Source organism: Pseudomonas sp. No.21 (assembly GCF_054558415.1).
The window spans coordinates 283409-514094 of sequence record NZ_BAAJNO010000001.1 but is presented as its reverse complement, the minus strand read 5'-3'; the positions used below and the strand labels follow the sequence as shown (position 1 = coordinate 514094).

Genomic DNA, 230686 nt, shown 5'->3' with positions numbered 1-230686 from the left:
CGCATTGCACGTCATGGAAAGAAGGCGGCCGTTCGGCGGCCGTCGCATCGTTGTTCGGTGTCGCTCAGCGCATGTACAGGCCGCCGTTCACATCCCAGGTGGCGCCGGTGGTGAAGTAGGCTTCCGGCCGCGCCAGCTGCACGATCAGGTCGCCGATGAAATCCGCATCGCCCAGGCGCCTGACCGGGATATTGGCCAGCAGCCCGTCCATGCGCTCCGGCGGGACCGCCGCACGCACCGCCGGGGACTCGATGGGCCCCGGGGCAATGGCGTTGACGGTGACGCCGCTGGCGGCCAGCTCCTTGGCGAAGACCTTGGTCAGGGTGACGATGGCACCCTTGGAGGCCGCGTAATGCGCGCCGGTGGCGGTGCCGCCGTTCTGCCCGGCCAGGGACGCCAGGTTGACGATGCGCCCGTAGCCGGCCGCCGCCATGTGCGTGCCGAACACCTGGCAACCGACGAACACGCTGCGGGTGTTGAGGCTCAGCACCCGGTCGAACTCCTCGGGGCTGATCTGCATCACAGGCGTGGTCAGGGTCATGGCGGCGTTGTTGACCACCGCATGCAGCGCACCGAAGCGCTCCAGGGTCGCCGCCAGGGCCGCCTCGAAGTCGGCCTTGCTGGCCACGTCCAGTTTCAGTGCCAGGCTGCGCGCACCGCTGGGGTCGAGGCGGTCGGCGGCGGCCTGGGCACGCTCCAGCGACAGGTCGGTGATCACCACCGAATGGCCGGCGGCGAACAGCCGGCCGGCGATGGCGAAGCCCAGGCCCTGGGCGGCGCCGGTGACGAGTGCGATCTGGCTCATGACCGGCTCCCCAGGGTCTGTTCATGAGCTCGCGAGCTAGAGCAAGACAAGGAAGCAATGGCTGAGAGAGCGGAATTTACGTGCTGTAAATGAGCATCTCGAAGCCATTGATGACGCCGTATCGCCGACGCGCAGCAGCTCATGGGCAGACCCTCACAGGATGTAGCCGATACCGGCGAGGGTATCGGTGGAGTTGATGAGCTGGATCAGCTTGCGCTGGATGCGGAAGCCCTCGCCTTCGCGCTGGAGCTCGAAGGTGATGTCGGCGGTGTAGTGCTTGAGCACGTCCTTGCGGAATTCCCGCAGGTTCTGCGCGCAGCGCACGGTGACCACGCCGCCCTCCTCGCCCAGCACGCGGAAGCGCGACAGGGCGCGCACGGTGCGAGCGCGCGGGCTGGTGGAGATGGACTCGCCGCCGATCAGGCGCTGCACGCGCAGCTTGCGCATGTGATGGTCGTCGTAGGCGTAGTTGAGGGTGTTCTCGAAGTCGGTCTCGTTGGGGTCGATGGGGATGATGTAGGTCCCCTTGTCGGCCCAGAGGTCCAGCCAGGCGTCGAACTCGCCGTGGTCGAGCATGTCCGCTTCCTGCCAGATGAAGGCGCTGACGTGGTTGAGCAATTCAAGGTTCATGATCGGTCTCTCAAGTAGTGCGTCGAGCAGCGGTGCCGTCTCGTCTTTCGCTCGCGGAAGTGCTGAGCTCATACAGGCATGTGCCATCCGGGTTGGATATCGATCCGCCCTAGGCCGACATCATCTTTTTCCACTGCTGGTAGGCCGCGCGCATGCCGGTCTCGGCGCTCACGTCGCTGACCCGCCCGTCCTCGCTGGGCTTCTCGCCCGGCAGGCCGCGGTTGAGCATGATCCACAGGTCGGTGCCGGCCTGGGCGCCCTTCTGCACGCGCTCCCAGGCCTCGGAGTCGTCCGGGGTGCCGAAGCCCATGGGGCCCTGGAAGTGCTCGTGCAGGCGCAGGCGGTAGCGGTTGGCCACGGCCGGGCCGCCGTCCATGGTGATCACCGCGTGGTGGATCTCGGTCTCGTTCACCGAGATCGGCTGCAGCACGCGGAAGAAGGCCATGGAGCAGGCGACGTTGGGGAACAGGTTGAGGTTGAAGCCGGAGCCGCCGACGGCGCGGACGATGCGGCGCACCTGCTGCTCGTCGATGCCTTCGCCGCGCAGCTCCTCGGCCAGGGCCTCGAAGCGCTCGGGGATGGGTTTGTCGAGGTCGGCCTCGAGGTCGACCAGGTCCGGGATCATCACCATCACGCTGTGGCCGTTGCCCAGGTCCTCGACGTAGCCCGGGCCCTTCACGAAGTCGAAGAGTTCCAGGGTCTGCTCGTCCACCGAGGACAGGAACGACTTGTGCACCAGCGGGAAGTGGTAGGCGTCGGTGGTGTTCTCCAGCTGGATCTTCCAGTTGCCGGGGAAGCGGAAGCGGTGCTCGCCGGAGACCTTCACGCCGTAGCCGGCGCCCTGCTTCATGAACAGGTCGATCCATTTCTTCGCCGGGCCGAGGAAGTCCACCAGCGGCTCGATGTCGTCCTTGAAGGTGGCGAAGATCATGCCGTTGTACTGCTCGACGCGCAGGCTCACCAGGGGCAGCTCGCCCTTGTCCAGGCAGTCGGCGTAGCTCTCCGGGTGCGGCACGCCGCGCAGGCTGCCGTCCAGGCCGTAGCTCCAGCCGTGGTAGGGGCAGACGAAGCTGTTGGCCTTGCCCTTCTTGTGCTCGCAGACGGTGGCGCCACGGTGGCGGCAACGGTTGAGCAGCACGTGCACGTCCTTCTTGCGATCACGCACCACGATCACCGGCTGCTTGCCGATGTAGGTGCTCTTGTAGCTGCCGTTATCGGGGATCTCGCTGGCGTGGGCGACCCAGATCCAGGTGCTGTAGAACACCTTCTCCAGCTCCTCGTCAAAGATGCGCCCGTCGGTGTAGAGCGAGGTGTGCACGCGGTCATGCAGCACCAGGTCGGCCGGGGTGGCGGCCAGGTTCACGGTTTCGATCAGGTTGGTCACGATCACTCCTCGTCGGCGCTGGGTGCCGACTTGATTTTTCTCGCCGTACCCGTAAGTCGGAGCTTCCGGTCGGCGCGATCTTTGTAGGGTGGGCTTCAGCCCACGTCTGGCCTTTCTGTGGCGGGCTGAAGCCCACCCTACGTTTGTTGGTTCTTGCCCGGCACCGGCAGGTGCGCGGCGCTGTTCCAGGTATCCACCGGGCGGCTGAACAGGTTCTCGGTCTGGAAGTGCGCCATGCGCCAGGTGCCCTCCTCCTCGCGGAACTCCACCGTCAGGCGCGCCGCATTGAGGTGCGAGGCGCCGCTGGCGAAGGTCGAGGTCTGCAACATCACCCAGCTGCCGGTCGCAACGCCGCCCTCCACACGGATCAGTTCCGAACAGAGGAAATGCACGTTCAGGGCGAAGTGCGCAGGCTCGACCATGTAGGTGGCGAACATCCCGGCGATGGCCTCGCGGCCCCGGTAGCCGCCGAAGCTCCTGGCGTATTTCGCGCCCTTGCCTTCCCAGACCGCATCCGTGGTGAACAGCCCGGCCAGCTCGTCGAGCGGGGTGCTGGCGTCCAGCGCGTCGCACAGCACCATGTAGCGATTCATGCAGGCGCGTATGGCGTTCTCGCTTTCCAGCTGGCGCAGGCGCGCCTCCAGGGCTTCGGTCGACATGGCGGTCACGCGCGCTGGATGATCAGTTCGCGGCCGGTGCGGGCCTCGACCTTGCAGTAGCGCCACAGCTTGTAGGGGCCGGTGCCCACAGCGGTGGTGCGGAACAGGTTGCAGGCGGCGTGCACGGTCTCGATGTCCGGCACGTCGGCCAGCAGGTAGGTGGTCCAGGGGTAGCCGGTGGACGGGCCGACCATGCTCTGGTCGTCGTCCATGTTGCCGAACACGGTCACGCCGGGCAGGTCGTGGATGCCGTTCCACATGGCACTGAACGCGGCCCAGACTTCCAGCTGCTCCTCGCGCGGGGCGTCGAAGAAGTTCTGGTTGATTCCCATGCAGAACAACACGCGCAGGGCTTTTTTCTCGCTCATCACAATCACCGATCAGTCAGTTGGAATTCACAGGTAGCCGGGCAGCGGCTTGTTGCCGAAGAAGATCGCGCCGGCGTTCTGGTAGGTCATGTCACCCATGAAGGCGTGCTGGGTGATCACCAGGGTGTCGTTGACGAAGCGCGACAGCGGGTTGTCGCGGTACACGCCGCTCATGCCGGAGAGCATCTGCGCACTGCGCGCCACCTCGGCGGAAACACGGGTCGCGTGGGTCGAGGACAGGCGCAGCAGGTTGGTCTGTTCCACCGACACCGCCTCGCCGGCGAGGATGCTGGCCCAGGCGCTTTCCATCGCCTCGTAGAACCAGGCGCGGGCGGCGCGCAGTTCGGCTTCGGCCTTGGCCACCTGCATCTGCGCCAGGGGGCGGTCGGACAGCGCCGGGGCGCCGGTCACCGAGAAGCGGCCGCTGGCCATGCCGCTGAGGTAGTCCAGCGCGGCGCGGGCGACGCCCAGGCCGACCACGGACAGCACCTGGGTGGCGAAGGACAGCGACGGGTAGCGGAACATCGGCTCATCGAGGTTGGCCGGGCCGCCGCGGACGAAGGTCCAGTCCTCGGGCACCACCACGCCGTCGATCACCACGTCGTGGCTGCCGGTGCCGATCAGCCCCACCACGTCCCAGGTTTCCTCGATCTTCACTTTTTCTCGCGGCATCACCGCCAGGCGCGGCAGGCCGAGCATCTCGCCGTTCTTCGGGGCGATGCCGACGCCGATCAGCGAGGCGCCCATGCAGCCGCTGGAGAACTTCCAGCGGCCGTTCACCTCCAGCCCGCCCTCGACGAAGGTGGCCGGTTGCGGCGGGAAGATGCCGCCGGCGAAGACCACGTCCGGGCCGTTGGCGTAGACCTGTTCCAGGGTCGCCAGGGGCAGCGAGGCCAGGTACACGGGGTTCATGCCGAAGCTCGCCACCCAGCCGGCGGAGCCGTCGGCGATGGAGATGTCCTCGATCATCTGGCAGAACTCGATGGGCGAACGCTCATCGCCACCGAAGCGCCTGGGCACCAGGGCGCGGTAAACGCCCAACGCCTTGAAGCGCTCGATGATGTCCTGGGAGATGTATTTCTGCCGGTCGAATTCCTCGCTCCGGGCACGCTCGCGGATCTCGGCGAGCAGCGCCTGGAACGCGTCGTTGGCGGTGATCGACACGGGGCGCTGGTAGTCCAGCTCGCTTAGCGCAGACATGGTGTGCTCCAGGGTTGGCATGGGGTTAAGGCTCCAGGCGCCGCACCAGTTCGCGGGCGACTGCGCAAAGCAGTTCGTCCGCGCCCTTGGCGGCGATCAGTTGCAGGCCCACCGGCAGTTGCGAGGCGCCCACCAGGGGGATGCTCAGCGCGGGGTGGCCGGTGAGGTTGAAGGGGCGCACGAAGGCGGTCATGCCGATCACCGCGCGGGTGTCGGCGGCATCCGCCGTCAGCAGCGGGTAGTCGGGCATGGTCGGCATGGCGAGAATCGGGCACTGCGCGAGCGCCGCGTCCACCTCGGCGGTGAAGGCCGCGCGGCAGGCTTCGGCTGCGGCCAGCGCCTCGTCGGTGGTGGCGCCGGCGGCTTCCAGGCGGCCGGCGATATCGGCGCCGACCTTGCCGCTGGCCAGCAGGTGCCGGCAGGCGATCCAGGTCTCGCGGTTGATCACCGTGAGGCCGGCGTCATAGGCGGCGCGCATGCCCGGCAAGGGCAGCGCCTGCAAGGGGAAATCCGCGGCGGCCAGGGCCGCGTCGACGGCGAACTGCACCTCGTCCAGCGCCTGCACCGGCACCACGCCGATGCGCACACCCTCTATGGAGGGCAGCGGGCCGAAGTCGGGGGCGATCAGGCCCATGGCCTCGATCAGCATGTCCATGTCACGGGCGAAGGGGCCCACGCAATCCAGCGACGACTGCGCCGGCATCACCCCGTGGCGGCTCACGCGACCGAACGTGGGCTTGAGGCCGAACACACCGCAGCAGGCGGCGGGGATGCGCACCGAGCCGCCGGTGTCGGTGCCCAGGGAGAAGTCGCAGAGCCCACCGGCCACTGCCGTGGCGGAGCCGCTGGAGGAACCGCCGGGGATGCGCCCGGGGTACAGCGGGTTGTCCGGCGTGCCGGTCCAGGCATTGATCCCGGTGGTGCCGAAGGCCAGCTCATGGAGGCTGGTCTTGCCGATGATGCGGCAACCGCCGTCGAGCAGCGCCTGGACCACATCGGCATTGCGGGTGGCGTCGGGGGCCTCTTCCAAAGCACGGCTGGACGCGCGGGTCGGGTAGCCGGCGATGTCGATGGTGTCCTTCACCATCACGGTCCTTCCGGACCCTCCCAGCTGCAGTTTCTCGACGACTGTCGCCATGCCTTCACCTGCATTCGTTTTGTTCGCGCTGTGCGCTTTCAGGGAAGCCTTTCGCCTGCCTGAGCAGATGAACGCTTAAATCTAAAATCGGAATATTTACGTGAATTGTCAATTGAATTTTGGCAAATAAATCCGTGTGTAGATTCGGTGCATTTTTCTCTGTTTCGCACCCTTTCCGTGCATTTCGGTAACAGGCATGAAAATGGATATTTCACCCATCAATCGTATTTTTATCGTTTATTTTCAATGCTTTATATATCCAATGAGAAACACAATCATTCAATTAAGTGTTTCCGCACCTGGCCCGAAGGCCCTGCATGAACCCCTTGGAAAAAGAATTTTCAGCCCCTGAAAACAGGCTAAAAATGCCATCAAAAAACAGGTGTTTTTTAGCCTGAAAAATAGAGATTTTTTGGTCAGGAAATCGGCTTTCCAGAAGCCGTATTGATCCAGATCAACGCCTTGTCGCCTGCGGGATCGGAGCGCATCGGCAGCGGTGCGCGAGTGGCCACGGAAACCCCGGCGCCAGCCCCTCGCCCAGCCCCCGCAGACGACGTGCCGAAACGCCCCCTGTCCGACGGCGCCGCAACGGGGTAACGATTTTTCCTGGCATGCAACCTGCTATCGCCCTACACGCCACTCGGCCCGACACGGGCTCGACGGCGCCGCCCTGCCCTCGGCAGCGTGCAGCGCACGGGCACCACAACAAGAAGGACCACGGGCCCGCCACACGACGCCCGTCGGACAACCGCCCCGTATCGCCTTGCAACTCTTCGGAGAAAGTCATGCTCTTCAAGAAAGCTGTGTCCACGTTGCTCCTGAGTGCCGCCTGCGCCGCCCTTGCGCAGGCCGACGTCAAAGTCGGCGTCATCACCTCCTCCACCGGCCCCATCGCCCTGGTGGGCCTGCCGCAGAAGAACAGCGTGCCGCTGCTGCCGACCCAGGCGGGCGACCAGCAGGTGAAATACATCGCCCTGGATGACGGCAGCGACCCCACCGCCACGGTCAAGGCGCTGAAGAAGCTGATCAGCGAGGAGAACGTCGACGCCATCATCGGCCCGAGCGGCTCGCCCAACGCCATGGGCGTGATCCAGTTCGCCGCCGAGGCCGGCGTGCCGCTGCTGGCCCCGGTGGGCACCGCCGCCGTGGTGCTGCCGATGAACGAGCAGAAGAAATGGGTGTTCAAGACCACCCAGAACGACGACCTGATCGCCAAGGCCCTGGTGGACAACATGGTCGCCAAGGGCGTGAAGACCCTCGGCTTCATCGGCACCGCCGACCCCTACGGCGAGAACTGGTCCAAGGTGATGGGCGCGATGGCCGCCGAGCACGGCATCAAGGTGGTCGCCAACGAGCGCTTCCAGCGCCAGGACACCTCGGTCACCGGGCAGAGCCTCAAGGTGCTGGCCGCGCGCCCCGACGCGGTCCTGGTCGCCGCGCCCGGCAGCTCCGCGGTGATGCCGCAGACCACCCTGTTCGACCAGGGCTACCGCGGGCAGATGTACCAGACCCACGGCGCCGCCCTGCCCGACTTCCTCAAGCTCGGCGGCAAGAAGGTCGAGGGCACCATCCTCGCCGCCAGCCTGATGCTGGTGCTCGACGAGGTGCCGGACAGCCACCCCTCGAAGCAGGTCGCCGCCGACTACATCGCCGCCTACGAGAAGCTCAACGGCAGCAAGCCGGCCACCTTCGGCGCCAACACCTTCGATGCCGGCCTGCTGCTGCAGAACGCCATCCCCGTTGCCGCCGCCAAGGCCGCGCCGGGCACGCCGGAGTTCCGCGCAGCGCTGCGTGACGCGCTGGAGCAGAGCCACGAGCTGGCCGCCACCCAGGGCGTCTACAACATGACGCCCGAGGACCACAGCGGCTTCGACGAACGCGGCCGCGAGCTGATCCAGGTGAAGAACGGCAACTGGACGCTGCTGCGCGCCAACTGATCGCAGGCACGGGTTCCCCGTAGGGTGGACAGCGCTTTTCCGTCCACCAGGCGGAGCCCGGCTCAACGCCGAAAGGTGGATGGAAAAAGCGTCATCCACCCTACGCCCGCCAACGAGCGAAACCCTCGCGGACACACCCCGTAGGGTGGACATCGCTCTTCATGTCCACCAGGCGAGGCCGCACTGGGCTCCGAAGCCACAGCCTCTTCCATTGCGATAAAGAGTTCCCACCATGAATTTCCAGATTGCCATGCTGCTCGGCCAGGACGGCATCACCAACGGCGCGATCTACGCGCTGCTGGCCCTGTCGATCCTGCTGGTCTTCACCGTCACGCGCATCCTGCTGATCCCCCAGGGCGAATTCGTCACCTATGGCGCGCTGACCATGGCCACCCTGCAGGCCGGCCATCCCACCGCCCTGGTCTGGCTGCTGCTGGGCCTGACCCTGGTCGACTGCGCGCTGGACCTGTACGACGCCGCGCGCGCCAGCCACGCCTTCCGCTTTCCCAAGCGCATCCTCGCCAAGCTCGCCTACGCCCTGGCCATGGTCGCGGCCATCCGCCTGCTGCCACTGGCCGAGCTGCCCATGGCGGTGCAGGCGCTGCTGACCCTGGCCCTGGTGGTGCCCCTGGGCCCGCAAATCTACCGCCTGGTGTTCCAGCCCATCGCCTCGGCCAGTTCCCTGGTGCTGCTGATCGTCTCCATCGCCGTGCACGTGGCCATGGTCGGCATCGCCCTGCTGCTGTTCGGCCCGGAGGGCGCGCGCACCGCGCCCTTCTCCGAAGCCGGCCTGGAGCTGGGCCCGGTGACCTTCAACAGCCAGACGCTGTGGGTGATCGCCGTGTCCCTGGGGCTGATCATCGGCCTGTTCCTGTTCTTCGAACGCAGCCTCTACGGCAAGGCCCTGCGCGCCACCGCGGTGAACCGCATGGGCGCGCGGCTGATGGGCATCTCGCCGACCCTGGCGGGCAAGGCCACCTTCCTCCTCGCCACCTTCATCGGCGCACTGTCGGGCATCCTCATCGCGCCCATCACCACGCTGTACTTCGACTCCGGCTTCATCATCAGCCTCAAGGGCTTCGTCGGCGCCATCATCGGCGGCCTGGCGAGCTACCCGGTGGCCGCCCTGGGCGCGCTCTCGGTGGGGCTGATAGAGGCCTTCTCGATGTTCTGGGCCAGCACCTACAAGGAGATCATCGTGTTCACCCTGATCATCCCCTTCCTGCTCTGGCGCTCGTTCACCCGCCGTCACGTGGAGGAAGAGGAATGAAACCGCGCCACCTGATCCTGCTCCTGGTCGCCGTGCTCGGTGTCGCACCGCTGGTGCTGCCGCCCTTCTACGTCACCCTGCTCAACTACATCGGCCTCCACACCCTGGTGGTGCTGGGCCTGGTCCTGCTCACCGGCGTCGGTGGCATGACCAGCTTCGGCCAGGCGGCCTTCGTCGGCCTCGGCGCCTACACCACCGCCTACCTGACCACCGCCGAGCAACTGCCGGCCTGGCTCGCCTGGGCCAGTGCCTCCCCCTGGCTGACGCTGCTGGTGGGCGTGGCCATCACCGCCCTGGTGGCCCTGCTGCTGGGCGCGCTGACGCTCAAGCTCTCGGGCCACTACCTGCCCCTGGGCACCATCGCCTGGGGCCTGTCGCTGTACTACCTGTTCGGCACGGTGGAATCGCTCGGCGGCCACACCGGCGTCAGCGGGTTGCCGTCGATCTCGCTGTTCGGCGTGCTGCTCGACAAGGGCGAGAAGGTCTTCTACCTGATCTGGGTGGTGCTCCTGCTGGCCATGCTGATCACCCAGAACCTCCTGGATTCCCGCGAGGGCCGCGCCATCCGTGCGCTCAAGGGCGGCCAGCTGATGGCCGAATCCATGGGCGTCGACACCTTCCGCTCCAAGCTGGTGATCTTCCTCATCTCGGCGGTGTTCGCGGCGGTGTCCGGCTGGCTCTATGCGCACACCCAGCGCTTCGTCAACCCCACGCCCTTCGGCCTCAACATGGGCATCGACTACCTGTTCATGGCGCTGATCGGCGGCGTTGGCAGCGTCTGGGGCGCGCTGCTCGGCAGCGGCATCCTCACCCTGCTCAAGCAGTGGCTGCAGGACCTGCTGCCGCACCTGCTGGGCAGCACCGGCAACTACGAGACCATCGTCTTCGGCCTGCTCATCGTGCTGCTGATGCAGCGCGCGCCGGGTGGCCTGTGGCCGCTGCTGGTGCGCCTGGTGCCGAACCGCCTGCGCACCCGCCAGCGCCTGCCGGCGGCCGAGGCCCCGGCTCGCGCGCTGCCGCAGCGGGAACGCCCGGCCCACGGCGAGGTGATCCTCGAAGCGCGCCATGTCACCCGGCGCTTCGGCGGCCTGGTGGCCAACAACGACATGAGCCTGGACGTCCGCGCTGGGGAAATCCTCGCCCTGATCGGCCCCAACGGCGCCGGCAAGAGCACCCTGTTCAACCAGCTCTCCGGCGTCGACACCCCCAGCAGCGGCGACGTGCTGTTCATGGGCAGGCGCATCAATGGCCTGGCCTCGCGCCGCGTGGCCGGCATGGGCATGAGCCGCACCTTCCAGCACGTGAAGCTGCTGCCGGGCATGAGCGTGCTGGAGAACGTCGCCATCGGCGCGCACCTGCGCGGCGGAAAGGGCGTGCTGGCCTCGGCCCTGCGCCTGGACCGTGCCGAGGAGGCCGACCTGCTGGCCGAGGCGCGCCGCCAGCTGGAGCGCGTCGGCCTGGGCGACTACCTGCACGAGGAGGCCGGCAGCCTCGCCCTCGGCCAGCAGCGCATCCTCGAGATCGCCCGCGCCCTGTGCGCCGATCCGTGCCTGCTGCTGCTTGACGAGCCCGCCGCCGGCCTGCGCCACAAGGAGAAGGAGGCCCTCGGCATCCTCCTCAGCCGCCTGCGCAGCGAAGGCATGGCCATCCTCCTGGTGGAGCACGACATGGACTTCGTCATGGGCCTGGTGGACCGCGTGGTGGTGATGGAATTCGGCCAGCGCATCGCCCAGGGCCTCCCCGACGAAGTGCAGAAGAACCCCGCCGTGCTGGAAGCCTATCTCGGAGGCGCAGAGTGATGAACATGCAGATCGAACCCCGCAAGCCCTTGGAAAACCAGGTGGCCGACGCCGTGCTGGAGGTCAGCGACCTGTGCGTCGCCTACGGCAAGGTGGAAGCCCTGTCCAACGCCAGCCTGCGGGTCGGCCAGGGGCAGATCGTCACCGTCATCGGCCCCAACGGCGCCGGCAAGACCACCCTGCTCTCGGCCATCATGGGCGTGCTCGGCTCCCGTGGCCGGGTCGAGTTCGACGGCAGCCTGGAAGCGGTACCGGAGGTGGAAGTGCTGGTCTCCCGCGGCCTCGGCCTGGTGCCGGAGAAGCGCGAGCTGTTCACCAGCATGAGCGTGGCCGACAACCTGCTGCTGGGCGCCTTCCAGCGTCACCGCCGGGGCGATCGCAGCCACGCCGCCACCCTGGCCGAGGTCTACGAGCTGTTCCCACGGCTGTGGGAGCGTCGCGACCAGCTGGCCGCCACCCTCTCCGGCGGCGAGCGGCAGATGCTCGCCGTGGGCCGCGCGCTGATGGCCAAGCCCAAGCTGCTGATGCTCGACGAGCCCAGCCTGGGCCTGGCGCCGCTGATCACCCGCGAGATCTTCCGCATCATCACCGCGCTGCGCCAGCAGGGGGTCTCGATCCTGCTGGTGGAGCAGAACGCGCGTGCGGCACTGCGCGTGGCCGACTATGCCTACGTACTGGAAACCGGGCGCATCGCCATGCAGGGCCCCGCCGCCCAGCTGGCCGACGACCCGCGCGTGATCGAGGCCTACCTCGGCCTCGCCAGCAAGCATCAGGACATGCTTGCCGGTTGACCCGTGCCCGCCCGGCGATCCCGGGCGGGCCACTCGATGGAGCGAACCCATGAAGCAACCTCCCCTGCGTATCTGCATCGCCGGTGCCGGTGCCATCGGCTGCACCCTCGCCACCCGTTTCGCCGCCAGCGGCCAGCGGGTCAGCGTGCTCGCCCGAGGCGAGACCCTGGACGCCATCCGCCGCGACGGCATCCGCCTGCACGACCTCGACGGCACGCATCAGGCGCGCGTCGAGGCCAGTGACCATGCCGCCGAACTGGGCCCCCAGGACCTGGTGTTCCTCTGCACCAAGGCCCCGGCCCTTGCCACGCTGCTGCCACGGATCGCGCCGTTGCTGGATGACGAGACGACCGTGGTGCCGGTGGTCAACGGCGTGCCCTGGTGGTACTTCCACGGGCTCGACGGGCGCTTCGCCGGGCGCCCTGTCGCGGCGGTGGACCCGGACGGCGCACTGCTGGCGGCCCTCGATCCGGCGCGGCTGATCGGCTGCGTGGTGTTCATCACCGCACAGTGCCCGGCGCCCGGCGTGGCCGAGTCGAGCAACCCGCACCTGATGATCGTCGGCGAGCCGGACAACCGCCTGACGCCCCGGCTGGAACGCCTGCGCGCGGTGATCGCCGACGCCGGCATCGAGGCCCGCGCCAGCGAGCGCATCCGCGACCCGCTGTGGACCAAGATCATCGCCAACCTCACCTCCAACCCCCTGTCGGTGGTCAGCGGCGCCACCCTGGAGCAGCTCTACGGCCAGCCCGGCCTGCGCGAGCTGGCCCGCGCCACCCTGCACGAGGCGCTGCTGGTGGCCGCCGGCCATGGCGCGCGGGTGGACATCGACCCGCAGACCTTCCTCGAACTCGGCGCCGGCATGGGCGCCGTACGCACCTCGATGCTGCAGGACCACGACAAGGGCCGGCCGCTGGAGCTGGCCGCCATCGGCGACGCCGTGCTGGAACTGGCCGAGCTGCTCGACCTGCCCATGCCCATCACCCGCCACCTCATCGCCCTGGCGCGCTTCCGCAGCGCCAGCCACTGAACAAGGAGCCTTCCATGAACGCCATCGCCATCACCCAGCCCCAGCATTGCAGCGACGAGGAATGGGCCCTGCGCGTGCAGCTCGCCCACTGCTACCACCTGGTGGATTTCTTCGGCTGGAGCGAGACCATCTTCAACCACATCTCCGCGCGCCTGCCGGGGCCCGCGCACCACTACCTGGTCAACCCCTTCGGCCTCAACTACCGCGAGGTGACCCCGGCCAACCTGCTCAAGGTCGACCTCGACGGCCACAAGCTGGAGGACTCGCCCTACGACGCCAACCCCGCCGGCTTCGCCCTGCACAGCGCCGTGCACGGGGCCCGCGACGACATCCACTGCCTGATCCACACCCACACCACACCCATCTCCGCCGTGGTGCAGAAGAAGGCCGGCTTCGGCCACCACGACTTCTACGGCGCGCAGCTGTACGGGCGCATCGGCTACCACACCTTCGAGGGCATCACCCTGTTCGATGACGAGAAGGCTCGGATGATCGAGAGCCTCGGCGACAAGCACATCCTGGTGCTGCGCAACCACGGCATCGCAGTGGGTGAAAGCAGCATCGCCAAGGCCTTCTTCCTGCTCTGGACGGTGCAGCGCGCGGCGGAGATCCAGTGCGCCGCCGGCGCCCTCGGCGGCGAGGACAACCCGCTGCCGGAAGCCGTCAGCCAGAAGTGCGCCGACCTCACCGCCATGCTGATCCGCGAGAGCGGCTTCGCGGTGAAGTTCTTCGACGCCATGGTGCGCAAGATGCAGGCCGAACGCGGCGCGGGCTGGTGATCATGGGCGCCTCCCTCGCCACCCTGCCCGCCTTCGTCGAGCCGCCCATCTCGCGGCTCGCCCCCGACGGCCGCCTGCTGGCCTGCAACGACGCCTACCTGGCGCTTTGCGGCTACCGCCGCGACGAGCTGCTGAACCAGGGCTTCGAACTGATCAACCACCCGCAGATGCCGGCGCGGGTGATCGAGCGCATGTGGCGGACGCTGCGCGCCGGCACCCCCTGGAGCGGCCCGCTCATGGGCCGCACCCGGGACGGTGCGAGCTTCTGGAGCCAACTCTACGTGGTGCCGCTGTTCGATGGCGGCGAGCTGGTGGCCCTGGGCACCGTCTACCACCCCATCGACGCCGCCCAGAGCCGCCGCGCCGAGGCTCTGTACGCGCGCCTGCGCCAGGGCCGCGCCCCGCTGCCGCTGGCCGGCCGCGTGCACCAATGGCTGGCCGGCCAGGGCCTCGGCCTGGCACTGGCCCTGCTCCTGGGGGGCGCCACCCTCGGCGGGCATGTCGCACCGGCACTGGGCGGCCTGGCCCTGGCGCTGCTGATCGGCGCCGCCTGGCAACGGCGGGCGACCCAGCGCCGCGACCTGCAGCGCGCCCTCGGCGGCCACGCCCAGGTGTACAGCGACACGCTGCTGGCGCCGATCTACCGCAGTGCATCGGGCGGCAGCGGCCTGTTCGAGATGGCGCTCAACAGCCAGAAGCTGCGCATGCGCACGGTGATGGCGCGGATCAGCATCAACGGCGAGATCCTCCGCGCCCGCAGCGAGGAGTCCGCGCAACTGGTGGCCAGCGGCGCCGAGCAGCTCGACCGCCAGCTGCAGGAGGCCGAGCAGTCGGCAGCGGCCATCCACGAGATGAGCGCGACCATCCAGGCGCTGTCGCGCAACCTGCAGGAAGCCGCCCAGGCCACCACCCAGGTCGACCAGCTGGCCCACGACGGCGAGCGCCTGGCCGAGCAGAGCCAGGCCTCGATGCAGGGCATGCGCGAGTCGGTGGCGGACATCGACCTCGCCGTGGGCCGGCTGGCGGAATCCATCGAATCCATCAGCGGCATCGCCACGGTGATCCAGAGCATCGCCGAGCAGACCAACCTGCTGGCGCTGAATGCGGCGATCGAGGCGGCGCGGGCCGGGGAATCCGGACGCGGCTTCGCCGTGGTCGCCGACGAAGTGCGCACCCTCGCCTCGCGCACCCGCGACTCCACCGGGCAGATCCAGCAATCCATCCAGCGCCTGCGCGACGGCAGCGCCGAGGCCCTGGCCACCGCGCGGCGCGGCGAGCTGGCGGCGCAGCAATCCGGGCAGGACGTGGAGCAGGTGCGCCAGGCGCTGCAACGCATCTGCGGGGAAGTCGGGCAGATCAGCGGCATGAGCCTGCAGATGGCCGCCGCCATCGAGCAACAGGGGCAGGTCGCCGAGGAGGTCAACCGGCAGATCGCGCAGATCGCCGAGCTGGCCGAATGCAGCGCCGGCCAGGCCCAGCGCAACAGCCAGATCGGCCAGGAGCTGCACCAGCTGGCCAATTCGCAACTGGACCTGGCGCAGCGCTTTCTCGACGGCTGAGTCGTGCGTGTTGCTTCTGCCCTCTCAAGGGAGAGAAAGCCATGCAGCCATCCGGCGTTTCGCCCGTAGGGTGTGCTGCGCGCACCTGGGCCTCACCGGAAGCACCGAGCGGCGGTGCGCACGGCACACCCTACGGCACGAGGCCAGCTCTGCACCGTAGCCCGGGAGTTGGCGCGGAGGCGTTCCCGGGCTGAAGCCCGGGCTACCGGCTGAGTGGCCTCTGCCCCCTCAAGGGAGCGAACGCCGTGCAGCATCCCGTGTTTCGTCCGTAGGGTGTGCTGCGCGCACCTGGATCTCGCCAGAAGCACAGTGCGGCGGTGCGCACGGCACACCCTACGGCACGAGGCCAGCTCTGCACCGTAGCCCGGGAGTTGGCGCGGAGGCGTTCCCGGGCTGAAGCCCGGGCTACCGGCAGGGTTCGAACGGGGAAGGCACGGATGCAGGGTGCGCAGCGCCGCTCAACGGCCGCCGCGCAGGGTCTCCGACGGCAGGCAACCGTACTGGCGACGGTAGTGGGTGGCGAAGTGGCCGAAGCTGCTGACGCCATGGCGCAGGAGGATGTCGGTGACGCTGTCCTGCGCTCGCGCCTGCTGCAACGCCTCATGCACCCGCGCCAGGCGGCGGCTGCGCATGTAGTCGGTGGGGGTCTGCCTGAGGAAGTGGGCGAAGCCGTTCTGCAGGGTGCGGATGGAGACCCCGGAAAGCTCGGCCAGGGTGGCCAGCGCGATGGGCTCGTCGAGGTGGCTTTCGATGTAGTCGCGGGCCTTGCGCACATGGAAGGGCATGGGCTGGCGGCGGTCCTCGCGCAGCGCTTCGGAGTAGTTGTGCGGCAGCTGGGTGAGCAGCACCGAAAGCAGGTAGTCCGACAGCCCGCTGCCCAGGGTCGGCGCCAGGTCCTCGACCATCGGCCCCTGGTGCAGGCGGCAGATGTACTCCAGCGTCTCGCGCACCGCCGCCATGCCCGGGTGCCCCGCCGCCACCTGGATGTCGAACAGCAGCGGCTGCTTCAGCGGCCGCTCCAGCAGGCGCTGCAGCTGGCGCTCCAGGGCATCACGCTCCACCCGCAGGATCAGGTTGCGGCACTCCTTGCCGATGCGGATCAGGCTGCGCTCGGAGGGCGAGGAAATGGTCAGGCTGCCCCGGCGCATGGCCGCGCTTTGCGCGCCCAGGGTCACGGTGCCGGTGCCCTGCAGGGTGATGCGGATCAGGTAGTAGCTGGCGATATCGCCGGCATCGATCTCCACCTCCGCGCCGTAGTGCAGGTCGAACAGCGCCGAACTGCCGAAGAACACGCCATAGAGCGCCGAATGCAGGGCATCCGCACGGGGCAGGTTCATCCGGTGCGGCCACAGGTAGTGGCTGACCTTGTCGCGGACCTCGCCGATACCGGCGGCGGGGTTCAGCAGGCGATGGCGCTGCAGGAGGGATGCATCGTCGAGCATGGTGGCGGCCCCGTGATCAGTGCGGCACGCCCACTGCATGCACCGCAAAATTAGTGGAAAAGAAAAGCAATTTCCACGCCACGCGAAGCAAATCTGCGCAGCCGGAACAGCGGCTGCGCCTGGCGCATAGAGCCCCGGGGGCCAAGGGCATAAAAAGACAGGGCGGGGCTCGCCGACAGCGGGTCCTGCCAGTTGGCGATGCATGAAAACAACAAAGGGCGCACCAGGGCGAGGCACATCGGTAACGCAGCCGTCACCGAACTACCCCGCTCCCTCCCACGCTGCCGCATACCTCATCACCACCGCCTCGAGGGGCCGAACCGAATGACCAGCCAGACACCCACCGACCTCACCCGCAAACGCTACGCCTACGAGTGGTACGTGGTCGCCATCTGCATGGTGGCCTACATCTTCTCCTTCGTTGACCGGCAGATCCTCGCGCTGATGATCGAGCCGATCAAACACGACCTGCAGCTCTCCGACACTCAGTTCAGCCTGCTCCATGGGCTGGCCTTCTCGCTGTTCTACGCCTTCATGGGCATGCCCATCGCGCTGCTCGCCGACCGTTTCTCGCGGCCCAGGATCATCGCCATCGGCGTCGCCTTCTGGAGCCTGGCCACCGCCGTGTGCGGGCTGAGCAAGAACTTCACCCAGATGTTCCTCGCCCGCATCGGCGTCGGCATCGGCGAGGCGGCGCTGTCGCCCGCCACCTACTCGATGCTCAGCGACATGTTCCCCCGGGAGAAGCTCGGCCGCGCCGTGGCCATCTACTCCATCGGCTCCTTCATCGGCGGCGGCGTGGCCTTCCTCATCGGCGGCTACGTGATCGACCTGCTGAAGAACCTCGACAGCGTCACCCTGCCCCTGCTGGGCAGCATGCGCCCCTGGCAGGTGACCTTCTTCCTGGTCGGCCTGCCGGGGCTGCTGGTGGCCCTGCTGATCGCCGCCACCGTGCGCGACCCGGCGCGCAAGGGCCTGAAGCTGGATGCCAACGGCCAGGTGCACAAGCCCAGCCTGGGCCAGGCCTTCGCCTTCCTCGGCCGCCACCGGCAGACCTTCACCTGCCACTACCTGGGCTTCTCCTTCTACGCCATGACGCTGTTCTGCATGCTCAGCTGGACCCCGGCCTTCTACATGCGCAGCTTCGGCCTGGCGCCGAGCCAGGCCGGCTACATCCTCGGCCTGATCGTGCTGCTGGCCAACACCAGCGGCGTGCTCTGCGGCGGCTGGCTGATCGACTGGCTCGCCAAGCGCGGCTACAGCGACGCACCGATGCGCGCCGGGGTGATAGGCGCCATCGGCATGGCCGTGCCGGCGGTGCTGTTCACCCAGGTGGGCGAGCTGTGGCTGTCCCTGGCGCTGCTGGTGCCGGCGATGTTCTTCGCCTCCTTCCCCATGCCCGCCTCCACCGCGGCCATGCAGATCCTCCCGCCCAACCAGATGCGCGCCCAGGTCTCGGCGCTGTTCCTGCTCATCTCCAACCTCATCGGCCTGGGCCTGGGCACCACCCTGGTGGCGCTGCTCACCGACCGCCTGTTCCAGTCGCCGGCGCTGGTCGGCCACTCGGTCTCCCTGCTCAACCTGGCTGCCGTGGTGCTGACCCTGGCCCTGCTGGGCAAGGGCTGCGGGCACTTCCGCCGCAGCCTCGCGCGCGAAGGGATCGCCTGACGCCCCACTCCTCCCTCGCGGCGGCGCAGCCCGCCGCGAGCCCACCGCCAGCGCCCCCGGCCTCCCTGCCGAACCTGACCTGCATCAAGGCAATGGCGAGCGCCTGTCGACAGCCCGCGTGCAACCCCCTATAAATCACCCCCACCCCACCCGCAGCAGCACGCAGTCACCATGACCACCCCGAAAAAACGCCAGAGCCGCTACAACCCCGCCAGCGACAACTTCCGCAAGGAGGACTTCCCCTTCTACTGGCTGGCACGGGTGCATGGCCGCTACTCCATGGCCATGGAGAAGGCACTGAAGAAGATCGACATGGACATCCCGCGCTGGCGCATCCTGTTCATCCTCAAGGAGAACGGCGAGTCGAGCATCTCGGAAATCTCCGAACACGCCATCGCCAAGCTCTCCACCGTCACCAAGATCGTCTACCGCATGAAGGCCGACGGCCTGGTGGACACCAACCCCTGCAGCAACGACGGCCGCGTCACCCAGGTGTCCATCACCGAAGCCGGCCGCCGCACCGCCGAGCAGATCCAGGTCACCACCGCGCACATCTTCACCAACAGCTTCAAGGACCTCAGCGAAGCGCAGATCACCAAGCTCAACGGCACGCTGGAGAAGATCTTCAACAACCTGCCGGAGGATTGAGGGCCGCTTCAGGGCCTGAATGGCCATTTAACGCGCCCTCGGCCCGGCCTTTCAGGCGAGGAAGAGGCGCTCGACACGATCCTCCTTCTTTGCACGCCAATGCTCCGCGGCCTCTTCAGTCCACCCAGCTTGCCACCCTGGTCTGCCGCCCCCTCAGGCAAACCTGCCTGTACGCACGGAGGCAATATGCAGACCCTTTTCGCACGTCATTACCTGGCAACAGCCATCACGCTCGCCGTCCTTCCCGCTAGCGCGCTGGCGACCACGCTGGACACCAGCAGCCTCGCTCTCATCCAGCTACACCGACCTGACATTGACCGGGACCGTCAACGCCAGCCATGAGGTGTTGGTGGACCTCGTCGGCAGCGTGAGCGGGAGCCAGACCAAAAATGCCGACATGCTGATCGAAGGTGCCGGCGTATTCGGCATCAACGGCACTCTGTACCTGGAAGCGGGTTCGAGGGTGGATGGGAACTTCATCAACAACGGCCGACTCATCAGCCGGGACATCGCCGACATCAACGTCTGGATCGGGGGCGCGAGTATTGGCGTTCATCAACAACGGCCTGATCGAGAAGACGGGGGACAGGAACCCGGGGACCCCCTCCATGGAGATCTACAGTTCGACGCTGACCCGGGGCTTGCTCAACAGAAGTCAACGGTGCGGCCTGGCGTGCCGCCCATGTTTCGTTCGCTTTCGCGTCTAGATGATCATGGCCAGTCCTGCGCGGCTGGCCCTTTCTTCCGGTAGCCTGCATCGCCTCTTGCGATCCGCCCCGCCCGTGCGGCACAGTCCGCCGACCATTCCGGCAAGCGCCCCCGGGCCGTTGTCTGCCGTCCACCAGGAAGGAGGATCGCTTCAATGGCCAAACGCATACTCTTCGTGCCCTTCGTCATGCCCGACGCCAATAACTTCCGGGACAACCGGGGCGAGCCCGGGACCCGGCCGGGGCTTTCATACACCAGCAAGAACAACAGCTGGATCCACAGCTACCAGGGAAAGAGATCCTCCGTGCTCGATGGCGAATGCCACGACATCTACCAGCTCTGGTACTACCCCGGCTCCATGGGCAGCCCGATGCTGAGGGGCCTCGGCGAGGACGACCAGATCTACATCCGGGGCCACTCGGTGGCCGGCATGAGAGGCATCTTCGACAACTGCACCCTCGATGAAAAAGGCAATCGGCTCAACGTGCAGCGGATCCTCGACAAGTCCAATCACTTGCTCAAGGTGACGGACGAGAACTACGCCGGCAGCCGCGCCAGGTACTTCATCCTCAACGCCGACGAGGTGGCGCTGCGGTTGCAGGAAATGGGCCTGTCGAAGGGTTTCGCCGGCACCATCAAGTGCTACAACTGCCACAGCGCGGAGGGCGCGCAGAACTTCAGCCAATCACTGACGGATGAGCTCTACGACCTCGGCTACACCGCATGCAAGGTCTACGGCTATACCGGCGCGCTCAGCTCGGTGTACGGGAACGCCCACAAGGAGAGCCTGCACGAACACCGGACCGTACGAGCCAGCGCCAATCGCGTGCGTATCTACCCGACGGCGCAGGCCGCCAGCTCATCCGGTGCACCGGGCGCCTCCAACCCCGGGCAGTGACCCACGCTGCGAACCCCGCCCCAGACACGTCGGCCTTTCATCCGGGCACCTTTCCAATCACCGATCCGTTGCTAACCTTGCTGCGCACACTCACTCGCAGCAAGGAACCGGACGCCGATGAAAAAGCGCTACACCCTCGACCAGGACGTGATCTGCCATATCTTCAAATCCGGCAAGCACACCAACAACGTGATCGAGCCCAACGACGGCGCGGGCGGTCATGCGGTTCAGGACATCAGGAGCAAGATCACCGAGTACACCATTCTCGCCGTGCCCCAGGCGAACAAGGCCGACCTGACGGAATGGGCGAAGAAGAAATTGGAGGAACGCCTGCTCTGCCCTTACCCCCACGTGGCCACCTTCAAGTTCAGTGGCCAGTCGTACAACAGCAAGTCGATGTTCCCCGGCACGGGCACCAAGGACGAGCTGATCAAGACCATAGAACGTGCGCTCACCAGCGGCACCTCGGCGCACACCTATAACGGCTCGGCCAAGGTCAATGCGGCGAACGGCAAGGACTGGGTCGCCCCGGCAGACTTCAAGCGCCCGCTGTCGGACATGACGGTGGAGAACGGCGACTACGTGGTAGGCCGCGCCAACGGCCTACGTATCAAGGGGCAGAAGAAAGGCGCCGGCGGTGCCGGCCTGACCTCGGCCTTCCCGGACACCACCGGGTTCTACTGGGGCTAGCGCACAGGCCCCGTAGGGTGGACCAGGCTTCACCGGTCCACCTTTCGTGCTGCCCGGCGGCTCCGCTGGTGGATGGAAAGAGCGCCATCCACCCTAGGGCGGAGCACCGAGCGCTTCGTAGGATGGCGTAGAGCGAAGCGAAACCCATGCTGTGGATATACCAGGCGCCCAGCAAGACCCTGAAAGCACAGCTCTTTGCTTTGAATCCACAACAGCTCGAGCAGACACAGCCCATTCATTCGCCAAGCAACGCCCCGCCGCCGGCGACCCCGGGCTGAAGTCCGGGCTACGGAGCGGTGGAATCCGCTCACTTCACCTTCAACACCTTGCGCTCCAGCGCCGGGTCGGCCTCGATCTCGGCGTTGCCGAAGGGCAGCTTCTGCCATGGCTGGCGGGCGAAGAGCCCGGTCTGGTCGCTGTGGTGCGGTGAGCCGGCTTCGCTGGACTGGGAGAAGGCCAGCAGCCCACGTGCCTGGGGCCCCTGGCCGTCGAAGGTCACCAGTTGCAGGTAGCTGGTGCCGCTGACCACTTCCAGGTGATCACCCTGCAGTTCGCTCTGCATGGCGTTGTAGACGCCGAAGTGGCCGTCGCCGCCGGGGATGCCGATGGCACCCGAGCGCTGGATGTCGCCCCAGCGGGCCTGTTCGGGCACACCGGCCTTGGCCACCTCCTCACCGGCGGCAACCAGCGCCTGGATGACCTTGTCCTTGGCCGCCGGGTTCAGCCCGCGCGGGGTCACGGTCGGGCGTTGCGGGTCGAAGGGCTCGCGCCAGCCGTCCTCGATCTCGGCGAAGCCCTTCATGAAGTGCTGGAAGTGCAGGAAGCCGATGCCGCTGTCGAGGTTGGCCTTGCCGTCCCAGGCCGCCAGGGCCTTGCAGGGCGCGGCCAGGGCGGCGTTGCCCGCCTCGGCCTGGCACAGCTCCAGCAACCCGGGCAGCAGGTCGGTGGCCAGCGCCACTTCGTTGTCGGTGACCAGCGCCTTGAGGAAGTCGGCGCCGAGCGGCGCGTCGCCCTGCAGGCGGCCCAGGGCGAAGCGCGCGCGCGGCGACAGCTCGCGGCCTTCGCGGCTGACCAGGGGCGAGTAGCCGGCCAGCGGGCTCTCCGGGTTGCTCAGCCAGGCGCTGTCGTTGGAGTTCTGCACGAAGTCCTCGCGCTGCAGCACCGGCAACTGGGCCGCCGGTGTGATGCCCGGTTGGGCGGCGCTAGCGTCGCGGGTCCACTCGCAGGCGCTGGTATTGCCCTGCAAGGCGGGCAGGCCTTCGGCGGCCAGCTGCGGGATCACGCATTCGGCCAGTTGCCCGGGCAGCAGGTGCGGCACCACGGACTGGTTCATGTACAACGCCTTGCCGCTGGCGTCGGCGGCCAGGGTGTTGACCCAGGGGATGCCCTGGATCGTCGTCACCGCGTCGCGCAGGGCGTCGACGTCACGGGCCTGGTTGATCGCGTACCACTGCTGCAGCACGCGGGTGTTGTCGAGGTTGGCGTCCTTCAGCGCCCAGGCTTCGCCGCTGCTCCACTCCAGCTTGCCGGGCCAGACGAGCAGCGGGCCGAAGCGCGATTCGTAGAGGTCATGGCTGCGTACCGAGAGTTTGCCGGCGGCATCGCGCACCTGCACCTGCAGGCGGGTCTTGTTCAGCTTCTCGGTACGGCCGTCGATGCGGTAGCGGGTCGGGTCCTTGGGGTCGAGCTCCAGGCGGTAGAGGGTGAAGTGCGCGGAGGTGTCGACGGTGTGGGTCCAGGCCAGCTGACGGCCGAAGCCGATGTTGACCACCGGCAGGCCGGGCAGCGCGGCGCCCATCACGTCGAGCTTGCCGGGAATGGTCAGGTGCAGCTGCCAGAAGCGCAGTGCGCCGCTCCAGGGAAAGTGCGGGTTGGCCAGGAGCATGCCGCGCCCATCGGCGCTGCGCTTGCCGCCCAGGGCGACGGCGTTGCTGCCGCGATCCAGGCGGAAGCCCTCGGTGCGCGCCGCGGTGTAGCCGGAATCCAGCTGCGCCTGCCGGGCGCCGGGCGGTGCGGCACCGATCAGCGCTTCGGCGAACTGCCCGGCGCCGCCTTCCACCAGCAGGCGCCGGGTCAGGCGCAGCAGGTCGTCGGCATCGATGGGGCGCAGCCAGCCCTCGCCCAGGCAATGGGTGGTGCGCGCATCGGCCTCCTCCAGGTAGTGGTTGAAGCCGGCGGCGTAGCCGTCCAGCAGCTGGGCGACCTCGCGGGTCTGCGCCTGGCGGAAGGCGGCGACCGAGGCCGGCTGGTTGAGCCAGGCGAAGAAGAAGTCGGACGGCAGGTTGTCGAGGTGGGCGGAGGACTGGCCCTGCTCGCCGAACCAGCGGGAGCGCTCGCCACGGGCGGTGACGATCTCCTCGGCCAGCAGGCAGGCGTTGTCGCGGGCATAGGCATAGCCGATGCCATAGCCGAGGCCGCGCTCGTCCGCCGCCTGGATATGCGGGACGCCGTGGGCGGTCCAGCGGATGAGGGTGTCTCGCGGCGTGGCGGCCGGGGCAGCGGCCAGAACGGAAAAGGCCGGGCACAGCAACAACGCTGCGACACCGGCGGCAAGGCTGCGCATGGGCATCGGAAGTACTCGCAAGGGATGGGGAACCGCGCCGGCGGGGCCGGCGCGGGCGACGCGGTCAACTGGCGGCGGCGAGGGCCTGCTGGAGGCCGCGCTCGACACGAGCGCCCGGCTCGATGTGGGCGTAGAGCGAGGCGGCGATCTCGTCGGCGCGGATCGGCAGCACCGACAGCAGGGTGTCGCTGAGGCCGTGGCTGGCCTGGCAGAAGCCCTGCATGTAGACGGCCGCCTGGCAGCGCTCGTCGGTGCGGATGCGGTAGTCGCGGCCCACTTCGAAGTCGCCCATCCACTGCGCCAGGGGCTCCAGCAGGTGGCGATGGGCCTGGCGCTCGTAGCCGGTGGCGAGTACCACGGCGTCGTAGCGCTGCACGCTCTGCTCGCCGCTGGCGTTGTTGCGCAGCACCAGCTCGATGCCGTCGGCGCCGGCATTGGCGCGCTCCACGGTGCTGAGGATGTGGAAGGCGTGGCGCTGGATGCCGGAGACCTTCTGGCGGTAGAAGATGCCGTAGATGCGCTCGATCAGGTCGATGTCCACCACCGAGTAGTTGGTGTTGTGGTACTCGCGGATGAAGCGCTCCCGCTCGGCACCGGTCTGGTTGAAGATCAGGTCGGTGAACTCGGGGGAGAACACTTCGTTGACGAAGGGGCTGTCGTCCGCCGGCTTGAGCGCCGAGCCGCGCAGGATCATGTCCACCTGCACCGAGGGGTAGCTGTCGTTGAGGTCGATGAAGGCCTCGGCCGCGCTCTGCCCGCCGCCGATGATGGCGATGCGCATGGGCTTGCCGCCGACGCAGGGCTGCCTGGCGATGCGCTCCAGGTACTGCGAGTGGTGGAACACCCGGGCATCGTCCTTGAGATGGCGGAAGGCCTGGGGAATGCGCGCGGTGCCACCGGCGCTGACCACCACAGAACGGGTGGCGCGGACATGGGTCTCGCCGCCGGCATCGCGGGAGATCACCCGCAGCGCCTCGACGCGCTGGCCCTCCAGCACCGGCTCGATGGCCAGCACTTCCTCGCCGTAGCGGCTCTGTTCCTGGAACTGCCCGGCCACCCAGCGCAGGTAGTCGTTGAACTCCATGCGGCACGGGTAGAAGGTGCCGAGGTTGATGAAGTCCACCAGGCGGCCGTGCTGGTGCAGGTAGTTGACGAAGGAATAGGGGCTGGTGGGGTTGCGCAGGGACACCAGGTCCTTGAGGAAGGAAATCTGCAGCTCGCTCTGGGTCACCAGGGTGTTGCCGTGCCAGCGGTAGTCGGCCTGCTTGTCGAGGAACAGGGCATCCAGCGCACCCTGCTTGCGGGCACGCTCCTGCAGGGCGATGGCCAGGGCCAGGTTGGAGGGGCCGAAGCCGATGCCGATCAGGTCGTGGAGTGCGGTGTTCAGGGGCTGAGTCATGTCCAGTATCCTCTGGAGGTGCGCCCGTCCGGGCGACGGTTGCCGTTCGATGACGGCCCTGCATGGCCGCCTGTTGACTAGGAACGAGGACAGGGAAATGAAATTTAGCCAGCGGGCGTTGCGCTCACCGGTCGATCAGGCCGCCTCCCACTCACGCATGCGCAGGCGGCAGTGCTTCATGGCGTTGACGATGTGCTTCTCCACCAGGGGCCGGGAAATCCCCAGGCGCTCGGCGATCTCGTCGTGGGAAAGCCCCTCCAGCTTGCGCAGCAGGAAGGCGTCGCGGCACAGCGCCGGCAACTCGTCGAGGGCGCGCTGCAGCATGCCCAGGCGCTGGCTTTGAGCGAGGGAGCGGTGCGGCGATGGGGCGTGGTAACGCTCCTCCTCGTCCAGCACCTCCAGCGGCTCGTTGCGCCGCACCGCATTGCGGCGGTGTTCGTCGATCACCAGGTTCAGCGCCGTTCGGTAGAGAAACGCGCGAGGCGAATCGATCCGCTCTTGACTCGCGCGTTCCATCACCCGCAAATACGCGTCATGCGCCACATCCGCAGCTGCCTGCCGATCCCCCAGCTTCGCACTGAGAAAACGCAACAGCTCCCGATAGTAGATTTCCAAGTCGCTTCCCCGGCGCCTGACGAATGCGGCGCATACACTTGAGCTGGATCAAGCCACACCCTTTGGGTGATGCTGGCAGTCTGAAATTATTAAATTTATAATAATTCTCATCAAGATTCATATTTCAGCGTGCCGCTCCACCGTGTGAATACAGAACTCGAATTCAGGCATAACCGGTAATCCTGATGAACAACGCCTCCTCCCAAAGCTCAAGCGACTCACTGGTCGAGGTCGCCGCCCACTGGTGCATGCGCCTGCACGCGGAGGATTGCACGGATGAGGAGCGTGCCCAGTTCCAGGCCTGGATCGAAGCCGACCCGAGCCATGCCCTCGAATACGCCGAGATGCTGGAGATCTGGGACCTGAGCGAGCACCTGCCGCCGACCCAGCCCTCGCCCCGCCTGCACATTCCCCGCCAGCTCCCGCCGCCACCCCCGACCCTCGCCCAGTTGCCGGTACGCCAACGCCCGCGCAGCTTCATCCGCCGCCACGCACGTGCACTGGCCCTGGCCCTGATCGCCGCGCCCCTGGCCGGCTACAGCGGCTGGCTGGCCGGCTGGGTGCCCGACAGCTACCAGCGTTACCAGGCTGAAAGCAGCATCCGCCGCGTCACCCTGCCCGACGGCAGCGACGTGGAGCTGAACCTCGCCACGCGCCTGAGCTACGCCAGCTTCATCGACCGCCGCCGCGTCAGCCTCGACAGCGGCGAAGCCTACTTCCACGTCAGCCACGACAGCGCCCACCCCTTCGTGGTGCAGGCCGGCCAGGGTTCGATCACCGTCACCGGCACCCGCTTCAACGTCTGGAAGTACCAGGACAACGTCGTGGTCACCGTCACCGAGGGCTCGGTCAAGGTGCGCAGCGAACAGCGCGGCAACGACAGCAACCTCAGCCCCGGCATGCAGGCCAGCTTCGGCCCGGGCGACATGCAGCCGGTGGTCGGCGCCGTGGACACGCAGAAGGCCCTGGCCTGGCGCGACGGCAAGCTGATCCTCGACGACCTGACCCTCGCCGAGGCCGTGCCGCTGATCAACCGCTACCTCGACGCCCCGCTGGTACTGGGCGACCAGGCCAGCGCCGACCAGCGCATCGGCGGCATCTACAGCACCCGCGACATCCGCAGCCTGGTCAGCGCCCTGCCCCAGGTCCTGCCCGTCAGCCTCGCCCAGCAGGCCGACGGCAGCACCCTGATCAGCAACCGCAAGATGCGCCTGTGAAGCCGGGCGCCACGCCCGGAACGCCCCACCCGGTAAATTTCCCCGCGCCCTGATCGTTCATCTGGCAGCGCCCCTTCGCCGTCGCCCTGTGCCGGCCAGGGCCCCTCCAGAGCCGGACATCCCATGAGCGCCCCACGACTTCCACGCCGCCTGATCCTCGCCCCGCTGCTGCTCGTCCCCCTCCTCGCGCTCGCCGCCTGGAAGGCCATGCCCGACGCCGTCCATGAAGGCGACACCGTGACCGTCGCCGTCGGCACCATCGAAAGCAGCGTCAGCGCCCTCGGCACCCTGCAGCCACGTCGCTACGTCGACGTCGGCGCCCAGGCCTCCGGGCAGATCCGCAAGCTGCACGTGGAGCCCGGCGACAGCGTCGATGAAGGCCAGCTGCTGGTGGAGATCGACCCCTCCACCCAGCAGGCGCGGGTCGATGCCGGGCGCTCCTCCATCGACACCCTCAAGGCGCAGCGGGAAGAACAGCAGGCCCAGCACGCGCTGGCCCGCCAGCAGTACGCCCGCCAGCAGAAACTCGCCGCCAGCGGCGCCACCCGTGACGAAGACCTGCAGGTGGCCCACGCCCAGGTACGCACCACCCAGGCGCGCATCGCCATGATCGAGGCCCAGATCCGCCAGGCCCAGGCGACCCTGCGCAGCGACGAGGCCGAGCTCGGCTACACGCGCATCTACGCCCCCATCTCCGGCACCGTGGTAGCGGTCGACGCCCGCGTCGGCCAGACCCTCAACGCCCAGCAGCAGACACCGCTGATCCTGCGTATCGCCAAGCTCTCGCCGATGACCGTCTGGGCCCAGGTCTCGGAAGCCGACATCGGCCGCGTGCGGCCCGGCATGCCCGCCTGGTTCACCACCCTCAGCGGCGAAGGCCGGCGCTGGGAAGCCCGCGTGCGCCAGGTGCTGCCGCTGCCGCCGCGCCCGCTCGACCAGCTCAGCCAGGGCGGCGGCAGCCCCACCGGCAGCGGTGGCCGCGTGGTGCTCTACACCGTGCTGCTGGACGTGGACAACCAGGACAACACCCTGATGACCGAGATGACCGCCCAGGTCCACTTCGTCTCCGAGCGCGTCGAGAACGCCCTGGCCGTGCCCATCGCCGCACTGCAGGACGACGACAAGGTGCTGGTGGTCGGTGCCCGGGGCGCCATCGAGGAGCGCCGGGTGCGTACCGGCGTGCGCGACCGCATGCAGGTCCAGGTGCTGTCCGGGCTCAGCGAGGGCGAACGCCTGCTGATCGGCGAACCCGGCGACGCCCGATGAAGGCCCTGCACGAACCCGCCCTGCTGGAAGTGGTCGACGTCCGCAAGCGCTACGGCGGCAACGGCGCGCCAGAAGTCGAGGTGCTGCGCGGCATCTCCCTGCGCATCGAGGCCGGCGAATTCGTCGCCATCGTCGGCGCCTCCGGCTCCGGCAAGTCGACCCTGATGAACATCCTCGGCTGCCTCGACCGCCCCAGCTCCGGCACCTACCGCTTCGCCGGCCGCGACGTCGCCGCACTGGATGTCGACGAGCTGGCCTGGCTGCGCCGCGAGGCCTTCGGCTTCGTCTTCCAGGGCTACCACCTGATCCCCTCCGCCTCGGCCCGCGAGAACGTCGAAATGCCGGCCATCTATGCCGGCATCCCCGCGCCCGAGCGCAGCGCACGCGCCGCCGAACTGCTGCGCCGCCTGGGCCTGGAGAGCCGCGCCGGCAACCGTCCGCACCAGCTCTCCGGCGGGCAGCAGCAACGCGTCTCCATCGCCCGCGCGCTGATGAACGGCGGCCACGTGATCCTCGCCGACGAGCCCACCGGCGCCCTCGACAGCCAGAGCGGCATCGAGGTGATGAAGCTGCTCGAGGAGCTGTCCGCCCAGGGCCACGCAGTGATCCTCATCACCCACGACCGCGAAGTCGCCGCCCGCGCCCAGCGCATCATCGAAGTGCGCGACGGCCATGTCCTCAGTGACAGCGCCGACGCCCGAGCACCCGGCGCCAACGCCGGCGCACTGCCCGCCAGCCACCTGCGCGAACGCCTCGAAGAACGCCGCGAACTGCCTCCCGGCGCCTGGCGGGGCGAACTGCTCGAAGCCCTGCGCGCCGCCTGGCGGGTGATGTGGGTGAACCGCTTCCGCACCGCCCTGACCCTGCTCGGCATCGTCATCGGCGTCGCCTCGGTGGTGGTCATGCTGGCCATCGGCGAAGGCAGCAAGCGCCAGGTCATGGCGCAGATGGGCGCCTTCGGCTCCAACATCATCTACCTCTCCGGCTATTCGCCGAACCCGCGCGTACCCGAAGGCGTGGTCAGCCTCGCCGACATCGCCGCGCTGTCCAGGCTGCCCCAGGTGCAGCGGATCATGCCGGTCACCGGCGGCGACACCCTGGTGCGTCGCGGCAACCTCGACTTCCAGGCCTACACCCGCGGCAACGGCGTCGACTTCCCCAGCATCCTCAACTGGCCCGTCGCCGAAGGCGCCTTCTTCGACCAGGCCGACGAGGACAGCGCCGCCACCGTGGCGGTGATCGGCCAGAAGGTACGCGACAAGCTGTTCGCCGGGCGCGACCCCATCGGCCAGCACATCCTCATCGAGAACGTGCCCTTCCAGGTGATCGGCACCCTGGCGGCCAAGGGCGCCAGCTCCGGCGACGAGGACGCCGACTCGCAGATCGTCGTGCCCTACTCCACCGCCAGCATCCGCCTGTTCGGCAAGCCCGAGCCGGATTTCGTCGTGGTCGCCGCCGCCGACGCCCGCCGCGTGCAGCAGGCCGAGGCCGCCATCGACCGCCTGCTGCTGCGCCTGCACCGCGGCATCCGCGATTTCGAGCTGACCAACAACGCCGCACTGATCCAGGCCGAGGCCAGCACGCGCAACAGCCTGTCGCTGATGCTCGGCGCCATCGCTGCCATCTCCCTGCTGGTGGGCGGCATCGGCGTCATGAACATCATGCTCATGACGGTGCGCGAGCGGACCCGCGAAATCGGCATCCGCATGGCCACCGGCGCCCGCCAGCGCGACATCCTCCGCCAGTTCCTCACCGAAGCCACGCTGCTCTCGGTCACCGGCGGCATCGCCGGCATCGCCATCGCCCTGCTGCTGGGCGGCGCCCTGCTGCTGGCGGATGTCGCCATCGCCTTCTCCCTCACCGCCATGCTCGGCGCCTTCGCCTGCGCCCTGGCCACCGGCGTCGCCTTCGGCTTCATGCCGGCACGCAAGGCCGCGCGGCTCGACCCGGTAACCGCACTGACCAGCCCATGACCGCATTCGCCCCCCGCACCCTGCTGCCGCTGTGCCTGGCGCTCGGCGCCTGCACCGGTGCCGATACCACACCGACGGCGGCGATCACGCCGCCCCCCCACTGGCAGTCCCCTGACCGCCAGGGCGCCGCGCAGATCACCGCCGACTGGTGGCACGCCTTCGGCAGCCCTGAACTCAGCCAACTGATCCAGCAGGCCCGCCAGGGCAGCTTCGATCTTGCCGCCGGCCGCGCACGGATACGCCAGGCCAGCGCCGCCGCCGTGATCGCCGGCGCCCCGCTGCTGCCCGACGTGAAGGCCGAGCTGAGCGGCAGCTACCAGCAACTGCTGGGTGACGAAGGCTTCAGCGCCCTGGATGCCGAGCACGACAGGCCGCGTTTCGACACCTATGCCACCGGCCTCAGCGCCAGCTACGAGCTGGATTTCTGGGGCGGCAGGCGCGCCGCCCGCGACAGCGCCCTGCACAGCCTGGAGGCCAGCCGCTTCGACCAGGCGACCCTGGAGCTGACCCTGCTCGCCGGCGTCGCCAGCAGCTACCTGCAGGTGCTGGCCCTGGGCGAACAGGTACGCATCGCCGAAGGCAACCTCGGCAACGCCCGCCAGGTACTGGAACTGGTGGCAGCACGCCAGGCCGCCGGCGCCGCCACGCGCCTGGAGTTGGCCCAGCAGCGCAGCCTGGTGGCCGGCCGCGAACGCGCCCTGGAACGCCTGCGCCAGCAGGGCGGCGAAGCCCGTGTCGCCCTGGCCACGCTGCTCGGCCAGCCGGTGCAGGCGCTGCACCTGAAGGGCGAGAAGCTGGCCTGCATCCAGTGGCCCGGCATCGGCGCCGGGGTGCCCAGCGAACTGCTCGGCCGTCGCCCCGACATCGCCGCCGCCGAAGCACGCCTGGCCGCCGCCGATGCCGATGTACGCGTCGCCCGCGCCGCCATGCTGCCGAGCCTGACCCTGAGCGCCAGCCTCGGCACCGGCTCCGAGCAGTTCTCCGACATCCTGCGCAACCCTTACTACAGCGTCGCCACCGGCCTCACCGCGCCGATCTTCAACGCCGGCCGCCTCGACGCCAGCCATCGCCAGCGCCAGGCCCGCGAAGAGGAGCTGCTGGCCGCCTACCGCGCCGCCATAGTCGCGGCCTTCGGCGACGTGGAGCGCGCCCTGCTGGCCATCGACGGCCTCGACCGCCAGCGCCAGTGGCAGGCCGAGGAACTCGCCCAGGCCCAGCGCGCCTTCGAACTGGCGGAAAACCGCTACCGCGCCGGCGCCGAGACCCTGCTCACCGTGCTGGAAACCCAGCGCAGCCTCTACCAGGCCGAAGACGACGCCGTGCAACTGCGCCTCGCCCGCCTGCAAGCCGCCGTCGCCCTGTACAAGGCCCTGGGTGGCGGCTGGACGCCGGACGCCAATCAGTTGGCCGAACGCACCCCGGGCTGAAGCCCGGGCAACCCGATTCGCACCAGGCGCAGCATCGCCCGTGGGAGCGAATTCATTGGCTCTGTCTGCGTTAGGTGTTGCTAGAGGATTTGAGCTCAGCTGATTGCTGAGTTCTGGTGATGTTTCTGGTTTCGCCCTCCCGGGCGAGTCCCTTTTCCAATCGCTGGAACGCCAGCCCGGTGAAAAGGAACCAAAAAACTTGCCCCATCATCCGGCCCGACTGCGTCGGGTTCCCTCACTCCATCGCCGTTACTCGCTACGCTCGCCCTTCGGGCCGCACTGAAGTGCGTTCGCCGCAAGCGTCGTCTGGGGGCCGGCGCGATGGGCCATCCATGGCCTGGCGCGCCTCTCGCGGCATCCATGCCGCTCGTCCCCCGGCGCAACGACTGCGTTCGGCCTCCTGGAGGGGCGTTGGCGGCTGCTCCAACTTTCTTCGTCCAGCGCATCACCACAGGTGCGCAGAGGCTTTCGTAGGATGGTGTAGAGCGAAGCGAAACCCATGCGGTGGCGGTGGCACGAACTCTTGGGCGCCCGGAAATGGCGTGCTTGAGCGCTTGCATTAAAACCACAGCAGCTAACGCAAACAGAGCCAATTCATTCGCGATGCCCGCCACGCGGGCCAAGGCCGGATCAGGCCTTGCCCGGCAACTTCAGGTTGCGCGCATACCAGGGCCGGCGCGGGGTGCGGCGCAGCAGGTCGCTGATATCGCCCTCGTCACTGAAGGCGATGCGCAAGGCCAGCTTCATGGCTTCGATCTCCATCTCGCCCATTCCCCCACCGGCATCGCCGATGCCGCCGCAGCCATGGGTGCTCGGCCCGAGCCAGGGGTCGGCCACCTCCACCCAGCGCCCCGGCGCGAACCAGGGCACGCCGTTGACTTCGCGGCGCTGCACCTCGCCCGGGTGGGCGCGCTCGTGGGCGCGGTACCAGTCCTCGATGCGGTCGTCGATCCAGCCGTGGAAGCGCCAGAACACCGGGTTCACATGGGAGGAAAAGGGGTCGCCCAGGTAGTCGTTCTCCGCACGGAACCAGCGCGCGGCGTAGTCCGCCTGGTCGCGGTCGCCCACCACCGGCATGCCGTTGGACGGGTCGCGGGTGACCGTGGCCCAGCGCATGTGCAGCCAGTCGTGGATGTTCAGCTCCACCTCGGAGCCGAACTGCGCCAGGGTCAGCCGGCTCAGGTAGTCCGGGTCCTGGTACTGGGATTCCCAGACCTGGAAGTTGCTGAAGAAGGTCTCGGCCGCCTTGATGCCGCGCAGCCACTCGCTCAGCTCCTCGTCATCGGCCGCCAGCCAGGCCGGCGGTACCGAGTTGCCGTCGTGGTTCTCCTGGTAGCGGATGAACCCCAGGCGATCGTGCTCGACATAGGGCGAGGGCAGCGGCAGGCGCGTCCAGTTCGGCAGGTCGGGCTGCAGGGCACGGGCCTGGCCGAGCATGTGCCGGTGCATGAAGAAGAAGTCCTCCCCCGAGCCATTGAGGTGTTTGCGCCGCCCGCGTGCACCGCGCTCGGCGTCACGCGGGCCGGGCTGCCAGCCGGCGCCGCGCAGGGCATCGCGGCGGGCGTCGTCGAAGCGGTGCCACTTGTCCCGCGTGGCGTGCCAGAGCTGGTGGAACAGCCGGTGTTCGGCGGATACCAGCCAGCGCATCAGCGCCGGAGCCAGCGGGGTGACCTGGTGCGCCTCGGGGAAGGCACGCTTGGTGGCGACGAACTGGCTGTCCGGCTCGGGCATGTCCAGCGGCCGGTCTATACGGCGGATGCGCCCGGTCAGCGTCCCCGCCCCGGCATCGCCCCAGCTGCTCCAGACCTCGTCGAGAATCGCCTCCAGCTCATGGCTGGGGGCCGACTCGCCCTGCGGCACCAGGCGCCAGCGCAGCTTCCCGGCATCCGCCGCCACCAGCTCGCCCAGCACCCGGTAACGGGGCTCTTCGCGACTCCGCAGGCGCTCGCCCAGGTCGATGAAACCGCGCAGGGAACGGCCGGTGGGGCCGATATCGAGGAGCATCTGCACGCCCTGTACGGGCAGATCGTCCAGGCCGATGTCCATGCCGCTGAAGCGCAGGTCCCAGATGCCGCGCAGCTTGCCGGTGAGGCTCACGCCCTCGCCGGCGGCTGCCTCGACACTGGCCTCGCCAGGCGTCTCCACCTGGTCCTTCTCCAGCTTGTCGTCGTGGTCCACCGGCTGGCGTGCGTACCACACCGCGGGCACTGCCGCCCCGACCACCGCCAGCCCCGCCATGAACCCCCGCCTGGAAAACCTCATCGTCACATCCGTATCCGTGTCAGCCACGCCTATCCAGCTAGAACGAGAGGCCCTGAAACAAATTTACCGCCCCTGCAGCGCTAAATTTCCCGCCGCCACCCTCGTTCCTCCGTGACAGGCGAACCCCGCAGCGGCGGGCGCCGGAACCGCATCGACCCTGGCAACCAACGGGATGGCAATGAACACGACCCGCTCCAGCAAGGCCCCCTACCTCCTCGCCCTGGCGCTTCTCCTCGCCCTCGTCGCTGCCGCGGCCTGGTACCTCCTCTTCCCACGACCCGCCGAAGGCTATCCGCGCGAGGTGATGAAGCACGCCGAGGAGCTGCAGGACCGCATTCTTTCCTTCGACAGCCACATCACCGTGCCGCCGGACTTCGGCACCGGAGGCAACGAGGCCGACAAGGACGGCGAAGGCCAGTTCGACCTGGTCAAGGCCGGGCGCGGGCGCCTCTCCGGCGCGGCACTGACCATCTTCGGCTGGCCGGAGATCTGGAACGGCCCCCACGCCCCCCATCGCCCCACCGCCGCCTTCGTCGACGAGGCGCGCCACCAGCAGGAACTGCGCTACCGGATCATCAGCGGCATGGTGCGCGACTTCCCCAACCAGGTCGGCATCGCCTACACCCCGGCCGACTTCCGCCGCCTGCACGGCGAAGGCAAGTTCGCCATCTTCATCAGCATGCTCAATGCCTACCCCCTGGGCGACGACCTGGGCGCCCTGGACACCTGGGCCGCGCGCGGCATGCGCATGTTCGGCTTCAGCTACGTGGGCAACAACGCCTGGGCCGACTCCTCGCGCCCGCTGCCCTTCTTCAACGACAGCGTCGACGCCCTCGGCGGCCTCTCGCCCCTGGGCGAGCAGGCGGTGGCGCGGCTCAACGACCTGGGCGTGATCATCGACGTGTCGCAGATGTCCACCCTGGCCCTGGAAGACGTCGCCCGCCTCAGCCGCGCCCCCATCGTCGCCTCCCACTCGGCGCCGCGCGCGCTGGTGGACATCCCGCGCAACCTCAGCGACCGCGAGCTGCAAACCATCAAGGCAAGCGGCGGCGTGATCCAGGTGGTGGGCTTCCCCGCCTACCTCAAGCCCCTCAGCAAGCCGACCCTGGACAAGCTCAACGCCCTGCGTGCGCGCTTCGACCTGCAGCCGCTCGACGGCCTGGCCAATGCCCTGATGCCGGGTGACCCGATCATCGCCATCTGGCCGGAGCAGCGCTTCGGCGAGTACGCCAGCGCGCTCTACGCCATCCTCGAGGAAGAGCCCCGCGCCAGCGTCAAGGAGCTGGTGGACGCCATCGACTACACCGTGCGCAAGGTCGGCATCGACCACGTCGGCATCGCTTCCGACTTCAACGACGGCGGCGGCGTCGAGGGCTGGATGAACGTCGGCGAGTCGCGCAACCTCACCGCCGAGCTGATCCTGCGTGGCTACTCCGACGCCGATATCGCCAAGCTCTGGGGCGGCAACTTCCTCCGCGTCTGGGAGGAGGTGCAGCGCCGCGCCAAACCGGCCGCTGCCAGCGCCGCACAACCGCAAGCGGAGCGTGGCTGATGAGCGACCGTCGTACCTTCCTCAAGCACGCCGGCCTGCTCGCTGCCGCCCTGCCCCTGGGGTCCGCCCTCGCCAGCGACGCCCAGGCCGCCACGCCGCCGGCCAGCCCGGCCAAGGACAAATGGCAGGCGCTGCGCCAGCAGTTCGACCTGGACCCGGCCTACCTGCACTTCTGCTCCTTCCTCCTCGCCTCCCACCCCCGCGTGGTGCGCGAGGCCATCGCCCACTTCCGCGCCCGGCTGGATGCCAACCCCGGCGAGGTGCTGGACTGGGACCGCGAGGAACTCTGGGGCTACGAGAACGACGTGCGCGCCTGGGCCGGCCGCTACTTCGGCGTGCGCCCCGGCCAGGTCGCCCTCACCGGCAGCACCACCGACGGCCTGTCGATGATCTACGGCGGCCTGCAGGTGGCGCCGGGCAAGGAGATCCTGGTCAGCGCCCACGAGCACTACTCCACCCTGACCCGCCTGGAGTACCGCGAGCAGATGATGGGCACCCGGGTGCGCCGCGTGCCGCTGTTCAAGGCGCCGCACAGCGCCTCGGTGGACGAGATGCTCGGCAACCTCCGCCAGGCCATCCGCCCCGAGACCCGCGTGCTCGGCATGACCTGGGTGCAGTCCGGCAGCGGCGTGAAGCTGCCGGCGCGCGAGGTCGGCCAGCTGGTGAAGGAAGCCAACCAGGGCCGAGACGAAGCCGACCGCATCCTCTACGTGGTCGACGGCGTCCACGGCTTCGGCGTCGAGGACCTGAACTTCGCCGACTTCAACTGCGACTACTTCATCGCCGGCACCCACAAGTGGCTGTTCGGCCCGCGCGGCACCGGCGTCATCATCGCCCGCGAGGAGACGCCGCAGCCCCATCTGGTGCCCAGCGTCCCCACCTTCACCAAGGGCGAGACCTTCGGCACCCTGATGACCCCCGGCGGCTACCACGCCTTCGACCATCGCCTGGCGGTGGGCAAGGCCTTCGAGCTGCACCTGGAGCTGGGCAAGGCCGATGTCCAGGCCCGCATCCACCAGCTCAACAGCTACCTCAAGGACCGCCTCGCCGAGCACGCCAGGGTGCAGCTGGTCACGCCGCGCAGCCCCGCGCTGTCCTCGGGCTTCACCTTCTTCCGCGTCGAAGGCCGCGATTGCGACGCCGTGGCCCGCTACCTGCTGCAGCACAAGGTGATCAGCGACGCCGTGGACCGCGACGTCGGCCCCGTGGTGCGCCTGGCCCCCGGCCTGCTCAACGACGAAGCCGAGATCGACCGGGTGCTGGCCATCCTCGCCCCGCAGCTCGCCTGACCCTTTCGCCCTTCGAGAGAACCGCCATGCATGCACTCAAGCCCCTGGCCCTGGTGGCCACCCTGTTCGCCGCCGCTCCGGCCTTCGCCGCCGAGGCGAACAAGCCCGGCGCCCTGTTCAAGGACTGCAAGGACTGCCCCGAGATGGTCGTGCTGCCCGCCGGCAGCTTCACCATGGGCACCCCCGACGACGAAGTCGGCCGCCAGCCCGATGAAGGCCCGCTGCACACCGTGACCTTCGCCAGGCCCTTCGCCATCAGCAGGTTCCAGGTGCTGGCCAGGGAGCTGCAGGCCTGGCAGCGCGAGGCCAGGGTCACCCTCCCCGACGGCGACGACCGCCCCGGGCGCCTGTGCAGCAACGGCAAGCCCAGCTACCCGCAAGGCCCCGATCAGCCCGCCGTGTGCATCAGCTACGACGAGGTGAAGGCCTATGTCGCCTGGCTGTCGAAGAAGACCGGCAAGCACTACCGCATGCTCAGCGAAGCCGAACGCGAGTACGCCGCCCGCGCCGGCAGCGAAGGCCCGTTCCCCTTCCCCTTCGACGAAGGCAAGGAGTACAGCATCGCCCAGCACGCCAACACCTACGGCGCCGCCGACGGCTACAACTTCACCTCCCCGGCGGGCAGCTTCCCGGCCAACGCCTTCGGCGTCTACGACATGCACGGCAACGTCTACGAATGGGTGGCGGACTGCCTGCACGACAGCTACGTCGGCGCCCCCACCGACGGCAGCCCGTGGATGGAGGAGACGTGCGAGGTCGTGCAGATCCGCGGCAACGACTGGGGCGAGGCGCCGATCTTCTCCCGCTCCGGCAACCGCAACGCACTGGTCACCACCGAGCGCGGCGACTGGATCGGCTTCCGGGTCGCCAGGGAGCTTTAGCCCCCCCCGCTAAATTTGCCCCCTCGCCAGACGTTCAAGAGGTGCGCAGCCACGGGTTGCGCCCCAGCGGGTGGCAGCGGCCACCCGCCAACTCTTCAAGCAGGTACCCCCCATGAACAGGCCCGCGCGCGGAGTGATCAGAGAGTTGTTCACGCTGCTCAAACCTTTCCGACTGATCGTCATCAGCTCCATCGTGCTGGGCATGGTGGGCGGCCTCAGCGTCACGGTGCTGCTGGCGACCATCAACGGCGCCCTGCACTCCGAAACCAGCCTGAGCGGTGGCGTCGTGGCCGCCTTCGCAGGGCTGTGCCTGCTGGCACTGGGCAGCGCCATCTACTCGGACATCGGCACCAACTACGTCGGGCAGCACATCATCGCCAAGCTGCGCAAGGAACTGGGCGAGAAGGTGCTCTCGGCGCCGATCGAGCAGATCGAGCGCTTCCGCACCCATCGCCTGATCCCCGTGCTGACCCATGACGTCGACACCATCAGCGACTTCGCCTTCGCCTTCGCCCCGCTGGCCATCTCGTTCACCGTCACCCTGGGCTGCATGGGCTACCTGGCCCTGCTGTCCTGGCCGATGTTCCTGATGCTGGTGGTGGCCATCATCGTCGGCACCGCCGTCCAGTACCTGGCCCAGGGCCACGGCATCAAGGGGTTCATGCAGGCCCGTGACTGGGAGGACGACCTGCAGAAGAACTACAGCGCCATCGCCGAAGGCGCCAAGGAACTGAGGATCCACCGCCCGCGCCGCAACCGCATGTATGTGTCCGGGATCGAGCAGACGGCCGAGAAGATCTGCGACACGCAGATCCGCTCCATCAACACCTTCGTGATCGCCAAGTCCTTCGGCTCGATGCTGTTCTTCGTGGTCATCGGCCTGGCCCTGGCCATGCAGTCCATGTGGCCGAGCGCCGACAAGACGGTCATGAGCGGCTTCGTCCTGGTGCTGCTGTACATGAAGGGGCCGCTGGAACACCTGATCGGCACGCTGCCGATCATCGGCCGGGCGCAGATCGCGTTCCGCCGCATCGCCGAGCTGTCGGAGCAGTTCTCCTCGCCCGAGCCCCACCTGCTCCTCAATGCCCAGGGCAGCCCGGACAAGTCCATCAGCAGCCTCGAACTGCGCGAGGTGTCCTACGCCTTCCCCGCCGTCGAGGGCAGCGCCCCGTTCCGCCTCGGCCCGGTGAACCTGAAGATCGACCAGGGCGACATCGTCTTCATCGTCGGCGAGAACGGCTGCGGCAAGACCACCCTGATCAAGCTGCTGCTGGGCCTCTATGCCCCGCAACACGGCGAGATACGCCTGAACGACCAGGCGGTGAACGCGCGCACGCGGGACGACTACCGCCAGCTGTTCACCACCATCTTCGCCGACTACTACCTGTTCGACGATGTCGTCCAGGGCGACCAGCACCTGCCCGAGGACGCCAACACCTACCTGGAGCGCCTGGAGATCGCCCACAAGGTGAGCGTACGGGACGGTTCCTTCACCACCACCGACCTGTCCACCGGGCAACGCAAGCGCCTGGCGCTGGTCAACGCCTGGCTGGAGGAACGGCCCGTGCTGGTGTTCGACGAATGGGCCGCCGACCAGGACCCCACCTTCCGCCGCATCTTCTACACCGAGCTGCTGCCGGACCTCAAACGCCTGGGCAAGACCATCATCGTGATCTCCCACGACGACCGCTATTTCGACATCGCCGACCAGCTGGTGCGCATGGAAGCGGGGAAAGTCGTGACCGAATTACAGACGGCGTGATTGATCACGATTCTTATTTCCGGTTTTTCCAGTGCCATCCGTCTTATCAAAAATCAAAAACAACGCCACCACTTCGACGACCAAGAGGACCACCATGCCAGCGCTACCGGGACTTACGAACCTCACCAAGGCATTGCTCATGCGCCGTATGCTTCAGCCGGGTTTCAACGCCACCGCGCTAGGCTTCGCCTTCTCCATGGCGGTTGCCGCCCAGGTACAAGCCCAGGAGATCGAATTCAACATTCCCGCCCAGTCACTGGCCAGCGCGCTGCTGACCCTGGGCAAGCAGGCCGACCTCCAGGTGCTGTACAGCGCCGATGACGTCCAGGGCCTGCGCAGCCAGGCGGTCGTCGGCCGGTTCTCCACCGACAAGGCCCTGGCGCAGATGCTGGCGGGCACCAACCTGTCCTTCAGCCTGCAGAACAACACCGCCATCCTGCAGAAGCGCTCCGCCTCCGACTCCCTCGAGCTGAGCACCATCAGCATTTCCGGCCAGTCGGTCGAATCGGCCTATGGCCCCGTCGACGGCTACGTGGCCACCCGCAGCGCCACCGGCACCAAGACCGACACCCCGATCCTGGAGATCCCCCAGGCCGTCAACGTCATCACCGCCGACCAGATCGAGACCCAGGGCGCCCGCAACCTGACCCAGGCCCTGCGCTACACGCCCGGCCTCGGCGTCAACGGCTTCACCGATCGCAACGCCATCGCCGACGAGATCACCAGCCGCGGCTTCGCCCCGACCCCGCTGTACCTGGACGGCGCCTACCTGCCCTACGCGGGCAGCCTGGGTGGCGCACCGCAGATCGACCCCTACACCCTGGAGCGCGTCGAAGTGCTCAAGGGGCCGTCCTCGGTCCTCTACGGGCAGAACCAGCCGGGTGGCGTGGTGAACATGGTGTCCAAGCGCCCGACCACCGAGCAGCGCAGCCAGGTGAAGTTCGGCCTGGGCAGCTACCACCGGGTGAACGGCGCCTTCGACACCAGCGGCCCCATCGACGAGGAGAAGCAGTTCTCCTATCGCCTGGTGGGCCTGGCCAAGAAAGGCAACGAGCAGGTCGCGCACACCAACAACGAACGGCTGCTGCTCGCCCCCAGCCTGACCTGGGCCCCGTCGGAAGACACCTCCCTGACCCTGCTGGCGCAGATCCAGCGTGACGACGGCCTGTTCGACTACCAGGCCCTGCCGATGGTCGGCAGCCTGGTCCGTGGCCCCACCGGGCAGAAGATCGACCGCGACTTCTTCTCCGGCGACTCCAAGTACAACGACTACAAGCGTGACCAGTACATCCTGGGCTACGACTTCACCCAGAACCTCAGCGATGACCTGAAGTTCCGCTCCACCGCCCGCTACATCGACGTGCGCGACCGCTACAAGGGCTTCTACCTGCGCAGCTTCGCGACCGACACCAACGGCAACACCGACTACACCCGCGCCAACCGCGTGAAGCTGGACTGGCAACAGCACAACATCGCCTACACGCTGGATAACAACCTGGAATTCAGGTTCAACACCGGCGCCCTGGAGCACACCACCCTGGCGGGGATCGACTACCGCCACTTCAACCGCAAGTACGACGGCTACAACGCCTACAACGTGCTGCCGGTGGACCTGTACGGCAAGAACAACTACGACACCAGCAGCGTGACACCGGTGCTGGACACCAAGTGGGACAACACCATCCGCCAGATCGGCCTCTACGCCCAGGACCAGATCAAGCTCGACAGCTGGATCCTCACCATCGGCGGCCGCAAGGACTGGGCCGAGGTGGAGAACAAGGACCTGCTGGCCGACACCATCACCGAACAGCGTGACCACAAGTTCACCGGCCGCGTGGGCCTGACCTACGTCACCGACTTCGGCCTGGCGCCCTACATCAGCTACTCCGAGTCCTTCCTGCCGACCGTCGGCACCGCCGCCCCCGAGCGCGGTGGCAAGGCATTCGAGCCGACCGAAGGCAAACAGTACGAAGTGGGCGTGAAGTACCAGCCCTATGAGAAGGCCCTGATCACCGCCGCGGTTTTCCAGATCGAGCAGAAGAACGTGCTGACCGGGGACGTCGAATACCCCCAGTACCAGTCGCAACAGGGTGAGGTGCGTTCCCGGGGCATCGAGCTGGAGGCCAAGTCCAGCATCGAGAACATCGACGTGCTCGCGGCCGCGACCTACATCGACTCCTTCTACACCAAGGAAACCTACGGCAACGAAGACAACCGCAGCGAGGCGCAGGCCCCCGTCTCCGCGACCGCCTGGGTCGACTACCACTTCGTCCAGGCGCCCCTCGCCGGCCTCACCTGGGGCGTGGGCGCGCGCTACACCGGGCGCAAGCCGGGCGACGCCGCCAACAGCTTCCACACCCCGTCCTACGTCGTCTACGACACCACGCTCCGCTATGACCTGGGCAAGCTCTCCAGCGACATGCGAGGCCTCCAGGCCAGCCTGAACGTGCAGAACCTCTTCGACCGCGAATACGTGTCGGACTGCAACTACTCGTTCGGCTGCTACTACGGCCAGGAGCGTGTCGCTTCGGTCGAGGTGTCCTACGACTGGTGAACGCCAGCGGCATGAAGAAACCGGGCTCAGGCCCGGTTTTTTTATGGCTCTGTCTGCGTTAGCTGTTGTGGTTTTAATGCAAACGCTCAAGCACGGCCATTTCCGGGCGCCCAAGAGTTCGGGCCACCTCCACCGCATGGGTTTCGCTTCGCTCGCGGAACGCCGCCCGACCCATCCTACGAAAGCCTGTGCGCACCACGTGGCGATGCGCTGGACGAAGAAAGGTGGGGCAGCCGCCAACGCCCCTCCAGCAGGCCGAACGCAGTCGTTGCGCCGGGGGACGAGCGGCATGGATGCCGCGAGAGGCGCGCCAGGCCATGGATGGCCCATCGCGCCGGCCCCCAGAGCAACGATGGAGTGAGGGAACCCGACGCAGTCGGGCCGGATGATGGGGCAAGCCCTTTTGGTTCCTTTTAAGGCGATTGTTAAAAGGGACTCGCCCGGGTGGGCGAAACCAGAAGCACCAACAAAACTCGGCAATCAGCTGAGCTAAAATCCTCTAGCAACACTTAACGCAGACAGAGCCTTTTTATGGCTGCCGTGCAGGGTCGAGGCAAGCATTCGGGGGCGGACATCCCCTCCTCCTCCTCCCATGAAAAAACCGGGCCTTGGCCCGGTTTCCGGTATCGCGCGGCCTGGGCCGCCGGTGCTATCGCCGGCTCAACGCGCCAGCGCCTGGCGCAAGGCGGACACCAGCTGCGCGTAGACGTCGTCGATATCCGGCACCACGCTGCGCAGGCGCAGGAAGTCGTGGATCAGCCCCTCGAACTCCAGCACCTGCACCGCAACCCCCTGCTCCTGCAGGCGCCGCGCATAAGCCCGCCCCTCGTCCAGCAGCGGGTCGAACCCTGCCAGGGCGATCACCGCCGGCGCCACGCCGGCATGGTCGGTCGCCAGCAACGGCGAGAAGCGCCAATCGAGCCGGTCGGCCGCCTCCCGCGCGTAATGCCGGTAGAACCACTCCAGGGTCTCGCTTTCCAGCAGGTAGCCCTCACCGAACAGCTGCATCGACGAGCTGCTGGCCGAGGCATCGGTCACCGGGTAGCACAGGAGCTGCAGGCAGGGCCTGATGACCGCCGCCGCCGAGCGCGCCGCCTCCCGGGCCAGCACCGTGGCCAGGGTGGCGCCGACGCTGTCGCCGCCGAAGACCACGCGGGTGAGATCCAGGGATTGCTCCCCGGCATGGGCGGCCAGCCAGGTCAGCGCATCGGCACCGTCGTTCAACGGGGTCGGGAACCTGTGCTCGGGGGCCACGCGGTAGCCGACCGAGAGCACCGCGCACGGCGTCCGCTCGCAGAACTCGCGGCACACGCCGTCATGGGAGTCGAGGCTGCCGACCACGTAGCCGCCGCCGTGGAAATACACCAGGACGGGCAGCGTCCCGCTGGCAGTGGACGGCCGGTACAGGCGCAGGGGCAGCGAGGCGCCATCCCGGCTGCGGCACTCGAAATCCGTCGAACGCACGCCCTGCGGCGCGGCCCAGCGCAACTGCAAGGTGGTGCGTTCGAAGGCCTCCCTGGCCTGTTGCGGGGACGATGCATGGAAAGGCCCGGGGCCACTGGCCTGGCTTTCTTCCGCCAGGTCGAGGAAGGCGTTCAGCTCTGGATGCAATGGCATCGCATGGTTCCTTGATCAAGAGGTACATCCACCGCAGGGGGCCATGCGAGATGGCGCCCCTCCGGCAGTACGAAGGACCGCAACGAACACTCAGGCCGCCTGCGCGACGCAGTGCTCGATCAGCGCCTCCAGTTCGGCCTGGTAGGCCTGCATCAGCTGCTCGACGGTCTCGACGCGGTAGCGGCGGTTGCTGAAGACACAGCGCAAGGCCAGTTGCCCGTCGTACACCTGCCCGACGATTTCCAGCCAGTTGCCCAGTGCGGCCATGGGGCTGTAGCAGCTGCCATAGCTCTCGGCCGCCGGCACCAGCATGGCCTTGTCGTCGAAGCTCTGGTCGAACTGCCCCAGGTAGTTGAAGGTGACCCGCGCCTGGGGGGCGGCGCTCAACTGCGCGGCGACCTCCGGGCCGCTCAGGTGGCGCAGGACGCCGTAGCCGAGCCCCTTGTTCGGCACCGCCGCCAGCTGGCGTTGCACGGCCCTGACCGAGGCGCCGATGTCGTCGTCCAGCCCCGGTGTGAGACGTACCGGGAACATGCTGGTGAACCAGCCGACGGTGCGGCTCAGGTCGATGTCGGCCAGCAGGTCCTCACGCCCGTGCCCTTCCAGCTGGATCAGCGCCGAGGCTTGCCCGCTCCAACGGCACAGCACGCGGCTGAGGGCCGCCAGCAGCACGTCGTTGATCTGCGTCCGATAGACCGCCGGCACCTGCTTGAGCAACTGCTGGGTGTGCACCTCGGACAGGGTCAGGTGAGCCACCGCCTGGTGCCGCACCTGGTTCTTGCCCCGCGGGTTGTCGCAAGGCAGCTCGCTGCCCGGCTGGCGCGCCTGCGCGAGCCAGTAGTCCCGTTCCTCGGCCGGGAAGCTCTCGGCATAGGCGCCCAGGCCTTCCGCCCAGGCGCGGTAGCTGCTGGTGCGGAACGGGAAGCTGGGCGTCTCGCCCCTGTCATAGGCCTCGTAGGCCATCTGCAGGTCCTGCAGCAGCACCCGCCAGGAGACGGTGTCGATGACCAGGTGATGGATCACCATCAGCACCCGGGTCTCGCCGTTGGCCATGGCCACATGGGCGGTGCGCCAGACCGGGCCATCGCGCAGGTCCAGGCTGCGCTGGACCTCCTCGGCGAACAGTTCCAGCTCCGCCTCGTCCGCGACCTCCCGCTGCCAGAGCAAGGGCTCCGATGCCCAGAGCGCCTGCAGCTCCGCCAACGGCTGGTAGTGCTGCAGGGTGCGCCCACCGACCTCGGTGAAGCGCAGGCGCAGGGCGTCGTGCTGCTGGACGATGCTGCGCAGCGCCAGCTCCAGGGCCGCCAGGTTCAATGCCTGGCGTGCGCGCAACAGCAACGCCTGGTTGAAGTGGTGAGGCTCTTCCATGCGTTCGTCGAACAGCCACTGCTGGATCGGAATCAGGTTGAACTGGCCTTCGGCAGCCACCTGGGTGGTGTCCGCCTGGGGCTGATCCGCCAGCGGCCGCTGCCCGAAGATCGCCTCGATGGTCGGGTGGCGCATCAGGTCCCGCAGCTTCAGCTCCATGTTCAGCTCCGGGTGGTTACGCACCCTCGACACCACTTGCAGGCTGAGGATGGAGTCGCCCCCCAGCTCGAAGAAGTTGTCGGTGATGCCCACCTGCTCCACCTGCAGCACCTCGGCCCAGACCTGCGCCATCAGCTGCTCGTCGCGGGTCCGCCCGGCCACGTACCGGGTGCCCTTGAACGCGGGCTCCGGCAGCGCCTGGCGATCGAGCTTGCCGTTGGGCGTCACCGGCAGGCGCGGCAGGCAGATGATCTGCGCCGGCACCATGTAGTCCGGCAGGCTGGCCCGCAGCTCGGCCTTCAGGCGGTCGCCGATGGGCTCGCCGCCCGGCGTCACCACATAGCCGATCAGTTGCTTGCCCGAAGCGCTGTCCCGGGCGACCACGACGGCGTCGTCGACATCGCCCGACTGGCGCAGGCAGGCCTCGATCTCACCGAGTTCGATACGGAAGCCCCGTACCTTGATCTGGTGATCGATGCGGCCGACGTAGTCGAGCACGCCATCGGCGCGGCGGCGCACCAGGTCGCCACTGCGGTACATGCGATCGCCCGGCTTGCCGAAGGGATCGGGCACGAAGCGCTCGGCGCTGAGCCCGGCACGACGGTGATAGCCACGGGCGACGCCTTCGCCACCGATGTAGAGCTCGCCGGCGATGCCCGGTGGCAGCGGGTTGAGGTTCTCGTCCAGCACATAGAGCGCGCGCTGCCCCACCGCGCGACCGATGGGCGCATAGGCGGCTTCGCAGCGGGTGCTGGCCGGCACCTTCCACAGCATCGGGGTGACCACGGTCTCGGTCGGCCCATAGCCGTTGGTGAAGTAGCGGGGACGCAGGGCGGCCTTCACCTGCTCGAAGGTCGGCTCCGGCACCGCGTCGCCGCCGAAGCAGTACACGCGCACCGGTGGCGGGGTCAGCCCGCTCTGCTCCGCGTATTCGGCCAGCTGCTTGAGGTAGGCCGGCGGGAAGCAGGCGATGCTGATGGCGTGCCGGTGCAGGGCCTCGAAGGTCTGCTCGGGCGTCCACAGCGCACCGTCGCGGATGACCAGGGTGCCGCCGCTGAACAAGGTGCTCAGCCAGCGCTCATGGGCCCCGTCGAAGGCGAACGACATGAAGTGCAGCTCGCGGGTCCCGGTATCCATCTCGTACAAATTGGCGATCGCCTGGCAATGCATGCTCAGCGGGCCGTGGGTCACCGCGACGCCCTTGGGCCGCCCGGTGGAGCCGGAGGTGTAGATCAGGTAGGCCAGGTTCTGCGCCAGCAGGCCGCTGTGCAGCGGCTCGGTGCTGCCGGCCCATTCGTCGAAGCCATCCAGCAGCAACACCTGCGGGCCATCCACCCGGGGCAAGCGCTCCTTCACGCCGCTGTGGCTCAGCAGCAGCGCCATGGCGGAGTCTTCGATCATGAAGGCCAGCCGGTCCGACGGGTAGTCGATGTCGAGGGGAACGTAGGCCGCCCCGCTCTTCATCACCGCCAGGAAGGCCACGACCGTCTCCACCGAGCGTTCCAGGGCCACGCCGACCACCTTCTCCGGGCCTGCGCCGAGCGCCAGCAGGCGGTGGGCCAGCCGGTCCGAAAGGTTCGCCAGCTCGCCATAGGACAGCTGCCGCTCACCGCAGACCAGCGCCACGGCGTCCGGGCGCTCGGCGGCGTGGCGGGCGATCAGCTCGGGCAGCAGTGCCGTCGGCTGTTCATCGGCCACAGGCGCCGCGCTCCACTGGGCGAAGGCCTGCTGCTGCACGGGCGGCAGCAGCGCGAGGTTGCCCAGGGCCACCTCCGGCGAGGCGATCAGCACCTCCAGCATGTGCTCCAGGGTGACACGGATGCGCTCCACCGCCTCGACGCTGAACGCGTTGCGCAGGAACAGGTACTCGATGGACAGCCGGTCCCCCAGGTGCACCGCCAGGTCCATGGGGAAGTTGGTCACATCGTGGTTGCGGGAGGCTCCGAAGCTCAGGCCGGTGTCGTTCTCCTCGCCCAGGCGTTCGTCGATCGGGTAGTTCTCGAACACCAGGATGCTGTCGAACAGCCCCTGGCCGCCCATCCCGGACCAGCGCTGGATATCCGCCAGGGGGGCGTGGGCGTGCTCGCGGATCTCCAGGTTGTACGCCTGCAGCTGCTGCAGCCATTGCGCCAGGGGCTGCTCCGCCGGCAGGGTCTGGATCACCGGCAGGGTGTTGATGAACAGGCCCAGGATGCTGTCGGCATTGGCCAGGCTGGCCGGGCGCCCCGCCACGGTGGCGCCGAACACCACGGTGGATTGGCCGGTGAAGCGCTGCAACAGCAGCAGCCAGGCGCCCTGGATCAGGGTGTTGGGGGTGATGTGCAGGTCGCGGCAGGCCTGCTGCAGGCGGCGGGTCTGCACCTCGTCCCAGCGGGTGTACAGGGCGTCGTGGCCTGGCAGGTCCTGCGCATGCCGGGGGAAGACCGACTGGGCGAGGAAGGTAGCCTGCTCCAGCTCGCCCAGGCGTGCCCGCCAGAACGACTCCAGGCTGTTCCCATCCTGCCGCTTCAGCCAGGCGATGAAGTCACGGTAAGGCCCGTTGCGGGTCGCGACCTGGCCCTTGGCATAGAACTGCATGACCTCGCCGAACAGCCGCGAACTGCTCCAGCCGTCCATGAGGATGTGGTGGCAGGTCCAGATCAGTTGGTGGCGCTGCTCGTCCAGGCGCAGCAGCAACACGCGCTGCAAGGGTGCCTGCGCCAGGTCGAAGCCTTCCCGGTAGTCGGCCGCCGCGCGCTCGGCGAGGGCCTCTTCGCCCTGCTCACGCTGCCGCCAGTCTTCCTGCCGCAGGTCCAGTGGTACATGGCGGTGGACGATCTGCACCGGCTCGCTCGAGCCGCTCTGCCAGTGGAAGCTGGTCCGCAGGATGTCCTCGCGGGCGATCACCTGCTCCCAGGCCCAGGCGAAACGCTCGGCGTCCAGGCCCTCGACGGGCAGGCTGATCTGGTTGACGTAGAGCCCGGTGGCGTCGTCGGCCAGGCTGTGGAACAGCATGCCTGCCTGCATCGGCGACAGCGGGTACACATCCTGTATCTGCGGCACCGGCACGGGCAGCGCATCCAGCTGCTTCTGGTTCAGGCCGGCGAGCGGGAAGTCGGACGGCGTCAGGCCCTGGATGCCCTCGTCGCAGCAATGGTCGATCAGCCGCTCCAGCGCAGCGCCATAGGCGCCCGCCAGGCGCTCCATCACGGCGATGTCGAACACCTCGCGGCTGAAGGTCCAGTCCAGGCTCAAGCGCCCATCGAAGACCTTGCCGTTGATGGTCAGCCAGTTGCCCAGGGGCACATCGTCGCCGTGGCCGTCACCGCTGCCCTCCTCGCCCGGCACGAACAGCGCCTGCGCATCGAAGCTCTGGTCGAACTGGCCCAGGTAGTTGAAGGTGATGCGGGCCTGGGGCAACCCGGCCAGGCGCTGCTGGATATCCGGCGCGCCCAGGTGGCGCAGCACGCCATAGCCCAGGCCCTTGTCCGGCACGGCCCGCAACTGCTCCTTGATGCGCTTGATCGATTCCCCCGGGTTCTCCGAAGGGGTCAGCAGCACCGGGTACAGGCTGGTGAACCAGCCGACGGTGCGGCTCAGGTCGATGCCGTCGAAGATCTCCTCGCGGCCGTGGCCTTCCAGCTCCACCAGGCAGGCCGGCTGGCCGGTCCATTGGCAGACGGCGGTGGCCAGCGCGCTGAGCAGCAGGTCATTGACCTGGGTGCGATAGGCCACAGGGGCCTGCTTGAGCAGGCGCTGGGTCTGCTCGACGCTCAGCGACAGGCTCACCGAATGCCCATGCGCCGAGGCCTGGCTGCCTTCGGGGTTCGCCCTGGGCAACTCCGGCAGGGGCTGGTCGAGGCGGCTGGTCCAGTAGGCCAGCTCCCGCTCCAGCGCATCGCTTCCCGCATGGTCGTGCAGACGCTCGGCCCAGGTCCTGAATGCCGTCGACTTGGCCGGCAGCTTCACCGCCTCGCCGCGCGACAGCTGCTCGTAGGCGCTCTGCAGGTCTTCCAGGAGGATGCGCCAGGACACGCCATCCACCACCAGGTGGTGGATGGCCAGGTGCAGGCGCGAGCTGCCATCGGCCATGTCGATCAGGCTGCAGCGCAGCAACGGGCCCTGTTGCAGGTCCAGGCTGCGTTGCGCGCGGTTGGCCAGGGCGAGGAGCTCATCGGCATCGCGAGCGGTGCCTTGCCAGAGCTCGAGCGGTTGCTCGGCCACGGCCGCGTGGCGCGCCTTCCAGCTGCCGCTGGCGGTCTTGTGGAAGCGCAGGCGCAATGCATCGTGATGGGCGACGACCGCTTCGAGGGCCGCACCGAGCCGCGCGACGTCCAGCGGCTCGCGGGGCGTCAGCAGGATCGACTGGTTCCAGTGCTGCGGCTGGGCGATTTCGCTGGCGAGGAAGCCCTGCTGCATGGGCAGCAGCAGGCTCTCTCCGGTGACCGGCCCCTGGTCCACCCGGTTCGCCTCGCCCTGCTGGGCGACCTGGGCCAGGGCCTGGATGGTCTGGTGCAGGAACAGGTCGCGAGGCGCCAGGGCGATGCCCCGCTGGCGGGCGCGGCTGACCACCTGGATCGAGTTGATCGAATCACCACCCAGGGCGAAGAAGTTGTCGGTGATGCCCACCTCGGGTACGCCAAGTACCGCCTGCCAGATTTCCGCCAGGGCCCGCTCGACCTCGCTGCCGGGTGCCACATAGGCGCTCTGCGCCTCGTCCAGGCTCGGAACCGGCAGCGCCTTGCGGTCCAGCTTGCCGTTGGGGCTCAGCGGCATGCGCTCCAGCGCGGTGATGTGCGGCGGCACCATGTGCTCGGGCAGGGTGCGCTGCAGGTGCGCGACCAGTTGCTCACGCAGGAGCGGCCAGTCCGGCGTCTCCCCCTGCAGGACCAGGTAGGCGCTGAGGTACTTGCCGCTGCGCCCGTCCAGGGCGACGACCACGGCCTCGCGCACGTTGTCGTGGTCCAGCAGGCGCGCTTCGATCTCGCCCAGCTCGATGCGCAGGCCACGGATCTTCACCTGGTGGTCGATACGGCCCAGGTAGTCGATGACGCCATCGGCGCGGTAACGGGCCAGGTCACCGGTGCGGTACAGCCGTTCGCCCTCCACGAAGGGGCTGGGTACGAAGCGTTCCGCCGTCAGCGCGGGGCGGCGATGGTAGCCACGGGCAAGGCCCTGGCCACTGAGGTAGAGCTCGCCGCTGACGCCGACCGGCACCGGGTTCAGCTCGGGGTCGAGGATGTAGGTCATCAGGTTGGCGATGGGCTCGCCGATCGGCACCGCCTCGCGCCCTTCGTCGCGGCAGGTCCAGTGCGTCACGTCGATGGCCGCTTCCGTCGGGCCATACAGGTTGTACAGGGCGGCGCCGGGCAACCGGGCGAACACCTGCTGCTGGGCATCCACCGGCAGGGCTTCGCCGCTGCAGACGATGCGGGTCAGGCTGCGGCAGCGCCCCGCGTTCTCGTCCAGCAGGAAGGCCTGCAGCATCGAGGGCACAAAATGCAGGGTGGTGACGGCCTCGTCCTCGATCAGCCGGATCAGCTGCGCGGGGTCGCGGTGAGCACCCGGCTCGGCGACCACCAGGCGCACGCCGTACATCAGCGGCCAGAAGAACTCCCAGACCGAAACGTCGAAGCTGAACGGCGTCTTCTGCAGCACGCTGTCACCTTCGCCGAGCCCGTAGGCGTCCTGCATCCAGCACAGGCGGTTGGTCAGCGCGCCATGGCTGTTGCCCGCGCCCTTGGGCTTGCCCGTGGAGCCGGAGGTGTAGATCACATAGGCCAGGTTCGAGGCGGCGAGCGGCACCTCGGGGTTGCCGGCCGGGTAGCCCTGCAACCGCGCCTCACCATCGTCCAGCAACAAAGTCTTCACACCACCGGGTATCAGCAGCTGTTCCTGCAGCCCGGCCTGGGTCAGCAGCAGCTCGATGCCGCTGTCCTCGATCATGTAGGCCAGGCGTTCGCGGGGGTATTCCGGGTCCAGCGGCACATAGGCGCCGCCGGCCTTGAGGATGGCCAGCAGGCCCACGACCATGTCCAGGCTGCGGTGCACCGAGATCCCCACCAGGGAGTCGGCGGTCACGCCCTGCTCGATCAGGCGGTGCGCCCAGCGGTTGGCCCGCGCATTGAGCTCGCCGTAGCTCAGGGCCTGGCCGGCGAAGACCAGCGCACAGGCTGCGGGGTTCGCCGCCACCTGCGCCTCGATCAGGCGATGGACCGGCTGGTGGTTCGGGTAGTGGGCGCCGGTGCGGTTCCACTCGTAGAGCATGTGATGACGTTGCGCGGCGTCCAGCAGCGGCAGCTCGCCGACGGCCTGGCTGGGGCTGGCGACGATGCCGCGCAGCAGGTTCAGCCAGTGCTGCCCCATGCGCTCCACGGTGGCGCGGTCGAACAGGTCGGTCGCGTAGGACAGCGCGGCGGAAAGGCCCGCCTCGTACTCGAAGGTGTCCAGCGTCAGGTCGAACTGCGCGGTGCCGGCATCCCAGCTGAGCTCTTCCAGCGCCAGGCCGGCCAGGGACGTGACCTCGCGCTGCACCTCGCCGCCGTGGTTGAACATCACCTGGAACAGCGGGCTGTGGCTCAGGTTGCGCACCGGTTGCAGCGCCTCCACCAATTGTTCGAAGGGCAGGTCCTGGTGCGCCTGGGCCTGCTGGGCGGTCTGGCGCACCTGGCGCAGCAGCGTCGCGAAGGGCACATGGCCGTCGACCTGGGCCTTGAGCACCTGGGTGTTGACGAAGAAGCCGATCAGGCCTTCGGTCTCAAGGCGGTTGCGGTTGGCGATCGGCACGCCGACACGGATGTCGCCCTGCCCGCTGAAGCGGTGCAGCAGCACCTGGAAGGAGGCCAGCAGCACCGTGAACAGGCTGCAGTTCTCGCGCTGCGCCAGCTGCTTGAGCGCAACCGCCAGGGTCGGCTCCAGGGCGATGGCGATGCGCGCGCCGCGATAGCTCTGTTGTGCCGGGCGCGGCCGGTCCGTCGGCAGCTCCAGGACGGGCTGCTCGCCGCCCAGCTGCGCGCTCCAGTAGGCCAGCTGGCGGGCCTGTTCGCCCTCCTCCAGCCAGCGCCGCTGCCAGTGGCCGTAGTCGGCGTACTGGATCGGCAGCTCCGGCAGGGCTACGGGCTGGCCCTGGCTGTGGCCGACATAGAGTTTCAGCGTCTCGTCGATCATCACGCGCATCGACCAGGCATCGGAAACGATGTGGTGCTGGGTGAGCACCAGGACATGGTCGTCCTCGGCCAGCCGCAACAGCTTCACCCTCAGCAGCGGGCCGGCCTGCAGGTCGAACAGGCGCCGGGTCTCGGTCTCCACCGCCGCCCGAATCGCCTCGTCGCTGGCGTCGGCGGCCAGCGCCTCGACCTCGATCACCACCGGCGCCGCCGGGTGGATCACCTGCAGGGGCCGCTCGCCGTCCAGCACGAACGACGTGCGCAGGCTTTCATGGCGCGCGACCAGGGCGGCGAAGCTGCGCTCCAGCGCGGGCAGGTCCAGGGCGCCGCGAAGGCGCAGGGCCGCCGGGATGTGATAGGCGCTGCTGCTGGGCTCCAGCTGCCAGAGAATCCATTGCCGTTGCTGGGCATGGGAAAGCTCCAGCGGCTGCTCCCGGGAAACCCGCGGGATCGGCTGCTCGACCGGCTGCCTGTCCGCTTCCAGGGCGCGCGCCAGGGCATCGAGCTCGGGGTGGGCGAAGAGCAGGCGCAGCGGTACCTGGGCCTGCAGGGCCTGGCGCAGGCGCGCCATGACCTGGGTGGCGAGCAGCGAATGCCCGCCCAGTTCGAAGAAGCTGTCGTGCACGCCGACCCGCTCGACGCGCAGCACCTGCGCCCAGACCTCGGCGATGGTCCGCTCCAGTTCGGTACGCGGCGCCACATAGGCCTTCTGCCATTGCCGCGCATCGGGCCTGGGCAGTTGCTTGCGGTCCAGCTTGCCGTTGGGCGTGAGGGGGAAGCGCTCCAGCAGCACCGTGTACGCGGGCACCATGTAGTCCGGCAGCTTCAGGCGCAGGCGGTCGTTGAGGCCGTCACGCAGCCGGGCCTGGGCGTCGGCATCTTCGGCAGCCGGCAGGTCGCGGGGCACGACATAGGCCACCAGCACCTGCCCGCCCGGGGCGTCCTGCGCCACCACGGCGACCTCGCGCACCTCGTCCTGCTCCTGCAGGCGCGCCTCGATCTCGCCCAGCTCGATGCGCAAGCCACGGATCTTCACCTGGTGGTCGATGCGACCCAGGTACTCGATGATGCCGTCGGCACGGATACGGGCCAGGTCGCCGGTGCGGTACAGGCGCTCCCCAGCCTTGAAGGGATTGGGAATGAAGCGTTCAGCGGTCAGCCCCGGGCGCTGGAAGTAACCGCGCGCGAGGCCGTCGCCGGCGATCAGCAGTTCACCGGCCACGCCATGGGGCACGGGGGACAGGTCGGCGCCGACCACATAGAGCGCGGTGTTGTCGATGGGGCGTCCCAGCCAGGGCTCGGGGGCCTCCTGGCCAAGCCGGTGGATGGCCGACCAGATGGTGGTCTCGGTCGGCCCGTAGAGGTTCCACACCTCGCCGCCCAGGACCAGCATGCGGGCCGCCAGCTCGCGCGGCAGCGCCTCGCCGCCACAGAGGAAGGTGCAGCCACGCAGGACCTCCGCCCGCTCGTTGTCCAGCAGCATGCGCCAGGACGACGGCGTCGCCTGCAGCACGTTCACCTGCTCGCGTTCCACCAGGTCCAGTACCGCGTAGGGGTCCTGGGCGACCTCGGGTCCGCTCAGCACGATGCGCGCGCCGACCATCAGGGGCACGTAGATCTCCAGGCCGAAGATGTCGAAGGAGAAGGTGGTCAGCGACAGCACCCGGTCCCCGGCCACGACGCCCGGCACACGGGCCATGCTGGCGACGAAGTTGGTCAGCGCGCCATGGCGCACCATCACGCCCTTGGGGCGCCCGGTGGAGCCCGATGTGTAGAGGGTGTAGGCGAGGTTTTCCGCTTCGATCCGGGTGGGCAGGTCCATGTCGGGGAAGGCATCCAGCGAGTCGCCCAGCTCGTCCAGCAGCAGTGCCCGCACCGTCGTCGGCACCGGCAGGCGCTCGGCCAGCGCGCGCTGGGTCAGCAGCAGCTCGATGCCGCTGTCCTCGATCATGTAGGCCAGGCGCTCCTCGGGGAACGCCGGGTCCAGCGGCAGGTAGGCGCCGCCGGCCTTGAGGATGGCGAGCAGCCCCACCAGCATGTCCACGCTGCGCGCAACCGAGAGCCCCACCAGCAGGTCCGGCCCCACGCCCAGCTCGACCAGCCGGCCGGCCAGGCGATTGGCGCGGCGGTTGAGATCGGCATAGCCCAGTCGTTCCCCACCGATCACCAGGGCGATGGCGTCGGGATCACGCGTCACCTGGGCCTGGAACAGCTCATGGACGAAACGCGCCTCCGGAAGCGCAACCGCCGTGTCGTTCAGCTCCACCAGCATCGCCTGCTGCTGGCTCGCATCCAGCAGCGGCAGCTCGCCGACGGCCTGCTCCGGCCTGGCCAGGATGCCGCGCAGCAGGTTCAGCCAATGGCCGGCCATGCGCTCCACCGTGGCGGCGCAGAACAGGTCGGTGGCGTAGGTCATGGAGGCGCTGATGCCGCCGGGATGCTCGAGCGTCTCCAGGGTCAGGTCGAACGACGCCGTGCGGGTCTCGCCCTGCAGCCCCTCGACCCGCAGCCCAGCCACCGGCGCCCCGCGTGCAGGGCCCTCCGCCTGGTGGTTGAACAGCACCTGGAACAGCGGCGTATGGCTGAGGTTGCGCTCCGGCTGCAGCGCCTCCACCAATTGTTCGAACGGCAGGTCCTGGTGGGCCTGGGCCCCCAGCGCCGCCTGCTTGACGTCCTGCAGCAGCGCGCGGAACGGCGCCTGGCCGTCGACCTCGCTGCGCAGGACCTGGGTGTTGACGAAGAAGCCGATCAGGCGCTCGGTCTCCACCCGGTTGCGGTTCGCGGTGGGCACGCCGACGCGGATGTCGTCCTGCCCGCTGTAGCGGTGCAACAGGGCCTGGAAGGACGCCAGGAGCACCATGAACAGGCTGACGCCCTCGCGCTGGGCCATCTGCTTCAACCCGGATGACAGGCCGTCGTCCAGCGCGATCTCCAGGCGCGCGCCGCGGTAGCTCATCACCGCCGGGCGCGGGAAATCGGTGGGCAACTCCAGCACCGGCTGCCGCCCGCCGAGCAGGCCCGTCCAGTACGCCAGCTGCCGCTCGCGCTCGCCCGCCTCCATCCAGTGCCGCTGCCAGATGGCGTAGTCGGCGTACTGGATCGGCAGCGGCGGCAACTCGGGCGCCTGGCCACGGCTGAAGCCGGCATAGAAGGTGACCAGCTCCTCCACCATGACCTGCATCGACCAGCCATCGGAGACGATGTGGTGCAGCACCACGATCAGCAGGTGATCGTCATCGGCCAGGCGCAACAGGCGCACGCGCAGCAGCGGCCCGTTCTGCAGGTCGAAGAGCGGCTCGGTCTGCTCCTCGATCAGTTGGCGCAGCTGCTGGGCATCCGGAACCTGCGCCAGGGGCTCGGCCGCCAGCGTCAGCGGTGCCGGCGAGCCGACCCGCTGGAAGGTCGCCTCACCGTCCTGGACGAAGGTGGTGCGCAGGCTGTCGTGCCGCGCGACCAGGGCGTTGAAGCTGCGCTCCAGCGCCGCCACATCCAGCGCGCCCTGCAGGCGCAGGGCCGTGGGCATGTGATAGGCGGCGCTGTCCGGGTCGAGCTGCCAGAGGAACCATTGGCGCTCCTGGGCGAAGGACAGCGGCAGGCTGTCGAACGCATCGCTCACCGGCGGGATCGGCAGGTTCGCCGGCGACACGTTTTCTTCACGCATCTTCTGCAGGTACTGCCTGCGCTTCTCCAGTGGCAACGTGATGAAGCGCCTGGCGATGCGTAAAGCAACCGTGTTGTCCATCAAACCTCCTCCATTTCATCGAGCAGGGCCTCGAGCCTGCTCAATGTCGACGTACTCGTTGGCGCCCCGGTCTGTTGCAGCTGGGCGACGAAGTCCCCCAGTACCGGGTGCTGGAATATCAATTGCGGGGTGAGGCTCATGCCCAGCTCCAGTTGCAGGCGCGACACCACGTTCACCGCCAGCAACGAGTGCCCACCCAATTCGAAGAAATCGTCGCCGAGCCCGACCTGATCGAGCTTCAGCACGTCCTGCCAGATGGCGGCGACCTGCAGCTCCAGCTCGCTGCCAGGCGCCACGTAGGCCACCTGCAGCGGGCGGGCATCCGGCGCCGGCAGTGCCTTGCGATCCAGCTTGCCGTTGGTGGTCAGCGGCAGGCGGTCCAGGAACACCACCTGGCCGGGCACCATGAAGTCCGGCAGGTGATCGGCCAGGCGCGCCTTCAGGCGTTCGCCGAGCAGCGCTTCGGCCGGCTCCAGCGCACCCGCCTCGGCGACCACATAGGCCACCAGGGCCTGGCCGTCCGGGGCCAGGACCACGGCTTCACGCACCTCCGGCTGGGCCCGCAGGCGGGCCTCGATCTCGCCGAGTTCGATGCGCAGGCCACGGACCTTGACCTGGTGGTCGATGCGCCCGATGTATTCGATGACGCCATCCGCGGTGTAGCGCACCAGGTCCCCGGTGCGGTACAGCCGCCCGCCCTCGCGACCGCTGCGGGCGAAGGGATCGGGGATGAAGCGCTCGGCGGTCAGCGCCGGTCGCTGGTGATAACCACGGGCCAGCGAATCGCCGGCGATGTACAGCTCACCGACGGCACCGATGGCACAGGGCTGCAGCGCGCAGTCGAGAACATAGGTGCGCACGTTGCCCAGCGGGCGGCCGATGGCGACCGTGCGGCGCTCGTCACCCTCGGCGGCTGCCACGAGGTGGCTGGTGCTGTCGATGGTGGCTTCCGTCGGCCCGTAGAGGTTGTGCAGCTCACCGTCGAACAGCGCCATCGCCTGGTCCGCCAGGTGCTGGCCCAGGGCCTCGCCGCCGCAGAGCAACAGGCGCAGGGTGGCCAGCTGCTCGCGCCGGGCCAGGGGCAGCAGGGCCTGCAGCAGCGAGGGGGCGAGCTGCAGGACGCTGATCCGCCAGCGCACCACCTCGGCCCAGAGACGGGTCAGGTCGAGGTTCAGGTCCGGGCTCGCCAGGACCAGCTGCGCACCGCTCATCAACGGCAGCCAGAACTCCCAGACCGAGGCGTCGAAGCTGATCGCGGTCTTCTGCAGCACGCGGTCCTCGGCCTGCAGCGCCAGGCGATCCTGCATCCACGCCATGTGGTTGCTCAGCGCGCTGTGGCGGATGCCCACGCCCTTGGGGCGCCCAGTGGAACCGGAGGTGTAGATCACATAGGCCAGGTTCTGCCCGTCCGGCGCAACCGCCGGGTCGCGCTCGTCGCGGCTGGCCAGCACTTCGTCCAGGCCGTCCAGCGCCAGGCAGCTCACGCCGCTGTCGACGAACCGCGCCTCCAGGGCCCGCTCGCTGAGCAGCAGGGCGATGCCGCTGTCCTCGACCATGTAGGCCAGGCGGTCCTGCGGGTAGGCCGGGTCCAGCGGCACATAGGCGCCACCGGCCTTGAGGATCGCCAGCAGCCCGACCACCATCAGCGGCCCTCGCTGCAAGGCGAGCCCCACCAGCACATCGGGGCCCACGCCGCGCTCGATCAGCAGGTGCGCCAGGCGGTTGGCCCGGGCGTTGAGCTGCCCGTAGGTGAGGCTCTGCCCCTCTGCCAGCACGGCCACGGCCTGGGGCTGGCGCTGTGCCTGGAAGGCCACCCACTGGTGCACCTGGCGAGCATCCCGCGGGGCGGTCTCGGTGGCGTTCCACTGCTCCACCACGCGGGCGTGCATCGGCGCGTCCAGCAGGCCGAACTCGCCGAGACGACGCTGGGCGTCCGAACCGGGCATCTGCATCAGCAGGTGCACCATCTGGTCACCGAGGCCCTGGATCGATTCGCGGGAATAGCAAGCGTTGGCATAGGTGAAGTGCAGGTTGAGGATGTCACTCAGATGAACGGCCAGGGTCAGCGGGAAATTAGTTTGTTCCCGGTTGCCGAGGGCGCCGAAGCCGAGCCCGTCCGGTGCGCTGTCCTGCAGTGCCTGGGAGACCGGGTAGTTCTCGAACACCAGCAAGGTGTCGAACAGGCTGTCCCCGCCCTGCCCCGCCCAGCGCTGGATGTCGTACAGCGGCGTGTGCTCGTGCTCGCGCAGCGCCAGGTTCTGCGCCTGCAACGCCTGCAGCAGGTCGACGAGGGGTTGCTCGGGGCGCGGGCTGGCGATCACCGGCAAGGTGTTGATGAACAGGCCGATCTGCTCCTGGATGCCCCGCAGTTCGGCCGGGCGACCGGCCACCGTGGCGCCGAACGCCACGCCGTCCTGCCCCGTATGGCGTTGCAGCAGCAACAGCCAGGCGGCCTGCACCAGGGTATTGAGCGTGACCTTCTGCTGCCGGGCGAACTCGCCCAGGCGCTGGCATTCCTCCCGCGAAAGCGAGCGGTGGACGCTGTCGTGGCTGGGCTCGTCGGCCCGGGAGGCGCGCGGCTGGTCCGGCCCGGCCAGGCGGGTCGGCGCGTCGAGGGCCGCCAGTTGGCCACGCCAGAAGGTTTCGCTGGCAACGGGGTCGCGCCCCGCCAGCCAGGCGATGTAGTCGCGGTAGCGCCCGCCCTGGCGCACCACCTGCTGCCCCGCATAGCGCTGCAGCACCTCGCCGAGCAGCTGCGAATTGCTCCAGCCATCCATGAGGATGTGGTGGTGGGTGTAGACCAGGTGCCAGGCGCCTTCGCCGACCTGCACCAGGGCCAGGCGCAGCAAGGGCGCACGGGCCAGGTCGAAGCCCTGCTCCAGCTCGGCGGTCGCCAGGGCATCGAGCGCGGTGGCCAGGTCATCGCGGCCACGCCAGTCGTGCCGTGCGAAAGGAACCTCGACCTGGCGCTGGACGACCTGCAGCGGTCGCTCCAGGCCACCCTCCCAGATGAACCGGCTGCGCAGGATGTCATGAGCTTCCACGGCTTCCTGCCAGGCCCGCTGGAAACGCTCGGGGTCGAGCCCCTGCATGTCCAGGCGCATCTGGTTGATGTAGTGGCCGGTGCCCGGCTCATACAGGCTGTGGAACAGCATGCCCTGCTGCATCGGCGTCAGCGGGTAGAGGTCGTCGACCTCGCGGGCGGAAACCGGCAGCGCATCCAGCTGCCCCTGGCCAAGCCCGGCCAGGGGGAAGTCCGAGGGCGTCACGCCCTGGTTGATCGGCTGGGCACAGTGTTCGATCAGCTGCTCCAGCTCGGCGGCATAGTCATCGGCCAGTCGCTGGATCGTCTGCTCGTCGAACTGCTCGCGGCTGAAGGTCCAGCCCAGGCTCAGCTCGCCCTCGTACACCTGGCCGTTGAGGCTCAGCCAGTTGCCCAGGGGCGCCAGCGGGCTGTGGTCGGCGCCGGAACCCTCGCGGGCCGGGCGGAACAGTGCCGCCTGGCTGTCGTCGAAGCTGCCGTCGAACTGGCCGAGGTAGTTGAAGGTCAGGCGCGGCTCGGGCAGTGCCCGCAGCGCTGCACGGGCGTTCTCGTCCCCCAGGTAGCGCAGCGCACCGAAGCCCGTGCCCTTGTCGGGAACGGCCCGCAGCTGCTCCTTGATCGCCTTGATCGACGCCGCCAGGGCGCCCGCCGGCGTGAGCTTCACCGGGAACAGGCTGGTGAACCAGCCGAGGGTGCGGGTCAGGTCGATGTTGGAGAACAGTTCCTCACGACCATGGCCTTCCAGCTGGATGAGGGTGTTCGGCTGCCCGGTCCAGCGGCAGATCACCCGTGCCAGGGCGGTGAGCAGCAGGTCGTTGACCTGGGTGCGGTAGGCCTTGGGGGCCTCCTGCAACAGGCGACGGGTCGCCTCCCGGCCCAGCTGGGTGAACAGGGTGCGCGCCAGGCGCGCCTCACGGGGTGCATCCGGGTGTTCGCAGGGCAGTTCGGCGCAAGCGTCCTGCAGGTGCTCCTGCCAGAACCCCAGCTGCCGTTGCAGGGCTTCGCTGCGGGCATGGCGCTGCATCTGCTCGGCGAACGCCTTGACCGAACTGGTCTTGGACGGCAGCCGCACCGGCTCGCCGCCCTGCACTTGGCGGTAGGCGGCCTGCAGGTCGTCGAAGAGGATGCGCCAGGAGACGCCATCGATCGCCAGGTGGTGGACCACCAGCTGCAAGCGTTGGCTGCCGTCCGCCAGGGTGGCCAGCACCGCGCGCAGCAGCGGGCCGTCCTGCAGGTCCAGGCTACGCTGGGCCCGCTCGAGCAGCGCGTCCAGGGCGGCGGCATCCGCGACACGGGCCTCCCAGAGCAGGCTGGCGTGTGCCCAGTCCTGCTCCTGGCGGTCGAGGTCACGGTGGGTCGCTTCCCAGCCTTCCACGCCCTCGACGAAGCTCAGGCGCAGGGCATCGTGATGCCTGACCAGGCTGCGCAGGGCCTGCTCCAGCACCCCGGGCTGCAACGGGCTGGCCGGGGCCAGCAACACCGACTGGTTGTAGTGATGGCGTTCGGGGATGGGCTCGGCGAAGAAGGCGTGCTGGATCGGCAGCAAGGGCGTGCTGCCCAGGACCGGCCCCTGGTCCACGACGAACGCTTCGTCGCCCACCTGCGCAACGCCGGCCAGCGCGTGGACGGTCTGGTGCTGGAACAGGTCCTTGGGCGTGATGCGGATGCCGTCCTGACGGGCGCGGCTCACCACCTGGATGGAGATGATCGAGTCGCCGCCCAGCTCGAAGAAGTTGTCGTTGAGCCCCACCCGCTCCAGCTTGAGCACGTCCTGCCAGATCAGCGCCAGGCGCTGCTCCAGCTCGCTTTGCGGCGCCACGTAGTGCTGCTGCGCCTGGCTCGCATCCGGTTGCGGCAGCGCCTTGCGGTCCAGCTTGCCGTTGGCGGTCAGCGGCCAGTGCTCCACGAACAGCAGGTGCGTCGGCACCATGTAGTCCGGCAGCTCGGCCTTCAGCTCGGTTTTCAGAGCGTCGCGCAATGCGCCGGCATCCTCCAGCGGGCTCGCTGGCAGCACGTAGCCCACCAGTTGCGTGCCGGTCGGCCCTTCATGGGCCAGCACCACGGCCTCGCGCACGGCATCCAGCGCAGCCAGGCGCGCCTCGATCTCGCCTAGCTCGATACGGAAACCACGGATCTTCACCTGATGGTCGATCCGTCCCACGTATTGGATGACGCCGTCGCTGCGGTACTGCGCCAGGTCGCCGGTGCGGTACAGGCGTGCACCGGGCTCGCCGAAGGGATCGGGAATGAAGCGCTGTGCGGTCAGGTCGCCACGGTTCAGGTAGCCCCGCGCCAGGCCGGCACGGCCTACGTAGAGCTCGCCGATGCAGCCACGGGGCACGGGGTTGAGCTCACCGTCGAGCAGGTACCAGGACAGGTCCGGGATCGGCTCGCCGATGGGGCTGCTGGCGTCATGCTCAAGATCAGCCAGGGACAGCGGTCGGTAAGTGACGTGCACCGTGGTCTCGGTGATGCCGTACATGTTGATCAGCTGCGGCGCGGTGTCGCCGAAACGTTCGAACCAGGGGCGCAGGCCGTGCACGTCCAGGGCCTCGCCACCGAACACCACGTAACGCAGCGCCAGCTCATCCTGGGCGGCGCAGGCGATCTGCATCAGCGGCTTGAAGGCCGAGGGCGTCTGGTTGAGCACGGTGACGCCGGTGTTCACCAGCAGGGCATGGAAGTCCTGCGGCGAACGGCTCACATCGTGGGGCACGATTACCAGCTCGCCGCCGTACAGCAGCGCGCCGAAGATTTCCCAGACCGAGAAATCGAAGGCATAGGAATGGAACAGCGACCAGACGTCCTGGGGGCCGAAGTCGAACCAGCCTTCGGTGGCCTGGAACAGCCGCATGAGGTTGCTGTGGGGCAGCAGCGTGCCCTTGGGCTTGCCGGTGGAGCCGGAGGTGTAGATCACGTAGGCCAGGTTGGCCGGCGACATCGCCACCTGCGGCTCGTGCTCGGGATAACCCGCCGCGCCCTCCAGCAGCAATGCATCCACCGTCGCCGGGATCGGCAGGCTCTCTAGCAAGGCTGGCTGAGTCAGCAGCAGGCGGATGCCGCTGTCCTCGATCATGTAGGCCAGGCGGTCCTCGGGGTAGCTCGGGTCCAGGGGCACATAGGCGCCACCGGCTTTGAGGATCGCCAGCAGGCCCACCACCATTTCCAGGCCACGCTCGGTGGCCAAGCCCACCCGCACATCCAGGCCCACGCCACGCTCGATCAGTTGGTGGGCCAAACGGTTGGCCCAGGTATCGAGTTCGCCATAGCTCAGGGTCTGTGCCTCGAAGCGCAGGGCGATGGCCGCCGGGCGCAGGCGCGCCTGTTCGGCGATGCGCTGGTGGGCGCACTGGGTGACGTCGAAAGCACGGGCCGCCGGGTTCCACTGCCGTAGGTTCGCCTGGCGCTCCTCGGCATCGAGCAGCGGCAGTTCGCCGACGCGGCACTGCGGGTCGGCGACGATGCCGCGCAGCAGGTTGAGCCAGTGGCCGGCCAGGCGCGAGACGGTGCCCGCGTCGAACAGGTCGGTGGCGTAGGTCAGCGAGGCGGTGAGCTCACCGGCTGCTTCCAGGGTGTCCAGGGTCAGGTCGAACTGGGCGGTGTGGCTGTCCCAGTCCTGCGCTTTCAGCGTCAACCCGGGAAGGGACGGCAGCGCCTCACGACCGGCGCTCTGGTGGTTGTAGAGCACCTGGAACAGTGGGCTGTGGCTCAGGCTGCGCTCCGGGCGCAGGGCATCCACCAGCTGCTCGAAGGGCAGGTCCTGGTGCGCTTCCGCGCCCAGCGCCGCATCCCGGGCCTGCCCGAGCAGATCGGCGAAGCGCACCTGCCCATCGACCTGGGCCCTGAGCACCTGGGTGTTGACGAAGAAGCCGATCAGGCGCTCGGTCTCCACGCGGTTGCGGTTGGCGATCGGTACGCCGACGCGGATATCCGCCTGCCCGCTGTAGCGATGCAACAGCGCCTGGAACGAGGCCAGCAGCACCATGAACAGGGTCACGCCCTCGCGCTGCGCCAGCTGGGCGAGTTGCCCGGCCAATGCCGGCGGCAGCTCGATGGCCAGGCGGGCACCGGCGAAACTCTGCTGGGCCGGGCGTGGGCGGTCGGTGGGCAGCTCCAGCAATGGGTGCTCGTCGCCCAGGGCGGCGGTCCAGTAGGCCAGCTGGCGTTCGCGCTCGCCCGCTTCCATCCACTGGCGTTGCCAGGCGGCATAGTCCGCGTACTGGATGGGCAAGGCGTCCTGACGCACGGCCAGGCCCTGGCCATGGGCCCCATAGCCCTCCATCAGCTCCTGCACCAGCAGTTGCATCGACCAGCCATCGGAGACGATGTGGTGCTGGGTCAGCACCAGCACATGCGCCTGCGGCGCGATGCGCAGCAGGCCGACCCGCAGCAGCGGGCCCTTTTCGAGGTCGAAGGGTTCGCTGACCTGCTTCTGCACGAAGGCGCGGATGTACGCCTCGTCCGCGCCCTCCTCCACCTCGGGCGACAGCACCAGCGGCAGGTCGGGGTGGATCAGTTGACGGGCCTGCCCATCGCTCTGGACGAAGGTGGTGCGCAGGCTTTCGTGACGCTGCACCAGGCCCGCGAAGGCCCGTTGCAGTGCCTCGATGTCGAGCTCGCCCTCGATCCGCAGCGCTGCAGGAATGTGATAGGCGGCGCTGCCCGGCTCCATCTGCCAGAGGAACCACTGGCGCTGCTGGGCATAGGACAGCGGCAGGCTCTGCCCGCGATCCACCCGTGGAATGGACAGGGTCTGCACACCTGCGGATTGTTCCAGCACCTTCACGCAGGCCTTGAAGTCGGCATTCTCGAACAGTTGGCGAAGCTGCAGGTCGAGCCCCAGCTCCTGGCGAATCCGCGACACCATCTGGGTGGCCAGCAACGAGTGCCCGCCCAGCTCGAAGAAGTTGTCGTTGAGCCCTACCCGCTCCAGCTTCAGCACGTCCTGCCAGATCAGTGCCAGGCGTTGCTCCAGCTCGCTCTGCGGCGCCACATGGTGCTGCTGCGCCTGGCTCGCATCCGGCTGCGGCAGCGCCTTGCGATCCAGCTTGCCGTTGGCGGTCAGCGGCCAGCGCTCCACGAACAGCAGGTGCGTCGGCACCATGTAGTCCGGCAGTTCGGCCTTCAGCCCGGTTTTCAGGGCGTCACGCAATGCGCCGGCATCCTCCAGCGGACTCGCTGGCAGCACGTAGCCCACCAGTTGCGTGCCGGTCGGCCCTTCATGGGCCAGCACCACGGCCTCTCGCACGGCATCCAGCGCAGCCAGGCGCGCCTCGATCTCACCCAGCTCGATGCGGAAACCACGGATCTTCACCTGGTGGTCGATGCGCCCCACGTATTGGATGACGCCATCGCTGCGGTACTGCGCCAAGTCGCCGGTGCGATACAGGCGCGCACCGGGCTCGCCGAAGGGGTCGGGGATGAAACGCTGTGCGGTCAGGTCGCCACGGTTCAGGTAGCCCCGCGCCAGGCCGGCACGGCCCACGTAGAGCTCACCGATGCAGCCACGAGGCACGGGGTTGAGCTCGCCATCGAGCAGGTACCAGGACAGGTCCGGGATCGGCTCGCCGATGGGGCTGCTGGCGTCATGTTCCAGGTCCGCCAGGGACAGCGGTCGGTAAGTGACGTGCACCGTGGTCTCGGTGATGCCGTACATGTTGATCAGCTGCGGCGCGGTATCGCCGAAACGTTCGAACCAGGGGCGCAGGCTGTGCACGTCCAGGGCCTCGCCACCGAACACCACGTAACGCAGCGCCAGCTCATCCTGGGCGGCGCAGGCGATCTGCATCAGCGGCTTGAAGGCCGAGGGCGTCTGGTTGAGCACGGTGACACCGGTGCTCACCAGCAGCGCGTGGAAGTCCTGCGGCGAACGGCTCACATCGTGGGGCACGATTACCAGCTCGCCGCCGTACAGCAGCGCGCCGAAGATCTCCCAGACCGAGAAATCGAAGGCATAGGAATGGAACAGCGACCAGACGTCCCGGGGGCCGAAGTCGAACCAGCCTTCGGTGGCCTGGAACAGCCGCATGAGGTTGCTGTGGGGCAGCAACGTGCCTTTCGGCTTGCCGGTGGAGCCGGAGGTGTAGATCACATAGGCCAGGTTGGCCGGCGACATCGCCACCTGCGGATCATGCTCGGGGTAGCCCGCCGCGCCATCCAGCAGCAATGCATCCACCGTCGCCGGTATCGGCAGGCGCTGCAGCAAGGCTGGCTGGGTCAGCAGCAGGCGGATGCCGCTGTCCTCGATCATGTAGGCCAGGCGGTCCTCGGGGTAGCTCGGGTCCAGGGGCACATAGGCGCCACCGGCTTTGAGGATCGCCAACAGGCCCACCACCATCTCCAGGCCACGCTCGGTGGCCAAGCCCACCCGCACATCTGGGCCAACGCCGCGCTCGATCAGCTGGTGAGCCAGGCGGTTGGCCCAGGTATCGAGCTCGCCATAGCTCAGGGTCTGCGCCTCGAAGCGCAGGGCAATGGCCGCCGGGCGCAGGCGCGCCTGCTCGGCGATGCGCTGGTGGGCGCATTGGGTGACGTCGAAATCACGGGCCGCCGGGTTCCACTGCTGCAGGTTCGCCTGGCGCTCCTCGGCATCGAGCAGCGGCAGTTCGCCGACGCGGCACTGCGGGTCGGCGACGATGCCGCGCAGCAGGTTGAGCCAATGGTCGGCCAGGCGCGAGACGGTGCCCGCATCGAACAGGTCGGTGGCGTAGGTCAGCGAGGCGGCGAGTTCGCCGGCTGTTTCCAGGGTGTCCAGGGTCAGGTCGAACTGGGCGGTGTGGGCGCTCCAGTCCAGGCTCTCCACGCGCAGCCCCGGCAGTTGCAAGGCTTGGCCCGCCGCATCGGTCTGGTGGTTGAACATCACCTGGAACAGCGGGCCATGGCTGAGCTGACGCTCGGGGGCCAGGGCCTGCACCACCTGCTCGAAGGGCAGGTCCTGATGCGCCTGCGCACCCAGGGCGGCCTGCTTGACCTGCGCCAGCAGATCGGTGAAGGGCATGTCGCCACGGATATCCGCATCCAGCACCTGGGTGTTGACGAAGAAGCCGATCAGGCGCTCGGTTTCCACGCGGTTGCGGTTGGCGATCGGCACGCCGACGCGGATGTCCGCCTGCCCGCTGTAGCGGTGCAGCAGCGCCTGGAACGATGCCAGCAGCACCATGAACAGGGTCAGCCCCTGGCGCTGGGCCAGCTCGCGCAACGCCGAGGCCAGTGCGGCCTCCAGCTGCAGGTCCAGGCGCGCACCGCGATGGCTCTGGACCAGCGGTCGGGCACGGTCGGCCGGCAGCGACAGCACGCTGCCGGCATCGCCCAGCCGTTCGGTCCAGTAGGCCAGCTGGCGTTGCTGCTCGCCGGCTTCCATCCACTTCCGCTGCCAGATCGCGTAGTCCGCATACTGGATCGGCAGCGGCGCAAGCGCCGCCGCTCGACCGCTGGCATGGGCGAGATAGAGCTCGATCAGGTCCTCGACCATCACCTGCGAGGAGGCGCCGTCGGAAACGATGTGGTGCAGGGTGAGGACCAGCACATGGTCGTCCTGGGCCAGCCTCAGCAGCTTCAGCCGCACCAGCGGCCCCCGCTGCAGGTCGAACGGGCGGGCGACTTCGTCATCGACGAACGCCTTGATCGCCCCCTCGTCGACAGCGCCTTCGAGGGCCTGGAACTCGATCGCCAGGCGGCCGGCCTCGACCACCACCTGGCGCAGGCCCTGCCCGTCCTCGACGAACACCGTGCGCAGGACCTCGTGGCGTTCGAGCAGGCCGTCGACGCTGCGTTGCAGCGCCTCGATATCCAGGGCACCCCGCAGCCTCAGGGCGGTGGGCATGTTGTAGGCGGCGCTGTCGGGGTCCAGGCGCCAGAGGAACCATTGACGCTCCTGGGCGTAGGACAGCTCCAGCGAGGGGAACTCGTGGCGCGTCACCGGTATCGGCAGCGCCGAGAAGCTCATGTTCTTGCTGCGCAGCTTGTCGAGGAAGGCCTGGCGCTGTGCCAGCGGCAGGCGGATGAAGCGCTGCACCAGGGAGAGGTTGTCGGGTTGGTTCATGTCAGAGGGCCTCCAGGTCAGCGAGAAAGTCGTGCATCTCATTCAGGTCGTCGCTGGAGTGAGGCGTCAGGTGTTCCGCCAGCTGCTGCGCGTAGTCGGACAGGGATGAGGTTCTGAAAAGCAGGTCGAGGGGCACGGCAGCCCCCTGCTCCATCTGGAGCCGTGCGGTCGCTTGGGTCGCCAACAGTGAATGCCCACCGAGTTCGAAGAAGTTGTCGTCGCGGCCGACGCGCTCCAGCTTGAGCACGTCCCGCCAGATATCGGCCACGCGCCGCTCCAGCTCGCCCTCGGGCGCCACGTAGGCACGCAGCAGCTGGTTGCCATCCGGCCTGGGCAGGCTCTTGCGGTCGAGCTTGCCGTTGGGCGTGAGGGGGAAGCGTTCGAGCACCAGCCACTGGGCGGGGATCATGTAGTCGGGCAGCGTCGACGCCAGGGCCGCCTTGAGCTGGCTGCGCAGCTCGGCCACCTCCAGAGCCTCGTGGGGCACCAGGTAGGCCACTAGCTGGCTGCCCAGGGGGCCTTCCTGGGCGACGACCGCCGCCTCGCGGATCAGCGGGTGGGCGAGCAGTTGCGCCTCGATCTCGCCCAGCTCGATGCGGAAGCCACGGATCTTCACCTGGTGGTCGACGCGGCCGAGGTACTCGATCACGCCGTCGGCCCGGTGCCTGGCCAGGTCCCCGGTGCGGTACAGGCGGGTGCCGTTGCCGAACGGGTCCGGCAGGAAGCGTTCGGCGGTCAGCGCCGGGCGGTCGTGGTAGCCACGGGCCAGGCCATCGCCACCGATGTACAGCTCGCCGATCACCCCCGCCGGGTTCGGTGCGAAATCACCGTCGAGAATGAACAGCGAGGTGTTGGCGATCGGCCGCCCCAGCCAGGGGTGCGGCTGCTCCGGGGTCAGCCGGTGGACCGCCGACCAGATGGTGGTCTCGGTGGGGCCATAGAGGTTCCACACGGCAGCGCCCAGGGCCAGCATGCGCTGGGCCAGGTCATCGGCCAGGGCCTCGCCGCCGCAGAGGAAGGTGCGCCCGGCCAGGATCGCGGCGCGGGGGTGGTCCAGCAGCATGCGCCAGGTGGACGGCGTGGCCTGGATGACGCTGACCCGCTGCTGCTCGATGAGTTGCAGCAGGCGCTCCGGGTCATGGGCGCCGTGCCGGTCCGCCAGCACCACGCAGGCGCCCTGGAACAGCGGGCCATAGAGCTCCAGCCCGAAGATGTCGAAGGAGAAGGTGGTCAGCGACAGCACCCGATCGGCCGCCTCGATGCCGGGCTCCCGCACCATGCTGGCGACGAAATTGACCAGGGCCTGGTGGCGCACCATCACGCCCTTGGGCTTGCCGGTGGAGCCGGAGGTGTAGATGGCGTAGCACAGGTGCTCGCCGCCGACCGCGACCTGCGGGTCGACCGGGCTTTCCTCCAGGCTGGCCGCCGGCTCCACCAGCAACGTGCGCACGCCAGCCGGCAGGGCGAACTGCCCGGCCAGGGCCGGCTGGGTCAGCAGCAGTTGCAGGCCGCTGTCCTCCACCATGTGCGCGAGGCGGTCCTGGGGATATTGCGGGTCGAGCGGCACGTAGGCGCCGCCGGCCTTGAGGATGGCCAGCAAGCCGATCACCATCTCGACGCCACGCTCCAGGGCGATACCGACGAGCTGGTCCGGCACCACGCCGAGCCCGATGAGCCGGTGCGCGAGGTGGTTGGCCTGGCGGTTGAGCTGGCCGTAGCTCAGTGCCTGCCCATCAAAGCGCAGGGCGATGGCGTCAGGCGTGGCACGGGCCCGGGCCTCGAACAGCTGGTGCATGCAGGGCGCCTGCGGGTAGTCGGCGGCGGTGGCATTCCACACGCTGACCACACGCTCGTGCTCGGCCGCATCCAGCAGCCTCAGCTCGCCCAACGGCTGCTCGGCGGCGTCGGGCATCTGCTGCAGCAGGCGGCCCAGGTGGCGACCCAGTTGCTCGATGGCGTCATGGGCGAAGGCTTCGCGCTGGTAGCTGAACTGCACCGAGAGGCATTCGCCGAGGCTGACCATCAGGGTCAGCGGGTAATTGGTCTGCTCCTGACTGTCCACGGCGCCGAAACGCACCCCATGGGCAGCGCTCTGCTCCAGGGCCTCGGCGATCGGGTAGTTCTCGAACACCAGGATGTTGTCGAACAGGGCTTCGCCACCCTGCCCGGCCCAGCGCTGGATATCGAACAGCGGGGTGTGCTCGAACTCGCGCAGCGCCAGGTTCTGGGCCTGCAGCGCCTGCAGCCAGTCGACCAGCCGCTGTTCGCCGCGCGGGCTGGCGACCACCGGCAGGGTGTTGATGAACAGGCCGATCTGCTGCTCGCTGCCGGGCAGGTCCGCCGGGCGGCCGGCGACGGTGGCGCCGAAGACCACGCCCGACTTGCCGGTATGGCGCTGCAGAAGCAGCAGCCAGGCGGCCTGTACCAGGGTGTTGACGGTGACCTTGGCGGCCCGCGCAAACGCGCCGAGCTGGCGGGTCTGCCCGGCATCCAGCTGGATGCCATGCAGGCCATGGGCGACCGTCGCGTCGTGGGCATCCGGCCTCGGGAAGACCGAGGCCAGGCGCACGGGCTCGTCCAGCACGCTCAGTTGGCGGCTCCAGAAGACTTCTGCAGCGGCCGCGTCCTGGCGCTGCAGCCAGGCGATGTAGTCGCCGTAGCGGCCCGGGACCGAAGGCAGCGTGCCCTGGCCGTAGTGCTGCAGCACCTCGGCGAACAGCTGGGCGCTGCTCCAGCCGTCCATGAGGATGTGATGGTTGGTGTAGATCAGGTGGTGGCGATCGTCGCCGGTGCGCACCAGGACCAGGCGCATCAGCGGCGCCTGTTCCAGCTCGAAGCCACGGGCGCGTTCTTCCTCGGCCAGCGCATCGAGCGCCGCCTCCAGGCTGGCCTGGTCACGCCAGTCCAGCAGGCTGAAGGGGATGTCGAGCTGGCGGTAGACCAGTTGCACCGGCTGTTCGAGATCGCCCTGCCAGAAGAACCCGGTGCGCAGGATGTCGTGACGGTCCAGCACCGCCTGCCAGGCCGCGCGGAAGCGCGTGGGGTCCAGCCCCTCGATGTCGAGGCGGGTCTGGTTGACGTAGTTGCCGCGGGCCTGCTCGAACAGCGAGTGGAACAGCATGCCCTGCTGCATCGGTGACAGCGGGTAAAGGTCGTCGATGGCCGCAGCGGCCACTGGCAGCGCATCGAGCTGGGCCTGGGTCAGGCGGGCCAGGGGGAAGTCGGACGGGGTCACGCCCTGGTTCGCGGCGCTGCAGCAATGCTCGATCAGCGCACGCAGCTCGTTCTGGTAGTCATCGGCCAGGCGCTCGATGGTGGCGACCTCGAACAGCGCGCGGCTGAAGGTCCAGCTGAGATCCAGCTCGCCGCCGAATACCTGGCTGTCCAGGGCCAGCTGGTTGCCCAGCGGCCCCTCCAGGTCGACCTCCTCGCCTCCCGATTCCGCGGTCGGCACGAACAGCGCCGCATCGGCCTCATCGAAGCTGCCGTCGAACTGCCCCAGGTAGTTGAAGGTCAGGCGCGGCACGGGCAATTGGCCCAGCACGGCGCGGGCCTGGGGCTCTCCCAGGTGGGCCAGCACGCCGAAGCCGATGCCCTTGTTGGGAATCGCCCGCAGCTGTTCCTTGATGCCTTTGAGCGCGGCCCCGAGATTCCCCTCGGCGCTCAGCCGGGCCGGGAACACGCTGGTGAACCAACCGACGGTACGGGTCAGGTCGATGGCATCGAACAGGTCTTCACGTCCGTGCCCTTCGAGCTGGACCAGCACCTTCGCTTCACCGGTCCAGCGGGCGATGGTGCGGGCCAGCGCCGTCAGCAGCAGGTCGTTGACCTGGGTGCGATAGGCCGCCGGGGCCTCCTGCAGCAGGCGGCGGGTCAGCCCGGCATCCAGGCGGCGACGGACCGCCACGGCGCTGCGGTGGGTCAGGCCCCCTTGCGGATGGTCGCACGGCAGGGACACGGAGGCGCCCTGCAGCTGCGCCTGCCAGTAACCCAGTTCCGCCTGCATGGCGGTGCTCCGGGCATGGGCCTGCAACTGCTCGGCCCAGTCCTTGGTGGAGCTGGTCTTGGCCGGCAGCGCGACCGCCTGGCCACCTTCGATGAGGCGATAGGCGAGCTGCAGGTCTTCGAACAGGATGCGCCACGACACGCCGTCCACCACCAGGTGATGGATGACCAGCAGCAGGCGCTGGCTGCCGTCATCGAGGGTGGCCAGGAGTGCACGCAGCAAGGGGCCCTGTTGCAGGCTCAGGCTGCGCTGCACGGTGTTGCCCAGTTCATGCAGCGCCTGGGCGTCGGCGACCCGGGCCTGTTGCAGCAGCGCTTCGCCCTGGGCCTGTGGCTCCTGGTAGCGGGCCGTCCAGCCCGCCTCGGTTTCGCTGAAGGACAGGCGCAGCCCGTCATGGTGCTCCACCAGGCGTTGCAGGGCCTGCTCGAGCGCCTCCGGCTGCAGGGGGCGGGTCGGCTTGAGCATCACCGACTGGTTCCAGTGATGGCGCTGGGGGATGTCGTTGTCGAAGAACATCCGCTGCACCGGCAGCAGCGGCGACTCGCCGCGCACCGGCCCCTGGTCGATGGCCAGGGTCGCGTCGCCCTGGCGCGCCACGCCGGCGAGCGCCTGGATGGTCGGGTGCTGGAACAGGTCTTTCGGGGTGAGGCGGATGCCCAGCTGGCGCGCACGGCTGACCACCTGGATGGAGATGATCGAATCACCGCCGAGCTCGAAGAAATTGTCGTTCAGGCCGACCTGCTCCAGCTTGAGCACCTCTTCCCAGATCCGCGCCAGCTGCCGTTGCAGCTCGCTCTGCGGGGCCACGTAGGCCTGCTGCAGCTGGCTGAGGTCCGGGCGGGGCAGGTTCTTGCGGTCGAGCTTGCCGTTGGGCGTCAGCGGCAGGCGCTCCAGGCGCATCAGGTGGGACGGCACCATGTGCGCCGGCAGGCTGGCCTTGAGCTGCTCGCGCAGGCCCTCGACGAAGCCGGCCGCGTCGTCGCTGGCGACGACGTAGCCCACCAGGCGCTTGCCGCTGCCGGCTTCGCCTTCCTGGGCCACCACCACCGCCTCGCGCACGCCCTCCAGGGCCTGCAGGCGCGCCTCGATCTCGCCCAGCTCGATGCGGAAGCCGCGGATCTTCACCTGGTTGTCGATGCGTTCCAGGTAGTCGAAGGTGCCATCGGCACGCTGGCGCACCCGGTCGCCGGTGCGATAGAGCAGGCCGCCCGCGCTGCCGAAGGGGTCGGCGACGAAGCGCTCGGCGGTCAGGCCCGGGCGGTTCAGGTAGCCGCGCGCGAGGCCGCTGCCCCCCAGGTAGAGCTCACCGGTCATGCCCTGGGGCACGGGGTTGAGGTCGGCGTCCAGCACGTAGGTGCTGCGGTCGCCGATGCGGCTGCCGATGGGGGCATAGGCCGCGCCGCATGACTGGTCCCGCCCGGCCTTCCAGATCAGCGGGGTGACCACGGTTTCGGTCGGGCCATAGCCGTTGATGATGAAGTCGGGGTCCAGCGCCCGCTTCACCCGCTCGAAACTGGCGCTGGGCACCGCGTCGCCGCCGAAGCAGTAGATCCTCACCCGGGGCGGGTTGCCCTCGCGCTCGGCGTGCTCGGCCAGTTGCTGCAGGTACACGGGCGGGAACGCCGCCACGGTCACGCCTTCGGCCTGCATCGCGCGGTAGGTCTGCTCCGGGGTCCAGAGGCTGTCATCGCGGATCAGCAGCGAGCCGCCGTGGGTCAGGCTGGTGAGCCAGCGCTCGTGCGCGCCGTCGAAGGCGAAGGACATGAAGTGGAATTCGCAGTCGTCGGCGCTCATCTCGTAACGCTCGCCGATCGCCTGGCAGTGCATGCTCAGCGGGCCATGGGCGACGCACACGCCCTTGGGCTGGCCGGTGGAGCCGGAGGTGTAGATCACGTAGGCGAGGTTGTGCGGGTCGACCTGCACCGCCGGGGCCTGGCGCGGCTGCCGCGAGAGGTCGAGGCGGTCTAGTTCCAGCACCTTGAGGTCGGCGTCCACGGGCAGCGCGGGCAGCAGTTGCGAGTCGCTCAGCAGCAACGCGAGCCCGGAATCCTTCATCAGGTAGGCCAGCCGCTCGCGCGGGTAGCTGCTGTCCAGCGGCACGTAGGCGCCCCCGGCCTTGAGCACCGCCAGCAGGGCGACGATCAGGCCATCGCCACGGGGCAGCGCGACGCCGACCCGGACTTCCGGCCCGATGCCCTGGGCCACCAGCTCATGGGCCAACTGGTTGGCGCGGCCCTCCACCTCGGCGTAGCTGAAGCGCTGCCCGGCGAAGATCACCGCGGTGCGCTGCCCCTGCGTTGCGGCGAGTTCGGCGAAACGCCGGTGCACCGGCGTCTCGACCGCATAGGGCTGCGGCAGGTTCTGCTCCTGCAGCCGCGCCCGTTGCTCAGGGGTGACCAGGGCGATTTCGCCCAGCCGGCGCTCGGCCGATACGCAGAATTCCTGCAGCAGGTGCAGCAGTTGCCCGGCAACGCGGGCGACGGCCGCCTCGGAGAAACGGGCGGGCGCATAGCTGCAGTGCAGGGCCAGGGTTTCTCCCAGGGTCACGCCGACGCTCAGGGGGTAGTGGGTCTGGTCGAAGTTGCCGACCGCGCCGAAACGCACCCCGAGCGTCCCGCCCTGGCGGAGTGCTTCGGCGATCGGGTAGTTCTCGAAGACCAGGATGTTGTCGAACAGGGCCTCGCCGCCCTGCCCGGCCCAGCGCTGGATGCTGGCCAGCGGCGTGTGCTCGAACTCCCGCAGCGCGAGGTTCTTCTCCTGCACCGCTTGCAGCCAGTCGGCCACGCGCTGGTCCGGCCGGGAGCCGGCGACCACCGGCAGGGTGTTGATGAACAGTCCGATCTGTTGCTCGATGCCTGCCACCTCGGCCGGGCGCCCGGCCACGGTGGTGCCGAAGGCCACCACCCCGGCGCCGGTGTGGCGCTGCAGCAGCAACAGCCAGGCGGCCTGCACCAGGGTGTTGACCGTGACCTTCTGCTGGCGGGCGAACGCGTTCAGGCGCTGGGTGCGCTGCGGGTCCAGCGCGGCATCGAGCAGGCGGTGGCCGCCAGCCTCCAGCAGGTCCTGGGGCTGGACACTGGCCTGGGCAAGCAAGGTGGGCTCCTGCAGCTCGGCGACCTGCTGCTTCCAGAAGCCTTCGTCACGCACCGCATCCTGCTGGTGCAGCCAGCGGATGTAGTCACGGTAACGGCCGACGGCGGGCGCAGGCACCTCTCCGCTGTAGCGCTGCAGGACTTCACCGAGCAGCTGCGAGCTGCTCCAGCCGTCCAGCAGGATGTGATGGTTGGTGAACACCAGGTGGTGGCGCTCGTCGCTCGTGCGGATCAGCGCCAGGCGCAGCAGGCCCGGTTGCGACAGGTCGAAGCCACGTGCCCGGTCCTCTTCGAGGAAACGCGCCAGCGCCACGTCGATATCGCGACGGCCACGCCAGTCCAGCTCCACGAAAGGCAGGCTCACCTGGCGGTGGAGCACCTGCAGCGGATGGGGCAGATCGCCCTGCCAGAGGAAGGCCGTGCGCAGGATGTCGTGGCTGTCCACCGCCGCCTGCCAGGCGTCGCGGAAGCGCTGCGGGTCCAGCCCGTCGACGTCCACGCTCAACTGGTTGATGTAGGTGCCATCCCCCTGCTCGTAGAGGCTGTGGAACAGCAGGCCCTGCTGCATGGGCGACAGCGGGTAGAGGTCTTCCACCGCCTGGGCGGGCAGCCCGAGCGAGTCCAGCTGGGCCTGGTCCAGATCGGCCAGGGGAACATCCGAGGGCGTGAGGCCCGCTGCGTCTGCCTGGCAGCAGTGCTCGACCAGGGCTTGCAGCTCCAGGCCGTAGCCGTCCGCCAGCTGGCGGATGTCGGCTTCGTCGAACATGTCCTGGCTGAAGGTCCAGCGCAGTTCGAGCTCGCCGTCGTAGACCTGCCCTTCCACGCCCAGCCAGTTGTCCAGGGGCGCATCCGCGCTCTGTTCGGCCCCGGCACGCTCGCCGGCGGGCACCAGCAGCGCGCCCTCGCGGCTGTCGAAGCTGCCGTCGAATTGCCCCAGGTAGTTGAAGGTGATGCGCGGTTGCGGCAACCGTGCCAGCGCCTCGCGGTCCGCCGCCTGCCCGAGGTGACGCAGGATGCCGAAGCCGATGCCCTTGTTGGGGATCGCCCGCAGCTGCTCCTTGACCCGCTTGAGGGTGTCCGCAAGGCCCGGAGCCGGGCTCAGGCGTACCGGGAACAGGCTGGTGAACCAGCCGACGCTGCGGCTGAGGTCGATACCGTCGAACAGGTCTTCGCGGCCATGCCCTTCCAGCTGGATCAGGACATGCGCCTGCCCCGCCCATTGGCCCACGACCCTGGCCAGGGCGGTGAGCAGCAGGTCGTTGACCTGGGTGCGGTAGGCCGCGGGGGCCTGCTGCAGCAGCTGCCGGGTGCGCGCCCGGTCCAGCCGGCTGCGCACCACCCGCGCGTGGCGGCTTTGCAGGCCGCCTTCCGGGTTGCGGCACGGCAGTTCGGTGGTCACACCCTCGAACTGGGCGGTCCAGTACCCCAGCTCGCGCCTGGCCGTCTCGCTCCGGGCGTAACCCTGCAGCTGCTCGGCCCAGCTCTTGTAGGCGCTGGTCTTGGCCGGCAGGGACGGTCGCTCGCCCTGGGCACTTTGCTGGTAGGCCCGCTGCAGGTCTTCCAGCAGGATGCGCCAGGACACGCCGTCGACCACCAGGTGGTGCACGGCGAGCAGCAGGCGCTGGGTGCCGTCCCGCAGGGTGGCCAGCACCGCGCGGAGCAGCGGCCCGTCGCGCAGGTCGAGGCTGCGCTGGGCATCGGTGCACAGCGCCTGCAGGTCGTCCTCCGCCACGTCGTCACGCACCCAGAGCAGGGTCGGCAGGCCGGCCGCGAGGCCGGCCAGTTCCGCCCGCCAGGCCTCGCCGCGCTGTTCGAAGCGCGTGCGCAGCGCATCGTGATGCACGACCACGGCGTGCAGCGCCTGCTCCAGCGCGGCGGCCTGCAGCGGCTCGAGCGGGCGCAGCAGCAGCGCCTGGTTCCAGTGGTGCCGATCGGGGATGGCCTCGTCGAAGAACCCGTGCTGGATCGGCAGCAAGGGCAGCTCGCCGGTGACCGGCCCCTGGTCGATGCCCTGCCCGGCCTCGCCGAGGCGGGCCACGGCGGCCAGGGCCTGGACGGTCTGGTGCTGGAACAGATCGCGCGAGGTGAACGCGATGCCGGCCTGGCGGGCCCGGTTGACCAGCTGGATGGAGACGATCGAGTCGCCGCCCAGCTCGAAGAAGTTGTCGGTCAGGCCGACCCGCTCCAGCTTGAGCACGTCCTGCCAGAGACCGGCGATGCGCTGCTCCAGCTCGCTGCGCGGTGCCACGTAGGCCTGTTGCAGCTGGCTCGCATCCGGCAGCGGCAGGGCCTTGCGGTCCAGCTTGCCGTTGGGGCTCAGGGGCAGCGCATCGAGGAACAGGATATGCGCCGGCACCATGTAGTCCGGCAGGCTGCCGCGCAGTTGCTCGCGGATGCCCTCGCGCACCTCGTGCTGGGCATCGCCAGGCGCCTGGGCCAGGGCCTTGTCCGCCGCCACGACATAGGCCACCAGTTGCAGCGCCGATTCGCCCTGCACGGCCTGCACCGTGGCATCGCCGACGGTGTCCAGCTCCAGCAGGCGCGCCTCGATCTCGCCCAGCTCGATGCGGAAGCCACGGATCTTCACCTGGTGGTCGACACGGCCGACGTACTCGATGACGCCGGCCTCGTTGAAGCGCGCCAGGTCACCGGTGCGGTACAGACGGCCACCGGTGGTGGAGAACGGGTCGGGGATGAAGCGCTCGGCGGTGAGGCCGGGGCGCTGGAAGTAACCCCGGGCGAGCAGCTCGCCGCCGATCATCAACTCGCCCACCACCCCCACGGGCACCGGCTGGCCGTTGCCATCCAGCAGGTAGGTGCTGCGCCCGGGCAAGGCGCGACCGATCGGCAGGCCCCGTGGCAGCGCCTGGCGGCCCTCGACATAGTCGCTGCAGTCGAAGGTGGTGGCGGTGACGGTCGCCTCGGTCGGCCCGTAGGTGTTGAGCAGCCGTACCTGTTCGAGCCCGGCCTGGCGCCAGGCCTGCACCCCTTCCGGCGGCATGGCTTCGCCGCCGCTGTGCACCTGGCGCAGCACGCCGTAGTCGCGCGGCCCGGCTGCGGCGAACGCCTTGGCCATCATGTTCCAGTAGGCGGTGGTCAGGTCCATGACGGCGATGCGCTGTTCGAGGATCTGCCGGTACAGCGTCTCGCTGTCCCACACCTCGGTGCCACGCATGACCACCGATGCACCGTGGATCAGCGGCCCGTACAGCTGCTCGGCGAAGGCGTCGAAGTTGAAGGTGGCGAACTGCAGCACGCCGTCGCCGCGCTCCAGGCGGTAGTAGTGCACCGCCGCATGGGCATGCCCGGCCAGGGCGCCGTGGCTGATGGCCACGCCTTTGGGCCGGCCGGTGGAGCCCGAGGTGAACATCACGTAGGCCAGGTTGCCGAGGCTCGCACGCGGCGGGAGGTTGTCGCCGGCGGCCTGTGCCCCGGCGTCTTGGTGGTCCAGGCACAGGGTCGGCAGCGTATCGGGGATCGGCAGGCGCTCGCGCAGTGCGGCCTGGGTCAGCAGCAGCCGGCAGCCGCTGTCCTCGATCATGGCGGCCAGGCGCTCTCTGGGGTATTGCGGGTCCAGCGGCACATAGCCGCCGCCGGCCTTGAGCACGGCAAGAATCGCGACCACCAGCTCCAGGCTGCGCTCCACCGCGACACCGACCAGCACCTCGGGCCCTACGCCCCGCTCCACCAGCACATGGGCCAGGCGGTTGGCACGGCTGTTCAGCTGGCCGTAGGTCAGCCGCTGGCCTTCGCAGACCAGCGCCAGCGCCTCCGGATCACGGGCGGCCTGCACCTCGAACAGTTCATGAACGCATTGCGTGACGGGCTGGGCCTGCTCGTGGCACCCCCAGCCCTCCACCAGTTGGCGGTACTCGGGCTCGGCCAGCAACGGCAGCTCGCCGACGCGCTGTTGCGGGTTGCGCACCATGCCGTGCAGCAGGTTGGCCCAATGTTGCGCAAGGCGCTCGATGGTGGCGGCGTCGAACAGGTCGCTCGCGTAGGTGAAGGAGGCATGCAGGCGGCCCGCCTTCTCGAAGGTGTCCAGGCTCAGGTCGAACTGGGTGGTCCGGCTCTCCCAGTCGATCACGCCCAGTTCCAGTCCGCTCCCCACCTTGAGGGTGGTGACATCCGCCACCTCGGGCTGGTGGTTGTACATGACCTGGAACAGCGGGTTGTAGCTGAGGCTGCGCTCCAGCTTCAGCGCCTCCACCAGGCGCTCGAAAGGCAGGTCCTGGTGGGCCTGGGCGCCGAGGGCGGTCTCCTTGATGTCGCGCAGCAGATCCCCCAGGGAGGTGCGGCCGTCCAGGCGGGTGCGCAGCACCTGGGTGTTGACGAAGAAGCCGATCAGCCCTTCGATCTCGCTGCGGTTGCGGTTGGCGATGGGCACGCCGATGCGCAGGTCGGTCTGCCCGGTGTAACGGTGCAACAGGACGTTGAAGCTGCCCAGCAGCAGCATGAACAGGGTCACCCCGTGCTGCCTGGCCAGCTCGCGCAGCTGCTCCGACAGCGCCGGCTCCAGCGCCAGCTCATGGCGCAGCCCCTGGTAGCTCGGCAGCGCCGGGCGTGGATGGTCGGTGGGCAGCTCCAGCACCGGGTGCTCGTCGCCCAGTTGCGCGAGCCAGTAGCCGAGCTGGCGCTCCTGCTCACCCGCCTCCAGCCATTGCCGCTGCCACAGCGCATAGTCGCGGTACTGCACCGGCAGCGGCGCCAGCTCGGGCTCCCGCCCCTGCTCGTGAGCGTCGTAGAGCCGGCAGAATTCCTCGATCAGCACGCCCATCGACCAGCCATCGGAGACGATGTGGTGCAGGGTCAGCAGCAGGACGTGCTCACGCTCCGCCAGCCGCAGCAGGCGCACCCGCAGCAGCGGCCCATTGGCCAGGTCGAAGGGTCGCAGGGATTGCTCCTGCGCCTGCCGGGCGACCTCCACCTCGCGCTCGGCGCCGGGCAGCGCACCGAGGTCGTCACGCTCGATGACCAGCGGGGCGTCGAAGGCGACCAGGCGCAGGCTGTCATCCTCGGTTGGCCGGAAGACCGTGCGCAGCGTCTCGTGGCGCGCCACCAGGCTGGCGAAGGCGGCTTCCAGCGCGGCCTCGTCCAGCGGCCCGGTCAGGCGCACGGCCGCCGGCAGGTTGTAGGCACCGCTTTGCGGGTCCAGGTGCCAGAGGAACCACATGCGCTGCTGGGCATAGGACAGCGTGTCGCGCTCAGCGGACTCCACCCCCGACGGAATCGGGAACACCGAGAAATCGATGCCTTCCTGGCGCAGGCTGGCGAGGAAAATCCTGCGCTTCTCCAGGGGCAGCTCGATAAAGCGGCGCGCGAGTTTCAGGGAGTCTTCTGCATTCATCGGTCTTCTTCCGTGCACGTGGGCAACGAGCGTTCAAGGCTCGGTCGTCCATGGAAAACGGATGGAAGGCGCGGAAAATTAGCGCTGCCGGGCCCTTGCGCAAACGCTCGGGACGGGCGGATTTCCATAGGCATCAAACAATTGGCCGCCCAGGGGAACCTTCGCGCGCCCCTGCTGCGGGAGGCTCACCAGGACAGGGCGCGACCGGCCCCCGAACGCCGCCGCTCGACCCTGGCGGCAAGGACGTCGAGCAGGTAGCCCAGCACTTCCGCTTCCAGGGTGTGGAAATAGAAATGGCCACCCTCGAACTGGCGCAACTCGAGGGTGGCAGAGGTTTCATCGCCCCAGGCGCGGAGCTGGGCGCGGGTGATCCGGTCATCGGCGCCGGAAAGGACGTGGATCGGGCAAGCCAACGGCGTGCGCGGCCTGGGCCGGTGGCCGACGCACAGCAGGTAGTCGGCGCGCAGGAGTGGCAGCGCCATCGGCCCGCTGATGCCGGTCACAGGGGCCGGGTCATGCCCCAGGTGGAACAGGCTGGCACCGCACTCATCCCGGGGTGTGGGCGCAGCCGCACCCGAGACGAACAGGCAGCGCGGCATCGGCAGCCCCCGCGCCCTCAGGACATGCAGCAACTCGCAGGCCAGCAAGGCCCCAAGCCCGTGCCCGAACACCGCATAGTCTCCATGGCGCAACGCCGGTTCCAGTTCCCGGGCCAGTTGTCGTGCCAGCCCGGCGATATCGGTCTGCGCGGGCTCTTGCGCACGCTCGCCGCGACCCGGCAGCTCCAGCGGGTGAAGCTGCAGCCAGGCTGGCAGGTGCCGCTGCCATCGCAGATAGACCTGCGCGCTGGCGCCACAGAACGGCAGGCAGATCAGCCGCAACGGAGAAGGCGCCATTCAGCCCGCCAGACAGCGCGGTGCCGCACCCGGAACAGCCTGTCGTCACGATCGGATAGGGATGCCATGGGGCCTGCTCGAAATGCATGAGGCGCCCATGACGGGGCGCCTCGGGGAAGGCGGACGCTTCAGCGGCGGGATGGGCGACTCAATCCCGCAGCGCGGCCGCCAGTGCCCGACCGAAGCGGCGGGCGACTTCGTCCACCTGTTCGGCGGTGATGATCAGCGGCGGCAGGAAGCGCACCACGCTGCCATGGCGACCGCCCAGCTCGAGGATCAGCCCGCGCTTCAGGCACTGCGCCTGCAGGCGCGAGGCCAGGGCGCTGTAGGTGGGCGGGTGGCCGAGGGCGTCCGGCGTGCCGGACGGGTCCACCAGCTCGACGCCGAGCATCAGCCCGCGCCCACGGATGTCGCCGAGTTGCGGGTAGTCGCGCTGCAGCTCGCGCAGGTGGCCGGCCAGGCGCTCGCCCATGGCGGCGGCGTGGGCGGGGATATCGTGCTCCTTGAGGTAGCGCAACACCGCCGAGCCGGCAGCCATGGCCATCTGGTTGCCACGGAAGGTGCCGGCATGGGCGCCCGGGCCCCAGACGTCGAGCCATTCGCGGTAGACCATAACCGCCAGCGGCAGGCTGCCGCCGATGGCCTTGGACAGCACCACAACGTCGGGCACGATGCCGGCGTGCTCGAAGGCGAACATCCTGCCGGTGCGGCCGAAGCCGCTCTGGATCTCGTCGACGATCAGCGCCACGCCGGCCTTCTCGGTGATGCGGCGCAGGCCGCGCAGCCACTCGATGTCCGCCGGCACCACGCCGCCCTCGCCCTGCACCGCTTCGACGATCACCGCCGCCGGCAGCAGCACGCCGGCCTCGGGGTCGCTGAGCAGGTTCTCCAGGTAGTGCAGGTTGGCGCGCACGCCGGCTTCGCCACCGATGCCGAAGGGGCAGCGGTAGTCGTAGGGATAGGGGGCGAACTGCACGCCGTTGCCCAGCACCGCGCCCAGGGCCTTCTTCGGCCCCAGGTTGCCCATCAGCCCCAGGGCGCCCTGGCTCATGCCGTGGTAGCCGCCCTGGAACGAGAGGATGGTGCTGCGCCCGGTAGCGGTGCGCACCAGCTTCAGCGCGGCTTCCACGGCGTCGGTGCCGGTGGGGCCGCAGAACTGGATCTTCGCCTCGCGGGCCAGGCCCTCGGGCAGCAGGCCGAAGAGGTCCTGGACGAACTGGTCCTTCACCGGGGTGGTGAGGTCCAGGGTGTGCAGCGGCAGCTCGTCGGCCAGCACCTGGCGGATGGCGTCGATCACCACCGGGTGGTTGTGGCCCAGGGCCAGGGTGCCGGCACCGGCGAGGCAATCGATGAAGGTGCGGCCTTCCACGTCCTCGACATAGAGCCCGCGCGCACGCTTGAGCGCCAGGGGGATGCGCCGGGGGTAGCTGCGGGCATTGGACTCCTGCTGCTTCTGGCGGGCCAGCAGCGGCGTCTCCTCGAACTGGTAGAGCGTCTCTTCTTCTGCGGCGGACAGCGGCAGGCTGGTAGCGGCTTGCATCCTTCGACCCTCGATAAAGTGGCATCAAGCTCCGGGCCGTGCGCTTGTGGCGCTTCTCGGCCTTGTGCAGAGGAGACGATGGGCGACGGTGGGGATTTAGACGCAATGCGTGAAGCGATATGCAGCGCAAGATAAACTTCGCAACCCCGCACACTCCGGCTGGCTGCACGCTGAATGGAATCGAATCTGGACCGCTCCCTGGTGGAGGAACTGCTGGCCGCGCCCGGCCTGATGCGCCAGTGCCTTCTGCACGCCTTGACCACCCCTGTGGAGGTGCTGGAGTTTCGTACCCGGGATGAAGGCCTCTGCGACGCCAGGCTCTACCGTTGCGCCAGGTCGGGCGTTGCGACGCCCGCCCAGGCCCTGATCGCACTGCTCAATCGCGAGCTGCACCAGGTGGAAGAATGGGCATGGGAGGAGACGACTCCCGAGCATGTCGGCGACCTGATGGAGCGCTGGCTGCTCCCTGAGCTTGCCAACGCCCGGCCCACTCGCGTCGACACCGACAAGGCGACCCTGGAGATCACCAGCCTGGGAGATGCCATCCGCCACGCCATCATCGAGCGCCGCGCCAATCCTGCGCGCCCCTGGCACAGCGACCGCTGGGGAATCTTCCGCGACGGCCAGCCGCAACCGCTGGACACCCCGATCCTCCCCGAACCGTTGATCGCGCCTGCACTGGCCTTGCAGGACAGCTGGAACGAGAAATTGTACTTCTGCGAAACCCGCGACACCTGGCTGCTCTACAGCTGGGCAACAGGAGCCTGAGGCGATGAAGGTCTATCTGGACGACGAACGCACCACGCCCGAGGGCTGGGTCCGCATCGGGTGGCCGGACGAGGTGATCGCGCTGTTGAAGACGGGCCAGGTCAGCGAGCTGAGCCTGGACCACGACCTGGGCGACGACGAACGCGGCACCGGCTACGACGTGATCCTGTGGATCGAGGAGGCCGTGGCCCTGCACCGCTTCGTGCCGCCGCGCATCCACGTGCATTCGGCCAACGCCTCGGCGGTGCTGAAGATGCAGGCCGGCGTGCGCGCCATCGAAGCCCTGGCCCGGCGCAACCGCCAGCCCTGGGCCGGGTGACTCGACGTCGGACTGAAGGCAGGTGCAGGAGCGCCTTTCTGATCTAGTCTCTTGCAGCATTCATCAGGGAGGAACGCCCATGCCAAGAGGCCCGCAGAAAACCAAGAGCAAGCTGAGAGTCCATATCGACCCCGCCTCCGGAGACGTCAAGGTGACCGGCCGCCCGGAGTGGACCACCAACGCCAAGCGCATCAAGGTCAACCAGCGCTCGAGCCAGGGCGACGTCGAGGACAGGCGCCACATGGTGCATTGGAGCCAGTCGATCAGGAAGAACGCCGAGCGTGTCTTCAGTGCCATCAACCAGGCGTACGGATCGGATGCCAAGAAGCTCTACGACGTGCTGGTCGAGCCCTTGCAGTCGCGGAACCTCAAGCGCATCCCCAAGAACAGCAAGGATGTGATGCTCTATATCGCCAAGTACCTGAACAGCGCGCCGGTGAACCTGGTGGCGGGCCGGGCCGATACCAACAAGGCCATCGAGATCGTGCGCAAGAACCTCGATCTCTTCGCCACCTACCTGCGCGAAAGCCATACGGACAGCGACACCGACCCGGCTTCAACGACCCACCACCAGCGCATGCAGGCGTGCAGGGCCAAGGCCCGGGAGCTGCTGCCGGTCGGCGACAAGAGCAGCGACATCAAGGCCCAGGTCAGCAAGATCCACAAGCAGCTGATCGCTCATATCGATGGCATCGAGTCACCTGCCGAACTCTGGTCGCTGCTGTTCGACCTGCGCTATTCGGTGACCTTCGACATCTCGCCGATGGCCCAGCGCCAGGCGACCGAGAAGATGCTCAGCTGGGAACGGATGATGCTTTCGTCCACCTACATGCCGGCGAAGGACCAGCTCGAGCGGCTGGTCTCGCTAGCGGACGCCTGAGCAGGAAACGCGCCAACGCCCCCCGCCCGGGTAGCCGCAGCGCCATGCCGGGCGTGGTGCACGGCCGTTAGCGGCGGCGATGCACCACCCTCCCCTCAATCGGCCCGGTAACGCCCAACCAGCTGCTGCAATCCACCGGCCATCTCACCCAGGCGCTGGGTGATGTCGCTGGCGTTGCGCGAGCCGGCGGCGGTCTGTTCGGCGATGGCGGCGATCTGGTGCACGTTGGCATTGATGGATTCACAGACCTGGGTCTGCTCCTCCGCCGCAGCGGCGATCTGCGCGTTCATGCCATTGATGGTGGTGGTTGCCTCGACGACCGCCTCCAGGGCCTGGCCGACCCGGCCCACCTCCACCACGGCGCGGGCGCTGCCGCCCCGGATCTGGCCGATGGCGGCGATGGCCTCGCGAGCGCCGGCCTGCAGGCGGCCGATCATTTCCTGGATTTCCGCCGTACTGCTCTGGGTGCGCCCCGCCAGCGTGCGCACCTCATCGGCGACGACCGCGAAGCCGCGCCCCTGGTCACCGGCACGCGCGGCTTCGATGGCGGCGTTGAGCGCCAGCAGGTTGGTCTGCTCGGCGACGCCGTGGATCACATCCAGCACGCCGCCGATGCCCTCGGACTCGCTGCCCAGGCGGCGGATGATCTCGACCCCGCTTTCCACCTGGCCCTCCAGCCCGTCGATCACCTCGGCGGCGCTGCGCACCAGGCCCTGCGCGCCCTGTACCTGGTCCTCCGCGGCCTGGGCCGCCTGCGCCGCGCCGGCCGCACTGCTGGCGACCTGCAGGGCCGCCGCCGACATCTGCTCCATGGCGGTGGCCAACTGGTCGCTCTCCACGTGCTGGCTGGCGATGCCCTGGCCGGTCTGCTCCATGAAGGCACCCAGCTCCTCGCTGGCGGCTCCCAGGGTGGCGGCGGACGAGCGCGTCTGCCGCACCAGTTGGCCGATCTGCTCGGCGAAGTGGTTGAAGGCCCGCGCCAGGGTGCCCAGCTCGTGGCCGGCGGAAGGGTCCAGGCGGCGGGTCAGGTCGCCTTCGCCCCGGGCGATGTTCTCCATGGTCCGCACCGCCTGGTCCAGGGGCCGATGGATGCTGCGTGCCAGCAGGATCGCCAGCGCGGCGATCAGCACCAGCAGGATGGCGGCGGAGGCGGCGCTGCGGATCAGGCTCAGGCGCACGGCAGCGGCGAATTCCCGCTCCAGCCCGGCGAGCTGCGTTTCCAGGTCGTCGATGTAGAAGCCGGTGCCCAGCACCCAGTCGCTGTCGGGCATCGGCACCACGTAGGCGAGCTTCGGCGAGGGCTCCTCCTCGCCGGGCCGCGCCCAGCCGTATTCCACGTAGCCACCCCCGGCGGCGCCGGCCTCGACGTATTCGCGCACCAGATGGCGACCCTCGGGGCTGGTGGAGTCCCAATAGCCCGTGCCTTCGCGGGCCGGGTTGTCGGCGCTCATCACCTGCACGCCCTGGCTGTCGTAGGCGAAGAAGTAGCCGCTGCCGCCGTCGAAGCGCAGACTGCGCAGCGCCTCCTTGATGCGCTCACGGCCCGCTGCCGAGTCGCCATTGGCCAGCGGCGCCACGGCGCTCAGGGCCAGCTCCATGTAGTTGGCCAATTGCTCGCGCTTGGCCGCCAGCAACGACTCGCGCAGGTCGTCGCGGCTCAGGTCGCGCAGTTCCCGGGCCTGGGATACGAACAGCCAGGCGCTGATCGTGGCCAGCGCCAGGACCGGCAGCAGGGCCAGGAGGAGGATCTTCTGCCTGATGGATAAGCGATTCATCCCGTCATTCCCTCTGTGAGTTTCGACGGGGCCTTCTAGCACGGTGGAATCCTGGACGACGGAGCGCTGCCCGAGCCCGCCATCGTCGCCAGGAAAGATCGCAGGCGCTCACGCGAGCAGCAGATGCACGGCCTGGCCGTGGCCGGGCGCGAGGGCGTGGGCACAGGCTCACGAAGGGTTCGCACCCGTCCTGCCCCGGGGCCGGCATGCCCCTACGACGCAATCACCGGCAGGCAGGCGGCTCGCGGGTCAGGTCCCCTGGATCGCGCTCCACACCTGCGAAATCCCCACCAGGTGCAGCCCGCCCAGCGTCAGGCAGATGGCCGAGCTCCACAGCCAGAAGGCGGCGCTGCGGCCCAGCCCGCGCTTGACCAGCAACAGCCCGCCGAGCCCCCGCAGCAGGTACACCGCGGTGACCAGGCACAGCACCGGCCGTGTCAGGGGAAGTGGCAGGCCGAGCCCGGCCAGCAGCGCGTAGAGCGCCCAGAGCCCCAGCACCGTGGCGATGGCCAGGGTGACCAGCGTGGCCACCGGGCTGCCGGCCTCGGCCAGTCGCGCCATGCGCTCACCGGCGCCGAAGAAGCGATACCAGGGCGCGCCGTAGCGGATGCAGCCCAGGTGCAGCAGCGCGGCGATGGCGCTCAGGGCACCACCGGCCAGCAGGAAGGGATTGGGGAAAAGATCGTCCATGGCGGGGCTCCTGTGCCGAGGCCCGCCATTCTGGAGGCCCACGGCAGCATGCACCAGCACCCGGGCGCACTAGCTCGCGAAGCGCCCCAGCCGGTACGCCTCCAGCCCCGCCACGGCCTGCCCCTGGGCCAGTTGGCCGATGTACTCGGCGGTGACGGCGGCCTGGGTCAGCCCGAGGTGCTGGTGGCCGAAGGCGAGCAGGACGCGGCCCTCGCCCACCCGGTCGATGATCGGCAGCGAGTCCGGCAGCGAGGGGCGCAAGCCCATCCAGGGGCTGGCGCCTTCGGTGTCCAGCTCGTCGCGGAACAGCCCCTGGCTGAGGCGGTGCAGCTGCCAGGCGCGGGGCATGTTCGCCGGCTTCTCCAGCCCGGCGAACTCCACGGTGCCGGCCAGCCGCAGGCCGGCGGCCATGGGCGTCATGATGAAGCGCCGTTCGAGGCTGGTGACGGCGAACGGCAGCCGCCCCTGCTCCCGGGGCAGCATCAGGTGGTAGCCGCGCTCGGTGTCCAGCGGCACCCGCGTGCCGGTGAGGCGTTCGGTGAGCGGCGCGGAGTGGGCGCCGCAAGCCAGCAGCACCTGGCGGGCGCGCAGGCTGCCGCCGTCCAGCCTCAGGGTGACGCCCTCCGCCAGCCGGTGGCCATCGAGCACGCGCTGGCGATGGAAGGTGACGCCCAGCGCCTCGGCCGCCCGCGCCAGTTCGACGACCACGCGGTGCGGGTCGATGAAGTGCCCGGTGGCCGGGAAGAACAGCCCACCGCGAATCCCCTCACTGAGCTGGGGCGCCGCCGCGTGAACGGCCTCCGCTCCCCAGAACGCCACCGGCACGCCCTGCCCGGCCATGCGCGCCTGGAGGGCCTGCAGGGCCACGCGGGAGGCGTCCTGCTCGTACACCAGCAGCGAACCGTCCTCGCGCAGCAGGTCGGGCCGCTCGACGGCCTGCAGCAGGCGGCGCCAGGCGCCCAGGCTGGCTTCGTTGAGGGCCCGCAGCCCGGCGACGGTACGGGCGAAGGGCGCCGCCCGCAGGTTGAGCAACAGGCGCAGGAACCAGGGGGTGGCGCGCGGCAGGTAGGTCCAGTCCAGGCGCAGCGGGCCCATGGGGTCGAGGAGCATGCCCGGCAGGCGCTTGAGGATCGACAGGTCGGCGATCGGGAACACCTGCTCGGTGGCCAGGTGCCCGGCGTTGCCGAAGGAGGCGCCCTGCCCCACGCCGTCGGGGTCGAACACCTGCACCCGCAGCCCCTGGCGCGCGAGCTGCAGGGCGCAGGCGACACCGATGACGCCGGCGCCGACCACCGCGACATCCACGTCCGCTGGCTGGAGATCGCCCATGTTCAGGCCTCCCGCTCGCCGTCGAGCAGCCGCCGCAGGCCCAGGGGGTTGGCCTCGCGCAGCGCCGCCGGCAGCAAGGCATCGGGGAAGCCCTGGTAGCACACCGGACGCAGGAAGCGCTGGATGGCGGCGGTGCCCACCGAGGTGGAACGGGCATCCGAGGTGGCCGGGAACGGCCCGCCGTGGACCATGGCATCGCACACCTCCACCCCGGTGGGCCAACCATTGACCAGTACGCGGCCGGCCTTGCGTTCCAGGGCCGGCAACAGCCCGTGGGCGGCATCGAGGTCGGCGTCGTCAAGGTGCAGGGTGGCGGTGAGCTGGCCCTCCAGGGCATCGAGGATGCGGGACACCTGCTCCGCGCCCTCGCACTGCACCACCAGCGCCGCCGCGCCGAAGACCTCGCCATGCAACTGCGGGTCGGCGAGGAAGGCCTCGGCGTCGGTGACGAACAGCTGCGCCTGGCAGCGGTTCGGCCCGTCCCCGGGTTCGCCGCTAGCGACCCGGCGCACCTGCGGGTGACGGGCCAGGGTTGCGGCCCCGGCCGCGTAGGCCTGGTGGATGCCGGGTGTGAGCATCACCTGGGCCTTGCACGGGCGCAGCTGCTCGGCGGCATGGGCGAGGAAGGCATCCAGCGCCGCACCGCGCGGCGCGATGAGCAGGCCGGGGTTGGTGCAGAACTGCCCGGCGCCCTGGGTCAGCGAGGCGATGAAGCCTTGCGCCAGGGCCTCGCCACGGGCCTGCAAGGCAGCGGGAAACAGCAGCACCGGGTTGATCGAACTCATCTCCGCATAGACCGGGATCGGCTCCGGCCGCGCCTGGGCCGCCTGGCACAGGGCGAGGCCACCGCTGCGCGAGCCGGTGAAGCCGACCGCCTTGATGCGCGGGTCCGTCACCAGGCCTAAACCCACTTCGCGGCCGGCGCCGAACAGCAGCGAGAACACACCTTCGGGCATGCCGCAGCGTTCGACCGCGCGGGCCACCGCCTGCCCCACCAGTTCGCTGGTGCCGGGGTGGGCGCCATGGGCCTTGACCACCACCGGGCAGCCGGCGGCCAGGGCCGAGGCGGTGTCGCCGCCGGCCACGGAGAACGCCAGGGGGAAGTTGCTGGCACCGAACACCGCCACCGGCCCCAGGGGCACCTGGCGCTGGCGCAGATCGGGCCTGGGCAGGGGTTGGCGCTGGGGCTGCGCGCGGTCGATGCGCACGTCCAGCCACTCACCCGCACGCAGGGTGCGGGCGAAGGTACGCAGTTGCTGGCAGGTGCGGCCGCGCTCGCCCTGCAGGCGCGCCTGGGGCAAGCCCGTCTCGGCCATGGCGCGGTCGATCAGCGCATCACCGAGCGCTTCGATGGCATCCGCGATGGCGTCGAGGAAGGCCGCGCGGGCGGCCGGTGTGGTGTCCCGGTACGGGTCGAAGGCGGCCCAGGCCAGGGCGCAGGCCTGTTCCACCTGCTGGCGGCTGGCGCCTGGGTAGGCGGGTTGCAGGGGTTGGCCGGTGGCCGGGTCAATGGCGTGGAGGGCGTCGCGGGTGCCGGGCACCGCTGCGCCGCCGATCAGCATCTTGCCTGTGAGGGTCATGGGGCATCCTGGATGGCGGGTGGGCCCCACCGCCCACGGGCGGCGGGGCGGGCGGGTTCAGGCGAGGTTCTGCTCGGCGGTCCAGTTGGCGTACCACTGGCGGAACAGGCTGTACTGCTGCTCGGCGTAGCGGCGCTGGGAGTCGCTGAGGGCGTCGCTCTCGTTGAAATGCAGGCGGTACTCGCGGTCGCCGTTGAGCACCATCAGATACTTGTAGAACAGCACCAGGTCGCAGCCCTCGTCGAAGGACGAGAGCACGTCCAGGGCGGCGCTCAGCTCCAGGGCCTGGCGGCGTGCGCGGGCATCGCCCTGGGCGGCCTGGCGGCTCAGCGAGACCAGCAGCAGCACCTCGCGGGGCAGCACGTTGCCGATGCCGGTGATGGTGCCGGTGGCGTTGCAGTTGACGTAGCCGTGGAACACCTGGGTGTCGACGCCGGCCATGAGGATCACCTCGTCATCCCGCGAGGTGATGTGCTCGGCGGCGTAGCGCATGGCGTCGGCGCCGCCGAATTCCTTGAAGCCGATCAGGTTGCGGTGCTGTCCGCGCAGCTCGAAGAACAGGTCGGCGCGGGTGGAGAAGCTGTAGTACGGGCTGTTGTAGATCACCGACGGCAGCTCCGGCGCGGCCTGCAGCACGGCCGTGAAATGCGCCTTCTGCGCCGCCGGAGAGGCCGCGCGGGACAGCAGGCGCGGGATCACCATCAGCCCCTGGGCACCGACCTTGGCGGCATGGGCGGCGTGGGCCACCGCCTCGCGGGTGCTCACCGCGCCGGTGCCGACGATGGTGGGCACGCCGGCCTTCACCAGGCGCGCCACGCCTTCCTGGCGCTGGGCCTCGCTGAGCAGGGGCCAGTCGCCCATGGAGCCGCAGTAGACCACGCCGCTCATGCCGGCCTGGACCAGTTCGCGGCCCTTGGCCACCAGGGCGTCGTAGTCCGGCTGGCGCGCGTCGGTGCAGGGGGTCATGAGGGCGGGGATGCAGCCACGGTAGATATCGATGTTCATGCTGTCGCTCCTTGAGCAGGGATTCAGGGTTCGGGAAAACGGGGCTCAGATGCCCCAGGCGAAGGGGTCCTGCTCGTCGATGAGCAGGGTGCTGTCGGCGGTGAGGTGGGCACGCCCGGTGATGAAGGGACGGATGCGCTCGCCCTCCCACTCGTAGTGCCCCTCGAAGCGGCTGCCGGTGATGCTGGCCTGCACCCAGCGCTGGCCGGGGGCGAGCTTGCCGTCCGCCGCCAGGCAGGCCAGCTTGGCGCTGGTGCCGGTGCCGCAGGGGGAGCGGTCGTAGGCCTTGCCGGGGCACATGACGAAGTTGCGGCTGTCGGCCTCGGCGTCGGCGGCGAACAGCTCGACGTGGTCGATCAGCGCCCCGCCCTCGCCGTGGATGCCCTGGGCCTCCAGGGCCCGCAGCATCGCCCAGGTGTAGGCGGTCAGGGCCTCGACGTTATCCAGCTCCAGGCGCTGGCCGTGGTCGTTGACCAGGAAGAACCAGTTGCCGCCCCAGGCGATGTCGCCATGGACCACGCCATGGCCGGGCACCTCCACCGGCACCTGCCGGCGATGGCGGTGGGCCGGCACGTTGCCGAGGGTGACGCGGCCGTCCTCGTGGAGGGTGGCGCTGACGGTGCCCACCGGGGTGTCGATGCGGTGCTCGCCGGGGGCCATCAGCCCCAGGTGCCGGAGGGACGCCACCAGGCCGAGGGTGCCGTGGCCGCACATGCCGAGGTAGCCGGCGTTGTTGAAGAAGATCACCCCGCAGGTGGCGCCCGGAGTCACCGGCGGGCGGTACAGCGCGCCCACCAGCACGTCGTTGCCGCGCGGCTCCAGCAGGCAGGCGCGGCGCCAGTGGTCGTGGTGCTCGCGCAGGCTGTCGCGCTGCTCGGCGAGGGTGCTGCCGGCGGGTTCGGGAAAGCCGTCCATCACCAGGCGCGTGGGTTCGCCGCCGGTGTGGGAATCGATGACATGGATGCGCTTCATGGGGCGGCTCCGTCAGGTCGGGGAATGGGGGTGATCGATCAGGCGCTGGATGTCGTCCAGCAGCGCCCGGCCGACCCAGACGCCTTCGCGTTCGCTGCGCTGGCGGGCGGCGAAACGCCGCTGCGACGGCAGCCGCGCGCCCTGGTCGGTGATGGCGGCGAACAGCGCCTCGGCCCGCTGCCGGCCGGCCGCCAGCTCGCCGCCGAGAAAGCGCGCCGGGTCGAAGGCCAGCAGCAGCTCGCCATGGAGCGGCGTGGCACCGGCGCCGCCGTCGAAGGCCAGGGATTCGGCGCTGGTGAGGTCGCCGATCAGCGCGCCGGCCATCAGCTCGATCATCGCCGCCAGGGCCGAGCCCTTGTGGCCGCCGAAGGTCTGCATGGCGCCCTCCAGCACGGCCCGCGCATCGGTGCTGGGCCGCCCTTCGGCATCCAGCCCCCAGCCGAGGGGAATCGGCTTGCCCTGGCGGGCGTGCAGCTCGATGTCGCCCCGGGCGATGGCGCTGGTGGCGAAGTCGAAGACGAAGGGCTCGCGCCCCTCGCGGGGCCAGGCGAAGGCCAGCGGGTTGGTGCCGAACACCCCCTGGCGGCCGCCTTCCGGGGCCACCCAGGCGTGGCTGGGGGTCATGGCCAGCCCAACCAGCCCTTCGGCGGCGATGGCCTCCACCTCCGGCCACAACGCGGAAAAGTGGAAGCAGTTGCGGATCACCAGGGCGGCGACGCCCAGCTCGCGGGCCTGCTCCACCAGCAGCGGCAGGCCGGTCTGCAGCGCCAGCAGCGAGTAGCCCCGCTGCGCATCGACGCGGACGATGGCCGGCGCCGGGCGGCTCATCCTTGGTTGGGCCTGCGGGTCCACCTTGCCGCTGCGCAGCGAGTGCACGCACACCAGCACCCGGTACAGGCCATGGGAGTGGCATTCGTCACGCTGGCCTCGGGTGATGGTGTCGGCGATGGCGCGGGCATGGTCCTCGCCCATGCCGTTGACGGTCAGCGCACGCAGTGCCAGGGCATGCACCTGGTAGAGGCTGAGGTTGATGAGGTCGTTCATGGCCAGACTCCTTCCGGTCATCGGGTTGCAGACAGTGGGCTAGGCGCGGCCGGGGAAGGCCGTGGCGGAAGGCGCGACGTCCGCATCGGTGCCCTCCTCGCTTTCGTCCTCGCCGCTGAGGCGGATCAGCTCGGCCGGCACGCCGGTGGTGGCGCCCCAGTGGTAGATGCCCAGGGCGCAGGCGGCCACGGCGAGGGTGTCGTAGGGGTGGCCGAGCACGCCCAGGCCGCCGAAGCTGCCCAGCCAGGAGAGCAGCAGGGTCACGGCGTAGAAGCCGATCAGCCAGGCGGACGAACGCACCTGCTGGGCGATGCCCAGGTGCTCGGTGGGCACGAAGCGGCGGCACAGCAGGTAGATCACGAACATCAGGATCTGCAGGCTCAGCAGCCAGGACACGGTGCCCCAGCCGGACCAGTAGACGATCAGCGCGGCGATCACGAAGGACAGCGGCCCCATCACCGCCAGGCCCCGCACGCGGAACGGGCGCGGCATGTCCGGCGCGTTGCGGCGCAGGGCCGCCACCGTCACCGGCGCCACCGCGTAGCTCAGCACCAGGGCGGCGGACACCACGTTGATCAGCGCCTCCCAGGAGGGGAACGGCAGGGTCCAGAACACCGACAGGCCGAAGGTCAGCCACAGCGCCGGGCGCGGGATGCCGGACTGTTCATCGATGCGGGTGAAGAGGCGGAAGAAGGTGCCGGTCTGCGCCCAGCCGTAGATCACCCGCGGCGTGGCGTTCATGTAGATGTTGCCGCAGCCGCTGGGCGAGACCACCGCGTCGGCCACCACCAGGTAGGCCAGCCAGCCCACCCCGAGCACGAGGGCGATGTCGCGGTACGGCAGGGCGAACTCCTTGGACATCCCGGCCCAGCCGTTGGCCAGCAGCTCGGTCGGCACCGCGCCGAGGAAGGCCACCTGCAGCAGCACGTAGATGGCGGTGGAGAGCAGCACCGAGAGGATCAGCGCGAAGGGAATGGTGCGCTGCGGGTTCTTCACCTCGCTGGCCACCGAGATGATCGGCGTCAGCCCCAGGTACGCGAAGATGATGCCGCCGGCCGACACCGCCATCTCGATGCCCGAGAGGCCGAACGGCGCGAAGCCCTGCACCTGGAAGTTCTCGGGCTTGAAGAAGGTGAAGAGCACGCCGATGACCAGCAGCGGCACGATGAACTTGAACACGCTGACCAGGTTGTTGGCGCGGGCGAAGGTTTTCACGCTGCGGTAGTTGAGCCAGAAGAACAGGCACAGCAGGCCGAACTGCACCAGCCAGCCGATCAGCGTCGGGTCGCTGGAGCCCGCCTCGGTGAGGCCCGGGAACCAGGCCGCCGCGTACTGGCGGGAGGCGACCACCTCGATCGCCACCAGGCTGGAGAAGGCGATCAGCGTGATGAAGCCCATCAGGTAGCCCAGCAGCGGGCCGTGGGAGAACACCGGGTAGCGCACCACACCGCCGGCACGCGGCAGCGCCGCCCCCAGCTCGCAGTAGATGATGCCCAGCAGCAGCACCGCGAAGCCGCCGAGGAGCCAGGAGAAGATGCCCGCCGGGCCTGCGATGGCGGAGACGTGGCTGGCCGCGAACAGCCAGCCGGAGCCGAAGATGGCCCCGAGGCCGATGAAGGTGAGGTCCGTCAGGGACAGCTGTTTCTTGAACTTTCCAGACATGGCGTAGCCTTCTTGTGCGTTATTGGATGGGCTGGAGAGATCCCTGTGCAGCACCGGGGCCTGGCGACGAATCAGGCACGGAGACGAACCGGCGCGACGGCGCCCCGAGGTCTGCAACGGCCATAGGTTGGCCCGCCCGGGCGCCTGCGGGCTTGATGCATTTCCTCGGTTCCCATGACGAAATCGGCACAGTTGGCGGAATGACCGGGCAAGGCTCGACAGGCTTCCTCCACCTGCGGCAACCTGCCGACTCGCCGCGCACTGGGAGGCAGGACGATGCCGCAGAACCCGCTGGAAGGACTGTTCGCCGACGAGGGGCTGGAACGCCCCGAGAGCATGGACGCGCTGCTGGCCAGCGCACGGCTGCTGTTGCCGATGCTGGATGCGATCCCCAATGCGGCGATCTTCATCAAGGACACCCAGGCGCGCTACCTGCTGGCCAACCGCACCCTGGTCCAGCGCTGCGGCCTGAAGGCCTTGCAGCCGCTGCTGGGCAAGACCAGCGCGGAGGTCTTCCCCGCCCAGCTCGGCCCCGGCTACACCGAGCAGGACCGCCGCGTGCTGGAACAGGGCCAGGTGCTGGAAGACCAGCTGGAGCTGCACCTCTACGGCAGTCGCGAACCCGGCTGGTGCCTGACCCACAAACGCCCCCTGCACGACCGCGCCGGGCAGGTGATCGGCCTGGTGGGCATCTCGGTGGACCTGCAATCGGCCAGCGCCAGCCACCCCGCCTACGAACGCCTGGCCGCCGTGGACGAGCACATCCGCACGCACTTCCACGAGCCCATCACCCTGGAGACCCTCACCCGCATCGCCCGCCTCTCCGTCGCCCAGCTGGAGCGCCACTGCAAGCGGGTGTTCCACCTCACGCCCCGGCAGATGATCAGCAAGGCGCGCCTGGAACACGCCCACCGCCTGCTGCAGACCGACCTGCCCATCACCGACGTCGCCCTGCAATGCGGCTACACCGACCACAGCGCCTTCAGCCGCCAGTTCAAGCAGCTCACGGGCTTTACGCCACGGCAATACCGGCAGGCGATGGGCGAGGACTCATGAGCGCGCGTACCGGGAACACGAGCGCCCCCAATCAACCCCCGCTGTACGGGTCGGCCTCGGTAAAGCCTGCGGACAGGAGGCTGTCGTCGCCCCGGGACAATGGATAGACTCCAGCGCCATCCCGGCCCCGTCACAAGGATGTTCGATGCGCCCGCCCCTCGTTTCCGCCCTGCTCGCCTGCGCCCTGCTCTTCACACCCACCGCACCTGCATCCGCCGCCATCTTCAAATGCAAGGCCGCCAACGGCGCCACCCAGTTTTCCGATCGCCCCTGCGGCATCCCGGGAAACCAGGAAGAGATCGCCCACGAGACCCCCGCCCCGGCACCGGCTCCCGGCAGCGCCGAGCGCCCCGCCGCGAATGCCGCGCCGCAAGACGACACCGAGGCGAGCTACGCGGCGGCCGAGCAGGCCAATCCCCCGCTGATGACCCTGGCCGACCTGCAAGGCACTTGGTCGGACCTGGACTTCGCCTCGCCCCTGCGTGGCTACTGGGTATTCGGTTCCAGCACCGTGCGCATGGACCGCAAGGGCATGGAGGTGCGCGACCGCGTCCAGGCGACCCTGCGCTTCACCCTCAAGGGCAACCTGCTGACCGTGACCCACGAGCCGGATGCGTTCAGGAAAAAACGCTGGGATGAGAAGCTGGTGATCGAGCGCTACGAGCCTGGCCGCCTGATCGACCTCGGCAGCCTGGTGCTCCATCGCGTCCGATAACGCGCCGCCCGGCTACGCTCAATCCGAGAGTTTTCGAGACCGCCTCATGAAAGGGCTTTTCACCCGCTTGCTGCTCGGTGCCATGCTCGCCATCCAGGCCGCAGGCGCCGCCGAACTGCGCCTGCTCACCGACGACCACCCGCCCCTGCATTTCGAGCGCGATGGCGAGCTGGTGGGCTTCGACGTCGACCTGCTGCACGCGATCGCCCGGGAGACCGGCGACAACATCAAGCTGGAGCGCCTGCCACTGCTGCGTGCCCTGGTGATCGCCCGCGAGACCCCGGACGTGGCCGTCTTCACCATCCTGCGCACCCCGGAGCGCGAGGCCGACTACCAACTGGTCGGTCCGCTGCTGGAGGTCGAGACCGCACTCTACGCCCACGCCGACCACACCCCCGCCATCACCAGCCTGGACGAGGCGCGCAAGGTGCAACGCATCGCCGCCCCGCGCAAGTGGCTGGTCTATCGCCGCCTGCAGGAGATGGGCTTCGCCAACCTCTACGGCGTCGACACGCCCGAACAGATGATGCGCCTGCTGCGCCTGGGCCGAACCGACCTGGTGGCCGCCGACACCCTCAGCGTCGGCACCCTGGCCCGCGAGGAAGGCCTCTCCCCCGAGCAACTGCGCTACGCCGCGCCGGTGATGCACCAGGGTAGCTACATCGCCTTCTCCCGGCAGACCGACGCCAGCATCGTCGCCCGCTGGCAGCAGGCGCTGGAGAAGATGCGGGCGGATGGACGGCTGCTGGAGCTGGAGCGGAAGTGGCTGGGTGATGCCAGATAGCCTTGGGCACCGGGAAACGCCTTCCAGCCTCTCGAAACAAGGCATAGAAAAATCGGACCACGGCGCGCGCGTGAGCAGATGAGCCGTTGCCTTCTTCAGTACCTGGTCGCAGAAGGCCCCCGCCCTCGACCCACGTGGGGGCGAATCAGGTTCCATGCTGCGCCGGAGGAAAACATTCCTCAGTTGCCTGAACAGCGTGGGCCCATCTGCTCAGCACTCACCCAGCACCAGGTAAAGGTCGCTCTCCGACCGATAACAGCTGAAAAGATATTCAGGGCCGTCGCGCCAGAACATGAACAGCAGCGCATCACTCACGGCAAGGGCGAATGGCCTTCCACGAAAACTGTCCAGAGTTTCCCGCCAGTGCCACGCAACCTCCTCGCCGCTTGGAAATCTGAACATGATCGACTCATCCAGCAAGCAAGGCTCAAGGTCAACGGGTCCCGACTCCAGCACCTGCCACACGACTTTTCCCGCGTGACAATGGACATGCAGGAAACGTCCGCCATCCGTTTCGACCAACAGTTCTCGCCCGTTGTAGTGATGCGCTCTCCAAAGGCTTCGATTGATGCAGCGATCGAGCACGTCCTGCCCCTGCCTGCCGACAGCGGCGATGCTTTGCTCGAAACTGTCGTAAGCCTTCAGCGGCAAGGCGTCACGCTCAACGTCTATTCGCATATCACTCCTCGCATTGCGACCGACTACGGCGCACCTTCATCTGAGTGCTGTCCGCTCGTCTTGAACACCTTCAGCCTCAGCCTCTCGTAGCAGTCGTATGGCCTCTTTCCGGTCTGCCCTGATGCCATTCGACCCGTAGAACAGATTCAACCCGTGATAGAGCTTCGCCTGCGGGTGGCCGCAGGCAGCAGCCTGCTCGAACAGGATGGCTGCCCGCTGGCAATCCTGCTCAACCCGATCCCCTATATCGAAGCACTTCGCCAAGGCAGTGATTGCGGGGACGTGGCCTAGCTCAGCCGCCTCACTGAGCATCTCGAAGCTTCTGCGTTCGAACGCCTCGGTGCCCTCCCCGGGAGCACTGACCGACGCATAGAGAAACAGCGCCGCGGGTACTCGCTGCGCGACATAGGGAGCGAGGATCGAGCGTGCCACCTGAGGGTCCCCCTCCTCCAGCAATCGTTCCGCTTCTCCTATTACGGATTTGGTATCGGTGATGTCATGCATGTACACAGCTCCTTGATGTCGGCCGAGCCCATCTACCCCAAAAAACAGCCCGCCATCAGGCGGGCTGTTTCATTTGCTAAGAGTCGATCCACTGCCCGTTCACCGGGCCAGGACCACCCCATCAAATCCTGAACGTATCCACCAGTTGCTTCAGCCGGCTGACCTGCTGATCCAGCTCGGTACAGGCCTTCAGGCTCGCCTGCAGGTTGTGCACGCCGTCCTGGTTGAGGACGTTGATCTCGGTGATGTCCATGTTCAGGCTTTCGATTACCGAGGTCTGTTCCTCGGTGGCGGTGGCCACGGACTGGTTCATGCCGTCGATCTCGCCGATGCGGCGGGTCACGCCGCGCAGGTTCTCGCCGGCCTGGCCGCCGATGCGCACGCTGTCGTCGCTGAAGTGGCGGCTTTCGCCCATGGTCGCCACGGCCTCGCGGGCGCCGGTCTGCAGCTGCTCGATCATCTGCTGGATCTCCAGCGCCGAGCTCTGGGTGCGCTGGGCCAGGTTGCGCACTTCGTCGGCCACCACGGCGAAGCCGCGTCCCGCCTCGCCGGCGCGGGCGGCTTCGATGGCGGCGTTGAGTGCCAGCAGGTTGGTCTGCTCGGAGATGCCCTTGATCACGTCGAGGATCTGGCCGATGTCGTTGCTCTTCTGGCTGAGCACTTCGATGTGGTTGCTGGACGCCTGGATCTTCTCCGACAGCTCGCCCATCGCCACCAGGGTGCGCTCGACCATGCCCTGCCCTTCCTCGGCGTCGCGGCGGGCGTCGCTGGCCTGCTCCGAAGCGTCGGCGGCGTTGCGGGCGATCTCCTGGGCGGCAGCGCCCAGTTCGTTGATGGCGGCGGCCACGCTGTCGGTGCGGGCGGCCTGCTCGCTGGAGTTGGTCATGGAGGCGTTCGACGCCTGTACCACGGTGCTCACCCGCTCGTGCACCTCGCGCGTGGCGGAGGCCACTTCGCGGATGGATTTGTGGATGCGCTCGACGAAGCGGTTGAAGGCATCGGCCAGCTCGCCGAACTCGTCACGGGAGTCGATCGACAAGCGCTGGGTCAGGTCGCCCTCGCCCTCGGCGATGCCGCTCATGGCGTGGCTCATCACGTGCAGCGGGCGCAGCAGGATGCGGATCAGCCCGCCCAGCAGCAGGAGGATGGCGACCACGCCGATGATGGTGGACATCAGCGCGGATACACGGAACTCCTGCAGGGCGGCGAAGGCCTTGGATTCGTCGACGGACAGGCCCACGTACCAGCGCACCCCGGTCAGCCCTTCCACCGGCAGGAAGGTCACGATCCGCGCCTCGCCGTTGCGGTCGCTCACGCTCTGCAGGGCGGACTCCAGGCGCGGCGCGGTGCCGGCGAACAGGTCCGGCAGCTTCTTCAGGACCAGCTGCTGGTCGGGGTGGACCAGCACCGTGCCCTTGTCGTCCACCAGGAAGGCGTAGCCCATGCCGCCCAGGTCGAAGGAGTTGAGGATCTCGTCGACCGTCTTCAGCTTGAGGTCACCGCCGACGACGCCCTGCAGGGCACCCGAGGCGCTCACCGGGCGGGTGATGGTGATCAGCAGGCCGTCGCGCGGGTCGGCGGCCAGGTAGGGCTCGGTCAGGCCGGGGCCGCTGGTCTGCGCCGCCTTCTTGTACCAGGGCCGCTGGCGCGGGTCGTAGCCGGCGGGTAGTTCGCTGGGCGGGAACTGGGTGTAGGTGCCGCTCGCCTGGCCGTAGTACGCATAGAGGAAGGCGGCGGCGATGCTGCGGTGCTGCAGGCTCTTGGCCAAGGCAGCCTCGCTGGCGTCGTCCTCGATGGATTCGGCCAGGTTCTCCAGCAATTGCATGCGGCCCACCAGCCAGTGCTGGATGTTGCCCGTGGAGACCTGGCCGACATCGTTGAGGTAGTTGGCAAGGTTCTGGCGGATGGCGTTCCGCTGCAGGTAATCGTTGTACAGCGCGAAGGACGCGAAGGCAGCGATCACCACCAGGGAGGCTGCCACCATGATCTTGTGGCTGAATTTCAGGGTTCGCATGGAGGAACTCGCTCAAAAAGGTGCAGATACATGAGGTGGCCACAGGCGTTGTCGGCGTCCGGTCGGCAATGGACCGGACACGAACGCTGGGCCGTCCTCTGGTATCGGCGGCGGCGGGTTCTACTTAAGTAGGTTTTTCAGGCCTTTATGTGCGTGCGTTCAGGGATTGGGTGAAATGCCGCTGCGCCACCCCATGCTGCCGACGCACGCGGAGCCCTCCCCGCTCCGCCTGCCCTGCTGCCGTTACAGCATCTCCAGCCTGGCCATCAAGTCCTCCAGCCGTGCGGCCTTCTCCTCGGTGACGACGCTGCCTTCCAGCGACTCGATGTAGCTCGCCAGCTCCTCCACCGTGCTGCACTCGAACATGGCCCGCAGGGGCACGTTGCGTTGCAGGGTCTTCTGCACGCGGGAGGCGATCTGGGTGGCGAGCAGGGAGTGCCCTCCGAGTTCGAAGAAGTTGTCGCGCACGCCGACCCGCTCGGCCTTGAGCACCTCGGCCCAGATGCCGGCCAGGGTGGCTTCCAGCTCGTTGCGCGGGGCCAGGTAGTCCTGGGTTTGCAGCGGGCCGAATTCCAGGGGCGGCAGGGCCTTGCGGTCGAGCTTGCCGTTGGCGTTCAGCGGCAGGCGCTCGAGCACGAGCCAGTGCAGCGGCACCATGTAGTCCGGCAGGTCGCCGCGCAGCTGCTGCTTGATGGCCTCGAACCAGGCGCCCTCTTCCGCCAGGCGGCTGGCCGGCGAGGCGGCGCGGGCGAAGCGCTCGGCCTCGCGCGGCACCAGGTAGCCCACCAGGTACTTGCCGGTGGGGCCTTCCTGCACGCTGACGGCGGCATCGCGCACGTCCTGCCGCTCGAACAGGCGGGCTTCGATCTCGCCCAGCTCGATGCGGTAGCCACGGATCTTCACCTGGTGGTCGACGCGGCCGACGTACTCCAGCACGCCATCGGCGCGGCGGCGGGCCAGGTCGCCGGTGCGGTACAAGCGCTCGCCCGGCGCGCCGAAGGGGTTGGGCACGAAGGCCTGGGCGGTGCGCAGCGGGTCGCCGACATAGCCGCGGCCGACGCCGGTGCCGGCGACGCAGAGTTCGCCCACGGCGCCCAGGGGCGCCAGTTCGAAGGTGTCGTCGAGCAAGTACAGGCGGTTGTTGTCGGTGGGGCTGCCGATGGGCAGGTAGGCGCCTTCGGTGGACTCCGCATCGACGCGGAAGAAGGCCACATCGTCCGAGCACTCGGCCGGGCCGTAGGCGTTGACCAGCCCCACCTGCGGGTAGCGCTCCAGCCACTGGCGCGCCAGCTCCGGCGGCATGGCTTCGCCGGTGGGCAGCATCCAGCGCAGGGCGCCGAGCACGGCGCGGTCTTCGGCGAGCATGCCCTGGATCAGCGACGGCACGCTCTCCAGCACCGTGATGCCGCGCTCGCGCACATGGGCCAGCAGCGCCTGCGGGTCGTGGGCGATGGCGTTGGGAACGATGTCGACGCAGCCACCGAACAAGGGCGCGGCGAGGAACTGCCAGACCGAGATGTCGAAGCTCTGCGAGGCCGTCTGGGCGATCACGTCCGCCTCGGTCAGCGCCAGGTACGGCACCTTGCTCAGCTGGTTGTTGAGCATGCCGGCCTGCTCGACCATCACGCCCTTGGGCAGGCCGGTGGAGCCGGAGGTGTAGATCACGTAGGCGAGATTGCCCGGACCGCTGTGGATACCCGGGTCCTGCTCCGGCCAGGCGCCTTGCAGCACGTCCTCCCACACCAGCAGGCGCGGACGCTGGCCGCAGCCGAGCTCCTCCAGCAGCAGCATGGCCTGGTCGCGGCAGGCACGGGTGGCCACCAGCGCCGGGGCACGGCTGAGTTCGAGGATGCGCGTCAGGCGCGGGGTGGGCAGCGCCGGGTCCAGCGGCAGGTAGCCGGCGCCGGCCTTGAAGGTGCCGACCATCATGCCCAGCAGGTCGAGCCCGCGTTCGCCGAGCAGTGCCACCGGCTGGTCGAGGCCGACGCCGGCGGTGCCCAGGGCATGGCCCAGGCGGTTGGCGTGGCGGTTCAGCTCGGCGTAGCTCCACTGGCGGTCGAGGCAGCGGGCGGCGATGCGCTGCGGGTGCGCGGCGACGCGGGCCTCGAACAGGCGCACGTAGCCCTGCTCCAGCGGGTAGTCGCGGGCACTGTCGTTGACGCCGTTGAGCAGCAGCTCGCGCTCGGCATCCCCCAGCAGCGGCAGCTCGCTCATGTCGCCTTCGATGCGCTCGCCCAGGGCCAGCAGCAGGCGCTTGAACTCGCCCAGCAGGCGGTCGATGGTCGCTTCCTCGAAGTAGCGCTGGTCATAGGACAGGTGCAAGCCCAGGTCATCCCCCGGGTAGCAGACCACGGTGAGCGGGAAGTTGGTGTGGGTGCGGCCGGAATCCGAGCTGGCGGAGAGGCTCTGCGCACGGTCCAGCACCGCGACTTCCACCGGCGCGTTCTCGAACACGAAGAGGCTGTCGAACAGCGGCTGGCCCTTGGGCAGCTCGCTGCATTCCTGGATGGCCACCAGCGGCAGGTACTCGTGCTCGCGCAGCTCCAGGTTGCTGGCCAGCAGCCCCTGCAGCCAGTCACGCACGCCCAGGCGCTGGCCCGGTGCGGGCAGCTTCACCCGCAAGGCGATGCTGTTGATGAACAGGCCGACGGTGCGCTGCATCTCCGGCATGCCCACCGGGCGCCCGGCCACGGTGACGCCGAAGACCAGGTCGCGCTCGCCGCTGTAGCGCGCCAGCACCAGGGCCCAGGCCGCCTGGGCCAGGGTGTTGACGGTGAGCTGGTGACGCTGCGCCAGTTCCCGCAGGTGGGCGCCGTCGGCGGCGTCCAGGCGGGTGATGCGGTCGCCCACCTGCATGCCGCCGCTGTCGTTGGCGTGCTCGCGGAGGATCGGCCGGTCGCTGGGCAGGTGGGTGGTACGCTCGAAGCCCGCCAGGTTGCCCTGCCACCAGGCGCGGGCCTGGCCCAGGTCCTGGCGTTGCAGCCAGCCGATGTAGTCGCGGTAGCGCGGCGCCAATGGCAGCTGCGGCTCGCGACCCTCGCCCAGGGCGGCGTAGACCTCGAAGAAGTCGCTCATCAGCAAGCCACGGCACCAGGCGTCGATGAGGATGTGGTGGTTGCTCATCATGAACCAGTAGCGCGCCTCGCCCAGGCGGATCAGGCGCAGGTGGAAGGGCGGCTGGTGCAGCAGGTCGAAGCCGGCCTCGCGCTCGGTCCGGTGCAGCGCTTGCAGGCGCGCCTCGTGGCCGTCTTCGGGGAGGTCGCTCCAGTCCAGCACGTCCACTTCGGTGGCGCCGGGCTTGTGGATCACCTGCAGCATGGTTTCGCCGGCGTTCCACACGAAGGAGGCGCGCAGCGCTTCGTGCCGCGCCACCACGGCGCGCCAGGCGCGGGTGAAGCGCTCCACGTCCAGCGCGCTGTCGATGCGGTAGCGGTCCTGCATGTAGTAGATGCCGGTGCCGGGCTCCAGCAGGGTGTGCAGCAGCAGGCCTTCCTGCATGGGCGTGAGCGGGTAGATGTCGTCGATGATGGCGGCCGGCACCGGCAGCTGGTCGATCTGCTCCTGGCTCAGGTGCGCCAGGGGGAAGTCCGACGGCGTCGGGCCACCGGCGCCCTCCTCCAGGCAATGGGCGATGAGCGCCTGCAGCTCGGCGATGAAGGCTTCGCCGAGGCCCTGCACCGTGGCGCGGTCGTAGCGCGCCTGGCTGTAGGTCCAGTTCAGCAGCAGCTCGCCGCCGAACACCTGGCCGTCCACGCTCAGCCAGTTGGGCAGCGTGGCGTCGGCGTCGTGGGCCGGGCCGGCGCTCTCCTCCAGCGGGCGCAGCAGCGCGCCCTCGGCGAAGCTGCCGTCGAACTGGCCCAGGTAGTTGAAGGTGATGCGCGCCGGCGGCAGCGCCGCCATGGCGGCGCGGGTGGCCGGGTCGGCCAGGTGGCGCAGCACGCCGTAACCCAGGCCCTTGTGGGGCACCTGGCGCAGCTGTTCCTTGATCGCCTTGATGGCAGCGCCGAGCCCCTCGGCCGGTGCCAGGCGCAGCGCATAGGCGCTGGTGAACCAGCCGACGGTGCGGCTGAGGTCGATGTCGTCGAACAGCGGTTCGCGGCCATGGCCCTCCAGTTGCACCAACACCGAGTCACGCGCGGCCCAGCGGCACAGCACGCGGGCCAGGGCGGTGAGCAGCAGGTCGTCGACGCGGGTGCGGTAGGCGGCCGGCGCCTGCTGCAGCAGCTGGCGGGTGCGCTCGGCGTCCAGGCGCAGGGTGATGCGCTGGGCATCACGCTCCAGGTCCTGCTCGGCCTCGCGGTCGCAGGGCAGCGGCGCGTCGTCGCCGCCGAGCTGCGCCTGCCACCAGCACAGTTCTTCGCGCAGTGGCTCGCTGCCGGCATAGGCCGCCAGGCGTTCGCCCCAGGCCTTGAAGGCGCTGGTACGCGCCGGCAGCGCCAGGGTCTGCCCGGCCTGCAACTGGCGATAGGTGGTTTGCAGGTCTTCCAGCAGCACGCGCCAGGAGACGCCGTCCACCACCAGGTGGTGAATGGCCAGCAGCAGCTTCTGGCGCCCATCCGGGCCGTCCAGCAGCAAGGCGCGCAGCAGCGGGCCCTGGGCCAGGTCGAGGCTGCGCTGGGCGTCGGCCAGCAGGGTGTCGGCCTCGGCGAAATCATCCACCTGCGCCTGCCACAGCAGGCCGTCGGCCTCGCTGGCGGGTGCACGGTGCTCGGCCTGCCAGGTGTCGCCGTCACGGCTGAAGGACAGGCGCAGGGCGTCGTGGTGCTGCACCAGGCACTGCAGGGCTTGCTCCAGATGGCCCGCATCCAGGCGCTCGCCGGCTTCCAGCAGCAGCGACTGATTCCAGTGGGCGACGTTCTCCGGCGCCTGCTGGAAGAACCAGTGCTGGATGGGCGTCAGCGGCATGCTGCCGGTCACCGGGCCCTGGTCCACCTGGGTCAGCGCCTCGCGGCGGGCGACGGCGGCCAGGGTCTGCACCGTCTGGTGCTGGAACAGGTCGCGCGGGCTGAAGTGGATGCCCTGCTGGCGGGCACGGCTGACCACCTGGATGGAGAGGATGGAGTCGCCACCCAGCTCGAAGAAGTTGTCGGTGAGCCCGACCTGCTCGACGTTGAGCACCTCGCGCCAGATGGCCGCCAGGCTCTGCTCCAGCTCGCTGGTCGGTGCCAGGTACTGCTGGCGGTTGTGCTCCGGGTCCGGCGCGGGCAGCGCGCGGCGGTCGAGCTTGCCGTTGGGGGTCAGCGGCAGGCTGGCGAGCAGCACCAGGTGCGCGGGCACCATGTGCTCCGGCAACTGGGTACGCAGGTGCGCCTTGAGGGTTTCGCGCAGCGCGTGTTGCGCATCGCTGCCCTCTTCCGCCGCCGCGCAGGCGATATAGCCGGCCAGCTGCTTGCCGCTGGGGCTGTCCAGGGCCAGCACCACGGTGTCGCGCACCGCCGGGTGTTCCAGCAGGCGCGCCTCGATCTCGCCCAGCTCGATGCGGAAGCCACGCACCTTCACCTGCTGGTCGATGCGGCCGAGGTATTCCAGCTGGCCGTCGTCACGCTGCCGCACCAGATCGCCCGTGCGGTACAGGCGCCCGCCATCGGTGGCGAAGGGGTTGGGCACGAAGCGTTCGGCGGTGAGGCCCGGGCGCTGGTGGTAACCACGGGCGAGGCCGGCGCCGCCGACATGGAGCTCGCCGATGGCACCGGGCGGCACCAGGGCCAGATCAGCGTCGAGGATGCAGGCCACCCGCGCGCCGACCATGCGGCCGATGGGCACGCTGGCGGCGCCCTCCTCCAGCTGCGCCGGGGCCAGGGCGGCCAGGGGCATCACCACCGTCTCGGTGGGGCCGTAGGCGTTGAAGAAGGCCTGGGGCGCGAAGCCCGCGCGGATGCGCTGCAGGTGCTCGGCGGTCAGCGCCTCGCCCCCGGTGATCACCAGGCGCACCGGCAGGGTCTCGCCCCGCGCGCCGAGCCACTGGGCCAGCTGGCTGCCGTAGCTGGGGGTGAAGCCGAGGATGGTCACGCCCTGCTCGCGGATCAGCTGGCAGATATCCTCGGCGCCCCACTGGCCTTGGGCCCGCAGCACCAGGCGCGCGCCACACAGCAGCGGCGTCAGCAGGCGTTCGCTGGCGGCGTCGAAGTTGATGGAATAGAAGTGCAGCTCGCAGTCGTCGGCACGCATGCCGAAGCGACGGATCACCGCCTGGCAGTGCATGGCGATCTCGCCGTGGCTCACGGCCACGCCCTTGGGCTTGCCGGTGGAGCCGGAGGTGTAGATGAGGTACGCCTGATGCTGCGGCATTGCGAGGTCGACCGGTGCATGGGCGGGGTAGCCGGCCAGCGCGGCCTCGTCCTCCTCCAGGCACCAGCGGCCGACGCCGGCCGGCAGCTCACCGAGGGTGTCGAACAGCACAGCCTGGCCCAGCAGCAGGACGATGCCGCTGTCCTCGATCATGTAGTGCAGGCGTTCGGTGGGGTATTCCGGGTCCAGCGGCACGTAGGCGCCGCCAGCCTTGAGGATGGCCAGCAGGCCGACCACCATCGCCGCCGAACGCTCCAGGGCCAGGCCGACGCGCACCTCGGGGCCGACGCCACGCTCGCGCAGCAGGTGAGCCAGGCGGTTGGCGCGGGCGTCCAGGGTGGCGTAGTCGAGGGTTTCGCCGGCGAAGGTCAGCGCCGGTGCCCTGGGCGTGCGCGCGGCCTGCTCGGCGAACAGGCGGTGGATGCTGCCGTCGAGGCGGTGCTCGCCGGGCTCCTCGCCCAGGTTGGCGAGCTGTGCCAAGCGCTCGTCGTCGCTGAGCAGCGGCAGTTCGGCGAGGCGCTGTTCGGGGTCGCCCAGCAGCGCTTCCAGCAGGTTGCACAGGTGGGTGGCCATGCGCGCGATGCGCGGCTCGTCGAACAGGTCGGAGCTGTAGGTGAAGCAGCAGCCGAGGCGGTGGTCGAGGTCGGTGACTTCCAGGTTCAAGTCGAACTTGGTGGCGCGGGCGTCGTTGGCGATGTACTCGACCTTCATCCCGGCCAGCTCGCGGGTCTGCTGGAACTCCCAGCGCTGCACGTTGCACATCACCTGGAACAGCGGGTTGTAGGCGCTGCTGCGCGGCGGCTGCAAGGCTTCGACCAGCTGATCGAAGGGCAGGTCCTGGTGCGACTGGCCCTCGATCACGGTGTGGCGCACCTGCTCCAGCAGCGCGGCGACGCTCATCTGCCCGTCGAGCTGGCAACGCAGCACCTGGGTGTTGAGGAAGGCGCCGATCAGCCCTTCGCTTTCCGGGCGGATGCGGTTGGCCACCGGCGCGCCGATGCGCAGGTCCTGCTGGCCGCTGTAGCGGTGCAGCAGCACAGCCAGGGTGGCGGTCATGGTCATGAACAGGGTCAGGCCATTATCCGCGTTGAAGGCGCGCACGCGCTCGGCCAGTGCAGCCGGCAGGTCGAAGCGGTACAGCTCGCCGCGATGGCTCTGGGCCGGCGGGCGTGGGCGGTCCGTCGGCAGTTCCAGCAGCGGGTGCTCGTGGCCCAGCTGGGCCGTCCAGTAGTCCAGCTGGCGCTGGCGTTCGCCGGCTTCCAACCATTGGCGCTGCCAGGCGCTGTAGTCGAGGTACTGCACCGGCAACGGCGCCAGGGGCGATTCGCGGTCGTCGAGGAAGGCCTCGTAGAGCGCGCCCAGCTCACGGGCGAAGATGTCCATCGCCCAGCCTTCGGTGACGATGTGGTGCAAGGTCACCACCAGGTGGTGCTCGCGCTCGCCGCCCTTGACCATCACCACCCGCAGCAGCGGGCCGGTTTCCAGGTCGAACGGCCGATGGGCCTCGTCATCGGCCAGGGCCTGCAGGCGGGCCTGGCGGGTGTCGGCATCGAGGGCGGAGAAATCCTCCCAGCCCATCACCAGGGACGATTGCTCGGCCACCTGCTGGCGGGCCACGCCGTTCTCGCTGGGGAAGGTGGTGCGCAGGGTCTCGTGGCGCTGCACCAGGGCCTGCAGCGCGGCTTCGAAGCGGGCCACATCCAGCGGGCCACTGAGGCGTGCCAGGCCGCCGACGTTATAAGCGGGGCTGTCCGGCTCCAGCTGCCAGAGGAACCACATGCGCTGCTGGGAGTAGGACAGCGGCACCGGGCGGCTGCGGTCGACATGGGCGATCACGCCCTGGCTGTCCACCTGGCCGCTGGCCTGGAGGCGCGCCACCTCGGTACAGAAGCCTTCCAGGGTGCTGGCTTCGAACAGCGCGCGCAGCGGCAGCTCGACGTCGCAGGCCTGGCGGGTGCGGGAGACGATCTGGGTGGCCAGCAACGAGTGGCCGCCCAGGGCGAAGAAGTCGTCGTCCAGGCCCAGGCGCTGGATGCCCAGCACCTCGCGCCAGATGGCGGCGACCCGTTGTTCCAGTGCGCTGGCGGGTTCGCGGTGCTCGGCCTGCTGCCAGGCCGGCTCGGGCAGCGCGCGGCGGTCCAGCTTGCCGCTGGGGCCGACGGGCAGTGCCTCCAGGCGCATCAGCTGCGCCGGCACCATGTACTCCGGCAGCTCGTCACGCAGGGCCTGCAGCAGGCGCTCGGTCTGCCGGGCTTCCTCTTCGTTGGCGCCATTGGCGCAGTAGTAGCCCACCAGGCGTGGGCCGCCGGGGCCATCACGCAGCACCACCACGGCCTGGCCGACGCCGGGCTGGGCCAGCAGGCGCGCGCGGATCTCCTCGGGCTCGACGCGGAAGCCGCGCAGCTTCACCTGGCTGTCGAGGCGGCCGAGGTAGTCCAGCGCGCCGTCGGTGCCCCAGCGGGCGCGGTCACCGGTGCGGTACAGGCGCGCGCCCGGTTCCCCGAAGGGGTCGGGCACGAAGCGTTCGGCGGTCAGCGCCGCGCGGCCCAGGTAACCACGGGCGAGACCCGCGCCGCCGATGCACAGCTCGCCCGGCACGCCGACCGGCAGGGCCGAGAGCTCGGCATCCAGCACATGGCAGAGCACATTGCCCAGGGGCTGGCCGATGGGCGAGCGCTCGCCGTCATCATTGCGGCATTGCCAGTGGGTGACGTTGATGGCGGTTTCGGTGGGGCCGTAGCGGTTGTCCAGACGCACCGCCGGCAGGCGCTGCAGCACCCGGTCGCGCAGGGCGGCGGGCAGCGCCTCGCCACCGGAGAACAGGCGGCGCAGGGAAGTGCATTCGCCAACCCCCTCCTCCTCGATGAACAGTTGCAGCAGCGGCGGCACGAAGTGCAGCGTGGTCACGCCGTATTCGCGCACCAGTTGCACCAGGCGGCGCGGGTCGCGGTGCTCGCCGGGCGCGGCCAAGACCAGGCGCGCCTCGGTGACCAGCGGCCAGAAGCATTCCCAGACAGAGACGTCGAAGCTCACCGGTGCCTTTTGCAGCAGCACGTCGCTGGCATCCAGGCGGTACTGCGCCTGCATCCAGGCCAGGCGTTCGGCCAGGGCGGCGTGGGTGTTGCCGACGCCCTTGGGCTGGCCGGTGGAGCCGGAGGTGTAGATGACGTAGGCGAGGTTGTCGCCGTGCACGGCGGCGGTCGGCGGGCTGTCGGGCCAGTCGCCCTCCTCCCGGTCCAGCTCGATGACGCGCACGCCTTCGTGGATGGGCAGGCGCTCGATCTGGTGCGACTGGGTCAGCAGCAGGCGCGCGCCGCAGTCCTGCAGCATGTAGGCGAGGCGTTCGCGCGGGTAGTCGACATCCAGCGGCACATAGGCACCGCCGGCCTTGATGATGGCCAGCAGACCGACCAGCAGTTCCGGCGAGCGCTCGGCGGCGATGGCCACCGGCACGTCCGGGCCGACGCCCAGGGCTTGCAGGCGATGGGCCAGGCGGTTGGCGCGGCGGTGCAGCGTGGCGCTGTCCAGCTGCCCCTCGGCCCACCTGAGGACGATGCGCTGCGAGTCGGCGGCAGCCTGCCGTTCCAGCAGCTCGGGCAGCCAGCGGCTGGCGACGGGCTGCGGCGCACGCGCCCAGCCGGCCAGCTGGCTGCGCTCGGCCTCGTCCAGCAACTGGATATCGCCCAGGGCCAGTGACGGTTGCTCGGCCACCTGGCGCAACAGGCTGACGAAGCGCTCGGCCAGGCGGCGCACGCTGCCGGCATCGAACAGCTCGGCGGCATAGTCGAAGGCCAGGGTCAGGCGGCCACGGGCGTCTTCCTCGCTGTGCAGTTGCAGGTTGAACTTGGCCTCGCGGCTGTGCCAGGGCAGCTCGTCGGCGAGCAGGCCCGGCAGGCGGCGCAGCGCCGAAAGGTCGCGCTGCTGGTGGTTGAACATGACCTGGAACGGCTCGCCGCCGAGGGCGTCCACCAGGCGGTCGAAGGGCAGGTCCTGGTGCGCCTGGGCGCCAAGGGTGGCTTCGCGGGCCTGGGCCAGCAGTGCACTGAAGGTGCGGCGGCCATCGAGCTGGCCACGCAGTACCAGGGTGTTGATGAAGAAGCCGACAAGGCCCTGGGTTTCCAGGCGCTGGCGGTTGGCGCCGGGCACGCCGATGCGGATGTCCGCCTGCCCGCTGAGGCGGAACAGCAGGCCCTGGAAGGCCGCCAGCAGCACCATGAACAGCGTGGAATGCTCGGCCTGGGCCAGCCCGCGCAGGGCCTTGGCCAGGTCGTCGTCGAGGCGCAGGCTGTGGCGCGCGGCGGCGTGGCTGCGCTGGGCGGCGCGCGGGCGGTCGGTGGGCAGTTGCAGGGCCGGGGCCTCGTCGCCCAGTTGCTCGCGCCACCAGGCCAGCTGGCGCTCGGCCTCGCCGTCGGCCAGCCACTGACGCTGCCAGACGGCGAAGTCGGCGTAGCCCAGGGGCAAGGGCGCCAGGTCCGCCGCCGGGCCACCGCAGGCGGCGCCGTAGAGGCGGGAGAATTCGTCCAGCAGCAGGTTCAGCGACCAGCCGTCAGCGACTATGTGGTGCAGGGTCAGCCACAGCTGGTGCTGTTCGTCGTCCAGGCGCACCAGGGTCAGGCGCAGCAGCGGGCCCTGTTCCAGGTCGAAGGGCACCTGGGCCTCCTCTTCGCGCAACTGGGCGGCGCGGGCCTCGCGCTCGGCGCCGTCGAGGTGGCTGAGGTCGAGGCGCGAGAGGCTCAGTTCCTGGGACGGCAGGATGCGTTGCAGGGCGACGCCGTCCCGTTCGAGGAAGCGCGTGCGCAGCGCTTCATGGCGCTGCACCAGTTGCTGGAAGCTGCGCAGCACGGCGCCTTCGTCCAGCTCGCCGCGCAGGCGCAGGCCGCCGGGGATGTTGTAGGCGGCGCTTTGCGGGTCCAGTTGCCAGAGGAACCAGAGGCGGTTCTGCGCCGGCGATTGCGGCAGGTCCTGGTTGCGCGGCAGGCGCGGGATGGCGCCCTGGCGCGGTGCACCGCTGGCCTGCTGGGCCTGCACGGCGGCGGTGAATTCGGCCAGGGAGCGGGCTTCGAAGAGCTGGCGCAGTTCCAGCTCCAGGCCCAGTTCGTCGCGCAGGCGCGCCATGACCTGGGCGGCGCCGATGGAGTTGCCGCCAATCAGGAAGAAGCTGTCGTCGGCATTCACTGCCGGCACCTGCAATTGCTCGGCCCAGAGGGCAGCGATGCGTTGTTGCAACTCACCAGCTTCGGCCGGAGCGACAGACGCGGCACTGGAGTCGATGGCGGGGAAGCAGGCGTAGGCGTCGAGGCTGCCGTCTTCCAGGCCACTGCGGCAGGCGGAGCGTTGCAGCTTGCCGCTGGAGGTTTTGGGCAGCGCGCCGGGGTTGAGCAGCACCACCACGCGCGGCGCCTCCTGGCAGGCGTCGGCCACGGCCTGGCGGATCATGCGGATCAGGGTTTCCGGCGCATGGGCCTTCTGCACGCTGCGCCCGATCTCCACGGCGATGCCGATGCCCTCCTCGCCGTCCTGTTCGACGGCGAAGGCGGCGACGCGGCCCTTGCGTACCAGCTCCACCTCGGTCTCGACGGTGCGCTCGATGTCCTGCGGGTAGAGGTTGTGGCCACGGACGATGAGCATGTCCTTGAGGCGGCCGCTGACGAACAGCTCGCCGTCGCGCTTGAAGCCCAGGTCGCCGGTGCGCAGCCAACTGGTGCCGTCGCGGTCGACGAAGGCCTTGGCGGTGGCTTCCGGGTTGCGCCAGTAGCCGTGGGCGATGCTCGGGCCGCTGGCCCAGATCTCGCCCACCTGGTTTTCGCCGAGGGCGGCGCCGGTGGCCGGCTCGACGATCATCACCGCGTGCCCGGGCTGGCCGAAGCCGCAGCTCATCAGCAGGCTGTCGGCGCCCGGCTCGATGCGGTTCCGAGCTAGCGCGGCGCCGTCCACACCGAGGGCAGGAATGCCCTGGTCGCGCACACCGCCGGTGACGAACAGGGTCGCCTCGGCCAGGCCGTAGCAGGCGAGGAAGCTGGCGGCGGAGAAGCCGCAGGCGGCGAACTGGCCGGCGAAGCGTTCGAGGCTGTCCTGGCGGATCGGCTCGGAGCCGGAGAAGGCCACGCGCCAGCCGCTGAGGTCCAGCCGCGCCAGGGCCGCGGCGCTGACCCGCTCGCAGCACAGGCGGTAGGCGAAATCGGGGCCGCCGCTGACGGTGCCGCCGTACTGGGCGATGGCCTCCAACCAGCGCACCGGGCGTTCGAGGAAGTAGCGCGGCGACATGAGCACGCAGGGCACGCCGCTGAAGATGGGTTGCAGCAGGCCGCCGATCAGGCCCATGTCGTGGTAGAGCGGCAGCCAGCTGACGATCACGTCATCGGCACCGATGCCGAAGCCGCGGCGGATCAACAGCTCGTTGGCCACCAGGTTGCCGTGGCTGACCTGCACGCCCTTGGGCAGCGAGGTGGAGCCGGAGGTGTATTGCAGGAAGGCGATGTCGTCGGCGGCCAGCACCGGCTCGCACCAGGCGTCGGCCAGTTCGTCCTGCAGGTCCTCGACGCAGAGCAGTGCCGGGCCGGCAGTGCCCAGATCCTGGTTCATCTGCTGCAGGGGCTCGCGCAGGGCGGCGCTGGTCAGCACCAGGGCCGGCTCGGCGTCGTCGATGATCGACAGCAGGCGCAGCTGGTGATGGCGGCGTGCGGACTCCGGCGGGTAGGCCGGTACGGCGATGACGCCGGCGTAGAGGCAGCCGAAGAACGCCGCGACGTAATCCGGGCCGCTGTCGAACAGCAGCACCGCGCGGTCGCCGAACTCCGCTTCCGCCTGCAGGGCAGCGGCGATCACACGGGCGCGCCGGTCCAGCTCCCGGTAGCTGATGACCACGCCGTCGCCCTCGCCTTCGAGAAAGCGCAGGGCGAGGCGCTCCGGCTGTTCGGCAGCGCGGCGCTGCAGGGCCTGGACCAGGGTGCTGGGGAGTTCGAAGGCGTCCATCATGTTGTCGTCCTGCCTGATGCGGCTTGAATTCGGGGTTCGTTGAAACGAAGGGGCGCGCCCGGCACGACGGCCGCGCCGGGCGGCTCAGCCGGCCGCCAGCGGAACCTGGCGCGACGTGCGGGCGCGCAGGCGCAGCAGGTGCTGCTCGGCGTAGCGCTTGAGGGTGCGCAGCACGGCGGCTTCCTGTTGCTGGAGGAAGAAGTGGTGCCCCTCGAACAGGTCGAGGGAGAAGCCGGTGGCGGTCTCGTCCTGCCAGTCCAGCAGCTCATCCACGCGCAGCTCGTCAGCCTTGCCGCCGAGCACATGGATGGGCGCCTGCAACGGCTCGCGCCGGCGGTAGGCGTAGCTGCCGGCGACGAGGAAGTCGGCACGCAGGATGGGCAGCGTCAGGCGCAGCAGCTCCTCGTTGGCCAGGGCCTCCTCAGGGGTGCCCTGGAGGTTGCGCAGCCTGGCGATGAGTTCGGCGTCGCTCTTGGCTTCGCGGTAGTCATCGACATTGCGCCGGGCCGGGCCGGCGGTGGCCGAGGGGAACAGCGCCAGGGGCTCGGGCAGCCCCTTCTCGCGCAGGGCGTGGGCCAGCTCGAAGGCGAGCAGCCCGCCAAGGCTGTGGCCGAACAGCGCGTAGGGCTGCTGCACCTGGGGCGCGACCTCGCGGGCGAGCTGCGCCACCAGCGTGTCGAGGCGGGTGTGCAGCGGCTCGTCCATGCGCATGCCGCGCCCCGGCAGTTCCAGCGGCTGCACCACCAGCCAGGCGGGCAGGATGCGCCGCCAGCGGTTGTAGGCCATGGCGCTGGCGCCGGAATACGGCAGGCAGAACAGGCGCAGGCTGATCGGCGCGCTCACCTCAGGCCACCCCTTCGGCCTGTTCCATCTGCTTGCGCAGGCTCAGCGGGCGCATGTCGGTCCAGTGCTCCTCGATGTACGCCAGGCACTCCTGCTTCAGCCCGCTCTTGCCGGCGGCGCGCCAGCCGGCGGGGATGGCCTTGTAGTCCGGCCAGATCGAGTACTGCTCCTCGTGGTTGATGACCACCTGGAACACCACGTCATCACGATCGAACACCATGTCTGTCTCCTGTCTGCGAAATCCATGCAGCGGGGCCACCTGCCCGCGCTTTCACAGAGGAGAACGGATGGAGCACGAAAATAATTAGCGGATCGCCCCGCCCCGGAACCGCGCTGCGCCGTTGATCGGAAGCGCCGACGCAGAGCGGCGCTGCAACAGAGCTGAAGCCTGCCCGTGATCTCCTGCAGAAAGTCGAATATTAATTATCCATCGCATTTGACAATGATTATCATTGGACATAATTTGTTACCCCGCTGAACAGGCCGCCCCCTTCCCGGCGCCCTCTGCCTCCCCAAGCGCAAGGTGATTTCCATGACGGATCAACTGTCCACAAGCAGGTGCGATTCACCCTTACTCCAGGCATTCATCGATAACCGCTCGATCCTCGTGAAGATCGCCGCGCGTATCACCGGATGCCGTTCCCGCGCCGAGGATGTGGTGCAGGATGCGTTCTTCAGGCTGCATTCGGCCCCGCAGATCACCTCGTCGTTCAAGGCGCAGCTCAGCTACCTGTTCCAGATCGTGCGCAACCTGGCCATCGACCACTACCGCAAGCAGGCCCTGGAGCAGAAATATTCCGGCACCGAGGAGGAGGGCCTCAACGTGGTGGTGACCCTGGGGGCTTCGCCCGAGGCTTCGCACATCAACTACGCGACCCTCGAACACATCGCCGATGCCCTGGCCGAACTGCCGGCGCGCACCCGCTACGCCTTCGAGATGTACCGCCTGCACGGCGTGCCGCAGAAGGACATCGCCAAGGAGCTGGGCGTCTCCCCGACCCTGGTGAACTTCATGATTCGCGATGCCCTGGTGCATTGCCGCAAGGTGACCCGCGCCGAAGCCGAGAAGGCCGCCGGCAACGATGGGGAACGCCGCGAAAAATCCGCCTGATCCCCTCCCCCGTTTTCCGCCCCGGGCGCGACTCGTGCCCGGGGCAAATCTCTAACCGGTAGCCCGGACTTCAGTCCGGGGATTCCCTCGACGCCGGTCCCGGGCTGAAGCCCGGGCTACACGCGGATGACGTGGTGTGCTCAGGCCAGCACGCAACGATCGAAGAAGCGTTCGCGGCCGATGGCCATGAGCGCGGCGCGCTTGTGCGGGAAGTCGAATTCCTTTTCCCGGTAGTAACCCAGGCTCTGCATGTGGCCGATCATCCGCGCGTTGTCGGCACGGGGTTCGGCCACCACGCGGCGGGTACGCGGGTCGTCGAGGAACAGGAAGTGGGTCAGCGCCGCCAGCCAGCTGGCCACTTTGTGCGGGCCACGATGGCTCTCCTCGCCCACCAGCATGTGGATGCCGCGGTCGTAGTCGTCCACCGCATAGAACGGCGCGATGCGGTCTTCCTTGGCCCAGTAGGCTTCGAAGTAGGCGAAGGGCTGGTCGTCGAAGCAGCCGATCAGGGTCAGTGCGTGGGGGTCGTCGTGCAGCTTCTGCAGGTAGGCGCGGTGCTGGTCGAGGTCGCCGCCCTCCTGCCAGAACGCCAGCACGCGGGGCGAGTTCTGCCAGCGGTTGAAGCGCTCCAGGTCACTGTCGATATCCAGCGCGCGCAGGGAGATCCAGCTGCCCAGGCGCGCATCGAAACGACGGTAGAGCTCGCCGGTGGGCTTGGGCGGGCGCTGCGGGTGACGCTTGCCGTCGCTGATGACCATGCGCTCCGGGTAGGCGCCGGCGGCGGCGATCCAGGGCGTGGGCAGCTGCCAGAACTGGCCGCGCTCGCAGCGGTACTCCCCTGCCCCGGCCGCCACCAGCAGGCCGCTGGCCAGGGCTTCGACGGGGGCCTGGGGCAGTTGCCAGTGCAGGCGCTGGCAGGCCGGGTCACGGGCCAGTAACCAGTAGCAGGCGGCGTGCAGGGCCTGCGCGGAAGGCTGGGCGCCGAGCACCTGCAGGCGCGGTTCGGCGCCGCGCTGCAGCGCCAGGTCGATCAGCGGCTGGCCGTCGAGGGTCAGGTGCAGGCGGGTATCGGTTTCGTCGGCACCGAGGCTCTGCCCACCGGGCAGCGGGAGGTTCGACAGGAGGGGATGCTGGGACATGGGCGGCTCGCGAAGTGGGAGGTCTGTGCAACAGATGACGTCGGGGCGCGAGGGAAAATTAGGGGAATTTCGCCGGTGGTCGTGGCGGTTGGCGCGGGTTTTCGGCGTGTGAAGGTCCCGGGCTGAAGCCCGGGCTACGGCGGCCCTCTCCCTGGTAGAGAGGGCCGCGCAGGGATCAGCCCTGTTTCTTGACGATGGCGTCGGCGATGTTGGCGGGGGCTTCGGCGTACTTGGAGAACTCCATGGAGTAGCTGGCGCGGCCCTGGGACATGGAGCGCACGTCGGTGGCGTAGCCGAACATCTCGCCCAGCGGCACCTCGGCGCGGATGATGCGCCCGGCCGGCGCTTCGTCCATGCCCTGGATCAGGCCGCGGCGGCGGTTGAGGTCGCCCATGACGTCGCCCATGTAGTCCTCGGGGGTGACCACCTCGACCTTCATGATCGGCTCCAGCAGCACCGCGCCGCCCTTCTGCGCCAGCTGCTTGGTGGCCATGGAGGCGGCGATCTTGAACGCCATCTCGTTGGAGTCAACGTCGTGGTAGGAGCCATCGAACACCGTGGCCTTGAGGCCGAGCAGCGGGTAGCCGGCGAGCACGCCGTTCTTCATCTGCTCCTCGATGCCCTTCTGGATCGCCGGGATGTATTCGCGCGGGATCACGCCGCCCACCACTTCGTTGACGAACTCGAGGGTGTCCTTGCCGTCCTCGCCCGGTTCGAAGCGGATCCAGCAGTGGCCGAACTGGCCGCGACCGCCGGACTGGCGGACGAACTTGCCTTCGATCTCGCACTTGTTGCGGATTTTCTCGCGGTAGGCGACCTGGGGCTTGCCGATGTTGGCCTCGACGTTGAACTCGCGCTTCATGCGGTCGATGAGGATGTCCAGGTGCAGCTCGCCCATGCCGGAGATGATGGTCTGGCCGGATTCCTCGTCCGAGCGCACGCGGAAGGACGGGTCTTCCTGGGCCAGCTTGCCGAGGGCGATGCCCATCTTCTCCTGGTCGGCCTTGGTCTTGGGCTCCACCGCCACCGAGATCACCGGTTCGGGGAAGTCCATGCGTTCGAGGATGATCGGCTTGTCGAGGTCGCAGAGGGTGTCGCCGGTGGTGACGTCCTTCATGCCGATCAGCGCGGCGATGTCGCCGGCGCGTACCTCCTTGATCTCCTCGCGGGTGTTGGCGTGCATCTGCACCATGCGGCCGACGCGCTCCTTCTTGCCCTTGACCGAGTTGAGGATCGAGTCGCCGGAGCTGAGTACGCCGGAGTACACGCGGGTGAAGGTCAGGGTGCCGACGAAGGGGTCGGTGGCGATCTTGAAGGCCAGCGCCGAGAAGGGTTCGTCGTCGTCGGCATGGCGCTCGTCGTGGCGGTTTTCGTCGTCCGGGTGGGTGCCCTTGATGGCGGGGATCTCGATGGGCGCCGGCAGCAGTTCGATCACCGCGTCCAGCACCAGGGGCACGCCCTTGTTCTTGAAGGAGGAGCCGAGCACGGCGGGGACGATCTCGCAGGCGATGGTGCGCTGGCGCAGGCCGGCCTTGATCTCCTCGATGGAGAGTTCCTCGCCCTCCAGGTACTTGTTCATCAGTTCTTCGCTGGCCTCGGCGGCGGCCTCCACCAGCTTCTCGCGCCACTCCTCGGCTTCGGCCAGGAGGTTGGCGGGGATCTCTTCCTCGCGGAAGCTGGTGCCCTGGTCGGCGTCGTTCCAGTAGATGGCCTTCATCTTCAACAGGTCGATCTGGCCTTCGAAGTTCTCCTCGGCACCGATGGGCAGCTGGATGGGCACCGGGGTGTGGCCGAGGCGCTGCTTGATCTGCCCGACCACCCAGAGGAAGTTGGCGCCGGCGCGGTCCATCTTGTTGACGTAGGCGATGCGCGGCACGCCGTATTTGTTGGCCTGGCGCCAGACGGTCTCGGACTGCGGCTCGACGCCGTCGGCGCCGCTGAACACCACCACGGCGCCGTCGAGCACGCGCAGGGAGCGCTCCACCTCGATGGTGAAGTCGACGTGCCCGGGGGTGTCGATGATGTTGAAGCGGTACTTGTCGAACTGCTTGGCCGAGCCCGACCAGAAGGCGGTGGTGGCGGCCGAGGTGATGGTGATGCCGCGCTCCTGCTCCTGCACCATCCAGTCCATGGTGGCGGCGCCGTCGTGCACTTCGCCCATCTTGTGGTTGACCCCGGTGTAGAACAGGATCCGCTCGGTGGTGGTGGTCTTGCCCGCATCCACGTGGGCCACGATGCCGATGTTGCGGTAGCGGTTGATGGGGGTCGCGCGGGCCATTGTCTACACCTCGTAATGGTCGGGATGGGTTCGGAACGGGAACGGCACGGCCGCTCGGGGACGCGAGCGGCGAAGCAGCCGGGGCGGATTACCAAGCATGGTTGAAGATGCCGCCGACGCAAGCCGCGAAGCGTCGTCAGGCCGCTGTTTTTTTACCGCCGGCCGATGACAGTCGTGCGATACGTCGCGGTGCACGCTTTCGAGGCATAGACTGGGCGCCTTCCCCCATCACGGAGCATTTCCCATGAGCAAGGCCATCAGCATCGACTTCGTATCCGACGTGGTCTGCCCCTGGTGCGCGGTCGGGCTGGGCGCGCTGCAGCAGGCCATCGCCAACCTCGGCGAGGAGGTGGAGGTCACGCTCGCCTTCAAGCCCTTCGAGCTGAACCCGGACATGCCGCCGGAAGGCCAGGACATCGTCGAGCACATCCAGCAGAAGTACGGCAGCACGCCGGAGCAGGTGGCGGCCAACCGCGAGCACATCCGCCAGCGCGGCGCCGAGGTGGGTTTCCGCTTCGAGATGCAGGCACGCGGGCGCATCTACAACACCTTCGACGCCCATCGCCTGCTGCACTGGGCCGAGCTGGAAGGCCGCCAGCTGGCGCTCAAGCAGGGCCTGCTGGCCGCCTACTTCAGCGAGGGGCGCAACCCCAGCGACCGCGCGGTGCTGGTGGAGGTGGCCGCAGCCGCCGGGCTGGACGCCGAGGCGGCACGGGAGGTGCTGGAGTCCGGCCGCTTCGCCGAGGAGGTGCGCGAGGAGGAGAACTTCTACACCAGCCACGGCATCCGCTCGGTGCCGTCGGTGATCCTCAACGGCCGCCACCTGATCAGCGGTGGCCAGCCGGCGGAGTATTTCGAACAGGCGATCCGCCAGCTCGTCGCCGCGGAATAAAGGGCCAGCGCGAGGCGGGTGCGAGCAATGCGGCGCACCCGCCATTGATTTTCTAGACAGTCGGTCTAATATCCCCCCGCCATGACCGATTCCACACCCACGCCCCGTCGCGGCCGACCGCCCAAGGTCAATCGCGACAACCCCGACACCCGTGACGCCCTGGTGCGTTGCGGCACCGAGATCCTCACCGAGCAGGGCTTCCTCAGCACCGGCATCGATACCGTGCTGAGCCGCGTCGGCGTGCCCAAGGGCTCGTTCTACCACTACTTCCAGAGCAAGGAGGACTTCGGCCACGCGGTGCTGGCGAACTACGCCGGCTACTTCGCGCGCAAGCTCGACCGCTGCCTGCTGGACGCATCGCGACCGCCGCTGGCGCGCATCGCGGCCTTCGTCGAGGACGCCAAGGCCGGCATGCAGCGCTTCGAGTACCGCCGTGGCTGCCTGGTGGGCAACCTGGGCCAGGAAGTGACCCAGCTGCCGGAGGCCTTCCGCGAGTCCCTGGAGGCCATCCTGCTCAGTTGGCAGCAGCGCCTGGCGCTGTGCCTGGAGGCGGCCAAGGCCGAGGGCGAGCTGGCTCCGGACACGGATTGCGAGCGCTGGGCCGCATTTTTCTGGATCGGCTGGGAAGGCGCCGTGCTGCGCGCCCGGCTGGTACGCGGCAATGCGCCGCTGGACTGCTTCATCCAGGGATTTCTCGCCGGGCTGCCCCGCTAGCCCGTCCCTTTCCATAGGTTCTGCACGAGGAGACACCCGATGTTCAAAGGCATCCTGATCGACAAGGACGACAGCGGCTACCGCGCCAGTTTGGCCGAGCTGGACGAGGCGCAACTGCCCGCGGGCGAGGTCACCGTGAAGGTCGACTACAGCACCCTGAACTACAAGGACGGCCTGGCCATCACCGGCAAGGGCCCGGTGGTGCGCAGCTTCCCCATGGTCGCCGGCATCGACCTGGCCGGCACGGTGGAGGCCAGCGACAGCCCCGCCTTCAAGGTCGGTGACAAGGTGCTGCTCAACGGCTGGGGCGTGGGCGAGACCCACTGGGGCGGCCTGGCCCAGAAGGCGCGTCTCAAGGCCGACTGGCTGATCCCGCTGCCGGCCGGCTTCACCCCGCGCCAGGCGATGGCCATCGGCACCGCCGGCTACACCGCGATGCTTTCGGTGCTGGCCCTGGAGCGCAACGGCGTGACCCCGGACAAGGGCCAGGTGCTGGTGACCGGCGCCAACGGCGGTGTCGGCAGCTTCGCCATCGCCCTGCTCGCCCGCCTCGGCTACCAGGTGGCGGCCTCCACCGGCCGACCGCAGGAAGCGGACTACCTCAAGCGCCTGGGTGCCAGCGAGATCATCGACCGTGCCAGCCTCGCCGAACCCGGCCGCCCGCTGGGCAAGGAGCGCTGGGCCGGCGCCATCGACTCGGTCGGCAGCCACACCCTGGCCAACGTCTGCGCCGGCATCCGCTACGGTGGCGCCGTCGCCGCCTGCGGGCTGGCCCAGGGCATGGACTTTCCCGCCAGCGTCGCGCCCTTCATCCTGCGCGGCGTGACCCTGGCCGGCATCGACAGCGTGATGCGCCCGCGCGCCGACCGCATCGAGGCCTGGGATCGCCTGGCCCGTGACCTCGAGCTGGCGCTGCTGGACGAGATCACCCGCGAGATCGGCCTGGAGGAAGCCCTGCAGGTGGCCCGCGAGCTGCTGGACGGCCAGGTGCGCGGCCGTGTGGTGGTGGACGTCAACCGCTGATCCCGCCGGGTGCCGCCGCCCCGGCGGCACCCTCCCCGGTGCGCGATGCGCCACCCCGATAATCACTATCAAGCCTGATGATTTCTGCCTCGACCGCCGCTTGGCTAATCTGCGCCCATCGCCACGCAGACAGCCGAACAGGAGGGCCGGATGCACACGCCGATCGCAGTCATCGCCCTGCTCGCCACCCTCGCCCTGGCTGGCTGCGCCTCGCCGCAATACAGCGGGGAGACGCCCTACACCGATGCGCAGATCCGCCAGTTCGCCCTGGAGATGTTCGGCAAGAGCGGCCTGCCGCCCGAGCAGCTGGCCAAGGTACGGCGGGCACTGTTGAAACAGGACCAGCGGATGTCCAACGCCATCCGCGACGTGCAGCCCAGCAAAGGCTGAGTCACCCCAGATTGCATGCTCCTCCCATGGCCATCCCCCCCTTTGGCCAATATGCAGCTCGCCCCCCGAGCTGCTTTTTTTTGCCCGCGAATCGGACAGGTCCGATGGGCGGCACGGGACGCCGCAAGCAGAATCGACGGATTGTCATGAACAAGCGTTAGAAAACAGAAAGATTCGGATACATCCAGGCCCCGGTGGCCCTATCCAATCATCGGAGCATGCCGTATGATCGCGCACCTAGTACCTAGCTGTAAGTCAATCCGGCCACTCGCAGGCAGCGCCACCCAGGCGCAACGCGATACCGGTCTCCTCGATGGTTACCTGACCGATGCCCCCGCCACCCACTGGCAACGCATCCGTCCTGGCCTCCCATCCAGAAGTCTGATCAGGACAATCACCGGGCCAGAACCTTGCCCACGATTACAACCTGGCATCCAAAGTACTTGGCTGGCTCGCTCCGCTGACAGGCGGAACTTTCCACCAGCTCATTCGCTCCGATAAGGATCATCCTGTGTGCCCACGGTGGGCGACGGATTCGGAGTTTTATTTCGCGGCCCGATTGCCGCATTTTGCAGGACCTAACAACATGACTATCCATCACCAGGCAGAACAAGCCATCAGCGCACTCACCCGCGCCTTTGCACCGCTCCAGTGCCAGATCAACGCGCCTTCCCGCAAGGGTGGCTTCAGCTTCACCATCGTCAGCGAGTACGGTGTCGCCTGCCACAGCCAGCGCATCTACCCGGAGCAGTACAGCAACTCCAGCCAGCTCCAGCAGGTGATCGACCGCGCCCAGCGCGCCCTCACCGCCTGACGCCCGGCACGTCGACCCAAAGCCCCGCATGAGCGGGGCTTTTTCTTGCCTGCGATTTACCTCGCTCGGTGCCGCCGGGCGTGGTGCATCTTGAGGGAGAATTCGTTCGCGATGGCGCATCTGGCCGGCTCGCGGCCCGGTGCCTGCGCCAGGTCGTCCGCGGCTGAAGCCGCTCCCACGGGGAGGACCTGCAACCGCGGACATCGCTGCGTTGGGCCTCGCGGCGCCAACCTACGCGCGGTGCCAGCCTGTGGGAGCGAATTCATTCGCGATGGAGTGCCCGGCCAGCTCGCGGCCCAGTGCCTGCGTCAGGCTTTTCGCGGCTGAAGCCGCTCCCACGGGGAGGGCCTGCAACTGCGGATGTCGATGCGTTGGGCCTCGCGGCGCCAACCTACACGCGGTGCCAATTTGTGGGAGCGAATTCATTCGCGATGGAGTACCCGGCCAGCTCGCGGCCCAATGCATGCGACAGGTCTTTCGCGGCTGAAGCCGCTCCCACAGGGCCTGCAATTGCGGATGTCGCTGCGTTGGGCCTCGCGGCGCCAACCTACACGCAGTGCCCTACCCGTTCACCACGATGCCGCCATTCACGTGCAGCACCTGGCCGCTGACGTAGGCCGAGTCCGCGCTCGCCAGGTAGACGTAGGCCGGTGCCACGTCCGCCGGCTGGCCGGGGTGGCCCAGCGGGGTGTCGGCACCGAAATGGCCGACCTTCTCGGCATCGAAGGTGGAAGGGATCAGCGGCGTCCAGATCGGCCCCGGGGCCACGGCGTTGACGCGGATGGCGCGCTTGGCCAGGTTCAGCGCCAGGGAGCGGGTGAAGGAGGTGATCGCCCCCTTGGTGGAGGAATAGTCCAGCAGGGTCGGGTTGCCCTTGTAGGCCGTCACCGAGGTGGTGTTGATGATGCTGGCGCCCGGGCGCAGGTGCGGCAGCGTCGCCTTGGTCAGCTGGAACATGCCGAAGATGTTGGTGCGGAAGGTCTTCTCCCACTGCGCCTCGCTGATGTCCTCCAGGCGCTCCTGCGGGTGCTGCTCGCCGGCATTGTTGACCAGCACATCCACCCGGCCCCACTTGGCGATCACCGCCTCCAGGACCGTGCGACAGAACCCGCCATCGGCCACGTCGCCGGCGAACAGCAACGCCTCGCGCCCTGCCGCCTGCACTTCCAGGCGGGTCTGTTCGGCATCCTCCACCTCGTCCAGGTAAAGCACCGCGACATTGGCGCCTTCACGGGCGTAGTGCACCGCCACGGCGCGGCCGATGCCGCTGTCGGCGCCGGTGACGATCGCGGTCATGCCCTCCAGCTTGCCGGCCGCCTGGTAGTACTCGCCGATGGTCAGCGGCTGCGGCCGCATCTCCGTCTCCTGGCCCGGCTGCCGGTCCTGGTGCTGGGGTGGAAGGGTCTGTTCGTCGCTCATGGTCGTCTCCCGAGTCGGTGGCCTGTTATTCAACAGGACTGGCCCCGCGCCAGGCGGTTCAGGAAAATCCACCCAGCGGCGTCAATCCCCGGGCTCGGCTTGCAGGCGGTCCCACATGGCGCGGGTGATGCGTTGACGGGCGAGGTAGTCGTGCCAGGGGTCGCGCTGCAGGCTGTCGAGGCGTTGGCGCAGCGTGGCCAGGGTCCATTGCGCCGACCCCTTGAGGCGCTCCAGTTCATCGCGCTCGATGGGCACCGACACCGGCAGGCCCGGCCGCGCCCGAACCGAATAGGCACAGACGGTACTGGCGCCACGCTGGTTGCGCAGGTAGTCGACGAAGATGCGCCCGACACGGTTCTTCGGCCCCATCCTGTCGACGAAGCGCTCCGGCAACTGGCGCGCGAGGAAGGAGGCGATGGCCTTGCCGAAACCCTTCACCTCGTCCCAGCCGGCATGCCGCGCCAACGGGACGATCAGGTGCATGCCCTTGCCGCCACTGGTCTTCAGCCAGGCCTGGAGGCCCAGTTCGTCGAGCACGGAAAGGGTCAGCCGCGTGGCCTCCTGCATGGTCTTCCAGGGCAGCTTGGGGTCCGGGTCGAGATCGAGGATCAGGCGGTCCGGCCGTTCGATGCGGTCGCTGGTGGCGCCCCAGGTGTGCAGCTCGATGGCGCCCATCTGCACCGCGCCCACCAGGGCCTCCAGCGTGTCGATCTCCATCAGCCGCGCGTGCCCAGGGTCCAGTTCCGGGTCGAGGTGACGAATATTGGGGATCGCCAGGCGCTCGGCGTGCTTCTGGAAGAACAGCTCGCCCCCGACACCCTCCGGCGCCCGCAGCAGCGACACCGGGCGCCCCTTCAGGTGCGGCAGCACCCACTCGGCGACATCCGCGTAGTAACGCGCCAGTTCCAGCTTCTGGGTGCCGCTCTGGTCATCGATGACCCGCTGCGGGTGGCTGATGGAGACCTTGGCCAGTGTCTGGCGCCCGCCCTTGCCGGCCTTTTCGGCGGCGGGCTCGGGCGCCATCTTCGACGAGGCCGCGCTGCGTGGCTGCTCGCGGACGATCTGCTCCGCCGGCTTGTCGCTGCGCAGGGCGACGAACGCGGCCTGGCGCACGATGGCATCGCCCGTCCACTCGGCGAACTCCACCTCGGCCACCAGTTGCGGCTCCACCCAGCGCACGCCCCGGCGCTGGGCCGCCGGCAGGGCCCTGGTCAGCGGGCTGTCATCCCGGGCGATGGCCTGCAGGCGGCCATGGATATCGGCCAGCCGCGCCTCGTCGAAGCCGGTGCCGACGCGCCCGGCATAGCGCAGCTCCTCACCACCCGGCTCGTCATGGACGGCCAGCAGCAAGGCGCCGAACCCGCGGCGGCTGCCCTTGGGCGCGGTGTAGCCGACGATCACGAACTCCTGGCGCCGGCGGCACTTGAGCTTGATCCAGTCCGGGCTGCGCGCCGAGCGATAGGGGCTTCCCGCGCGCTTGCCGATCACCCCTTCCAGGGACATGGAACAGGCACTCTCCAGGATCGACTCGTGGCTGGCGGAAAAAGCTTCGGAGAAGCGCAGCAGGCTGCGCCGCTGGCCCTTGAGCGCCTTCTCCAGGGCGGCACGGCGCTCCTCCAGGGGCAGCTGGCGCTGGTCACGGCCATCGAGGAAAGGCGCATCGAACAGGTAGTAGAGAATGCTGTGGCTGCGGCCGATATCGAAGGCGTTCTGCAGGCCCTGGAAGCTCGGCAGGCCGTCCTCGTCGAGCACCACCACCTCGCCGTCCAGCCAGCTGTCGCCCAGTTCCAGCGCCGCCAGGTCGCGGGCCTGCAGGGGCAGGCGCGCGGTCCAGTCGTTGCCGTTGCGGGTGAACAGCCGCACCTCGCCGTCGCGGATGCGGGCGAGGATGCGATAGCCGTCGAACTTGATCTCGTAGCGCCAGTCCCCCGAGGGCGGCGCATCCACCAGCGTCGCCAATTGCGGCGCCAGGCTGTCGGGCATGCGCTCCTCGCTCGCCGCAGCCTTGCGTGCCTTGCCGCCAGCCTTCGCGGCGCGCCGGGTGGCACCCGGCCGGGCGGCCGGCGCGTCGCTGCCGACGTCGGCCCCGCTGAGCACGCTGGCCGGCTCGGCGGAAACGATGTCGTACTCCTCCGCCGGGCGCGCCACCTCGTCGTCCTGCTTGATCAACAGCCACTGCTCCTTGTCGCCGCTGCCGCGCAGGCGGGTGCGCACCAGGCTCCAGTCGCCACCGAGCTTCTCGCCCACCAGGGTGAAGGTCAGCCTGCCGGCCTCGTAGGCGGCCTTGGGATCGCCATGGGGCTGCCAGATGCCGCGATCCCAGACGATCACATCCCCCGCGCCGTATTGCCCGGCGGGAATGCTGCCCTCGAAATCGGCATAGCCCAGCGGATGGTCCTCGACGTGCACGGCCAGGCGCTTGTCCCTGGGGTCGAGGCTCGGGCCCTTGGGCACTGCCCAGCTCTTCAGGGTGCCGTCCAGCTCGAGGCGGAAGTCATAGTGCAGGTGACGGGCATCATGCTTCTGGATCACGAAGCCGAGGGCACCGGCCTTGCTGCGCCCACGGGGCCGCGCCTCTTCGCGAGGTTCGGAGGTGAGGTCGAAATTGCGCTTGCGGTTGTAGTCGCTGGAACGGCGGGCCATGGCGGACACCTCGGCAGGGATGCGGACTCAACCGGCCTTGGCCTTGGTCCGCGTGGGCTTGTCTCGGGTCTTGCGCGCCGGCTTGGCAGCGCCCTTGGCCGCCTTGGCCCTGGCCTCGGGCCTGGCGTCGGGCTTGCCGCCCAGGCTGCGCTTGAGCAGGTCGGTGAGGTCGATGACGTCGGCGCTGCGCCGCTCCTCCTCGCCGCCCGCCGCCTCCACCGCCTCGATATGGCCCTGGCTGGCCTTGCGCTCCACCAGCTCCATGATGCGGTCGGTGAAGGTGTCCACGTAGTCCTCCGGCTGCCAGTCCGCGCTCATGTCCTTGATCAAGCGCTTGGCCATGTCCAGCTCGGCCTTGGCCAGCTTGGCCTCGGTCACCGCGCTGCCCAGCTCCAGGCTCTCCAGGCCGCGCACCTCGGCGGGCCAGCGCAGCATCACCAGCACCAGGGCCGACTCCAGCGGCATCAGCGCCGCCAGGTGCTGGCGGGTATGCAGCACCACGTTGGCCAGGGCCACCTTGCCGGTGCCGGCGAGCGCCTCGCGCAGCAGGGCGTAGACCTTCTCGCCACGCTTGACCGGCGCCAGGTAATAGGGGGTATCTATGTTCTGCAGGGGGATGGTGGCGCTGTCGACGAAGGCGAAGATATCGATGGTCTGGGTCGCTTCCGGGTGGGCGGCGCGGATCTCCTCCTCGCTGATCACCACGTAGCGGCCCTTCTCCAGCTCCACGCCCTTGACGATGTCGTCCTTGGTCACTTCCTTGCCGGTGCGCTTGTTGATGCGCTTGTAGCCCACCGGGTCCATGCTGCGCTTGTCCAGCCAATCGAAGTCCACCCCCTGGGAGGATGTGGCCGAAACCAGCCCCACGGGGATATGCACCAGGCCGAAACTGATGGCGCCCTTCCAGATCGCACGTGCCATGGGTCACCTCGCGGGCGCGGTCAGAGCGCCACGCCGTCGCTGTAGATCACGCTGCCTTCCACGGTGATGTCGCGGATCTGCCGCAGCATGTTGTCGGCGGCGGTCTCCGCCTCGTTCTCGCACACGCAGCCCGGTGCCACCACCCAGAGCACCCGCACGCCGGCGCCCTCGCGCTTGGGCTGGTACTCGATCAGGCCGATGTAGCTCTGCCCTTCCTTCATGGCATCGGTCCACGCGGTGCAGTGCTTGAAGTCTCGGAACATGGCGAAAGGCTCCTTGTTGCTGGCTGCCACACAAGATTCTGAGTCGCGACGACGGAAAAGAGTTTCGCCTATCGCCTGTAGCGTCGTTCCAGACGCGACACCAGGTGCGGAACCAGGTTGAGGATCACCAGCGCCACCAGCGTCGCCAGCACCGCCGTGGCTTCGCGCCCCAGGCCTACCGTGACGCCGATGGCCGTGGTCAGCCAGAGGCCGGCGGCGGTGGTCAGGCCCTTCACCTCGGCCACGCTGTCGCGCTTGAGGATGGTGCCGGCACAGAGGAAGCCGATGCCGGCGACGATGCCCTGGATCACCCGGCTGAGCGCATCGGATTCGGCCCCCGCCATCTGCGGCGCCAGGACGAAGAGTGCGGCGCCCAGTGCCACCAGCATGTGGGTGCGGATGCCGGCCGCCTTGCCGTGCTGCTCGCGCTCGAAGCCGAGCAGGCCGCCCAGCAGCGCGGCCAGCAACACCCGCAGTGTCACGCGGGTCGCCTGGGTCGGGTCGTCGAGGTCGGAGAACTCGTTGGCCAGCGTCGCCAGCACCTGGTCCCACCAGGTCACGACCCAACGCGCTCCAGCACGGCATTGGCGGGCGTGTAGCGGCAGGCACCGCAACGTGCGCAGACCTGGCACAGCAAGTCTTCCTTGCCGATGTGCACCGAGGTGCTGGGCGACCAGGAACAACCACCGATCAGACAGAAGAGCGTCATGTCACCTCCACCGGCAGGGTGCCGTATGAAACCGGACTCATCTTTTTCGACGGGGCTGCCCCTCGAAAGGTTTGCTCTTTTTTCCCGCCAGGCCACGACACATGCCGCACGGGGCGATTGGCTGAACCAATGCAGCGGGGGGCAGGGTCTAGATGCAACGCCCCCCGCCACCCAACGAGGACCCCTGATGAAGAACCTCGAAACCCCCGCCTGCAAGGTCGCCCTGTTCGGCGCGCTCGGCAGCCTGGGCAGCGCACTGATGGTCGAGGCCCTGGGCCGTCAATGGGAAACGATGGCGCTGCTCGACGACCTCAACGCCATCCCCTCGCGGCCCGGCATCCGCGCCAAGCCCGGCGATCCGTTCGACGCCCTCGGCGTCAGCCACGCGGTGGCGGGGATGGACCTGGTGCTGTGCAACCTGTGCAGCCAGCCGCTGCTCGCCGCACGCCGCCATGGCCCCGGCTTCGATGTGGAGTTCAGCGCCATCACCGCCCTGCTCGACGGCCTGGCCGTGGCCGGCGTCAAGCGCCTGGTGGTGATCGCCGACTTCCACTGGCTCGACGAGGAATCGGGCCACCCCGCCGAGCCCGGCGAGCAGTTGCAACGGCGCCTGATGGACAGCGACATCGGCTGGACCCTGGTGGACGCACCAGGCATCGGTGGCGACGACCTGTTCGGCCTGGACGACTTCCTCGAACCCGCCCACGGCAGCGAGCCGGGCGCCGTGAGCGCCCTGCGCCGCTTCGCCGCTGCGGTACTGGATGAAGCGCGCCTGGCCGCGCACCTGCGCCAGCGCGTGCACGTCCAGCTGGAACACGGGGCGACTCGCGCCGCCCCGTGATGGCCGGTGCTAGGCCGGCACCGCCTTGGCCCTGGGTTCCCGTGCCCAGACCCGGTGCTTGGCGATGGCCTCGAACAGCGGCTTGGCGACATCCTTGGCGGCGGCACCACTGAGCAGGCCCTCGTCCGCCTCCAGGTGCAGCTGCCTGGCCAGGTCGCCCGCCGCCCCGCACAGCGCGATGGCCTTGAGGTGCTTGTAGGCCTCCTGCAGGTAGTGCAGCGCATCGCCATCCCCGCCGAAGGTTTTCGCCGCACTGTCCCCCCCCGGCACGAACACCGCATCGAAGGCGATGGAGGGCAAGCCGGCGATGGTGGCGTCGGGCACCAGCTGCTTGCCCTCCGCCGTTTTAACCGGCGCCGAGCTGGGGGCCAGCAACTTGGCGCTGGCGCCGGCCTTTTTCAGCTCGCCCTGGATGAACTTCACATCGCTGCCCTGCACGCCGTTGGCGATCAGGATCGCCACCTTGCGCGACTTGATATTGCCGGGCAGCAGGTTCATCTGGCTCAGTGCGGGCGAGGCCTTGAGGCCGATCTCCGGCACCTGCACCGTGGGCCCCTGGGGCGGCGTGAGGCCCAGGTTCTCCGCCACCTGCCGGGCCAGGTCGAGGTCGATATTGGCGAGGATTTCCTTCACCTGGCGCTCGCGGATGTGCACCCGATCCACCTTGCCCAGCTCGAAGCTGTAGGCGGCGACCACATGGCCTTTCTCCGTCTCGCTCAGGCTGTTGTAGAACAGCCGGGCCTGGGAGAAGTGGTCGGCGAATGAGTCGGCGCGCTTGCGCAGCTTGGTGCCCGACAGCGGTTCGGGGTAGCTGCTGAAACCGCCATGGCGCGGCGCCGGCGGCGTCTCCTTCGGCCAGCCGCCGTCGATGGAGTTGGGCTCGTAGGCGGCGCGCCCCTTGTTCACCGTCTGCCGGTGCTGGGCGTCGCGCTGGTTGTTGTGGAACGGGCACAACGGGCGGTTGATGGGCAGCTCGTTGAAGTTCGGCCCGCCGAGCCGTGAGAGTTGCGTGTCGGTGTAGGAGAACAGCCGCCCCTGCAGCAGCGGGTCGTTGCTGAAGTCGATGCCGGGCACCAGGTGGCCCGGGTGGAAAGCGGCCTGCTCGGTCTCGGCGAAGAAGTTGTCCGGGTTGCGGTTGAGCACCATGCGCCCCACCTTGCGCACCGGCACCAGCTCCTCGGGCACCAGCTTGGTGGGGTCGAGCAGGTCGAAGTCGAACTTATGCTCGTCCTCCTCGGGGATCACCTGCAGGCCCAGCTCCCATTCCGGGTAGTCGCCCTTCTCGATGTCTTCCCAGAGGGTGCGACGCTGGAAGTCCGGGTCCTTGCCGGCGAGCTTCTGCGCCTCGTCCCAGACCAGCGAATAGACGCCCGACACCGGCCGCCAGTGGAACTTGACGAACACGCTGCGCCCTTCGGCATTGATCAGGCGGAAGGTGTGCACGCCGAAGCCCTGCATGCCCCGGTAGGCCACCGGGATGGCGCGGTCGGACATGGTCCAGAGCACCATGTGCGCGGACTCGGGCACCAGGGAGACGAAGTCCCAGAAGGTGTCGTGGGCCGAGGCGCCGGTGGGGATCTCGTTGTGCGGCTCGGGCTTCACCGCATGGACGAAGTCGGGGAACTTGATGGCGTCCTGGATGAAGAACACCGGCATGTTGTTGCCCACCAGATCGAAGTTGCCTTCGTCGGTGTAGAACTTCACTGCGAAGCCGCGCACGTCGCGCACGGTATCGGCGGAGCCACGCGGGCCCTGCACGGTGGAGAAGCGCACGAACACCGGGGTCTTCTTCCCCGGCTCGTTGAGGAAGTCGGCCTTGGTCAGCTCGGCCAGCGGCTCGTAGACCTGGAAATAGCCGTGGGCCGCTGCGCCACGCGCATGGACGATGCGCTCGGGGATGCGCTCGTGGTCGAAGTGGGTGATCTTCTCGCGCAGGATGAAATCTTCCAGCAGCGAGGGGCCGCGTTCGCCGGCCTTCAGGCTGTTCTGGTTGTCGGCGATGCGCGTGCCGGTGTTGGTGGTCAGCGCCTCGTCGGTGGCGTCCTCGCGGAACTCGTCCAGCTGCTCGAGCTTGCGGTTGCTGTTCTCACGGTCGGGGGTGTCGGTACCGGCGAGCTGGCTGCCGGTCTTCTTTTCGGTGGGCATGGGGCTGTCTCCTGGCGACATATGGCGCCCATTCAGGCGCCCAATCTGGCAACGCGTTGCGCGTGCTCGGTGAATCACGGCGTGGTGCAGCAGGGTGGGGAGCGGCGGCCGCATGCCGCCGCTCCCCGTTGGGCGTCAGTCACTGCTGCTGCTATTGCTGTGGCTGCGCTGTCCTCCCTTGCGGCCGGCCGCGGATGCGCGCGCCGGATCGTTCCTGAAATTGCCGCCACTTACATGTCCGCCCTTCTTGCCGGCTTCGGATGCGCGTTGCGGGTCTTCTGCGAAGTTGCCTTTGCCACCTCGGTGTTGAGCCATTGCACGAGTCCTCTCTGGTCATTGATCTGACGTTGTCGTGGAGCAGACGCCAGTCCGGCGCCTACTAGGTCTGAGGGCACCACTGCGCAGAGGTTCTATCTATTTGCGCCTCGCGGCGCCGGGGCGCAGGCGCCGATTGAGCGGCTCAATGGCGCGCCAGGAGAGGCCGATAGGCATGTGCAATCACCGGCGCTGCCGCCAAATAACCGCCAGGCTTTTTTTCACCCGCGCAAGCCGATGTAAACAGGGGCGATTTCGGGTCGCCCCGGGCTCTGGGCCGTTGGCCAGCATTTACGCGCGGCACTGAGGGTTTAAGGTGAAACGCATCGAGACACCGCGACGGAAATCCCATTCACTCCAGCGATCCGAGGTGGCTGCCGTGCCTAGAAGCCAGCCCAGTGCCCAGGAAATCGAAAAGCGCTTCAACCAGCGCCTGCAGCCGTTCCACCATGGCCACTGCGTGGTGGAAGCGGACGGCACCCTGACCATCCGCCTGCAGGACGGCGACCGCCAGCTGACGGTGGTGGGCATCACGCGTGAAACCTATGCCGACCGCGAGGCTCTATTCGAACTGGGGCCCACGCTGCTCGAAGAGTGGCAGGCCCTCAGGCCATGACCCGACGGAGCCCGACCATGAATCCAGCCGCCCCGGAACCGATCAGCTCCCCTCTGCCCGAGGACGCCCGCCACTTCCTCCGCGACGTCGAGGCGGCCCTGGTCGACCAGGCCTTGCCGCTGTTCGAGGAAGCGGCACGCCACGCCCGCCGTGGCGGCATCGAAGTGACCGTGGAGATGGACAGCAGCGACCCGCTGCAACCCCAGCTGCGCCTCGCCGCAAGCAACCCGGGGACGCGCACCAGCAGCTACCGGATCATCGCCGACGTGGGCAACCGGGGCGTGGTGCGCGAGGAGCTCTATGCCTGCAACGACGAGACCCGCACCCTCCCCGCCCAACTGGCCTCGATCAACGAAACGGTGATCGACACCCGCCTCGCCGCCTTCTTTCTCAAGGCCTTCGCCCTGCCCCTGGACTACGTCACCGAACGCCGCCAGGCGGGGTTCTGGTAGGGCGGTCGCACCGCCCGCCAAGCAACCTGCCTGCGGGTGGTCCGCGTGGTGGACGGGGGAAGCGTCGTCCACCCTACCGCTGCCTCTCACCCATGAGCTCGCTCTCACACAGGGGTGTAGGGTGGAGGTCGCTTTTTACCTCCACCTGGCGGTGTCGCAGGTGAGCCCGATGGTTGAGCGACAGGCAGGTCGGGTGAACCCGGCGCGCGGTGCCCTCTCGATCGCGAATGAATTCGTTCCTACACAGAGCGGCGGCGCTGCGCGTCGCCTGGCGACTGACGTCGCCCCTACACAGACAGCGTGATCCACCTGCCAGGGCATGTTCGAGCTGCGAAGGGTGGACGGGTGGAGCGTCGTCCACCCTACGAGTCAGCCCCCTGCTCTGCTCCGGTCAATCCCGGTTGGTGGGCACCTTCCAGATGTCGGCGGCGTATTCGCCGATGGTGCGGTCCGAGGAGAACCAGCCGGCGCGGGCGGTGTTGAGCACCGCGGACTTCCACCATTGCGCGGGCTTCTGCCAGGCGGCGTCGACGCGGCGCTGGGCGTGCCAGTAGGCGTCGAAGTCGGCGCAGACCATGAAGCGGTCATCGCGCACCAGGTGTTCCACCAGGGCTTCGTAGCGCTGCGGGTCGTCCGGCGAGAAGACGCCACGCCGCACCGCCTCCAGGGCGCCGGCCAGGCGTTCGGACCCGGCCACCACGGCACTCATGTCCAGCTCGCCGGCGCGCTTGCGCTGCTCCACCTGGGCAGCGGTCATGCCGAAGATGAACATGTGCTCGGCACCGATCAGCTGGCTCATCTCGACGTTGGCGCCATCCAGGGTGCCGATGGTCAGCGCGCCGTTGAGGGCGAACTTCATGTTGCTGGTGCCGGATGCTTCCAGGCCGGCGGTGGAGATCTGCTCGGAGAGGTCCGCCGCCGGGATGATCACCTCCGCCAGGCTGACGTTGTAGTTGGGGATGAACACCACCTTGAGCAGCCCGCGCACGGTCGGGTCGGCGTTGATGGTGCGGGCGATGTCGTTGGCCAGCTTGATGATCAGCTTGGCCTGGTGGTAGCTGGCGGCGGCCTTGCCGGCGAAGATCTTCACCCTGGGCACCCAGTCGGTGGTCGGCTCGTTGCGGATGGCCTGGTACAGCGCCACGGTGTGCAGCAGGTTGAGCAACTGGCGCTTGTATTCGTGGATGCGCTTGACCTGCACGTCGAAGATCGCCTCGGTGTCGAGGTGGATGCCCAGGCGCTCCTGCACCAGGCTCGCCAGGGCGCGCTTGCTGTGCTGGCGGTGGGCGGCGAACAGCTTGCGGAAGCCGGCCTTGTCGGCGTGCGGTTCGAGATCGCGAAGGCGCTCCTCCGGCGCATCCAGCAGGTCCTCGCCCAAGGCATCGACCAGGGAGCCGGTGAGCAGCGGGTTTACCTGGTAGAGCCAGCGGCGGAAGGTCACGCCATTGGTCTTGTTGCTGATGCGCTGCGGGTAGAGCCGATGCAGGTCGCGGAACACCGTTTCGCGCATCAGGTCGGTGTGCAGCGCCGAGACGCCGTTGATGCTGTGGGAGCCGAGGAAGGCCAGGTTGCCCATGCGCACGCGGCGACCGTGGTCCTCCTCGATCAGCGACACCGAGCGCAGCAGGTTGAAATCATGGATGTCCTGCGCCCGGAGCGAGTCGATGTGGAAGGCGTTGATCAGGTAGATGATCTGCATGTGCCGCGGCAGCAGGCGCTCCATCAGCGATACCGGCCAGGATTCCAGGGCCTCCGGCAGCAGCGTGTGGTTGGTGTAGGACAGCGTCGCCACGGTCATGCCCCAGGCTTCGTTCCAATCGATGCGGTAGACGTCGACCAGCTGGCGCATCAGCTCGGCCACGGCGATGGCCGGGTGGGTGTCGTTGAGCTGGATGGCGGCCTTGTCCGGCAGCGAGCGGATGTCGCCATGGGCGGCCATGTGGCGGTGCAGCAGGTCCTGCAGCGAGGCGGAAACGAAGAAGTATTCCTGGCGCAGGCGCAGTTCCTGGCCGGCTTCGGTGCTGTCGGCCGGGTACAGCACGCGCGAGATGCTCTCGGCGCGCACCACGTCGGCCACGGCGCCGAAGTGGTCACCGGCGTTGAAGCGCTCCAGCTGCAGGTCTTCCATGGCGCGGGCGCGCCACAGCCGCAGCGTGTTGACGCTGGAACCGCGCCACCCCACCACGGGGGTGTCGTAGGCGATGGCGCGCAGTGTCTCGTTGGGCTCCCAGGTCAGCCGCGGCATCTCGCCGCCGTCATCCTCGGTGCGCACGCTGCCGCCGAAACCGATGTTGTAGCTGACCTCGGGGCGCTCGAACTCCCAGGGGTTGCCGAAATCCAGCCAGGTCTCGGTGTGCTCCTGCTGCCAGCCATCGCTGACCACCTGCTTGAACAGGCCGTGCTCGTAGCGGATGCCGTAGCCGTGGGCAGCGAGGCCCAGGGTCGCCATGCTTTCCATGAAGCACGCGGCCAGGCGCCCGAGGCCGCCGTTGCCGAGGGCCGCGTCGGGCTCGACCTGGCGGACGGTCTCCAGGTCCACGTCCAGTTCGGCGAGTGCCGCGCGGGCGGTCTCCAGCAGGCCGAGGTTGCTCAGGCAATCCACCAGCAGGCGGCCGATGAGGAACTCCAGGGACAGGTAGTACACGCGCTTGTGCTGCTTGCGGTCGACCTGCGCCTCGGTCTCTTCCCAGTTGTCCACCAGGTGGTCGCGCGCGGCCAGGGCGACGGCCTCGAACCAGTCATGGCTGTAGGCATTGCGCGGGTCCTTGCCCACGGCGTACTTGAGCTTGGCGAGGATGTTCTGCTTGAACGCCTCGACCGGGGTCGGGCCGGCCGCTGCGCGGGTTTGCTCGGTGGACATGTGTTGCTCCTTGCCCGGTGGTGGATGGCGGACGTGGCACGGGCGGCGTGCCCGGCGCCCCGTGCCCTTCAGCTGAACTGGGCGTCGTTCTGCGCCAGGCGCAGCTGGCGCGCCGCGTCTCCCACGGCGGGCGGGATGGCGGTGGAGCGCAGGGTCTCCAGGCTCACGCCGCCCATGCGCTGCTCGATGAACTGCCGCTTCGCGCGCCAGGCGCCTTCATCGCGGATGAGGTCGAGCAGGTCGTGCCCGGCGAGGGTGAGCCCCTTGGCGATCATCACCGGATCGCCGTTCCAGGGGTGGTGCGGCGTGCACTCGGCCAGCCCCGCCTGGCACATCAGGTGCAGGTTGTGGCTGACCATCTCCAGCCCGTGGCCGGCGAGCGGCTGCGGGTGGAAGTGCTGGCCATGGCCGAGCGCCTCGATCTCCAGCAGCAATGCGCGGATCAGCTCCCAATCTCTTTTCATGTCACCTCGTCCTTCTGCCCAGTCTGCTGATCGGATACGGGAAAGCGGCCTGCGCCGAAACCCGGAGCGGCCCACGCAAGGAGCGTGCAGGTGCACGCCGGGCCGCGATTTCCTCATAGGGAGTGAGTCCGCCGGGAGGCGCCGGGAGTTCAACCTAATCGTGCATTACGCACGCCGCACCGCGACCGCCGGTCATGCTCGGGGGGCAAAAAACCTGAACTCTGCCCCGTGCCGCCATTCAGAAATCCTGAGGGCTCCGCAGCGACACAGCCGGCGGGGCGAGACGAACGCGATGCAAGGAGGTTTCCCATGCCACGCGGAAGCAAGGACAAATACACCGAAGAACAGAAGCGCAAGGCCGCCCATATCGAGGCGAGCTACGAGCAGAAGGGCATTGCCCATGGCGAAGCCGAAGCCCGGGCCTGGGCCACGGTGAACAAGCAGTCGGGCGGCGGCGAGAAGGCCGGCGGCTCGGGCCGCAGCACCTCCTCGGCGAGCAAGGCGGCGGCGCGCAAATCCTCGGCACGCCAGGCGGTGGCGACCAAGCACGGGGCACCGCGCCCCGGCACCCGCCTGGAAGATGCCAGCAAGGCGGACCTGATGATCCGCGCCCGGGCGAAGAAGATTCCCGGTCGTTCCAGCATGCGCAAGGACGAGCTGGTGCAAGCACTGAAACAGGCGTCCTGACACGCTCGCCGCAAGGAGAATCCCATGGCCGAACCCTCCAACCTGCAACGCCTGGTCGCCATCGGTGGCGGCCTCCTGCTCATCCGCAAGGGCGTCGCCACCCGCGGCCTGCTGGGGCTCGCCGACATCCTGGTCGGCGCCGCCGCCATCTACCACGGCATCGCCCCTGCCCGCCCGCGTGCCAGCGTGCATCAGCTCCACCCCCTGCCGGTGGTGGAGCGCGTGCCTCCGGGCCGGCAACTGGTCAGCCCGGCGAGCCTGGTGAAGACCCCCTTCCAGCAGTAGTCGTACAGATGGCGCGCCGACGGTGCGCGAGGAGCGATGCGATGACCCTCAGGATGCCCTTGCTGCTGGCCGGCTGCCTGGCCTCCTCCCTGGCGCTGGCCGATGCCTGCCAGGTGCAGACCCGCTCGGCGAGCAGCCAGGTCCCGGGCGTCGAAGCCCAGACCTGCTACGAGCATCGGGGCATGCCGGCCGGCTCGGTGGACTGGTCCTGCAGCAACGAGAGCAAAGGCATGCTGCAGAGCGAAAAACACAAGGTGGCCAGTTGCAAGAGCGGCTGGTTCGGCCGCTGCACCGGCGCCCTGACCCAGGAGGCCCTGGCCAACCCCGGCTCCAGCGGCGAGGAAGGCAACGACCCGGTGAACATCCCCGCCGATGCCAAGGTGGTCACCTACCACTACCAGGCCAGTGACCCCGCGCAGGCGAAGATCGATTGCGAGAGCGGTGGCGGTACCTGGCAGACGCCCTGACCTGCCCCTCTCGCCCCTCACGAGGAGCCACCCATGCCAGATGCCCCATCGAACCGCCAGGGCGTGGCCCTGCTCGATCTGCGCCATGACGCCCCCGAGCACGAGCGCCGTACCCACCAATGGCTCGGCGAGCGCATCGCCGCCCTGCTCGGCACGCCCTTGCTCGGCCTGCACCGGGACGGCGACGCCCGGGCGCACTACATCATTCCCAACGACACCCTGATCGGCCGCAGCACGGCACGCGAGCTGGGCATCCGCTCCGACGCGGACTTCTTCGGCGGCCTGGTCGCCGAGCCCTTCATGGCCACCAAGGCCATCACCCATCCGCTGCCCGGCCCATCGGCCCATGCGCCGCCGGGCTGGTCGGAAGGCTTCGCCCACCTGGCCGGGCGCGCCGTGCTCGGCGGCTACAGCGCCTTCAACATCGACGACGCCATGCAGGCCGGCATCCGCCTGCTGCTGAACGGGCCGCTGCGGGTCAAGCCGGTGCGCGCCACCGCCGGGCGCGGCCAGTGCCGGGTGACCGACGACGAGCAGTTGCGCGAGGCCATCGCTCTCCAGGACCTGGACGAGATCGCCACCTGGGGCCTGGTGCTGGAGGAGCAGCTCGAGGACGTCGTCACCTACAGCGTCGGCCAGGTGCAACTGGCCGGGATCACCGCCAGCTACTTCGGCACCCAGTCGCAGACCGAGGACAACGCCGGCACCTGCGTCTATGGCGGCTCCGAGCTGGTGGTGGCTCGCGGTGGCTGGCAGGACCTGCTGAGCCTCGCCGGCAACGAGCCGGTGCGCCTGGCCATCGAGCAGGCGCGGGCGTACGAGCAGGCGGCCCAGGCCTGCTTCCCGGGCTTCATCGCCTCGCGACGCAACTACGACATCGCCCAGGGCATCAACGCACGCGGCCAGTTGCGCTCGGGCGTGCTGGAGCAATCCTGGCGCATCGGCGGTGCCAGCGCGGCGGAGGTGCTGGCCATCGAGGCCTTCGCCGCCGACCCGGCGCTGACCCGCATCCGCACCGCGACGGTCGAGCGCTACGGCGACTTCGAAGTGCCCGGCGGCGCGGCACTGCTCTATCGGGGTCACGACGCCGAGGTCGGCCCCATCGTCAAATTCGCACGGGTGGAACCTTATGGCGACGCGCAGTGAAAGCGTGGATATCCAGGTGGGCAACGAACAGATCGCCGGGACCTTCCTGACCCCGGCGGCCAAGGTGCCGGGCATCCTCTTCGTCCATGGCTGGGGCGGCAGCCAGCAACGCGACCTGGCACGCGCCAAGGGCATCGCCGGCCTGGGTTGCGTATGCCTGACCTTCGACCTGCGCGGCCACGAGAAGACCGAGGTGCAGAAGAAGACGGTGACCCGCGAGGACAACCTCGCCGACCTCGTCGCCGCCTACGACCTGCTGGCCAGCCACCCGGCCACCGATACCTCGGCCATCGCCGTGATCGGCAGCAGTTACGGCGGCTACCTGGCCACCCTCCTCAGCACCCTGCGCGCAGTGCGCTGGCTGGCCCTGCGGGTGCCGGCCCTGTACTGGGACGACGAGTGGCAACGCCCCAAGGACGCCCTCGACCGCCAGCGCCTGGCGAGCTACCGGCTCACCGCCGTGCGCCCCTCGGAGAACCGCGCCCTGGCCGCTTGCGCGGCATTCGAAGGGGATGTGCTGATCGTCGAGTCCGAGCACGACGACTACGTGCCGCACCCGACCATCATGAGCTACCGCTCGGCCTTCGAACGGGCCCATTCGCTGACCCACCGCATCCTCGATGGTGCCGACCACGCGCTCAGCAGCGACCGCAGCCAGAAGGCCTACACCAGCCTGCTGACGAGCTGGGTGGCGGAAATGATCATCGGCGAGCGGGTGGGCGACTTTCCCCACCACTCGGCCTTCTACTCCTGAGCCTGCGGTCGCCCCGCCTGAACCTTTGCGGGCGGCCGCGCTTCTACCGAGCGAGCCCAGCCACACGAGGACACCGACATGCCCGTGACCATCGACCTGGATGGCGGCATCTGCGCCATCGAACTGGACGGCAACCACAGTGAAATGCCGATCCGCGACATCGTCATCACCACCGACGCCGACCTGCGCGCCTCGGTGATCCATTGCCCGGCCGGCAACGCGCTGATCAGCGAGGACGAGGCGCAGGTGCTGGTGGGCGCCGGCGCCAGGGACGACCGCCGCAACCTCATCGCCGACTGAGCCCGGCCCCCGCCCTTCGCTGCCGGGCCTCGTAGAGGTCCAGCAGCGGCTGGGTGCTGAGCCCGTGGAGCAGCAGGCTGCAGGCCACCACGGTGAGGCTGATGCCCATGGCCTCGCGCGCCGCCGCGCCTTCCAGGCCGTGATCGAGGGCGAAACACAGGTAGTAGAGGCTGCCGATGCCACGCACGCCGAACCAGCCCACCAGCAGGCGCTGCCAGCGATCCAGCCCCGTGCGCGGCAACAGGAGCCAGCAGGCCAGCGGCCGCACCAGGCAGAACAGCGCCAGGGCCAGCCACACACCGCGCCAGTCCCAGCAGGCGCTGAGCGCGGCGCCCAGGAGCATCACCAGCACCACCTCCAGCGCCCGTTCGAGCAATCCGCCGAAGGAGAGGATGTCGACGATCAGGGTGCCGGCGGCGATCTTGCGGTGCTCGCGGCGATCCTCGCCGTACTCGATGCTCACCGGCAGGCCGTCGTCGGACAGCCCGGCCTTGAGCACCGTGCCCTCCTCCGCCGGCACCTCGGAGCCGCCGCTGGAGCGGATCTCGGCATGACGCAGGCCCACCCCGGCGGCGAAGGCGGCGAGAAAGCCCCAGGCCTCCAGCAGCTCCGCCCCGACATAGGACAGGGACACCAGGGCCATGCCCAGGAATACGTTGGCGGAGATCGCCGTATCGGCATTGCGCACCCGCGCACTGATGGCCAGGCGACCCACCCGGTTGCCCAGGAAGAACCCCAGCACCAGTGCCACGGGCACGGCCCAGGCGAAGGACAGCAACGCCCATTCCCAGGGCCCTTGATGCCCCAGCCCCAGCAGCACCAGCGCGCCGACCACGAAGGGGAACGCCATGCCGTCGTTCAGCCCCGCCTCGCCGGACAGGCTGAAGCGCAGGGGGTCATCGTCACGGGCATGGTTGACCTGCACCAGGCTGGCCAGCACCGGGTCGGTGGGCGACAGGATCGCGGCGTACAGCAGCGCCGCACCCAGGCCGAACGCCAGCCCCTGGTGGCCGATCCAGGTGCCCAGGGCGATGGTCAGCATCAGCACCGGCCCGGCCAGGACCCAGGCCTTGATCCAGCTCGGATGGTGCAAGGGCAGGCGCAGCTTGAGGCCGCCGATGAACAGGGAGATCAGCACGGCGACTTCGGTGAGGTGTTCGAGCCAGGGGACGATGTCGAGAAAATCATCCCGCCACAGGTTCAGCCCCAGGGGTCCGATGGCCAGCCCGCAGGCGAGATAGAGCAAGGAGGACGTGACCGGCAGCCAGCGCAGGTAGGCCGAGGCCAGCGCCAGGATCAGCAGCAGCACGCCGAGCACTGCCATCCACAGCAGGAAGCTCATGGTCGCCGGCCCATTCGTCTCATCCCCCGTCCCCGTTCGGTCGCCTCTTTATCCAGAGGGCCGGATGGGCCAAGGGTTCAGACTTTGCGGCGCGAGGGTTCCGGCACAGGCGACAGCCCTGCCCGGCGGAAAGAGAAGGGCCGCTGATTCCTTCCGGCGGCCGACGTAAAAAGGGGGCAGGCCCACCCGTGGTGAGGACACGAGCCCGGACCCGCCCCAACTTCCCCGCCTGTTCTGATCGGCCCGATGCCCCGGGAACCGGGTGACGATCGAGGACACAGGTGGGGAATTTCCAGCCTTAGAACATGTAGGTGGCCGAGACGCTGAAGATCTGCCCCTTGGATTCCACCTTGCCGTCGATACGGCCACCACCCAGGCGATCCTGGTTCTGGGTGCGCAGGCGACCCTCGTCGACGAACTGGCGGGAATAGGCCACATCCACGCTCAGGTTCGGGTCGGAGGCGAAGCGGTAGCTGCCGCCCAGGGAGACGAAGGTGCGGTCGCCGTCGGGGATGCGCGCATCGCGGGTGGAGTTGCGGGTCGGCGTCTGGTCGAGTGCAACACCCGCCCGCAGGGTCAGCTGGTCGTTGAAGCGGTAGTCACCGCCCACCGAGTACATCCAGGTGTCCTTGTAGTTGTAGGGGATGTCGACGATCAGGTTGCCGTGGGATTCCAGCTTCAGGGACTGGAAGGACGACCACTCGGTCCAGGTCACGCTGGCACCCAGGCTGAAGCTGTCGTTGAAGTCATGCACCCAGTCCAGGGTGGCCATGGCCGGGATGTCCATGCGCGACTCGGCGTGGTCGCCGTTGGCATTGAGTATCAGACCGGCATAGCCCGCCTGCTCCAGGGCCGTGGGGTTCATGAGCTCGGGAGAGGTCAGGAAGTTGAGCCCATTCGCATCCGAGAAGTGCCAGTTATAGTCGCCATCCAGTTCGTTCTTGATCTTGGCGTGGTACGCCAGGCCCAAGGTGTCCTGGGCGGTTGGCTTCCAGGCAACACTGGCAAACCAGCCAGGGGATACGTTGTCGACCTTCACACGCATCGTCGCCCTGGTGACCCCACTGGGCAAGGCACCTGCGAAAATGGAACCCGGGTTTGCCGCAGCGGCGGCCATCAGGTCCACGTTCTGGCTCACGAAGCCCTGGGTGCGCTGGATAACCACCCCGCCACCGACGGCCCACTGGTCATCGATCTTGAAAGACAGCGAGCCGGCCAGCGCTGCCGTCTCGATCTTGGTATCCAGGGCGAAGTCCTTGCCCTTGAAGTTCTTGTCCCAGGTGCTGCGCATGCCCATGGGTACGACCTGGCCCAGACCGAAGGCGAAGCGGTCGCCGATCGGGATCACCAGGAACTGGGTGGGCAGCCACTTGCTGAAACCACCATTGCCGCCATCTCCAAGCTGCCTGATCTCGCCGGTGTTGACGTCAGCAAGTTCAGTTCGGGGGTTGCCCGCGTAGTCATAGGCCTCCCCTTTGAATTTCATGTCGATATCGGCATAGATCGCCGACACCTGGCCGATGGGCCGCTCGATGAAGGCCATGGCGGCCGGGTTGTTGAAGGCGGCGCTGGGGTCGTTCTTCCAGACAGAACCACCGGCGAAGGCGCGGCCCCAACCGGGCGTGCCATAGGTGGGTACGGCAAAGGCACCGGCTTCGGCTTGCTGGGCACCGATAACGGCACTGAGTACGGCCAAACTCAGCAAACTGCGCTTGCGCGTGAAATTGAAAAGAGAGGGGCGCTTCGAATACGTCTTCATGACAACTCCTTGCTTATTATAATTTTCTGCCTCACGGGGCGTGTCCTGCACAACTGATAGTTCAGGAAATCAAACTTCCTCACTAATGGCGCGAAACTTTAAATACTTGCCCACTGTGCTGAACCCATATCGCGACAGTATTCCAATGATAATGAAAACGGCCTTCCCACCCTGGGATGGGAAGGCCGCTCACGCTTACGGAACCAGCGTGAATGCCGGGGTCGGGCTGACATACAGGCTCTGGATGGTGCAGGAGCCAACCGGCTGGTTCGGGGTCAGGGTCAGGGTGTTGGTAGCGTTGCTCCAGCCACCGGTCACGGTCACCGGAGAGGAGCTGCAGTTGATACCGGCCACGGTGAACTTGACGCCGCTGACATTGCCAGCGGTGAGGCTGGAGGCGGTCAGGGTCCAGGGCAGGCCAGCAGCGCTGGCTGCGCCGCAGAACCCACCGCCAGTGATGTTCACGGCAGTGATGGTGGCTTTGTCAGCACCGCCCACGGAGGTGGTACCGATGAATTCCACGTTGCAGGTCACAGGCGACAGGAAGCCGGGCTTGACCACCGAAACACCCTTGGCGGAGAAGGCGGTGTTGGCCGGGGTGATGGTCACGGCCATGGCCGAGGAGGCACCCATGCACAGGGCCAGAGCAGCGGTAGCAACGGAAAGTTTGGACATTTTCATTGTTTTCGTTCCTTGGTTGATAAGCAAAACATGGTTTTGTTTTTGGTCACTGGGAATACACCACGAAGACCTTCCTGTTTAACCCATGACCGCTTTTCAAACTTGCCCGGTCACCCGTTGCTTCAAGTTACCGGCGGACGTCATTCCAACTCCGATAACGATCAACAACGACACACACTGTTTTCGGGCAAGTTCCCAGGCCAACTTCCGTTGCAGAGGAATAACAATCGAAGTGCAGCTATCCAGGCTGCGTCATGTCATCCATCCAACAACGTCCGCATGGCACTGATCGGGCCGATACCTGCCGAAGCAAGTGCCGGACGAGTTCCTCAACGCTGTCGTTCAATCACGCTCGTTTCGATGCAGGGCCACGGACATTCGACGGCCTGCGAGAAGGTTTCCACCGCTTCCGCCACCGGGGCGGAGAGGACGCATCGGGTCGGGCACGAGGCTCGATACGAGGCGAGGGAGCCGGGCGGCAGATTCCCGGCAAGTGATAGGGGCGATGCCTGAAACAGGCGAAAAATGGAGCATCCGTTGCCACCTCCCTGCTGCGTTCCAATGCGTAGCGATCTTTACCGACTCGCCAGGGGTTGTTACTCATCGGCGTCTTACCTGTGGGACCCGGGCTCGTGCCGTTCGTGGGTGACTTCCCAGTGGGTAGCGCCGGGAACGAGATTAGGTCGCTGGACCGCATTTCATACCTAGCAAAAGGTTGGGCACCCCCGCCCCAGAGCCTGCCAGCGGAGCCGCAAAAACGTGAACTTCCTACACACCTGCGTCAAAGGTCGTTCGCCATATAGCTGACTGTCCCGACAACTCGGGGCTTGACGGGTGTTTCCATAACGGACACCCCTCCTCCACGCGCATCGTTCTGGTGCATGAATTGATTGTTCGAAAAATGAATCCGCGCCCATCCACGGCGAATCTGCCGGCAGAAAGCCGGGTAATGCGCGCGATCGTGCGAACTGGAAGCAGAAAACCGCTGCACGCCGAAGGTTGGGCCTAGGCACCAAGCCCAACGCATCGGCGTCTCAATGGGCCCCACGGCGTTGGGCCTCGCTACGCTCGGCGCCAACCTACGGGGATTGCGGGGGATGCAGCGTAGGCCGGTTGAAACCCGGCGGGGGATGCGAAACGCGGAGGCTCAGCCGGAGATGCCGACGAACCCAGGCTCCAGGCCGAATACCTCGACACCCGCCGGCGTCGCACGGCCGGTGCGGACCTGCACTTCCCGCGCGGGCTGCTCCAGGCTGGGGCGATAGTCCAGCAGCCAGCGCCCATCCACGCTGCGCAGGGCGCCGGGGGGCACGACCATGGCGGACTCGTTGCGGTAGGCGAGGATCGACAGGCGTGCACTCATGCCCAGCCGTACACGGCGCATCTGCTCCTCGTTGAGGTCGGGGATGGCGACCATCACTTCGAACTGCGCGCCACCCTGGGTGCTCGGCAGCGCCTGGCCGCCCACCACGCTGACCGTCCCGTGCAGCGCCTCGCCCTCGAAGCCGTCGCCCTGCACGTCCACCGCCATGCCTTCGCGCAGCTGGTTGACGTCCAGCTCGGAAACCCGTGCCACGATCTTCAGCCGCTCGATGCTGGCCAGGCCGAACAGCGGCGCGCCCTGGGTCACCTGGGAGCCGGCCTGCACCGGCCCGCGCGCGGCGTCATCCAGGCTCAACCCGGGGGCCGGCACCACGATGCCGGCGAAGGGCGCCCTGATCTCCCGTGCCTCCAGCAGCTTGCGCAGCGCATCGTGCTTGACCTCCGCGTTGGCCAGCTCCATTTCGGCGATCTGCAGGTACTCGCCACCGCCGCGTGCCTGGGAGCGGGCCAGGTCGCGCTCGGCGGCGCTCAGGTCCATGCGTTGCAGGCGCGCCTGCTGCTCCAGGTCCTCCAGCTCGTTGCGCGGGATGATGCCGCGGTCGAACAGCGCGCGGGTCTGGCCGAGCTTCTTCTCGGTGCTGGCCAGGGCCAGTTGGGCGCTGCGCAGGGTCCGCCGCGCGCGGGACATTTCCTCGCCGCTGTCCCAGTCCTTGAGCTCCTGCACCGCGCGCCGCGCCTTGAGCAGGGCCGACAGCGCATCGCGCTGCTGCACCTCGGTCTCGGCCGCGTCCATGCGCAGCAGCAACTGCCCGGCCTGGACCCGCTGCCCCGGCTCCACCAGGGATTCGGCCACGATGCCGGCGAAAGGCGCGCCCAGCGCCAGGGTCCTGTCCGGTTCGATGCGCCCCACCAGGCCGATGCTGTGCTCCAGCGGCGCCGGGTCCACGCGCTGCCAGTGCATGGCCGTCGGCGCCGCCCCGGGCGCCTCGCGCAGGCCCCAGGTGATGCCGGCGATGACCAGCACGGCGACGGCGAGCAGCAGGCCACGGCGGGCCAGCGGGGAGCGGTCAGTAGTCATTGAGCGAGATGTCCCATCTGTCGAGCGTCATGCCCAGGGCCAGGTCCAGTTGCGTCTGCGCCTCGAGGTAGGCGATCAGCGCATTGAGGCGGGCGTTCTCGGCGTTGCGCAGGTCACTCTCGAAGCTGAGCACCTGGAAGTTGCTGGAGCGCCCGGCGTTGAGCTTGTCACGCTCGATGTCCAGCTTGCGCCGCGACAGCTCCAGCGCACGGTTGGCGATCTCCAGCTGGCGCCAGCGCGTGCCCACGTCGCGCACCACGTCGGTGACGTTGCGCTCCAGGGCCTGGCGCGCATCGGCCACCTGCAGCTCCTGGTCCTCGACGTTGACCCGTGCCTGCACCTCGCCCTGGCGCCGCGTCAGGTCGCCGATGGGGATGTCCACGCGCACCCCGGCGTAGCTGTCCCAGGAGCGGTCGCTGCCGCTGCTGTACGGGTAGTCGTAGCGGTCCCGCGTCTGGCTGCCACCCACTTCCAGAGACACATCCCAGAGCCGCTGGTTCTTCGCCACCACCAGGTTGATGTCCGCCTGCTGGCGGTTGATCAGCTGGCGCAGGTAGTCCGGTTGCTGCTGCTCGGCGAGCCGCACCGCCTGTTCACGGTTGACCTCGATGCGCTCGGCTTCCAGGGCGTCGCTGGCGCGCACCTGCGAGGACAGGTCCAGGGCCAGCAGGCGCAGCAGCTCCAGGCGCGCGGAGTCCAGCTGGTTGGCGGCCTCCTCCACACTCAGCTCCTGGGTGGCGAGGTCGGCCTCGGTCTGCACGATCTCGAACTCGGCCATGCGCCCGGCCTCGATCATCGAGCGGTTGACCGAGACCAGCTGCTGGGTGCGCTCCAGCGCGGCGCGGGCGATGCGCTGCTGCTCCTGGGCGCGCAGCAGGTTGCGGTAGGCGCTGATGATGGCGGTGACCGTCTGCGACACGCTGGATTTGAGGTTGAGCCGGTTGGCCTGCTCCGACAGCTGGGCCAGGCGCACCGGCGCGGTGTTCACCTCGCGCCCGGCGCCACGCAGCAGCGGCTGGATGATGCTCAGGTCGACGCCGTCGTTGCGCGTGCGCCCTGCCCGGTCGGCATCGTTGTAGCCCTTGCTCCAGCCCAGGGCGAACTGGGTGCCGTATTCGTTGAGGACGGTCGCGGTGGGGCCGATGCGGCCATCACGGTAGCGGTCCTGGTGGTTGCGGTTGGCCCGGTAGCTGCCGGTGATGTAGAGCTTGGGGTTGAACACGTCCTCGGCGACGCGCAGGTCGAACTTCTCGGCGATGCGCCGCAGGTAGCCGCTCTGGATGCTGCGGTTGTTGCGCAGGCCGAGGAACACGGCGTCCAGCAGCGTCAGGTCGGCCATCTGCTCGCTGAGCAACGGGCCGTTGCCCTGGCGCTCCATGGTCGGCGCGGAAGGGTCCAGGCGCTCCTCGCCCCAGGGCTTGGCCTGGGCGGGCAGGACCAGGGCCACGAGGATCGCGGCGAACAGGCGACTAGGCATCGCGCAACGCCTCCACCGGTTGCAGGCGCGCCGCCGAGATGGCCGGGTACAGGCCGAAGAACAGCCCCACCAGCAGCGTGCTGCCCATGCCCAGTGGCAACGCCGAGGCCGCCATGGCGAACTCCCAGCCGGAGATACGCGCATAGCCCCAGGCGGCGGCCACGCCGAGCAGCGCCCCGGATACCGCGCCGGCGGCGGTCAGTGCCACCGCCTCCACCAGGAACAGGTTGCGGATGTCCCGCTGCCGCGCGCCGAGCGCCATGCGCACACCGATCTCGCGGCGGCGCTCGCTGACGTTCATCAGCATCACGTTCATCACCCCCACCCCGCCGCCCACCAGGGAGATGCCGCCCAGGGCCGCCAGCAGGTAGGTGAAGGTGCGGGTCTGTTGCTGCATGGCATCGATCATCTGCTGGGCCACCTGCAGCGTGCCCTTCTGTTCGCCGGCGATCTCGCGATTGATCCGTTGCAGCAGCCGCTCGCCGGTGCTGGGCACGTCCCGGCCCGGCACCACCCGCGCGATCAGCGTGCCGATGTTCGGCGCCGGGTTGACCCGCGCCATCCCCGCCAACGGCAGGAACAGCGACTCATCGGCGGTGAAGGGGATGATGCCGCCCGCGCCCTGGGGCTTGAGGATGCCGATCACCTGGAACTGGTAGTCGTCGATGCGCAGGCTGTCGCCCACCTCCAGCGGATCACCGGCAACCCCCAGCGCCAGGGCCGCTTCGGCACCGACCACAACGAAAGTCTGGCGGGCATCGAAAACCGACAGGTAGCGCCCCTGCGCCACCCGCAACCGCGCGGCCTCGCCCAGCGACGCATCGGCGCCGACCAGCGCCAGGTTGCGGGTGCGCCCGTGGAACACCACCTGGCTGCTGTAGAGCACCAGCGGGCTGGCGTGCTCGATGCCGGGCACGCTCGCTTCGATGGTCGGGCCGTCCAGCGCCAGCGGCAGGCCATCGGCGCCCCGGGGGGATGAAGGCAGCTGCACCACCACCGCCTCGGTGCCCATCTCGCGGAACACGCTCATGGCCTGGTCGGCGGCGTTCTGCCCGATGTTCAGCAGGGCGATGACCGAGCAACTGCCCATGACGATCCCCAGCAGCGCCAGCAACGAGCGCCGCCCGAGGTTGCGCAGGCTGCCCAGCGCCTCGTGCAGCAGCTGCGACAGCGAGGGGGCCGGAGCGGCGTCCAGCAGCGTCATGCCGGGACCGCCTCGTCCACCACCCTGCCCTCGCGCACGCGGATACGCCGCTCCAGGCGGGCGGCGATGCCGGGGTCGTGGGTGACGATCACCAGGGTCACGCCGCTGGCGCGGTTGAGCTCCAGCAGCAGTTGCATGATGTCTTCGGCGGTGGCGGCGTCGAGGTTGCCGGTGGGCTCGTCGGCGAGGATCAGCGCCGGCTCGCCCACCAGCGCGCGGGCGATGGCCACGCGTTGGCGCTGGCCGCCGGAAAGGTCCGCCGGCAGGTGCCCGGCGCGGGCCGCGAGGCCCACCCGCTCGAGCATGGTATGAGCCCGCTCGCGGGACTCGCGCAGGGCCACGCCGCGGTAGCTGAGCGGCAGGGCGACATTGTCCAGTGCGCTGAGCCGGGGCAGCAGGTTGAAGCTCTGGAAGACGAAGCCGATGAGGCGGTTGCGCAGCGCCGCCAGGTCATCCGGGCTGGCCGTGAACACATCGTGCCCGGCGAGGTGGTAGAAGCCGCTGGTGGGCAGGTCGAGCAGGCCGAGAATGTTCAGCAACGTGCTCTTGCCCGAACCGGAACTGCCGAGAATGGCGCAGCTCTCGCCCCGGGCGATCTCCAGGGAGACCCCACTGAGGATGCGCAGCTCCTGCTCGGCGAGCCGATAGCGCTTTTCGATATCCCGCAGGCGGATGAGCCGCTCGTTATTGTTGTTCAACATGTCCATGTTTCCGCTGACCTGCATCCTTTAGCGGACCGATACAGGGGTTCCGTTCCCATCCCGTGGAAAAAGGCAGGCCACTCGGGATGCCAGAGCCCTGGCTCAGATAATTAACACCCGCCAGTAAGGCCAGGAACCCACAGGAGGTATAGCCAATCTTTAGTTTGGCCAGGCGGGTAAATAGCGCCCTGGCGCGGTGGCAACCCCGCCTTTGGACCGGCCCACCGCCCGAGCGGCGGGCCCTGGCGGCACCACCCATCTTGCGATAGGCCCCATTCTCCAGTCTCGGGCGGCCAGGTATATTCACGCCCGGCAACACCCATTCAAGGATGAACCATGCGCCCTCTCCTGCTGCTTTGCTGCCTGTCGCTCACCGCTTGCCAAAGCAAGCAGATCCCCGCCAACCAGACCTGGCCGGTTCCGTCAGAGCGGTTGTTCGCCTATCAGGAAACACCGGCCGAGCCGAGCCAGTACCTGATCGTCAACCGCGACGATGCCTGGTGGGGGCGCAAATGCCTGGCCAGCGTCTACATCAATGGCAAGCTCGCCGTGCAGCTGGAAACGGCGGAGTCGGCCGCTTTCCAGCTTCCCTACGGCCAGTGGGACCTGGCGGTCGACGCCGGCGACTGCGGCCGCGCGCAGCTCATGGTGCCGCTGTCCGACCAGGCTGCAAGCCGCTACCGAATCGCCTTCGACGTCGAGGCCAATGTGCAGCTGCTGCCCACCGAGGCGGGCAACAGCATCCTGTGCAACTACGGTGGCTGTGGTGCGCCCAGGGGACACCGACTGCGAACGCTGTTCTGACCCATTACCCGACGCACCGCTGCGTTGGGCCTCGCAGGCTCGGCGCCAACCTACGGGTGTGCCACGCCGGCGACGTAGCCCGGGCTTCAGCCCGGGGCAGGCTTGGCAACGCACCACTGGGCGCGTTGCCTGGGAGGCCGCTCAACCGACGCGCAGCACCGCCACCACTTCCTGGCTGACCCAGCGCCGCAGCATGCGGTTTTCCGGGTGGAAGCAGTAGACGCTGAGCAGATCATGCAGGCCGGATTCGCTCACCACAGCTTCCTCCTCGAACCAGCCGTTGGCGGTGCGCAGGCGCACGCGGCGGTGCTGGTCGTCGCAGAGGCGGAACAGGGTCCGGCGGTTGATATCGGTGTTGAGCAGGCGGCGCAGGTCGCGGGTGGAAAACCAGGCTTCGTGGCCCATCAGGAAAGCGCGCAGTTGACGCTGGTGACGCAGGAAGATGCGAGGGGTGATCTCGGGAAGGGTCATGGCAGTACTCCATCCTGTGATAGAGCCGCCACCCACTGCATGAAGGGTGGCGGACCGTGCGAGGTGGAAGTACCGGGGAAATCACGCGAAAACCGGCTGGGCGCGAGCCCACTCACACGGTCCGCCATAGACTGCCGACGCCAGACGTCGCTATGGCGCGCACAATTTCCATTGTTACCCAGGCTTCCACACCCGACTGCTTTCTGTGGAAAGCAGCGGCGGAACCCTATCCAAGCCCTTTGTAGGCTCGCAACGGCGTTGCCTTGTAGGCGTTTTCCATAAGGCGCTTTCTACGTTCGCTGTTGGTTGTGACGCCTGCCCTCAAGCACGGTGCTGTTCGGTCGCCCTGGGGTTTCTGCCACCGCCGCCGCATGGGTTTCGCTTCGCTCTACACCATCCTACGAAAGCCGCCAGCCGCGGCGCGCCCCCACATCGAGCGCAGCAGTGTTGGGCCAGGCCGGCTAGTTCACCTCATCCAGCAGCTCGGCGCGGCTGGGTTCGGGGAAGCCCAGGGTGCGGTAGCGCGGCGGGTAGAAACCGGGGGCTTCTTCGAGCAGGTCGCCCAGCAGCGCCATGGCCTGTTCCCAGGAAACGGCGCGGGTCTCGGCGTCGCTGCAGTCTTCGTTGGGGCGCACCAGCACCAGGCGGTCGACACGGGGCAACAGGCTGTCCACGCCCTCGGTCCAGCTGGCGACGGAGAACAGCAGGTCGGGATCTTCCTGGGCGGCGTACAGCTGGTAGTTGGCGACGAAGATGTCGGTGCTGTTCTCTTCGTGGATCAGGTCCAGCGCGTGCTTCTGGGTGTCGTACTCGGCCTTGGTGGCGAGACGACGCATGCGCTCCAGGCGGGCTTGCAGCAGCGGATTGTGCACGGTGTAGGGCGCCACCTTGCCGTCCTGGTAGCAGTACAGCCCGGAGGAGATCGCGCGACCCTCGGTCGCGGCCTCCAGGCTCAGCTCGACCATCGCCGCGAGGCCGTGGCCGTCACGGTCGCCGGTCACCAGCAGGGTCTCGCGGCTGGGCACCATGAACAGCGGCCGGCCCTTGAGCGGCAGGCGCTCGAGCACGTCGGGCAGGAGGATGCGGCTGATGTCGTAGCTGTCGTTCCAGTTGCCCCGGAACAGCCCCGGCACCACCTCGACGAAGCTGTCGCCGGTGCTGTCGCGCAGGTTGGTCAGGGCGATGGCCATCCCCTCTTCGAGGGTGATGCCCCAGCTCTTGTCGGGGCCCTGCACCAGGGTGGCGGTGGACTCGGGGTGGTCGATGGCCAGCAGCACCACGGCGTCCTCGCCCATGGGCAGGTAGACCGGATCGAATTCGAGGTCGTTGCCCTCGGTGCGCAGGTGGTGCAGGCGCAGGTCCTCGATCATTCCGCGGCTGCGCACCACCGGCAACAGCAACGGTCGCGCCTCGTCCAGCGGCAACGCCAGGCTGCGCTGGTTCTCGCACAGCGCCGTGATGTAGCTCTGCAACGCCTGCCGGCGCTTGGCGCCGCGCTGCCCGCAGTATTCACGGTAGGCGTTGTGCAGGTTGAAGAAGGCGCTTTCGCCATACACCAGGCGGAATTCCCGGGGGCGGTAGGTCAGTTCGCCCTTGAAGCCGGCCTTGCGCGCAGCGGACTCGAAGAGCACGGCGAAGTCATCCGGGGAGGGCTTGCGGTTGAACAGGAAATCCAGAAATCCCATGGCGATACCAAACGATGAAAACGCGTCGCCGAACTTTAGAGGAGCGGATGCCGCCGCACCAGCGCGCCGGTGCACGGGGCGCACGCAAGATAATCCCTGAACCTTTGTTCGCCTTCCGGCACCCAACGCCATGAGTGCCATACAAAAAGGTACGGCGACCGCTGCCCCTGGCGGTCACGGCGTTGAGCCTCCGAACAAGGACACGATGATGAACACCACTTCTGATGCCTACGCAACCGCCCTGGACGTCACCGACGCTTCGGGCGTCTCCTGGAGCGCGGTATTCGCTGGCGCGGCGGCCGCCGCCGCGCTGTCCCTGATCCTCGTGCTGCTGGGCTTCGGCCTCGGCTTCGCGGCCATCTCGCCCTGGCAGCACGAGGGCATCGGTGCCGAGGGCCTGGGCTTCGCCGGCATCGCCTGGCTGGCCTTCACCCAGCTGGCCGCTGCGGGCCTCGGCGGTTACCTCGCCGGGCGCCTGAGGTTGCGCTGGAGCCGCCTGCACGGCGACGAGGTGTTCTTCCGCGACACCGCCCATGGCTTCCTCGCCTGGGCCGTCGCCACGCTGGTCACCGCCGCGCTGCTGGTGGGCACCGTCGGCAACCTGGTGGGCGGTGGCGTGCAGGCCGGTGCGGCGATCGCCGCCGGTGCCAGCGCCGGAACCGCGCCCGGCGCCAGCGACGATGCCCAGAATCCCTACGGCTACTACATCGACACGCTGTTCCGTGACGACCGGCCGGCCCCCACCGTCGACGATGCCGCCCACGGCGTGGTGGCGCGCATCTTCGTGCGCAGCCTGGCCGACGGTGGCCAGCTGAGCCCCGAGGACCACGACTACCTGGTGCGCCTGGTGGCCCAACGCACCAACCTGACCCAGGCCGAAGCCCAGGCCCGCGTCGAACAGGTCCACGCCATGGCGCAGCAGGCCGTGAACGATGCCCGCCAGGCCGCCGACGCGGCCCGCAAGGCCGGCATCCATGCCTCGCTGTGGATGTTCGTCGCCCTGCTCATCGGTGCCTTCACCGCCAGCTTCGCCGCCACCCGTGGCGGTCGCAGCCGCGACACGGTGACCGACGGCCTCGCCTACCACCGCACCGCCCCCCTTCGCTGAACGAGGAGATTGACCATGCGTTCGCTGCTGCTTTGGTTCCTGGGTGTACCGATCCCGATCATCATCCTCATCGCCCTGCTCACCTGAGCCGGGATGAAACGAAAAGGCCGCTGCTCCGGGAGGACAGCGGCCTTTGTGTTTTGTGCGTGGGGTGGCGTCGCATCGCGAATGAATTGGCTCTGTCTGCGTTAGCTGTTGTGGTTTTAATGCAGGCGCTCAAGCACGGTGCTTTCCGGGCGCCCAAGAGTTCGTGCCACCTCCACCGCATGGGTTTCGCTTCGCTCTACACCATCCTACGAAAGCCTGTGCGCACCTGTGGTGATGCGCTGGACGAAGAAAGTTGGAGCAGCCGCCAACGCCCCTCCAGGAGGCCGAACGCAGTCGTTGCGCCGGGGGACGAGCGGCATGGATGCCGCGAGAGGCGCGCCAGGCCATGGATGGCCCATCGCGCCGGCCCCCAGAGCGGCGATGGAGTGAGGGAACCCCGGCGAAGCCGGGGCCGGATGATGGGGCAAGCCCTTTTGGTTTCTTTTGGGGCGACTGCCAAAAGAGACTCGCCCGGGGGGGCGAAACCAGAAACATCACCAGAGCTCGGCAATCAGCTGGGCTCAAATCCTCTAGCAACACTTAACGCAGACAGAGCCAATGAATTCGCTCCCATGATCGGTGCATCCCTGGCATTGCGTAGGTCGGGTGAAACCCGACGCCCCCGCTCAGCGATCGGCCGGATGGTTGACCCCGTCGCTGGTGGGCACCTCGCCCAGGTCGAAGGGGTTGACCCCGTCCAGGCAGCCGACGTTGAAGCCGTACTGGTCCGGGCTGGAGCGGCGCTGGTGGTGGGTGTGGATGCCGCAGCGCGAGCAGAAGTAGTGCCGCGCGGTGCGGGTGTTGAACTGGTAGAGGCTAAGCAGTTCGGCGCCCTGCACCACACGCAGCCCGGCGAGCGGCACGCTGGCGACGATGGCGCCCTTGCGCCGGCACAGGGAACAGTCGCAGCGACGCGGGTTCACCAGCCCGTCGGGCAGGGTCAGTTCCAGCACCACCGCGCCGCAGTGGCAGCTGGCGCGGTGAAGGGGAAGGATCGGGGTGTCGCCTACCTGCTTGATCATCGGTGTGCTCCTGGAGGATGCCCTCAGCTGCGCGCGAAGGCGGCGGCCTCAGCGATCTGTTCGGCGCTGGGGCGGATGCCGGTATAGAGCACGAACTGCTCCACCGCTTGCAACACGATGACTTCGCCACCGGTGATCACCCGCTTGCCAAGGGCGCGGGCGGCGCGGATCAGCGGGGTTTCCACGGGGATGGCGACCACGTCGAAGATCACCTCGGCGGCCTCGATGGTGGCCTCGTCGAAGGCCAGCTGCCCGGCCTCGGGGCCGCCGTCCATGCCGATGGGGGTGACGTTCACCAGCAGGCGCGGGCGCAACCCGCCCTGCTCCGCCTGCCAGGCGAAACCACAGGTGGCGGCCAGGGCCTGGCCACGGGCCTCGTTGCGTGCCACCAGGGTGCCGTTGGCGAAACCGCTGTCACGCAGGGCGAAGGCCACCGCCTTGCCCATACCGCCGCTGCCGCGCAGGGCAAAGTCCGCCTGCGGGTCGACGCCATGGCTGCGCAGCAGGCTGGCCACCGCCAGGTAGTCGGTGTTGTAGCCCTTGAGGTGGCCGTCGTCGTTGACGAGGGTGTTGACCGACCGGATCACCGCCGCCGAGGAGTCCAGCTCGTCGAGGTGGGCGATGCAGGCTTCCTTGAACGGCATCGACACCGCGCAGCCCCGGATGCCCAGCGCGCGGATGCCGCCGATGGCCGCCGGCAGGTCGGTGGTGGTGAAGGCCTTGTAGACGTAGTCCAGGCCCAGTTGCTCGTAGAGCGAGTTGTGGAAGCGCGTACCGAAATTGCCGGGGCGGCCCGACAGCGACATGCACAGGCGGGTGTCCTTGTTCAGGGTGCGGGGCATTGCGTGGCTCCGTTGGGGAAGGTGGACGAGTCCGTAGGATGGGTAGAGCCCGGCGAAACCCATCGGGTGCGAGGCACCGCCGCATGGGTTTCACTCCGATCTACCCATCCTACGAGGGCACTAACTCCTGGCTATCGCCGCGCTTGAGCGCGGCATAGAGCAGGCCGGTGACCAGGCTGCCGGCGACGATGGCCAGCAGGTAGGCGAGCACGTGGTTGATGGCGTTGGGGATGAGCATCACGAACAGCCCGCCGTGGGGCGCCATGAGCTTGCAGCCGAAGTACATCGACAGCGCACCGGTGAGCGCGCCGCCGGCGATGCTGGCGGGGATTACCCGCAGCGGGTCCTTGGCGGCGAAGGGAATGGCGCCCTCGGAGATGAAGCACAGCCCCAGCACCAGCGCCGCCTTGCCGGCCTCGCGCTCGCTCTGGGCGAACTTGCGCCGGGCCAGCAGGCAGGCGATGCCCAGGCCGATGGGCGGCACCATGCCGGCCGCCATGGTGGCGGCCATGGGCGCGTAGCTGTGGGAGGCCAGCAGGCCGACGGAGAAGGCGTAGGCGGCCTTGTTGATCGGCCCGCCGAGGTCGACGCACATCATCCCGCCCAGCAGCACGCCGAGGAGGATGGCGTTGGTGCTGCCCATGCCGTCGAGGAACTGGGTCAGCGCGGCGAGCATGCCGGCCACCGGCTTGCCGACCACGTAGATCATCACCAGGCCGGTGATCAGGCTGGCCAGCAGCGGGATGATGAGGATGGGTTTGAGCGCCTCAAGGCTCTGCGGCAGCCTCACCCAGCGGCTGATGGCCTTGGCCGAGTAGCCGGCGAGGAAGCCCGCGATGATGCCGCCGATGAAGCCTGCGCCCAGTGTGGCGGCCAGCAGCCCGCCGATCATCCCCGGCGCCAGGCCCGGGCGGTCGGCGATGGAATAGGCGATGTAGCCGGCCAGCAGCGGCACCATCAGCTTGAAGGCCGTGTCGCCGCCGATCTGCATCAGCGCGGCGGCCAGGGTGCCCTGCTCCTTGAAGGCCTCGATGCCGAAGACGAAGGACAGGGCGATCAGCAGGCCGCCCGCCACCACCATCGGCAGCATGAACGACACACCGGTGAGCAGGTGCTTGTACACACCTTTCGCTTCACCCTGGCCCTCGGCCTGGGGGCTGCCGGGCTTGCCGGCCTGCTGCACCTGGGCATCGGCCAGGGCCTTGCGCAGGGTGGCGTCGGCCTGCTTGAGGGCGACGCCGGTGCCGCAGCGGTAGACGCGCTTGCCGGCGAAGCGGGCGGTGTCCACTTCGATATCGGTGGCCAGCAGCACCACATCGGCAGCGGCGATGGCCTCCGTCGACAGCGGGTCGCGGGCACCCACCGAGCCCTGGGTTTCCACCTGCAGTTCCATGCCCAGGCGCGCGGCGGCCTGCTTCAGCGCCTCGGCGGCCATGAAGGTGTGGGCGACGCCCGTGGGGCATGCGGTGACGGCTACCAGGCGTGGCCGCTCACTGGCCACGGCAGGCACGGGCGCGGCCTGCTCGGCCCGTACCTGGGCCTCGCGCTCGGCACGCTGGAGGAAGGCTTCCGGCTCGTGCAGGGCCTCGGCCGGGGTGGCCAGGTAGAGGCGCTTGCCGGCGAAACGCGCGAGGTCCAGCGGGCCGGTCTTCACCACCAGCACCCAGTCGGCAGCCGCCAGCGCTTCGGCGGGCACGGCTTCGCCGCCGGGCATTTCCACCTGAGGCGCCCAGCCCAGGCGGCGAGCGGCGGCCTCCAGCAGGCGCGCGCTGATCAGGCTGCTGACCGCGCCGTTGGGGCAGGCGGTGACAAGGACGAATCTCATCGGGGAACCTCGTGTCGTTCTTCTGCGGGCTGCACGACGACGCCGCTTTCCAGCGACGCCAGCTGCGCCCGGTCATTGATGCCGAAACCGATCTGCGTCACCGCCTGGGCGGCGATGGCGGTGGCATGGGCCAGGGTGCGCTCGGCGGGCCAGCCGGCCAGCAGGCCGTGGACCATGCCCGCCAGCAGCGAATCACCGGCGCCCACGGTGCTGGCCACCTGCACCTTGGGCGGCCGCGCCTGCAGGGCCTGCCCCCGGTTGAACCAGCGCACGCCCTCGGCGCCCATGGACAGCACCAGGTGCTCGATGCCGGCGGCCTGCAGGCGCGCGGCCTCCTCGGCCTGTTCGGCCAGGCCGTCGACGGGGTGGCCGCAGGCTTCGGCCAGTTCCTCGACATTGGGCTTGACCAGCCAGGGCGCGCTGGCGAGCCCGGCGCGCAGGGCCGCCCCGCTGCTGTCCAGCGCCACCCGTGCGCCCAGCCCATGCAGGCGCTGCAGCAGCGTGGCGAACCAGTCGGCGTCCACGCCCCGTGGCAGGCTGCCGGCCACCACCACCAGGTCGTGCCCGGGCACCAGGGCGTCGAGGCGGCGCAGCAGTTCGTCCCGCGCGGCAGCGTCCACGTCCGGGCCGGGGCCGTTGATGTCGGTGATGCGGCCATCGTCCTCGGCCAGCTTGAGGTTGCTGCGGGTTTCGCCCTCGACGCGGACGAAAGCGTCGTGGAAGCCGCGCCGGGCGAACAGCGCCTCGAAGGGCTGGGCATTGCCGGCGCCGAGGAAGCCGCTGACGCTGAGGGAGTGGCCCAGGTCGGCCAGCACCTGGGCGACGTTGAGGCCCTTGCCGGCGGCGTGGCTGACCAGCGCCTGGCCGCGGTTGACCGCACCGGGCTCAAGACGCGGCAGGCGCAGGGTGAGGTCCAGCGCCGGGTTGAGGGTGAGCGTGAGGATGCGTGCCATCAGAATTTCTCCGCCAGGGCGCGTACCGCTTCGGCGCTTTCCGCCGCCAGCGCCACGCCTGCTAGTTCCTGAGCGTCGGCCAGGCTGAGCTCGCGGATACGCGCCTTGACCTCGGGCACGCTGCGCGCCGCGACGCTGAGCTCGTCCACCCCCAGCCCCACCAGCAGCGGCACCGCCAGCGGGTCGGCGGCCAGTTCGCCGCACACCCCCACCCATTTGCCCCGCGCATGGGCAGCACGCACGGTGAGCTCGATGAGTTGCAGCACGGCCGGGTGCAGGCCATCGGCCTGGGCCGAGAGCGTCGGATGGCCACGGTCGATGGCCAGGGCGTACTGGGTCAGGTCGTTGGTGCCGATGCTGAAGAAGTCCACCTCGCGCGCCAGCACCGGGGCCAGCAACGCCGCGGACGGCACCTCGACCATGATCCCCAGCTGCAGGTCGGCCTGGGGGATTTCCTCCGCCAGGCGCAGGGCCATGTCGCGGGCCTGGCGCCATTCGGCAACGCTGCCGACCATGGGGAACATGATGCGCAGCGGCCGGCCTTCGGAGGCACGCAGCAAGGCGCGCAACTGGGTTTCCATCACCTTGGGCCGCTGCAGGGTCAGGCGCACGCCACGCAGGCCGAGGAAGGGGTTCTCCTCGTGGGCGATGGGCCAATAGGGCAAGGGCTTGTCGCCGCCCACATCGAGGGTGCGCGCCACCAGCGGGCGGCCGTCGAGGGCGTCGAACACCTTGCGGTAGTCGGCCTCTTGGGTCGCCAGGTCGGGCGCCTGGGAATGGGCCATGAAGATGAATTCGGTGCGCAGCAGGCCGACGCCCTCGGCGCCCTGCTCCACCGCCGCCACGGCGCCGGCGGCGTCGCCCAGGTTGGCGCAGACCTCGACGCTGTGGCCGTCACGGGTCCGGGCCGGCTCCAGCTTGTGCGCCTCGGCCTCGCGCAGCAGGCGCTCGCGGTCCTGGTGCTCGGCACGGGCGCGCTCCAGCAGCGCCTGTTCGGGTGCCACCACCAGGCGCCCACGGCCGCCGTCCAGCAGCAGCGGCGTGCCCGGCTCCAGGGCCAGCACCCCGGCACCGGCGCCGACCAGGGCGGGAATGCCCAGGGCGCGGGCGACGATGGCGCTGTGGGAGGTGGCGCCGCCGCGTGCGGTGAGGATGCCGGCCACGCGGGTACGGTCCAGCCGCGCGACGTCGGAGGGCGCCATTTCGTCCAGCACCAGCACGTAGGGGCGTTCGGGCTCGGCCTGCTCCTCGACGCCGCAGAGCTTGGCCAGCACGCGGCGGCCGACGTCGCGCAGGTCGGCGGCGCGCTCGGCCAGCAGCGCATCCTGCAGGGACTCCTGCTGGGCGGCGGCGGTGCCGATCACACCCGCCCAGGCGGCTGCAGCGCTCTCGCCACGCTGCAGCCGGGCCTCCACCTCATCGCCCAGGGCCGGGTCGGCGAGCATTTCCAGGTGGGTGACGAAGATCTCGCGGATGGCCTTCACCTCGCTGCGCTGCACCAGCACCTCGATCTCCGCGCGCACCTGGGCCAGTGCCTGGTGCAGGTGCTTGCGCTCGCTGGCGGGCGTCTCGCCCCGGGCGGGGTAGTCGAACGCCCGCACCACCCGCACATGGGCCGGGCCGATGGCGATGCCCGGCGCGGCCGGCACGGCGTTGAGCAGGCTGCCGGGCGGCGGCGCGGCGGGGGCGGCTTCCGGCTGCTCGGCTTCGGGCTGTTCGGGGACACCGTCCGCCAGGGGCTCCACCTCCTCGCCCAGGCCCTGCTCCACCGCCTGGCGCAGCACCGGCAGGGCCTGGTCGGCGATGCCCGGCTCGGCCAGCAGCTCCAGCACCTGGCCGCGGCGGATGCCCAGGCCCAGCAGTTTGCTCAGGCTGCGCGCACTGACCGCGGGCAGGCCGCTGTCGGCGACGCGCACGCGGACGTCCCCGGCGAAGCCCTTGGCCAGCTGTGCCAGCTCCTTGGCCGGGCGGGCATGCAGGCCGTGGGCGTTGGCCAGGGGCACGCGCAGGCTCGGCCAGTCGGCCGTGGCGTCGCCCGCCAGGGTCTCCAGCACCCGGCGGCGATCGGCGGCACGGGCCAGCTCGGCGCCACGGCCTTCGATCAGCAGCGCGCAGAGACGCTCCAGCAGCGCCACATGGGCATCGCCCCGGCTGGCGAGGCAGAACAGCCCGGCCAGGGGCTGGCCCTCATGGCGCAGGGGCGTGCGCGGCGCGACGAAGGCGAGCCCGGGGCGGCTCACCGCCTGATCGCTGTCCAGCCACCAGAGGCCTTCGCCCAGGGGCAGCGCCTCGCCCTGCAACAGCTGGTTGGCGTAACCCTTGTCGACACAGCCGGCGCGACGCAGCAGGCGCGCGCCTTCCAGGGCCAGTTCGTCGAAGTCTTCGGCGGTGCTGCCCAGCGCCACCAGTTGCTCATCCAGCGCCAGCTCGCCAGGGCCGCCCTGGAGCAGCGCGATGATGGCGTCGGCGGATTCGGCGCGGCGCAGTGCGTCCCCCAGGTCGCCTTCGCCCAGGGCGCGGGTGAGCAGTTGCAGCAGGCGCAGGTGCTCGTCGGATTTCGCGGCGATGCCGATGGCCAGGTACACGCGCTGGCCGTCGCCCCAGTCCACGCCTTCGGGGAAGTGCAGCAGGCGCACGCCGGTGGCATGGACCATATGCCGGGTTTCCGGCGTGCCGTGGGGAATGGCCAGGCCCTGGCCCAGGTAGGTGGAGCCCTGCGCTTCACGCGCTTGCAGCGCGGCCAGGTAGCCCTCGGCGGCAAGCCCATCCCCCACCAGCCGGTCGGCCACCCGTTGCAGGGCGGCGCCCTTGTCCGCCGCCGCCAGGCCCATGGACACCAATGCCGGGGTGAGTTCGAGCATGCCGTTTCCTCCACGCGGGCCTTGGGGCCCTTTTGTCGTTGTGCGATGAATCTTCAGCTTAGGCGCTGTCCGAACCCTGGCAGAGGGCCCGCGACTATCTGGACAAAGCGCCTGCTGAATCGTTTCACTAAACGGGCGGCACGTTACTCGATATTCTTCGCGGCTTGAAGCCCATGCGATGAATCGCACGCCGTGCCCCGGGCAGGCGCAGGAACAAGGAATCGGCATTTGAAACTCAGCGACATCGCCCGGCTGGCCGGCGTCTCGGTCACCACGGCCAGCTACGTGGTCAACGGCAAGGCCGAGGAAAAGCGCATCTCCCCCGCCACCGTCGAGCGAGTGCGCGCGGTGGTCGATGCCCACGGCTACCGCCCCGATCCCCATGCCGCCGGCTTGCGCCGTGGGCAGACGCGCACCCTGGCCTTCATCCTCCCGGACCTGGAGAACCCCAGCTACGCGCGCCTGGCCAAGCTGCTGGAGCAGCAGGCGCGGGCGCGGGGCTACCAGTTGCTGATCGCCAGCTCCGACGACGAGCCGCAGAGCGAGCGCCAGTTGCTGGAGCTTTTCAGCGCGCGGCGTTGCGATGCGCTGATCGTCGCCAGCTGCCTGCCGCCCCAGGACCCGGGCCTGGGCGCGTTGCTGCACGCCGGGCTGCCGGTGATCGCCGTCGACCGCGAGCTGGACCCGGCGCGCTTCTGCTCGGTGGTGAGCGATGACCACCAGGCCGCCCACTTGCTCACCCGCAGCCTGCTGAACCCGCTGCCGCGCCAGGTGGCGCTGCTCGGCGCGCGGCCGGAGCTGCCCATCAGCCGCGACCGCGAGGCGGGCTTCCGAGCCGCGCTGGCCGGCTTTGGCGGCGAGACTCTCGTGCAATGCGGCGCCGAATTCAGCCGTGAGTGCGGGCGGCGCATGATGCAGGAACTGCTGGAGCGCCAGGGCCGCCTGCCGGATGCACTGGTGACCACCGCCTACGTGCTGCTGGCCGGCGTGCTGGATGTGCTGCGCGAGAACGGCACCTGGCCGCAGCACCTGCAGCTCGGCACCTTCGGCGACACCCAGTTGCTGGACTTCCTGCCGCTGCCGGTGAACTCCATGCGCCAGCAGCACGAGCTGATCGCCGAACAGGTATTGGAGCGTGCATTGCAGGCCATCGCCGGGGACTACCAGCCAGGGGTGCTGGCGATACCGCGAAGGTTGCAGGTGAGGCGCGGAGGCTGAAGGATACATCGCGTTACCCGGTGTGGTTTAGCGGGGCTCACCCGCCCTGCACGGCTGCCGTAGCCCGGGCTTCAGCCCGAGACGGAGCCGTCGCGAATGAATTCGCACACAAGAAACCGCCCACCGTGGTACGACCTCGTAGGGGCGACGTAGGGGCGACTTCAGTCGCCAAGCAGGCCGCAGGACTGCCTTGACTCCGCGCTTCCCGACCACACCGCCGGTGGATGAAAAAAGCGTCATCCACCCTACGCCCGGACCACCTCCCGAGGTTGGCGTCGCAGCGGGCTCTCCTTGTGGGAGCGGCTTCAGCCGCGAAGACCCGCAGCCGGCACGTGGCTGCGGCTGCCCAAACGCCCCATCGCGAATGAATTCGCTCCCACAAGAAATCCCCTTGGCACGACCTTGTAGGGGCGACGTAGGGGCGACTTCAGTCGCCAGGCAGGCCGCAGGGCTGCCCCAACTCGGTGTCACAAACAACACCGCCGGTGGATGAAAAAAGCGTCATCCACCCTACGCACGGGTCTGCTCCGGAGGTTGGCGCCGAGCGTTGCGAAGCCCAACGCAGCGATGCTCGGCGGCTGACTATGGGTCTTCGAGATAGAGGGTGACGCTGACGTGGAAGCGGTCGATGCGCGCCCAGTCCTTCTCCAGGGTTTCCCCTGAGCTCATGCGGATTTCGTAGGGCCGGCCGCTGGCGTGGGGCGCGCTGGCGGGCCGGGTGTCCCAGCCGCAACACATGAAGCGCAGCGGCTGCAGGCCGAAGCGCTGGTGCAGCAACTTTTCCACGCCATGGGCCTGGGGGCCGGGTACCAGGTACTCGGCCACCAGCTGGCGCAGCTGGCCACCCTCCTCCAGCTTGCAGCCCTCGAAGTGCAGCCCGGGCGACTCGACCCCGAGCTGTTCGAGGAGGTCGCCGCAGGCCGGTTCCGCCGCGTGTGCGGTGCCGGCCAGGAGCAGCAGCGCGAGGATCGGGGCCAGGCGCATCAGAAGATGTAGTCGGTGCTGATGAAGCTGGATTCGCGATTGCGGATGATCTCGCTGATCAGCGTCTTGTTGTCTTCCTGGAAGCGCGTGGCCACCAGGGTGCGGATGGAGAAGGTGCGCAGCGCGTCGTGCACGGACAGGGTGCCCTCGGCGGAGTTCTTGCGCCCGTTGAAGGGGAAGGTGTCCGGCCCGCGCTGGCACTGGGCGTTGATGTTGATGCGCCCCACCTGGTTGGCGAAGGCGTCCACCAGGCGGCCGACCTCGGCGGGGTCGTTGCCGAAGATCGACAGCTGCTGGCCGTAGTCGGAATCCAGCACGTAGTCGATGGCGACCTGCACATCGCGGTACGGCACCACCGGCACCAGCGGGCCGAACTGCTCTTCCTGGTAGATGCGCATGTCCGGGCTCACCGGGCACAGCAGTGCCGGGTAGAAGAAGCTCTCGCGGCTCTGGCCGCCGCCCTCGTTGACCACCTGGGCGCCCTTGGCGGTGGCGTCCTGCAGCAGGGTGGCGAGGTAGTCGACCTTGCCCGGTTCCGGCAGCGGTGTCAGCGCCACGCCGTCTTCCCAGGGCATGCCCGGCTTGAGCGCGGCAAGCTTGGCGCTGAAGCGCGCGAGGAAGGGTTCGAGCACGTCTTCATGGACGAAGAGGATCTTCAGCGCGGTGCAGCGCTGGCCGTTGAACGACAGCGCACCGGTGACGGCCTCGTTGACGGCGTTGTCCAGGTCCACCTGCGGCAGGACGATGCCGGGGTTCTTGGCGTCCAGCCCCAGGGCGGCGCGCAGGCGGTGCGGGCGCGGGTGCAGCTTCTTCAGGTCGCTGGCGCCCTTGTTGGTGCCGATGAAGGCGAAGACGTCGACCTTGCCGCTGGCCATCAGCGCGCTGACGGTCTCGCGGCCACGGCCATAGATGATGTTGATGACGCCGGCCGGGAAGCTGTCGCGGAAGGCTTCCAGCAGCGGGCGCATGAGCAGCACGCCGAACTTGGCCGGCTTGAAGACCACGGTGTTGCCCATGATCAGCGCCGGGATCAGCGTGGTGAAGGTCTCGTTCAGCGGGTAGTTGTAGGGGCCCATGCACAGCGCCACGCCCAGGGGCACGCGGCGGATCTGGCCGAGGGTGCCCTGCTCCAGTTCGAAGCGGCTGGAGCGGCGATCGAGCTCCTTCAGGGCGTTGATGGTGTCGACCATGTAGTCGCAGGTGCGGTCGAACTCCTTCTCGGAATCCTTGAGGTTCTTGCCGATCTCCCACATCAGCAGGCGCACCACCTCGTGGCGCCGCTCGCGCATGCGCGCCAGGAACAGCTCGACATGGTGGATGCGCTCGCCTACACGCAGGTTGGGCCAGGCGCCCTGGCCGTTGTCGTAGGCACGCACGGCGGCGTCCAGCGCCTGCAGCGCGGCATCGGCATCGAGCAGCGGCGTGCTGCCGAGGATGACCTGTTCCTCGCCCTGCTCGCCCTTGAGGAAGATCGGGCTGCGCACCGTGGCCAGCGGGCCGTCCCAGCGACGCAGCTCGCCGTCCACCAGGTATTCGCGCTGCTCCGCCGGCGCGCCGAGGCGCCAGGCTTCGGGGATGTCGTCGGCATGGGGGAACAGGGTTTCGGGGGCGAAACGGGACATGGGGCGATCCTCGCTGGGGTCTGTGTTGCTTGTTGGGGGCGTCGCTGCACTGTGCTTTTCAGTGGGTTCCGCTCGTTCAGTGGGTTCCCGCGTTCGCGGGAATGACGGTGGACACCACCGACACCCGCGCGAAACGCGGCATCACTGCAGCAGCCTGAGCGCTTCGGCGGTGGTGGCTTCGATGCGCGCCCAGTCGCCGGCGCGCACCCAGGCGCTTTCCATCATCCAGGTGCCGCCCACGCACATGACGTTGGGCAGGGCCATGTAGTTACGCACGTTGTCCGGCTTGACGCCGCCCGTGGGGCAGAAGCGGATGCCCGGGAAGGGCCCGGCGAAGGCCTTGAGGGCCGCCGCACCGCCCACCACTTCGGCGGGGAACAGCTTGAAGCGCCGATAGCCACGGGCGTGGCCGAGCATGATTTCCGAGGCGCTGCCGACGCCGGGCAGCAACGGCAGCGGGCTTTGCCGGCCGGCATCCAGCAGCTCGGCGGTGCAGCCGGGGGTGACGATGAACTGCGCGCCTGCGGCCTCGGCGTCGGCGAGCATCTGTTCGTCCAGCACGGTGCCGGCGCCGATCAGCAGGTCCGGGCGCTGTTCACGCAGCAGGCGGATCGCGGTAAGGCCGTGCTCGGATCGCAGGGTGATTTCCAGGGCGCGCAGGCCACCGGCGGCCAGGGCATCGGCCAGGGGCAGGATGTGTTCCTCGCGCTCGATGGTGATCACCGGGAGGATGCGGGCTTCGGCGCAGAGCCGGTCGATCATCTCGACCTTCTCGGCCATGCTCGGCACGTTGCGCGATGGAGAGGGATTCGCGGTCATGACAGGTCCTTCGGGCTCAGGGGCACCAGTAGATCTCGAGGGGCTGGCGCAGGAAGGCGCGGATGGGCATGGCCGCCACGTCTTCACCGGCCAGCGCGGTGGCCAGGGTGTCGAGCTTGGCCTGGCCTTGCACCGCCAGCAGCGTGAGGCGCGCGCCGGCCAGCAGCGGCAACGGCATGGACAGGCGCTGGCGCGGCACGCTCGGCGCCTGCATGGGCACGCAGCGCCGGGTGCAGGCGTGGCTCAAGGCGTCGTCCAGGCCGGGGCTCTTGGGGAACAGCGAGGCAGTGTGGCCGTCCTCGCCCATGCCCAGCACCAGCACGTCGATGGGCTGCGGCAACTCGGCAAGCGCGGCATCGGCCAGGCGCGCCGCCTCGTCCAGGCTGGCGGCGGAGTGATAGAGACCGATGAAGCGTGCCTTGGCCGCCGGGCCGCGCAGCAGGTGGCGACGCACCAGGCCTTCGTTGCTGTCGGCGTGGCCGACCGGCACCCAGCGCTCGTCGGCGAGGCTCACGGCCACGCGGGACCAGTCCAGCTCCTGGGCGGACAGGCGCTCGAGGAAGGCGATGGGGCTGCGCCCGCCGGACACCACGAGGGAGGCCACGCCATGGGTTTCGATGGCCGAGCGCAGGGCACCGGCCACGTGCAGGGCCAGTTCGCCGGCCAGTTGTTCGGGGCTGCCGAGGCTGACCCCGGTGACCTGCGTGGGCAGGTCGAGATTACAGATCGCCATACCAGCTCCTGCCGTCACGGGTGATCAATGCGATGGATGCGACCGGCCCCCAGGTGCCGGCCGCGTAGGGTTTGGGGGAGTCGCCCAGCTGCTTCCAGCCGTCGATCAGCTGGTCGCACCATTGCCAGGCGTACTCGATTTCGTCCTTGCGCACGAAGAGGTTCTGGTTGCCCTGCATCACCTCCAGCAGGAGGCGTTCGTAGGCATCGGGGATCCGCGCGCTGCGGTAGGTGTCGGAGAAGCTCAGCTGCAGCGGGCCGCTGCGTAGCTGCATGCCCTTGTCCAGGCCCTGGTCCTTGGTCATCACCTGCAGGGAGATGCCTTCGTCGGGCTGCAGGCGGATGATCAGCCGGTTGCTGATCAGCGGGCGCTGCTCGGGGGCGAAGATGTAGTGCGGCGGCTCCTTGAAGTGGATGACGATCTGCGACAGCTTCTGCGGCATGCGCTTGCCGGTGCGCAGGTAGAAAGGCACGCCGTTCCAGCGCCAGTTGCGGATGTCGGCACGCAGGGCGACGAAGGTTTCGGTGTCGCTCTGGGTGTTGGAGTTCTCTTCTTCCAGGTAGCCCGGCACCGGGCGGCCCTGGGTGCTGCCGGCGATGTACTGGCCGCGTACCACCTGCTGCGCCACTTGGGCAGCGGTGATGGGCGCCAGGGCCTTGAGCACCTTGACCTTCTCGTCACGGATGCTGTCGGCGGAGAGGTCGCTGGGCGGGTCCATGGCGATCAGGCAGAGCAGCTGCAGCAGGTGGTTCTGGATCATGTCGCGCAGCTGGCCGGCTTCGTCGAAGTAGCCCCAGCGCCCCTCGATGCCCACCTGTTCGGCCACGGTGATTTCCACGTGGGAGATGTGGTGCTGGTTCCACTGGGTTTCGAACAGGCTGTTGGCGAAGCGCAGGGCGATGAGGTTCTGCACCGTCTCCTTGCCCAGGTAGTGGTCGATCCGGTAGATGCGGTTCTCGGGGAAATGCACGGCCACCGCGTCGTTGACCCGACGCGAGGATTCCAGGTCGTGGCCGATGGGTTTCTCCAGCACCACGCGGGTGTGGCGGGCGCGCTCGGCGCGGGCCAGGCCCTCGCAGATGGCGCCATAGACCGAAGCCGGCGTGGCGAAGTAGGCGATCAGCCGCTCCTCGGGGCCGACGCGCTCGGCCAGCACCTGGTAGCCCTCCGCGTGGAGGAAGTCCATGGGCAGGTAGCTCAGCCGCGCCATGAAGCGCTGCAGCACGTCTGCGTCGATCTCCCGCTCCGGCACGTAGCCACGCAGGTGTTCCTCGATGGATGCCAGGCGGGCGCCGCCCTCCCCGCTTTCGCGGGCCAGGGCGAGGATGCGCGTGTCGGCGTGCAGGAGGCCGGCGCGGTCCAGCTGGTAGAGCGCCGGGAACAGCTTGCGCAAGGCCAGGTCGCCGAGGGCGCCGAACAACGCGAAGGTGCAGGGTTCTACGGATAAGGAAGCCATAATGATTGTTCTTTTACGAGGTTGAACTAGAAATACACGGTGAGAATGGCCATTTCAAGAATAAATGTAGTAATAAGAACAACATTTTGTCACCCTCCTGTTACCTCTGGCTCTGGTCGGTGCCCCTCATTACGATAGGCCACCGATTTTGCAGGCCCCTTGCAAGGAACCTACATGGACCGCGTACGCAATCTTCTGGAGCAGATCCAGGGACGACTCGAAGACCTCAACAAGGCCGAACGCAAGGTCGCCGAAGTCATTCTCCAGGACCCACAGCAGGCGACCCGCTTCAGCATCGCCGCCCTCGCCCAGGCCGCCAGCGTCAGCGAGCCGACGGTGAACCGCTTCTGCCGCTCCTTCGGCGTCAACGGTTACCCGGAGCTGAAGATGCAGCTGGCGCAGAGCCTGGCCAGCGGCGCCGCCTACGTCAGCCGCGCGGTAGAGGCGGACGACGGCCCCGAGGCCTATACGCGCAAGATCTTCGGCAGCGCCATCGCCTCCCTGGACAGCGCCTGCAACGCCGTCGACCCGCAGCTGATCAGCCGCGCCGTGGACCTGCTGATCCAGGCCCGGCAGATCCATTTCTTCGGCCTGGGCGCTTCCGCCTCGGTGGCGCTGGACGCCCAGCACAAGTTCTTCCGCTTCAACCTCGCCGTCTCGGCCCATTCCGATGTGCTGATGCAGCGCATGCTCGCCTCGGTGGCCCACACCGGCGACCTGTTCGTGATCATTTCCTACACCGGCCGCACCCGCGAGCTGGTGGAAGTGGCGCGCCTGGCGCGGCAGAACGGCGCCTCGGTGCTCGGCCTGACCGCCGCCGGCTCGCCGCTGGCCCGCGCCAGCACCCTGAGCCTGGACATCCCCCTGCCGGAGGACACCGACATCTACATGCCGATGACCTCGCGCATCATCCAGCTCACCGTGCTCGACGTGCTGGCCACCGGCGTGACCCTGCGCCGCGGCGTCGACTTCCAGCCGCACCTGCGCAAGATCAAGGAAAGCCTCAACGCCAGCCGCTACCCATCGGACGAAGAGCCGGGCTGAGGCCCTTTAAAAGGCAGACCCAGGGTGGCGGGATTGATTCGGGGCCGGTGGTCGGGGGATGGCGCGTTCGCGAGTAAACATCCACGTTCCTGGAGCATGGCGTTGCTTTTGCCCCCCAGGAGTGAGCACAGCCAGGCCTCGGAGCATGCAGCCGCCGTTCACTCCGGATGTAGGGTGTGCTGCGCGCACCTCGGACTCGCCGGAAGCACCGAGCGGAGGTGCGCACGGCACACCCTACGGCACGCGTTCATCCTGTCGAGTTTCGTAGCCCGGGAATGCCCGCTCCCGGGCTGAAGCCCGGGCTACCTGCCGATTCACTCCACCCTTGCTCGCAGTTGGATGCGCGCTTCTTCCCCGGGCGCGAGGACCTGGCTGCCGGTGCCGCAGGCGGCGGCTTCGATGCTGGCGAAGCCGAGGCCTTCCTTCCAACCAACGTCGGCCAGGGGGCGGCCGCCGGGGTGCCAGACCACGGTATTGGGCGAGCCGCCGGTGTCGATGCGCAAACGGCGCTGCCAGCCAGCGTCCTGCAGGTGCAGCGGGCCGGTGTGGTCGAAGACGCGGTGGCAGCCTTCCATCGGCCGCAATTCGCCCTGCTGAGTGAAGCGCTGGCGGTTGAGCAGGTCCTGCCCGCTGGCACCCTCCAGCCCCAGCACGGCGACCCGGGCGATGTCGCTGATGCGCCAATAGGCATGCAGCGCCTGGCTGAGCACGCAGGGTTCCTGGTCGCCATGGCGGGTGGTCAGGGTCAGCGCCAGTTCATCGCCCAGCTCCGCCTGCAGCTCCACCTCCCAGTCATGCAGGGCCAGGCGCCAGCGCAGGCGCACGCCGGCGTCCGAGCTTTCGCGCTCCTGCAGGCGCCAGTCGGTGAGGCGTGCCCAGCCGTGGTGGGGCCAGCCGCTTTCCTGCGGGTGGCGACCGAACCAGGGCCAGCACACCGGCACGCCGCCACGGATCGCACCCAGCCTGGGCCAGCGCGCGGCGCACCAGAGCAGCGGACGTTCGCCGCGCGGCTGGAAGTGCAGCAGCTGGCCGCCCTGGCGGGCGAAGATGGCGCGGCAGCGCGGGTGATCGATCAGCAGCAGCTCGCGCCCCTGCTCGCTGCCCCAGCGGAAGACCTGGCGCACACCGGGGACGAAGAGCCCGGCGAGCGGATGCTCCGCCGTCTCCGTCGCCGCCAGCTCCAGGCCATGGCGGCGCGGTTCGCCACGATTCATCGCAGGGCCGCGCCGCGCAGGCTCACTTCCACCAGTACTCGATCTGCACGCCGACGTTGGAGCCGTGCAGGTCGGTGCCGTAGGCGCCGGTGTCGGAGAGCGCCGAGCCGGCCGCCAGCAGGCTGGCCGAACGCTGCGCCGCTTCGTTCCAGCTGGCGTAGGTGTAGTAGAGGCGGATTTCCGGGCGCTCCCAGAAGCCCGGGCCGGCGGGCGACCAGGTGGGGGCGATGGTGAACTTGGTCAGCTTGCGGGTGCCGCCGGGGGCTTCCACCTGGTCGCGGCCCAGTTCGGTGACCAGCTTGAACTGCTCGGTGATGGCGTAGACCGGGCGCACGCCCACCGACAGCCAGTTCTGGTCGGCGCCGTCCGGGCGCTTGTCCTTCTGGTAGACGACCTCGAACTGGCCACCGAAGCGCGGGGTGATTTGCCAGTCGAAGAACTCCACGGCGCGCCAGCTGGAGGCGCTGTTGTCCAGGGTCGGGTCGCCGGTGTAGCCCAGGCCGGTGCCCGGGCCGCGGCCGTATTGCAGGGCGAAGGTGTTGGCGCCGCCGGCGAAGGGCTTCTGCTTGTGCTGCGCGGTCACCGCCCAGCCACTGTGGGCGTCGGTGCTGTCGGGCTTGTCGATGTAGCTGAAGCCCACTTCCATCTCGCCGCCGGGGTTGGTCTGGAAGCCGCCGACGTTGAAGTCGTGGCGGTTGATGTAGGGCTTCTGGTCGTAGTTGTCCTTGCGCGAGAAGACGTAGCTGTACTTCAGGTCGCCGATGGCCACTTCGTCGAAGCCGAAGCCGGTGGCGCTCTGGTTCCAGTAGTAGAAGTCGGAGATGTGGATGTCGTTACGCTTGTAGAAACGACGCCCCGCCCAGAAAGAGCCGCCATTGAGGGCGGGCATGTTGCTCCACTCGGCGTACATCTGGTTCATCCGCGCGAAGCCGTAGTCGCCGGTGAACTTGGGCGTATGGCCGTACTGGTTGTACAGCTGGGCCATGCCTTCGAGGCTGATCACCGAACCGTCGTCGAGCTTGAACACGTCCTGGCGCAGGTCCAGCTCGATGTACTGCTCGCACTCGTTGCCGAGGCGGTACTTGGACTGCGCCCCCGGCAGCTGGAAGCACGACTGGGTGCCGCCGTCGGTGGAGCTGCCGGCGCCACTGCGCATGTAGCCGGTGAATTCCAGTGCATTGGCCGCTCCGGGCAGCGCCAGCATGGCGCAGGGCAGCATCCACCAACTCTTCTTCACGTTCATATCCACTCCAGTTTTTATTGTTGTATTGCCTTGGATATCAGGGCCGTCCCTGGGCTCGGATGGCAGCCGGGGCGGCCTTCCTTTCAACGCCCCTTGAACTGCGCGACATTCCCCGCGCGCTCAGCGGTTCGTGACTTTCCCAGCCCACCCAGCCGCTCGCCGCTCTGCGCGTCGAAGAGCAATACCTTGGTGGGATCGAAATACAGCGAGAGGGTTTCACCTATCTGCGGCGCGGCGTCCGGCGCCAGGCGGCAGCATACCTTGGTCTGGTTGAGGCTGGTGAACACCAGGGTGTCGGGGCCGGTGGGCTCGGTGACTTCGATCTCGGCGCGGATGCTCGGCAGGCTGGCGTCGGCCGGCGCGCTGGCGAGGATCTGCTCGGGGCGCACACCGAGGATCACTTCGCGCCCTTCGATGCCCTCCCCCAGCTCGCCCAGGGGCAGCTCGCAGCGGGCCTGGCCGCTGTCCAGCAGGGCCCACAGCTGGCCGTCGCGGCGCTGCAGGCGCAGGGGGATGAAGTTCATCGGCGGCGAGCCCATGAAGCCGGCGACGAAGAGGTTGGCCGGGTCGTTGTAGATCTGCTGCGGGGTGCCGAACTGCTGGATGACACCGTCCTTCATCACCGCCACCTTGTCGCCCAGGGTCATGGCTTCGATCTGGTCGTGGGTGACGTAGACGGTGGTGGTCTTGAGGCGCTGGTGCATCAGTTTGATTTCGGTGCGCATCTCCACCCGCAGCTTGGCGTCGAGGTTGGAGAGCGGCTCGTCGAACAGGTAGATCTTCGGCCGCCGCGCCAGGGCCCGGCCCATGGCCACGCGCTGCTGCTGGCCGCCGGAGAGCTGGCCGGGCTTGCGTTCGAGCAGGTGCTCGATCTGCAGCAGCTTGGCCACGCGGCTGACTTCGGCCTCGATCTCGGCGGCAGGCAGCTTGCGGATCTTCAGGCCGAAGGCGATGTTCTGGCGCACGCTCATGGTCGGGTACAGGGCGTAGGACTGGAACACCATGGCGATGTCGCGGTCCTTGGGGCTCATGCCGCTGATGTCGGCGCCGTCGACCAGGATGGCGCCGCCGGTGATGTCTTCCAGCCCGGCGATGCAGTTCATCAGGGTGGATTTGCCGCAGCCCGAGGGGCCGACGAGGATCAGGAATTCGCCCGAGTCGATGGACAGTTCGATGTCCCGGAGGGTGTCGGCCAGGCCGCTGCCGTAGCGTTTGTTGACGTTGCGCAGTTCGAGGGTTGCCATATCAATCTCCACAAATGAGTAGCGTCGCGGGCACGCGCAGCGGCGTTCAGCCCTTGACCGCGCCAGCCGTCAACCCCCGGAGGAAGTACTTGCCGGCGAATACGTAGACGAGCAGGGTCGGCAGGCCGGCGATCATCGCGGCGGCCATGTCGACGTTGTATTCCTTGGCCCCGGTGCTGGTGTTGACCAGGTTGTTGAGGGCCACGGTGATGGGCTGGCTGTCGCCGCTGGCGAACACCACGCCAAAGAGGAAGTCGTTCCAGATCTGGGTGAACTGCCAGATCAGGCAGACCATGACGGTGGGCACCGACATGGGCAGCAGGATGCGCCCGAAGATGGTGAAGAACCCTGCCCCGTCGAGCCGCGCCGCACGCACCAGGGCATCGGGGATGCTGACGTAGAAGTTGCGGAAGAACAGCGTGGTGAAGGCCAGGCCGTAGACCACGTGCACCAGCACCAGGCCGGCGGTGGTGTTGGCCAGGCCGAACTTGCCGAGGGTGAAGGACGCCGGCAGCAGCACCACCTGGAACGGCAGGAAGCAGCCGAACAGCAGCGCGCCGAAGAACAGCTGCGAGCCCCGGAAGCGCCACATGGACAGCACATAGCCGTTGAGCGCACCGAGCAGCGTGGAGATCAGCACCGCCGGCACGGTGATCATCACCGAGTTCCAGAAGTAGCCGCCGACCTGGGTCCAGGCCTTGGCCCAGCCGATCAGGGTGAACACGTCCGGCAGCGACAGCAGGTTGCCGGTGCGTATGTCGTCGGGGGTCTTGAAGCTGGTCAGCAGCATCACCACCAGCGGCACCAGGTACAGGGCGCAGGCGACGATCAGGGTCGCGTGGATGGCCAGGCGGCTGAGGCTGAACGGGGGTTTTCCGGCCAGGCTAGTCATGGCGCTTGTTCCTCAGTTCGGAATACAGGTAGGGCACGATGATCGCCAGCACGGCGCCGAGCATGAGCATGGCGCTGGCAGCGCCCAGGCCCATCTGCCCACGGGTGAAGGTGCTGGCGTACATGAACATCGCCGGCAGGTCGGAGGAGTAGCCGGGGCCGCCGGCGGTCATCGCCGCCACCAGGTCGAAGCTCTTGATGGCGATGTGGGCGAGGATCATCAGCGCGCTGAAGAACACCGGGCGCAGGCTCGGCAGGACGATGCGCAGGTAGATGGTCGGCAGGCTGGCGCCGTCCACCTGGGCGGCGCGGACGATGGATTGGTCGACCCCGCGCAGGCCGGCGAGGAACAGCGCCATGACGAAGCCGGAGGATTGCCACACGGCGGCGATCACCAGGCAGTAGACGACGCGGTCCGGGTCCACCAGCCAGTCGAGACGGAAGCCCTCCCAGCCCCAGTCGCGCAGCAGCTTGTCCAGCCCCAGGCCGGGGTTGAGCAGCCACTTCCAGGCGGTGCCGGTGACGATCATCGACAGCGCCATGGGGTACAGGTAGACGGTGCGGATGAAGCCCTCGCGGCGGATGCGCTGATCCAGCAGCACGGCGAGGAACACGCCGATCGCCAGGCTGATGGTGATGAACAGCCCGCCATAGACCAGCAGGTTGTGGCTGGCGACCCACCAGCGGTCGTTGTCCCACAGGCGCTCGTACTGCTGCAGGCCCACCCACTTGTAGCTGGGCATGAAGCGCGAGTTGGTGAACGACAGCAGGAAGGTCCAGAGGATGTAGCCGTAGAAGCCCACCAGCACGATGAGCATGCTCGGCGCCAGGACCAGCTTGGGAAGCCAGCGCTGCAGCGCATCCAGCGGTGAAGCCTTGGCGAAGACGGCGGTCGAACTCATGGATCACTCCGTATGGCAGGTCGCCCGGACGCCCCGGGAAGGCAAAACCAGGCAGCAGGAAGCCGTGGCGCCTGCCGGCACCGTTGCGAATCAGGGAAAGGAGCGGGCCGCCGGGGCGGCCCGGGTGCTTACTGCACGGCCTGGATGGCGGCCGCCAGCTGCTGGGCGGCCTTCTTCGGGTCCGCCGAGGGCGAGTTGAAGAAGTTGGTGACCACATCGAACACCGCGCCCTGGACGTAGCCCGAGGAGGCCATCAGGTGCGCCATGCTCGGCTGCAGCCCGCCGTTGCCGACGGCCTCCTTGAAGTCCTTCATGGAGGCCTGGGCGCAGCTGTCGAAGCCGCTCATGTCGACGTCCTGGCGCACCGGGATGGAGCCCTTGTTCTGGCTGAACAGGGTCTGGAACTCGGTGCCCATGACGATGCGCGCCAGGTCTTCCTGGGCGCTGCGGTTGGCGTCGTCCTTGAGCTTGAACAGGGTCAGCGAGTCGATGTTGTAGTCGAAGCTGCCCTGGGTGCCGGGGAACGGCACGCAGACGTAGTCCTTGCCCGCCACCTTGCCGGCGGCGGTCCATTCGCCCTTGGCCCAGTCGCCCATGATCTGCATGCCGGCCTTGCCGTTGATGACCAGCGCGGCGGCGGAGTTCCAGTCGCGGCCGGCGGCGTTGGCGTCGATGTAGCCATGGAGCTTCTGCAGGGTGGCGAAGACCTTGACCATCTTCTCGCCGGAAAGGGTCGCCGGGTCGAGCTCGACGAAGGCCTTGTGGTAGTCCTGCGGGCCGAGAATGCTGAGGGCGATGTTCTCGAAGGTGGTGCCGTCCTGCCAGGGCTGGCCACCGTGGGCGACGGGGATGAAGCCGGCGGCCTTGAGCTTGTCGGCGGCGACGAAGAATTCATCGAGGGTGGTGGGCGGCGTGGCGCCGGCCTTCTTGAACACCTCGGGGTTGATCCACAGCCAGTTGACCCGGTGCACGTTGACCGGCACGGCGACGTAGTGATCCTCGTATTTCATGATGCTGGCGACCTGCTTGGGCAGCAGCGCGTCCCACTTGCCCTCCTCGGCCACGTTGTCCATCTCGGTGAGCAGGCCGAGCTCGCCCCATTCCTGGATGTCCGGCCCCTTGATCTGTGCGGCCGAAGGCGGGTTGCCGGAAACGGCGCGGGTCTTGAGCACGGTCATCGCGGCCTCGCCGCCACCGCCGGCGACGGCGAAGTCCTTCCAGGTGTGGCCCTTCTTCTCGACCAGTTCCTTGAGGGTTTCGGCGGCGCGCTTCTCGCCACCGGAGGTCCACCAGTGCAGGACCTCCACTTCACCGGCGAGGGCGGAAAGGGGGAAGAGCGAAGCGAGGGATACGACAACGGCCAGGCGAGAGAGAGCATTCATGAGGGGATCACCTTTTTGTTTTTATGGCTGTGCAAGTCGGTGCTTGCGCTTGCCGGAAGTCTAAACAGGATGGTCGGGGCGCCGGGTAACAAAGGGATGTCCGAAGGTCACGGTTCGGTTACACAGGGCGGAAAACACGTCACGGGGCTCACTCCACTGCCGACCTCGACGGGGGCGGGTTCGCTGCCTTGCGGTGGACGCGGCGGAAGTCCCTCGGGGTGCTGGCCTTGAGCGCGAGGAACTGCCGGTTGAACAGCGAGAGGTTGGCGTAGCCCACCTGCTCGGCGATGCGCACCACCGGCAGGTCGGTGGCGATGAGCAGCGAACAGGCGCGACCGATGCGCAGCCGCGTGATGTACTGCACGGCGGTCATCCGCGTGTGGCGGCGAAACATCCTATGGAAAGCCGAGACGCTGACGCAGGCGAGCTCGGCCAGTTCGGGAATGGAAACCGGCGCGGCGAAGCCCTGGTGCAGCCGGTCCAGCACCCGCTGGATGCGCGGGTCGGCGGTGGGCAGGCTGGCGGGCGTGGCCGGGGCGTTGGCCAGCGGCTGCATCTCCGGGTCGCGGCAGAGCAGCAACAGGACGTCCAGCAGCAGCATCAGGCGCCGGCCCGGCTCCGCCCCCGGCATCGCCTCGATCAGCGGGCGCACGCCGGTACGGGTCGCCGCACCGAAGCCCAGCCCCTGCTCGGCACCCGCCAGCAGCACGCCGATGTCACGCAGCTCGGGGAACATGGCCAGCAGGCCGTTGGCCCAGTCGCGGTGGAACCAGATGACCAGCGCCACGTGGGGCGACCCCGCGTCGATCCGCTCGCTTGAGCACCAGCTGTGGGGCACGCCGGGGCCGACCAGCACCAGGTCGCCATCGTCGTAGGGCTCGATGTCGTCGCCGATGTAGCGATGGCCACGGCTGTTGAGGGTGAGGGTCAGCTCGTACTCCGGGTGGTGGTGCCATTCGAACGGGATGCCCTCCTCCAGACGGCGGTTCAGCAGGGCCCAGGAGGCTCCGTCGTCGGGGGTGATGGTTTCGAGGAATGCGCGCATGAACGGCACGATAGCCGAACCCGGGCCTGGCATCACGCCATAAAAGTATCGGTTTTGGCCTTTAACCGCGGCAGCGTCGCCCTGCACCGCTGGGTAGCCTGCGAACCGTTCCCATAACGACGACGCAGGAGACCGACATGGCGAACCTCTACACCGACGGGCACGGCAACCACCCTGGTGCGGGCAGCTCCGCCACGCCGCTGCAGGCCATCGACAAGCGCCGCCCACTGCGGGTGCTGAGCGAGGCCGACTGGCAGCACTGGACCCGCAAGGGCTATGTGATCGTGCGCAACGCGGTCAGTGCCGCCGAGGCCGATGCGGTGGTGGAGATGCTCTGGCGCTTCCAGGAGATGGACCCGCACGACCCGGCCACCTGGTACCGCCCGCAGTTGCGCGAGCACCGCATGACCGAGCTCAACAACACCGGCATGGTCGAGGTCTACAACCACCAGAGCCTGTGGGACACCCGTCAGAACCGGCGCATCTACGACGCCTTCGTCGACATCTGGGACCGCGAGGACCTGTGGGTGGCCATCGACCGCGCCAACCTCAACCCGCCGAACAAGGCGGCTCGCGCGGCGGGCAGGAAGGACGGATTCATCCACTTCGACGTCGACGTGTCCCAGCGGCCCTTGCCCATCGCGGCCCAGGGCGTGCTGTCCCTGGCGGCGCAGGACGACGAGGTCGGCGGCTTCCAGTGCGTGCCCGGGATCTTCGCGGAGATCGAGCAGTGGTGGGAACGCCAGCCCGAAGGCGCCAACCCGTTCAAGCCGGATATCGGCGAGCACCGCATCGAGAACGTCAGCCTGGAGAAAGGCGACCTGTTGATCTTCAACAGCCTGCTGGCCCACGGCGTGCGCCCCAACCGCTCGGAGGACCGCGTGCGCCTGGCGCAGTACATCTCGATGTTCCCGGCGGACTTCGACAATCAACCGCTGCGCCAGGCGCGCATCCACACCTGGGCTGCGCAGACCCACCCGCTGGGCGACCCTTTCCCTGGCGACCCGAGGGAGTACGAGCGCCGCCACTTCGCCCGCGCCGAACTCAGCCAGCACGGGCGCCGGCTGCTGGGACTGGAGCCCTGGCCCTGATGGGCGCGGGTGCGAGCGGGGCTCAGTCGGCGACGCGGGGCAGCTCCAGGGTCACCCGCAGGCCGCCCTCGCGCAGGTTGCGCAGGCTGACCTCGCCGCCATGGCTGTGGGCGATGTTGCGCGCGATGCCCAGGCCCAGGCCGTAGCCCTGCTGCTGGCCGGAGAGGCGGAAATGCGGCTCGAAGACCTGCTCCAGGCGCTGCTCGGGTACGCCGGGGCCTTCGTCATCCACGTGCAGCACGAAGGCGTCGCGGCCGTCCTCGATGTGCAGGTGGGCACGCTGGCCGTACTTCAGGGCGTTGTCCACCAGGTTGCCGATGCAGCGCCGCAACGCCAGGGGCTTGCCCGGGAAGGGCCGGCGCGCGGTGCCTTCGAGGGTGACGCGGCCGTTGCCCAGGTAGGGGTCCACCAGGCAGTGCAGCAGGTGGTTGAGGTCCACCGGCTCGATGTTCTCGTGGATGTCGGTGTCCTTCACGCATTGCAGGGCGCCCTTGACCAGCAGCTCCAGGTCGTCGAGGTCGCGGCCGAACTTGGCTTGCAGCGCTTCGTCCTCCAGCAGCTCGACGCGCAGGCGCAGCCGGGTGATGGGGGTGCGCAGGTCGTGGGAGATGGCGCTGAACAGCTGGCTGCGCTCGTTGAGGTAGCGGCTGATGCGCTCGCGCATGCTGTTGAAGGCACGGCTCACCTCCACCACCTCGCTGCCCCCCGCCTCCGCCAGCGGCTCCACGTCGGCGCCCAGGGACATGTCCCGTGCGGCGGCGGCCAGGCGCTTGAGCGGCCGGCTCTGCCAATGCACCAGCAGGCCGATGAACAGCAGCAGGAAGCTGCTGGTGAGGATGATGAACCACAGCTGCTGCGCCGGCAGGCCCTGGTCCTCGAGGCTGACGTAGGGCGCCGGCATCAGCGAGGCGAGGTACAGCCACTCATTGGGGGCGATCTGGATCTGGGTCACCAGCACCGGCGGGTTCAGCGGCTCCAGGCTCAGCGCGTAGTGGGCCCAGGAGCGCGGCAGTTCGTCGAGCTTGAGCTCGCCATTGAAGATGCGCAGGTCGTCCGGGCTGACGAACTGCACGGAGAGGTCCACCTGCTTGCCCAGGCGCTCACGCAGGACGGCGTCCACCACGTCCAGCACGGCCGCCTTGCGCGGGGTGGCGGGGAGCACCTGCATGTTCAGCGGCTTGTCGTTGAGCGAGACGAAGAAGCGCGTGCCGCCCATGCTGCGCAGCTGGTCCAGCACCAGTGGCCGGTAGCCCAGCGGCAGCGAGCGGAAGTAGGCGACGCTGGCGGCCATGGAGTGGGCCAGGCTGCGCGCACTGGTGAGCAGGCCCTCCATCTGGCTGGCACGCAGTTGCGAGACCCAGATGACGCTGGACAGCGCCTGGGCCAGGAGCACCACCAGCAGCGTGAGGAACAGCATGCGCCCGAGCAGCGAACGCGGCATCGGGTTCCAGCGGCGCTCAGGCATGGGGCGAGACCTGGGCCGCCAGCAGGTAGCCCGAGCCGCGCACGGTGCGGATCAGCCGCGGCGCCTTGCCGGTGTCGCGCAGGCGCTGGCGCAGGCGACTCACGGCCATGTCGACGATGCGCTCCAGGGGCATCACCTCGCGACCACGGGTGGCGTTGGCGATGGTGTCGCGATCGAGGATCTGCTGCGGGTGGTCGAGGAACAGCTTGAGCAGGGCGAAGTCGGCGCCGGAGAGGATCACCTCCTCGCCATCGATGTGGAACAGGCGGTGGCTGACCATGTCCAGGCGCCACTCGTCGAAGGCCAGCACCTGGGCCTCGCCGGCACCGCGCTCCTGGGCGAAGCCGACACGGCGCAGCAGCGCCTTGATGCGCGCCTGCAGCTCGCGGGGGCTGAAGGGCTTGCCGAGGTAGTCGTCGGCGCCCAGTTCCAGGCCGATCACCCTGTCGGCCTCGTCGGAGCTGGCGGTGAGCATGATGATCGGCACATGGGCCAGGCGTTGGTGCTCGCGCACCCAGCGGCACAGGCTGAAGCCGTCTTCGTCGGGCAGCATCACGTCGAGGATCACCAGGTCGGCGGCCACTTCGCCCATCGCCTGGCGGAAGGCAGCGCCGTCGCCCACGGTGCGCACCTGGAAGCCGGCGCGGCTCAGGTAGGTGTGCAGCAGGTCGCGGATTTCCTCGTCGTCATCGACCAGGAGGATGGTTTTACCGGCTTGGCTCACGTGGGCCTTCCCTTGTTGTTATGGGTCATGTCCGTTCGGGGTCGCGCACCCGGCGAGCGCCATCGGTGGACCGGTGAAGCGTGGCCCACCCTACATCAGGCGCCGTGCCGGGAACGTGCAACGCGTCTGCTTCCCGTGTTTGCGCCTCAGGCCTGCAAGGCCTGCTGGAGCGCCACGCCCGCGCCTTCCAGGCCCGGGTATTGGGCGGTGACCAGCCAGACCGGCACACCACTGAAGTAATCGCTCATGCAGCCCTTGCTGGCAAAGGCGCGGGCGAAGCCGCTGGCCTTGAAGAACTCGGCGAAACGCGGCACCACGCCACCGACCACATAGACCCCGCCACGGGCCCCGAGGGTCAGCACGTTGTTGCCGGCGACGCGGCCGAGCCAGACGCAGAACTGCTCCAGCACCGCCTTCGCCTCGCTGTCGCCGGCCAGTGCCGCCGAGGTGATGGCGGCCGGGCTGTCCAGGTGCGGCTCGACGCCGTCGAGGGCGCAACTGGCGCGGTACAGCTGCAGGAGGCCGCCGCCGCTGAGGATGTTCTCGGCGCTGACGTGGCCCTGGCGCTCGTGCAGGTAGCGCCACAGCTCGGCTTCGCGGACGCTGCCGATGGGCAGGTCGACATGCCCGCCCTCCCCCGGCAATGCGGCCCAGCGCCCCTCGCCAAGGGGCAGCAGGGTGCCGACGCCAAGGCCGGTGCCGGCGCCGATGACCACCGCCGGGCGATCCGTTTCGGCCTCGCCTTCGCAGATGGTCATGCGTTCACCGGGGTGCAGGCGGGTCATGCCCAGGGCCATGGCGGAGAAGTCGTTGATCAGCAGCAGCCGCTCGACGCCCAGCGCTTCGCAGAAGGTGCGGCGGTTGAGGCGCCAGTGGTTGTTGGTGAAGCGGAAATCCTCGCCGCCCACCGGCCCGGCGCAGGCCAGGCAGACGGCGGCGACGGCGCCCGGTGCCAGGCCGAGGCCCGCCAGGTAATGCTGGATGGCCAGCTCCGGGGTGGCGAAATCCGCCGTCGCCAGGACCTTGACCGCTTCCAGCCGCTCATCGCGCCACAGGGCGAAACGTGCGTTGGTGCCTCCGATATCGCCGACCAGCGCCAGCTTCACTTCAGGTTCTCCAGGCTGGATGTAAAGGCGCTCGCCCCCTGCTCCGCCGTGCTGAACGCGGCCCGCATGAAGGCGAACATCTCGCGGCCACAACCGACCTCGGCGTTGTGCTGGATCGGCGCCGGTTCGCGGGCGGCGAACGCGTCGGCGTCCACCAGCACCCGCAGGGTCCCGGCCTGGCCATCGACGCGGATGATGTCACCGTCGCGCACGCGCGCCAGTGGACCTCCGTCGTAGGCCTCGGGGCAGACGTGGATGGCCGCCGGGATCTTGCCGGAGGCGCCGGACATACGCCCGTCGGTGACCAGCGCCACCTTGAAGCCGCGGTCCTGCAGCACGCCGAGGAAGGGGGTCATCTTGTGCAGCTCGGGCATGCCGTTGCAGCGCGGCCCCTGGAAGCGCATCACCGCCACCATGTCGCGCTCCAGCTCGCCGGCGGCGAAGGCGTCGGCGAGGGCCTGCTGGTCATGGAACACCCGCGCCGGGGCCTCCACCACCTGGTGCTCGGCCGCCACGGCGGAGACCTTCATCACGCCGCGCCCGAGGTTGCCCTCCATCACCCGCAGCCCGCCTTCCGGCGAGAAGGGGTTGGAGACGGGACGCAGGATGCTCTCGTCCAGGCTCTTCGCCGGGCCGTCGCGCCAGGCGATGCGGCCGTCCTCGAGGAAGGGTTCCCGGGTGTAGCGGCGCAGGCCGGGGCCGGCGACGGTGTTGACGTCTTCGTGCATCAACCCGGCATCGAGCAGCTCGCGCACCAGGAAGGCCACGCCGCCCGCCGCGTGGAAGTGATTGATGTCGGCCTTGCCGTTCGGATAGACGTGGGCCAGGGTCGGCACCACCTCGGAGAGGTCGGCCATGTCCTGCCAGGTGAGCTGGATGCCAGCGGCCTGGGCGATGGCCGGCATGTGCAGGGTGTGGTTGGTGGAGCCACCGGTGGCATGCAGGGCGACGATGGAGTTGACCAGCACGCGCTCATCGATCAGCTCGCCGATGGGCGTGAAGGCGCCGGCCTGCCGGGTGAGCCGGGTGACCTGGCGCGCGGCCTCCTCGGTGAGGGCATCGCGCAGCGGCGTACCGGGGTTGACGAAGGAGGCACCCGGCAGGTGCAGGCCCATCATCTCCATCAGCATCTGGTTGGTGTTGGCCGTGCCGTAGAAGGTGCAGGTGCCGGGGGCGTGGTAGGCCGCCATCTCGGATTCCAGCAGCTCGTCGCGGGTCGCCTTGCCTTCGGCGTAGCGCTGGCGGACGTCGGCCTTCTCCTTGTTCGACAGCCCCGAGGGCATGGGCCCGGCGGGGATGAACAGGGTGGGCAGGTGGCCGAAGCGCAGCGCGCCCATCATCAGGCCGGGGACGATCTTGTCGCAGACGCCGAGAAACACCGCCGCGTCGAACATGTTGTGCGACAGCGCCACGGCCGTGGACATGGCGATCACCTCGCGGCTGGCGATGCCCAGCTCCATGCCGGGCTCGCCCTGGGTGACACCGTCGCACATGGCGGGTACGCCACCGGCGACCTGGCCGACGGAGCCGACTTCACGCAGCGCCTGGCGGATGCGTTCGGGGTAGTGTTCGTAGGGCTGGTGGGCGGAGAGCATGTCGTTGTAGGCGGTCACGATGGCGACGTTGGCGGCGTCCATCAGGCGCAGGCGCTGCTTGTCCTCGCCGCCACAGCCAGCGACGCCGTGGGCGAAGTTGGCGCATTGCAGCTTGCCGCGCTGCGGCCCCTTGCCGGCGGCCTCGCGGATCATCGCCAGGTAGCGCTCGCGCGTGGGTCGGCTGCGGGCGATGAGGCGTTCGGTTACTTCGATAATGCGGGGATGCATATCAGCGGCTCCAGGCGATATCTTGTTTTAATCGCATCAAGATAACTCAGAATCATGGAATCACGCCATTTCATAAGCGCTATTTTGTTATTAGAACAACATTAAGCGATATCGACGTGTGGGCTCTGTTTTTGACAGGCACCCGGGCCGAAGGTGCGTCACATCGGCCCCGCGCTCAAGCATAGGTTGAACCGGGGCCCGCTCCTTGTACTCCACCGGCATGCACAGGACCCCCGCGACCGACTCACGGGGGCGTGCCAGGCATGACGAGGACACGTCGATGACACAGCGCAAGCGCAACAACCTGAACGACCCGCAACAGACGCCGGCGGAAATCGCCGATCACCAGGTGCTGGTGGAGGAAGCGCGTCGCGACCAGGCCCGTACCGGGCAGCGCAACGACAGCCAGGGGCATGCGCCGCGCCTGCGCCGCCCGTCACGCTGAGGGCGGCGCGGACACGGGGTCAGCGGGGGAAGAGGTCCTTGAAGAAGCCCTGCATGTCGGCCCAGGAATTCTCATCGGCAACCTGGCTGTAGCCGATGTCCGGGCCTTTCTCGCTGCCGTGGCCGGCGTGGCTGAGGCGATCCGCATCCGGGTTGGTGAAGCCGTGCTTGGCCTTGGCCTGGAGCACGAAGCGGTAGTCGACCTCGGCCTTGTCCATCTCCTCCTTGAAGGCGGCGACGTCGGCCTTGGTGACCATGCTGTCCTGGCCGCCATGCTCCACCAGCACCTTGGCCTTGACGCTGCCCTTGGTGGCCGGGGTGGCGGTGGCCAGGGCGCCGTGGAAGCTGACCACGCCGGCGAGCGGAACGCCCTGACGGGCGGCGTCCAGCACCACCTTGCCGCCGAAGCAGTAGCCGATGGCGGCGAGCTTGGTGGCGTCGGTCTGCGGTTGCTTCTTCAGCAGGTCGAGCCCGGCGAGGAAGCGCGCCTTGGCGGCGGGGCCATCCTTCAGCGCGGCCTGCATGAAGGCCAGCGCATCGGCGGGGTGCTCGGTGTTCTTGCCTTCGCCGTACATGTCGATGGCCAGGGCGCTGTAACCCAGCTCGGCAAGGTCGCGCGCGCGGCGCTTGGCGTAGTCGTTCAGCCCCCACCATTCGTGCACCACGACGATGCCGGGACGCTTGCCTTCGATGGCATCGTCGTAGGCGTAGTAGCCCACCAGCGCAGTGCCGTCGGCGGCCTTGTAGGGGATTTCCTGGGTCTTGATTTCCGCCTGGGCGATACCCGCGCAGGCCAGCAAGGCGAAAAGAAGCGGCAATCTGGGCATTTCGATCTCTCCCTGGATGAAGCGAGGCGCAAAAACAGCGTGCAGTGTCGCGGTTTTCCGGGCATTCGCCAATCGCCAATCGCGCGCCCGGGCAACCGCCCGAACGACGGGTGAAAGCGCAGCGGCGGCACGCCATACTCGTGCACTCGGACCATGCCAACCGGAGGGACCCACGTGCGCCGATACGCCTTTTTGCTCCTGCTCAGCCTGGCCGGGTGCGCCCGCGACCCGGTGAACCTGCCGCTTACGTTCGAGCGCGATGCGCCCCCGCCGAAGCTGCAATACCTGGGTGTCGGCGGTTACCTGCTGCACTGGCGTGGCGAAGGTTTGCTGTTCGCCCCCTCCTTCAGCAATCCCGCCTTCCTCGGCCTGCCGCCCCTGCGGGTGAAGGCCGACGAAGCGGCCATCGATGCGCGCATGCCGCCTGCCGATGACGTCAGCATGCTGCTGATCGGCCACGCCCATTACGACCACCTGCTCGACGTGCCACGGGTGATGCAGAAGCAGGCGCCCAATGCCATCGCCTATGGCTCGGCCACCGCCGGGCACATCCTGCGGGCAGCGCTGCCGGCGGCACGCATCGTCAATGCCGAGCCGGCCATGGCCAACATCAAGGAAGCCGGCGAGCCCGGCACGACGGCGCAGCCGGGGACGTGGTTCTACTCCAGGGACCGACGTTTCCGCGCCATGCCGATCCAGAGCATGCACGCCCCGCACTTCGCCGGGATGACCTTCCTGCGCGGCAGCTACGACCAGGACCTGACGGAGCTGCCGACAGCCGTATGGAACTGGAAGGAAGGCCAGACCCTGGCCTGGCTGGTCGACCTGCTGGATGAGACCGGCAAGCCGGTGTACCGCATCCATTACCAGGACTCGGCCAGCACGCCGCCCTACGGCTTCCCGCCGATCCTCGCCGACGGCAAGGGCATCGACGTGGAGATTCTCTGCGTCGGCTCGTGGAACCAGGTGCAGCACTACCCCGACGCGCTGCTCAAGGTCAGCCGACCGCGCCTCGTGGTGCTCGGCCACTGGGAGGATTTCTTCGGCAACGACCCCGAGCGGCCGCAGACCATCCGCCTGCTGGATGAACAGGGCATGGTCGCCCGCACCCGCGCCGCGCTGCCCCAAGGCACCCCGGTGGTGATGCCGGTGCCGCTCTCGGAAGTCGCCCTGCCGGCGGCGGACTGAGGGCGCCCCCAGCGGTGGTATCGTACGCAGCGATCCACCGCCTTCCGGACCTCTCCATGCGCCCTCTCCTCCTGCCCACTTCGCTGCCCTGGAAACGCCACGCCCTGGCCGTGCTGATGCTGCTGGCCGGGGCCGCCGCCCAGGCCGCCGAGCTGTCGCTCGGTGATGCGCGGGCGCAGCCCTCCGACTGGGATGCCACCGCTGCCGTGGTCGTCCTGGACATCACCGACACGGGCGCCCAGGGCGATCGCCTGGTGGGTGCCAGTACGCCTCGCGCCTGGCGGGTGGACCTGCAGACTACGGTGCGCATCGGCGAGGCACGGCGGGTGATGACGCTGGTGTCCTTCGGCGTGCCGCCCGGCGGCGTGCTGAAGCTGGCGCCTATGGGCAGCCACCTGACGCTGGTGGGCCTGAAGGGTGCCCTGGAGGATGGCGAGCGCTTTCCGCTGACGCTGCGCTTCGCGCGGGGTGGCGAGGTGACGATCGAAGTACGGGCCGAACGGCCCGCCACGGAGCAGGCGCGGTAGCGAGCCCGGGCGGGCTCAGTCCCGGTCCAGCAGGTGGAAGCGTGGCAACGACAGCCCCCAGCGGATCGCCGCCAGGCGCGTGCCGAGCACCACCAGCATGGCCACGCCGGTGTCGAACCAGCGCGGCAGGCCCAAATGCAGCAGGCCGATGAACACCAGGGAGCCGGCCACGCAGGCGATGGCGTAGATCTCTTTCTGGAAGATCAGCGGGATCTCGTTGCAGATCACGTCGCGCATCACGCCGCCGGCGACGCCGGTGATCACACCCATGATCACCGCGGTGCTCAGCGGCACCTGGTGCTGCAGGGCCACTTCGGTGCCGTAGACGGTGAACACCGCCAGGCCGAAGGCGTCCGCCACCAGCAGGCCGGTTTCGTTGATGGGGCGGGTCAGGCGGACCCAGAGCACCGTGCCCACGGCCGCCAGGGAGGCGACGAGGATGTAGGTGTCGTCGCGTATCCAGCTCACCGGGTGGTTGCCGAGGATGACATCGCGCAGCGTGCCGCCACCCAGCGCGGTGATGATGGCGATCACCAGCACGCCGAACAGGTCCATGGACTTGCGCCCGGCCATGAGCGCGCCGGTGATGGCGAAGACGGCGACGCCGAACAGGTCCGCCAGGTAGAAGAGCCGCTCCATCGCCCCGTCAGTTCCCGACCGGGGTGCGCAGGGTCACGAACTCCTCGGCGGCCGTCGGGTGCACGCCGATGGTCTCGTCGAAGATGCGTTTGGTGGCGCCGGCCTTGAGGGCCACGGCGAGGCCCTGGATGATCTCGCCCGCCTCGGGGCCGACCATGTGGCAGCCAAGCACGCGATCGCTCTCCGCGTCGACCACCAGCTTCACCAGGGTGCGCTCCTGGTTCTCGGTGAGGGTCAGCTTCATGGGGCGGAAGCGGCTCTCGAAGACCTTGACCTTGTGGCCGCGCGCACGGGCATCTTCCTCGCTGAGGCCGACGGTGCCGATGTTGGGCAGGCTGAAGACGGCGGTGGGGATGTGGTCGTAGTCCACCGGGCGGTACTCGGCAGGCTTGAACAGGCGACGGGCGACGGCCATGCCTTCGGCCAGCGCGACCGGGGTGAGCTGCACGCGGCCGATGACGTCGCCCAGGGCGAGGATCGAGGGCTCGGCGGTGCGGTACTCGTCGTCCACCTTGATGAAGCCGCGCTCATCCAGCTCGACGCCGGTGTTCTCCAGGCCCAGGCCATCCAGCATCGGGCGCCGACCGGTGGCGTAGAACACGCAGTCGGCTTCCAGGGTGCGGCCGTCCTTGAGGGTGGCCAGCAGGCTGCCGTCGGCTTGCTTGTCGATGCGTGCGATGTCGGCGTTGAACTGCAGGTCGAGGCCCTTGCGGGTCAGCTCGTCACGCAGGTGGGTACGCACGGCGCCATCGAAGCCGCGCAGGAACAGCTCCTGGCGGTAGAGCAGCGTGGTCTTGGCGCCCAGGCCGTGGAAGATGGAGGCGAACTCGACGGCGATGTAGCCGCCGCCGACCACCAGCACGCGCCGGGGCAGTTCTTCGAGGAAGAAGGCTTCGTTGGAGCTGATGGCGTGTTCGCGGCCGGGGAGTTCCGGGATCTGCGGCCAGCCGCCGGTGGCGACGAGGATGTGCTCGGCGCTGAAGCGCTGTTCGCCCACCTGCACGGTGTGGGCGTCCACCAGGCGCGCGTGGCCCTCCAGCAGGGTGACGCCGCTGTTGACCAAGAGGTTGCGGTAGATGCCGTTGAGGCGCTGGATCTCGCGGTTCTTGTTGGCGATCAGGGTGGCCCAGTCGAAGCCCGCCTCGCCCAGGTTCCAGCCATAGCCTTCGGCCTGCTCGAAGTCTTCGGAGAAGTGGGCGCCATAGACCAGCATCTTCTTCGGCACGCAGCCGACGTTGACGCAGGTGCCGCCCAGGTAGCGGCTTTCCGCTACCGCGACGCGGGCACCGAAACCGGCGGCGAAGCGCGAGGCACGAACGCCGGCGGAACCGGCTCCTATGACGAAGAGGTCGAAATCGTAGGCCATGGCAGGGTCTCCAGAAACAGGCGGCCAGCATACCTGAACGCACGCCGCTGACCAGTTGCCAGGCCTATGCTTGACCCAGCGAAGGAGGAATCGTCATGCGCCCTGCCCTCACCCATCTCGCCCTGCACGTTCCCGACCTGGAGCCGTGCATCCGCTTCTATGAACAGTTCTGTGGCATGCGGGTGATCCACGAGCGCGCCGGCAAGGGCTCGAGGATCGTCTGGATGGCCGAGCCTGGGCAGGAGCACCGCTTCATCTTCGTGATCATGCCGGGCGGCCGCCCGCGCGACCTGGCGCCGGACGACTACAGCCACTTCGGCTTCGCCCTGGACAGCCGCGAGGCGGTGGACGCCATCGCCGCCCGCGCCGAAACCGAGGGCTGCCTGGTCTGGGCGCCCCGGGACGAGCCCTACCCGGTGGGCTACTACTGCGGGCTGCGGGACCCGGCGGGCAACTACGTGGAGTTCAGCTACGGTCAGCCGCTGGGACCGGGCTCGGAGGAGATGGTGATTCCCTGAGCCGCGATGACATCGCCTCCCGCTGAAGCCCGGGCTACGCGTGGATGCCGGAAACGACAAGGCCGCCCGGAGGCGGCCTTGTGGGTGCGACGAGCGCGGCCTGATCAGTAGGCCTTGCCGGTCTTGTAGAGGTTTTCGAAGCAGTAGTTGGTCGCGTCGATATAGCCTTCGGCGCCACCGCAGTCGAAACGCTTGCCCTTGAACTTGTACGCCAGTACGCAACCGTCCTGGGCCTGCTTCATCAGGGCGTCGGTGATCTGGATCTCGCCACCCTTGCCCGGCTCGGTCTCTTCGATCAGCTTGAAGATGTCCGGGGTCAGGATGTAGCGGCCGATGATCGCCAGGTTGGACGGGGCGTCTTCCGGCTTGGGCTTCTCGACCATGCTGTTCACGCGGTAGATGTCGTCACGGATCATCTCGCCGGCGATCACGCCGTACTTGGAGGTTTCCTCCGGCGGCACTTCCTGGATGGCGACGATGGAGCAGCGGAACTGGTTGTACAGCTTGACCATCTGGGTCAGCACGCCGTCGCCGTCGAGGTTGAGGCAGAGGTCGTCCGCCAGGACCACGGCGAAAGGTTCGTCGCCGATCAGCGGGCGGCCGCTGAGGATGGCGTGGCCGAGGCCTTTCATTTCCACCTGGCGGGTGTAGGAGAAGCTGCACTGGTCGATCAGGCGACGGATGCCGACCAGGTATTTCTCCTTGTCGGTGCCCTTGATCTGGTGCTCCAGCTCGTAGCTGATGTCGAAGTGGTCTTCCAGGGCGCGCTTGCCGCGGCCGGTGACGATGGAGATCTCGCTGAGACCCGCATCCAGGGCCTCTTCAACGCCGTACTGGATCAGTGGCTTGTTCACCACCGGCAGCATTTCCTTGGGCATGGCCTTGGTGGCGGGCAGAAAACGGGTACCGTAACCAGCGGCCGGGAACAGGCATTTCTTGATCATGTTTAACCTTGAAAAGGTGGGGTGTTGGGCGAACTGCCGCGCAGTCTAATCAGGCCGCAGTCGCCTTACAATGCCCAGCTGCTGGGCGTCCGATGCCGCGATAAAGAAACCCCAGATCGGCCAGTTGCGCCGGGTCATAGAGATTCCTGCCATCGAAGATGACCGGCATTTTCATCAGACCGCGAATCCGCTCGAAGTTCGGCTGGCGAAACTGCTTCCATTCGGTCACCAGCACCAGGGCGTCTGCATTTTCCACGGCCTGGTACGGCGAGTCGCCCAAGTGTAGCTGGCCACTGGCGAGCTGCTCCGGGTAGCGCGCCGCCACGGCTGGCGCGGCCACCGGATCGCAGGCACGGACGCGGGCGCCGGCAGCCAGCAGCGCATCGAGCAGGACCAGGCTCGGCGCTTCGCGCAGGTCATCGGTGCCAGGCTTGAAGGCAAGCCCCCATATCGCAACGGTGCGGCCCCGCACGAAGCCGTTGAAGTGCTCGCGCACGGACTGGAACAGCAGGGTCTTCTGCAGCGCGTTGCGCGCCTCGACCGCCCGCAGGATGCCGGGCTCGATGCCCTCCTGCTCGGCACTGCGGATCAGCGCGCGCACATCCTTGGGGAAGCACGAGCCGCCATAACCGCAACCGGCATAGATGAAGTGGGTGCCGATGCGCCGGTCGCTGCCGATGCCACGGCGCACCTCCTCCACATCGACGCCCAGGCGCGCGCAGAGACCGGCCATCTCGTTCATGAAGGAGATGCGCGTGGCGAGGAAGGCATTGGCGGCGTACTTGCTGAACTCGGCGGCGCGGGTGGCCATGACCAGCACCCGGTCGTGGTTGCGCGAGAACGGCGCATAGAGGCGCCGCAACAGCTCGCCCGAGGCCGGGTCGTCACAGCCGATGATGATGCGGTCCGGGCGCATGAAGTCGTCGATCGCCGAGCCTTCCTTGAGGAACTCGGGGTTGCTCGCCACCGGAACGGTGAACGCCAGCTCGCGCCGCGCGAGCGCCATCTGGATGCGATCGGCCACCCGCTCCGCCGTGCCCACCGGCACCGTGGATTTGTTCACCACCAGGCAAGGGCGGCGCAGCGCGGCACCCAGCTGGTCGGCCACCGCCAGCACGTGGGAAAGGTCGGCGGAACCGTCCTCGCCGCTGGGGGTGCCGACGGCGATGAAGATGATCTCCGCCCGGTCGATCCCCTCCTCCAACTGCGCACTGAAGCTCAACTGGCCGCTGGCGAGGTGCATCTTCAGCATGGCTTCCAGGCCGGGCTCGTAGATGGTCGGTTCGCCACGCTGCAGGCGCGCGAGGCGCCAGGAATCACGCTCCACACAGACGACCCGGTTGCCCATTTCGGCAAAGCAGGCCGCCGCCACCAGCCCGACATAACCCGCCCCGACGACGCACAGTTGCATGGCTCACCCTCCCCGTATGGATACGGGGATTGCAGCGGACTCCGGTGGCAGAACGGTGACAGCGGGATGACCGCGCCGTGATGGCGCTCAGCGCTCGTCGGCGGGCAAGTTGAGTTCGACCTCGACCAGGGTTTCCGTGGCCTCGTGGACCACGGGCTCGCCAGCGTAGGTGCCGAGGGTTTCCCAATGCTGGTCGAGACCGGCACCGATGGCCGCCAGGTGGTCGATCATGCGCTGCCCGGCCTGTTTGATGGCCTGGTCGTCGCTGCGCATCATCTCGAACGACATCTCGGTCATCGCGGCAGTGAGGTGGGTAAGGCTGCGGGTGGTGAGACTGAGCAGGCGAACCAGTTGCTGTTCCTTGGATTCCATTCATCGACCTCTTGAACCTGACTCCTTCAGGCAGCACTGAGGCTAGCTGAAAAGTGCCGCGAGGCACGGGCGAGACGGGCCACTGCAAGAAAAATTTCAACTTTGGCACCGCCCCGGCGAAGCGGTTCACGCAGCACACAGGGAATCGGACAAGCGGAGCCGCCCCCATCCTTGGTCGGGAAAGCGCAACGGCATGGCCATGCATGGAGATAGCGGGAACTTCGAAACCGGGCGATGGGTCAGGTGATCAGGCAGCTGCAATCCACGCCAGTCACGGAGCCATGGCAACGTCCGGGGAGTGCTGCCACAACGCCTCACGACAACCCTGCAGGGAGACCCGACATGCAGCTCCTCATCAATTCGGTCGGCGAACGCTTCGTCATTGAAGGCGGCATCACTGTGGAAGTGATCAGCATCCACGGACACCAGGTGAAGTTCGGCATCATCGCGCCGAGGAATGTCGCGGTGCATCGCAAGGAAGTCTACGAGCGCATCCAGGCGGGCGTGCCACACCCCAAGAAACTCAGCGCCTGACCAGCCCGGGGCGCGCTGGAGACTCGCGCCGCCGGGCAAGGATGTCACGGGCTGATGGTGAAGGACGGCGTCGGAGACAGGAACAGCGACTGCACGATGCAGCCTCCCAGCGGCTGATAGGGCGATGCGGTGAAGGCGGTGCTCGAATTGCTCCAGGCACCGTTGAGGGTGACTGGGGATGTACTGCAAGCAGTACCTGCCAGCGAGAGCTTCACTCCCGCCAAGTAGGCACTCGTCACGCTGGTGGGCGTCCAGGACCAGGGCAGCCCGGCGGCGCTCAGGGCCGGGCACAGGCCCAATCCGGTGAACTTGGCGTTCACGATCGTCGCAATCGACGGGTTGGCGATACCGGTGAGCTCCACATTGCAGGTGATGGTGGTGCCCAGACCACTCGGCTTCAGGGCCAGCGTCCCGAAGAAGTAGAACTGCAGGTTGGCATTGATGGTCGCGGCCTGGGCGATCTGGCCAGCGAACAGCAGCAGGACAACTAGGGCATATCTGATCATTTCCTTGACTCCTCTCATCCCGGGTCTTTATCGACGCGCGCCTGGATATCGGCATCTGGAGGCTAGTTACCCGCACCTTCGGGGCCACCGACCCAAAGAAGGGGGGACAAGAGTTTGAAAATCGAACCTGTGAAGTGCATACACACTTTCGGCGCGGCCTATCCACCGCAGCGATAAGGCCTCGCTCCACAATCGCGGAAATATAAGAGAGGTGTTACTCAAGGTGCTCTGCGTGGACTGACAGCGTGACAGTCAACAGCTGCCAGAGCCTTCCGCCACAGATGACAAAAAGCCCGCCGAAGCGGGCTCATTGCGAAACAGAGGAAGTCCTTTACTGCAGCCAGGACTCCACGACCTCAGCGCCATGCTCGGCTTTCCACGCTTTCAACACGGCATGGTTGCCACCCTTGGTTTCCACACGCTCCTGGGTCTTGGGATTGATGTAAATCTTGATGGCACGCTCACGGCGTTGGCCGCGCGCCTTGACCGACGCGGGGCTGCGCGAAGCCGACGGTTCGAGGATCGCGATTATATTGCGCAGGGAGTAATCGTATTCACCGAGCAGCGCTCGCAACTTCTGCTCGAATTCGATTTCACGCTTGAGTTCTTTATCGTTCTTCAAGGCATCGAGCTGGGCAAGTTGCTCGGCGAGTTTGGCTTCGAGGGCTTTGAATTCTGCGAGTTTGGACATGTAAGGCCTTTATTTGAGTTGTTTCGATGAATCTGACCAACAGGAACCAGCGGAGTTTACGAGACACCGGATTTTATATCGCAACACCCCTGGAAGTGCCCACTCCGATTGCGAACACCAGCTCATCCCAACTCGCTGAATTGCCTACCAAAAACAACAAGGGCCTGCGTACAGGATGCACGCAAGCCCTTGATTCATATGGTGCCCGAAGCCGGGGTCGAACCGGCACGGGGTTTCCCCCGAGGGATTTTAAGTCCCTTGCGTCTACCGATTTCGCCATTCGGGCGGTAGCGCGGCGCACTGGAAAGGAAGCCCCTCCATTCGCGAGGGCAGGACTATATACACCCCCCACCGCTCGCGCAAGCTGACGAAAAAACCGAGCGCACCGAAAAAAACCACGCAGATCAGCTATCTACATTCAACCGACTGGTCGAAGCAGCGAAGATAACCAAGCGCAACTACCGACACCAGGGCGCGGTCGTGAATCCAACCACTTGATGGCGTCTTGCGGAAACGAGTCCGGAAGTTACACAACGATGCATGACAGCACCAAAGAAAAAACCCCGCAGGCGTGAACCTGCGGGGTTTTATATTGGAGGCCAGAGTCGGAATCGAACCGGCGTACACGGATTTGCAATCCGCTGCATGACCACTCTGCCATCCGGCCTCAAACGAAGACGCCGCTTTGGGCGGCGTCTATCGCGACAATCTGGAGCGGGAAACGAGACTCGAACTCGCGACCCCGACCTTGGCAAGGTCGTGCTCTACCAACTGAGCTATTCCCGCTTTGTCTTGGTGACGGGCGCCATTCTATAGATTCATTAGCGCCCGTCAACCCCTTGATTCAAAAATAGTTTATTTCTTTTTCGGCTCGGTGCTGAGATGCGGCCAGGCAGCCAACAGGTAGTGCAGCATGGACCACAGGGTCAGCCCGGCAGCGACGATCAAGAGCACGTAGCCCACCAGCACCCAGAAGGTGAAATGCGGCGGATTGGCCAGCAGGATGACCAACGCCAGCATCTGCGCGGCGGTCTTCCACTTGCCGAGGTTGGATACCGCCACATGCGCACGGGCGCCGATCTCGGCCATCCATTCCCGCAAAGCGGACACGACGATCTCGCGGCCGATGATGATTGCGGCAGGCAGGCTCAACCACAGGTTGTGGTGCTCCTCTACCAGCAGCACCAGAGCGACGGCGACCATCAACTTGTCCGCGACCGGATCGAGGAAGGCGCCGAAGGGCGTGCTCTGCTCCCAGCGGCGAGCCAGGTAGCCGTCGAACCAGTCGGTCACCGCTGCGATGGCGAATACCGCACTGGCTGCCAGATAGCTCCAGGAGAACGGCATGTAGAACAGCAGGATGAAGACGGGAATCAGCAGAACGCGCAGAACGGTGAGGAGATTTGGAATATTCATCGTGACAGCTGAACCGGAAATGAGCGGGCATTCTACTCGCTGTGCAGAGCCGCATAAATCGACTCCGCGAGCTTTTTACTGATACCAGGCGCCTTGGCGATCTCCTCGACGCTGGCACGCCCCAGTTCCTGCAGCCCACCGAAATGCTTGAGCAGGTCGCGACGGCGCTTCGGACCGACACCAGCTACCTCTTCGAGACTCGAGGTCCGTCTCGCCTTGCCACGACGAGCACGGTGGCCGGTGATGGCGAAGCGATGAGCCTCGTCGCGGATCTGCTGGATGAGGTGCAGCGCCGGTGAATCCGCAGGCAGCGTAAATTCATGGGCGGCGTCGTTCAGGTAGAGGGTTTCGAAACCGGGCTTACGGGTCACCCCCTTGGCCACGCCTAGAAGAATCAGGTCCGGCACCGCCAGCTCCTGGAGCACTTCCTGCGCCATAGCCATCTGCCCCTTGCCGCCGTCCACCAGAAGGATGTCAGGCAGCTTGCCCTCCCCGTCCTTGAGCTTGCTGAATCGCCGAGTGAGTGCCTGGTGCATGGCGGCGTAGTCATCCCCCGCCGTGACACCTTCGATGTTGTAACGGCGGTAATCCGACTTGAGAGCGCCCTCGGGGCCGAAGACCACGCAGGATGCGACTGTCGCCTCGCCACTGGAGTGGCTGATGTCGTAGCACTCCAGCCGTTGCGGTGGCTCTTCCAGCTCCAGCACTTCGGCCAGTGCCTCGAACTTGTTGGCCATGTGCTGACGATTGGCGAGGCGCGCAGCCAGGGCCAGCTCGGCATTGGTGACGGCCAATTGTTGCCAGCGCGCACGGTTGGTCCGCACCCGATGGCTGATGCTCAGCTCGCGTCCACGCAACTCGGCGATGGCCTCAATCAGCGTCGGGAAGTCTTCGTGGGCGGTGTTGACGATCAGTTCCTGAGGCAGATCGCGCTCCAGATTGCCGAGGTAGTACTGCGCGACGAAGGCAGCCAGCACGTCACCCACCTCCTCTTCTATCGCCACCTGAGGGAAGAAGTTCTTGCTGCCGAGCACCCGCCCGCCCCGCACGCTGATCATGTGCACGCAGGCGCCGCCCGGGTTGACGATGGCAGCGACCACATCGACATCGCCGGTGCCGCCCTCGATGCTTTGCTGGTCCTGTACGCGACGCAGTATCGCGACCTGATCACGCAGTTCGGCGGCACGCTCGAACTCCAGGCGCATGGAAGCCTGCTCCATGCTGGCAGACAGCTCCGCCGCCAATGCATTGCTGCGTCCCTCGAGGAACATCACCGAGTGGCGAACGTCCTCGGCGTACTCGGCAGGCTCCACGAGCTCCACGCAAGGGCCCTTGCAGCGCTTGATCTGGTACTGCAGACAAGGACGGGTACGGTTACGGAAATAGCTGTCCTCGCACTGGCGCACCAGGAACGCCTTCTGCAGCAACGCAAGACTCTCGCGGATCGCCCCCGCACTAGGATAGGGGCCGAAATAGCGCCCCTTCTGCTTCTTCGCACCGCGGTGAATGCTCAGGCGCGGATAGGGGCCATCCGAGAGATGCACGTAGGGGTAGGATTTGTCATCACGCAGGAGGATGTTGTAAGGCGGTCGCCACTCCTTGATCAGGGTCTGCTCGAGCAGCAGCGCCTCGGTCTCGTTGGCGGTGACGGTAGTCTCGATCTGCGCGATCTTTGCAACCAGGGCGGCAGTCTTGGGCGCCAACCCGGTCTTGCGGAAGTAGCTGGCGAGGCGCTTCTTGAGGTTCTTTGCCTTGCCGACATAGAGCAGCTTGCCGCCCTCGTCGAACATCCGGTAAACACCCGGACGCCCACTGCAGGCGGCAAGGAAATCACTTGCGTCGAAAATGTCGGACATCTTAGCTGACGGCGTCCACCATGCCGTGCCGCACGGCCAGCAGGGCCAGCTCGACGTCACTGGAGATGGAAAGCTTGTCGAAGATCCGGTAGCGGTAGGTATTCACGGTCTTCGGCGACAGGCAGAGCTTGTCGGAAATGGTCTGCACCTTCTGGCAGTTGGCGATCATCAGGGCGATCTGGATCTCACGCTCCGAAAGAAGATCGAAGGGGGAACCGCTGGTCTGCGGCTGGAATGACTTGAGTGCCAACTGCTGAGCGATCTGCGGACTGATGTAGCGCTGCCCACCAAAGACCTGGCGGATGGCCTGGACCATCTCTTCCAGCGCCGCGCCCTTGGTCAGGTACCCGGCAGCACCTGCCTGAAGCAGGCGTGTAGGAAACGGGTCCTCTTCACACACGGTAACGGCTACGACCTTCAGATCGGGTTGGCTGCGCAACAACTTCCGGGTGGCCTCCAGACCGCCGATGCCGGGCATCTTCACGTCCATGAGTACGACATCCGGCTTGAGCTCGCGCGCCTTCTTCAGGGCCTCCTCGCCGCTGTCGGCCTGCCCGATCACCTGCAGGCCGTCGATGTCGGCCAACATGCGCGTAATACCCGTTCGAACCAGATCGTGGTCATCGACCACCAGTACCCTAATCAAGCGACACCTCACAGTGCATCGCAGACCGCCTGGGCGGCTGGATTGTGGAAAGGCAGATACATTATCAAGACTGGTTCACAAGACCTAGCTTGATTCATAACCGTCAAATAGCAAGCGCCAGCAAAACACAGACCATGAGGACTGACAATCGAGCACCGGGTAAGGAGACGCCTGCGCCTAAGCCCGCATCACAGGACCGATCTAAAGGTATGGCACGCCAATGGCTGGAACGAAAGCCGCGTACAACCACGGCGCAGCGACTGAGACATGAGTTGTAGTTAAAGCACTGCCGGCCTCGCCAAACCACGTGGCGCCGACAAGCAGTCGAGCGATCCCTACGCAGTTATCGGCAGTTCGTCGCCTCTCCATCGACCGAGGAGGCTCCAAACCCAGAAGGTATGACCGTTATATGGATGAGCTTGACGAGCGAGCACTCGGAGATCCCCATGTACCAGAAACGCCAAAGCCCCGCATAACGGGGCTTTGCTGCGCAGGAATATGGCGGAAGCGGTGAGATTCGAACTCACGGACAGTTTCCCGTCGGCGGTTTTCAAGACCGCTGCCTTCAACCACTCGGCCACACTTCCGCATTTGCGGGCCGCCATACTACCCGAACGCAACACGCTGTCAAACTCTCGCAACAGAGCCGCTACGGACCTCTGTTATGATTTCGAGCGACTGCGGTCACGGACCCAATTTCTTGCAGGAGTTTTGCAATGAGCGATCAAGATTACGTACTGAACCAGGCGCAGGCCGGCGGGCTCGAAATCAGCCGTGTGCTGCGCAACACCTACGGGCTGCTGGCGCTGACCCTGGCATTCAGCGGCCTGGTCGCCTATGTCGCGCAGCAGATGCGCGTCGCCTACCCGAGCATTTTCGTGGTGCTGATCGGCTTCTACGGTCTGTTCTTCCTTACCGTGAAGCTGCGCAACTCGGCCTGGGGCCTGCTCTCCACCTTCGCCCTGACCGGTTTCATGGGCTACACCCTTGGCCCGATCCTCAACCGTTACCTGGGCATGCCCAATGGCGGTGAAGTGATCAGTTCAGCCTTCGCCATGACGGCACTGGTGTTCTTCGGCCTGTCCGCCTACGTGCTGACCACCCGCAAGGACATGAGCTTCCTGGGTGGCTTCATCACCGCTGGCTTCTTCGTGTTGATCGGCGCAATGCTGGCGAGCTTCTTCTTCGACATCAGCGGCCTGCAGCTGGCAATCAGCGCCGGCTTCGTGGTCTTCGCCTCGGTCTGCATCCTGTTCCAGACCAGCGCGATCATCCACGGTGGTGAGCGCAACTACATCATGGCGACCATCAGCCTGTACGTATCGATCTACAACCTGTTCGTCAGCCTGCTGCAGATCTTCGGCGTGATGAGCGGCGACGACTGATAGCTGTGCCTTGGAGAAGCCCGCTTCGGCGGGCTTTTTCTTGCCTGCAAAAGCCGGTCGCAAGCCGTATCATGCGCCCAGCTATCCCGCTCGAAGCACTGTCATGAAATTCGCCATCGCCCTCTTCGCTCCTGCCCATGCACCCTCCTCCCGCCGCGCCCTGCGCTTTGCCGAGGCGGCGCTGGACAGCGGTCATGAAATCACGCGCCTGTTCTTCTACCAGGACGGCGTTCACAGCGCCTCCGCCAATGTAGTGACCCCACAGGACGAGCCGGACATCGCCCGTGACTGGTCCAGGTTCGTGGCCGATCACCAACTGGATGGCGTGGTCTGCATCGCCGCCGCCCTGCGTCGGGGCGTGATCAACCAGGAGGAGGCCGAGCGCTATGGTCGTGCAGCCGCCAACCTGGCACCGGGCTGGGAGCTATCCGGTCTGGGCCAGTTGCATGAAGCCGCGCAGATGGCCGATCGCCTGATCTGCTTCGGGGGGGACTGAAATGGCCAAATCCATGTTGATCATCACCCGCCGCGCGCCCTGGGCCGGCCCTGGTGCGCGCGAAGCGCTGGATATCGCACTGGCCGGCGGCGCCTTCGATTTGCCGCTGGCGATGCTGTTCCTCGACGACGGTGTCTTCCAACTCGCCAGCAGCCAGGCTCCAGGCAGGCTGGAGCAGAAGGACCTCACCGCCAACCTGCAGGCACTGCCGCTGTTCGGCGTGGAATCGCTTTACGCCAGTGCCCACAGCCTGAGCCAGCGCGGCCTGGCCACCGACAGCCTGAATCTTCCCGTCGAAGTGCTGGATGATGCCGCCTTGCGCACCCTTATCGAGCGCCATGACCAAGTGATCACCCTCTGATGAGTACATTGCACCTGCTTTCCCATTCGCCGTTTGGCGACGACCACTTCGACAGTTGCCTGCGCCTGGTGGGCAACCAGGACGCTATCCTGCTCAGCGGTGAAGCCGTCCAGGCCCTGCGCGCCTCGACCCACCCACGTCAATGCCTGGAGCAGCTCCCCGAAGGCATTGCCCTATTCGCGCTGGAAGAAGACGTGGCGGCGCGCGCAATCGGCAGCCAGCCCAGCCGCATCAAGTTGCTGGACTACCCCGGCTTCGTGACGCTATGCGTGCAGTACGACAAGGTGAACAGCTGGCTATGAGCAGCCTCGATCTGAACGGACGCAGCATCCCGCTCGACAAGGATGGCTATCTGCAGGAGCTGGCCGATTGGTCCCATCCCGTGGCGGAAGCACTCGCCGCGCGGGAGGAGATCACATTGCAGGCCGAGCACTGGGAAATCCTCGAGCTGCTGCGGCGCTTCTATGCCGAATTCCAGCTGTCGCCGGCCAATCGGCCGCTGATCAAGTACGTCGCCCAGCAGCTCGGCCCGGAAAAGGGCAACAGCCTGCACCTCAACCACCTGTTCAAGGGCGCACCGGCCAAGCTTGCCGCCAAGCTCGCCGGCCTGCCCAAGCCGACCAATTGCCTATGACTCCCGCCGCCCCTGTTGAACACCCCTTCGCCCAGTTCGTCCGCATCCTGGGCAAGGGCAAGCGTGGCGCCCGCCACCTGAGCCGCGAAGAAGCCCGCGAGGCCATGGGCATGCTGCTGGAGGGCAAGACCGAAGACAGCCAGCTCGGCGCCTTCCTCATGCTGCTGCGGCACAAGGAAGAAAGCGCCGAAGAGCTGGCCGGCTTCACCGAAGCCTTCCGCGCGCGCAACCATGCCCCGGCAATCCAGGTGGACATCGACTGGCCCAGCTACGCCGGCAAGAAGCGCCACCACCCCTGGTTCCTCCTGGCAGCCAAGGCCCTGGCCAATGGCGGGGTACGCATCCTGCTGCACGGCGGCGGCTTGCACACGGCCGGGCGCATCTACACCGAACAATGCCTGGAGCTGCTGGGCATCCCCGACTGCGCCGACTGGCAGGAGGTCAGCCAGGCGCTGGACCACCAGCGCATCGCCTTCATCCCTCTGGGGGCCTGGGCGCCGACGCTGCAGCGCATGATCGACTTGCGCAACATCCTCGGCCTGCGCTCTCCCATCCACTCGCTTGCTCGCATTCTCAACCCACTCGGCGCCCGCTGCGGCCTGCAGAGCATCTTCCATCCCGGCTACCAGGCGGTGCACAGGGAAGCCAGCCAGCTACTGGGGGACCACGCCATCGTCATCAAGGGCGAGGGCGGCGAGATCGAAGTGAACCCGGATGCCGCCTGCCACCTCTTCGGCACCGAAGGCGGCGAGGCCTGGGATGAAGAGTGGCCCGCCCTATCGCCGCTGCGCCATGTCAAACCAGAGCGCATCGAAGCGGCGCAGCTGGAGGGCGTGTGGGACGGCAGCATCGACGATGCCTACGCCCGACTCGCCATCCTCGGCACCATGGCACTCGCGCTGCGCGGTCTCGGTCATCCCCGCGAGGCTGCCTTCAGCGAAGCCGAGCGACTGTGGAAAGAGCGAAACGCTTCGAATTAATCGATAAAAAACACTTTGAATTTGCGCTATTCAATCGACTCAACACCATTAGACTGAGCCCAATTTCCAATTCAGAGGGTCAGAGCCATGGGATTGCTGGTCGAAGGCAAATGGCAGGACAAGTGGTACGACACTGCCAAGGACGGCCGCTTCCAACGTGAAAGCGCACGCCGGCGCAACTGGATCACCGCTGACGGGTCGCCCGGCCCGAGCGGCAAGGGTGGCTTCACAGCCGAACCGGGGCGCTATCACCTCTACGTATCACTGGCCTGCCCCTGGGCACACCGCACGCTGATCTTCCGCAAGCTGAAGGGGCTGGAAAGCCTGATCGACATCTCGGTGGTCAGCTGGCTGATGCTGGAGAACGGCTGGACCTTCGATCGCAGCCATGGATCGAGTGGCGATGCCCTCGGCAACCTGGATTATCTCCATCAGCGCTACACCCGCGATGATGCCGGGTATACCGGTCGCGTGACCGTGCCGTTGCTGTGGGACACATTCGAGGAGCGGATCGTCAGTAACGAATCCTCCGAGATCATCCGCATGTTCAACTCGGCGTTCGACGGCCTCACGAACGATCGCCAGGACTTCTATCCGCTGGCCCTGCGGACGGAGATCGACGCCCTCAACGAGCGCATCTACCCGGCCATCAACAACGGCGTATACCGGGCGGGCTTCGCCACCACCCAGGAAGCCTACGAGGAAGCCTTCGGCGAACTGTTCCGCGAGCTGGACAGGCTGGAAGCGCTACTGGGCGAGCGTCGCTACCTGGCAGGAGCCCACGTGACCGAGGCCGACTGGAGACTCTTCACCACGCTGATACGTTTCGATGCGGTCTACCACGGGCACTTCAAGTGCAACCTGAGGCGCCTTGCCGACTACCCCAACCTGTCTGGCTGGCTGCGTGAGCTCTATCAGTGGCCAGGCGTGGCCGAAACGGTGAACTTCGAGCACATCAAGGGGCATTACTACGCGAGCCACCGCACCATCAACCCGACCGGGATCATCCCCGCAGGCCCGCTGCAGGACTTCAACCAGCCCCACGGCCGCGACCACCTGCCCGGTAAAGGGGTGGCTCAGTCGAGCTGAGCCCCTTCGAACCAGGCGAGCTTGTCACGCAGCTGCACCACCTCGCCCACGATCACCAGCGTGGGCGCATGCACCTCATGCTGGGCGACCAGCTGCGGCAAGTCGCCGAGGGTGCCGGTAAAAACCCGCTGGTTGCTGGTGGTGCCCTGCTGCACCAGGGCGGCCGGGGTATGGGCCGAGCGCCCGTGGCGGATCAGCTCGCTGCAGATAGTCGGCAAGCCGACCAGGCCCATGTAGAAGACCAGGGTCTGGCCCGGCGCGACCAGGTCGTTCCAGGGCAGGTCGCTACTGCCGTCCTTCAGGTGCCCGGTAACGAAGCGCACCGATTGGGCGTGGTCACGGTGGGTCAGCGGGATACCGGCATAGGCCGCGCAGCCCGAGGCGGCGGTAATGCCCGGCACCACCTGGAAGGGAATGCCGTTGGCCGCCAGCTCGCCGATCTCCTCGCCACCACGTCCGAAGATGAACGGGTCCCCTCCCTTCAGGCGCAGCACGCGCTTGCCCTGGCGCGCCAAGTCGATCAACAGGCGATTGATCTCCTCCTGCGGCACGGCATGCTCCGAACGACGCTTGCCCACATAGATGCGTTCGGCGTCGCGCCGGCACATCTCGACGATCGGGCCCGCCACCAGGCGGTCGTAGAGCACCACATCGGCCTGCTGCATCAGGCGCAGGGCGCGGAACGTCAAAAGGTCGGGATCACCGGGGCCGGCGCCCACCAGGTAGACCTCGCCCAGCGCCCGCTTCGCACCGCCACCGGCCACACGCTCTTCGAGCATGCGCTCGGCTTCGGCGGGCTGCCCGGCAAGCATGCGCTCGGCGATCGGCCCCTGGAAAACGTCCTCCCAGAACACGCGTCGTTGCTGCACATCGGGGAACAGGGTCTTGACCCGGCTGCGGAAGCGCTTGGCGAGCCCCGCCAACTGGCCATAGGCGGAAGGAATCCAGGTTTCGATCTTGGCGCGGATCAGCCGGGCCAGCACTGGGGCATCCCCGGCACTCGACACGGCGACGATCAGCGGCGAACGGTCGACGATGGCGGGAAAGATCACGCTGCACAGCGCCGGCGCATCGACCACGTTGACCGGCACGCCGCGCGCCTGGGCCTGTTGCGAGATCAATGCGTTGAGGGACTCGTCATCGGTCGCGGCAATGACCAGCACGCACTGATCGAGGTCCGCCTCCGCATAGCCACGGACATGGGCCAGCCCCGACGAAGCCCCCACCAGCTTAATCAACTGACTGTCGATCTGCGGCGCTACCACCCGGAGAACCGCTCCGGCATCCGCCAGCAGGCGGGCCTTGCGCAGTGCGACTTCGCCACCGCCGACGACGAGCACCTGACGGCCCTTGAGGTTATGGAAGAGCGGGAGGAAATCCATGGGAGCGCCTTGCTGCAGTGGTTGCCGTGGAAAACGACGCCCGCATCCGGCAGGAGCCGGAACGCGGGCGCTCGGGAAAGCTCGAACCGCTCCCGCGCACGCGGGGCGGCGAGGATCAACCGATGATTTCGATACCGCCCATGTAGGGTTTGAGGACGTCCGGCACGCGAATGGAACCATCCGCCTGCTGGTAGTTCTCCAACACGGCTACCAGGGTACGGCCGACGGCCAGGCCGGAGCCGTTGAGGGTGTGCACGAGCTCGGGCTTGCCGGTTTCCGGGTTGCGGTAGCGAGCCTGCATACGGCGGGCCTGGAAGTCACCACAGTTGGAGCAGGAGGAAATCTCGCGGTACTTGTCCTGGCTCGGCACCCAGACCTCCAGGTCGTAGGTCTTGGTCGCGCCAAAGCCCATGTCGCCGGTGCACAGGGCGAGAACGCGATACGGCAGCTCCAGCAGTTGCAGGACCTTCTCGGCATTGGCGGTCAGGCCTTCCAGTGCCTCAAAGGACTTGGACGGCTCGACGATCTGCACCATCTCGACCTTGTCGAACTGGTGCTGGCGGATCATGCCGCGCGTGTCGCGACCGGAAGCGCCCGCTTCGCTGCGGAAGCAGGGGGTGTGGGCGACGAACTTCAACGGCAGCTGCTTCACGTCGAGGATTTCACCGGCGACGATGTTGGTCAGGGACACTTCGGCGGTAGGGATCAGGTACAGATCCGCTTCGTCCTCGCGACCGATCTTGAACAGGTCTTCCTCGAACTTGGGCAACTGGCCGGTGCCTTGCAGTGCCGGGGCCTGGACCAGGTAAGGGGTATAGGCCTCTTCGTAGCCGTGCTCGGCGGTATGCAGGTTGATCATGAACTGCGCCAGGGCGCGGTGCAGGCGGGCGATGGGGCCGCGCAGCAAGGCGAAGCGTGCACCGGAGAGCTTGGCGGCGGTCTCGAAGTCCAGCCAGCCATGGATTTCACCCAGGCTCACGTGGTCCTTGATCTCGAAATCGAAGCTGCGCGGTGTACCCCAGCGGCGGACCTCGACGTTGCCATCTTCATCCTCGCCCACGGGTACGGAGGCGTCCGGCAGGTTGGGGATGTTCAGCAGCAGGTTGTCCAGTTCGGCCTGGATGCTCTCCAGTTCGCGCTTGCCCTCTTCCAGCTCGGTCCCCATGCGGTCGACATCGGCCAGCAGCGGCGCGATGTCCTCGCCGCGCTGCTTGGCCTGGCCAATGGCCTTGGAGCGACTGTTGCGCTCGGCCTGCAGCTGCTCAGTGCGGGTCTGCACGGACTTACGCTGGTTCTCCAGAGATTCGAGGCGCGCCACGTCCAGTTGGAAGCCACGGGTGGCGAGGCGATCGGCCACGTCCTGGGTCTGGGTGCGTACCAGTTTGGAATCGAGCATGTGAGGTTCCCGTCTATCAGAATTTGGTCAGTGTCAGGCCGGCCCAGGTCGCGAGCAGGCCTCCCAGCACGCTCACCGCCACATAGCCAAAGGCCAGGGGCAGCTGGCCGCTTTCCAGCAAGCGCAGCGTGTCCAGGGAAAAGGATGAAAACGTCGTCAGGCCGCCCAGGAAACCGACCATGAGCCCGGCACGGATCTCCACAGGCACTTCAGGACGCTGGAGGAACAGGCCGTAGAGAAAGCCGATGAGCAGGCAGCCGACGATATTGACGGCAAGAGTACCGGCGTAGAAGTAACGAGGCCAGTGGGCAGCCACCCAGTTGCCCGTGGCGAAACGCAGGAGGGTGCCGACGATACCCCCCAGGGACACCGAGAGAATCAAGGGGCTCAAGGCCTTCTCCTTCTGGGGCTGCGCGCATCGAGCCCAGCCAGGTGATCGAGCTTGTCGCGAATCTTCAGCTCCAGCCCCCGAGGCACAGGCTGGTAGTACTGGCGGGGCTCGAGCTTCTCTGGGAAGTAGTCCTCGCCCGCAGCATAGGCATCCGGCTCATCATGGGCGTAGCGATATTCGTCGCCGTAGCCGAGCTGCTTCATCAGCTTGGTCGGCGCATTGCGCAGGTGCAGCGGCACCTCGTGGGAACCATTCTCGGCGACATCACGCATGGCCGCCTTGAAGGCGGTGTAGACAGCGTTGCTCTTCGGCGCGCAGGCCAGGTAGACGATGGCCTGGGCCACCGCCAATTCACCTTCCGGACTGCCGAGGCGCTCCTGCACATCCCAGGCGGCCAGGCACAGGCTCAAGGCACGGGGGTCGGCATTGCCGATGTCTTCGCTGGCCATGCGCACCACGCGGCGCGCGATGTAGAGCGGGTCGCAGCCACCGTCGATCATGCGCGCATACCAATAAAGCGCACCGTCGGGGCTGGAGCCACGCACCGACTTGTGCAGCGCGGAAATCTGGTCGTAAAAGGCCTCGCCACCCTTGTCGAAACGACGACGGCTGTCACCGAGCAGATTTTGCAGCAGCTCGGGGGCGATCTCGCTGTCGTCCTCGGCGAGGTCCGCCGCATTCTCCAGCAGGTTGAGCAAGCGCCGGCCATCGCCGTCGGCTGCCGCTACCAGGATCGCGAAGCTCTCATCAGGCAGGCGCAGCTTTCGCTTGCCGAGCCCCTTGTCCTCGTTCAGCGCCCGATCGACGAGACGGCGCAGTGCCGCTTCGTCCAGGCTCTTGAGCACATAGACCCGGGCACGGGAAAGCAACGCGTTGTTCAGCTCGAACGAAGGATTCTCGGTGGTGGCACCGATGAAAATCAGCGTGCCGTCCTCGACATAGGGAAGGAAGGCATCCTGCTGGGATTTGTTGAAGCGATGCACCTCGTCGACGAAGAGGATGGTGCGGCGCCCGTATTGGGCGGCCTGCTGCTTGGCCATCTCCACCGACTGGCGGATTTCCTTGACGCCGGAGAGCACCGCGGAAATCGTCTCGAAATGGGCATCGCTGACCTGGGCCAGAAGCTTGGCCAGGGTGGTCTTGCCCACCCCGGGCGGCCCCCAGAAGATCATCGAGTGCAACGCCCCCTGCTCCAGCGCCTCACGCAGGGGCTTGCCCGGCGCCAGCAGGTGCTCCTGGCCAACGTACTCGTCCAGGCTGTTGGCACGCAGGCGCGCGGCCAGGGGCTGGGCGATGGGCTCGGAACGGAACAGGTCCATGGGTACGCGTGAAACCTCTTATTCCTGGATGACGTCGGCGCCTTCCGGAACCTTGAAGTCGAACTGGGCGGCGTCGATGGACTGGTTCATCTTCACGCCGAGGAAGAGGATGTTGGTGCGCTGGCCGACGCTGTCGATCAGTTGCATGTCGTTGATCACGCCATTGCGGAAGGACAGACGCAGGGTGTCGAACAAGGTGTCCTTGGCCTTCGGCTTGAGGATGAAGTCGACCACGTCGCCCCCTTCCTTGTGGCTGATCTCGAAGTTCTCGCTGATCTTGGACACATCGCCGGACAGCAGCAGCGCCGGCGTATGCGTGAGGCGCTGATCAAGGGTCTGAATCGTGACCTGTTCCAGGTCCGGGTCATACAGCCAGACCTTCTGTCCATTGGAAACCAGCAATTGCTCCATCGGCTCGTCGGTGTGCCAGCGGAACAGGCCCGGGCGCTTGAGGGCGAGCTCGCCGGAGGTTTCCTGCAACTGGGTACCGGAACCATCGAGGGTCAGCTGGGAAAAGCGACCGGTGATGGTCTGGGCCTTGTTGAGCATTTCGGTCAGGCGGGCGATGGCCACCTGGTCATCAGCCTGGGCCTGCATGGCACCAAGGCTCAGTGCGGCAACGAGCAGCATGCGGATCAGTCGCATGGGGGTCCTCATCAGAATTCCGTTCAGGGTTAGTCGCGAACCGGGCCCGGCGCGATCACGTCACGCGAGCCGTTGGTGTTCATGGGCGTGACCACGCCGGCCATCTCCATCGCCTCGATCATTCGGGCGGCGCGGTTGTAGCCGATCTTGAGCTTGCGCTGTACCGCGGAGATGGACGCGCGGCGGCTCTCGGTGACGAAGCGCACGGCCTCGTCGTAGAGCGGGTCTTCCTCACTGCCTTCACCGCCCTCACCGCCATCGAAGCCGCCGCTGGAGCCACCACTACCCTCGTCGACGCCCGCGAGAATGTCTTCGATGTAGTCGGGAGCGCCACGCAGCTTCCAGGCCTCGACCACGCGATGCACCTCGTCGTCGGAGACGAAGGCGCCGTGGACACGGATCGGCAAGCCGGTGCCCGGCGGCAGGTAGAGCATGTCGCCGTGGCCCAGCAGTTGCTCGGCGCCGCCCTGATCGAGGATGGTGCGCGAGTCGATCTTGCTGGAGACCTGGAAGGCCATGCGGGTCGGGATGTTGGCCTTGATCAGGCCGGTGATCACGTCCACCGAGGGGCGCTGGGTGGCGAGGATCAGGTGGATGCCCGCCGCACGTGCCTTCTGCGCGATACGGGCGATCAGCTCTTCCACCTTCTTGCCGACGATCATCATCATGTCGGCGAATTCGTCGACGATCACCACGATGGTCGGCAGTTGCTTCAGCAGCGGCGCTTCGTCTTCCATGCTCTCGCGGCGATAGAGCGGGTCGGTCAGCGGCGTGCCGGCCTCCTCCGCGTCCTTGACCTTACGGTTGAAGCCCGCCAGGTTGCGCACGCCCATGGCGGCCATCAGCTTGTAGCGCCGCTCCATCTCGGCGACGCTCCAGCGCAGCGCGTTGGCGGCTTCCTTCATGTCGGTCACGACCGGGCACAGCAGGTGCGGAATGCCTTCGTAGATCGACAGTTCGAGCATCTTCGGGTCGATCATGATCAGCCTCGCCTGCTCGGGCGTGGACTTGAACAGGATCGACAGGATCATGGCGTTGACGCCCACGGACTTACCGGAGCCAGTGGTACCGGCCACCAGCAGGTGCGGCATGCGGGCCAGGTCGGTGATCACCGGGCGCCCACCGATGTCGTGGCCGAGGGCCATGGTGACCGGCGACTTGGCCTCGTCGTACTCGGTCGAGGACAGCACTTCGGAGAAGCGCACGATCTGGCGGTCTTCGTTGGGAATTTCGATGCCCACGGTGGTCTTGCCGGGAATGACCTCCACCACGCGGACGCTGATCACGGCGAGGGAGCGCGCCAGGTCCTTGGCCAGGTTGGAGATACGACTGACCTTGACGCCTGCGGCGGGCTGGATCTCGAAACGGGTGATCACGGGGCCCGGGTGCACGGATTCGACTATCACTTCGACGCCGAACTCCTTGAGCTTGATCTCCAGCAGGCGTGACATGGCCTCGAGGGATTCGGGGGAGTAGCTCTTCTGCTTCTTCTCGGCCACATCGAGGATGGAGATCGGCGGCAGGGTGCCCTCTACGGCGCTATCGACGAACAGAGGGACCTGCTTCTCCTTCTGCACGCGCTTGCTGGGCTCGGCAGCCTTGGCCGGCGCGGGGGGGGTGATGACCGGTGCCGGACGCTTGTCGCGCTCGATCATGTGCTTGGCCAGGGCTTCTTCGCGCTCGATCAGGCGCTCCTTGACCTTCGCCTGCTCGCGACTGTCGCGAACCACGGGCGCGGCGACCTCGTTGACGCGGTCATCCACCTCGCGCAGCTTGGCCACGAGCTGCTTGCGCTCGGCACGCGCACTCCACCAGCGGTTGATCAGGCTCTGGATCAGTTCGACCAGGTCGAGAGTGATCTTGCCGGTCAGGTCCATCACCTTGAACCACGACAGGTCGGTGAACACCGTCAGGCCGAAGAGGAACAGGGCGAAGAACATCAGTGTGCTGCCCTGCACGTTCAGGGCGTTGACCGCCAGGTGGCTGAGGCTTTCGCCCAGCGCACCGCCGGCGGATGCAGGCATGCCGACGCTGTCCTGGAAGTGGATATCGGCCAACGCGGCACCCGAAAGCACCAGGAAGACGAGCCCGATCAGGCGCCAGGAGAACAGCCAGCCACTCCAGTCGATGGCCTGGTGGCGATGACGAAACACCTGCAGCGTCTTGATCGCAAGCAGCAACGGGAAGATGTAGGCGAAGTAGCCCAGGGCCATGAAGAGGATGTCGGCGAACCAGGCGCCCAGGCGGCCTGCGGCGTTCTGTACCTGCTCGACATTGCTGGTGTGGGTCCAGCCCGGATCGGAAGAGTCGTAGGTGAGCAACGCCATCCACAGGTAGAGGCACAACGCGCCCAGCGCGATCAGCGCACCTTCCTTGAGGCGGTAATGCAGTTGCTGGCGCCAGACGGGCGTCTGGGCAGTACTCGTGGAATTCTTCAAACGCCTTTTTTCCTGCGCCCTTGGCGCGTTCAAGAATCGGTTACTGGCGGAAATGCCGCCCATTGTACGGGTTTAACCGCCCGGCGCCACAGCGTCCGCCCTGGCCGCGGGGCGTTTTGCGGCTGATTCGTGCTTCGGTGTAGCATAGCCGCCAGCATCTTGCGCAGCGCTCAATTTGAGCATGCATTCTCTTTTGTGACAAAGACTTATGAGGCCTTTTTATGAGCGACGTCAAGCATTCACGCCTGATCATCCTGGGCTCCGGCCCAGCCGGTTACACCGCTGCCGTGTATGCCGCCCGCGCCAACCTCAAACCCGTTGTCATCACCGGCATCCAGCCGGGCGGCCAACTCACCATCACCACCGAGGTCGACAACTGGCCGGGTGACGTCGAAGGCCTCACCGGCCCCGCCCTGATGGAGCGCATGCAGAAGCACGCCGAACGCTTCGACACCGAGATCGTCTACGACCACATCCATACCGCCGAGTTGCAGCAACGCCCGTTCATTCTCAAGGGCGACAGCGGAACCTATAGCTGCGATGCACTGATCATCGCCACCGGCGCCTCCGCCCAGTACCTGGGCCTGCCGTCCGAGGAAGCCTTCGCCGGCAAGGGCGTCTCGGCCTGCGCCACCTGCGACGGCTTCTTCTACCGCAACCAGGTGGTCTGCGTGATCGGCGGCGGCAACACCGCCGTCGAGGAAGCCCTCTACCTTTCCAATATCGCCAAGGAAGTCCACCTGATCCACCGCCGCGACAAGCTGCGCTCGGAGAAGATCCTCCAGGACAAACTGTTCGAGAAAGCCAAGAACGGCAATGTGCGCCTGCACTGGAACCACACCCTGGAAGAGGTGCTGGGCGACGCCACCGGCGTGACCGGCGTCCGACTGAAAGACACCACCAACGGCGAAACCAAGGAAATGCCCCTGGCCGGCGTCTTCATCGCCATCGGCCACAAGCCCAACACCGAACTGTTCCAGGGCCAACTGGAAATGCGTGACGGCTACCTGGTGGTCCGCGGCGGCTCCGAAGGCAATGCCACCGCCAGCAGCATCGAGGGCGTTTTCGCCGCTGGCGACGTGGCCGACCACGTCTATCGCCAGGCGATCACCTCGGCAGGCGCCGGCTGCATGGCCGCGCTGGATGCCGAAAAATTCCTCGACGACAACTGAGGCGCAGGGGCGGCGCACCTCACGCCGCCCTCCCCTTCCCATGCTGACCTGGCTTAGCCGCGAAAACCTCACCTTCCCGCCCCTCGAGCGCGCCCTCCGCGAGCCCAACGGACTGCTGGCGGCCGGCGGCGACCTGTCCCCCGAACGATTGGTCCAAGCCTATCGCCACGGCTGCTTTCCCTGGTTCCAGGATGGCCAGCCGATCCTCTGGTGGTCACCCGACCCGCGCACCGTTCTACCCCCACAGGAGGTGCACGTTTCCCGCAGCCTCGCCAAGCTGATCCGCCAGCAACGCTTCCGCGTCACCTTCGACCAGTGTTTCGCCGCCGTCATCGAGGCTTGCGCCGGGCCACGCAGCTACACCGATGGCACCTGGATCACCACGCCGATGCAGGCCGCCTATCTGGAACTGCATCGCCGCGGCATCGCCCACTCGGTCGAGGTCTGGCTGGATGACGAACTGGTCGGCGGCCTGTACGGGCTCGCCATGGGCAAGCTGTTCTTCGGCGAATCCATGTTCAGCCGCACCGATAACGCTTCCAAGGTCGGGTTCGTGACCCTCACCCGACACCTCAACGACTGGGGCTTCGTGCTCATCGACTGCCAGATGCCGACCCAGCACCTGCACAGCTTCGGCGCCCGCTCGATCACCCGTGAGAAGTTCTCGCGCTACCTCCAGCTTTATCTCGACCAACCCAACAGCGCCAACTGGGTTGTCGCCTAGGCGAGTCGCCAAGCCTGGCTTACACTTGCGGAAGGCTTTTTCGAGATTCGACCATGACCGAGCTGGCTCGCCTGAAGTTCTATGCCACTCAACCGCATCCTTGCAGCTACCTGCCCGAGGAACAGGCCACCACACTGTTTCTCGATCCCAGCCAGCCGATGGATGTGGAGGTCTACGCCGAGCTCTCGGAAATGGGTTTCCGCCGTAGTGGCGACCACCTCTACCGCCCACATTGCCAACGCTGCACAGCCTGCGTACCGGCCCGCATCCCCGCCGAAGCCTTTGCACCCAGCCGTCAGCAGCGACGCATACTCAAGCGCAACACCGACATCGAAGTCCGTGCCGTGCGCCCAGCATTCAACGAAGAGTATTACGCCCTCTATGTGCGCTACATCGAGGAGCGCCATGCCGACGGCGACATGTACCCACCAAGTCGCGATCAGTTTTCCACCTTCCTGGTCCGCGACCTGCCTTTCTCGCGCTTCTACGAATTCCGCCTGGAGAGTCGACTGGTCGCGATCGCCGTGACCGACGTCCTGCCCAACGGCCTCTCCGCCGTCTACACCTTCTACGACCCATCGGAAGAGCGCCGCAGCCTCGGCCGCTTCGCCATCCTCTGGCAGATCGGCGAGACCTTGCGCCTGGGCCTCCAGGCGGTCTATCTCGGCTACTGGATCAAGAACTGCAGGAAGATGAACTACAAGACCCAATACCGCCCCATTGAGCTCTTCGTCAATCAGCGCTGGGTCACCCTCACCTGAAACCCTTGGCTTACGATGCATTTTTCGGGCACAATGCACGCCGTTTTTGCCAGGCGCCGTTTGCACCCGGCCAATCATTGATACCGAGGGCTTTACTGCATGTCGAAAGAAGACAGCTTCGAAATGGAAGGCACTGTCATCGATACCCTGCCCAACACCATGTTCCGCGTGGAGTTGGAAAACGGGCACGTCGTCACCGCGCATATTTCCGGCAAGATGCGCAAGAACTACATCCGCATCCTTACCGGTGACAAGGTTCGCGTCGAGCTGACCCCCTACGACCTGAGCAAAGGCCGCATCACCTACCGCGCCCGCTAATCAGGCAAACAATAAAAAGCCCGGCAATCGCCGGGCTTTTTGCGTTTCTCCACATCAGCATCAGGCCATTTCAGCAGTGGTCTCGAAGTCGAACTCGAGCTCATCGTCCTTCACGTCGATGTGGACCACGCCACCGTGCTCGGCCAACTCACCAAACAGGATCTGCTCCGCCAGCGGCCGCTTGATCTTGTCCTGAATCAGGCGCGCCATGGGTCGAGCCCCCATCTGCGCGTCATAGCCACGCTCACCCAGCCAACTACGCGCCTCGTCACTGACGACCAGTTGAACGCGCTTGTCTTCCAACTGCGCCTGCAGCTCGGTCAGGAACTTGTCGACGACGCTCTTGATGGTTTCGTGAGTGAGGCGACCGAACTGGATGATGGTGTCCAGGCGGTTGCGGAACTCCGGCGTGAAACTCTTCTTGATCACTTCCATCGCATCGGACGAGTGGTCCTGATGAGTGAAGCCGATGGAAGCGCGCGAAGCGGTTTCAGCCCCCGCGTTGGTGGTCATGATCACGATGACATTACGGAAGTCTGCCTTGCGGCCGTTGTTGTCAGTGAGCGTACCGTGATCCATGACCTGCAGAAGCAGGTTGAAGACCTCGGGATGCGCCTTCTCGATCTCGTCGAGCAGAAGGACGCAGTGCGGCATTTTGGTGATGGCTTCGGTGAGTAATCCACCCTGATCGAAACCGACGTACCCCGGAGGCGCACCGATGAGGCGCGAAACAGTGTGCCGCTCCATGTACTCGGACATGTCGAAGCGCACCAGCTCGATCCCCATGGCCTTGGCCAACTGGCGAGCGACCTCGGTCTTGCCGACACCGGTGGGGCCGGCGAAGAGGAAGGAACCCACAGGCTTGTCCGGCGACTTGAGACCTGCCCGGGACAGCTTGATGGCAGTCGACAGGGAGTCGATGGCCGCATCCTGGCCGAATACCGTCAGCTTCAGGTCGCGCTCGAGGTTGCGCAGCAACTCCTTATCGGAGCTGGTGACGTGCTTCGGAGGAATCCGCGCGATCTTGGCGACGATGTCCTCGACCTGGGCAACATCGATACGCGGAGCACGCTTGTCTTCGGGCTGCAAGCGCTGGTAGGCGCCCGCCTCGTCGATGACGTCGATGGCCTTGTCGGGCATATGACGGTCGTTGATGTAGCGCGCCGCGAGCTCCGCAGCCGCACGCAACGCCTCATCGCTGTATTCGATATGGTGGTGCTGCTCGAAGCGCCCCTTCAGGCCACGGAGGATGCCGACGGTGTCCTCAACGGAAGGCTCGGTAACATCGACCTTCTGGAAGCGCCGCGCGAGGGCGCGGTCCTTCTCGAAGATGCCACGGAACTCTTGGAAGGTTGTGGAGCCGATGCAGCGGATCTCGCCGGAAGAGAGCAGCGGCTTCAGCAGGTTGGACGCGTCCATTACCCCCCCCGAGGCTGCGCCAGCACCGATGATGGTGTGGATCTCGTCGATGAAGAGGATGGCGTGCGGACGCTTGCGCAGCTCGTTCAGCAGCGCCTTGAAGCGCTTCTCGAAGTCACCACGGTATTTGGTACCGGCCAGCAATGCCCCAAGGTCCAGCGAATAGACGACGCTGTCGGCCAGCAGGTCGGGGACCTGATTGTCGACGATGCGCTTGGCAAGGCCCTCGGCGATGGCCGTCTTGCCGACGCCCGCCTCCCCCACCAGCAACGGGTTGTTCTTGCGGCGACGGGCAAGGATCTGCGCCACGCGCTCGACCTCGGCCTCACGCCCGACCAGAGGATCGATGCGCCCCTGGCGCGCCAGCTCGTTCAGATTGCTCGCATAGGCATCCAGCGGATGCCCAGCGGAAGAAGATTCCCCACCTTCGTCATCCTGCATTTCCTGCTCGCTATCATGCTGCTCGCCATGGCCGGGCACCTTGGAGATGCCGTGGGCGATGTAGTTGACGACATCGATACGGGCGACGCTCTGCTGCTTGAGCAGGAATACCGCCTGGCTTTCCTGCTCACTGAAGATGGCCACCAGCACATTGGCACCGGTGACTTCGCGCTTGCCCGAGCTCTGTACGTGGAACACGGCGCGCTGCAACACGCGCTGGAAACCGAGCGTGGGCTGGGTTTCGCGATCCTCGTCATGCTGAGGGATCAGCGGCGTGGTGGAGTCAATGAATTCCTGCAGGTCATGCCGCAGCTTGTCCAGGTTCGCGCCACAGGCTTTCAGCACTGCAGAAGCGGCATCGTTATCAAGAAGGGCAAGCAACAGATGCTCGACCGTCATGAACTCATGACGCTTGGCGCGGGCCTCCTTGAAGGCAAGATTGAGGGTGACTTCGAGCTCACGGTTTAACATAGCTTCACCTCATACCCAAGCGGTCGGCGTTAACCGTCCTTCTCGATCTCACAGAGTAGCGGATGCTGACTCTCTCTCGCGTATTGATTCACCTGCATAGCCTTGGTTTCAGCAATATCGCGTGTAAACACCCCACAGACCGCCCGCCCCTCGGTGTGAACGGTCAGCATGACCTTGGTCGCCGTTTCGCGGTTGTGATTGAAGAACACCTCAAGAACCTCGACGACGAAATCCATCGGCGTGTAGTCATCGTTAAACATGACCACCTTATACATAGGTGGCGCCTGAAGGATCGGCTTGGCTTCCTGGACGACCAGACCCGTGTCGTCGTCCCCATGATGCCCAGGGCGATCCTGATTGAATGTTAGTCGAATCTGGCTGCTTGCATGCATGCTGGAATAAAGCTTCTTGATAGGCGAAAGGAAGACGCCGTTTGGACTTTGACCCGCTTCTCGGCTGGTCGCTGCATCGCCTTGACTAAAGGCAAAACGGTGTTACAAACAATGGATACCCACCTACGGGTATCAGGGGTTCCGCACCCTCGTCCATTCGGTCGAAACAGGCGCGGGGTCGAAGTGGATGATACTCCAGTGATGGAGTCCTTTGCAGAGGGATATCAGCATGGTTAGCGGTAAGGTCAAGTGGTTCAACAACGCCAAGGGCTATGGATTTATCCTCGCTGACGGCCGAGATGAGGACCTGTTCGCCCATTATTCGGCCATCCAGATGGATGGTTACAAAACCTTGAAAGCTGGCCAACCGGTAAGCTTCGATATCATCCAGGGCCCCAAAGGCCTGCACGCCGTGAACATCAGTACGGTCACGGCAAACTCCGAAGCACCTGCCGCCACTGCCAGCCTCCCCCAGGGCAGCACGGTCGAAGCTTGAGCCCATTCCTTAGGGCATAAAAAAGGCCGGTCATGATGACCGGCCTTTTTGTTTACACCATCAGTCTCACATGTGAGCGATGGTGGCGTCGCCGAAGCCAGAGCAGGAAACCAGCTTGGCACCGTCCATCAGGCGCTCGAAGTCGTAAGTCACGGTCTTCGCAGCGATGGCACCGTTGGTGCCCTTGATGATCAGGTCGGCAGCCTCGGTCCAGCCCATGTGGCGCAGCATCATCTCGGCGGAGAGGATGACCGAGCCCGGGTTGACCTTGTCCTGGCCAGCGTACTTGGGCGCAGTGCCATGGGTCGCTTCGAACATGGCGATGGTGTCGGACAGGTTGGCACCCGGAGCGATACCGATCCCACCCACCTCGGCCGCCAGGGCGTCGGACAGGTAGTCACCGTTCAGGTTCAGGGTGGCGATCACGTCGTACTCGGCCGGACGCAGCAGGATCTGCTGCAGCATGGCGTCGGCGATGGCGTCTTTCACCACGATGTTCTTGCCGGTGTTCGGGTTCTTGAACTGCATCCACGGGCCGCCATCCAGCAGCTCGGCGCCGAACTCTTCACGCGCGACTTCGTAGCCCCACTCTTTGAAGGCACCTTCGGTGAACTTCATGATGTTGCCTTTGTGGACGATGGTCACGGAGCTGCGATCGTTGTCCACGGCGTACTGCAGGGCTTTGCGCACGAGACGCTTGGTGCCTTCCAGGGAAACCGGCTTGATGCCGATACCGCAGTTTTCAGTGAAGCGAATCTTCTTGACGCCCATTTCCTCGGTGAGGAACTTGATGACCTTCTCGGCCTCAGGGGAGCCAGCTTTCCACTCAACGCCTGCGTAGATGTCTTCCGAGTTCTCACGGAAGATCACCATGTCCACGTCACCGGGCTTCTTGACCGGGCTGGGCACGCCTTCGAACCAGCGAACGGGGCGCTGGCAAACATACAGATCCAGCTCCTGGCGCAGGGCCACGTTCAGGGAGCGGATGCCACCACCGACCGGAGTGGTCAGCGGGCCTTTGATGGAAACGACGTAGTCACGCACCGCTTCCAGGGTTTCTTTCGGCAGCCAGGTGTCCTGGTCGTAGACCTGGGTGGCCTTCTCGCCAGCGTAGACTTCCATCCAGGAGATCTTGCGAGTGCCGTTGTAGGCCTTGGCAACGGCGGCATCTACCACCTTGATCATGACTGGGCTGATGTCGACGCCGATGCCATCACCTTCGATGAAGGGGATGATCGGGTTATTCGGGACGTTCAGGGACATATCGGCATTGACGGTGATTTTGTCACCGGTAGCAGGCACCTGGATCTTTTGGTATCCCATGCTGGACTCCGTAGTTCTCGTGGTCTGACAACCATCACGCGGTCGGCGCGACGGATGGATCTTGGGTCTCGGAAAGGCGGGACATTCTTGTAGTTTTTCTACAGAAAGTCACGCACTTTTCCTTGTTCACGCAGAGCAGGCTGGCAGTTAAACCCGCATGAAACCTGTGCTTTAGCCGTGCATGTAGTCAAACTACAACATCGCTACACATGGCCACCTGAGCAAGCGCTATTCATCCTAGCAGCTTGCTTCCGGATTGCCGCTCCTCTCGCCTCCCCCTCCGCGGATGACTAAGATTGGCCGCCCACCGAGGAGGATCCCATGCGCTTCACCCCCCATGTCACAGTCGCCACCCTGGTAGAAGACCAGGGCCGTTTTCTGATGGTCGAGGAGATATCGGATGGCCGGGCGGTATTAAACCAGCCTGCCGGCCACTTGGAAGCCGACGAAAGTCTCATCCAGGCCGCCCTGCGCGAAACCCTCGAGGAAACCGGTTGGGAAGTCGAGTTGACCGCGGTCACCGGCATCTACCTCTATACAGCTCCGAGCAACGGCGTGACCTACCAGCGCGTCTGCTTCGCCGCGCGCCCGCTGCGCCACCGCCCCGAGCGCGAGCTCGACACCGGCATCATTGGCCCGCGCTGGCTGACCCGTGACGAGCTCCTGGCCCACCGCGAACAATGGCGCAGTCCGCTGATCATCCGCTGCATCGACGACTACCTGGCCGGAGAACGCTTCCCACTGAGCCTGATCCGCGACCCGGCGTGATCGCCCGAGCCGACCGCACCTGTTAGAATCCCGTTCTTTTTTGCAGCAGTCCCAGAGTCTTATGTCCGATACAGCCAAAACCCGCGTGATCGTCGGCATGTCCGGCGGCGTGGACTCTTCCGTTTCCGCCCTCCTGCTGATGGAACAGGGTTACCAGGTGGAAGGCCTGTTCATGAAGAACTGGGACGAGGACGACGGCACCGAATACTGCACCGCCAAGGAAGACTTGGCGGACGCCCAGGCCGTGTGCGATCGCATCGGCATCAAGCTGCACACAGCCAACTTCGCCGCCGAGTACTGGGACAACGTGTTCGAGCACTTCCTCGCCGAATACAAGGCGGGCCGCACGCCCAACCCGGACATCCTCTGCAACCGCGAGATCAAGTTCAAAGCCTTCCTCGACTACGCCCTGATGCTCGGTGCCGACCTCATCGCCACCGGCCATTACGTACGTCGCCGCGACATCGACGGCCGCACCGAACTGCTCAAGGGCCTGGACCCGAACAAGGACCAGAGCTATTTCCTCCACGCCGTCGGCGGCAAGGAAATCGCCCGCACCCTGTTCCCCGTCGGCGAACTGGAGAAGCCCGAAGTCCGCGCCATTGCCGAAAAACACGGCCTGGCCACCGCGAAGAAGAAAGACTCCACCGGCATCTGCTTCATCGGTGAGCGCCGCTTCAGCGACTTCCTCAAGCAATACCTGCCAGCCCAGCCCGGCGACATCGAAACCACCGACGGCGAAGTCATCGGCCGCCACCACGGCCTGATGTACCACACCATCGGCCAGCGCCAGGGCCTCGGCATCGGCGGCATGAAGGACGCCAGCGACGAACCCTGGTACGTCCTGGCCAAGGACGTCGCGCGCAACGTACTGGTCGTCGGCCAAGGCAACGAACACCCCTGGCTGTTCTCCCGCGCCCTGCTCGTGTCGGAGATCTTCTGGGTCAATCCGATCGAGCTCGACCAGCCCCGCCCCCTGACCGCCAAGGTCCGCTACCGGCAGAGCGACCAGGCCTGCACCCTGGAGCGCACCGCCAATGGCTATCGTGCGGTCTTCGACGATCCCCAACGGGCTGTAACGCCCGGCCAGTCGGTAGTCTTCTATGACGGCGAAATCTGCCTGGGTGGTGGCGTGATCGAAACGGCCGAAGCCTGGGACGCCGAGGTGCGCCGCCCATGACGCCCCTGCAGGAACAACTGGTAGCACTGGGCGCCGTGTTCGAAGCCGCCGTGCTGGTGGACAAGATCGCCAAGACCGGCCAGGTCAGCGAAGCCCCGCTGGGCTGCATGCTCGGCAGCCTGCTGGTTCGCGACCCGAAGAACACCCTGGACGTTTATGGCGGCGACGACATCAACCTGCGCGACGGCTACAAGGCCCTGATCAGCGCCCTGGAACGCGAGCCCAGCAGCCTGCAGCGCGAACCATTGCGCTACGCCCTGTCACTCCTGACCCTGGAGCGCCAGCTGAACAAGCGCGAGGACATGCTGCAACTGATCGGTAGCCGGCTCGACCAGATCCAGCAGCAGACGCAGCACTTCGGCGTGGTCCACGACAACGTCATCGCCTCGTGCGGCAGCCTCTACCAGGACACCCTCAGCACCTTCCGCCAGCGCATCCAGGTCCATGGCGACATGCGCCACCTGCAACAACCCAGCAATGCCGCCAAGATCCGCGCCCTGCTGCTCACCGGCATCCGCTCCGCCCGCCTCTGGCGCCAACTCGGCGGCCATCGCTGGCAGTTGCTGTTCAGTCGCCGCAAGTTGCTGGGCGAGCTCTACCCCATGCTGCGCAACTGAATTCGTGGGCAAGCGCCGAACGGCGCAAGCCCGCTCGCGTTATCGGGGCCGGTTTTCGTGTATGATGTGCGCCCTTTTCGTTGACCGATTGTCCGAGAACGCCCCATGCAGCTCTCCTCGCTCACCGCGGTTTCCCCCGTCGATGGCCGCTACGCCGGCAAAACCAGCGCACTGCGCCCGATCTTCAGTGAATATGGCCTGATCCGCTTCCGCGTACAGGTCGAAGTCCGCTGGCTGCAGCGCCTTGCCGCCCACTCCGGCGTTCCGGAAGTCGCCCCCTTCTCTGCCGAAGCCAATGCTCTGCTGAACGAGCTGGCCGAGAACTTCCAGCTGGAGCACGCCGAGCGCATCAAGGAAATCGAGCGCACCACCAACCACGACGTCAAGGCCGTGGAGTACCTGCTCAAGGAGCAGGCCGCCAAGCTGCCCGAACTGGCTAAGGTCAGCGAGTTCATCCACTTCGCCTGCACCAGCGAGGACATCAACAACCTGTCCCACGCCTTGATGCTGCGCGAAGGCCGCGACGGCGTGCTGCTGCCGCTGATGCGCCAGACCGCCGAGGCCATCCGTGAGCTGGCGATCCGCTTCGCCGACGTGCCGATGCTCTCCCGCACCCACGGCCAGCCCGCCTCCCCCACCACACTGGGCAAGGAACTGGCCAACGTCGTCTACCGCCTGGAGCGCCAGATCGCCCAGGTAGCCGCCGTACCGCTGCTGGGCAAGATCAACGGTGCCGTGGGCAACTACAACGCCCACCTCTCGGCCTACCCGGAAATCGACTGGGAAGCCAACGCCCGCGAATTCATCGAAGGTGACCTGGGCCTGAGCTTCAACCCCTACACCACCCAGATCGAGCCGCACGATTACATCGCCGAGCTGTTCGACGCCATCGCCCGCTTCAACACCATCCTCATCGACTTCGATCGCGACGTCTGGGGCTACATCTCCCTCGGCTACTTCAAGCAGAAGACCGTCGCCGGCGAGATCGGCTCCTCGACCATGCCGCACAAGGTCAACCCGATCGACTTCGAGAACTCCGAAGGCAACCTCGGCATCGCCAACGCACTGTTCCAGCACCTGGCCAGCAAGCTGCCGATCTCCCGCTGGCAGCGCGACCTGACCGACTCCACCGTGCTGCGCAACCTCGGCGTCGGCTTCGCCCACAGCGTCATCGCCTACGAAGCCAGCCTCAAGGGCATCGGCAAGCTGGAACTGAACGAAGCACGCATCGCCGCCGACCTGGACGCCTGCTGGGAAGTCCTCGCCGAACCGATCCAGACCGTGATGCGCCGCTACGCCATCGAAAATCCCTACGAGAAGCTGAAGGAACTGACCCGCGGCAAGGGCATCAGCCCCGAAGCGCTGCAGACTTTCATCGACGGCCTCGACATGCCGGCCGAAGCCAAGGCCGAACTGCGCAAGCTGACCCCCGCCGCCTACATCGGCAACGCGGCAGCCCAGGCCAAGCGTATCTGACGGCTATCGCCCCCTTGCACGCCCGGCTGTGCCGGGCGTTTTTATTTGAAAGGTTCCGCCATGACTTCCGATCTTCCCCTGCAAATCCTCGGCGGCATCTCCGCCCGTGAATTCCTCCGCGACTACTGGCAGAAGAAACCTCTGCTGATCCGCCAGGCCATCCCGGACTACGAGAGCCCCATCTCCCCCGACGAACTGGCCGGCCTGTCCCTGGAAGAGGAAGTCGAATCGCGCCTGGTGATCGAACATGGCGAGCACCCGTGGGAACTCCGCCGCGGCCCGTTCTCCGAAGACACCTACCAGGACCTGCCGGAAAAGGACTGGACCCTCCTCGTCCAGTCCGTCGACCAGTTCGTCCCGGAAGTCGCCGAGCTGCTGGAACATTTCCGCTTCCTGCCCAGCTGGCGCATCGACGACATCATGGTCAGCTTCGCCGCGCCGGGCGGTGGTGTCGGTCCGCACTACGACAACTACGACGTGTTCCTGCTCCAGGCCCACGGCCAGCGCCGCTGGAAGATCGGCCAGATGTGCGACGCCGAAAGCCCGCTGCTGCCCCACGCCGACCTGCGTATCCTCGCCGACTTCCAGGGCACCGATGAGTGGGTGCTGGAGCCCGGCGACATGCTCTACCTGCCGCCGCGCCTGGCCCACTTCGGCATCGCCGAGGACGACTGCATGACCTACTCGGTCGGCTTCCGCGCCCCTAGCGCCGCTGAAGTGCTGACCCATTTCACCGACTTCCTCGCCCAGTTCATCCCTGACGAAGAACGCTACAGCGACGCCGACATCGCGCCGGTCAGCGACCCCTACCAGATCCAGCAGGACGCCCTCGATCGCCTCAAGGCCCTGCTGGCCGAGCACATGAGCGACGAACGCCTACTGCTGACCTGGTTCGGCCAGTTCATGACCGAGCCGCGCTACCCCGAACTGGTCGCCGGCACCGAAGTGGACGAAGACGAGTTCGTCGGCGCCCTGGAAGATGGCGCCGTGCTGATCCGCAACCCCAGCGCCCGCATGGCCTGGTCCGAAGTGGATATCGGCCTGGTGCTCTTCGCCAGCGGCCAGAGCCGCCTGCTGCCCAGCAGCCTGCGCGAGCTGCTGAAACTGGTCTGCGCCAGCGACGCACTGCACATCGACAACCTCGGCCAATGGCTGGCCGACGAGGACGGGCGTAAGCTTCTGTGGGAACTGGTCAAGCAAGGAAGTCTGGAGTTTGCCGATGAGTGAGATACACGTCCGCATCGCCGATTGGCAGAAGGACAATGCCGACCTGCGCCGCATCCGTGAAACCGTGTTCATCGCCGAACAGGCGGTGGCGCCGGAGCAGGAATGGGATGCGGAAGACGTCGACGCAGTCCACTTCCTCGCCCTGGAGCGCGATTACGCCATCGGCACCGCGCGCCTGCTGCCCGACGGACATATCGGCCGCGTCTCGGTACTCAAGGACTGGCGCGGCCTGCGGGTCGGCGATCGCCTGCTGGAAGCGGTGATCGCCGAAGCGGAGCGTCGCGGCCTCAAACAGCAGATGCTCTCCGCCCAGGTGCACGCCACCCCCTTCTATGAGCGCCACGGCTTCCGCGTCGTCAGCGGCGAGTTCCTCGAAGCCGGCATCCCCCACGTGGACATGGTGCGCGACAGCCAGTAGAGGTCGACATGGAACCCAACGCCCCGGAAAACCAAGAGCCCGATGCCGAATTGCCGGCCATCGAATTCCAGTCACCGGGGCGTTTCGAGGTCCACAACCCGGTCCCGGATCTGCGTGAGCCGGCCCCCTGGGAGCCAGCGCCCTACACCCTTGGCGAACACCCCGACCTGCAGCGCTTCGCCAAGCCCGACGATGCACGCCCCCACGCCCTCGCCCTGCTGCAGCAGGCGCAGCGCAACCTGTGTTTCTACACGCCGGACCTCGAAGCCTGGCTCTACCACCACAGCAGCATCCAGGACGCCTGTACCCGCTTTCTCCTGGCCAACCCGCGCAACCGCCTGCGCATCCTGATACGTGACGTCACGCGCCCGGTAAAGGAAGGCCATCGCCTGCTCAACCTGGTGCGACGCCTGTCCAGCAACAGCCAGATCCGCAAGCTCAATCCCGATCACTCCAACGAAGAGTGCGCCTACCTGCTGGTGGATGATCGCGGCCTGCTGCTGCGCCCGGAACTGGATAGCTTCTCCGGCTACGCTCTGTACAACGACCCCGGGCGCTGCCGCCTGCGCCAGGCCCAGTTCGACCAGGCCTGGGAACAGAGCGTCAGCGATCCCGACCTGCGGAGTTTCCTGCTATGACCCCACGCGCGCTCCTCGCCGCCCTGCTCATTGCCCTGAGCCTGCCGCTCCTGGCCGCGACCGAGGTGATCCCGCTCAACTACCGCACCGCCGAGGACGTGATGCCCGTGGTGCAATCGGTGCTCGGCAACGAAGGCCGCGTCAGCGCCTACGGCAACCAGCTGATCGTCAATGCCGAGCCGGCGAAGATCCAGGAGCTGCGCACGGTCCTTGGCCAGCTGGACACCGCGCCCAAGCGCCTGCTGATCTCGGTGGACACCAGCGACAGCAACTACCAGGACGATCGTGGCTACGCGGTCAACGGCTCGGCCAGCGTAGGCGGCGTGGATGTGGAAGCGGGGCGTGGTGAGGTGCGCGGCCGCGACCAGGTACGCATCATCCGCCGCAGCACCGACAGCCGCGGCGGCGGCGTGCAACAGGTTCAGGCCAGCGAGGGCTACCCGGCGCTGATCCAGGTCGGCCAAAGCGTTCCCATCACCACCGCCAGCACCGGCCCCTACGGGCAGGTCTACAGCAACACCGAGTACCGCAACGTGACCCGCGGCTTCTATGTCACCGCCAGCGTCACAGGCGACATCGTCCACGTCAGCATCAGCAGCAACAGCGACCGCCTGAGCCAGTCCCAGCCCGGAGTGATCGACGTGCAGAGCACCGATACCCGTGTCAGCGGTCGCCTCGGCGAGTGGATCACGGTCGGCGGCGTCAATCAGTCCAGCCAGTCCGATGACAGCGGCTTCCTGCAGCGCCGCAGCACCCAGGGCGGCGAAAACATGACCATGCGCCTGAAGGTCGAGAGCCTCGACTGACCCTCCCTTTCCCTGACCAATCGGTCGTTCTTAAGACTTATGTAGTAGTGCGAAAAAATCACTACAAAACGTTTGACGAACACTTGTTTGAAGCGCATCATGGCCCCGCTCCCGCTAACCAGGGGCCCTGCAACGGGCTCCCGGGCCGCGCTCAATACCTTCGAGCCGTCCCGTGTTGTTACAGCCCACAAGGCAGTTCGACGAGGTTGCGACTGGAACGAAGTTGTCCTGAGGGACGGGGAAGCGTTTAACGCAGCAGCCAGATCGACGATCCAACCGAACCTGATCCGCCAAAGGCATCCACGAGCCGTAGGCGAACAGGACGGACAGCGAAGTCATCTGTACCGCTCGTCTCGTCACCCCCTCCTCTCGAGTGTCCTACTCGTACCGGTCACATTCTCGACGTTCTGTGGTGAGCTACCCGTGATGCCTTCAAGGGCTTCACAGGGGGAAGTCGGTGCTCAACCAAACACATTTGAAGGATTGACCATGTCCGCATATCAAAACGACATCAAGGCAGTTGCCGCTCTGAAAGAAGCCGCAGGCAACAGCTGGAGCGCTATCAACCCGGAATCCGTCGCTCGTATGCGCGCCCAGAACCGCTTCAAGACCGGTCTGGACATCGCCAAGTACACCGCGGCCATCATGCGCAAGGACATGGCCGAATACGACGCCGACGCCTCCGTCTACACCCAGTCCCTGGGCTGCTGGCACGGCTTCATCGGTCAGCAGAAGCTGATCTCCATCAAGAAGCACCTGAAGACCACCAACAAGCGCTACCTCTACCTGTCCGGCTGGATGGTCGCGGCCCTGCGTTCCGACTTCGGCCCGCTGCCGGACCAGTCGATGCACGAGAAAACCGCCGTTTCCGGCCTGATCGAAGAGCTGTACACCTTCCTGCGCCAGGCTGACGCCCGCGAACTGGATCTGCTCTTCACCGCCCTGGACGCCGCCCGCGCCGCTGGCGACAAGGTCAAGGCCGATGAGATCCAGGCCCAGATCGACGGCTACGAAACCCACGTCGTTCCGATCATCGCCGACATCGACGCTGGCTTCGGTAACCCGGAAGCCACCTACCTGCTGGCCAAGAAGATGATCGAAGCGGGTGCCTGCTGCATCCAGATCGAGAACCAGGTTTCCGACGAGAAGCAGTGCGGCCACCAGGACGGCAAAGTGACCGTTCCGCACGAAGATTTCCTCGCCAAGATCAACGCAGTTCGCTACGCCTTCCTCGAGCTGGGCGTTGACGACGGCGTGATCGTTGCCCGTACCGACTCCCTGGGTGCCGGCCTGACCAAGCAGATCGCCGTGACCAAGCAGCCGGGCGACCTGGGCGACCAGTACAACTCCTTCCTGGACTGCGAAGAAATCACCCCTGCCGAGCTGAAGAACGGCGACGTGGTGATCAACCGCGAAGGCAAGCTGCTGCGTCCCAAGCGCCTGCCGTCCAACCTGTTCCAGTTCCGTGCCGGCACTGGCGAAGACCGCTGCGTACTGGACTGCATCACCAGCCTGCAGAACGGCGCCGACCTGCTGTGGATCGAAACCGAGAAGCCGCACGTTGGCCAGATCAAGGGCATGGTTGACCGCATTCGTCAGGTCATCCCGAACGCCAAGCTGGTCTACAACAACAGCCCGTCCTTCAACTGGACCCTGAACTTCCGCCAGCAGGTGTTCGATGCGTTCGTCGCCGAAGGCAAGGACGTTTCCGCCTACGACCGCGCCAAGCTGATGAGCGTCGAGTACGACGAAACCGAACTGGCCCAGGTTGCAGACGAGAAGATCCGCACCTTCCAGCGCGACGGTTCGGCTCACGCCGGCATCTTCCACCACCTGATCACCCTGCCGACCTACCACACCGCCGCGCTGTCCACCGACAACCTGGCCAAAGGGTACTTCGCCGACCAGGGCATGCTGGCCTACGTCAAAGGCGTACAGCGTCAGGAACTGCGTCAGGGCATCGCCTGCGTCAAGCACCAGAACATGGCTGGCTCCGACATCGGCGACAACCACAAAGAGTACTTCGCTGGCGAAGCGGCTCTGAAGGCAAGCGGTAAAGACAACACCATGAACCAGTTCCACTAATAGGAACTGTTCACCAGCACGACCCTCGGGTCGGCTGGATGCCTCGAAGCCCTGGCAGCGATGCCGGGGCTTTTTTTATGCACCGCGAAACCTCCCCGGAGGAACGCCTTGCATCCATCGCGCGTCTGAACTTACCTCTGGCCGACAGCCGACGGTTTCAATCCGATGCCCAGATCGCTCATTTCCTGCCTGCTGACCCTGATCCCCTTCCTCGCCCATGCCGGCGACCTGGAGCAACGCTTCACCCCAGGCACGCTCCAGCCCATCCTCGACCACCTTCAGCACAACGAGCATCCGCGTTTCGCCGTGGTCGACTACTCCCAGCGCTCTGACCAGAAGCGCTTCCTTCTATACGACCGCCACACCCACAAGCTGCTTGCGCGCTACCGCGTGGCCCATGGCAAGGGCTCGGATGCCGACCACGACGGCTACGCCGAGCGCTTCTCCAACGAACCTGAAAGCCACGCCTCCGCCCTCGGCGCCTACCGCACCGGCGAGGTCTACCGGAGCGAACAGCCCGGCCATGGCCTGTCGATGCGCCTGGCCGGGCTGGACTCGAGCAATGACAAGGCCATGCAGCGCGCCATCGTCATCCACGCCATGGACTACATGGAGGAGAGGTTCATCCGCCAGCACGGCGTGGCCGGGCGCAGTTTCGGCTGCCTGGTGCTGTCCGACGACGACCGCGACCAGGTGATCGAAGCGCTCCGCGGCGGCGCACTGATCTTCGCCATCCAGCCGACGCCTGCATCATCCGGGACGCCCTGAAGCGTTTTGTGCGGCACAGCACATAAGGCACCACGCCCGTCGCACTGTCACAGTTCCGTCGCCTTCAGGTCGTAGCGTCAAGTCTCCGCCGATTCGCCCGTATGGAGACAGAGCCTTGAACAACGAGAAAGAGAACGCCGTCCTCTTTGGAAATGGCGACGAAGTGCCGAGCAACCAGTCCCGGAACCCCCACATCAGCGAGCTGATCGAAGGCGTGAAACGCCGCGAGGTGCTGGCCGGTGGCGCCGCACTCGGCGCCCTCGCCTTCCTCGGCGTATCCCTGCCCGGCCAGGCCGAGGCCGGCCAGGATGAGGCCCGCAGCCTCGGCTTCCCCTTCAAGCCGCGCCGCCGACTGGCCTTCGAAGGCATCCCGGCCGGCCGCGCCGACACCATCACCGTGCCGCCGGGCTACAAGGCAACGCCCTTCATTCCCTGGGGCACGCCCATCACCGGCCGTTACCCGGCGTTCGCCGAGGACGCCAGCAACAGCGCTCAAGACCAGGCCGAACAGACCGGCATGCACCACGACGGCATGCACTTCTTCCCCATCGACACCCGCCACGGCCTGGGCCTGCGCTCCGACCACGGCCTGCTGGTACTCAACCACGAGTACATCGATGCGCCCTTGCTGCACCCCAATGGCCCGACCGTCGTGAGCGGCAAGCGCACGAGCGCCGAGGAAGTGCGCAAGGAGATCAACGCCCACGGCGTATCGGTGGTGGAGATCCGCCGTGACGTGCGCGGCGAGTGGACGGTGGTGCCGAGCCGCCGCAACCGGCGCATCACCGCCGCCACGCCGATGCAGATCAGCGGCCCGGCACGCGGCAACAAGCTGCTGCAGACCCGCCACAGCCCCAACGGAACCGCCGCACGCGGCACCCAGAACAACTGCTCCAACGGCTTCACGCCCTGGGGCACCTACCTCACCTGCGAGGAGAACTGGGCCGGCTACTTCTCCACCCGCGACGCCGACCTGCCCCGCGAGCTGAAACGCTACGGCCTGCGCAACGGCAGCCGCTTCGGCTGGGAAACCCTCCCCGGCGATGAGTTCGAGCGCTTCGACGCCACCCGCAAGGCCGCCGACGCCAAGGGCGACTACCGCAACGAGCCGAACCAGTTCGGCTGGATCGTCGAGATCGACCCCTTCGAACCCGACTCCGTACCGGTCAAGCGCACCGCCCTGGGCCGCTTCGCCCACGAAGGCCTGATCTTCGCCCCGGTGAAGGCCGGCCGCCCGGTGGTGTGCTATTCCGGCGACGACTCGCAGAACGAGTACATCTACAAATACGTCAGCCGCGACGCCTACCGCCCCGGCCGCAGCAACGGCCGCCTGCTCGACGAAGGCACCCTGTACGTGGCGCGCTTCAACGCCGATGGCAGCGGCCAGTGGCTGGCGCTGGACATCAACGACAAATCCTTCCTCAAGGCCTGCCTCGCCGCAGGCGTGGCCTTCGCCGACCAGGGCGAGGTGCTGATCAACACCCGTCTGGCGGCGGACGTGGTCGGCGCCACCAAGATGGACCGCCCCGAGTGGGGCGCGGTGAACCCCGACAACGGCGAGGTGTACTTCACCCTCACCAACAACACCGCACGCACCACGCCGGATGCGCCCAACCCGCGCCCGGTCAACGCCTACGGCCATATCATCCGCTGGCGCGAACAGAGCCGCGACTATGCAGGCAAGGCCTTCAACTGGAACCTGTTCATGCTTGCCGGCCCGGAAACCGACAGCCGCAGCCCGAGCGGCAAGCCGCTGGATGCCAGCAACATCCTCGCCAGCCCCGACGGCCTGTGGTTCGACGACGACGGCCGCCTGTGGATCCAGACCGACATGAGCGGCAGCCAACTGGCTTCCGGTCCCTTCGGCAACAACCAGATGCTGGTGGCGGACCCGCGCACCGGCGAACTCAAGCGCTTCCTGGTCGGCCCGCTGGGCGCCGAGGTCACCGGCATCGCCGCGACCCCGGACTTCCGCACCCTGTTCGTCAACATCCAGCACCCGGGCGAGGGCTCCACGCCCACCAACCTGACCAGCACCTGGCCGGACGGACCGGGCAAGCGGCCGCGCTCCTCCACGGTGGTCATCACCCGAGAGGACCGCCGCCGCATTCTCTGATCCCCCCAGCCACTGGCCGAAGTGCCAGGCATTTGCGACCGGCCAGCAATGGCCGGTCCTTTTTACCGGTGACAGACTGGCCGCCCATTCACCAAGGGCCCATCCATGCCAGCCAACCGTCTGAGTCGCGCCACCGCCCTGGTAAGCCGACTGCCCGCCACGCTGCACACGCCCCTCCTGAGCCTGCTGATAGGCAGCCAGGTCCGCTTCGCCGGCACCGCACGCGTGCGCGTCCATCACCTGAGCCAGCAGCGCGCGGTAATGAGCCTCGCCAATCGCCCCCGCGTGCGCAATCACATCAAGGGCGTGCATGCGGCCGCCATGGCATTGCTGGCAGAGTCCGCCACCGGCTTGCTGGTGGGCATGAACGTGCCGGACGACAAGCTGCCGCTGATAAAGAGCCTGCACGTGGACTACCTCAAGCGCGCCACAGGCGGCCTGAAAGCGGTGGCCGAACTGGACGCCGAGCAGGTCCGCCGCATCCACGAAGAGGACCGGGGCGAAGTCCGTGTCGCAGTGATCATCACCGACGAAACCGGCATCGAGCCCATCCGCTGCGAAATGATCTGGGCCTGGGTCACCCGCAAGCGCGAGCCTTGACTAAGCTGTACGAATGTCCCAACTGGAAGGGCGAGCCCCAATGGCACGAATCCATCTCATCCTGGCAAGCACTGCGATCGCCGCGGTTACCGCCGCCGCCACCCTCTACTGGCGCCTGCCCCCCGAAGCCCAGGTCGCCGCCCAGCGCTCACCACAGGCCACCCAGGCGCCTGCCTCTTCGGCGAGCGACGCGCCGGAGACGACGGGGACGCCGCGCATCGATCCTGCGCGGATGACGGAATACGAGAAGCGCCTGGAGTTTCACTCGGCCTACCGCGACTTCTTCAAGGCCGCGCCCGGCCTCTCGGCCGAAGCGCGCGAGCAACAGGCCGCCCGCCTGGCCGAGGAAGTACAGGCCCACGAGCAGAGCGGCGAGCTGGCAGCAAGCGAATCGCTGATGCTGCAGATCGCCCTCATCCAGGCGACCAGCACGGACGTGGAAGAACAGAAAGCGCGGGCCAATGCCCTGCTGCAACGCTACAAGGCCCGCAGCGATGCGCTGGAGAAGAAGCTGGCGGCGAAGCCCTCGCCCCAGTTCGATCACTACAAGCAGGAAGAAAAGCGCATCGTCGAAGAAGTGCTGGCGATGCAGAACATCCCCGACGGCCTGAGCCGCGACGAGTACCTCAGGCAGCGCCTGCAGCAGGCCCGCGAGCAGGCTTACCACTAAGGCCGCGAGGCGGATCGCCCGCCTCGCGCCCCTCCATCAGAGCAGCTGGTTGAGAATGTAGTAGAGCAGGTTGAAGGGCTTGGCCCGATCGGCCGCATCGCTCGTCTCGGAGGCATCCATAACCGGCCCGCTGCCATCCAGCACATTGGTGACGAAATCATCCAGTTGCAGGTTCTGCTCCTGGATATCGGCATTGGCGAACTCGATGATGCTGGTGCAATGGCTCTCGTTCACCGCGCGGTACTGCGGGAAGTAACCGCCGAAATTGTGCAGGTTGGCCAGGGTATTGCGCAGGCGACCGGTGTCCACGTCCCACTTGGCGTGGATCAACGCCTCCTTGGTGGCCTGGTCCGGTGCGTTGGCGATCTCCGGATAGAAGCGCTCGTAGGAATACGACGAGTAGTTGAGGTCCTTCCAGAAGTGCGTGTGCCCGAGGCGATCACCCGGCAGGTTCGCGGAAAGCGCCGGGTAGATGCTGCCCA

Annotated in this window: 172 protein-coding genes, 4 tRNA genes and 1 pseudogene (1 of these 177 only partly in view); 77 read left to right on the top strand and 100 right to left on the bottom strand. The window is 67.7% G+C overall.

All coding sequences use genetic code 11. The annotated features are described in order from the left end of the window. Positions 1-64: 64 nt before the first annotated feature. From ACYJSS_RS02145 to ACYJSS_RS02115, 7 genes are all read right to left on the bottom strand, one after another. Positions 65-805: an SDR family NAD(P)-dependent oxidoreductase gene (locus ACYJSS_RS02145; protein ID WP_236206060.1), complete on the bottom strand. Its 741-nt coding sequence runs from the start codon at positions 803-805 to the stop codon at positions 65-67. A gap of 153 nt (positions 806-958) precedes the next feature. Then, positions 959-1435: an aromatic-ring-hydroxylating dioxygenase subunit beta gene (locus ACYJSS_RS02140; RefSeq protein ID WP_111262709.1), complete on the bottom strand. Its 477-nt coding sequence runs from the start codon at positions 1433-1435 to the stop codon at positions 959-961. A 109-nt stretch (positions 1436-1544) separates the two neighbouring features. Continuing rightward, on the bottom strand, positions 1545-2819 hold the full coding sequence (locus tag ACYJSS_RS02135) for an aromatic ring-hydroxylating oxygenase subunit alpha (protein WP_236206061.1): 1275 nt from the start codon (positions 2817-2819) through the stop codon (positions 1545-1547). A gap of 137 nt (positions 2820-2956) precedes the next feature. After that, a complete protein-coding gene (locus ACYJSS_RS02130; protein ID WP_236206062.1) occupies positions 2957-3478 on the bottom strand; it encodes a nuclear transport factor 2 family protein in 522 nt (173 codons plus the stop codon). A 5-nt stretch (positions 3479-3483) separates the two neighbouring features. Then, positions 3484-3846 carry a hypothetical protein gene (locus ACYJSS_RS02125; protein ID WP_021217328.1) on the bottom strand — a complete coding sequence of 121 codons (363 nt, stop codon included), beginning with the start codon at positions 3844-3846 and terminating at the stop codon, positions 3484-3486. A gap of 27 nt (positions 3847-3873) precedes the next feature. Beyond that, positions 3874-5046, bottom strand: a complete 1173-nt coding sequence (locus ACYJSS_RS02120) for an acyl-CoA dehydrogenase family protein (protein WP_236206063.1) — start codon at positions 5044-5046, stop codon at positions 3874-3876. A gap of 25 nt (positions 5047-5071) precedes the next feature. Next, positions 5072-6184 (bottom strand): amidase, encoded by a 1113-nt coding sequence (locus ACYJSS_RS02115; protein ID WP_236206064.1) that lies wholly within the window; start codon positions 6182-6184, stop codon positions 5072-5074. A gap of 785 nt (positions 6185-6969) precedes the next feature. Here ACYJSS_RS02115 and ACYJSS_RS02110 point away from each other — a divergent pair. The 7 genes from ACYJSS_RS02110 to ACYJSS_RS02080 all read left to right on the top strand — a co-directional run bounded on the left by ACYJSS_RS02110 (position 6970) and on the right by ACYJSS_RS02080 (position 15349). Further along, positions 6970-8121: an ABC transporter substrate-binding protein gene (locus ACYJSS_RS02110; RefSeq protein WP_236206065.1), complete on the top strand. Its 1152-nt coding sequence runs from the start codon at positions 6970-6972 to the stop codon at positions 8119-8121. Between the two features lie 232 nt (positions 8122-8353). Beyond that, the gene (locus ACYJSS_RS02105) at positions 8354-9391 is read left to right on the top strand and encodes a branched-chain amino acid ABC transporter permease (RefSeq protein ID WP_236206066.1); all 1038 of its coding nucleotides are present in this window, start codon (positions 8354-8356) and stop codon (positions 9389-9391) included. Further along, entirely contained in the window at positions 9388-11190 is a 1803-nt protein-coding gene (locus ACYJSS_RS02100; protein ID WP_236206067.1) for a branched-chain amino acid ABC transporter ATP-binding protein/permease, read from the top strand. The genes ACYJSS_RS02105 and ACYJSS_RS02100 overlap by 4 nt, the downstream gene beginning before the upstream one ends. A 5-nt stretch (positions 11191-11195) precedes the next feature. Continuing rightward, complete coding sequence (locus ACYJSS_RS02095; protein ID WP_373875144.1) at positions 11196-11981, top strand: ABC transporter ATP-binding protein; 786 nt, start codon at positions 11196-11198, stop codon at positions 11979-11981. 49 nt (positions 11982-12030) lie between these two features. Next, the gene (locus tag ACYJSS_RS02090) at positions 12031-13011 is read left to right on the top strand and encodes a ketopantoate reductase family protein (RefSeq protein WP_236206069.1); all 981 of its coding nucleotides are present in this window, start codon (positions 12031-12033) and stop codon (positions 13009-13011) included. Positions 13012-13025: 14 nt separating this feature from the next. Then, complete coding sequence (locus ACYJSS_RS02085; protein WP_236206070.1) at positions 13026-13790, top strand: class II aldolase/adducin family protein; 765 nt, start codon at positions 13026-13028, stop codon at positions 13788-13790. A gap of 2 nt (positions 13791-13792) precedes the next feature. Next, positions 13793-15349, top strand: coding sequence for a methyl-accepting chemotaxis protein (locus ACYJSS_RS02080; protein WP_459479190.1), 1557 nt, complete (start codon positions 13793-13795; stop codon positions 15347-15349). A gap of 458 nt (positions 15350-15807) precedes the next feature. Here the strand turns inward: ACYJSS_RS02080 and ACYJSS_RS02075 are convergent, their stop codons facing one another. Further along, positions 15808-16791 carry an AraC-like ligand-binding domain-containing protein gene (locus tag ACYJSS_RS02075; RefSeq protein ID WP_236206072.1) on the bottom strand — a complete coding sequence of 328 codons (984 nt, stop codon included), beginning with the start codon at positions 16789-16791 and terminating at the stop codon, positions 15808-15810. A 324-nt stretch (positions 16792-17115) separates the two neighbouring features. Between ACYJSS_RS02075 and ACYJSS_RS02070 the strand changes: the two genes are divergently transcribed. The 5 genes from ACYJSS_RS02070 to ACYJSS_RS02050 all read left to right on the top strand — a co-directional run bounded on the left by ACYJSS_RS02070 (position 17116) and on the right by ACYJSS_RS02050 (position 21403). Then, positions 17116-18459: a spinster family MFS transporter gene (locus tag ACYJSS_RS02070; protein WP_236206073.1), complete on the top strand. Its 1344-nt coding sequence runs from the start codon at positions 17116-17118 to the stop codon at positions 18457-18459. 171 nt (positions 18460-18630) lie between these two features. Beyond that, positions 18631-19107 carry a MarR family winged helix-turn-helix transcriptional regulator gene (locus ACYJSS_RS02065; protein WP_021217341.1) on the top strand — a complete coding sequence of 159 codons (477 nt, stop codon included), beginning with the start codon at positions 18631-18633 and terminating at the stop codon, positions 19105-19107. Positions 19108-19420: 313 nt separating this feature from the next. Continuing rightward, the gene (locus tag ACYJSS_RS02060; protein WP_236206074.1) at positions 19421-19858 is read left to right on the top strand and encodes a hypothetical protein; all 438 of its coding nucleotides are present in this window, start codon (positions 19421-19423) and stop codon (positions 19856-19858) included. A gap of 111 nt (positions 19859-19969) precedes the next feature. Beyond that, on the top strand, positions 19970-20713 hold the full coding sequence (locus tag ACYJSS_RS02055) for a hypothetical protein (RefSeq protein ID WP_236206075.1): 744 nt from the start codon (positions 19970-19972) through the stop codon (positions 20711-20713). Positions 20714-20830: 117 nt separating this feature from the next. Beyond that, positions 20831-21403 (top strand): hypothetical protein, encoded by a 573-nt coding sequence (locus ACYJSS_RS02050; RefSeq protein WP_236206076.1) that lies wholly within the window; start codon positions 20831-20833, stop codon positions 21401-21403. Positions 21404-21710: 307 nt separating this feature from the next. Here ACYJSS_RS02050 and pvdQ read toward each other — a convergent pair whose 3' ends face one another. The 3 genes from pvdQ to ACYJSS_RS02035 form a co-directional block, all read right to left on the bottom strand. Further along, positions 21711-23972: a bifunctional acylase PvdQ gene (gene pvdQ / locus ACYJSS_RS02045; RefSeq protein ID WP_236206077.1), complete on the bottom strand. Its 2262-nt coding sequence runs from the start codon at positions 23970-23972 to the stop codon at positions 21711-21713. 58 nt (positions 23973-24030) lie between these two features. After that, complete coding sequence (locus ACYJSS_RS02040; RefSeq protein ID WP_111264740.1) at positions 24031-25365, bottom strand: lysine N(6)-hydroxylase/L-ornithine N(5)-oxygenase family protein; 1335 nt, start codon at positions 25363-25365, stop codon at positions 24031-24033. Between the two features lie 135 nt (positions 25366-25500). Continuing rightward, positions 25501-25980 (bottom strand): sigma-70 family RNA polymerase sigma factor, encoded by a 480-nt coding sequence (locus tag ACYJSS_RS02035; protein ID WP_111264741.1) that lies wholly within the window; start codon positions 25978-25980, stop codon positions 25501-25503. A 185-nt stretch (positions 25981-26165) separates the two neighbouring features. Here ACYJSS_RS02035 and ACYJSS_RS02030 point away from each other — a divergent pair, with 185 nt between their 5' ends. The 4 genes from ACYJSS_RS02030 to ACYJSS_RS02015 all read left to right on the top strand — a co-directional run bounded on the left by ACYJSS_RS02030 (position 26166) and on the right by ACYJSS_RS02015 (position 31863). Then, the gene (locus tag ACYJSS_RS02030) at positions 26166-27197 is read left to right on the top strand and encodes a FecR family protein (protein WP_236206078.1); all 1032 of its coding nucleotides are present in this window, start codon (positions 26166-26168) and stop codon (positions 27195-27197) included. Between the two features lie 123 nt (positions 27198-27320). Continuing rightward, entirely contained in the window at positions 27321-28463 is a 1143-nt protein-coding gene (locus tag ACYJSS_RS02025) for an efflux RND transporter periplasmic adaptor subunit (protein ID WP_111264010.1), read from the top strand. Then, on the top strand, positions 28460-30436 hold the full coding sequence (locus tag ACYJSS_RS02020; RefSeq protein ID WP_236206079.1) for a MacB family efflux pump subunit: 1977 nt from the start codon (positions 28460-28462) through the stop codon (positions 30434-30436). Before ACYJSS_RS02025 ends, ACYJSS_RS02020 begins: the two co-directional genes overlap by 4 nt. Next, a complete protein-coding gene (locus ACYJSS_RS02015) occupies positions 30433-31863 on the top strand; it encodes an efflux transporter outer membrane subunit (RefSeq protein WP_236206080.1) in 1431 nt (476 codons plus the stop codon). Before ACYJSS_RS02020 ends, ACYJSS_RS02015 begins: the two co-directional genes overlap by 4 nt. Positions 31864-32493: 630 nt before the next feature. On the opposite strand, the gene pvdP is transcribed toward ACYJSS_RS02015, so the two are convergent. Next, positions 32494-34125 (bottom strand): pyoverdine maturation tyrosinase PvdP, encoded by a 1632-nt coding sequence (pvdP, locus tag ACYJSS_RS02010; protein ID WP_236206662.1) that lies wholly within the window; start codon positions 34123-34125, stop codon positions 32494-32496. A gap of 178 nt (positions 34126-34303) precedes the next feature. Between pvdP and pvdM the strand changes: the two genes are divergently transcribed. The 5 genes from pvdM to ACYJSS_RS01985 all read left to right on the top strand — a co-directional run bounded on the left by pvdM (position 34304) and on the right by ACYJSS_RS01985 (position 42163). Further along, the gene (pvdM, locus tag ACYJSS_RS02005; protein WP_236206661.1) at positions 34304-35677 is read left to right on the top strand and encodes a pyoverdine-tailoring dipeptidase-like protein PvdM; all 1374 of its coding nucleotides are present in this window, start codon (positions 34304-34306) and stop codon (positions 35675-35677) included. Beyond that, positions 35677-36966 (top strand): pyoverdine-tailoring periplasmic protein PvdN, encoded by a 1290-nt coding sequence (gene pvdN / locus ACYJSS_RS02000; RefSeq protein WP_236206660.1) that lies wholly within the window; start codon positions 35677-35679, stop codon positions 36964-36966. The genes pvdM and pvdN overlap by 1 nt, the downstream gene beginning before the upstream one ends. Before the next feature lie 26 nt (positions 36967-36992). Beyond that, a complete protein-coding gene (gene pvdO / locus ACYJSS_RS01995; RefSeq protein ID WP_236206659.1) occupies positions 36993-37847 on the top strand; it encodes a dihydropyoverdine dehydrogenase in 855 nt (284 codons plus the stop codon). Between the two features lie 112 nt (positions 37848-37959). Then, positions 37960-39609, top strand: a complete 1650-nt coding sequence (locus ACYJSS_RS01990) for a cyclic peptide export ABC transporter (RefSeq protein ID WP_111264003.1) — start codon at positions 37960-37962, stop codon at positions 39607-39609. A gap of 148 nt (positions 39610-39757) precedes the next feature. Continuing rightward, on the top strand, positions 39758-42163 hold the full coding sequence (locus tag ACYJSS_RS01985) for a TonB-dependent siderophore receptor (protein WP_236206663.1): 2406 nt from the start codon (positions 39758-39760) through the stop codon (positions 42161-42163). Between the two features lie 660 nt (positions 42164-42823). On the opposite strand, the gene ACYJSS_RS01980 is transcribed toward ACYJSS_RS01985, so the two are convergent. The 6 genes from ACYJSS_RS01980 to ACYJSS_RS01955 form a co-directional block, all read right to left on the bottom strand. Next, the gene (locus tag ACYJSS_RS01980) at positions 42824-43780 is read right to left on the bottom strand and encodes an alpha/beta hydrolase (protein WP_236205942.1); all 957 of its coding nucleotides are present in this window, start codon (positions 43778-43780) and stop codon (positions 42824-42826) included. Positions 43781-43870: 90 nt separating this feature from the next. Then, positions 43871-56194, bottom strand: a complete 12324-nt coding sequence (locus ACYJSS_RS01975; RefSeq protein ID WP_236205943.1) for a non-ribosomal peptide synthase/polyketide synthase — start codon at positions 56192-56194, stop codon at positions 43871-43873. After that, positions 56194-67278, bottom strand: coding sequence for a non-ribosomal peptide synthetase (locus ACYJSS_RS01970; RefSeq protein WP_275672245.1), 11085 nt, complete (start codon positions 67276-67278; stop codon positions 56194-56196). The genes ACYJSS_RS01975 and ACYJSS_RS01970 overlap by 1 nt, the downstream gene beginning before the upstream one ends. Position 67279: 1 nt before the next feature. After that, positions 67280-79723 carry a non-ribosomal peptide synthase/polyketide synthase gene (locus ACYJSS_RS01965; protein WP_236205944.1) on the bottom strand — a complete coding sequence of 4148 codons (12444 nt, stop codon included), beginning with the start codon at positions 79721-79723 and terminating at the stop codon, positions 67280-67282. Between the two features lie 185 nt (positions 79724-79908). Then, complete coding sequence (locus tag ACYJSS_RS01960) at positions 79909-80619, bottom strand: thioesterase II family protein (RefSeq protein ID WP_236205945.1); 711 nt, start codon at positions 80617-80619, stop codon at positions 79909-79911. A gap of 148 nt (positions 80620-80767) precedes the next feature. Continuing rightward, the gene (locus ACYJSS_RS01955; RefSeq protein ID WP_236205946.1) at positions 80768-82159 is read right to left on the bottom strand and encodes an aspartate aminotransferase family protein; all 1392 of its coding nucleotides are present in this window, start codon (positions 82157-82159) and stop codon (positions 80768-80770) included. A 174-nt stretch (positions 82160-82333) separates the two neighbouring features. On the opposite strand from ACYJSS_RS01955, the gene ACYJSS_RS01950 reads away from it, so the two are divergent. From ACYJSS_RS01950 to ACYJSS_RS01940, 3 genes are all read left to right on the top strand, one after another. Continuing rightward, positions 82334-82927: a hypothetical protein gene (locus ACYJSS_RS01950; protein WP_236205947.1), complete on the top strand. Its 594-nt coding sequence runs from the start codon at positions 82334-82336 to the stop codon at positions 82925-82927. A 4-nt stretch (positions 82928-82931) separates the two neighbouring features. Further along, a complete protein-coding gene (locus ACYJSS_RS01945; RefSeq protein WP_111259996.1) occupies positions 82932-83246 on the top strand; it encodes a cyclic-phosphate processing receiver domain-containing protein in 315 nt (104 codons plus the stop codon). Positions 83247-83325: 79 nt separating this feature from the next. After that, a complete protein-coding gene (locus tag ACYJSS_RS01940; protein WP_236205948.1) occupies positions 83326-84126 on the top strand; it encodes a hypothetical protein in 801 nt (266 codons plus the stop codon). A 95-nt stretch (positions 84127-84221) separates the two neighbouring features. Here ACYJSS_RS01940 and ACYJSS_RS01935 read toward each other — a convergent pair whose 3' ends face one another. From ACYJSS_RS01935 to ACYJSS_RS01900, 8 genes are all read right to left on the bottom strand, one after another. Beyond that, a complete protein-coding gene (locus ACYJSS_RS01935) occupies positions 84222-85901 on the bottom strand; it encodes a methyl-accepting chemotaxis protein (RefSeq protein ID WP_236205949.1) in 1680 nt (559 codons plus the stop codon). Positions 85902-86150: 249 nt separating this feature from the next. Beyond that, the gene (locus tag ACYJSS_RS01930) at positions 86151-86591 is read right to left on the bottom strand and encodes a hypothetical protein (RefSeq protein WP_236205950.1); all 441 of its coding nucleotides are present in this window, start codon (positions 86589-86591) and stop codon (positions 86151-86153) included. Between the two features lie 69 nt (positions 86592-86660). After that, a complete protein-coding gene (locus tag ACYJSS_RS01925) occupies positions 86661-87920 on the bottom strand; it encodes an NAD(P)/FAD-dependent oxidoreductase (protein ID WP_236205951.1) in 1260 nt (419 codons plus the stop codon). A 2-nt stretch (positions 87921-87922) separates the two neighbouring features. Then, positions 87923-89500, bottom strand: a complete 1578-nt coding sequence (locus ACYJSS_RS01920; RefSeq protein ID WP_236205952.1) for an aldehyde dehydrogenase (NADP(+)) — start codon at positions 89498-89500, stop codon at positions 87923-87925. A 57-nt stretch (positions 89501-89557) separates the two neighbouring features. Further along, positions 89558-90505 carry a dihydrodipicolinate synthase family protein gene (locus ACYJSS_RS01915; RefSeq protein WP_236205953.1) on the bottom strand — a complete coding sequence of 316 codons (948 nt, stop codon included), beginning with the start codon at positions 90503-90505 and terminating at the stop codon, positions 89558-89560. A 45-nt stretch (positions 90506-90550) separates the two neighbouring features. After that, the gene (locus ACYJSS_RS01910) at positions 90551-91477 is read right to left on the bottom strand and encodes a 4-hydroxyproline epimerase (protein WP_459479182.1); all 927 of its coding nucleotides are present in this window, start codon (positions 91475-91477) and stop codon (positions 90551-90553) included. Between the two features lie 12 nt (positions 91478-91489). Then, entirely contained in the window at positions 91490-92521 is a 1032-nt protein-coding gene (locus tag ACYJSS_RS01905) for an Ldh family oxidoreductase (protein WP_236205955.1), read from the bottom strand. A 39-nt stretch (positions 92522-92560) separates the two neighbouring features. Then, positions 92561-94183: an APC family permease gene (locus ACYJSS_RS01900; protein WP_236205956.1), complete on the bottom strand. Its 1623-nt coding sequence runs from the start codon at positions 94181-94183 to the stop codon at positions 92561-92563. 276 nt (positions 94184-94459) lie between these two features. Here ACYJSS_RS01900 and ACYJSS_RS01895 point away from each other — a divergent pair, with 276 nt between their 5' ends. The 3 genes from ACYJSS_RS01895 (at position 94460) to ACYJSS_RS01885 (ending at position 96738) form a co-directional block, all read left to right on the top strand. Further along, positions 94460-95239 (top strand): AraC family transcriptional regulator, encoded by a 780-nt coding sequence (locus ACYJSS_RS01895; RefSeq protein WP_236205957.1) that lies wholly within the window; start codon positions 94460-94462, stop codon positions 95237-95239. A gap of 145 nt (positions 95240-95384) precedes the next feature. Continuing rightward, positions 95385-95954, top strand: a complete 570-nt coding sequence (locus ACYJSS_RS01890; protein WP_236205958.1) for a DUF4124 domain-containing protein — start codon at positions 95385-95387, stop codon at positions 95952-95954. Between the two features lie 46 nt (positions 95955-96000). Continuing rightward, on the top strand, positions 96001-96738 hold the full coding sequence (locus ACYJSS_RS01885; RefSeq protein ID WP_236205959.1) for a substrate-binding periplasmic protein: 738 nt from the start codon (positions 96001-96003) through the stop codon (positions 96736-96738). Between the two features lie 210 nt (positions 96739-96948). Here ACYJSS_RS01885 and ACYJSS_RS01880 read toward each other — a convergent pair whose 3' ends face one another. The 7 genes and pseudogenes from ACYJSS_RS01880 to ACYJSS_RS01850 all read right to left on the bottom strand — a co-directional run bounded on the left by ACYJSS_RS01880 (position 96949) and on the right by ACYJSS_RS01850 (position 114260). Continuing rightward, complete coding sequence (locus ACYJSS_RS01880) at positions 96949-97416, bottom strand: hypothetical protein (RefSeq protein ID WP_236205960.1); 468 nt, start codon at positions 97414-97416, stop codon at positions 96949-96951. Positions 97417-97452: 36 nt separating this feature from the next. After that, the gene (locus tag ACYJSS_RS01875; protein ID WP_236205961.1) at positions 97453-97920 is read right to left on the bottom strand and encodes a tetratricopeptide repeat protein; all 468 of its coding nucleotides are present in this window, start codon (positions 97918-97920) and stop codon (positions 97453-97455) included. Positions 97921-98041: 121 nt separating this feature from the next. Beyond that, on the bottom strand, positions 98042-98806 hold the full coding sequence (locus ACYJSS_RS01870) for a methyl-accepting chemotaxis protein (RefSeq protein WP_371320986.1): 765 nt from the start codon (positions 98804-98806) through the stop codon (positions 98042-98044). 93 nt (positions 98807-98899) lie between these two features. After that, a pseudogene (locus ACYJSS_RS01865) lies at positions 98900-99904 on the bottom strand (HAMP domain-containing protein); the annotation flags it as partial. A 273-nt stretch (positions 99905-100177) separates the two neighbouring features. After that, on the bottom strand, positions 100178-113197 hold the full coding sequence (locus ACYJSS_RS01860; RefSeq protein WP_236205963.1) for a non-ribosomal peptide synthetase: 13020 nt from the start codon (positions 113195-113197) through the stop codon (positions 100178-100180). A gap of 84 nt (positions 113198-113281) precedes the next feature. Further along, complete coding sequence (locus tag ACYJSS_RS01855) at positions 113282-114040, bottom strand: thioesterase II family protein (RefSeq protein WP_236205964.1); 759 nt, start codon at positions 114038-114040, stop codon at positions 113282-113284. 1 nt (position 114041) lies between these two features. Then, complete coding sequence (locus ACYJSS_RS01850) at positions 114042-114260, bottom strand: MbtH family protein (protein ID WP_044404743.1); 219 nt, start codon at positions 114258-114260, stop codon at positions 114042-114044. A gap of 312 nt (positions 114261-114572) precedes the next feature. Between ACYJSS_RS01850 and ACYJSS_RS01845 the strand changes: the two genes are divergently transcribed. Next, a complete protein-coding gene (locus ACYJSS_RS01845; protein ID WP_111259982.1) occupies positions 114573-115151 on the top strand; it encodes an RNA polymerase factor sigma-70 in 579 nt (192 codons plus the stop codon). A gap of 140 nt (positions 115152-115291) precedes the next feature. Here ACYJSS_RS01845 and ACYJSS_RS01840 read toward each other — a convergent pair whose 3' ends face one another. Together ACYJSS_RS01840 and fusA are read right to left on the bottom strand one after the other, a co-directional pair. Beyond that, positions 115292-116290, bottom strand: coding sequence for a GNAT family N-acetyltransferase (locus ACYJSS_RS01840; RefSeq protein WP_236205965.1), 999 nt, complete (start codon positions 116288-116290; stop codon positions 115292-115294). 175 nt (positions 116291-116465) lie between these two features. Continuing rightward, on the bottom strand, positions 116466-118568 hold the full coding sequence (fusA, locus tag ACYJSS_RS01835) for an elongation factor G (RefSeq protein ID WP_111259980.1): 2103 nt from the start codon (positions 118566-118568) through the stop codon (positions 116466-116468). 244 nt (positions 118569-118812) lie between these two features. Here fusA and ACYJSS_RS01830 point away from each other — a divergent pair, with 244 nt between their 5' ends. The 5 genes from ACYJSS_RS01830 to ACYJSS_RS01810 all read left to right on the top strand — a co-directional run bounded on the left by ACYJSS_RS01830 (position 118813) and on the right by ACYJSS_RS01810 (position 122401). Beyond that, on the top strand, positions 118813-119460 hold the full coding sequence (locus tag ACYJSS_RS01830; RefSeq protein ID WP_236205966.1) for a DsbA family oxidoreductase: 648 nt from the start codon (positions 118813-118815) through the stop codon (positions 119458-119460). A gap of 81 nt (positions 119461-119541) precedes the next feature. Beyond that, positions 119542-120174, top strand: coding sequence for an acrylate utilization transcriptional regulator AcuR (acuR, locus tag ACYJSS_RS01825; RefSeq protein WP_111259978.1), 633 nt, complete (start codon positions 119542-119544; stop codon positions 120172-120174). Between the two features lie 39 nt (positions 120175-120213). Next, positions 120214-121197: an acrylyl-CoA reductase (NADPH) gene (gene acuI / locus ACYJSS_RS01820; protein ID WP_236205967.1), complete on the top strand. Its 984-nt coding sequence runs from the start codon at positions 120214-120216 to the stop codon at positions 121195-121197. A gap of 150 nt (positions 121198-121347) precedes the next feature. Continuing rightward, entirely contained in the window at positions 121348-121587 is a 240-nt protein-coding gene (locus ACYJSS_RS01815) for a hypothetical protein (protein ID WP_111259976.1), read from the top strand. Positions 121588-122173: 586 nt separating this feature from the next. Continuing rightward, positions 122174-122401 (top strand): hypothetical protein, encoded by a 228-nt coding sequence (locus tag ACYJSS_RS01810; RefSeq protein WP_111259975.1) that lies wholly within the window; start codon positions 122174-122176, stop codon positions 122399-122401. A gap of 561 nt (positions 122402-122962) precedes the next feature. Here the strand turns inward: ACYJSS_RS01810 and ACYJSS_RS01805 are convergent. From ACYJSS_RS01805 to ACYJSS_RS01780, 6 genes are all read right to left on the bottom strand, one after another. Then, positions 122963-123820, bottom strand: a complete 858-nt coding sequence (locus tag ACYJSS_RS01805) for an SDR family oxidoreductase (RefSeq protein ID WP_111259974.1) — start codon at positions 123818-123820, stop codon at positions 122963-122965. Positions 123821-123901: 81 nt separating this feature from the next. Further along, a complete protein-coding gene (ligD, locus tag ACYJSS_RS01800) occupies positions 123902-126463 on the bottom strand; it encodes a DNA ligase D (protein WP_236205968.1) in 2562 nt (853 codons plus the stop codon). A 27-nt stretch (positions 126464-126490) separates the two neighbouring features. Beyond that, entirely contained in the window at positions 126491-127384 is an 894-nt protein-coding gene (gene ku, locus ACYJSS_RS01795; RefSeq protein ID WP_236205969.1) for a non-homologous end joining protein Ku, read from the bottom strand. Positions 127385-127404: 20 nt separating this feature from the next. Continuing rightward, on the bottom strand, positions 127405-127647 hold the full coding sequence (locus ACYJSS_RS01790) for a hypothetical protein (RefSeq protein WP_111259971.1): 243 nt from the start codon (positions 127645-127647) through the stop codon (positions 127405-127407). A 68-nt stretch (positions 127648-127715) separates the two neighbouring features. Next, positions 127716-128207 carry an MgtC/SapB family protein gene (locus ACYJSS_RS01785; protein WP_236205970.1) on the bottom strand — a complete coding sequence of 164 codons (492 nt, stop codon included), beginning with the start codon at positions 128205-128207 and terminating at the stop codon, positions 127716-127718. Next, entirely contained in the window at positions 128204-128356 is a 153-nt protein-coding gene (locus ACYJSS_RS01780) for a PSPA7_2676 family Cys-rich small protein (protein ID WP_111260007.1), read from the bottom strand. The genes ACYJSS_RS01785 and ACYJSS_RS01780 overlap by 4 nt, the downstream gene beginning before the upstream one ends. A gap of 187 nt (positions 128357-128543) precedes the next feature. Between ACYJSS_RS01780 and ACYJSS_RS01775 the strand changes: the two genes are divergently transcribed. Next, positions 128544-129197 carry an NAD(P)-dependent oxidoreductase gene (locus ACYJSS_RS01775; protein WP_236205971.1) on the top strand — a complete coding sequence of 218 codons (654 nt, stop codon included), beginning with the start codon at positions 128544-128546 and terminating at the stop codon, positions 129195-129197. A 9-nt stretch (positions 129198-129206) separates the two neighbouring features. Here the strand turns inward: ACYJSS_RS01775 and katE are convergent, their stop codons facing one another. Next, positions 129207-131456 carry a catalase HPII gene (gene katE / locus ACYJSS_RS01770; RefSeq protein ID WP_236205972.1) on the bottom strand — a complete coding sequence of 750 codons (2250 nt, stop codon included), beginning with the start codon at positions 131454-131456 and terminating at the stop codon, positions 129207-129209. Positions 131457-131477: 21 nt separating this feature from the next. Further along, on the bottom strand, positions 131478-131657 hold the full coding sequence (locus tag ACYJSS_RS01765; RefSeq protein WP_111259967.1) for a con-10 family general stress protein: 180 nt from the start codon (positions 131655-131657) through the stop codon (positions 131478-131480). A gap of 379 nt (positions 131658-132036) precedes the next feature. Between ACYJSS_RS01765 and ACYJSS_RS01760 the strand changes: the two genes are divergently transcribed. Both ACYJSS_RS01760 and ACYJSS_RS01755 read left to right on the top strand, forming a co-directional pair. Further along, on the top strand, positions 132037-132273 hold the full coding sequence (locus ACYJSS_RS01760) for a hypothetical protein (protein ID WP_236205973.1): 237 nt from the start codon (positions 132037-132039) through the stop codon (positions 132271-132273). Positions 132274-132290: 17 nt separating this feature from the next. After that, on the top strand, positions 132291-132725 hold the full coding sequence (locus tag ACYJSS_RS01755) for a hypothetical protein (protein ID WP_236205974.1): 435 nt from the start codon (positions 132291-132293) through the stop codon (positions 132723-132725). A 391-nt stretch (positions 132726-133116) separates the two neighbouring features. On the opposite strand, the gene ACYJSS_RS01750 is transcribed toward ACYJSS_RS01755, so the two are convergent. Then, positions 133117-135585, bottom strand: a complete 2469-nt coding sequence (locus ACYJSS_RS01750) for a glycogen/starch/alpha-glucan phosphorylase (RefSeq protein ID WP_111259964.1) — start codon at positions 135583-135585, stop codon at positions 133117-133119. A 68-nt stretch (positions 135586-135653) separates the two neighbouring features. After that, positions 135654-136049 (bottom strand): DUF2513 domain-containing protein, encoded by a 396-nt coding sequence (locus ACYJSS_RS01745; protein WP_236205975.1) that lies wholly within the window; start codon positions 136047-136049, stop codon positions 135654-135656. 309 nt (positions 136050-136358) lie between these two features. Here ACYJSS_RS01745 and ACYJSS_RS01740 point away from each other — a divergent pair, with 309 nt between their 5' ends. The 6 genes from ACYJSS_RS01740 (at position 136359) to ACYJSS_RS01715 (ending at position 139688) form a co-directional block, all read left to right on the top strand. Next, positions 136359-136736 carry a termination factor Rho gene (locus ACYJSS_RS01740; RefSeq protein WP_236205976.1) on the top strand — a complete coding sequence of 126 codons (378 nt, stop codon included), beginning with the start codon at positions 136359-136361 and terminating at the stop codon, positions 136734-136736. Positions 136737-136760: 24 nt separating this feature from the next. After that, positions 136761-137021: a hypothetical protein gene (locus ACYJSS_RS01735; protein WP_236205977.1), complete on the top strand. Its 261-nt coding sequence runs from the start codon at positions 136761-136763 to the stop codon at positions 137019-137021. 41 nt (positions 137022-137062) lie between these two features. Continuing rightward, positions 137063-137488 carry a hypothetical protein gene (locus ACYJSS_RS01730; protein WP_236205978.1) on the top strand — a complete coding sequence of 142 codons (426 nt, stop codon included), beginning with the start codon at positions 137063-137065 and terminating at the stop codon, positions 137486-137488. A gap of 33 nt (positions 137489-137521) precedes the next feature. Next, positions 137522-138634, top strand: a complete 1113-nt coding sequence (locus ACYJSS_RS01725; protein ID WP_236205979.1) for a DUF3182 family protein — start codon at positions 137522-137524, stop codon at positions 138632-138634. Then, complete coding sequence (locus ACYJSS_RS01720) at positions 138618-139388, top strand: alpha/beta hydrolase family protein (RefSeq protein ID WP_111259958.1); 771 nt, start codon at positions 138618-138620, stop codon at positions 139386-139388. Before ACYJSS_RS01725 ends, ACYJSS_RS01720 begins: the two co-directional genes overlap by 17 nt. Positions 139389-139466: 78 nt before the next feature. Further along, positions 139467-139688 (top strand): DUF3203 family protein, encoded by a 222-nt coding sequence (locus ACYJSS_RS01715; RefSeq protein WP_111259957.1) that lies wholly within the window; start codon positions 139467-139469, stop codon positions 139686-139688. Here the strand turns inward: ACYJSS_RS01715 and ACYJSS_RS01710 are convergent. The 7 genes from ACYJSS_RS01710 to ACYJSS_RS01680 all read right to left on the bottom strand — a co-directional run bounded on the left by ACYJSS_RS01710 (position 139675) and on the right by ACYJSS_RS01680 (position 149253). Beyond that, the gene (locus ACYJSS_RS01710) at positions 139675-141030 is read right to left on the bottom strand and encodes a cation:proton antiporter (protein WP_236205980.1); all 1356 of its coding nucleotides are present in this window, start codon (positions 141028-141030) and stop codon (positions 139675-139677) included. The genes ACYJSS_RS01715 and ACYJSS_RS01710 overlap by 14 nt on opposite strands. A 298-nt stretch (positions 141031-141328) precedes the next feature. Beyond that, the gene (locus ACYJSS_RS01705) at positions 141329-142789 is read right to left on the bottom strand and encodes an outer membrane protein transport protein (RefSeq protein ID WP_236205981.1); all 1461 of its coding nucleotides are present in this window, start codon (positions 142787-142789) and stop codon (positions 141329-141331) included. A 195-nt stretch (positions 142790-142984) separates the two neighbouring features. After that, positions 142985-143470 (bottom strand): alkane oxidation protein activator PraA, encoded by a 486-nt coding sequence (gene praA / locus ACYJSS_RS01700; protein ID WP_236205982.1) that lies wholly within the window; start codon positions 143468-143470, stop codon positions 142985-142987. Between the two features lie 1147 nt (positions 143471-144617). Continuing rightward, positions 144618-145871 carry an efflux RND transporter periplasmic adaptor subunit gene (locus ACYJSS_RS01695; RefSeq protein WP_111259953.1) on the bottom strand — a complete coding sequence of 418 codons (1254 nt, stop codon included), beginning with the start codon at positions 145869-145871 and terminating at the stop codon, positions 144618-144620. After that, entirely contained in the window at positions 145861-147348 is a 1488-nt protein-coding gene (locus ACYJSS_RS01690) for a TolC family protein (RefSeq protein ID WP_373875137.1), read from the bottom strand. The genes ACYJSS_RS01695 and ACYJSS_RS01690 overlap by 11 nt, the downstream gene beginning before the upstream one ends. Continuing rightward, complete coding sequence (locus ACYJSS_RS01685; protein WP_373875138.1) at positions 147341-148552, bottom strand: ABC transporter permease; 1212 nt, start codon at positions 148550-148552, stop codon at positions 147341-147343. Before ACYJSS_RS01685 ends, ACYJSS_RS01690 begins: the two co-directional genes overlap by 8 nt. Further along, positions 148549-149253 carry an ABC transporter ATP-binding protein gene (locus tag ACYJSS_RS01680; RefSeq protein WP_236205983.1) on the bottom strand — a complete coding sequence of 235 codons (705 nt, stop codon included), beginning with the start codon at positions 149251-149253 and terminating at the stop codon, positions 148549-148551. The genes ACYJSS_RS01685 and ACYJSS_RS01680 overlap by 4 nt, the downstream gene beginning before the upstream one ends. Positions 149254-149589: 336 nt before the next feature. On the opposite strand from ACYJSS_RS01680, the gene ACYJSS_RS01675 reads away from it, so the two are divergent. Next, positions 149590-150057, top strand: a complete 468-nt coding sequence (locus ACYJSS_RS01675; RefSeq protein WP_043244723.1) for a hypothetical protein — start codon at positions 149590-149592, stop codon at positions 150055-150057. Between the two features lie 141 nt (positions 150058-150198). Here ACYJSS_RS01675 and ACYJSS_RS01670 read toward each other — a convergent pair whose 3' ends face one another. Continuing rightward, positions 150199-150528 carry a BRO-N domain-containing protein gene (locus ACYJSS_RS01670; protein WP_021220783.1) on the bottom strand — a complete coding sequence of 110 codons (330 nt, stop codon included), beginning with the start codon at positions 150526-150528 and terminating at the stop codon, positions 150199-150201. 461 nt (positions 150529-150989) lie between these two features. Next, complete coding sequence (locus ACYJSS_RS01665; protein ID WP_236205984.1) at positions 150990-152213, bottom strand: DUF1444 domain-containing protein; 1224 nt, start codon at positions 152211-152213, stop codon at positions 150990-150992. Between the two features lie 208 nt (positions 152214-152421). Between ACYJSS_RS01665 and ACYJSS_RS01660 the strand changes: the two genes are divergently transcribed. Beyond that, on the top strand, positions 152422-153321 hold the full coding sequence (locus ACYJSS_RS01660) for a hypothetical protein (protein ID WP_111259945.1): 900 nt from the start codon (positions 152422-152424) through the stop codon (positions 153319-153321). Positions 153322-154034: 713 nt separating this feature from the next. Here ACYJSS_RS01660 and ACYJSS_RS01655 read toward each other — a convergent pair. The 5 genes from ACYJSS_RS01655 to ptsP all read right to left on the bottom strand — a co-directional run bounded on the left by ACYJSS_RS01655 (position 154035) and on the right by ptsP (position 160911). Next, on the bottom strand, positions 154035-154430 hold the full coding sequence (locus tag ACYJSS_RS01655; RefSeq protein WP_111259944.1) for a GFA family protein: 396 nt from the start codon (positions 154428-154430) through the stop codon (positions 154035-154037). 23 nt (positions 154431-154453) lie between these two features. Beyond that, positions 154454-155272 (bottom strand): shikimate 5-dehydrogenase, encoded by an 819-nt coding sequence (locus ACYJSS_RS01650; RefSeq protein WP_236205262.1) that lies wholly within the window; start codon positions 155270-155272, stop codon positions 154454-154456. Positions 155273-155381: 109 nt separating this feature from the next. Next, a complete protein-coding gene (locus ACYJSS_RS01645) occupies positions 155382-157097 on the bottom strand; it encodes a PTS fructose-like transporter subunit IIB (protein WP_236205261.1) in 1716 nt (571 codons plus the stop codon). Beyond that, on the bottom strand, positions 157094-158050 hold the full coding sequence (gene pfkB / locus ACYJSS_RS01640) for a 1-phosphofructokinase (RefSeq protein WP_236205260.1): 957 nt from the start codon (positions 158048-158050) through the stop codon (positions 157094-157096). The genes ACYJSS_RS01645 and pfkB overlap by 4 nt, the downstream gene beginning before the upstream one ends. Beyond that, entirely contained in the window at positions 158050-160911 is a 2862-nt protein-coding gene (ptsP, locus tag ACYJSS_RS01635; RefSeq protein WP_236205259.1) for a phosphoenolpyruvate--protein phosphotransferase, read from the bottom strand. Before ptsP ends, pfkB begins: the two co-directional genes overlap by 1 nt. Positions 160912-161139: 228 nt before the next feature. Here ptsP and cra point away from each other — a divergent pair, with 228 nt between their 5' ends. Next, entirely contained in the window at positions 161140-162129 is a 990-nt protein-coding gene (gene cra, locus ACYJSS_RS01630) for a catabolite repressor/activator (protein WP_236205258.1), read from the top strand. Positions 162130-162711: 582 nt separating this feature from the next. Here the strand turns inward: cra and ACYJSS_RS01625 are convergent. The 5 genes from ACYJSS_RS01625 to zwf form a co-directional block, all read right to left on the bottom strand. Next, complete coding sequence (locus ACYJSS_RS01625; protein WP_236205257.1) at positions 162712-163113, bottom strand: DUF4952 domain-containing protein; 402 nt, start codon at positions 163111-163113, stop codon at positions 162712-162714. Then, the gene (locus ACYJSS_RS01620; protein ID WP_236205256.1) at positions 163113-164735 is read right to left on the bottom strand and encodes an NADP-dependent glyceraldehyde-3-phosphate dehydrogenase; all 1623 of its coding nucleotides are present in this window, start codon (positions 164733-164735) and stop codon (positions 163113-163115) included. The genes ACYJSS_RS01625 and ACYJSS_RS01620 overlap by 1 nt, the downstream gene beginning before the upstream one ends. 141 nt (positions 164736-164876) lie before the next feature. Next, entirely contained in the window at positions 164877-165554 is a 678-nt protein-coding gene (locus tag ACYJSS_RS01615) for a bifunctional 4-hydroxy-2-oxoglutarate aldolase/2-dehydro-3-deoxy-phosphogluconate aldolase (RefSeq protein WP_236205255.1), read from the bottom strand. Between the two features lie 16 nt (positions 165555-165570). Then, positions 165571-166287, bottom strand: a complete 717-nt coding sequence (gene pgl, locus ACYJSS_RS01610) for a 6-phosphogluconolactonase (RefSeq protein WP_236205254.1) — start codon at positions 166285-166287, stop codon at positions 165571-165573. Next, positions 166274-167743 (bottom strand): glucose-6-phosphate dehydrogenase, encoded by a 1470-nt coding sequence (gene zwf / locus ACYJSS_RS01605; RefSeq protein WP_236205253.1) that lies wholly within the window; start codon positions 167741-167743, stop codon positions 166274-166276. Before zwf ends, pgl begins: the two co-directional genes overlap by 14 nt. A gap of 174 nt (positions 167744-167917) precedes the next feature. On the opposite strand from zwf, the gene ACYJSS_RS01600 reads away from it, so the two are divergent. Next, positions 167918-168787, top strand: coding sequence for a MurR/RpiR family transcriptional regulator (locus ACYJSS_RS01600; protein WP_236205252.1), 870 nt, complete (start codon positions 167918-167920; stop codon positions 168785-168787). A gap of 314 nt (positions 168788-169101) precedes the next feature. On the opposite strand, the gene ACYJSS_RS01595 is transcribed toward ACYJSS_RS01600, so the two are convergent. From ACYJSS_RS01595 to ACYJSS_RS01565, 7 genes are all read right to left on the bottom strand, one after another. After that, on the bottom strand, positions 169102-170001 hold the full coding sequence (locus tag ACYJSS_RS01595) for a D-hexose-6-phosphate mutarotase (protein WP_236205251.1): 900 nt from the start codon (positions 169999-170001) through the stop codon (positions 169102-169104). Between the two features lie 22 nt (positions 170002-170023). Next, positions 170024-171244, bottom strand: a complete 1221-nt coding sequence (locus ACYJSS_RS01590) for a maltoporin (protein ID WP_371921677.1) — start codon at positions 171242-171244, stop codon at positions 170024-170026. Positions 171245-171327: 83 nt separating this feature from the next. Further along, positions 171328-172488: an ABC transporter ATP-binding protein gene (locus ACYJSS_RS01585; RefSeq protein ID WP_236205250.1), complete on the bottom strand. Its 1161-nt coding sequence runs from the start codon at positions 172486-172488 to the stop codon at positions 171328-171330. 46 nt (positions 172489-172534) lie between these two features. After that, the gene (locus tag ACYJSS_RS01580; protein ID WP_111259932.1) at positions 172535-173380 is read right to left on the bottom strand and encodes a carbohydrate ABC transporter permease; all 846 of its coding nucleotides are present in this window, start codon (positions 173378-173380) and stop codon (positions 172535-172537) included. Next, complete coding sequence (locus ACYJSS_RS01575; protein ID WP_236205249.1) at positions 173373-174281, bottom strand: carbohydrate ABC transporter permease; 909 nt, start codon at positions 174279-174281, stop codon at positions 173373-173375. The genes ACYJSS_RS01580 and ACYJSS_RS01575 overlap by 8 nt, the downstream gene beginning before the upstream one ends. A gap of 128 nt (positions 174282-174409) precedes the next feature. Then, positions 174410-175663: an ABC transporter substrate-binding protein gene (locus ACYJSS_RS01570; RefSeq protein ID WP_111259930.1), complete on the bottom strand. Its 1254-nt coding sequence runs from the start codon at positions 175661-175663 to the stop codon at positions 174410-174412. A gap of 148 nt (positions 175664-175811) precedes the next feature. Continuing rightward, a complete protein-coding gene (locus ACYJSS_RS01565) occupies positions 175812-176708 on the bottom strand; it encodes a helix-turn-helix domain-containing protein (protein ID WP_236205248.1) in 897 nt (298 codons plus the stop codon). Positions 176709-176845: 137 nt separating this feature from the next. Here ACYJSS_RS01565 and ACYJSS_RS01560 point away from each other — a divergent pair, with 137 nt between their 5' ends. Then, the gene (locus ACYJSS_RS01560; RefSeq protein ID WP_236205247.1) at positions 176846-177799 is read left to right on the top strand and encodes a phytanoyl-CoA dioxygenase family protein; all 954 of its coding nucleotides are present in this window, start codon (positions 176846-176848) and stop codon (positions 177797-177799) included. 22 nt (positions 177800-177821) lie between these two features. Here ACYJSS_RS01560 and ACYJSS_RS01555 read toward each other — a convergent pair whose 3' ends face one another. The 4 genes from ACYJSS_RS01555 to edd all read right to left on the bottom strand — a co-directional run bounded on the left by ACYJSS_RS01555 (position 177822) and on the right by edd (position 182917). Continuing rightward, positions 177822-179240, bottom strand: a complete 1419-nt coding sequence (locus ACYJSS_RS01555) for an ATP-binding protein (protein ID WP_111259927.1) — start codon at positions 179238-179240, stop codon at positions 177822-177824. 16 nt (positions 179241-179256) lie between these two features. Continuing rightward, the gene (locus tag ACYJSS_RS01550) at positions 179257-179988 is read right to left on the bottom strand and encodes a response regulator (RefSeq protein WP_111259926.1); all 732 of its coding nucleotides are present in this window, start codon (positions 179986-179988) and stop codon (positions 179257-179259) included. Between the two features lie 146 nt (positions 179989-180134). Further along, positions 180135-181094 carry a glucokinase gene (locus ACYJSS_RS01545; protein WP_236205246.1) on the bottom strand — a complete coding sequence of 320 codons (960 nt, stop codon included), beginning with the start codon at positions 181092-181094 and terminating at the stop codon, positions 180135-180137. Continuing rightward, the gene (gene edd, locus ACYJSS_RS01540; RefSeq protein ID WP_236205245.1) at positions 181091-182917 is read right to left on the bottom strand and encodes a phosphogluconate dehydratase; all 1827 of its coding nucleotides are present in this window, start codon (positions 182915-182917) and stop codon (positions 181091-181093) included. The genes ACYJSS_RS01545 and edd overlap by 4 nt, the downstream gene beginning before the upstream one ends. 280 nt (positions 182918-183197) lie before the next feature. On the opposite strand from edd, the gene ACYJSS_RS01535 reads away from it, so the two are divergent. Beyond that, on the top strand, positions 183198-183362 hold the full coding sequence (locus tag ACYJSS_RS01535) for a hypothetical protein (protein WP_158545568.1): 165 nt from the start codon (positions 183198-183200) through the stop codon (positions 183360-183362). Positions 183363-183381: 19 nt separating this feature from the next. Here ACYJSS_RS01535 and ACYJSS_RS01530 read toward each other — a convergent pair whose 3' ends face one another. Beyond that, positions 183382-184188: a dienelactone hydrolase family protein gene (locus ACYJSS_RS01530; RefSeq protein ID WP_111259923.1), complete on the bottom strand. Its 807-nt coding sequence runs from the start codon at positions 184186-184188 to the stop codon at positions 183382-183384. Positions 184189-184362: 174 nt separating this feature from the next. Here ACYJSS_RS01530 and ACYJSS_RS01525 point away from each other — a divergent pair, with 174 nt between their 5' ends. Together ACYJSS_RS01525 and ACYJSS_RS01520 are read left to right on the top strand one after the other, a co-directional pair. Beyond that, complete coding sequence (locus tag ACYJSS_RS01525; RefSeq protein ID WP_236205244.1) at positions 184363-185376, top strand: MBL fold metallo-hydrolase; 1014 nt, start codon at positions 184363-184365, stop codon at positions 185374-185376. Between the two features lie 56 nt (positions 185377-185432). Beyond that, on the top strand, positions 185433-185903 hold the full coding sequence (locus ACYJSS_RS01520) for a copper chaperone PCu(A)C (RefSeq protein ID WP_111259922.1): 471 nt from the start codon (positions 185433-185435) through the stop codon (positions 185901-185903). Between the two features lie 15 nt (positions 185904-185918). Here the strand turns inward: ACYJSS_RS01520 and ACYJSS_RS01515 are convergent, their stop codons facing one another. Further along, the gene (locus ACYJSS_RS01515) at positions 185919-186542 is read right to left on the bottom strand and encodes a trimeric intracellular cation channel family protein (protein ID WP_111259921.1); all 624 of its coding nucleotides are present in this window, start codon (positions 186540-186542) and stop codon (positions 185919-185921) included. A 7-nt stretch (positions 186543-186549) separates the two neighbouring features. Next, positions 186550-187908 (bottom strand): glutathione-disulfide reductase, encoded by a 1359-nt coding sequence (gene gorA / locus ACYJSS_RS01510; protein ID WP_111259920.1) that lies wholly within the window; start codon positions 187906-187908, stop codon positions 186550-186552. 95 nt (positions 187909-188003) lie between these two features. Between gorA and ACYJSS_RS01505 the strand changes: the two genes are divergently transcribed. Then, positions 188004-188426, top strand: a complete 423-nt coding sequence (locus ACYJSS_RS01505) for a VOC family protein (RefSeq protein WP_111259919.1) — start codon at positions 188004-188006, stop codon at positions 188424-188426. A 104-nt stretch (positions 188427-188530) separates the two neighbouring features. Here ACYJSS_RS01505 and galU read toward each other — a convergent pair whose 3' ends face one another. The 3 genes from galU to ACYJSS_RS01490 all read right to left on the bottom strand — a co-directional run bounded on the left by galU (position 188531) and on the right by ACYJSS_RS01490 (position 191153). Beyond that, positions 188531-189370: a UTP--glucose-1-phosphate uridylyltransferase GalU gene (galU, locus tag ACYJSS_RS01500; RefSeq protein ID WP_074972625.1), complete on the bottom strand. Its 840-nt coding sequence runs from the start codon at positions 189368-189370 to the stop codon at positions 188531-188533. A gap of 49 nt (positions 189371-189419) precedes the next feature. Beyond that, positions 189420-190781 (bottom strand): UDP-glucose dehydrogenase family protein, encoded by a 1362-nt coding sequence (locus tag ACYJSS_RS01495; RefSeq protein ID WP_236205243.1) that lies wholly within the window; start codon positions 190779-190781, stop codon positions 189420-189422. An 87-nt stretch (positions 190782-190868) separates the two neighbouring features. Then, a complete protein-coding gene (locus tag ACYJSS_RS01490; protein ID WP_111259917.1) occupies positions 190869-191153 on the bottom strand; it encodes a hypothetical protein in 285 nt (94 codons plus the stop codon). Between the two features lie 342 nt (positions 191154-191495). Here ACYJSS_RS01490 and ACYJSS_RS01485 point away from each other — a divergent pair, with 342 nt between their 5' ends. Further along, positions 191496-191687 (top strand): carbon storage regulator, encoded by a 192-nt coding sequence (locus ACYJSS_RS01485; protein ID WP_111259916.1) that lies wholly within the window; start codon positions 191496-191498, stop codon positions 191685-191687. Positions 191688-191731: 44 nt separating this feature from the next. On the opposite strand, the gene ACYJSS_RS01480 is transcribed toward ACYJSS_RS01485, so the two are convergent. From ACYJSS_RS01480 to ACYJSS_RS01440, 9 genes are all read right to left on the bottom strand, one after another. After that, the gene (locus ACYJSS_RS01480) at positions 191732-192193 is read right to left on the bottom strand and encodes a hypothetical protein (RefSeq protein WP_111259915.1); all 462 of its coding nucleotides are present in this window, start codon (positions 192191-192193) and stop codon (positions 191732-191734) included. A 331-nt stretch (positions 192194-192524) separates the two neighbouring features. Continuing rightward, positions 192525-192884: a histone-like nucleoid-structuring protein, MvaT/MvaU family gene (locus ACYJSS_RS01475; protein ID WP_111259914.1), complete on the bottom strand. Its 360-nt coding sequence runs from the start codon at positions 192882-192884 to the stop codon at positions 192525-192527. Positions 192885-193083: 199 nt separating this feature from the next. Further along, positions 193084-193170: transfer RNA gene (locus ACYJSS_RS01470), tRNA-Leu, on the bottom strand. Positions 193171-193477: 307 nt separating this feature from the next. After that, positions 193478-193551 (bottom strand) — tRNA-Cys (locus ACYJSS_RS01465). A 43-nt stretch (positions 193552-193594) separates the two neighbouring features. Further along, positions 193595-193670 (bottom strand) — tRNA-Gly (locus ACYJSS_RS01460). A gap of 69 nt (positions 193671-193739) precedes the next feature. Then, positions 193740-194300, bottom strand: a complete 561-nt coding sequence (gene pgsA, locus ACYJSS_RS01455) for a CDP-diacylglycerol--glycerol-3-phosphate 3-phosphatidyltransferase (protein ID WP_111259913.1) — start codon at positions 194298-194300, stop codon at positions 193740-193742. Positions 194301-194332: 32 nt separating this feature from the next. Next, entirely contained in the window at positions 194333-196156 is a 1824-nt protein-coding gene (gene uvrC, locus ACYJSS_RS01450; protein WP_111259912.1) for an excinuclease ABC subunit UvrC, read from the bottom strand. Between the two features lies 1 nt (position 196157). Then, the gene (gacA, locus tag ACYJSS_RS01445; RefSeq protein ID WP_111259911.1) at positions 196158-196802 is read right to left on the bottom strand and encodes a response regulator transcription factor GacA; all 645 of its coding nucleotides are present in this window, start codon (positions 196800-196802) and stop codon (positions 196158-196160) included. 499 nt (positions 196803-197301) lie between these two features. After that, positions 197302-197389, bottom strand: a tRNA-Ser gene (locus ACYJSS_RS01440). A gap of 129 nt (positions 197390-197518) precedes the next feature. Between ACYJSS_RS01440 and ACYJSS_RS01435 the strand changes: the two genes are divergently transcribed. The 7 genes from ACYJSS_RS01435 (at position 197519) to ACYJSS_RS01405 (ending at position 201747) form a co-directional block, all read left to right on the top strand. Then, complete coding sequence (locus ACYJSS_RS01435) at positions 197519-198187, top strand: Bax inhibitor-1/YccA family protein (protein WP_111262163.1); 669 nt, start codon at positions 197519-197521, stop codon at positions 198185-198187. 103 nt (positions 198188-198290) lie between these two features. After that, positions 198291-198683, top strand: coding sequence for a sulfurtransferase complex subunit TusD (tusD, locus tag ACYJSS_RS01430; protein WP_111262162.1), 393 nt, complete (start codon positions 198291-198293; stop codon positions 198681-198683). A 1-nt stretch (position 198684) separates the two neighbouring features. Further along, positions 198685-199044: a sulfurtransferase complex subunit TusC gene (tusC, locus tag ACYJSS_RS01425; RefSeq protein WP_111262161.1), complete on the top strand. Its 360-nt coding sequence runs from the start codon at positions 198685-198687 to the stop codon at positions 199042-199044. Further along, the gene (gene tusB, locus ACYJSS_RS01420; protein ID WP_111262160.1) at positions 199044-199346 is read left to right on the top strand and encodes a sulfurtransferase complex subunit TusB; all 303 of its coding nucleotides are present in this window, start codon (positions 199044-199046) and stop codon (positions 199344-199346) included. The genes tusC and tusB overlap by 1 nt, the downstream gene beginning before the upstream one ends. Continuing rightward, complete coding sequence (locus ACYJSS_RS01415) at positions 199343-199678, top strand: TusE/DsrC/DsvC family sulfur relay protein (RefSeq protein WP_111262159.1); 336 nt, start codon at positions 199343-199345, stop codon at positions 199676-199678. The genes tusB and ACYJSS_RS01415 overlap by 4 nt, the downstream gene beginning before the upstream one ends. Beyond that, entirely contained in the window at positions 199675-200658 is a 984-nt protein-coding gene (locus ACYJSS_RS01410) for a glycosyl transferase family protein (protein ID WP_111262158.1), read from the top strand. The genes ACYJSS_RS01415 and ACYJSS_RS01410 overlap by 4 nt, the downstream gene beginning before the upstream one ends. Before the next feature lie 87 nt (positions 200659-200745). Then, positions 200746-201747, top strand: a complete 1002-nt coding sequence (locus ACYJSS_RS01405) for a glutathione S-transferase family protein (RefSeq protein WP_111262157.1) — start codon at positions 200746-200748, stop codon at positions 201745-201747. On the opposite strand, the gene cysG is transcribed toward ACYJSS_RS01405, so the two are convergent. From cysG to ftsK, 6 genes are all read right to left on the bottom strand, one after another. Continuing rightward, positions 201735-203129, bottom strand: a complete 1395-nt coding sequence (gene cysG / locus ACYJSS_RS01400) for a siroheme synthase CysG (RefSeq protein WP_111262156.1) — start codon at positions 203127-203129, stop codon at positions 201735-201737. The genes ACYJSS_RS01405 and cysG overlap by 13 nt on opposite strands. A 115-nt stretch (positions 203130-203244) precedes the next feature. Then, positions 203245-204525: a serine--tRNA ligase gene (gene serS, locus ACYJSS_RS01395; RefSeq protein ID WP_111262155.1), complete on the bottom strand. Its 1281-nt coding sequence runs from the start codon at positions 204523-204525 to the stop codon at positions 203245-203247. A gap of 16 nt (positions 204526-204541) precedes the next feature. Then, a complete protein-coding gene (crcB, locus tag ACYJSS_RS01390; protein ID WP_111262154.1) occupies positions 204542-204916 on the bottom strand; it encodes a fluoride efflux transporter CrcB in 375 nt (124 codons plus the stop codon). Continuing rightward, positions 204913-206235, bottom strand: a complete 1323-nt coding sequence (locus ACYJSS_RS01385; protein WP_111262153.1) for a replication-associated recombination protein A — start codon at positions 206233-206235, stop codon at positions 204913-204915. Before ACYJSS_RS01385 ends, crcB begins: the two co-directional genes overlap by 4 nt. Before the next feature lie 18 nt (positions 206236-206253). Further along, a complete protein-coding gene (lolA, locus tag ACYJSS_RS01380) occupies positions 206254-206880 on the bottom strand; it encodes an outer membrane lipoprotein chaperone LolA (RefSeq protein WP_111262152.1) in 627 nt (208 codons plus the stop codon). 29 nt (positions 206881-206909) lie between these two features. Next, a complete protein-coding gene (ftsK, locus tag ACYJSS_RS01375) occupies positions 206910-209318 on the bottom strand; it encodes a DNA translocase FtsK (RefSeq protein WP_111262151.1) in 2409 nt (802 codons plus the stop codon). Positions 209319-209539: 221 nt separating this feature from the next. Here ftsK and trxB point away from each other — a divergent pair, with 221 nt between their 5' ends. The 4 genes from trxB (at position 209540) to infA (ending at position 212293) form a co-directional block, all read left to right on the top strand. Further along, positions 209540-210490: a thioredoxin-disulfide reductase gene (trxB, locus tag ACYJSS_RS01370; RefSeq protein ID WP_111262150.1), complete on the top strand. Its 951-nt coding sequence runs from the start codon at positions 209540-209542 to the stop codon at positions 210488-210490. 40 nt (positions 210491-210530) lie between these two features. Further along, positions 210531-211214 carry a leucyl/phenylalanyl-tRNA--protein transferase gene (aat, locus tag ACYJSS_RS01365; RefSeq protein WP_111262149.1) on the top strand — a complete coding sequence of 228 codons (684 nt, stop codon included), beginning with the start codon at positions 210531-210533 and terminating at the stop codon, positions 211212-211214. Between the two features lie 53 nt (positions 211215-211267). Continuing rightward, positions 211268-211975, top strand: a complete 708-nt coding sequence (locus ACYJSS_RS01360) for an arginyltransferase (protein WP_111262148.1) — start codon at positions 211268-211270, stop codon at positions 211973-211975. Positions 211976-212074: 99 nt separating this feature from the next. Then, positions 212075-212293 carry a translation initiation factor IF-1 gene (gene infA, locus ACYJSS_RS01355; protein ID WP_016492441.1) on the top strand — a complete coding sequence of 73 codons (219 nt, stop codon included), beginning with the start codon at positions 212075-212077 and terminating at the stop codon, positions 212291-212293. Positions 212294-212353: 60 nt separating this feature from the next. Here the strand turns inward: infA and clpA are convergent, their stop codons facing one another. Together clpA and clpS are read right to left on the bottom strand one after the other, a co-directional pair. After that, the gene (gene clpA / locus ACYJSS_RS01350) at positions 212354-214624 is read right to left on the bottom strand and encodes an ATP-dependent Clp protease ATP-binding subunit ClpA (RefSeq protein ID WP_111262147.1); all 2271 of its coding nucleotides are present in this window, start codon (positions 214622-214624) and stop codon (positions 212354-212356) included. 29 nt (positions 214625-214653) lie between these two features. Then, on the bottom strand, positions 214654-215016 hold the full coding sequence (gene clpS / locus ACYJSS_RS01345) for an ATP-dependent Clp protease adapter ClpS (RefSeq protein WP_111262146.1): 363 nt from the start codon (positions 215014-215016) through the stop codon (positions 214654-214656). A 229-nt stretch (positions 215017-215245) separates the two neighbouring features. Here clpS and cspD point away from each other — a divergent pair, with 229 nt between their 5' ends. After that, the gene (gene cspD, locus ACYJSS_RS01340) at positions 215246-215512 is read left to right on the top strand and encodes a cold shock domain-containing protein CspD (RefSeq protein WP_111262174.1); all 267 of its coding nucleotides are present in this window, start codon (positions 215246-215248) and stop codon (positions 215510-215512) included. 66 nt (positions 215513-215578) lie between these two features. Here cspD and icd read toward each other — a convergent pair whose 3' ends face one another. Beyond that, positions 215579-216835, bottom strand: coding sequence for an NADP-dependent isocitrate dehydrogenase (gene icd / locus ACYJSS_RS01335; protein WP_111262145.1), 1257 nt, complete (start codon positions 216833-216835; stop codon positions 215579-215581). A 321-nt stretch (positions 216836-217156) separates the two neighbouring features. Here icd and ACYJSS_RS01330 point away from each other — a divergent pair, with 321 nt between their 5' ends. The 13 genes from ACYJSS_RS01330 (at position 217157) to ACYJSS_RS01270 (ending at position 230204) form a co-directional block, all read left to right on the top strand. After that, a complete protein-coding gene (locus ACYJSS_RS01330) occupies positions 217157-217603 on the top strand; it encodes an NUDIX hydrolase (RefSeq protein ID WP_236205241.1) in 447 nt (148 codons plus the stop codon). A gap of 61 nt (positions 217604-217664) precedes the next feature. After that, positions 217665-218783, top strand: coding sequence for a tRNA 2-thiouridine(34) synthase MnmA (gene mnmA / locus ACYJSS_RS01325; RefSeq protein ID WP_111262143.1), 1119 nt, complete (start codon positions 217665-217667; stop codon positions 218781-218783). Further along, positions 218780-219400, top strand: a complete 621-nt coding sequence (gene hflD / locus ACYJSS_RS01320) for a high frequency lysogenization protein HflD (RefSeq protein ID WP_111262142.1) — start codon at positions 218780-218782, stop codon at positions 219398-219400. The genes mnmA and hflD overlap by 4 nt, the downstream gene beginning before the upstream one ends. A gap of 105 nt (positions 219401-219505) precedes the next feature. Next, positions 219506-220876 carry an adenylosuccinate lyase gene (gene purB, locus ACYJSS_RS01315; RefSeq protein ID WP_111262141.1) on the top strand — a complete coding sequence of 457 codons (1371 nt, stop codon included), beginning with the start codon at positions 219506-219508 and terminating at the stop codon, positions 220874-220876. 60 nt (positions 220877-220936) lie between these two features. Further along, positions 220937-222103: a ribosomal protein uL16 3-hydroxylase gene (locus tag ACYJSS_RS01310; protein ID WP_236205240.1), complete on the top strand. Its 1167-nt coding sequence runs from the start codon at positions 220937-220939 to the stop codon at positions 222101-222103. Then, a complete protein-coding gene (locus tag ACYJSS_RS01305) occupies positions 222096-222521 on the top strand; it encodes a GNAT family N-acetyltransferase (protein ID WP_111262139.1) in 426 nt (141 codons plus the stop codon). Before ACYJSS_RS01310 ends, ACYJSS_RS01305 begins: the two co-directional genes overlap by 8 nt. 8 nt (positions 222522-222529) lie before the next feature. Beyond that, positions 222530-223159 carry a DUF7931 domain-containing protein gene (locus ACYJSS_RS01300; RefSeq protein ID WP_111262138.1) on the top strand — a complete coding sequence of 210 codons (630 nt, stop codon included), beginning with the start codon at positions 222530-222532 and terminating at the stop codon, positions 223157-223159. Then, the gene (locus ACYJSS_RS01295; RefSeq protein ID WP_111262137.1) at positions 223156-223965 is read left to right on the top strand and encodes a secretin N-terminal domain-containing protein; all 810 of its coding nucleotides are present in this window, start codon (positions 223156-223158) and stop codon (positions 223963-223965) included. The genes ACYJSS_RS01300 and ACYJSS_RS01295 overlap by 4 nt, the downstream gene beginning before the upstream one ends. 489 nt (positions 223966-224454) lie before the next feature. Further along, on the top strand, positions 224455-226050 hold the full coding sequence (locus tag ACYJSS_RS01290; RefSeq protein WP_111262136.1) for an isocitrate lyase: 1596 nt from the start codon (positions 224455-224457) through the stop codon (positions 226048-226050). A 165-nt stretch (positions 226051-226215) separates the two neighbouring features. Beyond that, on the top strand, positions 226216-226818 hold the full coding sequence (locus tag ACYJSS_RS01285) for a murein L,D-transpeptidase catalytic domain family protein (RefSeq protein ID WP_111262135.1): 603 nt from the start codon (positions 226216-226218) through the stop codon (positions 226816-226818). A gap of 115 nt (positions 226819-226933) precedes the next feature. Next, the gene (locus tag ACYJSS_RS01280; protein ID WP_111262134.1) at positions 226934-228934 is read left to right on the top strand and encodes a PhoX family protein; all 2001 of its coding nucleotides are present in this window, start codon (positions 226934-226936) and stop codon (positions 228932-228934) included. A gap of 105 nt (positions 228935-229039) precedes the next feature. Continuing rightward, positions 229040-229534 carry a DUF4442 domain-containing protein gene (locus ACYJSS_RS01275; RefSeq protein WP_111262133.1) on the top strand — a complete coding sequence of 165 codons (495 nt, stop codon included), beginning with the start codon at positions 229040-229042 and terminating at the stop codon, positions 229532-229534. 40 nt (positions 229535-229574) lie between these two features. Further along, complete coding sequence (locus ACYJSS_RS01270; RefSeq protein ID WP_111262132.1) at positions 229575-230204, top strand: hypothetical protein; 630 nt, start codon at positions 229575-229577, stop codon at positions 230202-230204. A 36-nt stretch (positions 230205-230240) separates the two neighbouring features. On the opposite strand, the gene ACYJSS_RS01265 is transcribed toward ACYJSS_RS01270, so the two are convergent. Continuing rightward, positions 230241-230686 carry the end of a pectin acetylesterase-family hydrolase gene (locus ACYJSS_RS01265; protein WP_111262131.1) on the bottom strand. It continues 949 nt past the right edge of the window, so only the last 446 of its 1395 coding nucleotides appear in the window; the start codon falls outside the window, past its right edge; the stop codon is at positions 230241-230243.

Coding starts and splice junctions, on each gene's coding strand:
- ACYJSS_RS02145 (WP_236206060.1), bottom strand. CDS start 805: ATGAGCCAGATCGCACTCGTCACCGGCGCCGCCCAGGGCCTGGGCTTC.
- ACYJSS_RS02140 (WP_111262709.1), bottom strand. CDS start 1,435: ATGAACCTTGAATTGCTCAACCACGTCAGCGCCTTCATCTGGCAGGAA.
- ACYJSS_RS02130 (WP_236206062.1), bottom strand. CDS start 3,478: ATGTCGACCGAAGCCCTGGAGGCGCGCCTGCGCCAGCTGGAAAGCGAG.
- ACYJSS_RS02125 (WP_021217328.1), bottom strand. CDS start 3,846: ATGAGCGAGAAAAAAGCCCTGCGCGTGTTGTTCTGCATGGGAATCAAC.
- ACYJSS_RS02120 (WP_236206063.1), bottom strand. CDS start 5,046: ATGTCTGCGCTAAGCGAGCTGGACTACCAGCGCCCCGTGTCGATCACC.
- ACYJSS_RS02115 (WP_236206064.1), bottom strand. CDS start 6,184: ATGGCGACAGTCGTCGAGAAACTGCAGCTGGGAGGGTCCGGAAGGACC.
- ACYJSS_RS02110 (WP_236206065.1), top strand. CDS start 6,970: ATGCTCTTCAAGAAAGCTGTGTCCACGTTGCTCCTGAGTGCCGCCTGC.
- ACYJSS_RS02105 (WP_236206066.1), top strand. CDS start 8,354: ATGAATTTCCAGATTGCCATGCTGCTCGGCCAGGACGGCATCACCAAC.
- ACYJSS_RS02100 (WP_236206067.1), top strand. CDS start 9,388: ATGAAACCGCGCCACCTGATCCTGCTCCTGGTCGCCGTGCTCGGTGTC.
- ACYJSS_RS02095 (WP_373875144.1), top strand. CDS start 11,196: ATGCAGATCGAACCCCGCAAGCCCTTGGAAAACCAGGTGGCCGACGCC.
- ACYJSS_RS02090 (WP_236206069.1), top strand. CDS start 12,031: ATGAAGCAACCTCCCCTGCGTATCTGCATCGCCGGTGCCGGTGCCATC.
- ACYJSS_RS02085 (WP_236206070.1), top strand. CDS start 13,026: ATGAACGCCATCGCCATCACCCAGCCCCAGCATTGCAGCGACGAGGAA.
- ACYJSS_RS02080 (WP_459479190.1), top strand. CDS start 13,793: ATGGGCGCCTCCCTCGCCACCCTGCCCGCCTTCGTCGAGCCGCCCATC.
- ACYJSS_RS02075 (WP_236206072.1), bottom strand. CDS start 16,791: ATGCTCGACGATGCATCCCTCCTGCAGCGCCATCGCCTGCTGAACCCC.
- ACYJSS_RS02070 (WP_236206073.1), top strand. CDS start 17,116: ATGACCAGCCAGACACCCACCGACCTCACCCGCAAACGCTACGCCTAC.
- ACYJSS_RS02065 (WP_021217341.1), top strand. CDS start 18,631: ATGACCACCCCGAAAAAACGCCAGAGCCGCTACAACCCCGCCAGCGAC.
- ACYJSS_RS02055 (WP_236206075.1), top strand. CDS start 19,970: ATGGCCAAACGCATACTCTTCGTGCCCTTCGTCATGCCCGACGCCAAT.
- ACYJSS_RS02050 (WP_236206076.1), top strand. CDS start 20,831: ATGAAAAAGCGCTACACCCTCGACCAGGACGTGATCTGCCATATCTTC.
- pvdQ (WP_236206077.1), bottom strand. CDS start 23,972: ATGCCCATGCGCAGCCTTGCCGCCGGTGTCGCAGCGTTGTTGCTGTGC.
- ACYJSS_RS02040 (WP_111264740.1), bottom strand. CDS start 25,365: ATGACTCAGCCCCTGAACACCGCACTCCACGACCTGATCGGCATCGGC.
- ACYJSS_RS02030 (WP_236206078.1), top strand. CDS start 26,166: ATGAACAACGCCTCCTCCCAAAGCTCAAGCGACTCACTGGTCGAGGTC.
- ACYJSS_RS02025 (WP_111264010.1), top strand. CDS start 27,321: ATGAGCGCCCCACGACTTCCACGCCGCCTGATCCTCGCCCCGCTGCTG.
- ACYJSS_RS02020 (WP_236206079.1), top strand. CDS start 28,460: ATGAAGGCCCTGCACGAACCCGCCCTGCTGGAAGTGGTCGACGTCCGC.
- ACYJSS_RS02015 (WP_236206080.1), top strand. CDS start 30,433: ATGACCGCATTCGCCCCCCGCACCCTGCTGCCGCTGTGCCTGGCGCTC.
- pvdP (WP_236206662.1), bottom strand. CDS start 34,125: ATGAGGTTTTCCAGGCGGGGGTTCATGGCGGGGCTGGCGGTGGTCGGG.
- pvdM (WP_236206661.1), top strand. CDS start 34,304: ATGAACACGACCCGCTCCAGCAAGGCCCCCTACCTCCTCGCCCTGGCG.
- pvdN (WP_236206660.1), top strand. CDS start 35,677: ATGAGCGACCGTCGTACCTTCCTCAAGCACGCCGGCCTGCTCGCTGCC.
- pvdO (WP_236206659.1), top strand. CDS start 36,993: ATGCATGCACTCAAGCCCCTGGCCCTGGTGGCCACCCTGTTCGCCGCC.
- ACYJSS_RS01990 (WP_111264003.1), top strand. CDS start 37,960: ATGAACAGGCCCGCGCGCGGAGTGATCAGAGAGTTGTTCACGCTGCTC.
- ACYJSS_RS01985 (WP_236206663.1), top strand. CDS start 39,758: ATGCTTCAGCCGGGTTTCAACGCCACCGCGCTAGGCTTCGCCTTCTCC.
- ACYJSS_RS01980 (WP_236205942.1), bottom strand. CDS start 43,780: ATGCCATTGCATCCAGAGCTGAACGCCTTCCTCGACCTGGCGGAAGAA.
- ACYJSS_RS01975 (WP_236205943.1), bottom strand. CDS start 56,194: ATGGACAACACGGTTGCTTTACGCATCGCCAGGCGCTTCATCACGTTG.
- ACYJSS_RS01970 (WP_275672245.1), bottom strand. CDS start 67,278: ATGAACCAACCCGACAACCTCTCCCTGGTGCAGCGCTTCATCCGCCTG.
- ACYJSS_RS01965 (WP_236205944.1), bottom strand. CDS start 79,723: ATGAATGCAGAAGACTCCCTGAAACTCGCGCGCCGCTTTATCGAGCTG.
- ACYJSS_RS01960 (WP_236205945.1), bottom strand. CDS start 80,619: ATGGCGCCTTCTCCGTTGCGGCTGATCTGCCTGCCGTTCTGTGGCGCC.
- ACYJSS_RS01955 (WP_236205946.1), bottom strand. CDS start 82,159: ATGCAAGCCGCTACCAGCCTGCCGCTGTCCGCCGCAGAAGAAGAGACG.
- ACYJSS_RS01950 (WP_236205947.1), top strand. CDS start 82,334: ATGGAATCGAATCTGGACCGCTCCCTGGTGGAGGAACTGCTGGCCGCG.
- ACYJSS_RS01945 (WP_111259996.1), top strand. CDS start 82,932: ATGAAGGTCTATCTGGACGACGAACGCACCACGCCCGAGGGCTGGGTC.
- ACYJSS_RS01940 (WP_236205948.1), top strand. CDS start 83,326: ATGCCAAGAGGCCCGCAGAAAACCAAGAGCAAGCTGAGAGTCCATATC.
- ACYJSS_RS01935 (WP_236205949.1), bottom strand. CDS start 85,901: ATGAATCGCTTATCCATCAGGCAGAAGATCCTCCTCCTGGCCCTGCTG.
- ACYJSS_RS01930 (WP_236205950.1), bottom strand. CDS start 86,591: ATGGACGATCTTTTCCCCAATCCCTTCCTGCTGGCCGGTGGTGCCCTG.
- ACYJSS_RS01925 (WP_236205951.1), bottom strand. CDS start 87,920: ATGGGCGATCTCCAGCCAGCGGACGTGGATGTCGCGGTGGTCGGCGCC.
- ACYJSS_RS01920 (WP_236205952.1), bottom strand. CDS start 89,500: ATGACCCTCACAGGCAAGATGCTGATCGGCGGCGCAGCGGTGCCCGGC.
- ACYJSS_RS01915 (WP_236205953.1), bottom strand. CDS start 90,505: ATGAACATCGATATCTACCGTGGCTGCATCCCCGCCCTCATGACCCCC.
- ACYJSS_RS01910 (WP_459479182.1), bottom strand. CDS start 91,477: ATGAAGCGCATCCATGTCATCGATTCCCACACCGGCGGCGAACCCACG.
- ACYJSS_RS01905 (WP_236205955.1), bottom strand. CDS start 92,521: ATGAACGACCTCATCAACCTCAGCCTCTACCAGGTGCATGCCCTGGCA.
- ACYJSS_RS01900 (WP_236205956.1), bottom strand. CDS start 94,183: ATGTCTGGAAAGTTCAAGAAACAGCTGTCCCTGACGGACCTCACCTTC.
- ACYJSS_RS01895 (WP_236205957.1), top strand. CDS start 94,460: ATGCCGCAGAACCCGCTGGAAGGACTGTTCGCCGACGAGGGGCTGGAA.
- ACYJSS_RS01890 (WP_236205958.1), top strand. CDS start 95,385: ATGCGCCCGCCCCTCGTTTCCGCCCTGCTCGCCTGCGCCCTGCTCTTC.
- ACYJSS_RS01885 (WP_236205959.1), top strand. CDS start 96,001: ATGAAAGGGCTTTTCACCCGCTTGCTGCTCGGTGCCATGCTCGCCATC.
- ACYJSS_RS01880 (WP_236205960.1), bottom strand. CDS start 97,416: ATGCGAATAGACGTTGAGCGTGACGCCTTGCCGCTGAAGGCTTACGAC.
- ACYJSS_RS01875 (WP_236205961.1), bottom strand. CDS start 97,920: ATGCATGACATCACCGATACCAAATCCGTAATAGGAGAAGCGGAACGA.
- ACYJSS_RS01870 (WP_371320986.1), bottom strand. CDS start 98,806: ATGACCAACTCCAGCGAGCAGGCCGCCCGCACCGACAGCGTGGCCGCC.
- ACYJSS_RS01860 (WP_236205963.1), bottom strand. CDS start 113,197: ATGATGGACGCCTTCGAACTCCCCAGCACCCTGGTCCAGGCCCTGCAG.
- ACYJSS_RS01850 (WP_044404743.1), bottom strand. CDS start 114,260: ATGGTGTTCGATCGTGATGACGTGGTGTTCCAGGTGGTCATCAACCAC.
- ACYJSS_RS01845 (WP_111259982.1), top strand. CDS start 114,573: ATGACGGATCAACTGTCCACAAGCAGGTGCGATTCACCCTTACTCCAG.
- ACYJSS_RS01840 (WP_236205965.1), bottom strand. CDS start 116,290: ATGTCCCAGCATCCCCTCCTGTCGAACCTCCCGCTGCCCGGTGGGCAG.
- fusA (WP_111259980.1), bottom strand. CDS start 118,568: ATGGCCCGCGCGACCCCCATCAACCGCTACCGCAACATCGGCATCGTG.
- ACYJSS_RS01830 (WP_236205966.1), top strand. CDS start 118,813: ATGAGCAAGGCCATCAGCATCGACTTCGTATCCGACGTGGTCTGCCCC.
- acuR (WP_111259978.1), top strand. CDS start 119,542: ATGACCGATTCCACACCCACGCCCCGTCGCGGCCGACCGCCCAAGGTC.
- acuI (WP_236205967.1), top strand. CDS start 120,214: ATGTTCAAAGGCATCCTGATCGACAAGGACGACAGCGGCTACCGCGCC.
- ACYJSS_RS01815 (WP_111259976.1), top strand. CDS start 121,348: ATGCACACGCCGATCGCAGTCATCGCCCTGCTCGCCACCCTCGCCCTG.
- ACYJSS_RS01810 (WP_111259975.1), top strand. CDS start 122,174: ATGACTATCCATCACCAGGCAGAACAAGCCATCAGCGCACTCACCCGC.
- ACYJSS_RS01805 (WP_111259974.1), bottom strand. CDS start 123,820: ATGAGCGACGAACAGACCCTTCCACCCCAGCACCAGGACCGGCAGCCG.
- ligD (WP_236205968.1), bottom strand. CDS start 126,463: ATGGCCCGCCGTTCCAGCGACTACAACCGCAAGCGCAATTTCGACCTC.
- ku (WP_236205969.1), bottom strand. CDS start 127,384: ATGGCACGTGCGATCTGGAAGGGCGCCATCAGTTTCGGCCTGGTGCAT.
- ACYJSS_RS01790 (WP_111259971.1), bottom strand. CDS start 127,647: ATGTTCCGAGACTTCAAGCACTGCACCGCGTGGACCGATGCCATGAAG.
- ACYJSS_RS01780 (WP_111260007.1), bottom strand. CDS start 128,356: ATGACGCTCTTCTGTCTGATCGGTGGTTGTTCCTGGTCGCCCAGCACC.
- ACYJSS_RS01775 (WP_236205971.1), top strand. CDS start 128,544: ATGAAGAACCTCGAAACCCCCGCCTGCAAGGTCGCCCTGTTCGGCGCG.
- katE (WP_236205972.1), bottom strand. CDS start 131,456: ATGCGGCCGCCGCTCCCCACCCTGCTGCACCACGCCGTGATTCACCGA.
- ACYJSS_RS01765 (WP_111259967.1), bottom strand. CDS start 131,657: ATGGCTCAACACCGAGGTGGCAAAGGCAACTTCGCAGAAGACCCGCAA.
- ACYJSS_RS01755 (WP_236205974.1), top strand. CDS start 132,291: ATGAATCCAGCCGCCCCGGAACCGATCAGCTCCCCTCTGCCCGAGGAC.
- ACYJSS_RS01750 (WP_111259964.1), bottom strand. CDS start 135,585: ATGTCCACCGAGCAAACCCGCGCAGCGGCCGGCCCGACCCCGGTCGAG.
- ACYJSS_RS01745 (WP_236205975.1), bottom strand. CDS start 136,049: ATGAAAAGAGATTGGGAGCTGATCCGCGCATTGCTGCTGGAGATCGAG.
- ACYJSS_RS01740 (WP_236205976.1), top strand. CDS start 136,359: ATGCCACGCGGAAGCAAGGACAAATACACCGAAGAACAGAAGCGCAAG.
- ACYJSS_RS01735 (WP_236205977.1), top strand. CDS start 136,761: ATGGCCGAACCCTCCAACCTGCAACGCCTGGTCGCCATCGGTGGCGGC.
- ACYJSS_RS01730 (WP_236205978.1), top strand. CDS start 137,063: ATGACCCTCAGGATGCCCTTGCTGCTGGCCGGCTGCCTGGCCTCCTCC.
- ACYJSS_RS01725 (WP_236205979.1), top strand. CDS start 137,522: ATGCCAGATGCCCCATCGAACCGCCAGGGCGTGGCCCTGCTCGATCTG.
- ACYJSS_RS01720 (WP_111259958.1), top strand. CDS start 138,618: ATGGCGACGCGCAGTGAAAGCGTGGATATCCAGGTGGGCAACGAACAG.
- ACYJSS_RS01715 (WP_111259957.1), top strand. CDS start 139,467: ATGCCCGTGACCATCGACCTGGATGGCGGCATCTGCGCCATCGAACTG.
- ACYJSS_RS01710 (WP_236205980.1), bottom strand. CDS start 141,030: ATGAGCTTCCTGCTGTGGATGGCAGTGCTCGGCGTGCTGCTGCTGATC.
- ACYJSS_RS01705 (WP_236205981.1), bottom strand. CDS start 142,789: ATGAAGACGTATTCGAAGCGCCCCTCTCTTTTCAATTTCACGCGCAAG.
- praA (WP_236205982.1), bottom strand. CDS start 143,470: ATGAAAATGTCCAAACTTTCCGTTGCTACCGCTGCTCTGGCCCTGTGC.
- ACYJSS_RS01695 (WP_111259953.1), bottom strand. CDS start 145,871: ATGACTACTGACCGCTCCCCGCTGGCCCGCCGTGGCCTGCTGCTCGCC.
- ACYJSS_RS01690 (WP_373875137.1), bottom strand. CDS start 147,348: ATGCCTAGTCGCCTGTTCGCCGCGATCCTCGTGGCCCTGGTCCTGCCC.
- ACYJSS_RS01685 (WP_373875138.1), bottom strand. CDS start 148,552: ATGACGCTGCTGGACGCCGCTCCGGCCCCCTCGCTGTCGCAGCTGCTG.
- ACYJSS_RS01680 (WP_236205983.1), bottom strand. CDS start 149,253: ATGTTGAACAACAATAACGAGCGGCTCATCCGCCTGCGGGATATCGAA.
- ACYJSS_RS01675 (WP_043244723.1), top strand. CDS start 149,590: ATGCGCCCTCTCCTGCTGCTTTGCTGCCTGTCGCTCACCGCTTGCCAA.
- ACYJSS_RS01670 (WP_021220783.1), bottom strand. CDS start 150,528: ATGACCCTTCCCGAGATCACCCCTCGCATCTTCCTGCGTCACCAGCGT.
- ACYJSS_RS01665 (WP_236205984.1), bottom strand. CDS start 152,213: ATGGGATTTCTGGATTTCCTGTTCAACCGCAAGCCCTCCCCGGATGAC.
- ACYJSS_RS01660 (WP_111259945.1), top strand. CDS start 152,422: ATGAACACCACTTCTGATGCCTACGCAACCGCCCTGGACGTCACCGAC.
- ACYJSS_RS01655 (WP_111259944.1), bottom strand. CDS start 154,430: ATGATCAAGCAGGTAGGCGACACCCCGATCCTTCCCCTTCACCGCGCC.
- ACYJSS_RS01650 (WP_236205262.1), bottom strand. CDS start 155,272: ATGCCCCGCACCCTGAACAAGGACACCCGCCTGTGCATGTCGCTGTCG.
- ACYJSS_RS01645 (WP_236205261.1), bottom strand. CDS start 157,097: ATGAGATTCGTCCTTGTCACCGCCTGCCCCAACGGCGCGGTCAGCAGC.
- pfkB (WP_236205260.1), bottom strand. CDS start 158,050: ATGGCACGCATCCTCACGCTCACCCTCAACCCGGCGCTGGACCTCACC.
- ptsP (WP_236205259.1), bottom strand. CDS start 160,911: ATGCTCGAACTCACCCCGGCATTGGTGTCCATGGGCCTGGCGGCGGCG.
- ACYJSS_RS01625 (WP_236205257.1), bottom strand. CDS start 163,113: ATGCGCCTGGCCCCGATCCTCGCGCTGCTGCTCCTGGCCGGCACCGCA.
- ACYJSS_RS01620 (WP_236205256.1), bottom strand. CDS start 164,735: ATGTCCCGTTTCGCCCCCGAAACCCTGTTCCCCCATGCCGACGACATC.
- ACYJSS_RS01615 (WP_236205255.1), bottom strand. CDS start 165,554: ATGACCGCGAATCCCTCTCCATCGCGCAACGTGCCGAGCATGGCCGAG.
- pgl (WP_236205254.1), bottom strand. CDS start 166,287: ATGGCGATCTGTAATCTCGACCTGCCCACGCAGGTCACCGGGGTCAGC.
- zwf (WP_236205253.1), bottom strand. CDS start 167,743: ATGGCTTCCTTATCCGTAGAACCCTGCACCTTCGCGTTGTTCGGCGCC.
- ACYJSS_RS01600 (WP_236205252.1), top strand. CDS start 167,918: ATGGACCGCGTACGCAATCTTCTGGAGCAGATCCAGGGACGACTCGAA.
- ACYJSS_RS01595 (WP_236205251.1), bottom strand. CDS start 170,001: ATGAATCGTGGCGAACCGCGCCGCCATGGCCTGGAGCTGGCGGCGACG.
- ACYJSS_RS01590 (WP_371921677.1), bottom strand. CDS start 171,244: ATGAACGTGAAGAAGAGTTGGTGGATGCTGCCCTGCGCCATGCTGGCG.
- ACYJSS_RS01585 (WP_236205250.1), bottom strand. CDS start 172,488: ATGGCAACCCTCGAACTGCGCAACGTCAACAAACGCTACGGCAGCGGC.
- ACYJSS_RS01580 (WP_111259932.1), bottom strand. CDS start 173,380: ATGACTAGCCTGGCCGGAAAACCCCCGTTCAGCCTCAGCCGCCTGGCC.
- ACYJSS_RS01575 (WP_236205249.1), bottom strand. CDS start 174,281: ATGAGTTCGACCGCCGTCTTCGCCAAGGCTTCACCGCTGGATGCGCTG.
- ACYJSS_RS01570 (WP_111259930.1), bottom strand. CDS start 175,663: ATGAATGCTCTCTCTCGCCTGGCCGTTGTCGTATCCCTCGCTTCGCTC.
- ACYJSS_RS01565 (WP_236205248.1), bottom strand. CDS start 176,708: ATGCGCGCATTCCTCGAAACCATCACCCCCGACGACGGAGCCTCCTGG.
- ACYJSS_RS01560 (WP_236205247.1), top strand. CDS start 176,846: ATGGCGAACCTCTACACCGACGGGCACGGCAACCACCCTGGTGCGGGC.
- ACYJSS_RS01555 (WP_111259927.1), bottom strand. CDS start 179,240: ATGCCGCGTTCGCTGCTCGGGCGCATGCTGTTCCTCACGCTGCTGGTG.
- edd (WP_236205245.1), bottom strand. CDS start 182,917: ATGCATCCCCGCATTATCGAAGTAACCGAACGCCTCATCGCCCGCAGC.
- ACYJSS_RS01535 (WP_158545568.1), top strand. CDS start 183,198: ATGACACAGCGCAAGCGCAACAACCTGAACGACCCGCAACAGACGCCG.
- ACYJSS_RS01530 (WP_111259923.1), bottom strand. CDS start 184,188: ATGCCCAGATTGCCGCTTCTTTTCGCCTTGCTGGCCTGCGCGGGTATC.
- ACYJSS_RS01520 (WP_111259922.1), top strand. CDS start 185,433: ATGCGCCCTCTCCTCCTGCCCACTTCGCTGCCCTGGAAACGCCACGCC.
- ACYJSS_RS01515 (WP_111259921.1), bottom strand. CDS start 186,542: ATGGAGCGGCTCTTCTACCTGGCGGACCTGTTCGGCGTCGCCGTCTTC.
- gorA (WP_111259920.1), bottom strand. CDS start 187,908: ATGGCCTACGATTTCGACCTCTTCGTCATAGGAGCCGGTTCCGCCGGC.
- ACYJSS_RS01505 (WP_111259919.1), top strand. CDS start 188,004: ATGCGCCCTGCCCTCACCCATCTCGCCCTGCACGTTCCCGACCTGGAG.
- galU (WP_074972625.1), bottom strand. CDS start 189,370: ATGATCAAGAAATGCCTGTTCCCGGCCGCTGGTTACGGTACCCGTTTT.
- ACYJSS_RS01495 (WP_236205243.1), bottom strand. CDS start 190,781: ATGCAACTGTGCGTCGTCGGGGCGGGTTATGTCGGGCTGGTGGCGGCG.
- ACYJSS_RS01490 (WP_111259917.1), bottom strand. CDS start 191,153: ATGGAATCCAAGGAACAGCAACTGGTTCGCCTGCTCAGTCTCACCACC.
- ACYJSS_RS01485 (WP_111259916.1), top strand. CDS start 191,496: ATGCAGCTCCTCATCAATTCGGTCGGCGAACGCTTCGTCATTGAAGGC.
- ACYJSS_RS01480 (WP_111259915.1), bottom strand. CDS start 192,193: ATGATCAGATATGCCCTAGTTGTCCTGCTGCTGTTCGCTGGCCAGATC.
- ACYJSS_RS01475 (WP_111259914.1), bottom strand. CDS start 192,884: ATGTCCAAACTCGCAGAATTCAAAGCCCTCGAAGCCAAACTCGCCGAG.
- pgsA (WP_111259913.1), bottom strand. CDS start 194,300: ATGAATATTCCAAATCTCCTCACCGTTCTGCGCGTTCTGCTGATTCCC.
- uvrC (WP_111259912.1), bottom strand. CDS start 196,156: ATGTCCGACATTTTCGACGCAAGTGATTTCCTTGCCGCCTGCAGTGGG.
- ACYJSS_RS01435 (WP_111262163.1), top strand. CDS start 197,519: ATGAGCGATCAAGATTACGTACTGAACCAGGCGCAGGCCGGCGGGCTC.
- tusD (WP_111262162.1), top strand. CDS start 198,291: ATGAAATTCGCCATCGCCCTCTTCGCTCCTGCCCATGCACCCTCCTCC.
- tusC (WP_111262161.1), top strand. CDS start 198,685: ATGGCCAAATCCATGTTGATCATCACCCGCCGCGCGCCCTGGGCCGGC.
- tusB (WP_111262160.1), top strand. CDS start 199,044: ATGAGTACATTGCACCTGCTTTCCCATTCGCCGTTTGGCGACGACCAC.
- ACYJSS_RS01415 (WP_111262159.1), top strand. CDS start 199,343: ATGAGCAGCCTCGATCTGAACGGACGCAGCATCCCGCTCGACAAGGAT.
- ACYJSS_RS01410 (WP_111262158.1), top strand. CDS start 199,675: ATGACTCCCGCCGCCCCTGTTGAACACCCCTTCGCCCAGTTCGTCCGC.
- ACYJSS_RS01405 (WP_111262157.1), top strand. CDS start 200,746: ATGGGATTGCTGGTCGAAGGCAAATGGCAGGACAAGTGGTACGACACT.
- cysG (WP_111262156.1), bottom strand. CDS start 203,129: ATGGATTTCCTCCCGCTCTTCCATAACCTCAAGGGCCGTCAGGTGCTC.
- serS (WP_111262155.1), bottom strand. CDS start 204,525: ATGCTCGATTCCAAACTGGTACGCACCCAGACCCAGGACGTGGCCGAT.
- ACYJSS_RS01385 (WP_111262153.1), bottom strand. CDS start 206,235: ATGGACCTGTTCCGTTCCGAGCCCATCGCCCAGCCCCTGGCCGCGCGC.
- lolA (WP_111262152.1), bottom strand. CDS start 206,880: ATGCGACTGATCCGCATGCTGCTCGTTGCCGCACTGAGCCTTGGTGCC.
- trxB (WP_111262150.1), top strand. CDS start 209,540: ATGAGCGACGTCAAGCATTCACGCCTGATCATCCTGGGCTCCGGCCCA.
- aat (WP_111262149.1), top strand. CDS start 210,531: ATGCTGACCTGGCTTAGCCGCGAAAACCTCACCTTCCCGCCCCTCGAG.
- ACYJSS_RS01360 (WP_111262148.1), top strand. CDS start 211,268: ATGACCGAGCTGGCTCGCCTGAAGTTCTATGCCACTCAACCGCATCCT.
- infA (WP_016492441.1), top strand. CDS start 212,075: ATGTCGAAAGAAGACAGCTTCGAAATGGAAGGCACTGTCATCGATACC.
- clpA (WP_111262147.1), bottom strand. CDS start 214,624: ATGTTAAACCGTGAGCTCGAAGTCACCCTCAATCTTGCCTTCAAGGAG.
- clpS (WP_111262146.1), bottom strand. CDS start 215,016: ATGCATGCAAGCAGCCAGATTCGACTAACATTCAATCAGGATCGCCCT.
- cspD (WP_111262174.1), top strand. CDS start 215,246: ATGGTTAGCGGTAAGGTCAAGTGGTTCAACAACGCCAAGGGCTATGGA.
- icd (WP_111262145.1), bottom strand. CDS start 216,835: ATGGGATACCAAAAGATCCAGGTGCCTGCTACCGGTGACAAAATCACC.
- ACYJSS_RS01330 (WP_236205241.1), top strand. CDS start 217,157: ATGCGCTTCACCCCCCATGTCACAGTCGCCACCCTGGTAGAAGACCAG.
- mnmA (WP_111262143.1), top strand. CDS start 217,665: ATGTCCGATACAGCCAAAACCCGCGTGATCGTCGGCATGTCCGGCGGC.
- hflD (WP_111262142.1), top strand. CDS start 218,780: ATGACGCCCCTGCAGGAACAACTGGTAGCACTGGGCGCCGTGTTCGAA.
- purB (WP_111262141.1), top strand. CDS start 219,506: ATGCAGCTCTCCTCGCTCACCGCGGTTTCCCCCGTCGATGGCCGCTAC.
- ACYJSS_RS01310 (WP_236205240.1), top strand. CDS start 220,937: ATGACTTCCGATCTTCCCCTGCAAATCCTCGGCGGCATCTCCGCCCGT.
- ACYJSS_RS01305 (WP_111262139.1), top strand. CDS start 222,096: ATGAGTGAGATACACGTCCGCATCGCCGATTGGCAGAAGGACAATGCC.
- ACYJSS_RS01300 (WP_111262138.1), top strand. CDS start 222,530: ATGGAACCCAACGCCCCGGAAAACCAAGAGCCCGATGCCGAATTGCCG.
- ACYJSS_RS01295 (WP_111262137.1), top strand. CDS start 223,156: ATGACCCCACGCGCGCTCCTCGCCGCCCTGCTCATTGCCCTGAGCCTG.
- ACYJSS_RS01290 (WP_111262136.1), top strand. CDS start 224,455: ATGTCCGCATATCAAAACGACATCAAGGCAGTTGCCGCTCTGAAAGAA.
- ACYJSS_RS01285 (WP_111262135.1), top strand. CDS start 226,216: ATGCCCAGATCGCTCATTTCCTGCCTGCTGACCCTGATCCCCTTCCTC.
- ACYJSS_RS01275 (WP_111262133.1), top strand. CDS start 229,040: ATGCCAGCCAACCGTCTGAGTCGCGCCACCGCCCTGGTAAGCCGACTG.
- ACYJSS_RS01270 (WP_111262132.1), top strand. CDS start 229,575: ATGGCACGAATCCATCTCATCCTGGCAAGCACTGCGATCGCCGCGGTT.